The sequence below is a fragment of the Rhodovulum sp. FJ3 genome, assembly GCF_032918305.1.
Taxonomy (GTDB): domain Bacteria; phylum Pseudomonadota; class Alphaproteobacteria; order Rhodobacterales; family Rhodobacteraceae; genus SAT37.
Genome location: NZ_JAWJUU010000002.1, coordinates 284,375 through 507,385, shown reverse-complemented (window position 1 = coordinate 507,385; position 223,011 = coordinate 284,375). Strand labels below are relative to the sequence as shown.

General features: G+C 60.7%; 239 protein-coding genes and 6 tRNA genes (1 of these 245 running past the window's edge). 83 read left to right on the top strand and 162 right to left on the bottom strand.

The genetic code is table 11. The annotated features are described in order from the left end of the window. Positions 1–872, top strand: partial view of an AIPR family protein gene (locus tag R1W00_RS07560; RefSeq protein WP_317262121.1) — the 3' end only. 1,252 nt of this gene lie to the left of the window's left edge; 872 of the gene's 2,124 nt are visible here — the last part of the coding sequence; its start codon lies beyond the left edge, outside the window; it ends in the stop codon at positions 870–872. A gap of 2 nt (positions 873–874) precedes the next feature. Here the strand turns inward: R1W00_RS07560 and R1W00_RS07555 are convergent, their stop codons facing one another. The 5 genes from R1W00_RS07555 to rtcR all read right to left on the bottom strand — a co-directional run bounded on the left by R1W00_RS07555 (position 875) and on the right by rtcR (position 6,497). Further along, entirely contained in the window at positions 875–1,276 is a 402-nt protein-coding gene (locus R1W00_RS07555; RefSeq protein WP_317262120.1) for a hypothetical protein, read from the bottom strand. An 11-nt stretch (positions 1,277–1,287) separates the two neighbouring features. Further along, complete coding sequence (locus R1W00_RS07550) at positions 1,288–1,749, bottom strand: very short patch repair endonuclease (RefSeq protein ID WP_317262119.1); 462 nt, start codon at positions 1,747–1,749, stop codon at positions 1,288–1,290. Next, positions 1,749–3,023 (bottom strand): DNA (cytosine-5-)-methyltransferase, encoded by a 1,275-nt coding sequence (gene dcm / locus R1W00_RS07545; protein WP_317262118.1) that lies wholly within the window; start codon positions 3,021–3,023, stop codon positions 1,749–1,751. Before dcm ends, R1W00_RS07550 begins: the two co-directional genes overlap by 1 nt. Before the next feature lie 516 nt (positions 3,024–3,539). After that, positions 3,540–3,737: a hypothetical protein gene (locus R1W00_RS07540; RefSeq protein WP_317262117.1), complete on the bottom strand. Its 198-nt coding sequence runs from the start codon at positions 3,735–3,737 to the stop codon at positions 3,540–3,542. A gap of 1,188 nt (positions 3,738–4,925) precedes the next feature. Further along, entirely contained in the window at positions 4,926–6,497 is a 1,572-nt protein-coding gene (gene rtcR, locus R1W00_RS07535; protein ID WP_317262116.1) for an RNA repair transcriptional activator RtcR, read from the bottom strand. 289 nt (positions 6,498–6,786) lie between these two features. On the opposite strand from rtcR, the gene R1W00_RS07530 reads away from it, so the two are divergent. Further along, a complete protein-coding gene (locus tag R1W00_RS07530; protein WP_317262115.1) occupies positions 6,787–8,202 on the top strand; it encodes an RtcB family protein in 1,416 nt (471 codons plus the stop codon). A 101-nt stretch (positions 8,203–8,303) separates the two neighbouring features. Here R1W00_RS07530 and cynS read toward each other — a convergent pair whose 3' ends face one another. Genes cynS through R1W00_RS07505 form a run of 5 tightly spaced genes read right to left on the bottom strand, consistent with a single transcriptional unit; the run spans position 8,304 to position 12,442 of the window. Next, positions 8,304–8,774, bottom strand: coding sequence for a cyanase (cynS, locus tag R1W00_RS07525; RefSeq protein ID WP_317262114.1), 471 nt, complete (start codon positions 8,772–8,774; stop codon positions 8,304–8,306). A gap of 26 nt (positions 8,775–8,800) precedes the next feature. Continuing rightward, positions 8,801–9,280 (bottom strand): nuclear transport factor 2 family protein, encoded by a 480-nt coding sequence (locus tag R1W00_RS07520; protein WP_317262113.1) that lies wholly within the window; start codon positions 9,278–9,280, stop codon positions 8,801–8,803. A gap of 13 nt (positions 9,281–9,293) precedes the next feature. Next, positions 9,294–10,202, bottom strand: coding sequence for an ABC transporter ATP-binding protein (locus tag R1W00_RS07515; protein ID WP_317262112.1), 909 nt, complete (start codon positions 10,200–10,202; stop codon positions 9,294–9,296). 11 nt (positions 10,203–10,213) lie between these two features. Next, entirely contained in the window at positions 10,214–11,050 is an 837-nt protein-coding gene (gene ntrB / locus R1W00_RS07510; protein ID WP_317262111.1) for a nitrate ABC transporter permease, read from the bottom strand. 3 nt (positions 11,051–11,053) lie between these two features. Continuing rightward, positions 11,054–12,442: a CmpA/NrtA family ABC transporter substrate-binding protein gene (locus R1W00_RS07505; protein WP_317262110.1), complete on the bottom strand. Its 1,389-nt coding sequence runs from the start codon at positions 12,440–12,442 to the stop codon at positions 11,054–11,056. A 206-nt stretch (positions 12,443–12,648) separates the two neighbouring features. Between R1W00_RS07505 and R1W00_RS07500 the strand changes: the two genes are divergently transcribed. The 4 genes from R1W00_RS07500 to R1W00_RS07485 all read left to right on the top strand — a co-directional run bounded on the left by R1W00_RS07500 (position 12,649) and on the right by R1W00_RS07485 (position 16,526). After that, positions 12,649–14,505, top strand: coding sequence for a sigma 54-interacting transcriptional regulator (locus R1W00_RS07500; protein ID WP_317262109.1), 1,857 nt, complete (start codon positions 12,649–12,651; stop codon positions 14,503–14,505). 131 nt (positions 14,506–14,636) lie between these two features. Then, positions 14,637–15,134 carry a hypothetical protein gene (locus R1W00_RS07495; RefSeq protein ID WP_317262108.1) on the top strand — a complete coding sequence of 166 codons (498 nt, stop codon included), beginning with the start codon at positions 14,637–14,639 and terminating at the stop codon, positions 15,132–15,134. An 84-nt stretch (positions 15,135–15,218) separates the two neighbouring features. Further along, positions 15,219–15,911, top strand: coding sequence for a HupE/UreJ family protein (locus R1W00_RS07490; protein ID WP_317262107.1), 693 nt, complete (start codon positions 15,219–15,221; stop codon positions 15,909–15,911). A gap of 15 nt (positions 15,912–15,926) precedes the next feature. Continuing rightward, positions 15,927–16,526 carry a transmembrane anchor protein gene (locus tag R1W00_RS07485; RefSeq protein ID WP_317262106.1) on the top strand — a complete coding sequence of 200 codons (600 nt, stop codon included), beginning with the start codon at positions 15,927–15,929 and terminating at the stop codon, positions 16,524–16,526. Between the two features lie 12 nt (positions 16,527–16,538). On the opposite strand, the gene R1W00_RS07480 is transcribed toward R1W00_RS07485, so the two are convergent. Beyond that, positions 16,539–17,399, bottom strand: coding sequence for a universal stress protein (locus R1W00_RS07480; RefSeq protein ID WP_317262105.1), 861 nt, complete (start codon positions 17,397–17,399; stop codon positions 16,539–16,541). A gap of 11 nt (positions 17,400–17,410) precedes the next feature. Beyond that, on the bottom strand, positions 17,411–18,898 hold the full coding sequence (locus R1W00_RS07475) for a SulP family inorganic anion transporter (RefSeq protein WP_317262104.1): 1,488 nt from the start codon (positions 18,896–18,898) through the stop codon (positions 17,411–17,413). A 268-nt stretch (positions 18,899–19,166) separates the two neighbouring features. Between R1W00_RS07475 and R1W00_RS07470 the strand changes: the two genes are divergently transcribed. Next, positions 19,167–20,138: an MBL fold metallo-hydrolase gene (locus R1W00_RS07470; RefSeq protein ID WP_317262103.1), complete on the top strand. Its 972-nt coding sequence runs from the start codon at positions 19,167–19,169 to the stop codon at positions 20,136–20,138. Between the two features lie 93 nt (positions 20,139–20,231). Further along, positions 20,232–20,585, top strand: a complete 354-nt coding sequence (locus R1W00_RS07465) for a TfoX/Sxy family protein (RefSeq protein WP_317262102.1) — start codon at positions 20,232–20,234, stop codon at positions 20,583–20,585. 3 nt (positions 20,586–20,588) lie between these two features. On the opposite strand, the gene R1W00_RS07460 is transcribed toward R1W00_RS07465, so the two are convergent. Both R1W00_RS07460 and ndk read right to left on the bottom strand, forming a co-directional pair. Further along, positions 20,589–21,020: a hypothetical protein gene (locus tag R1W00_RS07460; protein ID WP_317262101.1), complete on the bottom strand. Its 432-nt coding sequence runs from the start codon at positions 21,018–21,020 to the stop codon at positions 20,589–20,591. A 79-nt stretch (positions 21,021–21,099) separates the two neighbouring features. Then, positions 21,100–21,522: a nucleoside-diphosphate kinase gene (gene ndk, locus R1W00_RS07455; RefSeq protein WP_317262100.1), complete on the bottom strand. Its 423-nt coding sequence runs from the start codon at positions 21,520–21,522 to the stop codon at positions 21,100–21,102. A 108-nt stretch (positions 21,523–21,630) separates the two neighbouring features. On the opposite strand from ndk, the gene R1W00_RS07450 reads away from it, so the two are divergent. The 3 genes from R1W00_RS07450 to R1W00_RS07440 are packed head-to-tail and all read left to right on the top strand — an operon-like array spanning position 21,631 to position 24,841. After that, complete coding sequence (locus tag R1W00_RS07450; RefSeq protein WP_317262099.1) at positions 21,631–23,490, top strand: ABC-F family ATP-binding cassette domain-containing protein; 1,860 nt, start codon at positions 21,631–21,633, stop codon at positions 23,488–23,490. 58 nt (positions 23,491–23,548) lie between these two features. Beyond that, positions 23,549–24,190, top strand: a complete 642-nt coding sequence (locus tag R1W00_RS07445) for a MarC family protein (RefSeq protein WP_317262098.1) — start codon at positions 23,549–23,551, stop codon at positions 24,188–24,190. Between the two features lie 57 nt (positions 24,191–24,247). Continuing rightward, positions 24,248–24,841: a TIGR02281 family clan AA aspartic protease gene (locus tag R1W00_RS07440; protein WP_317262097.1), complete on the top strand. Its 594-nt coding sequence runs from the start codon at positions 24,248–24,250 to the stop codon at positions 24,839–24,841. Between the two features lie 3 nt (positions 24,842–24,844). On the opposite strand, the gene R1W00_RS07435 is transcribed toward R1W00_RS07440, so the two are convergent. Next, the gene (locus tag R1W00_RS07435) at positions 24,845–26,323 is read right to left on the bottom strand and encodes a divergent polysaccharide deacetylase family protein (protein ID WP_317262096.1); all 1,479 of its coding nucleotides are present in this window, start codon (positions 26,321–26,323) and stop codon (positions 24,845–24,847) included. Positions 26,324–26,527: 204 nt separating this feature from the next. On the opposite strand from R1W00_RS07435, the gene R1W00_RS07430 reads away from it, so the two are divergent. The 6 genes from R1W00_RS07430 to lexA all read left to right on the top strand — a co-directional run bounded on the left by R1W00_RS07430 (position 26,528) and on the right by lexA (position 31,390). Next, a complete protein-coding gene (locus R1W00_RS07430; RefSeq protein ID WP_317262095.1) occupies positions 26,528–27,109 on the top strand; it encodes an aminodeoxychorismate/anthranilate synthase component II in 582 nt (193 codons plus the stop codon). Continuing rightward, positions 27,106–28,125 carry an anthranilate phosphoribosyltransferase gene (gene trpD / locus R1W00_RS07425; protein WP_317262094.1) on the top strand — a complete coding sequence of 340 codons (1,020 nt, stop codon included), beginning with the start codon at positions 27,106–27,108 and terminating at the stop codon, positions 28,123–28,125. Before R1W00_RS07430 ends, trpD begins: the two co-directional genes overlap by 4 nt. Beyond that, complete coding sequence (trpC, locus tag R1W00_RS07420) at positions 28,122–28,937, top strand: indole-3-glycerol phosphate synthase TrpC (protein WP_317262093.1); 816 nt, start codon at positions 28,122–28,124, stop codon at positions 28,935–28,937. Before trpD ends, trpC begins: the two co-directional genes overlap by 4 nt. Further along, the gene (gene moaC / locus R1W00_RS07415) at positions 28,937–29,413 is read left to right on the top strand and encodes a cyclic pyranopterin monophosphate synthase MoaC (RefSeq protein ID WP_317262092.1); all 477 of its coding nucleotides are present in this window, start codon (positions 28,937–28,939) and stop codon (positions 29,411–29,413) included. Before trpC ends, moaC begins: the two co-directional genes overlap by 1 nt. Continuing rightward, complete coding sequence (gene glp, locus R1W00_RS07410) at positions 29,414–30,586, top strand: gephyrin-like molybdotransferase Glp (protein WP_317262091.1); 1,173 nt, start codon at positions 29,414–29,416, stop codon at positions 30,584–30,586. A 111-nt stretch (positions 30,587–30,697) separates the two neighbouring features. Continuing rightward, positions 30,698–31,390, top strand: coding sequence for a transcriptional repressor LexA (gene lexA, locus R1W00_RS07405; RefSeq protein ID WP_317262090.1), 693 nt, complete (start codon positions 30,698–30,700; stop codon positions 31,388–31,390). On the opposite strand, the gene R1W00_RS07400 is transcribed toward lexA, so the two are convergent. After that, positions 31,387–33,435, bottom strand: coding sequence for a ComEC/Rec2 family competence protein (locus R1W00_RS07400; RefSeq protein WP_317262089.1), 2,049 nt, complete (start codon positions 33,433–33,435; stop codon positions 31,387–31,389). The genes lexA and R1W00_RS07400 overlap by 4 nt on opposite strands. Positions 33,436–33,511: 76 nt before the next feature. Between R1W00_RS07400 and gltX the strand changes: the two genes are divergently transcribed. Next, the gene (gene gltX / locus R1W00_RS07395; protein WP_317262088.1) at positions 33,512–34,915 is read left to right on the top strand and encodes a glutamate--tRNA ligase; all 1,404 of its coding nucleotides are present in this window, start codon (positions 33,512–33,514) and stop codon (positions 34,913–34,915) included. Between the two features lie 68 nt (positions 34,916–34,983). Further along, on the top strand, positions 34,984–36,279 hold the full coding sequence (locus R1W00_RS07390; protein WP_317262087.1) for a citrate synthase: 1,296 nt from the start codon (positions 34,984–34,986) through the stop codon (positions 36,277–36,279). A 125-nt stretch (positions 36,280–36,404) separates the two neighbouring features. Here R1W00_RS07390 and R1W00_RS07385 read toward each other — a convergent pair whose 3' ends face one another. Next, positions 36,405–36,971, bottom strand: a complete 567-nt coding sequence (locus R1W00_RS07385; protein ID WP_317262086.1) for a carboxymuconolactone decarboxylase family protein — start codon at positions 36,969–36,971, stop codon at positions 36,405–36,407. Between the two features lie 139 nt (positions 36,972–37,110). Between R1W00_RS07385 and R1W00_RS07380 the strand changes: the two genes are divergently transcribed. After that, positions 37,111–37,713, top strand: a complete 603-nt coding sequence (locus tag R1W00_RS07380; RefSeq protein ID WP_317262085.1) for a TetR/AcrR family transcriptional regulator — start codon at positions 37,111–37,113, stop codon at positions 37,711–37,713. Here the strand turns inward: R1W00_RS07380 and R1W00_RS07375 are convergent. From R1W00_RS07375 to R1W00_RS07325, 11 genes are all read right to left on the bottom strand, one after another. After that, positions 37,710–38,486 (bottom strand): enoyl-CoA hydratase-related protein, encoded by a 777-nt coding sequence (locus tag R1W00_RS07375; protein ID WP_317262084.1) that lies wholly within the window; start codon positions 38,484–38,486, stop codon positions 37,710–37,712. The genes R1W00_RS07380 and R1W00_RS07375 overlap by 4 nt on opposite strands. Positions 38,487–38,560: 74 nt before the next feature. Further along, entirely contained in the window at positions 38,561–39,019 is a 459-nt protein-coding gene (locus R1W00_RS07370; protein WP_317262083.1) for a cytochrome c-type biogenesis protein, read from the bottom strand. Between the two features lie 5 nt (positions 39,020–39,024). Further along, a complete protein-coding gene (locus R1W00_RS07365) occupies positions 39,025–41,004 on the bottom strand; it encodes a heme lyase CcmF/NrfE family subunit (protein ID WP_317262082.1) in 1,980 nt (659 codons plus the stop codon). An 84-nt stretch (positions 41,005–41,088) separates the two neighbouring features. Then, positions 41,089–41,220, bottom strand: a complete 132-nt coding sequence (locus R1W00_RS07360; RefSeq protein WP_317262081.1) for a hypothetical protein — start codon at positions 41,218–41,220, stop codon at positions 41,089–41,091. Next, the gene (locus R1W00_RS07355) at positions 41,217–41,744 is read right to left on the bottom strand and encodes a holin family protein (protein WP_317262080.1); all 528 of its coding nucleotides are present in this window, start codon (positions 41,742–41,744) and stop codon (positions 41,217–41,219) included. The genes R1W00_RS07360 and R1W00_RS07355 overlap by 4 nt, the downstream gene beginning before the upstream one ends. After that, complete coding sequence (locus tag R1W00_RS07350) at positions 41,735–42,346, bottom strand: holin-associated N-acetylmuramidase (RefSeq protein WP_317262079.1); 612 nt, start codon at positions 42,344–42,346, stop codon at positions 41,735–41,737. Before R1W00_RS07350 ends, R1W00_RS07355 begins: the two co-directional genes overlap by 10 nt. 60 nt (positions 42,347–42,406) lie before the next feature. Then, positions 42,407–42,853, bottom strand: coding sequence for a cytochrome c maturation protein CcmE (gene ccmE / locus R1W00_RS07345; protein ID WP_317262078.1), 447 nt, complete (start codon positions 42,851–42,853; stop codon positions 42,407–42,409). A 24-nt stretch (positions 42,854–42,877) separates the two neighbouring features. After that, the gene (gene argC, locus R1W00_RS07340; RefSeq protein ID WP_317262077.1) at positions 42,878–43,906 is read right to left on the bottom strand and encodes an N-acetyl-gamma-glutamyl-phosphate reductase; all 1,029 of its coding nucleotides are present in this window, start codon (positions 43,904–43,906) and stop codon (positions 42,878–42,880) included. A gap of 56 nt (positions 43,907–43,962) precedes the next feature. Beyond that, positions 43,963–44,775 carry a glutamate racemase gene (locus R1W00_RS07335; protein ID WP_317262076.1) on the bottom strand — a complete coding sequence of 271 codons (813 nt, stop codon included), beginning with the start codon at positions 44,773–44,775 and terminating at the stop codon, positions 43,963–43,965. After that, positions 44,775–45,644 carry a lysophospholipid acyltransferase family protein gene (locus R1W00_RS07330; protein ID WP_317262075.1) on the bottom strand — a complete coding sequence of 290 codons (870 nt, stop codon included), beginning with the start codon at positions 45,642–45,644 and terminating at the stop codon, positions 44,775–44,777. Before R1W00_RS07330 ends, R1W00_RS07335 begins: the two co-directional genes overlap by 1 nt. A 90-nt stretch (positions 45,645–45,734) precedes the next feature. Then, entirely contained in the window at positions 45,735–49,130 is a 3,396-nt protein-coding gene (locus R1W00_RS07325) for an indolepyruvate ferredoxin oxidoreductase family protein (protein WP_317262074.1), read from the bottom strand. Between the two features lie 159 nt (positions 49,131–49,289). Here R1W00_RS07325 and R1W00_RS07320 point away from each other — a divergent pair, with 159 nt between their 5' ends. The 4 genes from R1W00_RS07320 to grxD all read left to right on the top strand — a co-directional run bounded on the left by R1W00_RS07320 (position 49,290) and on the right by grxD (position 53,548). Then, on the top strand, positions 49,290–50,192 hold the full coding sequence (locus tag R1W00_RS07320; protein ID WP_317262073.1) for a LysR family transcriptional regulator: 903 nt from the start codon (positions 49,290–49,292) through the stop codon (positions 50,190–50,192). Positions 50,193–50,558: 366 nt separating this feature from the next. After that, a complete protein-coding gene (gene purL, locus R1W00_RS07315) occupies positions 50,559–52,718 on the top strand; it encodes a phosphoribosylformylglycinamidine synthase subunit PurL (RefSeq protein WP_317262072.1) in 2,160 nt (719 codons plus the stop codon). 168 nt (positions 52,719–52,886) lie between these two features. Beyond that, positions 52,887–53,129, top strand: coding sequence for a BolA family transcriptional regulator (locus R1W00_RS07310; protein WP_317262071.1), 243 nt, complete (start codon positions 52,887–52,889; stop codon positions 53,127–53,129). Positions 53,130–53,185: 56 nt separating this feature from the next. Beyond that, positions 53,186–53,548, top strand: a complete 363-nt coding sequence (gene grxD, locus R1W00_RS07305; protein ID WP_317262070.1) for a Grx4 family monothiol glutaredoxin — start codon at positions 53,186–53,188, stop codon at positions 53,546–53,548. Between the two features lie 77 nt (positions 53,549–53,625). On the opposite strand, the gene R1W00_RS07300 is transcribed toward grxD, so the two are convergent. Next, positions 53,626–54,021 (bottom strand): cell division protein ZapA, encoded by a 396-nt coding sequence (locus R1W00_RS07300; protein ID WP_317262069.1) that lies wholly within the window; start codon positions 54,019–54,021, stop codon positions 53,626–53,628. Continuing rightward, positions 54,014–54,535 (bottom strand): hypothetical protein, encoded by a 522-nt coding sequence (locus R1W00_RS07295; protein ID WP_317262068.1) that lies wholly within the window; start codon positions 54,533–54,535, stop codon positions 54,014–54,016. The genes R1W00_RS07300 and R1W00_RS07295 overlap by 8 nt, the downstream gene beginning before the upstream one ends. Positions 54,536–54,750: 215 nt before the next feature. Here R1W00_RS07295 and tkt point away from each other — a divergent pair, with 215 nt between their 5' ends. Beyond that, complete coding sequence (gene tkt, locus R1W00_RS07290) at positions 54,751–56,769, top strand: transketolase (protein ID WP_317262067.1); 2,019 nt, start codon at positions 54,751–54,753, stop codon at positions 56,767–56,769. An 81-nt stretch (positions 56,770–56,850) separates the two neighbouring features. On the opposite strand, the gene R1W00_RS07285 is transcribed toward tkt, so the two are convergent. Further along, positions 56,851–57,822 carry a DUF808 domain-containing protein gene (locus tag R1W00_RS07285; protein WP_317262066.1) on the bottom strand — a complete coding sequence of 324 codons (972 nt, stop codon included), beginning with the start codon at positions 57,820–57,822 and terminating at the stop codon, positions 56,851–56,853. A gap of 207 nt (positions 57,823–58,029) precedes the next feature. Between R1W00_RS07285 and gap (R1W00_RS07280) the strand changes: the two genes are divergently transcribed. Both gap (R1W00_RS07280) and gap (R1W00_RS07275) read left to right on the top strand, forming a co-directional pair. Further along, positions 58,030–59,034: a type I glyceraldehyde-3-phosphate dehydrogenase gene (gene gap, locus R1W00_RS07280; RefSeq protein WP_317262065.1), complete on the top strand. Its 1,005-nt coding sequence runs from the start codon at positions 58,030–58,032 to the stop codon at positions 59,032–59,034. Between the two features lie 319 nt (positions 59,035–59,353). Continuing rightward, on the top strand, positions 59,354–60,352 hold the full coding sequence (gene gap, locus R1W00_RS07275) for a type I glyceraldehyde-3-phosphate dehydrogenase (protein WP_317262064.1): 999 nt from the start codon (positions 59,354–59,356) through the stop codon (positions 60,350–60,352). 81 nt (positions 60,353–60,433) lie between these two features. Here gap (R1W00_RS07275) and coaD read toward each other — a convergent pair whose 3' ends face one another. The 3 genes from coaD to R1W00_RS07260 all read right to left on the bottom strand — a co-directional run bounded on the left by coaD (position 60,434) and on the right by R1W00_RS07260 (position 62,385). Then, positions 60,434–60,919, bottom strand: coding sequence for a pantetheine-phosphate adenylyltransferase (gene coaD, locus R1W00_RS07270; RefSeq protein WP_317262063.1), 486 nt, complete (start codon positions 60,917–60,919; stop codon positions 60,434–60,436). A 68-nt stretch (positions 60,920–60,987) separates the two neighbouring features. Next, positions 60,988–61,422, bottom strand: coding sequence for a CBS domain-containing protein (locus R1W00_RS07265; protein ID WP_317262062.1), 435 nt, complete (start codon positions 61,420–61,422; stop codon positions 60,988–60,990). A 66-nt stretch (positions 61,423–61,488) separates the two neighbouring features. Then, a complete protein-coding gene (locus R1W00_RS07260) occupies positions 61,489–62,385 on the bottom strand; it encodes a LysR family transcriptional regulator (RefSeq protein WP_317262061.1) in 897 nt (298 codons plus the stop codon). Positions 62,386–62,488: 103 nt separating this feature from the next. Between R1W00_RS07260 and R1W00_RS07255 the strand changes: the two genes are divergently transcribed. From R1W00_RS07255 to R1W00_RS07225, 7 genes are all read left to right on the top strand, one after another. Beyond that, positions 62,489–63,988 (top strand): CoA-acylating methylmalonate-semialdehyde dehydrogenase, encoded by a 1,500-nt coding sequence (locus R1W00_RS07255; RefSeq protein WP_317262060.1) that lies wholly within the window; start codon positions 62,489–62,491, stop codon positions 63,986–63,988. Positions 63,989–64,146: 158 nt separating this feature from the next. Next, positions 64,147–64,734 (top strand): L,D-transpeptidase, encoded by a 588-nt coding sequence (locus R1W00_RS07250; RefSeq protein WP_317262059.1) that lies wholly within the window; start codon positions 64,147–64,149, stop codon positions 64,732–64,734. A 115-nt stretch (positions 64,735–64,849) separates the two neighbouring features. Beyond that, on the top strand, positions 64,850–65,998 hold the full coding sequence (locus tag R1W00_RS07245; RefSeq protein ID WP_317262058.1) for an acyl-CoA dehydrogenase family protein: 1,149 nt from the start codon (positions 64,850–64,852) through the stop codon (positions 65,996–65,998). After that, positions 65,995–67,029, top strand: a complete 1,035-nt coding sequence (locus tag R1W00_RS07240) for a 3-hydroxyisobutyryl-CoA hydrolase (protein ID WP_317262057.1) — start codon at positions 65,995–65,997, stop codon at positions 67,027–67,029. Before R1W00_RS07245 ends, R1W00_RS07240 begins: the two co-directional genes overlap by 4 nt. Next, positions 66,942–67,916, top strand: coding sequence for a 3-hydroxyisobutyrate dehydrogenase (gene mmsB, locus R1W00_RS07235; RefSeq protein WP_317262056.1), 975 nt, complete (start codon positions 66,942–66,944; stop codon positions 67,914–67,916). Before R1W00_RS07240 ends, mmsB begins: the two co-directional genes overlap by 88 nt. A 39-nt stretch (positions 67,917–67,955) precedes the next feature. Then, entirely contained in the window at positions 67,956–68,627 is a 672-nt protein-coding gene (locus tag R1W00_RS07230) for a Crp/Fnr family transcriptional regulator (RefSeq protein WP_410901531.1), read from the top strand. Between the two features lie 101 nt (positions 68,628–68,728). After that, the gene (locus R1W00_RS07225) at positions 68,729–68,938 is read left to right on the top strand and encodes a DUF2892 domain-containing protein (protein ID WP_317262055.1); all 210 of its coding nucleotides are present in this window, start codon (positions 68,729–68,731) and stop codon (positions 68,936–68,938) included. A 40-nt stretch (positions 68,939–68,978) separates the two neighbouring features. Here R1W00_RS07225 and uvrA read toward each other — a convergent pair whose 3' ends face one another. The 7 genes from uvrA to R1W00_RS07190 form a co-directional block, all read right to left on the bottom strand. Then, a complete protein-coding gene (gene uvrA, locus R1W00_RS07220) occupies positions 68,979–71,837 on the bottom strand; it encodes an excinuclease ABC subunit UvrA (protein ID WP_317262054.1) in 2,859 nt (952 codons plus the stop codon). A gap of 105 nt (positions 71,838–71,942) precedes the next feature. Beyond that, a complete protein-coding gene (locus R1W00_RS07215; protein WP_317262053.1) occupies positions 71,943–73,103 on the bottom strand; it encodes an MFS transporter in 1,161 nt (386 codons plus the stop codon). Between the two features lie 150 nt (positions 73,104–73,253). Next, positions 73,254–74,648, bottom strand: coding sequence for a dihydrolipoyl dehydrogenase (gene lpdA, locus R1W00_RS07210; RefSeq protein WP_317262052.1), 1,395 nt, complete (start codon positions 74,646–74,648; stop codon positions 73,254–73,256). A gap of 115 nt (positions 74,649–74,763) precedes the next feature. Then, the gene (locus R1W00_RS07205) at positions 74,764–75,345 is read right to left on the bottom strand and encodes a DUF924 family protein (protein ID WP_317262051.1); all 582 of its coding nucleotides are present in this window, start codon (positions 75,343–75,345) and stop codon (positions 74,764–74,766) included. Positions 75,346–75,440: 95 nt separating this feature from the next. Continuing rightward, positions 75,441–76,763: an MFS transporter gene (locus R1W00_RS07200; protein ID WP_410901542.1), complete on the bottom strand. Its 1,323-nt coding sequence runs from the start codon at positions 76,761–76,763 to the stop codon at positions 75,441–75,443. 35 nt (positions 76,764–76,798) lie between these two features. Next, entirely contained in the window at positions 76,799–77,848 is a 1,050-nt protein-coding gene (gene queA, locus R1W00_RS07195) for a tRNA preQ1(34) S-adenosylmethionine ribosyltransferase-isomerase QueA (RefSeq protein WP_317262049.1), read from the bottom strand. Further along, positions 77,845–81,126 carry an AsmA-like C-terminal region-containing protein gene (locus tag R1W00_RS07190; protein WP_317262048.1) on the bottom strand — a complete coding sequence of 1,094 codons (3,282 nt, stop codon included), beginning with the start codon at positions 81,124–81,126 and terminating at the stop codon, positions 77,845–77,847. The genes queA and R1W00_RS07190 overlap by 4 nt, the downstream gene beginning before the upstream one ends. Positions 81,127–81,219: 93 nt before the next feature. Here R1W00_RS07190 and R1W00_RS07185 point away from each other — a divergent pair, with 93 nt between their 5' ends. The 4 genes from R1W00_RS07185 to R1W00_RS07170 all read left to right on the top strand — a co-directional run bounded on the left by R1W00_RS07185 (position 81,220) and on the right by R1W00_RS07170 (position 84,480). Further along, positions 81,220–81,681: a peroxiredoxin gene (locus tag R1W00_RS07185; RefSeq protein WP_317262047.1), complete on the top strand. Its 462-nt coding sequence runs from the start codon at positions 81,220–81,222 to the stop codon at positions 81,679–81,681. Between the two features lie 20 nt (positions 81,682–81,701). Next, positions 81,702–82,496: a ferritin-like domain-containing protein gene (locus R1W00_RS07180; protein WP_317262400.1), complete on the top strand. Its 795-nt coding sequence runs from the start codon at positions 81,702–81,704 to the stop codon at positions 82,494–82,496. A gap of 189 nt (positions 82,497–82,685) precedes the next feature. Then, positions 82,686–84,008, top strand: a complete 1,323-nt coding sequence (locus R1W00_RS07175; RefSeq protein ID WP_317262046.1) for a DUF5930 domain-containing protein — start codon at positions 82,686–82,688, stop codon at positions 84,006–84,008. Next, entirely contained in the window at positions 83,998–84,480 is a 483-nt protein-coding gene (locus R1W00_RS07170) for a polymer-forming cytoskeletal protein (protein ID WP_317262045.1), read from the top strand. Before R1W00_RS07175 ends, R1W00_RS07170 begins: the two co-directional genes overlap by 11 nt. 58 nt (positions 84,481–84,538) lie before the next feature. Here the strand turns inward: R1W00_RS07170 and R1W00_RS07165 are convergent, their stop codons facing one another. The 7 genes from R1W00_RS07165 to R1W00_RS07135 form a co-directional block, all read right to left on the bottom strand. Next, a complete protein-coding gene (locus tag R1W00_RS07165) occupies positions 84,539–85,309 on the bottom strand; it encodes a DUF2189 domain-containing protein (protein WP_317262044.1) in 771 nt (256 codons plus the stop codon). A gap of 70 nt (positions 85,310–85,379) precedes the next feature. Then, positions 85,380–86,960, bottom strand: a complete 1,581-nt coding sequence (locus tag R1W00_RS07160; protein WP_317262043.1) for a hypothetical protein — start codon at positions 86,958–86,960, stop codon at positions 85,380–85,382. A gap of 2 nt (positions 86,961–86,962) precedes the next feature. Then, complete coding sequence (locus tag R1W00_RS07155; protein ID WP_317262042.1) at positions 86,963–88,405, bottom strand: hypothetical protein; 1,443 nt, start codon at positions 88,403–88,405, stop codon at positions 86,963–86,965. A gap of 86 nt (positions 88,406–88,491) precedes the next feature. Next, on the bottom strand, positions 88,492–89,619 hold the full coding sequence (gene prfB / locus R1W00_RS07150) for a peptide chain release factor 2 (protein ID WP_317262041.1): 1,128 nt from the start codon (positions 89,617–89,619) through the stop codon (positions 88,492–88,494). A 105-nt stretch (positions 89,620–89,724) separates the two neighbouring features. After that, positions 89,725–92,304 (bottom strand): PBP1A family penicillin-binding protein, encoded by a 2,580-nt coding sequence (locus R1W00_RS07145; RefSeq protein ID WP_317262040.1) that lies wholly within the window; start codon positions 92,302–92,304, stop codon positions 89,725–89,727. A 116-nt stretch (positions 92,305–92,420) separates the two neighbouring features. Further along, positions 92,421–93,629, bottom strand: a complete 1,209-nt coding sequence (locus R1W00_RS07140; protein WP_317262039.1) for an N-acetylmuramoyl-L-alanine amidase — start codon at positions 93,627–93,629, stop codon at positions 92,421–92,423. 92 nt (positions 93,630–93,721) lie between these two features. Beyond that, positions 93,722–94,873, bottom strand: a complete 1,152-nt coding sequence (locus tag R1W00_RS07135) for a pyridoxal phosphate-dependent aminotransferase (protein WP_317262038.1) — start codon at positions 94,871–94,873, stop codon at positions 93,722–93,724. Positions 94,874–94,931: 58 nt separating this feature from the next. Here R1W00_RS07135 and R1W00_RS07130 point away from each other — a divergent pair, with 58 nt between their 5' ends. Together R1W00_RS07130 and R1W00_RS07125 are read left to right on the top strand one after the other, a co-directional pair. After that, positions 94,932–96,272, top strand: a complete 1,341-nt coding sequence (locus R1W00_RS07130) for a M48 family metalloprotease (RefSeq protein ID WP_317262037.1) — start codon at positions 94,932–94,934, stop codon at positions 96,270–96,272. Between the two features lie 99 nt (positions 96,273–96,371). Beyond that, on the top strand, positions 96,372–97,121 hold the full coding sequence (locus tag R1W00_RS07125) for a DsbA family protein (RefSeq protein ID WP_317262036.1): 750 nt from the start codon (positions 96,372–96,374) through the stop codon (positions 97,119–97,121). Between the two features lie 77 nt (positions 97,122–97,198). On the opposite strand, the gene ispG is transcribed toward R1W00_RS07125, so the two are convergent. The 4 genes from ispG to R1W00_RS07105 all read right to left on the bottom strand — a co-directional run bounded on the left by ispG (position 97,199) and on the right by R1W00_RS07105 (position 102,045). Then, positions 97,199–98,326 carry a flavodoxin-dependent (E)-4-hydroxy-3-methylbut-2-enyl-diphosphate synthase gene (gene ispG / locus R1W00_RS07120; RefSeq protein ID WP_317262035.1) on the bottom strand — a complete coding sequence of 376 codons (1,128 nt, stop codon included), beginning with the start codon at positions 98,324–98,326 and terminating at the stop codon, positions 97,199–97,201. A 64-nt stretch (positions 98,327–98,390) separates the two neighbouring features. Next, entirely contained in the window at positions 98,391–99,644 is a 1,254-nt protein-coding gene (locus R1W00_RS07115) for a helix-turn-helix domain-containing protein (protein WP_317262034.1), read from the bottom strand. 118 nt (positions 99,645–99,762) lie between these two features. After that, positions 99,763–100,986 carry a 5-aminolevulinate synthase gene (gene hemA / locus R1W00_RS07110; protein ID WP_317262033.1) on the bottom strand — a complete coding sequence of 408 codons (1,224 nt, stop codon included), beginning with the start codon at positions 100,984–100,986 and terminating at the stop codon, positions 99,763–99,765. A 489-nt stretch (positions 100,987–101,475) separates the two neighbouring features. After that, the gene (locus R1W00_RS07105; protein ID WP_317262032.1) at positions 101,476–102,045 is read right to left on the bottom strand and encodes a 5-aminolevulic acid synthase; all 570 of its coding nucleotides are present in this window, start codon (positions 102,043–102,045) and stop codon (positions 101,476–101,478) included. Between the two features lie 121 nt (positions 102,046–102,166). Here R1W00_RS07105 and R1W00_RS07100 point away from each other — a divergent pair, with 121 nt between their 5' ends. Then, the gene (locus tag R1W00_RS07100) at positions 102,167–103,546 is read left to right on the top strand and encodes a M20/M25/M40 family metallo-hydrolase (RefSeq protein WP_317262031.1); all 1,380 of its coding nucleotides are present in this window, start codon (positions 102,167–102,169) and stop codon (positions 103,544–103,546) included. A 48-nt stretch (positions 103,547–103,594) separates the two neighbouring features. After that, positions 103,595–104,785 (top strand): hypothetical protein, encoded by a 1,191-nt coding sequence (locus R1W00_RS07095; protein ID WP_317262030.1) that lies wholly within the window; start codon positions 103,595–103,597, stop codon positions 104,783–104,785. Positions 104,786–104,851: 66 nt separating this feature from the next. On the opposite strand, the gene R1W00_RS07090 is transcribed toward R1W00_RS07095, so the two are convergent. From R1W00_RS07090 to R1W00_RS07075, 4 genes are all read right to left on the bottom strand, one after another. Continuing rightward, positions 104,852–104,928 (bottom strand) — tRNA-Asp (locus R1W00_RS07090). Positions 104,929–104,960: 32 nt separating this feature from the next. Beyond that, positions 104,961–105,037, bottom strand: a tRNA-Asp gene (locus tag R1W00_RS07085). 32 nt (positions 105,038–105,069) lie between these two features. After that, a tRNA-Asp gene (locus R1W00_RS07080) sits at positions 105,070–105,146 on the bottom strand. A gap of 32 nt (positions 105,147–105,178) precedes the next feature. Further along, positions 105,179–105,255 (bottom strand) — tRNA-Asp (locus R1W00_RS07075). A gap of 293 nt (positions 105,256–105,548) precedes the next feature. Here R1W00_RS07075 and R1W00_RS07070 point away from each other — a divergent pair. Then, positions 105,549–108,248: a DUF2339 domain-containing protein gene (locus R1W00_RS07070; RefSeq protein ID WP_317262029.1), complete on the top strand. Its 2,700-nt coding sequence runs from the start codon at positions 105,549–105,551 to the stop codon at positions 108,246–108,248. Between the two features lie 416 nt (positions 108,249–108,664). Here the strand turns inward: R1W00_RS07070 and R1W00_RS07065 are convergent, their stop codons facing one another. The 5 genes from R1W00_RS07065 to R1W00_RS07045 are packed head-to-tail and all read right to left on the bottom strand — an operon-like array spanning position 108,665 to position 110,650. Beyond that, positions 108,665–109,021 (bottom strand): hypothetical protein, encoded by a 357-nt coding sequence (locus tag R1W00_RS07065; protein ID WP_317262028.1) that lies wholly within the window; start codon positions 109,019–109,021, stop codon positions 108,665–108,667. Further along, a complete protein-coding gene (locus tag R1W00_RS07060) occupies positions 109,009–109,425 on the bottom strand; it encodes a hypothetical protein (RefSeq protein ID WP_317262027.1) in 417 nt (138 codons plus the stop codon). The genes R1W00_RS07065 and R1W00_RS07060 overlap by 13 nt, the downstream gene beginning before the upstream one ends. 14 nt (positions 109,426–109,439) lie before the next feature. Continuing rightward, positions 109,440–109,832 carry a hypothetical protein gene (locus R1W00_RS07055; protein ID WP_317262026.1) on the bottom strand — a complete coding sequence of 131 codons (393 nt, stop codon included), beginning with the start codon at positions 109,830–109,832 and terminating at the stop codon, positions 109,440–109,442. Then, the gene (locus R1W00_RS07050) at positions 109,825–110,484 is read right to left on the bottom strand and encodes a recombinase family protein (RefSeq protein ID WP_317262025.1); all 660 of its coding nucleotides are present in this window, start codon (positions 110,482–110,484) and stop codon (positions 109,825–109,827) included. Before R1W00_RS07050 ends, R1W00_RS07055 begins: the two co-directional genes overlap by 8 nt. After that, positions 110,468–110,650 carry a hypothetical protein gene (locus R1W00_RS07045; RefSeq protein WP_317262024.1) on the bottom strand — a complete coding sequence of 61 codons (183 nt, stop codon included), beginning with the start codon at positions 110,648–110,650 and terminating at the stop codon, positions 110,468–110,470. Before R1W00_RS07045 ends, R1W00_RS07050 begins: the two co-directional genes overlap by 17 nt. 152 nt (positions 110,651–110,802) lie before the next feature. On the opposite strand from R1W00_RS07045, the gene R1W00_RS07040 reads away from it, so the two are divergent. From R1W00_RS07040 to R1W00_RS07025, 4 genes are read left to right on the top strand one after another with little or no spacing between them, the layout of a single operon-like run. Continuing rightward, entirely contained in the window at positions 110,803–111,099 is a 297-nt protein-coding gene (locus R1W00_RS07040; RefSeq protein WP_317262023.1) for a hypothetical protein, read from the top strand. Between the two features lie 23 nt (positions 111,100–111,122). Next, positions 111,123–111,425, top strand: a complete 303-nt coding sequence (locus R1W00_RS07035; RefSeq protein ID WP_317262022.1) for a hypothetical protein — start codon at positions 111,123–111,125, stop codon at positions 111,423–111,425. 17 nt (positions 111,426–111,442) lie between these two features. After that, positions 111,443–111,631: a hypothetical protein gene (locus tag R1W00_RS07030; protein WP_317262021.1), complete on the top strand. Its 189-nt coding sequence runs from the start codon at positions 111,443–111,445 to the stop codon at positions 111,629–111,631. Further along, positions 111,628–111,864 carry a hypothetical protein gene (locus R1W00_RS07025; RefSeq protein WP_317262020.1) on the top strand — a complete coding sequence of 79 codons (237 nt, stop codon included), beginning with the start codon at positions 111,628–111,630 and terminating at the stop codon, positions 111,862–111,864. The genes R1W00_RS07030 and R1W00_RS07025 overlap by 4 nt, the downstream gene beginning before the upstream one ends. A gap of 368 nt (positions 111,865–112,232) precedes the next feature. Here the strand turns inward: R1W00_RS07025 and R1W00_RS07020 are convergent, their stop codons facing one another. The 15 genes from R1W00_RS07020 to R1W00_RS06950 are packed head-to-tail and all read right to left on the bottom strand — an operon-like array spanning position 112,233 to position 126,038. Next, positions 112,233–112,574: a hypothetical protein gene (locus R1W00_RS07020; protein ID WP_317262019.1), complete on the bottom strand. Its 342-nt coding sequence runs from the start codon at positions 112,572–112,574 to the stop codon at positions 112,233–112,235. Then, on the bottom strand, positions 112,571–113,296 hold the full coding sequence (locus R1W00_RS07015; protein WP_317262018.1) for a lysozyme: 726 nt from the start codon (positions 113,294–113,296) through the stop codon (positions 112,571–112,573). Before R1W00_RS07015 ends, R1W00_RS07020 begins: the two co-directional genes overlap by 4 nt. Continuing rightward, positions 113,296–113,607, bottom strand: coding sequence for a hypothetical protein (locus R1W00_RS07010; protein WP_317262017.1), 312 nt, complete (start codon positions 113,605–113,607; stop codon positions 113,296–113,298). Before R1W00_RS07010 ends, R1W00_RS07015 begins: the two co-directional genes overlap by 1 nt. Positions 113,608–113,609: 2 nt before the next feature. Continuing rightward, entirely contained in the window at positions 113,610–114,428 is an 819-nt protein-coding gene (locus R1W00_RS07005; RefSeq protein WP_317262016.1) for a LamG-like jellyroll fold domain-containing protein, read from the bottom strand. Beyond that, on the bottom strand, positions 114,428–116,278 hold the full coding sequence (locus R1W00_RS07000) for a hypothetical protein (protein ID WP_317262015.1): 1,851 nt from the start codon (positions 116,276–116,278) through the stop codon (positions 114,428–114,430). The genes R1W00_RS07005 and R1W00_RS07000 overlap by 1 nt, the downstream gene beginning before the upstream one ends. A gap of 2 nt (positions 116,279–116,280) precedes the next feature. Beyond that, entirely contained in the window at positions 116,281–117,222 is a 942-nt protein-coding gene (locus R1W00_RS06995; protein WP_317262014.1) for a hypothetical protein, read from the bottom strand. Then, positions 117,219–120,344 (bottom strand): phage tail protein, encoded by a 3,126-nt coding sequence (locus tag R1W00_RS06990; RefSeq protein WP_317262013.1) that lies wholly within the window; start codon positions 120,342–120,344, stop codon positions 117,219–117,221. Before R1W00_RS06990 ends, R1W00_RS06995 begins: the two co-directional genes overlap by 4 nt. Then, complete coding sequence (locus R1W00_RS06985; protein WP_317262012.1) at positions 120,341–120,739, bottom strand: NlpC/P60 family protein; 399 nt, start codon at positions 120,737–120,739, stop codon at positions 120,341–120,343. Before R1W00_RS06985 ends, R1W00_RS06990 begins: the two co-directional genes overlap by 4 nt. After that, positions 120,736–121,248, bottom strand: a complete 513-nt coding sequence (locus R1W00_RS06980; RefSeq protein WP_317262011.1) for a DUF1833 family protein — start codon at positions 121,246–121,248, stop codon at positions 120,736–120,738. Before R1W00_RS06980 ends, R1W00_RS06985 begins: the two co-directional genes overlap by 4 nt. Next, the gene (locus tag R1W00_RS06975) at positions 121,248–121,919 is read right to left on the bottom strand and encodes a hypothetical protein (protein ID WP_317262010.1); all 672 of its coding nucleotides are present in this window, start codon (positions 121,917–121,919) and stop codon (positions 121,248–121,250) included. The genes R1W00_RS06980 and R1W00_RS06975 overlap by 1 nt, the downstream gene beginning before the upstream one ends. A gap of 1 nt (position 121,920) precedes the next feature. Continuing rightward, on the bottom strand, positions 121,921–124,599 hold the full coding sequence (locus tag R1W00_RS06970) for a phage tail tape measure protein (protein WP_317262009.1): 2,679 nt from the start codon (positions 124,597–124,599) through the stop codon (positions 121,921–121,923). Further along, positions 124,586–124,945: a hypothetical protein gene (locus R1W00_RS06965; protein WP_317262008.1), complete on the bottom strand. Its 360-nt coding sequence runs from the start codon at positions 124,943–124,945 to the stop codon at positions 124,586–124,588. The genes R1W00_RS06970 and R1W00_RS06965 overlap by 14 nt, the downstream gene beginning before the upstream one ends. After that, positions 124,945–125,352, bottom strand: coding sequence for a hypothetical protein (locus tag R1W00_RS06960; RefSeq protein ID WP_317262007.1), 408 nt, complete (start codon positions 125,350–125,352; stop codon positions 124,945–124,947). Before R1W00_RS06960 ends, R1W00_RS06965 begins: the two co-directional genes overlap by 1 nt. Then, the gene (locus R1W00_RS06955) at positions 125,352–125,804 is read right to left on the bottom strand and encodes a hypothetical protein (protein ID WP_317262006.1); all 453 of its coding nucleotides are present in this window, start codon (positions 125,802–125,804) and stop codon (positions 125,352–125,354) included. The genes R1W00_RS06960 and R1W00_RS06955 overlap by 1 nt, the downstream gene beginning before the upstream one ends. Positions 125,805–125,816: 12 nt before the next feature. Beyond that, complete coding sequence (locus R1W00_RS06950; RefSeq protein WP_317262005.1) at positions 125,817–126,038, bottom strand: hypothetical protein; 222 nt, start codon at positions 126,036–126,038, stop codon at positions 125,817–125,819. 179 nt (positions 126,039–126,217) lie between these two features. On the opposite strand from R1W00_RS06950, the gene R1W00_RS06945 reads away from it, so the two are divergent. Then, positions 126,218–126,595, top strand: coding sequence for a hypothetical protein (locus R1W00_RS06945; RefSeq protein WP_317262004.1), 378 nt, complete (start codon positions 126,218–126,220; stop codon positions 126,593–126,595). On the opposite strand, the gene R1W00_RS06940 is transcribed toward R1W00_RS06945, so the two are convergent. Genes R1W00_RS06940 through R1W00_RS06930 form a run of 3 tightly spaced genes read right to left on the bottom strand, consistent with a single transcriptional unit; the run spans position 126,592 to position 128,431 of the window. After that, complete coding sequence (locus R1W00_RS06940) at positions 126,592–126,993, bottom strand: phage tail terminator-like protein (protein WP_317262003.1); 402 nt, start codon at positions 126,991–126,993, stop codon at positions 126,592–126,594. The genes R1W00_RS06945 and R1W00_RS06940 overlap by 4 nt on opposite strands. Further along, complete coding sequence (locus R1W00_RS06935; protein WP_317262002.1) at positions 126,990–127,403, bottom strand: hypothetical protein; 414 nt, start codon at positions 127,401–127,403, stop codon at positions 126,990–126,992. The genes R1W00_RS06940 and R1W00_RS06935 overlap by 4 nt, the downstream gene beginning before the upstream one ends. After that, complete coding sequence (locus R1W00_RS06930; RefSeq protein WP_317262001.1) at positions 127,400–128,431, bottom strand: phage minor head protein; 1,032 nt, start codon at positions 128,429–128,431, stop codon at positions 127,400–127,402. Before R1W00_RS06930 ends, R1W00_RS06935 begins: the two co-directional genes overlap by 4 nt. A gap of 27 nt (positions 128,432–128,458) precedes the next feature. On the opposite strand from R1W00_RS06930, the gene R1W00_RS06925 reads away from it, so the two are divergent. Continuing rightward, entirely contained in the window at positions 128,459–128,656 is a 198-nt protein-coding gene (locus R1W00_RS06925) for a hypothetical protein (RefSeq protein ID WP_317262000.1), read from the top strand. On the opposite strand, the gene R1W00_RS06920 is transcribed toward R1W00_RS06925, so the two are convergent. The 23 genes from R1W00_RS06920 to R1W00_RS06810 form a co-directional block, all read right to left on the bottom strand. Beyond that, positions 128,653–129,039, bottom strand: coding sequence for a hypothetical protein (locus tag R1W00_RS06920; protein WP_317261999.1), 387 nt, complete (start codon positions 129,037–129,039; stop codon positions 128,653–128,655). The two genes, R1W00_RS06925 and R1W00_RS06920, sit on opposite strands and share 4 nt — an antisense overlap. After that, positions 129,039–129,431, bottom strand: a complete 393-nt coding sequence (locus R1W00_RS06915) for a hypothetical protein (RefSeq protein ID WP_317261998.1) — start codon at positions 129,429–129,431, stop codon at positions 129,039–129,041. Before R1W00_RS06915 ends, R1W00_RS06920 begins: the two co-directional genes overlap by 1 nt. Positions 129,432–129,435: 4 nt before the next feature. Further along, complete coding sequence (locus R1W00_RS06910; RefSeq protein WP_317261997.1) at positions 129,436–129,702, bottom strand: hypothetical protein; 267 nt, start codon at positions 129,700–129,702, stop codon at positions 129,436–129,438. Between the two features lie 68 nt (positions 129,703–129,770). Then, positions 129,771–130,769, bottom strand: a complete 999-nt coding sequence (locus R1W00_RS06905; RefSeq protein WP_317261996.1) for a major capsid protein — start codon at positions 130,767–130,769, stop codon at positions 129,771–129,773. A gap of 13 nt (positions 130,770–130,782) precedes the next feature. Then, positions 130,783–131,220, bottom strand: a complete 438-nt coding sequence (locus tag R1W00_RS06900; RefSeq protein WP_317261995.1) for a hypothetical protein — start codon at positions 131,218–131,220, stop codon at positions 130,783–130,785. After that, complete coding sequence (locus R1W00_RS06895) at positions 131,220–132,371, bottom strand: hypothetical protein (protein ID WP_317261994.1); 1,152 nt, start codon at positions 132,369–132,371, stop codon at positions 131,220–131,222. The genes R1W00_RS06900 and R1W00_RS06895 overlap by 1 nt, the downstream gene beginning before the upstream one ends. Next, positions 132,368–133,687, bottom strand: a complete 1,320-nt coding sequence (locus R1W00_RS06890; protein WP_317261993.1) for an anti-CBASS protein Acb1 family protein — start codon at positions 133,685–133,687, stop codon at positions 132,368–132,370. Before R1W00_RS06890 ends, R1W00_RS06895 begins: the two co-directional genes overlap by 4 nt. Beyond that, positions 133,684–135,087, bottom strand: a complete 1,404-nt coding sequence (gene terL / locus R1W00_RS06885) for a phage terminase large subunit (protein WP_317261992.1) — start codon at positions 135,085–135,087, stop codon at positions 133,684–133,686. Before terL ends, R1W00_RS06890 begins: the two co-directional genes overlap by 4 nt. Continuing rightward, positions 135,065–135,643 carry a terminase small subunit gene (locus R1W00_RS06880; RefSeq protein ID WP_317261991.1) on the bottom strand — a complete coding sequence of 193 codons (579 nt, stop codon included), beginning with the start codon at positions 135,641–135,643 and terminating at the stop codon, positions 135,065–135,067. Before R1W00_RS06880 ends, terL begins: the two co-directional genes overlap by 23 nt. 729 nt (positions 135,644–136,372) lie before the next feature. Beyond that, positions 136,373–136,918, bottom strand: a complete 546-nt coding sequence (locus tag R1W00_RS06875) for a hypothetical protein (protein WP_317261990.1) — start codon at positions 136,916–136,918, stop codon at positions 136,373–136,375. A 5-nt stretch (positions 136,919–136,923) separates the two neighbouring features. Continuing rightward, entirely contained in the window at positions 136,924–137,136 is a 213-nt protein-coding gene (locus tag R1W00_RS06870; protein ID WP_317261989.1) for a hypothetical protein, read from the bottom strand. After that, positions 137,133–137,438: a helix-turn-helix domain-containing protein gene (locus R1W00_RS06865; protein WP_317261988.1), complete on the bottom strand. Its 306-nt coding sequence runs from the start codon at positions 137,436–137,438 to the stop codon at positions 137,133–137,135. The genes R1W00_RS06870 and R1W00_RS06865 overlap by 4 nt, the downstream gene beginning before the upstream one ends. Further along, entirely contained in the window at positions 137,435–137,785 is a 351-nt protein-coding gene (locus R1W00_RS06860) for a hypothetical protein (RefSeq protein ID WP_317261987.1), read from the bottom strand. Before R1W00_RS06860 ends, R1W00_RS06865 begins: the two co-directional genes overlap by 4 nt. Then, on the bottom strand, positions 137,778–138,599 hold the full coding sequence (locus tag R1W00_RS06855; RefSeq protein WP_317261986.1) for a helix-turn-helix domain-containing protein: 822 nt from the start codon (positions 138,597–138,599) through the stop codon (positions 137,778–137,780). Before R1W00_RS06855 ends, R1W00_RS06860 begins: the two co-directional genes overlap by 8 nt. Then, positions 138,596–138,844: a hypothetical protein gene (locus tag R1W00_RS06850; protein ID WP_317261985.1), complete on the bottom strand. Its 249-nt coding sequence runs from the start codon at positions 138,842–138,844 to the stop codon at positions 138,596–138,598. Before R1W00_RS06850 ends, R1W00_RS06855 begins: the two co-directional genes overlap by 4 nt. Before the next feature lie 134 nt (positions 138,845–138,978). Next, positions 138,979–139,125, bottom strand: coding sequence for a hypothetical protein (locus R1W00_RS06845; RefSeq protein ID WP_317261984.1), 147 nt, complete (start codon positions 139,123–139,125; stop codon positions 138,979–138,981). Positions 139,126–139,154: 29 nt separating this feature from the next. Next, positions 139,155–139,628, bottom strand: coding sequence for a single-stranded DNA-binding protein (ssb, locus tag R1W00_RS06840; protein WP_317261983.1), 474 nt, complete (start codon positions 139,626–139,628; stop codon positions 139,155–139,157). Further along, positions 139,612–140,163: an HNH endonuclease gene (locus tag R1W00_RS06835; protein WP_317261982.1), complete on the bottom strand. Its 552-nt coding sequence runs from the start codon at positions 140,161–140,163 to the stop codon at positions 139,612–139,614. The genes ssb and R1W00_RS06835 overlap by 17 nt, the downstream gene beginning before the upstream one ends. A 2-nt stretch (positions 140,164–140,165) precedes the next feature. Beyond that, positions 140,166–140,690: a hypothetical protein gene (locus R1W00_RS06830; protein ID WP_317261981.1), complete on the bottom strand. Its 525-nt coding sequence runs from the start codon at positions 140,688–140,690 to the stop codon at positions 140,166–140,168. A 2-nt stretch (positions 140,691–140,692) separates the two neighbouring features. Continuing rightward, on the bottom strand, positions 140,693–140,905 hold the full coding sequence (locus tag R1W00_RS06825) for a hypothetical protein (RefSeq protein WP_317261980.1): 213 nt from the start codon (positions 140,903–140,905) through the stop codon (positions 140,693–140,695). Then, positions 140,905–141,441: a class I SAM-dependent methyltransferase gene (locus tag R1W00_RS06820; protein WP_317261979.1), complete on the bottom strand. Its 537-nt coding sequence runs from the start codon at positions 141,439–141,441 to the stop codon at positions 140,905–140,907. The genes R1W00_RS06825 and R1W00_RS06820 overlap by 1 nt, the downstream gene beginning before the upstream one ends. Continuing rightward, positions 141,441–141,629, bottom strand: a complete 189-nt coding sequence (locus tag R1W00_RS06815; protein ID WP_317261978.1) for a hypothetical protein — start codon at positions 141,627–141,629, stop codon at positions 141,441–141,443. The genes R1W00_RS06820 and R1W00_RS06815 overlap by 1 nt, the downstream gene beginning before the upstream one ends. A 52-nt stretch (positions 141,630–141,681) precedes the next feature. Next, on the bottom strand, positions 141,682–141,954 hold the full coding sequence (locus R1W00_RS06810) for a hypothetical protein (protein ID WP_317261977.1): 273 nt from the start codon (positions 141,952–141,954) through the stop codon (positions 141,682–141,684). Between the two features lie 86 nt (positions 141,955–142,040). On the opposite strand from R1W00_RS06810, the gene R1W00_RS06805 reads away from it, so the two are divergent. Further along, positions 142,041–142,349 (top strand): helix-turn-helix transcriptional regulator, encoded by a 309-nt coding sequence (locus R1W00_RS06805; RefSeq protein WP_317261976.1) that lies wholly within the window; start codon positions 142,041–142,043, stop codon positions 142,347–142,349. A gap of 189 nt (positions 142,350–142,538) precedes the next feature. Beyond that, entirely contained in the window at positions 142,539–143,270 is a 732-nt protein-coding gene (locus R1W00_RS06800; protein WP_317261975.1) for a hypothetical protein, read from the top strand. On the opposite strand, the gene R1W00_RS06795 is transcribed toward R1W00_RS06800, so the two are convergent. Then, positions 143,194–143,919, bottom strand: a complete 726-nt coding sequence (locus tag R1W00_RS06795) for a hypothetical protein (RefSeq protein WP_317261974.1) — start codon at positions 143,917–143,919, stop codon at positions 143,194–143,196. The two genes, R1W00_RS06800 and R1W00_RS06795, sit on opposite strands and share 77 nt — an antisense overlap. 221 nt (positions 143,920–144,140) lie before the next feature. Here R1W00_RS06795 and R1W00_RS06790 point away from each other — a divergent pair, with 221 nt between their 5' ends. The 13 genes from R1W00_RS06790 to R1W00_RS06735 all read left to right on the top strand — a co-directional run bounded on the left by R1W00_RS06790 (position 144,141) and on the right by R1W00_RS06735 (position 150,492). Beyond that, a complete protein-coding gene (locus R1W00_RS06790) occupies positions 144,141–144,587 on the top strand; it encodes a hypothetical protein (protein WP_317261973.1) in 447 nt (148 codons plus the stop codon). Between the two features lie 125 nt (positions 144,588–144,712). Beyond that, a complete protein-coding gene (locus R1W00_RS06785; RefSeq protein WP_317261972.1) occupies positions 144,713–145,102 on the top strand; it encodes a hypothetical protein in 390 nt (129 codons plus the stop codon). 106 nt (positions 145,103–145,208) lie between these two features. After that, positions 145,209–145,937, top strand: coding sequence for an ERF family protein (locus tag R1W00_RS06780; protein WP_317261971.1), 729 nt, complete (start codon positions 145,209–145,211; stop codon positions 145,935–145,937). After that, positions 145,934–146,557 (top strand): lambda-exonuclease family protein, encoded by a 624-nt coding sequence (locus R1W00_RS06775; protein ID WP_317261970.1) that lies wholly within the window; start codon positions 145,934–145,936, stop codon positions 146,555–146,557. Before R1W00_RS06780 ends, R1W00_RS06775 begins: the two co-directional genes overlap by 4 nt. Positions 146,558–146,780: 223 nt before the next feature. Next, on the top strand, positions 146,781–147,029 hold the full coding sequence (locus R1W00_RS06770) for a DUF2312 domain-containing protein (protein ID WP_317261969.1): 249 nt from the start codon (positions 146,781–146,783) through the stop codon (positions 147,027–147,029). Continuing rightward, complete coding sequence (locus R1W00_RS06765; protein WP_317261968.1) at positions 147,029–147,268, top strand: hypothetical protein; 240 nt, start codon at positions 147,029–147,031, stop codon at positions 147,266–147,268. Before R1W00_RS06770 ends, R1W00_RS06765 begins: the two co-directional genes overlap by 1 nt. Beyond that, the gene (locus R1W00_RS06760; RefSeq protein WP_317261967.1) at positions 147,265–147,549 is read left to right on the top strand and encodes a hypothetical protein; all 285 of its coding nucleotides are present in this window, start codon (positions 147,265–147,267) and stop codon (positions 147,547–147,549) included. Before R1W00_RS06765 ends, R1W00_RS06760 begins: the two co-directional genes overlap by 4 nt. Continuing rightward, complete coding sequence (locus R1W00_RS06755; protein WP_317261966.1) at positions 147,546–147,785, top strand: hypothetical protein; 240 nt, start codon at positions 147,546–147,548, stop codon at positions 147,783–147,785. Before R1W00_RS06760 ends, R1W00_RS06755 begins: the two co-directional genes overlap by 4 nt. Before the next feature lie 11 nt (positions 147,786–147,796). Next, complete coding sequence (locus R1W00_RS06750; protein WP_317261965.1) at positions 147,797–148,564, top strand: hypothetical protein; 768 nt, start codon at positions 147,797–147,799, stop codon at positions 148,562–148,564. A gap of 66 nt (positions 148,565–148,630) precedes the next feature. Next, positions 148,631–148,897 carry a hypothetical protein gene (locus R1W00_RS06745; RefSeq protein WP_317261964.1) on the top strand — a complete coding sequence of 89 codons (267 nt, stop codon included), beginning with the start codon at positions 148,631–148,633 and terminating at the stop codon, positions 148,895–148,897. 51 nt (positions 148,898–148,948) lie between these two features. Then, positions 148,949–149,296 (top strand): hypothetical protein, encoded by a 348-nt coding sequence (locus tag R1W00_RS06740; protein ID WP_317261963.1) that lies wholly within the window; start codon positions 148,949–148,951, stop codon positions 149,294–149,296. Positions 149,297–149,299: 3 nt separating this feature from the next. After that, positions 149,300–149,605 (top strand): helix-turn-helix domain-containing protein, encoded by a 306-nt coding sequence (locus R1W00_RS18205; RefSeq protein WP_410901530.1) that lies wholly within the window; start codon positions 149,300–149,302, stop codon positions 149,603–149,605. A 107-nt stretch (positions 149,606–149,712) separates the two neighbouring features. Beyond that, positions 149,713–150,492 (top strand): tyrosine-type recombinase/integrase, encoded by a 780-nt coding sequence (locus R1W00_RS06735; RefSeq protein WP_410901541.1) that lies wholly within the window; start codon positions 149,713–149,715, stop codon positions 150,490–150,492. Between the two features lie 52 nt (positions 150,493–150,544). On the opposite strand, the gene R1W00_RS06730 is transcribed toward R1W00_RS06735, so the two are convergent. From R1W00_RS06730 to tgt, 5 genes are all read right to left on the bottom strand, one after another. Further along, positions 150,545–150,620 (bottom strand) — tRNA-Val (locus R1W00_RS06730). A 152-nt stretch (positions 150,621–150,772) separates the two neighbouring features. Then, positions 150,773–150,847, bottom strand: a tRNA-Val gene (locus tag R1W00_RS06725). Between the two features lie 18 nt (positions 150,848–150,865). Then, positions 150,866–151,267, bottom strand: coding sequence for an HU family DNA-binding protein (locus R1W00_RS06720; protein WP_317261961.1), 402 nt, complete (start codon positions 151,265–151,267; stop codon positions 150,866–150,868). Positions 151,268–151,427: 160 nt separating this feature from the next. After that, positions 151,428–153,836: an endopeptidase La gene (gene lon / locus R1W00_RS06715; RefSeq protein WP_317261960.1), complete on the bottom strand. Its 2,409-nt coding sequence runs from the start codon at positions 153,834–153,836 to the stop codon at positions 151,428–151,430. A 300-nt stretch (positions 153,837–154,136) separates the two neighbouring features. Further along, entirely contained in the window at positions 154,137–155,267 is a 1,131-nt protein-coding gene (gene tgt, locus R1W00_RS06710; protein ID WP_317261959.1) for a tRNA guanosine(34) transglycosylase Tgt, read from the bottom strand. Between the two features lie 71 nt (positions 155,268–155,338). Here tgt and rimK point away from each other — a divergent pair, with 71 nt between their 5' ends. The 6 genes from rimK (at position 155,339) to tpiA (ending at position 159,925) form a co-directional block, all read left to right on the top strand. After that, positions 155,339–156,760 (top strand): 30S ribosomal protein S6--L-glutamate ligase, encoded by a 1,422-nt coding sequence (rimK, locus tag R1W00_RS06705; RefSeq protein WP_317261958.1) that lies wholly within the window; start codon positions 155,339–155,341, stop codon positions 156,758–156,760. Between the two features lie 92 nt (positions 156,761–156,852). After that, positions 156,853–157,215: an SUF system Fe-S cluster assembly protein gene (locus tag R1W00_RS06700; RefSeq protein ID WP_317261957.1), complete on the top strand. Its 363-nt coding sequence runs from the start codon at positions 156,853–156,855 to the stop codon at positions 157,213–157,215. Between the two features lie 135 nt (positions 157,216–157,350). After that, positions 157,351–157,980 (top strand): hypothetical protein, encoded by a 630-nt coding sequence (locus tag R1W00_RS06695; protein ID WP_317261956.1) that lies wholly within the window; start codon positions 157,351–157,353, stop codon positions 157,978–157,980. After that, positions 157,973–158,701, top strand: coding sequence for a DUF3307 domain-containing protein (locus R1W00_RS06690; RefSeq protein ID WP_317261955.1), 729 nt, complete (start codon positions 157,973–157,975; stop codon positions 158,699–158,701). The genes R1W00_RS06695 and R1W00_RS06690 overlap by 8 nt, the downstream gene beginning before the upstream one ends. A 30-nt stretch (positions 158,702–158,731) precedes the next feature. Continuing rightward, the gene (locus R1W00_RS06685) at positions 158,732–159,103 is read left to right on the top strand and encodes an iron-sulfur cluster assembly accessory protein (RefSeq protein WP_317261954.1); all 372 of its coding nucleotides are present in this window, start codon (positions 158,732–158,734) and stop codon (positions 159,101–159,103) included. Positions 159,104–159,184: 81 nt separating this feature from the next. Then, positions 159,185–159,925: a triose-phosphate isomerase gene (tpiA, locus tag R1W00_RS06680; protein WP_317261953.1), complete on the top strand. Its 741-nt coding sequence runs from the start codon at positions 159,185–159,187 to the stop codon at positions 159,923–159,925. A gap of 106 nt (positions 159,926–160,031) precedes the next feature. Here the strand turns inward: tpiA and R1W00_RS06675 are convergent, their stop codons facing one another. From R1W00_RS06675 to R1W00_RS06655, 5 genes are all read right to left on the bottom strand, one after another. Further along, complete coding sequence (locus R1W00_RS06675; protein ID WP_317261952.1) at positions 160,032–161,429, bottom strand: TRAP transporter large permease; 1,398 nt, start codon at positions 161,427–161,429, stop codon at positions 160,032–160,034. 2 nt (positions 161,430–161,431) lie between these two features. Further along, complete coding sequence (locus tag R1W00_RS06670) at positions 161,432–162,121, bottom strand: TRAP transporter small permease (protein ID WP_317261951.1); 690 nt, start codon at positions 162,119–162,121, stop codon at positions 161,432–161,434. A 90-nt stretch (positions 162,122–162,211) separates the two neighbouring features. Continuing rightward, positions 162,212–163,216: a DctP family TRAP transporter solute-binding subunit gene (locus R1W00_RS06665; protein ID WP_317261950.1), complete on the bottom strand. Its 1,005-nt coding sequence runs from the start codon at positions 163,214–163,216 to the stop codon at positions 162,212–162,214. Between the two features lie 328 nt (positions 163,217–163,544). Further along, a complete protein-coding gene (locus R1W00_RS06660; RefSeq protein WP_317261949.1) occupies positions 163,545–164,783 on the bottom strand; it encodes a sigma-54 dependent transcriptional regulator in 1,239 nt (412 codons plus the stop codon). Next, positions 164,780–166,570, bottom strand: a complete 1,791-nt coding sequence (locus tag R1W00_RS06655) for an ATP-binding protein (RefSeq protein WP_317261948.1) — start codon at positions 166,568–166,570, stop codon at positions 164,780–164,782. The genes R1W00_RS06660 and R1W00_RS06655 overlap by 4 nt, the downstream gene beginning before the upstream one ends. A 58-nt stretch (positions 166,571–166,628) precedes the next feature. Between R1W00_RS06655 and R1W00_RS06650 the strand changes: the two genes are divergently transcribed. Next, the gene (locus R1W00_RS06650; protein ID WP_317261947.1) at positions 166,629–167,813 is read left to right on the top strand and encodes a cytochrome P450; all 1,185 of its coding nucleotides are present in this window, start codon (positions 166,629–166,631) and stop codon (positions 167,811–167,813) included. On the opposite strand, the gene R1W00_RS06645 is transcribed toward R1W00_RS06650, so the two are convergent. After that, entirely contained in the window at positions 167,810–168,265 is a 456-nt protein-coding gene (locus tag R1W00_RS06645; RefSeq protein WP_410901529.1) for an Lrp/AsnC family transcriptional regulator, read from the bottom strand. The two genes, R1W00_RS06650 and R1W00_RS06645, sit on opposite strands and share 4 nt — an antisense overlap. A 156-nt stretch (positions 168,266–168,421) precedes the next feature. Between R1W00_RS06645 and R1W00_RS06640 the strand changes: the two genes are divergently transcribed. The 3 genes from R1W00_RS06640 to R1W00_RS06630 all read left to right on the top strand — a co-directional run bounded on the left by R1W00_RS06640 (position 168,422) and on the right by R1W00_RS06630 (position 170,589). Next, positions 168,422–169,258 (top strand): ferredoxin--NADP reductase, encoded by an 837-nt coding sequence (locus R1W00_RS06640; protein WP_317261945.1) that lies wholly within the window; start codon positions 168,422–168,424, stop codon positions 169,256–169,258. Positions 169,259–169,350: 92 nt separating this feature from the next. Continuing rightward, the gene (gene infC, locus R1W00_RS06635) at positions 169,351–169,896 is read left to right on the top strand and encodes a translation initiation factor IF-3 (protein WP_410901540.1); all 546 of its coding nucleotides are present in this window, start codon (positions 169,351–169,353) and stop codon (positions 169,894–169,896) included. Positions 169,897–169,911: 15 nt separating this feature from the next. Further along, positions 169,912–170,589 (top strand): DUF938 domain-containing protein, encoded by a 678-nt coding sequence (locus R1W00_RS06630; protein ID WP_317261944.1) that lies wholly within the window; start codon positions 169,912–169,914, stop codon positions 170,587–170,589. On the opposite strand, the gene R1W00_RS06625 is transcribed toward R1W00_RS06630, so the two are convergent. From R1W00_RS06625 to R1W00_RS06615, 3 genes are all read right to left on the bottom strand, one after another. Then, positions 170,590–171,588, bottom strand: a complete 999-nt coding sequence (locus R1W00_RS06625; protein WP_317261943.1) for a molybdopterin-binding protein — start codon at positions 171,586–171,588, stop codon at positions 170,590–170,592. Continuing rightward, on the bottom strand, positions 171,588–172,580 hold the full coding sequence (locus R1W00_RS06620; RefSeq protein ID WP_317261942.1) for an XdhC/CoxI family protein: 993 nt from the start codon (positions 172,578–172,580) through the stop codon (positions 171,588–171,590). The genes R1W00_RS06625 and R1W00_RS06620 overlap by 1 nt, the downstream gene beginning before the upstream one ends. A gap of 401 nt (positions 172,581–172,981) precedes the next feature. Next, positions 172,982–174,235 carry a VWA domain-containing protein gene (locus tag R1W00_RS06615; protein ID WP_317261941.1) on the bottom strand — a complete coding sequence of 418 codons (1,254 nt, stop codon included), beginning with the start codon at positions 174,233–174,235 and terminating at the stop codon, positions 172,982–172,984. Between the two features lie 34 nt (positions 174,236–174,269). On the opposite strand from R1W00_RS06615, the gene R1W00_RS06610 reads away from it, so the two are divergent. After that, entirely contained in the window at positions 174,270–174,581 is a 312-nt protein-coding gene (locus R1W00_RS06610) for a hypothetical protein (protein WP_317261940.1), read from the top strand. Positions 174,582–174,588: 7 nt separating this feature from the next. Here the strand turns inward: R1W00_RS06610 and R1W00_RS06605 are convergent, their stop codons facing one another. After that, positions 174,589–175,461, bottom strand: coding sequence for a MoxR family ATPase (locus R1W00_RS06605; protein WP_317262398.1), 873 nt, complete (start codon positions 175,459–175,461; stop codon positions 174,589–174,591). Positions 175,462–175,673: 212 nt separating this feature from the next. Here R1W00_RS06605 and R1W00_RS06600 point away from each other — a divergent pair, with 212 nt between their 5' ends. The 4 genes from R1W00_RS06600 to R1W00_RS06585 all read left to right on the top strand — a co-directional run bounded on the left by R1W00_RS06600 (position 175,674) and on the right by R1W00_RS06585 (position 179,698). Next, the gene (locus R1W00_RS06600) at positions 175,674–176,894 is read left to right on the top strand and encodes an acyl-CoA dehydrogenase (RefSeq protein ID WP_317261939.1); all 1,221 of its coding nucleotides are present in this window, start codon (positions 175,674–175,676) and stop codon (positions 176,892–176,894) included. 76 nt (positions 176,895–176,970) lie between these two features. Continuing rightward, entirely contained in the window at positions 176,971–178,020 is a 1,050-nt protein-coding gene (locus R1W00_RS06595) for a glycosyltransferase family 2 protein (RefSeq protein WP_317261938.1), read from the top strand. After that, positions 178,017–178,574, top strand: coding sequence for a hypothetical protein (locus R1W00_RS06590; protein ID WP_317261937.1), 558 nt, complete (start codon positions 178,017–178,019; stop codon positions 178,572–178,574). Before R1W00_RS06595 ends, R1W00_RS06590 begins: the two co-directional genes overlap by 4 nt. 155 nt (positions 178,575–178,729) lie before the next feature. Continuing rightward, the gene (locus R1W00_RS06585; RefSeq protein ID WP_317261936.1) at positions 178,730–179,698 is read left to right on the top strand and encodes a phosphoadenosine phosphosulfate reductase; all 969 of its coding nucleotides are present in this window, start codon (positions 178,730–178,732) and stop codon (positions 179,696–179,698) included. On the opposite strand, the gene ureG is transcribed toward R1W00_RS06585, so the two are convergent. The 10 genes from ureG to R1W00_RS06535 form a co-directional block, all read right to left on the bottom strand. Further along, positions 179,699–180,310 carry an urease accessory protein UreG gene (gene ureG, locus R1W00_RS06580; protein ID WP_317261935.1) on the bottom strand — a complete coding sequence of 204 codons (612 nt, stop codon included), beginning with the start codon at positions 180,308–180,310 and terminating at the stop codon, positions 179,699–179,701. It lies immediately after the preceding gene. A 46-nt stretch (positions 180,311–180,356) separates the two neighbouring features. Beyond that, positions 180,357–180,980: an urease accessory protein UreF gene (locus R1W00_RS06575; RefSeq protein ID WP_317261934.1), complete on the bottom strand. Its 624-nt coding sequence runs from the start codon at positions 180,978–180,980 to the stop codon at positions 180,357–180,359. Then, entirely contained in the window at positions 180,977–181,495 is a 519-nt protein-coding gene (gene ureE / locus R1W00_RS06570) for an urease accessory protein UreE (RefSeq protein ID WP_317261933.1), read from the bottom strand. The genes R1W00_RS06575 and ureE overlap by 4 nt, the downstream gene beginning before the upstream one ends. Positions 181,496–181,563: 68 nt before the next feature. Continuing rightward, positions 181,564–181,773, bottom strand: coding sequence for a DUF1127 domain-containing protein (locus tag R1W00_RS06565; protein ID WP_317261932.1), 210 nt, complete (start codon positions 181,771–181,773; stop codon positions 181,564–181,566). A gap of 109 nt (positions 181,774–181,882) precedes the next feature. Next, the gene (locus R1W00_RS06560) at positions 181,883–182,728 is read right to left on the bottom strand and encodes an ATP-binding protein (RefSeq protein WP_317261931.1); all 846 of its coding nucleotides are present in this window, start codon (positions 182,726–182,728) and stop codon (positions 181,883–181,885) included. After that, positions 182,725–183,687, bottom strand: coding sequence for a twin-arginine translocase subunit TatC (tatC, locus tag R1W00_RS06555; protein ID WP_317261930.1), 963 nt, complete (start codon positions 183,685–183,687; stop codon positions 182,725–182,727). Before tatC ends, R1W00_RS06560 begins: the two co-directional genes overlap by 4 nt. Continuing rightward, on the bottom strand, positions 183,684–184,154 hold the full coding sequence (gene tatB / locus R1W00_RS06550; protein ID WP_317261929.1) for a Sec-independent protein translocase protein TatB: 471 nt from the start codon (positions 184,152–184,154) through the stop codon (positions 183,684–183,686). Before tatB ends, tatC begins: the two co-directional genes overlap by 4 nt. 33 nt (positions 184,155–184,187) lie before the next feature. Continuing rightward, positions 184,188–184,403 (bottom strand): twin-arginine translocase TatA/TatE family subunit, encoded by a 216-nt coding sequence (locus R1W00_RS06545; protein WP_317261928.1) that lies wholly within the window; start codon positions 184,401–184,403, stop codon positions 184,188–184,190. Positions 184,404–184,611: 208 nt separating this feature from the next. Then, positions 184,612–185,709, bottom strand: coding sequence for an ABC transporter ATP-binding protein (locus R1W00_RS06540; protein ID WP_317261927.1), 1,098 nt, complete (start codon positions 185,707–185,709; stop codon positions 184,612–184,614). A 61-nt stretch (positions 185,710–185,770) separates the two neighbouring features. Next, positions 185,771–186,550, bottom strand: coding sequence for an SDR family oxidoreductase (locus R1W00_RS06535; protein WP_317261926.1), 780 nt, complete (start codon positions 186,548–186,550; stop codon positions 185,771–185,773). Between the two features lie 191 nt (positions 186,551–186,741). Here R1W00_RS06535 and R1W00_RS06530 point away from each other — a divergent pair, with 191 nt between their 5' ends. Beyond that, on the top strand, positions 186,742–187,806 hold the full coding sequence (locus tag R1W00_RS06530) for a Hint domain-containing protein (protein WP_317261925.1): 1,065 nt from the start codon (positions 186,742–186,744) through the stop codon (positions 187,804–187,806). A 48-nt stretch (positions 187,807–187,854) separates the two neighbouring features. Next, a complete protein-coding gene (locus R1W00_RS06525) occupies positions 187,855–189,462 on the top strand; it encodes a peptide chain release factor 3 (protein WP_317262397.1) in 1,608 nt (535 codons plus the stop codon). Positions 189,463–189,498: 36 nt separating this feature from the next. Here the strand turns inward: R1W00_RS06525 and R1W00_RS06520 are convergent, their stop codons facing one another. After that, positions 189,499–190,026, bottom strand: a complete 528-nt coding sequence (locus tag R1W00_RS06520; RefSeq protein ID WP_317261924.1) for a hypothetical protein — start codon at positions 190,024–190,026, stop codon at positions 189,499–189,501. Positions 190,027–190,260: 234 nt separating this feature from the next. Beyond that, positions 190,261–190,590, bottom strand: coding sequence for a helix-turn-helix transcriptional regulator (locus R1W00_RS06515; protein ID WP_317261923.1), 330 nt, complete (start codon positions 190,588–190,590; stop codon positions 190,261–190,263). A gap of 395 nt (positions 190,591–190,985) precedes the next feature. On the opposite strand from R1W00_RS06515, the gene R1W00_RS06510 reads away from it, so the two are divergent. Beyond that, complete coding sequence (locus R1W00_RS06510) at positions 190,986–192,398, top strand: DEAD/DEAH box helicase (protein WP_317261922.1); 1,413 nt, start codon at positions 190,986–190,988, stop codon at positions 192,396–192,398. Positions 192,399–192,476: 78 nt separating this feature from the next. On the opposite strand, the gene R1W00_RS06505 is transcribed toward R1W00_RS06510, so the two are convergent. The 30 genes from R1W00_RS06505 to R1W00_RS06360 all read right to left on the bottom strand — a co-directional run bounded on the left by R1W00_RS06505 (position 192,477) and on the right by R1W00_RS06360 (position 220,449). After that, positions 192,477–194,150 (bottom strand): ribonuclease J, encoded by a 1,674-nt coding sequence (locus tag R1W00_RS06505; RefSeq protein WP_317261921.1) that lies wholly within the window; start codon positions 194,148–194,150, stop codon positions 192,477–192,479. Next, a complete protein-coding gene (locus R1W00_RS06500; RefSeq protein WP_317261920.1) occupies positions 194,147–194,926 on the bottom strand; it encodes a type III pantothenate kinase in 780 nt (259 codons plus the stop codon). The genes R1W00_RS06505 and R1W00_RS06500 overlap by 4 nt, the downstream gene beginning before the upstream one ends. Positions 194,927–194,935: 9 nt before the next feature. Next, on the bottom strand, positions 194,936–195,724 hold the full coding sequence (locus tag R1W00_RS06495; protein ID WP_317261919.1) for a biotin--[acetyl-CoA-carboxylase] ligase: 789 nt from the start codon (positions 195,722–195,724) through the stop codon (positions 194,936–194,938). Then, positions 195,684–197,126, bottom strand: coding sequence for an NADH-quinone oxidoreductase subunit NuoN (gene nuoN / locus R1W00_RS06490; RefSeq protein ID WP_317261918.1), 1,443 nt, complete (start codon positions 197,124–197,126; stop codon positions 195,684–195,686). The genes R1W00_RS06495 and nuoN overlap by 41 nt, the downstream gene beginning before the upstream one ends. Before the next feature lie 11 nt (positions 197,127–197,137). Next, complete coding sequence (locus R1W00_RS06485; protein ID WP_317261917.1) at positions 197,138–198,688, bottom strand: NADH-quinone oxidoreductase subunit M; 1,551 nt, start codon at positions 198,686–198,688, stop codon at positions 197,138–197,140. Next, the gene (gene nuoL, locus R1W00_RS06480; protein ID WP_317261916.1) at positions 198,688–200,850 is read right to left on the bottom strand and encodes an NADH-quinone oxidoreductase subunit L; all 2,163 of its coding nucleotides are present in this window, start codon (positions 200,848–200,850) and stop codon (positions 198,688–198,690) included. The genes R1W00_RS06485 and nuoL overlap by 1 nt, the downstream gene beginning before the upstream one ends. Positions 200,851–200,856: 6 nt before the next feature. After that, positions 200,857–201,162, bottom strand: coding sequence for an NADH-quinone oxidoreductase subunit NuoK (nuoK, locus tag R1W00_RS06475; protein WP_317261915.1), 306 nt, complete (start codon positions 201,160–201,162; stop codon positions 200,857–200,859). A gap of 97 nt (positions 201,163–201,259) precedes the next feature. Continuing rightward, a complete protein-coding gene (locus R1W00_RS06470) occupies positions 201,260–201,874 on the bottom strand; it encodes an NADH-quinone oxidoreductase subunit J (protein ID WP_317261914.1) in 615 nt (204 codons plus the stop codon). Then, on the bottom strand, positions 201,871–202,278 hold the full coding sequence (locus tag R1W00_RS06465; RefSeq protein ID WP_317261913.1) for a carboxymuconolactone decarboxylase family protein: 408 nt from the start codon (positions 202,276–202,278) through the stop codon (positions 201,871–201,873). The genes R1W00_RS06470 and R1W00_RS06465 overlap by 4 nt, the downstream gene beginning before the upstream one ends. 103 nt (positions 202,279–202,381) lie before the next feature. Continuing rightward, the gene (gene nuoI, locus R1W00_RS06460) at positions 202,382–202,876 is read right to left on the bottom strand and encodes an NADH-quinone oxidoreductase subunit NuoI (protein ID WP_317261912.1); all 495 of its coding nucleotides are present in this window, start codon (positions 202,874–202,876) and stop codon (positions 202,382–202,384) included. Between the two features lie 6 nt (positions 202,877–202,882). Continuing rightward, positions 202,883–203,920 (bottom strand): NADH-quinone oxidoreductase subunit NuoH, encoded by a 1,038-nt coding sequence (gene nuoH / locus R1W00_RS06455; protein WP_317261911.1) that lies wholly within the window; start codon positions 203,918–203,920, stop codon positions 202,883–202,885. A gap of 15 nt (positions 203,921–203,935) precedes the next feature. Beyond that, positions 203,936–204,349: a hypothetical protein gene (locus R1W00_RS06450; RefSeq protein WP_317261910.1), complete on the bottom strand. Its 414-nt coding sequence runs from the start codon at positions 204,347–204,349 to the stop codon at positions 203,936–203,938. Positions 204,350–204,357: 8 nt separating this feature from the next. After that, positions 204,358–206,376: an NADH-quinone oxidoreductase subunit NuoG gene (gene nuoG / locus R1W00_RS06445; protein ID WP_317261909.1), complete on the bottom strand. Its 2,019-nt coding sequence runs from the start codon at positions 206,374–206,376 to the stop codon at positions 204,358–204,360. A gap of 6 nt (positions 206,377–206,382) precedes the next feature. Beyond that, positions 206,383–206,799: a DUF5333 domain-containing protein gene (locus R1W00_RS06440; RefSeq protein WP_317261908.1), complete on the bottom strand. Its 417-nt coding sequence runs from the start codon at positions 206,797–206,799 to the stop codon at positions 206,383–206,385. 64 nt (positions 206,800–206,863) lie between these two features. Then, positions 206,864–207,364: a DUF3291 domain-containing protein gene (locus tag R1W00_RS06435; RefSeq protein ID WP_317261907.1), complete on the bottom strand. Its 501-nt coding sequence runs from the start codon at positions 207,362–207,364 to the stop codon at positions 206,864–206,866. 21 nt (positions 207,365–207,385) lie between these two features. Continuing rightward, positions 207,386–208,684: an NADH-quinone oxidoreductase subunit NuoF gene (gene nuoF / locus R1W00_RS06430; RefSeq protein ID WP_317261906.1), complete on the bottom strand. Its 1,299-nt coding sequence runs from the start codon at positions 208,682–208,684 to the stop codon at positions 207,386–207,388. Between the two features lie 9 nt (positions 208,685–208,693). Beyond that, positions 208,694–208,918, bottom strand: coding sequence for a DUF5337 domain-containing protein (locus tag R1W00_RS06425; RefSeq protein WP_317261905.1), 225 nt, complete (start codon positions 208,916–208,918; stop codon positions 208,694–208,696). Next, the gene (locus tag R1W00_RS06420; RefSeq protein ID WP_317261904.1) at positions 208,911–209,051 is read right to left on the bottom strand and encodes a hypothetical protein; all 141 of its coding nucleotides are present in this window, start codon (positions 209,049–209,051) and stop codon (positions 208,911–208,913) included. The genes R1W00_RS06425 and R1W00_RS06420 overlap by 8 nt, the downstream gene beginning before the upstream one ends. Positions 209,052–209,072: 21 nt before the next feature. Next, positions 209,073–210,212, bottom strand: a complete 1,140-nt coding sequence (locus tag R1W00_RS06415; RefSeq protein WP_317261903.1) for an NADH-quinone oxidoreductase subunit E — start codon at positions 210,210–210,212, stop codon at positions 209,073–209,075. Continuing rightward, entirely contained in the window at positions 210,212–210,529 is a 318-nt protein-coding gene (locus R1W00_RS06410) for a hypothetical protein (RefSeq protein ID WP_317261902.1), read from the bottom strand. The genes R1W00_RS06415 and R1W00_RS06410 overlap by 1 nt, the downstream gene beginning before the upstream one ends. A gap of 92 nt (positions 210,530–210,621) precedes the next feature. Beyond that, the gene (locus R1W00_RS06405) at positions 210,622–211,830 is read right to left on the bottom strand and encodes an NADH-quinone oxidoreductase subunit D (protein WP_317261901.1); all 1,209 of its coding nucleotides are present in this window, start codon (positions 211,828–211,830) and stop codon (positions 210,622–210,624) included. Between the two features lie 4 nt (positions 211,831–211,834). After that, complete coding sequence (locus R1W00_RS06400; protein WP_317261900.1) at positions 211,835–212,707, bottom strand: sulfotransferase; 873 nt, start codon at positions 212,705–212,707, stop codon at positions 211,835–211,837. 103 nt (positions 212,708–212,810) lie between these two features. Then, a complete protein-coding gene (locus R1W00_RS06395) occupies positions 212,811–213,413 on the bottom strand; it encodes an NADH-quinone oxidoreductase subunit C (RefSeq protein ID WP_317261899.1) in 603 nt (200 codons plus the stop codon). Between the two features lie 6 nt (positions 213,414–213,419). Next, positions 213,420–213,953: an NADH-quinone oxidoreductase subunit B family protein gene (locus R1W00_RS06390; protein ID WP_317261898.1), complete on the bottom strand. Its 534-nt coding sequence runs from the start codon at positions 213,951–213,953 to the stop codon at positions 213,420–213,422. Then, positions 213,944–214,309, bottom strand: coding sequence for an NADH-quinone oxidoreductase subunit A (locus R1W00_RS06385; protein WP_317261897.1), 366 nt, complete (start codon positions 214,307–214,309; stop codon positions 213,944–213,946). The genes R1W00_RS06390 and R1W00_RS06385 overlap by 10 nt, the downstream gene beginning before the upstream one ends. Before the next feature lie 241 nt (positions 214,310–214,550). Continuing rightward, a complete protein-coding gene (locus tag R1W00_RS06380; protein WP_317261896.1) occupies positions 214,551–215,339 on the bottom strand; it encodes a crotonase/enoyl-CoA hydratase family protein in 789 nt (262 codons plus the stop codon). After that, positions 215,336–216,199 (bottom strand): hydroxymethylglutaryl-CoA lyase, encoded by an 864-nt coding sequence (locus tag R1W00_RS06375; protein WP_317261895.1) that lies wholly within the window; start codon positions 216,197–216,199, stop codon positions 215,336–215,338. The genes R1W00_RS06380 and R1W00_RS06375 overlap by 4 nt, the downstream gene beginning before the upstream one ends. Continuing rightward, a complete protein-coding gene (locus R1W00_RS06370; protein WP_317261894.1) occupies positions 216,192–216,866 on the bottom strand; it encodes a glutathione S-transferase family protein in 675 nt (224 codons plus the stop codon). The genes R1W00_RS06375 and R1W00_RS06370 overlap by 8 nt, the downstream gene beginning before the upstream one ends. Next, positions 216,863–218,803 carry an acetyl/propionyl/methylcrotonyl-CoA carboxylase subunit alpha gene (locus tag R1W00_RS06365; RefSeq protein WP_317261893.1) on the bottom strand — a complete coding sequence of 647 codons (1,941 nt, stop codon included), beginning with the start codon at positions 218,801–218,803 and terminating at the stop codon, positions 216,863–216,865. The genes R1W00_RS06370 and R1W00_RS06365 overlap by 4 nt, the downstream gene beginning before the upstream one ends. A gap of 41 nt (positions 218,804–218,844) precedes the next feature. Then, complete coding sequence (locus R1W00_RS06360; protein WP_317261892.1) at positions 218,845–220,449, bottom strand: carboxyl transferase domain-containing protein; 1,605 nt, start codon at positions 220,447–220,449, stop codon at positions 218,845–218,847. Positions 220,450–220,583: 134 nt separating this feature from the next. On the opposite strand from R1W00_RS06360, the gene R1W00_RS06355 reads away from it, so the two are divergent. Continuing rightward, positions 220,584–221,180 (top strand): OmpW/AlkL family protein, encoded by a 597-nt coding sequence (locus tag R1W00_RS06355; protein WP_317261891.1) that lies wholly within the window; start codon positions 220,584–220,586, stop codon positions 221,178–221,180. 92 nt (positions 221,181–221,272) lie between these two features. On the opposite strand, the gene R1W00_RS06350 is transcribed toward R1W00_RS06355, so the two are convergent. Together R1W00_RS06350 and R1W00_RS06345 are read right to left on the bottom strand one after the other, a co-directional pair. After that, complete coding sequence (locus tag R1W00_RS06350) at positions 221,273–221,767, bottom strand: lysozyme inhibitor LprI family protein (protein WP_317261890.1); 495 nt, start codon at positions 221,765–221,767, stop codon at positions 221,273–221,275. A 60-nt stretch (positions 221,768–221,827) separates the two neighbouring features. Then, complete coding sequence (locus R1W00_RS06345; RefSeq protein ID WP_317261889.1) at positions 221,828–222,991, bottom strand: isovaleryl-CoA dehydrogenase; 1,164 nt, start codon at positions 222,989–222,991, stop codon at positions 221,828–221,830. Positions 222,992–223,011 lie beyond the last annotated feature (20 nt).

Genomic DNA, 223,011 nt, shown 5'->3' with positions numbered 1-223,011 from the left:
GAGGAAACAAGACACTGGCAGAACGCAAGAAATTTGATGGGACGTATCCTCGATCCGGACATTTCACCAAAACAGATCTCGCAAAATACGAGAACTCGTTCCGGTGTGAGCCGCATATTGTCAGCCTAGGCGCTCAGAAGAACTTTGCGAATTTTGCGAAAAGCATCGGCACCAGGTGGGGCAAGGAAGGCGTTTCATTTGACGAGACATGGTACAAACGCCTCGTTTCAAAAGCGATTGTTTTCCGCGCTACGGAAAAGCTTGTCTCCGCTGCTGCCGAAACGTGGTATGAGGGCGGTTACCGCGCCAACATCGTCACATACGGGCTCGCGAAAGTGGTCTCGGATGTAACCGAAATGAACAAGGCAATTGATCTGGATCGTGTCTGGAGACTGCAGCGGAATCTGGCCAGCCTCGCCGCAGCACTAGACATCGCGTGTTGCGAGGCACAGGAAGTGATCCTGAACCCGGTCGCAGGCATGCGCCATATCGGCGAGTGGGCCAAAAAAGAGGCCTGCTGGAAAACGCTCAAGGACCGCGAACTCGAGTATCCGGACGCGTTTCTGGACGCGCTAGTGAACCCTGAAGATGTCAGATCGGTAGCGCAGGATGCTCGGGAAGATAGAGAGCTCACGAAAGACCTGATCGGCGAGAGCTGGATCATCGAAGTAGGTGCGGATTTCTGGCAGGATGTCCTGAACTGGGGTTCCGAAAAAAAGGCCCTTTCGCCAATGGATGACAGGGTCTTGTCGATCTGTGCAGCGATACCGTCAAAGATTCCGTCGGCTCATCAGGCAAAAACGGCCCTGAGATGCCTCGAGAAGCTCAAGGGTCTTGGATACACTCACGCAGCGCTGGAGGCCGCGGAATAGGCTCAGGGACGCTCGAGCATGGCAATCGCCTGACGCACTGCATTCGGCTCGAGGTTGATGGTCTTGAACGATCTGGGGCCGGAACCATTCGAATAATGGATTACTTTCGCCAAGACCTCGAAAAGCGGAAGCGTCTGCACCGCCCCCATGGTTCGGGCTACGTCCTCGGTCAAATGGACTTTGAATAGCTCCCGCCACAGCTTTTCCTCGTATACCGATGGAAACGCGTCCAGACCCTCCAGCATATCTTCTAGGCAGCCTTTGAGCTGTTCAGTTGTCATGGCGAACCAGTTGCGCTTCCCGCCCCTTCCGCTGTTGCTGAATGTAATGACCTTAGCTTGAGCCGGTACGGTAACGAGAATTCGATCGTTGTCCGCAAGCATATCATCGAAAACGGTTCCCATTCCTGTCTCCTTTAATGCTGTATTCCGCGCATTTCGGCGAACGTCTTGTCTCCGAGTAAAAAATCTTCCAGGCTCCTCAGGAGGATCTCTTGATCCAATGCCCATTTGCCTTTCAATGCACATTCCCAGACCACACCAACCCGCCAACCAACTCCACCAAGTTCCAACTGCTTGCGGTAGTCGCGGGCCTGATTGCTGGAGATTTTTGCTTCCCAGAAATCCTGCCGCGACTTCGGGAGCCGGAATAGATGGCAGTTTTCGTGTCCATGCCAGAAGCAGCCATTCACGAAGATCACTGCCTTGTGTTTGCTCAGGACAAGATCGGGGCGCCCAGGAAGGTCTTTTCGATGAAGCCTGAACCTGTAACCGGCCTGGTGTAGAACTTGACGGACCAATATTTCAGGCTTGGTGTCCCTGCCCTTGATACCGGCCATCATGCGGCTGCGAACATCTCGAGACACGATATCGGCCATCAGGCCTTCCTTCTCCTGATTCTAGATTCATCCAGCATTTCCGATGCAATCGCACGGATCACAGGAACTGCGACCGAGTTCCCGAACTGTTTGTAAAGCTGTGAGTTTCCTACGCGGTCGATCACAAAATCATCCGGAAAACCCTGCAAAGCACGAACCTCCTCGGGTAGGAGCTTGCGCGGATTACGACCCAATTCCGACTGGTCGATCAGGATCTCGCTCCCATCCTTGTAGTATCTCGCGCTGATCGTACTGCAATATTCAGACGTGCGGTCGAACAAGCTATATCCGAACCCTTTCCCATTGGCGCGGTTCCGTTTTCGCCGCTCCTTGTGCCCTGTCCAGAGCCTGTCCGAAATTGTGAAATCCGCTGTGCGTTCCGGATCATCGATAAGGATGTCCTTAAGTGGCACTTTGGATTGGTAATTCTCGATCACCCTGCGGAACATCCCGTTAATCCGTTCGTGATTAGCCGGTGCGCCAGTCTCACGACGGATGCCCACGATGTAGATGCGCTCACGGATCTGAGGCACTCCGAAATCACGAGCCCGGAGCACTTCATATCCCACATCATAGTCAAACTTCGTCCCGAGACTTGCGCGAGCTTCATCGGTCAACTGGACGTCATCTGGAATTTCGACCGAGGCTTCGCCGCGAAGGATAGCCATGATAGTTTTAAGTGTGCGCTGTTTGTCATGCCCCTTCAGCTGTTTGACGTTCTCCAGCAAGAAAGCTTTAGGATGATGCATTGCCAAAATTCGCTGGATCTCGAAAAACATAGTTCCACGCGTATCCATAAAACCTTGCTTTTTCCCGGCCTGGGAGAATGCCTGACAAGGAAATCCTGCGAGGAGCACATCGTGCTCCGGAATCTCCGAAGCAGTAAACTTGGTGATGTCACCATCCTTTTCAGGAACCTCACCGAAGTTCGCGGCATAAGTAACTTTGCTATGCTTGTCGATTTCGGCTGTGAAAACACATTTTCCGCCAGCTTCCTGGAAAGGAAGCCTTATACCCCCTACGCCGGCGAACAGGTCAATGAACCTGAAAGGCGGCCTCTTCCTAGTATCCATGTACGGGATATCCTCAGGAAGAGCCTCGATGGCCTTTTGCTTGGTGGGAGGAATCTTGCCCCCTTTTCCGCTTTCCCAAAGCATAACCTTTTCTGCCCCCTGCGGCCCAAGGCCGAGAAGCGTCGCCATCACACGATAGTCAACTCCAAGCCTTTTCCGAGCCTCGGCGAGTTTGCGTTTAATATCAGGGATATCTTTCAATTGGACGCTCGATTGTACTTGGCATTAATGGCGGTACTTGATGTCCGCGGACGCAATATCTCAACAGACGTCCTGTTTATCCAGAACTAATCAAAGCGCAAGCATCCTGTTGACACACATTCAACAAGCTAGATTGCTTGGTGATGGAAGCGCTCGGGAGTAGCCGAAGCCACACTGCATGCCCACGATACCTATTTCCCTCAAAACGACAGCGAGACGAAAACTGGCAGCCCGACATTTGCAACTTAAAGCGCATTCCAGCTACGCGAAAAGCAGCGATCCAAATCACCAATCCGCGTTCCCAATTCTCCTTCAAAAGAAGCCGGAACTCTGAGGTTCCCCTATATTTATAGGCGCTTAGCGGACCTTGAGAAGTCTACTTACATGGCTTAGCCCTCGTAGTTGAAGTCAACAGAACGTTCAATGTCCCGAAAGCCCCGCACACGGTATGAAGTAAATTTTACGCGAATGGAGTGGGGTGCCGATCCATCGACCGGCATCCCGTCAGACTGTGTTTTACGATGCCTTCGATGGCGTTTCTTTAATCGACGGGTTCGAACTGGTTTGTGCAACAAGCTGCTGCAGCTGGGCATCGAAGCGAGCCAGGACACTCTGCGAGCGCTCGTCAGCCGCGCGGGTCCTGTCGCGCAGGACTGCAAGTTCGATGTCAGTCTCCGAGGCTTTCACCATCATCGCTTCGCGTTCGACCTGCAATTCTTCGATACACGTAGCCAGAGTATCTATTTCAGACTTCAGAGCCCTCTCACGTTCCGCCCCTTCGGAAATCGGTTCCTTGTGGTCGGCCTACCGCTCAGCAGCGTCTGCCACGAGTGCTTCTGTCTCGATTTTCAGCTCTGCAATTTCAGCATCGGATGCATTTTTCTGCCGTGCGAGCTGTTAAATGCGAACATTTTCTTCATTTTCAAAGATCTCAACCGCGGCATCCCAAGCCATAATAACGATCTCCAGCACCATCCGTTCAGTCCAAGAGGCGAATTCGGAGGGAAGCGCGTCGAGACGTGTCGGGACAGTCTGTTCATCTTTCCATTCGTTTACATATCACGACAACGTGGACATGCTGCTACCACCGATTTCATTTTGCACATTCCGGTGGGAAACATCTGGGCCGCGTTCATTGAGCGCTTCGCATGAGTCCCTCACCCTTTTGCAAGCTTCACTTTGTCTCGTCACCTGCTCTTCTTTTCTGTTGTAATATAGATGATGGTTCGTACGTAGGCACGGCCCGTGGATCCGTCTACAAAATCTCCTAGAATTAATGTGGATAAGATTGGCAGAGACTTCACCTTTCCAAATGCGTGTTTTTTCACATTTAAACCCGAAGCCAAATCGAACCGGAGCTGTCACAGTCCAGCGTCGCATCGACGGGCACCAACGGCAATTTCGCTGAGCAAACTCCGCCGAAGTCGAGTGTGTTCGAACCCCTCTCACCCGGCCATTGCTGAAAACCGCTGTAGCTCTATCGTAACACTACGGACTGTAGCGCTATAGTATCGATATACTTCGACTTAGGTGGAGCGGACAGCAAAAGTCGAATTTCGGCGACATATTGTCTCGAACCAAATAACGGGCTCAAGAACCAGCGCAAACGGTCACTGTCAGCCGGGGCCTGTCCTAAGATAACATCTACATGCACCCCAAAAGGGCTTGGCATGTCGCCATTCGCGTCGTCTCGCAAACGGGACACAAGCGTGACACAAAACACTCACTTCGACGTCGCAAATTAAGGAAGAAATATAGCGATATCAAAGTCATAAGTTAATGAGCGAAATTAGCTCCGATCCTTACCGCCGGAGCCAACCTTCCTCTTGCTGGTTGGGAACTAACGACAAAGCGCTCCTTCTTGGGGCGCTTTCGTCGTTTTGGGGCATTCAACTGCGTCCCTTATCCCGTTTGCACGCGGTCCCAATCCAGCCCGTATTTCGCAAGGTACTTGCGCAGGCGGTCCGCGTCGTTGGTGGATTTCCGGCGGCTGCGTGAATGGGCGAACAGCGTCCGGCCCGCATCGCTTAGGCTGGCGCTATTGCGGCAGGTGCGGATGACCTCGGCCAGCTGGGCGCGATCGAAAAGGTCAATGCCCTCTGCCTCGCGTCCCAAAACACTCCCCAACAATTTTCCGTCCGCGCCCCCCTGCGCGGCGGACCACAAATCACGCAGGCGCAGGATTTCATCTTCGACCATCTGCCGTGTGATGCGCCCCCGCGCGGCCAGCACGCACATACGCCGAACCGAGGCGCCGAAGTCACGGAAATTACCAGGCCAGAGCGTCGCAGGGTCACGGCAGAACCTCAGATACCGCTCGCGTGCATCAAGGTTAAAGCCGTATTGGGTCCCAAGATCCTTTTCCGCGCGGGCCAATTCGAACATCAGGTTCGGCTCAATATCTTCACGCCGTTGGCGTAGAGGCGGAATTTCAAAGGTCCACGCCGTAAGACGGCTGAGCAGGTCTTGGCGAAACAGCCCCTCGGCGGCAAGCTTGCGCAGGTCACGGTTCGATCCGGCGATCACCTGAAAACTGCTCGACACCTCGTAATCCGAGCCAAGGGGGTAATAGCGCCCCGTCTCAATCGCGTGCAGGATCACAGCCTGTTCGCGCAGGCCCAATTCGTCGATCTCATCTAGGAACAGGACCCCGCCATCCGCCTCGCGCAGCAATCCGTTGCGCTCACTGCCCGCCTGTCCGGTATAGCCACGGCGCTGACCGAAGAGCATCGAAATCCCGTCCGGTCCGCTGAGGGTGGCGCAATTGACGTGGACCATCCGCCCTTTGAGCATCCGCCGGTCAAGCTTGAGCGCATGGATGCGTTCGGCCAGTTGCGTCTTTCCGGTGCCGGTCTCGCCTAGCAACAGGATCGGTGCCTTGGTCGCGCCCGCCACATGTTCGATTTGCGAAATCAGGCTGTTATAGGCCGCATTGGCGGTCTCGATCCCCCCTTTCAGCAGATCGCTGTATTCCTGAGAAATCAGATCAAACCGGTGTTGCAGCGCATTATAGCGCCGCAGATCAAGGTCGATGATGTCCAGTTTTGGGGGCCCACCGTCGCGGCTCTGTGGTCCTGTTTGCAGCAGATGGGCGGGAACGTGGCGGCTTTCGGCCAGTAGAAACCAGCAGATCTGGGCCACATGGGTGCCGGTGCTCAGGTGGATGTGGTACTGTTCACGGTCCTCGTCAAACCCGTAACTGCGCGCGAAATCAAACAGCTTGGAGTAGACCTCGACGAAATCCCAAGGGTCATCCAGATCAAGACGGTTGAGGATCACCTCGGTCTCAGGGCTGGCCTCGATCAGTTCTCTGCGGATGTCCTGCGCGAGGCGGTTGAACCGGTGGTCATAGAGCAGTTCAAGCCGGTCAACGTGAAAGTCGTCATGCACCACCAGAGACGGGGTCGGCCGCCAGCGGCGCTTTTTCCCCGAGTCGAGCGTGGTGCCCAGAAAACCGATGACAACATTCCGCATGAAAGACCATTTTATAAAACCAGATACATTTGTATCGTAACGAAATGCCCCACTTTCGGCAAACCCTCATTAAATCGTTTATTCACAGCGCCTTTGCTCTATTTTCGCTTCTTCTTCGTCCCCTGCGCAGGACCTGCGACAAAGGGGCATCCGAAGAGTGAAGAGAGAGAAGAACGGGCAAATCCGTGTCCGTTAAGTGCCGGGGGCCAAGGGCCCATTCCCAAGGCCTCCGGCATTCCGATCACAGTTTTTATACGAAAGGTTTGGACCCAAGGGCCAAGTGGTAAAAATGACTGAAGACGTAAAAGCACTGTCGGTTACCGGCAACGATCTGATCGAATGGGGACATATCCCCGGCGCGCAATTTCCGGCGCTGTTGGCGCGGGCCGAGGCGATGACCGCCAACGGTGAAACCGTAGAGGACATCCGCAGCGCGCTTGATGCTGATCGGCCGAAGGTCCTGCCGAAAATCCCGCTTTTGCCGACCGGTGCTGTGCCGTTTCATGAAAACATCCGCGCCGAAACGCCGGACGAAGAGGATAACGTGGCCAAGGTGCGCGAGACCATGACGGCCCTGATGCGCACCCCGACCGTGGTCAGCGGGGCCGTGATGCCCGACGCCTGTCCGGCGGGTCCGATCGGGACCATTCCGGTGGGCGGGGTTGTGGCGGCGAAAAACGCCATTCACCCCGGCATGCATTCGGCGGATATCTGTTGTTCGGTGATGATGACCGACCTTGGCGACGTGGACCCGAAGATCGTTCTGGACGCCGCGCAATCGGTAACGCATTTCGGACCCGGCGGGCGTCGGAACGGGACGCGGTTCACGACCTCGCTCAAGCTGTTGGATGCCTTCCGCGCGAACCCGTTTCTGAACAGTCCAAAGCTCATCCGGATGGCGCAGGAACACATGGGAACCCAAGGGGACGGGAACCACTTTCTCTTTGTTGGGCGTTCGCGCAACACGGGGCGCACGGCCATCATCACGCACCACGGGTCGCGTGGTCCGGGGGCGGTGCTCTATAAGGTCGGGATGCATGTGGCCGAGAAGTTTCGCAAAAAGATCTCGCCCGAGACCCTAAAGCAGAACGCATGGATTCCGGCCGATAGCGACGAAGGCGTGGCGTACTGGGAGGCGCTTCAGCTGATCCGGAAATGGACCAAGGCCAACCACAATGCGATCCATCAGGCGACGGTTGAGGCCGGACGTCTTGGCGACATTGGTGAGCGGTTCTGGAACGAGCATAACTTCGTCTTCAAGCGCGGCGATCTTTACTATCACGGCAAGGGGGCGACCCCCGCTTGGGATCACTATGCCTCGGACGCGACGGGACGCACGCTTATCCCGCTGAACATGTCCGAGCCGGTCTTGGTCGTGCGCGGAACGGATGCCCAGCACGCGTTGGGCTTTAGCCCGCACGGGGCCGGTCGCAACTTTTCGCGTTCCGAGCATCGTCGCCGCATGGGGGACATGACCCCCGAAGAGCAGATGGCGGCAGAGACCAAGGGGTTGGACGTCCGTTTCCACGCGGGCGGGATCGACGCGTCGGAATTGCCGTCGAGCTATAAGAGCGCGGCCTCGGTTGTGGCGCAGATCAAGGACTACGGTCTGGCCGAAATCGAGGACTACATCGATCCTTATGGCTGTGTCATGGCCGGTGATGTGCCGCCCTTTTGGCTAACCCGCAAGAAAGGGCGCCGGTAAATCAGACGGGAGAGGGTCAGCCCCCTCTTCCGTCACCCCCGCCCCAAAACGCGAAAGGCCCCGCAGATGCGGGGCCTTAGTGCTTTTACGTGGAGTTTTGCTTACCACGAATTGTAGGACAGGTATTTTCCGGACATCTCGACCTTGACGCGGTCGCCCTTTTCGTGGGGAACGCGGGTGACCTGCATGTCGAAATCGATGGCGGACATGATGCCCGTGCCGAACTTTTCTTCGATCAGCGCCTTAAGGGTCGGGCCATAGACGCCGACGATCTCATAAAAGCGATAGATGCAGGGATCGGTGGGGATCGCTTGTTCCCAGACCTTGGTCGGCGGTTCTTCAAGGACGCTAACCGCCTCTTGGGGCAGGCCCATGACAGAGACAAGCGCCTCGGCCTTGTCCTTGGGGAAACCGTTCATGCCCATACAGGCCGAATGGGTCCAGACGGGCGACATGTCGATTTTCTCGGCGATGCCTTCCCATGTCATACCGGCCTGTTTCTTGGCCGACAGGATCATCATTGTGACGTCTTCTTTGGTCATCATGGCGGGTACCTCAAATGCATCTTTCATTGGTTTCCTCCTTGGTCGTCAGTTGGTTACAGGCCCAGATCGCTAAGGCCCGGGTGATCGGCGGGGCGCGGTCCGTGGGGCCAATGGAACAGGCGTTCGTCTTCGGAAATCGGGACGTCATTGATAGAGGCATGGCGCACGGCCATATGGCCGCTGGCCGAGAATTCCCAATTCTCGTTCCCGTGCGCACGGAACCACTGGCCATCCTCGTCGTGCCATTCGTAACAAAACCGCACCGCGATCCGGTTGCCGTCATGGGCCCAGATTTCCTTGATCAAGCGATAGCCGTTCTCGGTCGCCCATTTGCGCGACAGGAAATCGCGCACTTCGTCACGGCCATTCAGGAACTCCGACCGGTTGCGCCAGCGCGTGTCGGGCGTATAGGCCAGCGCGACCTTTTCGGGATCGCGGGTATTCCAGGCGTCTTCGGCCATGCGCACCTTTTTCACCGCATCCTCATAGCTAAAGGGCGGCACGGGAGCGCGAAGGGGCTCTTGGGTCGTCATTCTGTGTTGTCTTTCAGTCGTTTACGGCGCGCAGTTGCGGCTTGGTCGTGGGTTCAGGATCCGGCGCGGGGCCGGTTTTGTCGATGACCACGCGGGTCGGCGATTGGGGTTCACCTCCGGATTGCTGGCCTGCCAGTTCCTTGGAGCGTTGGCCAAGGAACTGCACCAGATGGTTGCGGATGGCGTAATAGTTCGGGTGCTCGACGATATCCGTGCGGTTGCGCGGACGCGGGATGGTGATTTCAACGGATTCCGCCACGCGGGCAAAGGGACCGTTGGTCATCAACAGGATGCGGTCGGCCAGCAGGATCGCCTCATCAATGTCATGGGTGATCATGAACACCGTTTGCTCGGTCCCGCCCCAGATTTTCAGCAACTCGTCCTGAATGGTCCCGCGGGTCAGCGCGTCCAGCGCGCCGAACGGTTCATCCAGCAACAACAGCTTGGGGTGGTTGGCAAAGGCGCGCGCGATCGACACGCGCTGTCGCATGCCGCCCGACAGTTGGCTGGGCTTGCGATGGACGACATCGCCCTCGAGCCCCACCATGGCAAGGTATTCGCGAGCATGCGCCTCGACCTTGGCCTTGGACCAGTCGGGATAGCGTGCCTTGACCCCGAAGGTCACGTTTTTCAACGTCGAGAGCCAAGGCAGCAACGAATAGTTCTGAAACACCACCCCACGGTCCAGAGACGGGCCGGACACCTCAAACCCGTCCATCTTGACCACGCCCGAGGTGGGTTCGGCCAGACCGGCAAGGATGTTCATGATCGTCGACTTGCCACAGCCCGAATGCCCGAGGATGCAGACAAATTCGCCCTTATCGATGCCGAATGTCGCGTCCTCGAACACGGTCAGGGTGCCGCCCTGCCCGTCGGGAAAGGTCTGGGTCATGTTTTCAATCGACAGAAACGGTTTAGACATGGAACCTCTCCTTATTCCGAATAGGTGACGGCGCGCTGCAAGACCCCAAAGGCCGAGTCCAGCAGCATGCCCACCACGCCAATCATCAGGATGGAAAAGATGACCGAGGTCAGATCGAGGTTGTTCCACTCGTTCCAGACGTAATAGCCGATCCCCGTGCCCCCGACCAACATCTCGGCGGCGACAATGACCAGCCACGCAATGCCGATGGAAATCCGCATGCCGGTGATGATCGTCGGCGCGGCGGCGGGCAGAATGACCATGAACGCGGTTTTGATGCCGTTGAGTTCATGCGTACGCGCCACGTTGACCCAATCCTGACGGACCCCCGCAACGCCAAACGCCGTGTTGATCAGCATGGGCCAGATCGAACAGATAAAGATGACGAAAATCGCGCTGGCCTCGGAATCCTGAATGATGAACAGGGCCAATGGCATCCACGCCAGCGGCGAGATCGGGCGCAGCACCTGAATGAACGGGTTGAAGGCCTTGTAGGCGACCTGGCTCATCCCGATCAGGAACCCCAGCGGGATCGCGATTAGCGCGGCAAGGATATAACCGGTCAGCACCCGATAGATGCTGTATCCGATCTGAATGCCGATCCCCTTGTCGTTGGGGCCCGCATCGTAAAACGGGTTGGACAATTGCTCCCACGCTTTGGCCAGAACCTGACTGGGCGGGGGCACGCCGGCCTTGGGGGCGCCGCCACCGGTCAGGCGTTCATATTCGGTCAATTCACCAGCGGCCTGCTGGGCGGGAATGGCGGCCTCCCAGATCAGGAGGCCGACCACCAGCATCACGACGGATAAAACCGCCGCGCGCTGGTTGGTGGAAAGGTTGTCCAACATGGATCAGCCTTTCCCGATGGCAAAGCTTTTGACGTAGTCCTCGGGTGTGGCGGGGTCGAACGTCTTGCCCATGATGGTGTGCGATTTGTAGGTCACATCCGGCGCGGCATAGCCCAGATCGTTCATGACCTTTTTCGCATCGGCGGCAAGATAGACCTGCTCGGCGACCGATTTGTAGTCCACGTCGCCCTCGATATAGCCCCAGCGCTTCATCTGGGTCAGGATCCACACGCCCATCGAATGCCACGGGAACGGGTCGAAATCGATCCGGTCGGGCACCTGTTTCACCTCACCCAGGCCATCGGCATAGGTGCCGGTCAGCACCTGCTCAATCACCGGAACCGGTTGGTTCAGGTAATTGGTGGGTGCAATGGCGGCCGAGATTTCTTTGCGGTTATCAGGGTTTGAGGCGTATTGCGTCGCGTCGATGATCGATTTCAGCAACGCGCCATAGGTGTTGGGCAGCTCCGTCGCAAAGGACAAAGGCGCGGCAAAGGCACAGCACGGGTGACCTTCCCAGATGTCTTTGGTCAGGGTGTGGATGAACCCGATACCTTCCCAAACGGCGCGCTGGTTGAACGGATCAGGCGACAGATAGCCGTCAAGGTTCCCTGCACGCAGGTTGGCAACCATCTCGGGCGGCGGAACCACGCGGATCTGGATGTCGACATCGGGGTCCAGACCGAATTCCGCCACGTAATAGCGCAGCAGGAAGTTGTGCATCGAATATTCAAACGGCACACCAAAGGTAAAGCCCTTCCACTGTTTCGGGTCGCGCTTGTCCAGATGTTCGTTCGACAGAACGATCGCCTGACCGTTGATGTTCTCAACGGCGGGCATGATATAGGGCTCGGCCACCGACCCCGCGCCCAGCGTCATCGCCAAAGGCATCGGCGTCAGCATGTGGCTGGCGTCATATTCGCCCGACAGGGATTTGTCGCGCGCAACGGCCCAACCGGCGGTTTTGATGACCTGCGCGTTCAGACCGTACCGTTCATAGAACCCCAGCGGCTGCGCCATAATGATCGGCGTCGCACAGGTGATCGGCACAAAGCCGATGTTCAGATCGGTTTTCTCGGGCGTGCCGAGATTGTCCAGAATGGCCGCCTTGGCCTGTTCCAGCGGGAACACAGACGCCAGCGCCGAGGCAACCGTGCCCCCGCCCAGCATACCCATGAACGAACGGCGGCTGATGTCGTTGTTGCCAAAGACCGACCGGACAACGGCGCTCTCAACAGCGCGCTCCAGCATGTCCTCAGAGGACATAGCGGTCGGTTCGATGTGGTCCTTGTCGTGACCGTGCCCGCTCATACAGCCGTCACAGCCACAATCGGCCCCGTGGCGCAGGTCGGTCTTATCAGAGAATGGATTGCCTAAGCTCTTGATCGTCATGTCGTCCCCGTTTTTTTGAACTGAGTGCTGGGGATAGAGTGACAGCGGAAATCGCACCGAAACAGGCGGCGATGAAAATTTGGGCGAGAACTAAACCAACGTAAAAACAATGCGTTAAGATGCGTCAGTCGTTCCATTATTCACGAGATTTCGTAAATTACGATTTTTCGTTATTGCACAGCGCCGCCTTTACCTAAGCTTTGGGCATGACCCTCGACCTGCCCCCGCCCGATTCCCTTTTGCCCGCGATCCCGCATCCGGTGATCGTGCTCGATACCCGTCGCGACCGGATCGTGAACTGGTCGCCAGAGGCGGCGGACCTGCTGACCGGATCGACCGCGACGCCCCCTGCCCCGTTTGCGCAGTATCTGGGCGAGGACCTGCCCCAATTCATCGTGTTTCTGGACGCCGTTCATCACCGCGGCGAGGGTTGGACGCGCGATGTCACGCTGACGCGGGCGGACGGCACGCCTTTGCGGGTCGAGTTGCGCGCACAGCCCGTACCTGGTCAGCCCGATCATGTGGCGATGATCCTGACCGATCTCCATGCCTTTGACCGACGCACCGAACAGGCGCAGGCGGCCGAGATTTTCCGCGCGGGCCTGTTGGAATGGCAACGGACCGAGACGTTCTTTGCCGAACTGGAACGCCAGAACCAATTGATCCTGAACGCGGCGGGCGAAGGGATTTACGGCGTCAACGCCGAGGGTAAGACCACATTCGTGAACCGCGCCGCGCAAGAGATGCTGGGCTGGACCGTTGAGGACCTGCTGGGCCACGACATCCATTCGATGATCCACCATCACCACCTGAACGGCGAGACCTATCATTCCCATGATTGCCCGATCTATCGGTCCTTCCGGTTTGAACAGGTCCACCGGATTGAGGATGAGGTGTTCTGGCGCAAGGACGGAAAACCGATCCGCGTCGAATATGTCTCGACCCCGATCTATGACCAACAGGTTCTCGCGGGCGCCGTGGTGATTTTCCGCGACATCACCGAGCGTAAGGAAAACGAACGCAAACTGCGCGACGCGCTGGATGAGGTGGCCGCGCTGCGCGACCGGTTGGAACAGGAAAACGCCTATCTGCAAGAGGCGATCTCGACCGAGCGCGCGCATCACAACATCATCGGCACCTCCCCCGCGATCCGTCAAACCGTGCAACGCATTGATCTGGTCGCAAACACCGACGCCACCGTGTTGATCAGTGGCGAAACCGGCACCGGCAAATCCCTTGTCGCCGCCGCCATCCATAAGGTCAGTTCGCGCGCCCGCCGCCCCCTGATCCATTTCAAATGCAGCTCATTCGCCCCCGAAGAGGTCGAGGCGGAACTCTATGGCCAAGTGCGCGGCGCACCCAACGGGGCCATGCGGGACAAGGCGGGCAAGCTGGAACTGGCCCATGGCGGGACCCTGTTTCTGGATGATGTCGAGGACCTGCCCTACGAAATTCAGGGCAAGCTGCTGTCGGCGTTGCAAAACAGTGCCGTGACCCGTCTGGGCGACACGCGGGAAAAGCCGCTGGATATTCGGGTCATTGCCTCGACCCGACTGACCGAGGCCCAGATCAGGCGCAGTAGCCGCTTTCGCGAGGACCTGTTCCTGTTTCTGAACGTGTTCCCGATCACCTGTCAGCCCCTGCGCGACCGCCAAGAGGACATTCCCCTGCTGGCCGCGCATCTGTTGAAACTGGCCTGTCGACGCTTGAACCGGCCCGAGCCCGTGTTGACCGAACGCGTGGTGGGACAGTTGCAATCCTATGACTGGCCCGGAAACGTGCGCGAATTGCACAACGTGATGGAGCGCGCCGCCATCGTGTCGCAAGACCGCAAGCTGGTGGTCGAACTGGCCTCGACCGCGCCGATGGATCAAGGCCACACGCCCTTTCGCACCGAGGCGCAGATGACCGAACTGATGCGCGCCAACCTGATTGCGGCCCTGCGCGAAACCGGTGGGCGGGTGTCGGGCCCGTCGGGTGCTGCAGCGTTGCTGGGGATCAAGCCCACGACACTGGCCTCCCGCATCAAAACGCTGCGCATCACCGAAGAGGACTGGGCCTAGGCCGTTTCCACATCACACCCCATGACGCCTAGGCGGCATATCGGCAAACCCGCCCTTGACCTCAGCCCCATCATTTCGCGTAATACGCGAACAGGCGTCACGCCAAACAAGCCTAAACTGTTGGAGCCAAAATGTACGATGATACCGCCGCCAATCTCGGCGCGCTTTGGATTACGGCCTCCATTTTGATTTGTTTTCCGTCCTATTTCATCAGTCTAATCTTTTTACGCGGCGCGACACGGTCCATCACGCGGATCACGTGGTTTGTCTGCTTAAATGCCGTTCCATTGCTCGGGGCAGTTGCCTTAGCCCCCTTTTTCCTTACCGAGATCAAGCCATGGTCCGAGCAGTCGTGGCTGTTCATCGCCTATTTCCTGTGTGTGAACGTCGCGGTGGGCTATGGGTTGGCCGTGTTCGCCCATGCGCGGTCGGTCAATGCCCGCGAAAACGGGCGTCTTGCGTGGATGGCTATGATCCCTCCCTTGAACTTGATCCTTTTCTTTCACCCCCCGCGTGAGGGTCACCCCCTCACACCGGTTGGACGCCTGATCAAACTGCTCTGGTTCCTTTTCGGCATTTTCCTATGGATGTGCATGAGGGCGCTGTTGGACCTGTACGCGCTGAACTGATCCCGTCCATTGGACCTGCGGCACGGGATGGAACAGGACCTTTGCACAGGTTGTCCCATGGTCCGGTGTTGATAGGACTGGCGCATGGAGACGCGCAAAACACTTTGGCCTGCCCTGATCGGCTGGGCCGCCTTGATGATCGCAACCTCGGCGGCGGCACATAACGTCACGCCGGGCGATGCGGGCTATATTCAGGAAATCTGGGGCCTGCATCCGGGGCCGTTTGTCTATCTGGGGGCCAAACATATGGTCACCGGATACGATCATATCCTGTTCCTGTTGGGGGTGGTGTTTTTCCTCTATCGCGGCAAGGACATCGCGGTTTACGTCAGCCTGTTTGCCATCGGCCATTCGGTCACGATGCTGGCCGGTGTTCTGGGGGGCTGGGGCGTCAATGCCTATCTGGTCGATGCGGTGATTGGGTTGTCGGTGGCCTATAAGGCGCTGGATAACCTTGGCGTTCTGCGCGGCATGTTGGGGTTTCAGCCGAACACGAAAACCGCCACCCTGATCTTCGGGTTGATCCACGGGACGGGCTTGGCCAGCAAAATTCTGGACTATGACATCGCGCCCTATGGTCTGTTCGGGAACCTAATCGCCTTTAACATCGGGGTCGAGATCGGCCAGGTCTGCGCCCTGTTCGTCATTCTGACCCTGATGGGATATTGGCGGCGCGCGCCGAATTTCATGTCCCAAGCCTTTGTCGCCAATATCATCCTGTTCGGTCTGGGTATGGCCCTGATGGCCGTACAGATCGCGGGATACCTGAACGCCTGATCGAAAGGGAACGCCATGCTCTATGCCAAAGAACCCGACCTGTCCGCCCTGCCCAGCCGCAGCGCCCTGCGCAAACGGTTGATCGGCGCGGTTCTGGGGGCCGGCGTGGTTGCCACGACCGTTGTGATGCCCGCCGAATATGGAATTGACCCGACCGGCGTGGGATCGGTGCTTGGGCTGACCGAGATGGGCGAGATCAAGCGCGAGTTGGCCCATGAGGCCGCCAAGGATCACGCGGGCCTGCTGCCGTCGCTGTTCGGGATGATGGTCGGCGCGGCCCATGCCCAAACGGTTGAGGACTGGCGCGATCAGATCGAATTCACCCTTGCCCCCGGTGAAAGCGCCGAGTGGAAGATGGAAATGACCCGCGGTCAAACCGCTTTTTACCGGATGGTTGTGACCGGTGGCCGCGTCAATTTCGACATGCACGGGCATGGCGATGCGGGCGATGCCGTGACCTATGAAAAGGCGCGCGGATCGACGGGGTCCGAGGGGCCGTTGCTGGCCACGTTTGACGGGGATCACGGGTGGTTCTGGCGCAATCGCGACACTGTCGATGTGACTGTGTCCCTGTCCCTGCGCGGGGAGTACGTGACCCTAAAGCAAGAGCAATAGGGTCACGCGGGATTAGCGGATCAGAACGACAGGCACCTTACAGGTGCGGATCATTTCCGATGTGGTCGAGCCGATGATCAAGGTGCGCACGCGCGAGTGGCCATAGGCCCCCATGACCAACATATCGAACCCGTCTTTTTCGATAACCTCGGACAGGGCCTCTTCGGCCTGACCGGACACCAGACGCGTGTCGACCTGATGACCACCCGCGCGCAACAGGGCGGCGGCGTCGTTCAGGGCCTTGGTGGTTTGATCGTTCTCGGGGCCGACCTTGACCACGGTGATCAACAGCCCCGCAAACAGCGGATCACGCGCCACGTAATCCAGCGCCTTCATCGACGTCGCGCCGCCGTCAAAGGCGACCAGAACCTTGTTCACGGGTTTGAACGCGCGGCTGGCGACCAGAACGGGTTTGTGCGACGCACGCACGATGCGTTCGACGTTGGACCCCAGATGCAGCTTGGCGAAATCGGCGGCCTCACCGCGTTTGCCGACGATGATCATCTCGCCGGTCTCTTCCTTGGCGGTCACGGTATCGACGATGTCGCCCTGACGCAGGCGCGTCTCGACCCGTTCTACCCCCGCGCCGGTGACGATTTCGGCGGCGTCCTCAAGGATCGCGCGGCCATGGGCATGGGTCAGCTTGGCGCGCTGTTCATCCAGTTCGGCCAGTTCCTGCAACAGGCGGCTGCGCGCGCCCAGACGGATCGCGCCCGACAGGTCCTGCCGGTCTGGCGCATCGCGGCGACCCAGAACGTGATAAAGCTTCACGCCTGCGCCCATCCGACCGGCGGCCCAAGCGGTGTGGTGGCAGACGCTCTCGGAATAGGCCGAGCCATCCACCAATGCGATCAGGGTTTTTTCCGTGCTCATACCTGTTCTCCTCAGTGGCCGGTCAGCGCATCCATTGCGCCCGGTTTGTCATGGATCGCCAGCTTGTCGACGATGGTCTCGGAGGCCTTGTTCATGCCGATGATATCAACCTCGGCCCCTTCGCGGCGGAATTTCAGAACCGCCATGTCCAGCGCGGCAACCGAGCTGATGTCCCAGATATGGGCGCGGCTGACGTCGATGGTGACCTTTTCGGGGGCCTCGCGGAAATCAAACGCCTTCATGAAATCCTCGGTGCTGGCAAAGAACAACTGCCCCTCAACCGTATAGGTGCGGTGACGCCCATCGGCGGTGATCTCGGACGTGACGCGGAAGAGTTGCGAGATCTTCCACGCGAAAAAGATCCCCGACAGCAGAACGCCGACCAAAACCCCGATGGCAAGGTTATGCGTGTAGATCACGAAGAATACCGTCGCCAGCATCACGATCGAACTGCTGCGCGGGTGATCACGCAGGTCTTTCAGCGAGGACCAGCTGAACGTGCCGATCGACACCATGATCATGATCGACACCAGCGCGGGCATCGGGATACGCCCGACCCAATCGCCCAGAACGACGCAGAAAATCAACAGCATCCCACCGGCAAAGAACGTCGACAACCGCCCGCGCCCGCCGGATTTCACGTTGATCATCGACTGGCCGATCATCGCACAGCCAGCCATCCCGCCGATGAAACCGGTCGCCGTGTTGGCAAGGCCCTGACCGATACATTCTTGGTTACGGCTGGAGGTCGTGTCGGTCAGATCGTCGACCAGTTGCTGTGTCATCAGGCTCTCCAGCAGGCCCACAACCGCCACGGCGAGCGCGTAGGGGAAGATGATCTGCAGCGTCTCAAGGTTCAACGGCACATCGGGCAGCAAGAACACCGGCAACGTATCGGGCAGCGCGCCCATGTCACTGACCGTGCGCACGTCCCAGCCAAAGGCCAAGGTCAGCGTGGTCAGCACGATAATGGTGACCAACGGCGACGGAATTGCGCGGGTGACACGCGGGAACAGATAGATGATCCCCAGACCCGCCGCGACCAGAACATAGGTCAGCCACGTCACATTGCGCGGGTCCAGTTCCGGCAACTGGGCAAGGAAAATCAGGATGGCCAGCGCGTTCACAAACCCCGTCATCACCGATTTCGACACGAACCGCATCACGAACCCAAGGCGCAACAGGCCCGCCCCGATCTGCAACAGACCCGCCAGAACCGTCGCGGCCAGCAGGTATTCCAACCCGTGATCGCGCACCAGCGTCACCATCAACACCGCCGTCGCGGCGGTGGCGGCCGAAATCATCCCCGGACGGCCACCGGTGATGGCGGTGATCACGGCGATCGAAAACGAAGCATAAAGGCCCACCTTGGGGTCGACGCCCGCGATGATCGAAAAAGCAATCGCCTCGGGGATCAGGGCCAAGGCGACCACAAGCCCCGACAACAGATCGGGCCGGATGTTATGTGTCCATTCGTGACGGTATTGCGCAAAAGACATCGGTTGATTTCCCATGGACCAGTGCGCGGGCGGCGCGCATCGGTCCGATTAGCGTTGGTTGCAGGGCCACGCGGGGGTCAGCCGCCCGTCCCAGTTTGCCGCCCTGTTAACGCCCACATGGCGCGATGCCAAGGTCGGGCGCCGGAAATCGCCGCGTTTTCCCGCATATGTCGCAGTTGCGCCCGTCCATTGATCAACTCACCCTCACATTCGAACTATTGAATAATAAATCCGCTTGGCGTTAACTGGCCGCAAAGGGAGGACCACCATGACCCGATTTTCCATGAACCGGCGCAGCCTGTTGCGCGCCGCGTCGCTTGCGCCCCTGTTGACCCTGCCCGCGCTGCCGGTGGCCGCATTGACCGGCACGGACGGACGCCCGAACCCCAGCCATTTCCGGTTCGGCCTTGGCCGCGCGCGCCTGACCGTTGTCTCGGATGGCAGTTTGCAATTGCCCGTCGCGGGTCTGTCCGCCAACACGTCCGAGGAAGAGATCCTTGCCTTTCTGACCTCACACCACCTGCCGACCCAGCAGAACTATAGCCACACCAACCACATCGTGATCGAGATCGACGATGCGGTCATTCTGGTCGATATCGGCTCGGGCAACCGGTTCCTGCCGACGGCGGGCAAACTGATGGACAACCTGACGCTTGCGGGGATTGATCCGGCGTCGATCACCCATGTGGCCTTCACCCACGCCCATCCCGATCACATCTGGGGCCTGCGCGATGATTTCGACGAACCGGTCCTGTTTGACGCCGAACACATCATTGGCGCCGCCGAGCATGACTATTGGCTACAGGACGGTTTGGCCAATTCCGTGGCCGAGAGCATGCAGCAATTCGTTGTCGGTGCGGTGAACTCCCTGACGGCGGACGGGTTGGAATGGACGTTGGCCGATGACGGGGCTGAGGTCGCGCCGGGCCTGCGGATGATCGCAACGCCGGGCCATACGCCGGGCCATATGTCCCTGATGCTTGAGGCCGACGGACAGCAGTTGATGATTCTCGGCGATGCGATGACCCACGCCTATGTCAGTGTGGAACGCCCCGATTGGCACGGCGGTTTTGATGCCGACGGCCCACAGGCGGCGGCGACGCGCAATCGTCTGCTGGATATGGCCGCGACGGACGGCATTGCCGTCCTCGGCTACCACTTCCCGTTTCCGGGTGTTGGACACATCATGCGCGCCTCCGACGGGTACCGGTTCATCCCGACAATCTGGACCTGGGAATAACCCATCCGTTACCCGTGGGCCGCGTAATGTCCGCTTGGCCCACGGGGTTCGACATGCCATAACGGGTGCGAACAAACCGAAAACGGCGCGCCCATGTCCACGACCCCGATTTCCAGCATCCGCAACCTTGGCCCCGCCATGGAAGAGGCATTCGCCCGCGCCGGCATCCACAGCGCCGAGGCCCTGCGCGCCCTTGGCACGGATGAGGCGTATCGCCGATTGCTGGAAACCGGCCACCGCCCGCATTTCATCGCCTATTACGTGATTGAAATGGGCCTACAGGGCCGTCCGTGGAACGATTGCAAGGGCGATGAGAAAAAGGCCCTGCGCGTGCGGTTTGACCGGATCAAGGCAAACCTGACCCCGAACCCGCTGGCCGGTATCGAAAAGATCCTGAACGAAATCGGCGTGGTTGAAAGCCGCGTCCTCGCCAAGGCGCGGAAGTAACGCCTAAACCCTCCGCCGATAAAGGGTCCAGCCAAGCCCGCACAGAACCGGCACGGCGATCAGGATCGACGCCAACGCAGGGTCCGGAACCGCGAATGCGGAATAGAAAACCTCGGCGCACTCCAGCGACGCCAGCCACAGCGCCACGCCCCCGACACCCGCGCATCCCCAAACCAACGCCAGTTCATAGCCTGCAAAGGCCCTGCCCGTCCGGATAATCCGAACGGCAAGAGGGACCGCAAAAATGACAAACGCAAACATCATCGCGTCATCGTCCCCTCCGGAGCTTTGCAACTCGTCACAGAAAAACGGTCCCTCGGCTGTGCGCGCGGCCAACCCCCGCGACAGGGTGTCAAACGCCGCCCCGACGGTGGTGACCCATGCAAGCAGGGTGAGATATACAAAGTTCCAAAACACGGGATGAATGTACCGCATTCGCCGCGTTCCACCATCCCGAAACGAAAAAGGCCGCCCCAATCGGGACGGCCCATTCCAAATCGAAACGTGGTGGCGATTAGCCGACCAGTTCCAGACCCGAGAAGAAGTAAGCGATCTCTTGGGCAGCGGTGTCTTCGCCGTCCGAACCGTGGATCGAGTTTTCGCCGATCGACAGGGCGAACTCTTTACGGATGGTGCCCTCGGCCGCTTCGGCGGGGTTGGTGGCGCCCATGACTTCGCGGTTTTTCGCGATGGCGTCTTCGCCTTCCAGAACCTGAACGACGATCGGCTCGGATGCCATGAATTCACACAGTTCGCCGTAGAAGGGGCGCTCTTTGTGGACTTCGTAGAACACGCCAGCCTGCGCCGGGGTCAGGTGGATGCGCTTTTGAGCAACGATGCGCAGGCCAGCGGCCTCCAGCTTGGCGTTGATGGCGCCGGTCAGGTTGCGTTTGGTGGCATCGGGTTTGATGATCGAGAAGGTGCGTTGGATAGCCATTTCGGTCTCTCTGATACAAGTGTTAGCGTTGGGCGCCCCCCTAGCACGGGCACGCGCGGTTGAAAAGCCGCGATTGACGCCGCGCGCGGGTTACGGCACAGGTGCGCCATGCTGCGTATTTCTGACATCACATATTCCGTCGAAGGCCGCCCCTTGTTTGAGGGCGCCTCGGCCACGATTCCCACCGGTCACAAGGTCGGCCTTGTCGGGCGTAACGGCGCAGGGAAAACCACGCTGTTCCGGTTGATCCGTGGGGAATTGACGTTGGAAGGTGGCGAAATCAGCGTCCCCAACCGCGCCCGCATCGGCGGTGTCTCGCAGGAAGTCCCGTCGTCCAACGTGTCCCTGATCGACACGGTTCTGGCCGCCGATACCGAACGCGCCGCGTTGATGGCAGAATCCGAGACCGCCACCGACGGCGACCGGATCGCGGAAATCCAGACCCGTCTGGCCGATATCGACGCATGGTCCGCCGAGGGGCGCGCGGCCTCGATCCTCAAAGGTCTGGGATTCGACGATCCCGATCAACAACGCCCCTGTTCCGATTTCTCGGGCGGGTGGCGGATGCGGGTGGCACTGGCGGCGGTCCTGTTTGCCCAGCCCGATATCCTGTTGCTGGACGAACCGACCAACTATCTGGACCTTGAGGGCGCGCTGTGGCTGGAGAGCTATCTGGCGAAATACCCGCATACGGTTCTGATCATCAGCCACGACCGCGGGCTGTTGAACCGTGCGGTGGGCGCGATCCTGCATCTGGATGAACGGCAACTGACCCTGTGGCAGGGCCCTTATGACCAATTCGCCCGCCAACGCGCCGAAAAACGCGCCATTCAGGCCGCGCAGGCCAAGAAACAAGAGGCCCGCCGCGCCCATTTGCAGAGCTTTGTCGACCGGTTCAAGGCCAAGGCGACCAAGGCCAAACAGGCCCAGTCGCGGGTCAAGATGCTGGAGAAAATGACGCCGATCACCGCGCCCGAAGATGCGGCGCGGGTGGTGTTCACCTTTCCCACGCCCGAAACCCTGTCCCCGCCGATCATCGCCACCGAAAGCGCCAGTGTCGGTTATGGCGACCGCACCGTCCTATCGCATCTGAACCTCCGCATTGATCAGGACGACCGAATTGCGCTGCTCGGGAAAAACGGTCAGGGCAAATCGACCTTGGCGAAACTGCTGTCCGACCGCCTCGGGACGCTGGGCGGGCGGATCAGCCGGTCGTCGAAGCTGCGGATCGGGTTCTTTGCCCAGCATCAGGTGGATGAGTTGTTCGTCGACGAAACGCCCCTGATGCACCTGCAACGCCTGCGCCCCGAGGAACAGCAATCCAAGCTGCGCGCCCGTTTGGCGGGGTTCGGTTTGGGCGCGGATCAGGCGGATACCGAGGTCGGGCGTCTGTCCGGCGGGCAAAAGGCGCGGCTGTCGCTGTTGCTGGCGACCCTCGACGCGCCGCATCTGTTGATCTTGGACGAACCCACCAACCACCTAGATATCGAGAGCCGCGAGGCACTGGTCGAGGCCCTGACTGCCTATAGCGGCGCGGTCATCTTGGTCAGCCACGACATGCATCTGCTGTCACTGGTGGCTGATCGCCTGTGGCTGGTCAAGGACGGGCGCGTCACGCCCTATGAGGACGACCTAGAGGCCTATCGCAAACTGCTCCTGGCCTCAGACGCACCGGCAAAACCGGCCAAGGCCGAGGACGCCCCGACGCCCGCGCCCAAACGGGCATCCCGTGATCAGATCCTGACCCTGCGCGCCGAAGTGCGCAAATGCGAGGATCGGGTGGAAAAACTGACGGAAATGCGCGAAAAGCTGGATGAAAAGCTTGCCGATCCGAGCCTCTATGACGGAACCAAAACGGACGAGATCACCAAATGGCAGAAAAAACATGCCGAGGTGATAGACGCGCTGGACCGGGCTGAGTCATTGTGGATGGACGCGCAGGAACAGCTTGACGCGGCCCAAGGGTAACCGGACGTCCCCTACACGAAACGACGCCCGTCTGTGACACAAATCCAATAGGTGTTTCATGGATATTGCCTTTGCCATTTCGGCCTTTGTAACCCTTTTCGTGATTATCGACCCCATCGGGCTGGCCCCGCTGTTCGTGGCGATGACCGCCGGTATGCCCGCACGGGTGCGCCGCGCAATTGCGGTGCGCGCGACCGTGATTGCCGCGCTGTTGTTGACCGTGTTTACCCTGCTGGGAGAGGCGGTTCTGGCCTTTGTCGGGATTTCCATGCCTGCGTTTCAGATCGCAGGCGGGATTTTATTGTTCCTGACCGCGCTTGACATGCTGTTTGAACGGCGCACCAAACGGCGTGAGGATCAGGCGGGCGGCGAACATCCCGAGGCGGATGAAGACCACCCCGATATCTCGGTCTTTCCCCTCGCCACGCCATTGATCGGGGGGCCTGGCGCGATTGCCACGATGATCCTTTTGGCTGGTCAGGTTGAGGGCGATATCCTTGGCACCCTGACCGTCATTCTGGTGATGGTGGTTGTGGTGTCGCTGGTCCTGATCATGTTTCTGTCCGCGGGGATGATAGAACGTGCGCTGGGCAAGACGGGCGTGAATGTGGTGACGCGCCTATTGGGGATGCTCTTGGCCGCGCTGTCGGTTCAATTCGTTCTGGACGGTCTGGCGGGCAGCGGCGTTCTGCCCCTTTGACGTTGAAGGGCCACGCGCCCTGCCCCATATCTATCGGGTAACCACAGAAGGTGCCCGATGCCCGACAACCTGACCGCCGATGACTACGCGAACCTCAGCTACCTTGTGCTGCTCATGGTGGCGGTGGTGGGCTATGCGGTGGTGAACCGGCGGATGGGGATCGGTCGGGTCCTGCAACAGGGTGCGATCTGGGCGTTTCTGTTCCTTGGGGTGATTGCCCTGTTCGGGATGTGGGACGACATCCGCCAGACCGTCGCCCCACGCCAAACCGTGTTTACCGAGGATCAGCGGGTCGAACTGCCCCAACAGGCGGATGGGCATTTCTATGTGACGGCGGGGATCAACGGCACGGCGGTGGATTTCGTGGTGGACACGGGCGCGACCCACATGGTTCTGACGCCCGAAGACGCCGAGCGTATTGGTCTAGACCCCGATGACCTGATCTATAGTGGCAGCGCCCGCACCGCCAATGGCATCGTGCGCACCGCGCCCGTGCGCCTAGAGGCCGTGGATCTGGGTGGGATCACCGATGAAAACGTCCGCGCCTTTGTGAATAGCGCGGACATGGATCAATCCCTCATGGGGATGAGCTATCTTCAGCGGTTTACGCGGCTGGAGATCACCCGCGATACGATGATCCTGCACCGGTAACGGTTATTGGTCCGTCAGGATCGCCGAAATCGGGGCAAGCTGAATGCTCTCGCTCTTGCCCTCCAACGCCCATGAAAACAGGCCTTTGACCGTTTCGTCATAGGTGTGACCGATCATCACGACACTACCCTCTTGGCCGGCTTTGAACGCCGCGCGGTCGAGGTAACGTTGAACGGTACTGGCGTTTTCGCGGTCCGCGTCCAGTGTTCGGAAGACCAGGGAATGGGGCACACCGGCGGTCGCGGCAACCTGCGCGGCGGTGTTCAGACCCTGATCCATCGACACCAGACCATGACCCGTCGCCGACAGGATCGCCGTCAACGCCTGTAGCTGATTGCGGTTTGTCTGTGCGCGTCCCTCGGGGGCGTCCATCACGGCAACGGCCACGGGAACAATCGACAGGAACTGTTCGAAATTGGTTTCCACATCGCGGGCATTCGCCCCCTCGGGCAGCGGACCGGGGATCAGGATGACCTCATAGCCAGAGGCGCGATAGATCGACGCCGCCTCGGCCGCGTCGGGGCGGGTTGCGTCGATGGCAAAAGTCACTGGGAAGCTGAACGTTGTCAGGGCGTCGCGGTCCAGACCGTCCGCGCCCACATCGATCAGGATAACGGAAAACAGATCGGCCGCCGGTTCGCGCAGGAAGGGCACCGCATTCGCGCTCAGCGCGCCGGTGTCGGCGGGCGCGAACTCTTCGGGATCGGCATCCTCGGCCACCGCGTCATCGCCAACGGTGGGCAAACGGCCCGTGCGCACATCGGGCACGGCCAAACCACCGCCCGGAACCGGGACGCGCAACACGCTGGGTCTGTCGGCGGCGGGGATGTTTTCGGGCAGGATGATGATCACCTCTTCCTCCGCCGGAGCCGGAGTGGGTTCGGGCGCGGGTTCGGGCGTCACGGCCTCGGGCGCGGTGATCTCGGCCCCCTCGGACGGGGTGTTTGTGCTGGGCAGTTCGGTGTCGATCGGGCGATCCTCGAACGCCGGCACGGCGGGTGTTTCATCGGTGGGCACAGGGGCCGCCGGTTCAACCGGCCCATCAGTGTCCAGAACCGGCGCAACAGGCGTTTCCAGCGTTTCTGGCGCGGGGACGGTTTCAGGTTCGGACGGGGCGACGGGGGCCTCTTCCACGGGGCGTGCGGGGTCCTCGGACGGTTCGGGCAACGCGACGGGCGTATCGACGGGCTCCTCCACCGCGGGATCCGCGATCTCGGCCCCATCGGGTCCGGTCGTATCGGTCACGGGCGACGGCGCGGGTTCCTCAGGGGTCTCGACAGGCGTTTCCACCTCTACGGGTGCCTCAACCACTTCAGGGTCTTCAACCGGCGCGGGTGTCTCTGCGGGTTCAGCAGGTTCCACCGGCGTCTCGACGGGCGTTTCAACCACGGCGGGCGTATTGGGCACGGGGTTGCGCATCACGGCCACAACCACCACGCCCAGCGTGACACAAAGCAATCCGAACAGAATTCCGCGTAGCATGTCCTGTTTCTTTCCCTGCCTGCCCAAAACCCGATTATATCGCCGGTCCGTGCTGTTGTTGCCCTTGACCACGGGACGCGGCTCTGAACATGTATAGCCCGACGAAACGCGGGGTTCACCCCTGTTTTCGCGGCTGATAGGGAGAATAGCAAGCCCCCGCTGCCGCAACCACCGGGGAAACCCGATTAAGAACAAGGCCCTGCGATGCTGCTTTTGATCGATAACTATGACAGCTTCACCTACAATCTGGTGCATTATTTGGGCGAATTGGGTGCGGATGTTCAGGTGCACCGCAATGACGCGTTGGACGTGCAAGAGGCCATGGCCCTGCGCCCCAGTGCGATTTTGCTCTCGCCCGGTCCCTGTGATCCGGCGCAGGCGGGGATTTGCATGCCCTTGGTCCATGCGGCAGTGGAAACGGGGACTCCTCTTATGGGGGTATGTCTGGGCCATCAGGCGATTGGCGAGGCTCTTGGCGGCAAGGTGGTGCGCGCAGGCGAAATCGTACATGGCAAGATGGGTACGATGCATCATGACGGCACCGGCGTTTTCGCAGGCTTGCCCAGCCCGTTTGAGGCGACCCGCTATCATTCCCTGATTGTCGAACGGGAGAGCCTGCCGGATTGCCTAGAGGTCAACGCGTGGCTTGAGGGTGGGATGATCATGGGCCTACGTCACAAGACCCTGCCGATCCATGGCGTGCAATTCCATCCGGAATCGATTGCGTCCGAGCATGGGCATGCCCTGCTGAAAAACTTCCTTGATGAGGTCAAAGAACCGGCATGAGCGACGCGCTTAAATCCCTGATCGCCATTGCGGCCGATCAATCCCTGACCCGCGATGAGGCCGCCCGCGCCTTTGAAATCCTGTTTGAGGGCGACGCCACACCCAGCCAGATAGGCGGGTTCCTGATGGCGCTGCGCACGCGGGGCGAAACGGTGGACGAAATCACCGGCGCGGCCAGTGCAATGCGGGCCAAGTGCAATCCCGTCACCGCCCCCGCAGGCGCAATCGACATCGTGGGCACCGGTGGGTCGGGCAAAAAGACCCTGAACATTTCCACCGCGACGGCCTTTACCGTTGCGGGTTGTGGCGTTCCGGTGGCCAAGCACGGCAACAAGGCCGCATCGTCCCTGTCGGGCGCGGCGGATGCGCTGGGCCAGATGGGCGTCAATGTGATGGTCGGTCCGGACGTGGTTGAACGCGCGCTAGCCGAGATCGGGATCGCCTTCATGATGGCGCCCATGCACCATCCGGCGATCAAACACGTGATGCCCACGCGACTGGAGCTGGGCACGCGCACCGTGTTCAACATCCTCGGCCCCCTGACCAACCCTGCAGGCGTCAAACGGCAACTGACCGGGACGTTCTCTCGCGATATGATCCGGCCCATGGCGGAGACGCTGTTGGCGCTGGGCTCGGACAAGGCGTGGTTGGTCCATGGCTCGGACGGCACGGATGAGGTGACGATCACCGGCACCACATGGATCGCCGCCGTGGAAAACCACACCGTCACCGAACGCGAACTGCACCCCGAAGAGGCCGGTCTGCCGGTCCACCCGTTCTCGGCCATCACCGGCGGAACGCCCGAACACAACGGCGCGGCGCTGCGCGCGGTTCTGGACGGGGAACGCGGGGCCTATCGCGATGCGGTTCTGTTGAACGCCGCCTGTGCGCTAATGATTGCGGACAAGGTGGACAATCTGCCCGATGGCGTTGCCATGGCCGCCGAGAGTATCGACAGCGGCACCGCCAAAGCCAAGGTCACCGCCTTGGCCGCACTGACTTCGGAGAGCGCATGAGCACCACTATTCTGGATAAGATCAAGGCCTACAAGCTGGACGAGGTTGCCGCCGACAAGGCCGCGCGCCCCTTGGCCGAGGTGGAGGCCGCCGCGCGCGACGCGGGTCCCGTCCGCCCCTTTGGCGAGGCCCTGCAACAGGCCGCCAAGACCGGTTTCGGCCTGATCGCCGAGGTCAAAAAGGCCAGCCCGTCCAAGGGCCTGATCCGACCCGATTTCGATCCGCCCGCCCTTGCTGCCGCCTATGAGGCCGGTGGCGCGACCTGTCTGTCCGTGCTGACCGACACGCCGTCGTTCCAAGGCGCCAAAGAATTCCTCGTCGCCGCGCGCGAGGCCGTGTCCTTGCCCGTTCTGCGCAAGGATTTCATGTATGACACTTATCAGGTGGCCGAGGCGCGGGCGCTAGGGGCCGACTGTATCCTGATCATCATGGCCTCGGTCAGTGACGCACAGGCGGCCGAGCTTGAGGCCGCAGCGACCGAATGGGGCATGGACAGCCTGATCGAGGTGCACGATGCCCCCGAGATGGAGCGCGCGTTGCAGTTGAAATCGCCCCTGATCGGGATCAACAACCGCAACCTCAAGACATTCGAGACGACGCTGGACACCACGCGGACCCTGTCGAAAATGGCCCCCGAGGATCGTCACCTCGTGTCCGAAAGTGGCCTTTTCACGCCTGAGGATCTGGTGGATATGTCGCGTTACGGCGCGCGCAGCTTCCTGATCGGCGAAAGCCTGATGCGTCAGGACGATGTCACCGCCGCCACCCGCACAATCCTGTCGGGCGGACAATCTGGCCATCGGGGGATGTAATGGCGGAACTGACGCATTTTGACGGCAAGGGCGATGCCCATATGGTGGATGTCTCGGACAAGGACGTGACATCGCGCACGGCTGTGGCCGCCGGTCACGTGAAGATGCTGCCGGAAACGCTTGAAATGATTACACAAGGTCGCGCGAAAAAGGGCGACGTTCTGGGCGTTGCGCGTCTGGCCGGCATCATGGGCGCGAAAAAGACGCCCGATCTGATCCCTCTGTGCCACCCGTTGCCGGTGACCAAGGTCGCGGTGGAACTGACGCCCGATCCCGCCCTGCCGGGTGTGCAGATTGAGGCGACTGTTAAGACCACCGGCCAGACCGGTGTCGAGATGGAGGCCCTGACCGCCGTGTCTGTGGCCGCGCTGACGCTTTATGACATGGTCAAGGCCGTGGAAAAGAGCATGCAGATCGGCGACATCCGTCTGGTGATGAAAGAAGGCGGTAAATCAGGCCGTTACGAGGCGTCTTAAATGATTTCTGTGCCCGAGGCCCTTGGCCATCTGTTCGATCTGGTCACCCCTGTGGGCACCGAAACCGTGCCGCTGATCGATGCGGCGAACCGTGTGTTGTGCGCGGATGTGTCGGCGCGTCGGGATCAACCGCCCTTCGACAGTTCGGCGATGGACGGCTATGCCCTGAAATCGGCCGAGGCTGAACCCGACGCGATGTTTCAGGTGATCGGCGAATCCGCCGCCGGGTCGCGGTTTGACGGCACCGTCGGCGCGGGTCAGGCCGTCCGCATCTTTACCGGCGCGCCCATGCCCGCCGGTGCCGACCGCGTGGTGATCCAAGAGGACGTGCATGTCTCGGGCCGGATGATCACCTTGGACAAGGGGCTGGACGACGGCCCGCATGTGCGCCCCGCTGGTGCCGATTTCCGCGTGGGTGACACGATTGCCGCGCCGCGCCGTTTGTCGGACGCTGATCTGGCGCTGTTGGCGTCGATGAATGTGCCCGACGTGCCGGTGTACCGCAAACCCGTGGTCGCCCTGATCGCCACCGGAGATGAGCTCGTCATGCCCGGCGACACGCCCGGCCCCGATCAGATCATCGCGTCGAATATGTTCGGCCTCAAGGCCATGGTTGAGGCCGAAGGCGCGACCGTCCGCATGCTGCCCATCGCCGCCGACACGGAGAGTTCCCTGAAACAGGTCTTTGCCCTTGCCGAGGGTGCGGATCTGATCGTCACCATTGGCGGGGCCTCCGTCGGGGATTACGATCTGGTCGGTCCCGTGGCCGCCGAACTGGGGATGGAGCAATCGTTCTACAAGGTCGCGATGCGCCCCGGCAAACCCCTGATGGCGGGACGGTTCGGGGACGCGGTGATGATCGGCCTGCCCGGCAATCCGGTATCCGCGATGGTCTGTGGTCGCCTGTTCCTTGTGCCCGCCCTGCGCGCCATGATGGGCCTGCCTGCCGCCGCACCCGAACGCCAAGCCGCACCTCTGGGCGCGGCGATTCCGGCCAACGGTCCGCGCGAACATTACATGCGCGCCCAAATCCGCAACGGCGCGATCTATGCCCTGCCCCGTCAGGACAGTTCGCTCTTGTCCGTGCTGTCGCAATCGCATGCCCTGCTGATCCGCCCCGTCGGCGATGGCCCGCGCGAGGCGGGCGAGATCGTCGAATACCTGCAGATGTAGACGATCCCGCACGGGTTGACACAAAACAGGAACATTGATAGAACACATGCGAACAACCGGGCGCATGATCGCCACCTGTTTCTCTGCCAACCCGGATCAAGGGGGATTGCCATGCTGACGCGCAAGCAAATCGAACTGCTGGATTTCATCAACAAACGTCTGCAAAAGGACGGGGTGCCGCCCTCGTTCGACGAGATGAAAGAGGCGCTCGACCTGCGCTCGAAATCCGGCATCCACCGTCTGATCACGGCGCTTGAGGAACGCGGGTTCATCCGCCGCCTTGCGCACAAGGCCCGCGCGATTGAAATCGTGAAACTGCCCGATGCGCTTGCCCCCAAGGGGTTTGAGCCGCGCGTGATTGAGGGCGATGCGCCCTCTGCCCCGCCGCCCGCTGGTGCGCAGGCGATTGAGGTCGTCCATGCGATGGAACTGCCCGTGATGGGTCGCATCGCCGCCGGTACCCCGATTGAGGCGATCAGCGAGGCCTCGCATACCGTCGCCGTGCCGGGTTCGATGTTGTCGGGTCAGGGCAAGCACTATGCGCTTGAGGTCAAGGGCGACTCGATGATTGAGGCAGGGATCAACGATGGCGATGTGGTCGTCATCCGCGAAACCAGCGCCGCCGAAAACGGCGAAATCGTCGTCGCCTTGGTCGAAGGATACGAGGCGACCCTGAAACGGTTCCGCCGTCGCGGTGACATGATCGCGCTTGAGGCCGCCAACCCCGCTTATGAGGACCGCGTCCTGCCTGCCGGTCAGGTCAAGGTTCAGGGGCGGCTGGTCGGTCTGATCCGCAGCTATTAATCGGCGGGCGCCCAAGGACGGGTGCCTTCGACCTCCCGCGCGGTGACCAAAACCCCGTCGTAGATCGCCCATGCTCCGGTCGCGTAAAAGGATCGCTGGTCACGGATATCGCACCCCTCGGGAATAGGGTCCTCAAATTTATAGGGCACAACGACGGCCGCCACGCCGATGTCGCAAGCATCCGCGAGCTGATCGCGCCAACCCCGACCGGACAATTGGGCCAGGTGCAGATCGCCCGATCCAAAAAGGCGCAATGTCCCAAACATCTGATCCTCTGGCCAACGGGCGACGGCAACCTCGCGCGCGGCACTGTCCCCGTCGTTTTCCAACCAGACGCCTGCGGCAAACGCCTCCCCCCGCAATTTGTTTAACGCACGTCCCTCAGGCGTCATGATCCCGATCAACGCGCCGCCCTCGGACACCAAAACATCCGGGCGCGGCGTCACTGACCACAGGATCACCCCGGCCCAAAGGATCGGCGCGGACATCCAACGTCCCACCCCGCGAAAACAGCACAGCCACAGCCCGCCAATCGCGATCACCGCCAAAACCAATGTGCTCGGCGCGGGCACGGCGATCGTTGCGCCCTCCCATCCGGCGACCCAATGGGCGATCATCAATATCCATGCGATCCCCCATTTCATCACCCACAATCCTAACCCGCCAAACCCCAGCGGCCACAGGGCCAGCGCGACCAGAGCGGCAGGCGCAACGACCATCCCCATCACCGGCACGGACAGGAGGTTCGCAACCAATCCGTATTGCGCGATCTGGTTGAAATGCGCGGCACCGAACGGTGCGGTCGCCGCCCCCGCCACCGCCGATGAAATGACCACCGCCAAGGCACCACGCACCGGCGCGGGCAGTTTGCGCAGCACCTCGGGCCCGTCGCGCAACGCGCCAAACACCGCGACCAGGGCCGTTGTCGCCGCAAAGGACAATTGAAACCCCGCCGACACCACCGCCTCGGGCCGCAGGACCAGCACGATCATCGCCGCAATCGCCACGGATCGCAGCGTCAGCGCGCGCCGGTCCAACAGGATCGCAACGAACATCACACAGACCATGATGAACGCGCGTTGGGTCGCGATGTTGGCCCCCGATAGGCCAAGATACATCGCCCCTGCCCCGATGGCAGCGACGGCGGAGATCTTTTTCACCGGCGCGCGCAATGCGGCATAGGGCATGGCCGCGCCAATCAGGCGGATGGTGGCAAAGACCACGCCGGTCAACAGGCCCATGTGCAATCCCGAAATCGCCAACAAATGTGCTAGGTTCGCGGCCCGCAAATCGTCGAGTACTTCACGCGGAATGTGCGCCCGGTCGCCTGTGATAATGGCGGTGGCAAAGGCGCCCTCGCGCGGGGCCATGTTCGACGTGATCGCGGACGACACGCGCGCGCGCAGACCCGCCCAGAACGGCGTTTCCCCACCGGGCGGCCCCATGACCAAGGGCGTGCGGCTATAGCCGACCGCGCCGATCTGATCGAACCATGCTTGGCGGCGAAAGTTGTAGCCATAGGGCTCGGCCGGACCGGGCGGTGGGGACAGATGCGCCGCCGTCATCACGCGCCGCCCCGCCATCAGATCGGGCACGTCCAAATCCCCGTGCAGCGCGATCCGGACGTATTTCGGCGGCGGCCCCCGCAGGTCCATCCACACCTGATCCAGTAAAATCCGCGGCGCATCGGATTGTGAGCGGTCCACGCGCACAATCCGTCCCTCTACCGGCCCGTAATAACGGAACTGTAACACCGGTTCGCCGACCGCATGGGTGCGCCATGCCGCCATCCCCGCGCCCGCGCCCATTAACACAAGCGCAACCAAAAACGGGGATAAGGTTTCGGGCGCGCGCCGTGCAAGACCCGCCAAGACCAGACAGGCAGCCGCGACCGCCAACCACGTCCCCAGATCGGGTTCAAACCGCAGAGAAAAGTAAAACCCGATGCCCGCACCGAAACAGACCGGCACCCAAGCGATCATATGGCCCCGCTGGGTGGCGATGGCCGAGGACAGGCCACTCAACAGGCCCGTGGTCACGCCCATGCTTGTGAACTCCAGCCCGATTGCTTAATCAGTGCCCAACGCTATCTCTGAATTGGTTTCCAAAAGGTTAACGCCCATGTCCGCAAACCCGGTCGTCACCCGCTTCGCCCCTTCGCCCACGGGCTATCTGCACATCGGCGGCGCGCGCACCGCGCTGTTCAACTGGCTGTATGCGCGCGGGCGCGGCGGCAAGTTCCTGTTGCGGATCGAGGACACGGACCGCGCCCGTTCCACCCCCGAAGCGACCGCGGCGATCCTCAAGGGTCTGACGTGGCTGGGTCTGGATTGGGATGGCGAGCCGATCAGCCAGTTTGAGCGCGCGGACCGTCACGCCGAGGTCGCGCATCAGATGCTGGCCGAGGGCAACGCCTATAAATGCTTCTCGACCCAAGACGAGATCACCGAATTCCGCGAGGCCGCCCGCGCTGAGGGGAAATCGACCCTGTTCCACAGCCCGTGGCGCGACGCCGATCCCGCGTCCCACCCCGATCTGCCCTATGTTGTGCGCCTGCGTGCGCCGCGCGACGGGCAGACCGTGATTAAAGATCAGGTCCAAGGTGACGTTACTTGGTCTAACGACCAATTGGACGACATGGTTCTGTTACGTTCTGACGGCACACCGACCTATATGTTGGCCGTCGTGGTCGATGACCATGACATGGGGGTAACCCATGTGATCCGAGGGGACGACCATTTGGCCAATGCGGCGCGACAAATGCAGATCTATCACGCCATGAATTGGGACGTGCCGGTCTGGGCGCATATTCCGCTGATCCACGGGCCGGATGGCAAGAAGCTGTCTAAACGTCACGGGGCTTTGGGTGTCGAGGAATATCAGGCGATGGGCTATGCCGCCGCCGGTATGCGGAACTATCTGGCGCGCCTCGGCTGGAGCCACGGGGATGACGAATTCTTTACCGATGCGCAGGCCAAAGAGTGGTTCGGATTCGACGGAATCGGCAAATCCCCTGCACGTCTAGATTTTAAAAAGCTGGAAAACATTTGTGGCCAGCACATCGCTAGCGCTAACGACGATGAATTGTTAAGCGAAATTGTCGCCTACCAATCCTCGATTGGCGCACAGCCTCTGAGCGACGAAAAGAAATCTGCACTTAACGCTGCGTTACCGCTGGTGAAATCGGGCAGTAAGACTTTCGGCCAACTCCTTGAAAAGTCGCACTTTGTTCTGGGTGAGCGTCCGTTCACACCCGATGAAAAAGCGGCAAAAAATCTCGACAATGTATCCCGTGGTATACTGACTGAATTGACGCCGCACCTGCAAAATGCTAGCTGGTCGCGTGACGCGCTGGAGGCAGCGGTTTCGGCATTCGCCGAGGCAAATGATCTAAAGCTGGGCAAGTTGGCGCAACCGTTGCGTGCAGCATTGGCCGGGCGGACGGCGACCCCTAGCGTCTTCGATATGATGATCGTCATCGGCCGGGAGGAGACACTGGCACGTCTGGCCGATGTAAAAATTTAGGGCGCACCCGCGCCCGCGACGCCACAGACCGGCGCCTTTCTGCGACGGTCCTTCAGAGAGGGACAACTATGGTTGAAAGCACCAAGAACGCGACACTGAGCTTTGACGGCAAGACGTTGGAATTGCCGATGTATTCGCCCACTGCGGGCCCGGATGTCATCGATATTTCCAAACTCTACGCCCAAGGCGACGTGTTCACCCACGACCCGGGCTTTACCTCGACCTCGTCCTGCGAAAGCTCGATCACCTTTATCGACGGTGAAAAGGGTGAACTGCTGCACCGCGGGTATCCGATCGACCAACTGGCCGAAAAATCGCACTACCTCGAAGTTTGCTATCTGCTGCTCTACGGGGAACTGCCGACCGCGGCCCAGCTGGAAGATTTCGAGACCCGTGTGACCCGTCACACCATGGTGCACGAGCAGATGCACAACTTCTTCCGTGGGTTCCGTCGCGATGCGCACCCGATGGCCACCATGGTTGGCGTTGTGGGCGCGATGTCCGCGTTCTATCACGACAGCACCGACATCACCGATCCGTGGCAGCGCGAAGTCGCCGCGATCCGTCTGATCGCGAAACTGCCGACCATCGCCGCGATGGCGTACAAATACTCGGTCGGTCAGCCGTTCGTTTATCCGCGTAACGACATCGACTATGCGTCGAACTTCCTGCGCATGTGTTTCGCCGTTCCCGCCGAGGAATACGAGGTGAACCCGATCCTGTCGCGTGCGATGGACCGGATTTTCACCCTGCATGCGGACCACGAGCAGAACGCCTCGACCTCGACCGTGCGTCTGGCTTCGTCCTCGGGTGCGAACCCGTTCGCCTGTATCGCCGCCGGTATCGCCTGTCTCTGGGGCCCCGCACACGGCGGCGCAAACCAGGCGTGTCTGGAAATGCTGCAGGAAATCGGTTCGGTGGATCGTATCCCCGAATTCATCGCCCGCGCCAAAGACAAGAACGATCCGTTCCGTCTGATGGGCTTTGGTCACCGCGTGTACAAGAACTTTGACCCGCGCGCCAAAGTGATGAAGCAATCCGCCGATGAGGTTCTGGATCTGCTGGGCGTCGAGAACAACCCGATCCTGCAGGTCGCGAAAGAGCTTGAAGCACAAGCCCTTGCCGATCCGTATTTCGCCGAGAAAAAACTGTTCCCGAACGTCGACTTCTACTCGGGCATCATCCTTGAGGCGATGGGTTTCCCGACCTCGATGTTCACCCCGATTTTTGCCGTATCGCGCACGATCGGCTGGGTCAGCCAGTGGAAAGAACAGATTTCGGATCCGAAACTGCGCATTGGTCGTCCGCGTCAGCTGTACACCGGTTCGGGCGCACGCGATTACGTGGACGTCGAAAACCGCTAATCGGTTTCAAAACGCATTCGATCAGGCCGTCCTTCTGGGCGGCCTTTTCTTTTGGCCCTGCCCGCGCCCATGAAAAAACCGGCCCAGGGTGGGGCCGGTTTCGGGGACAGGTGTGTGCGGTCCGATTATTCGGCGGCGACGTCGGTTTTGGTCCAGAGAAAGCCCTTGAACGCATCGTCAACCGGCGTGTCGGCGACGTGGTTGATGTAGTTGCTCATGACCTTTTGCGCGATGCCAAGGATCAGTTCCAGAATGTGGACCGAGTTGAAACCGGCGGCAAAGAACGCCTCGACCTGCTCATCGGAAACAACGGCGCGCTGGCGGACCATCTGCAGGGTAAAGGTGCGCAGCGCCTCAAGTTTCGGATCGGCCAGCGGGGTTTCGTTGCGCAGGGCCTCGTTGATCGCGGGGTCAATGCCCATCATTTTCGCGATGCCCGAGTGCGCGGGAACGCAGTAATGACAGCCGTGTTCGACGTTGATCGTTTGCCAGACAACGGTCATTTCATCGTTGTTAAAGCTGGTCTGCTGGAATTTCTCGTGCAGGACCTTGTAGGCCTCTAGAACCTCGGGCGCACCGGCCATGGCCTTGTGCAGACCGGGCAGCATGCCGAATGCTTTTACAGATTCTTCCAGCATCGGCTTGGCGGCGTCGGGGGCGGTTTCGATTTCATACAGCGGCAGGTGGCCCATCGGTAAACTCCTGATTTGGGTTGTGATGGGCGTAAGTTGGGGGTATTTGAGCGATCACTCAATGCCGAATTTGAGCGATCACTCAAAGGTGAAAGCATTCGCTTTTGACGCCCCCCATGAAACGGCCTAAATTCGCCCCATGACCCGACAAGCGCCCTATAACCGTGACCACGCTCTTGAGGCTGCCCTGACGCTGTTCTGGCGTAAGGGGTATCACGGCACGTCCCTGAAGGATCTTGAGGCGGCGTTGAACATGAAACCCGGCTCGATCTATGCGGCGTTCAAAAGCAAATCGGACCTGTTTCGCGCCTCGCTGGATCAGCACGCAGAGTTGAACCTCGGATTGCTGTCGCGCTGTGTCGCCGACGCGCCGACGCCCTATCTGGGCGTGGTCGATTTCATCCGGCAGTTGGGCAATTTGGCTGAGCGGCCCACGGGCCTGCGCGCCTGTATGGCGATGAAAACGGTGCTGGAAATCACCGACACCGATCCCGAACTGCGCGCCGCAGCGTTAGAACAGTTGGACAAGGCCGAAACCTATCTGACCGCCGTGTTCGAGGACGCCCGCGCCACGGGAGAATTGCCCGAAACAGTAGAACCCGCGCGGTTGGCCGCACGGGTTCAGATCTATATCCTTGGGTTCAAGGTCAATGCGACGCGGGGCGGTGGCAATGACAGCCTGCGCGATGTGGCCGATGACCTTGCGGATGAGTTGCTGCGCCTGCGCCGCGCGGACGCTTAACGCCCCTCGAACCGCGCGGGACGTTTTTCCAGAAACGCCAGAACGCCTTCTTTGAAATCGCGCGTGTCGCCGCAATCGCCCTGCAGTTTCGCCTCTAGCTCAAGCTGCTGTGTCAGGTCATTCGACATGCTCTGGCGCAGGGCCTCTTTGACCTTGGCATAGGCAACAGTCGGCCCATGGGCCAGCTTTTCCGCCCGCTTTTGCCAATGGTTGGCGAAGTTCTCATCGGGGATCGCCTCCCAGATCATGCCCCATTCGACCGCCTGACGCGCCGGCACCGGTTCGGCAAACAGGGCCGCGCCCATCGCACGGGCAAAGCCCACCTGACGCGGCAACCAATAGGTACCGCCCGCATCGGGGATCAGGCCGATCCGCGTAAAGGCCTGTAGGAAGCTGGCGCTTTCGGCGGCGATGACCACATCGGCGGCCAAGGCAAGGTTCGCGCCCGCACCCGCCGCCGGACCATTGACCGCCGCGATCGTCGGGATCGGACAGTCGAAAATCCGTTGCAGCATGGGTTCGTATTCGTCGCGCAGGGTGCGTTCCAGATCGAGGCTGGCCGCGTTGCCGCCATCGCCCAGATCCTGACCTGAGCAGAACGCCCGCCCTGCCCCCGTGATCACCAGAACCCGCGCGTTTTCACCCGCCTGTCGCACCGCGTGGTAGATCTCGGCGCGCATCTGGCTGTTCAACGCGTTCATCACATCCGGTCGGTTCAGCGTCAGAACCGCCACGCCGTCGGTGATGTCAAAAGTGATCGCCTGATATTCCATCCCTGTCGTCCCTTATGGTCTGGCTTTGGGATGACAATAAGCACCCGCGCGCCAGATACCAGAGGGACGCGGGGTCACTGGGACAGGATTTCGTCCAGCCGCGCCTGTTCGGCGTCGCTGAGCGCGGGTTTGGTGCCCTCGGGTCCGTCCTTGCGACGGCGCGCGATATAGGCTCCGCCGACACCCAAGGCGATCAGCAACATCACCGGCCCCGCAATCCACAGAACAAGGTTCGCGCCCGTCAAGGTCGGGCGCAGCAGCACGTATTCGCCATACCGGTCGACGACGAAATCAACGACCTCATCATTGGTGTCACCGGCCACAAGGCGTTCGCGCACCAACAGACGCAGATCCCGCGCCAGTTCGGCGTTGGATTCATCGATGCTCTCGTTGCGGCACACAAGACACCGCAGACCGGCGGAAATATCGCGTGCACGTTCCTCCATCGCCGGATCGGCAAGGATTTCATCGGGTTGCACCGCCGCCACAGGCGTGGCTAGCATCAGAGACAGGATCAGGAACAGCTTTTTCATCACCCTCACTCCGCCGGAACCGCGCCCGAGGCCTTGGCCGTTTTGCGTGCCCCCGCCGCGACGCGATACCGCCGGTCACTGAGGCTAAACACACCGCCAAGGGCCATGATGATCGACCCCGCCCAAATCCAGTTCGCAAAGGGTTTGAGATAGGTGCGCACGGCAAATCCGCCGCTCTCTTGCGCGTCGCCAATCACCAGATAGACATCACGCCAGAACCCGTTGTGAATATCGGCCTCGGTGGTGGGCATTCCAGCCACCGGATAGACGCGTTTTTCAGGCCTCAGGGTATAGAGCTCTTGCCCGTCCCTCAGGATCGTAAAGACCCCCATGGTCGAGAAATAGTTCGGCCCGCGCACTTGTTCGACATCGTCCATACGGATGGTCAGGTCGTCGACAATCGCCGTGTCGCCGATGTTCATGACGCGGATGTCTTCTTGTTCCCATGCCATCAGACCGGCAATGCCAAAGATCGTGATGCCCAGACCCGCATGGGCAATCGCCTTGCCCCAATCGGCGCGCGGCAGACGCATCACACGGCGCAGGCGCGCGGTGATGTCGCCGCGTCCCGTGCGGCTGGCAAGATCGACCACGGCACCGGACACAAGCCACGCCCCAAGGAACAGGCCGACGGGGCCAAGGGCGCTGCGCCCCGTTTGCATCGCCCAGACCAGCGCGGCCAGCGACAGGGATAGCACGAAAGCGCCACTGAGTTGCAGGAACACGCGTCCCATCTTGGCGCGTTTCCACGGCAACATCGCCCCGATGGGCAACAGCAACGCAAGCACGACCATGAACGGCGTAAACGCCATGTTAAAGAACGGCGGCCCCACCGAGAGCTTGCGCCCCAACGTCACCTCGGCCACCAGCGGCCAGATCGTGCCGACAAACACCACCAACGCGGCCACGGCCAGCAGGATATTGTTCATCACCAACAGGGATTCGCGGCTGACCACGCCAAAGACGCCTTTGGCCGTCAGGGCACCGGCCCGCGCCGCATAAAGGGTCAGCGCGCCGCCCATAAACACCGCCAGAATACCGAGGATAAACACCCCGCGTTCGGGATCATTGGCGAACGCATGGACCGACGTGATCACGCCCGAACGCACGATAAACGTGCCAATCAGGCTGAACCCGAAGGCCATGATGGCAAGGAGGATGGTCCAGCTTTTCAGCGATTCACGTTTTTCCACCACGATCGCGGAATGCAGCAACGCGGCGGCAATCAGCCACGGCATGAACGAGGCGTTTTCGACCGGATCCCAGAACCAGAACCCGCCCCAGCCAAGCTCATAATAGGCCCACCATGATCCCAGACCGATCCCGATGCTGAGGCAAATCCAGCTGAGCAAGGTCCAAGGACGCACCCAACGCCCCCATGCCGCATCAACGCGCCCCTCGATCAAGGCGGCCACGGCAAAGGAGAAACAGATAGAAAGACCCACATAGCCCAGATACAGGAACGGCGGATGGAACGCCAAACCGGGGTCCTGCAACAGCGGGTTCAGGTCCTGACCGTTGAACGGCGGCACCTCAAGACGGGTGAACGGGTTCGACGTCAGGATAATAAACAGCAAAAACGCCACCGCGATCAGGGACTGCACCCCTAGAACCCGCGCCCGCAACGTCGGCGGCAGGTTCCCGCCAAACCACGCGGCCATCGCTCCGAACAGTGCAAGGATAAGAACCCAGAGCAACATCGACCCCTCATGGTTCCCCCAGACGCCCGAAATCTTGTAGATCATCGGCTTGTCCGTGTGCGAGTTCGCCACGACAAGTTGCAGCGAAAAGTCTGACGTCACAAAGGCATAGGTCAGCGCGCCAAAGCTGGCAGCGACCAACAGGAACTGAATCGTAGCGGCGGGTTCTGCCACGGCCATCCAGCCGTACCAGCGTTTATGGGCGCCAATCAGAGGCACGGTGCCTTGGACGATCGCAACCGCCAAAGACAGGATCAAAGCAAAGTGGCCGAGTTCAATAATCATGCCCCGGATCATAGGGCGATTGGGCGGGCGCGCCAATCAGGAATAGCTGCGAGATTGCGCCACACCCGAAAAATTGAGGTCCGGTTAGAACGTCGCCGCCATCAGGACCAAAATGGACGCACCAAAGGCGAAATTCAGGACCGCGCGCCGCTCACAGACCGGCGGGTAGAACAGGTATTTCACGACGACGCGGTTCAGTTTGGTCACGGTCTTCATTGGCCGTTCCTCCAATCCATCAAGGCGGGGTTGTCGGTTGGCGCAGGTGTCGCGCCGCCCTCGATCATGCGCAGGGTGTTCAGGTGATGGGTGACGACGGGTGTGCGCGCCATGGTCGTCGCGATGGAGCGTTGGAAATCCTGCCCCTTGGCCTGATGGCGCGCGCCGAAATAAAAGCTGATGATCGCGCCAAGCAGCCACCAGAGCGGTTCGGGCACCAGTGAAATCCCCTGCATCCGCGCGGCAAACCAGATCGGATCGACCATCGCCGTCACGAACAACCCGATCGTGCCCATGGCCAGCGCGGGGCGCGGCAAGCGGTTGATCGCGTCGATGATCCGGTCGAACAGGCCGGGTTTCGGCATGGCGAATTCGGCGGCGAATTGATCCAGAACCGCCTTGCGCAGTTCGGCGTCGCGCTCGGCCCCGGCTTCGGTGTTTTCCATGAACACCTCGGCGGTTTCCTTGACCACATTGCGCCCGTTGCCGAACAGGAAATCGAAAACGGCGGTGATTACCCCCATGATGCCACCCGCGCCGCATGTTCCGATGGGGTCAGGCGATAGCGAGGGCTGATGAATTCCTCGGCCCGCGTGATCCAGCCGCCTTTGCCGCCATCGCGCCGTTTTGCGTATTTGCGGCTGCTCTCACGGCGATCGGCGAGGTCGTAATAGTAATTCCGCCGGGCAATCCCATAGGCATCCGCGATGTGGCGCGGTGCGACCTCGGCCGCGGCCGTGGCGGCGAAAACGGTGTTCGGGCCCAGAATGCCATCGACGGCCAGCCGGTGCCCCATGTCGTTTAACAGCCGCTGCAGCACCCGGATCGCATTGTTGCCCGCGTTCACATACATGTCGAACACGGATGGCTGCAGGATCTCGGGCAGCTTATCCAGACCGGGCCGGATGAAATAGTGATCGACGAAAATCTCGGTGGCCTGTTCGGGCGTCAGGCGCTTTACGTCGCGCGCATCAATCCGCCCGTCCCCGTTCAGATCCATCCCAAGGCGCACCATGGTCCCTAGGGTCACACCGTATTTCGTCGGACCACCCGGATCGTCGGGGTCATTCACATAGCCCCCTTCGCGCTCGATGATCTGTGCGGCGATGTCGCGAACACTGTACATGAAAAGCCCCCGTTCAATGCTGACGGGGGCAGTTTGGTTTCGCTTGGGTTAATTTAGACCTCAGGTACCGCTCGGTTCCACATAGGTGCCCTGTTCCTTGAGGGCATCAATGACCTCTTTGGGCATGTAGGTCTCATCGTGTTTGGCAAGGATTTCAGAGGCTTCAAAGACACCGTTCACGTAACGACCGGTGCCGACCATGCCTTGGTTTTCCTCAAACAGGTCGGGCAGAACGCCGGTATAGGTCACGGGGATCGACGCACCGCCATCCGTCACCTCAAAGGACACGGTTTCGCCCTGACCCCGGATCAGGGTTCCTTCGGCGACCAGACCGCCGATGCGAAACACCTCATTGGGTTGGGGCGGTTCCTCGGCCACCTGACTGGGCGAGCGGAAAAAGTTGATCCCGTCCTTGAACGCATAGCCCATCAGACCCACGGACACCGCCATCGCCACAAAGGCCAGGATGATGATCTGAATACGGCGTTTCTTTTTCAATCCGCGCATATCGGGTCCTCCGGTTCGCGTCCCTTAGGGGAACACAGGTGCCAGCATCAGGCCAGCGGTTTCCTCATAGCCCAGCATCAAGTTTGCGTTTTGCATCGCCTGACCCGAGCTGCCTTTGTTCAGGTTATCGAGGGTCGACACGATCAACGCCCGCCCCGACACCCGATCAGCCACGACGCCAATATGACAGAAATTGCTGCCTTGGACATGCGACATTGCGGGCAGTTTGCCAAAGGGCAGAACCTTGATGAACGGCTCATCCGCATAGGCGGCGGCCATGGTGTCATAGATCACCTGCGCGTCGCCCTTGACGTAACAGGTCGCCAGAATGCCCCGGTTCACCGGCACCAGATGCGGCGTGAACACGATTTCCACAGGACGACCGGCCAGCAGCGAGAATTCCTGATCGAACTCGCCCAGATGGCGGTGCACGCCACCGGCGCTATAGCCCATCACGTCCTCGGACCGTTCGGCAAACAGCATATTTTCCTTCAGGCCCCGACCCGCACCGGACACGCCGTTTTTCAGGTCGCAAATGATGTTGTCCAGATCGATCACACCGGCCGAAATCACAGGGCGCAGCGCGAATTGCACCGTCGCCGCGTTACAGCCCGTGCCCGCAACCAGACGCGCGTCGCGGATGTCATCGCGATAGAACTCGGTCAGGCCATAGACCGCCTCGGGCTGAACCTCGGGCGCGTCATGGGGACGGTTGTACCATTTTTCATAATCCGCCGGATCGCGCAGACGAAAATCCGCGCCCAGATCGACGATCTTGACCGATTTGGGCAGCTCTTTCACGATCGCTTGGCTCAACCCGTGGGGCAGCGCGCAGAAACACAGATCGATGGTTGAAAAATCGATGTCCTCAACCTTGACCAGTTCCGGCAGGTCCAGATGGCGCAGATGCGGGAACACGTCGGACATGGCCATGCCCGCCTTGCGATCCGCCGACAGCGCGGCAATGCGCATCCCCGGATGGGTGGCGATCAGGCGGACAAGTTCGGCGCCGGTGTAACCAGAGGCGCCCAGAATTGCGATGTTGTGGGTCATGTGGTGACCTTTATTCAGGAAATTCAGATAGTAGATGCGCCCCAAGGGCACCCGTTTCAAGCCGCGCGGAACGAGATCGGTCGTCGCAGGAACTGGGTTGCCTTGCTGGACACGTGCTCGGGGTCGCCGGTGGTCAGGAAACAGGACTCGGTGCCCGCGCCCATCATATCGGGATGGCGTTTTAGATAGTCGTCCAGACTGGAGGCCACCAAATTCGCCTGCGAATAGACCGCCACATCGGGGCCCAATGCCTTTTGAAACGCGTCCTGCATCAGGGGATAATGGGTACAGCCCAAGATCGCCGCCTCGGGTTTCGGCATCCGGCGCAACAGGGCCTCAACATGGCTGCGCACTAGTGCTTCGGCCAGAATTTCATCCCCGTCCTCAATCGCATCGACCAGACCGCCACAGGGCTGGGCCTCAACATCGACACCGACGGCGCGAAAGGCCAGTTCGCGTTGAAACGCGCGGCTGGCGACCGTTGCGGGGGTTGCAAACAGGGCGACGTGTTTCACGGCGACCTCACGCGGCGGGGAATTGTCCCCCCATTGCCGTTCGGTCAGCGCCTCAATCAACGGCACAAACACGCCTAGGACGCGCTTGTCCTTCGGGATCCAGCTTTCTTGCATCCGGCGCAGGGCGGCAGCACTGGCCGTGTTGCAGGCCAGAATGACCAGATCACAGCCCGCATCCCACAGACGTTCCACGGCGGCGGTGGTCAGGTTGTAGACATCATCGGCGTCCCGCACCCCATAAGGCGCATGCGCGTTGTCCCCGAAATAGACAAACGGAACCTCGGGCAACCGCTTGGTCACCGCATCCAGAACGGTCAACCCGCCCAAGCCAGAGTCAAAAACGCCCACTGCCATTATGTTTTGTGCTTCTCTTCGAATTCAAAGCCGCGTTCATCCGGCCTTATATGTTGTGGTCCAAGCTCATACGTCGCTTTACGCAGAAAATCCATCATTGCTTTGGGACTTTGGGACAGGATTTTGACCTGCTCGGGGTCCACGGGCGACCCGATGGTGATCCTGACCGGATGGTCAACGCGGCGTGCGAATTCTCGGATCAATAATGACAGGCGCAGCGTCGGGTGCAAGTGGCTGGCGATCTGGAACAGGCGGGAATTGGCCCCGTCGAAATAGACAGGCACGACCGTTGCGCCCGATTTCGCCACCATCTTGGCCGTAAACGTGCGCCAACCGGGGTCCATGGGTGTGGAAAACAAGGTTTTGGACGTGGACACCGTGCCCCCCGGAAAGATGCCGACCGCCCCGCCGCCCCGCAGATGCGAAATCGCGGTGGCCCGCGTCTGCAGGTTGGTTTTTTGCGCGGCGCGGGTGTCCTGAAAGCTGACCGGCAGGATGATGGGGTCCAGTTCCGGCGCGCGGCGAAAGATCTCATGCGCAAGGATGCGGAATTCGGACCGGCGCGCAGACAGGATTTTGCCCATCATCAACCCGTCCAGAATGCCGAACGGGTGGTTCGCGACCACGATCACCGGCCCTGTTTCGGGGATTTGCGCCAGATTGCCGTCGATCTGCACATCCAGACCATAGCGCTCTGCCATCACGGTCCAGAAATCGCGCCCCTGTGCGACCTCAACCTCATAGCCCTGCGCACGACGGATCAGACCGATGCGACCGGTCAGGTTCTCAATCGAACGGATCACCGCCCGCCCTGCCCGCGTCTGGGCCGAACTGGCATAGCTGACCTCGCGTGTCGCCTTGTAATCCATCTTCTCCGCCTCAGGCCGTTCGCGCCGCTGGGACGCATAATCCCTAACGGCGCGTGGCCCAAGAGGTTTCGCAATTTCCGCGCGAAACCGTTACTCGGCGGCCACCGGCATGGCGGTCTGATCGGCCCGCAATTGCGCCAGCAGACTTTCCCGCGTTTTGGCGGCGCGGCGTTGGTTGGTCTCTTTGACCGGGCCAAACCCGCGGATGTCCAAGGGCAAACGCGCCAGTTCCACCGCCGCAGGCCCGCCCACCGACAGGGCCAGTTCCATATCTGCCTCATATTCACGGATCAACGCGCGTTCCATCCGGCGGTCCTTTTGGTATCCGAACGGGTCAAGCGGCGTGCCGCGCAGAACCTTGCCAAGGGACAGCACCCCCAAAGCCGGCCCCATGATCCAACCGGGCAAGGCGCGTTTGACGGGTCGACCGTTGCTGCCCTTGGCCGAAACTACCGGCGGTGCCATGTGATAGGTCAGGCGCGTGCGCCCCTCAAAGGTCTGGGCGACCTGTTTCGCGGTGGACCGATGCAGGCGGGCGACCTCATATTCATCCTTATAGGACAAGAGCTTATGATACCCTTCGGCAAGCGCCGCACGCAGGTCGGGATCTTGGGCACGGTCCACAAGTGCAAGGTATTTCCGCGCCAACCCGGCACCCTGATAGGCGCGCAGGTGATCGGCACGAAAATCGATTTTCTCTTGCGTGGTCAGCGGCTTATTGGAGGTTTCGGATGTGATCACACCTTCCAAATCGGTCTGGTTCAGAACCGCCCAACGTCCAATTTCGAAAGCGCGCAGGTTCCGTTCAACCGCCGCGCCGTTCAGCTGGACCGCCTTGGTGATCGCCTCATGGCTGAGCGGGACAAGACCCTGTTGCCATGCCGCACCCAGCAGGATCATGTTGGAAAAGATCGTATCGCCCATCACCGCCTCGGCCAGTTTGGACGCATCAAACACGGTCAGACGATCCCGCAGACGCGCATGAAGTTTGACATCCAACTGGTCAAACGGAATGGTGAAATTGGCATCCCGCGTGAAGTCACCTGTGGTGATTTGGTGGCTGTTGACCACCGCCCGCGCCGTGTCGGGTTTGACCAGTTCAAGGGTCTTTGCCCCCGCCGTCACAACCATATCACCGCCGATCAGGCAATCGGCCTCCCCCGTGGCGACGCGGATCGCGCTGATGTCGGCGGGGTCATTGGCCAGACGGCAATGGATGTGCACTGCGCCGCCCTTTTGCGCCAGACCGGCCATTTCCATCATGCCCGCGCCTTTGCCGTCGAGTTGCGCCGCCTGCGCCAGAACCGCGCCGATGGTCACAACGCCGGTGCCACCAACGCCGGTGATCACCATGTTATAGGTCCCTGAAATCGCGGTGATTTCCGGATCGGGCAGATGGCCGACGTCGATCTCTGTCGTGGCCTGTTTGCGGATTTTACCGCCGTGGACGGTGACAAAGGACGGACAGAAACCGTCGAGACAGCTAAAGTCCTTATTGCAGGACGACTGATCAATCGCGCGTTTGCGGCCCAGTTCCGTGTCCAGCGGCACCACCGCCACACAGTTCGATTGCACGCCGCAATCGCCACAGCCCTCACAGACATCTGGGTTGATCATGACGCGACGATCGGGATCGGGGAAATTGCCGCGCTTGCGCCGACGACGTTTTTCGGCGGCACAGGTTTGAACATAAATAATGGCCGTTACACCGCTGATTTCGCTCAGCTCTTTCTGAACCGCCTCCATCTGATCACGGGTCACGCATTCGATCCCGTTGGGCATGGATTTCGGATCGAACGCCTCTTTGGGATCATAGACGACGGTCAGGCGGCTCACCCCCGCCGCCAGAACCTCGGCCGCGATTTTCTGGGGGCTTAGGTCACCCTCATTCGCCTGCCCGCCGGTCATGGCCACCGCGTCGTTGTAGAGGATTTTATAGGTGATGTTCGTACCCGCCGCGATGGCCGCGCGGATCGCCATCAGACCCGAGTGGTTGTAGGTCCCGTCGCCGAGGTTCTGAAACACATGTTTGCGGGTCGAGAACAGAGACTCGCCGACCCAATTCGCGCCCTCGCCACCCATTTGCGTGAACCCTTGGGTATCTCGGTCCATCCATTGCACCATGTAATGGCACCCGATCCCCGCATAGGCGCGGTGGCCCTCGGGCACCTTGGTCGAGGAGTTGTGCGGACAGCCGGAACAGAAATACGGCACCCGCGTCGCGGCGTCGGGCCCGTTGTCGATTTTCGACGTCTGCTCAATACGTTCCAGAGCACCTTTCACGTTATCTGTCGCGCGTCCCTCTTCGATCAGGATAGCGCCCAGTTTCTGCGCTATCACCACGGGATCAAGGGCCGATTGCGTCTGGAACAGATGCTCACCCCGATCGTTTTTCCAGCCATAGACGCGGCGCCCGTTGCGGCGGTCGAAAATCGCCTCTTTGACCTGCACCTCGATCAGTTTGCGCTTTTCCTCGACCACAACGATCAGGTCCAGACCTTCGGCCCACTCGGAAAATCCTCGCATGTCCAGGGGCCAGACCTGCCCGATTTTATAGGTTGTCAGACCCAGGCGCGCGGCCTCATCCGCGTCGATCCCCAGCAGCGAGAGCGCATGGGTTAGATCCAGCCAGTTCTTGCCCGCCGCGACAAACCCGATTTTCGCCCCCGGACGGCCCCAGACACGGTGGTCCATCTTGTTGGCGTGGGAAAACGCCTCGGCGGCGTGGCGTTTGAAATCGATCATCCGCGCCTCTTGGGCGACGGGCGTGTCGATCAGGCGGATGTTCAACCCGCCCTCTGGCATGGTGAAATCGGGTGTGACAAAGGACATCCGGTCGGGGCGACCATCGACGACCGCCGTGGCCTCAACCGTGTCTTTGACGGTTTTAAGACCCGCCCAGACCCCCGCAAACCGCGACAGGGCATAGCCATAAAGGCCATAGTCCAGAATTTCCTGAACCCCCGCGGGGCTGAGAACCGGCATATAGGCGTCAACCAAGGCCCAGTCCGATTGGTGCAGCGTGGTTGAGCTTTCGCCGGTGTGATCGTCGCCCATGGCCATAACAACGCCGCCATGCAGGGACGTCCCCGCCATATTCGCGTGGCGCATCACATCGCCCGAGCGGTCCACGCCGGGCCCCTTGCCGTACCACAGGGCAAACACACCGTCATAGGCGCCCTCACCCCGCAATTCGGCCTGTTGACTGCCCCAGATGGCGGTGGCGGCAAGATCTTCGTTCAAACCCGCCTGAAATTTGACCTGCGCCTTTTCCAGATCAGTGCGGGCACGCATCATCTGCTGATCCACCGCCCCAAGGGGAGAGCCGCGATAGCCCGTCACAAACCCAGCGGTGTTCAATCCGGCAGCACGATCGCGCGCCGCCTGCATCAACATCAGGCGAACAAGCGCCTGCGTGCCATTTAAAAGAACGGTGTCCTTGCCCAGATCAAAACGATCCTGCAACGTGACCTCTAGACTGCCCATCACGCACCTCCCTGCGGTATAGAAGCTATAGGGTCATGATAGGTCAAAAAAGCTGACCTACAAAATAGAATTTCCCTTATTCTTCAATTGCAATTACTGCTAAGGCATTGGTAGTTAGCGCCGTTAAAAACACTAGGGATTTTGAAAGAGTATTGCGCGATGGATTGGGACAAGCTCAGAATATTTCACGCGGTCGCCGACGCGGGTAGTCTCACCCACGCGGGTGATACGCTGCATCTGTCGCAATCCGCGGTATCGCGCCAGATTCGCGCCCTCGAAGAGAGCCTGAACACCACCCTGTTTCACCGCCACGCTCGGGGACTGATTCTGACCGAACAGGGGGAGTTGCTGTTTGATGCGACCGCCGCGATGGTCAAACGTCTGGAAACCGCCGCAGCCCGCATTCGCGACAGCGAGGAAGAGGTATTCGGCGAATTGCGCGTCACGACCACCACTGGGTTTGGCACGCTGTGGTTGGCCCCGCGCCTGCCGAAGCTTTACGAACGTTACCCCGATCTGAACATCGACCTGATGCTTGAGGAACGTCTGTTGGACCTGCCGATGCGTGAGGCCGACGTCGCCATCCGCATGAAAGAGCCAAGTCAGGCCGACCTGATCCGCAAACGTCTGTTGACCGTGCGGATGCGCATGTATGCGACGAACCAGTATCTTGAGGCGAACGGCGTGCCCGAAACCATGCCCGACCTCAGCAGTCACCGCCTGATCTGTCAGGCAGCGACCACGCCGCAGGTGGCCGGTGGCGCGATGCTGGTGCGCGAGTTGCTGACCCATGACATCCCGTCGCGTCTGACGGTGAACAACTATTTTGGCGTTTTGCAGGCGGTGAACAACAACCTCGGGATCGGGGTTCTGCCGAACTACCTGACCGAGGATTTCCCCGATCTGGTCCGTGTCCTGCCCGAAATCGAGAGCACCGAGGTCCCCGCCTTCCTCGCCTATCCTGAGGAACTGCGCCATTCCAAACGCGTGGCGGCTTTCCGCGATTTCGTCAGCGAAGAGATCATTGAGCACCGCCGCCGCCAACGCGACGCGGCCATCTGATCCGCGCCCTGTCACGTCAAAAAATCGCCTTTGCGACTCTCAAATGGTGGCCGTTATGCATCACAAGCATAGCGGCCATGTGCACCTGCGGCATTTTTTTCCTTGATTGGTTCTCACTCTGCCCATAAATGCAGCGCGAAGACAGCGGTTATGCCGCTTCTTTACCTCCCTGTTGGACTTCGGCCGAGCTTTGTCTCGGCCTTTTTTTTGCGCTCTTGACGGGATGCGGAATTCGATGCAGGCGCGCGCCGCGTCATTAAACCCACACCTTCCCCGTAAAAAAGTGCGCTTTGGCACCGCCGGTCCCTTTCCCCCGTGCGGGCTTTGGCCTAAAAGGCGCGCAATCACGCGCCTTGGGGACCCAGTATGACCGAACCTCAGATCACCAAAGACATCATTGCCGCACATGGCCTGAACGATGATGAGTACGCAGAAATCCTGCGCATTCTGAACCGCGAACCCACGTTCACCGAACTGGGTATCTTTTCGGCCATGTGGAACGAGCACTGCTCGTACAAGTCGTCCAAGAAATGGCTGCGCACGCTGCCGACCACCGGCCCGCAGGTCATCTGTGGCCCCGGCGAAAACGCCGGTGTGGTCGATATCGGCGACGGTCAGGCCGTGGTCTTTAAGATGGAGAGCCACAACCACCCGTCCTATATCGAGCCCTATCAGGGCGCTGCGACCGGTGTCGGCGGCATTCTGCGCGACGTGTTCACCATGGGCGCGCGCCCGATTGCGGCGATGAACGCGCTGTCGTTTGGTGAAAAAGACCACCCCAAGACCCGTCAGTTGGTCCACGGCGTGGTTGAGGGCGTTGGCGGTTACGGCAACTGTTTCGGCGTTCCGACCGTCGGCGGTGAGGTGCGGTTCCACCCCGCCTATAACGGCAACTGTCTGGTGAACGCATTCGCCGCAGGTCTGGCCGATGCGGACAAGATTTTCTATTCGGCGGCTTCGGGCGTCGGCATGCCGGTTGTGTATCTGGGTGCGAAAACCGGCCGTGACGGTGTTGGCGGCGCGACCATGGCGTCGGCGGAATTCGACGACACGATCGAGGAAAAGCGCCCCACCGTTCAGGTCGGTGACCCGTTCACCGAAAAACGCCTGATGGAGGCCTGTCTGGAACTGATGAAAACCGGTGCGGTGATCTCGATCCAGGACATGGGCGCGGCAGGTCTGACCTGTTCGGCGGTTGAAATGGGCGATAAGGGCGAATTGGGGATCCGTCTGGATCTGGAAAACGTGCCCCAGCGCGAAGAGAACATGACCGCCTATGAAATGATGCTGTCGGAATCCCAAGAGCGGATGCTGATGGTTCTGAACCCCGACAAAGAAGACGCCGCACGCGCCGTGTTCGAAAAATGGGATCTGGATTTCGCAATCGTGGGCGAAACCATCGCCGAAGACCGTTTCCTGATCATGCACAACGGCACCTGCATGGCCGACCTGCCGCTGTCCAAGCTCAGCTCGTCCGCGCCGGAATACGACCGTCCGTGGGTCGAAACCCCTGCGGTGGACGCGATGGACGACGTGCCGGGCGTTGATCCGATTGACGGCCTGAAGGCTCTGTTGGGTTCGCCCAACTATTGCTCGCGTCAGTGGGTGTTTGAACAATACGACAGTCAGGTCATGGCCGACACCGTGCGTATCCCCGGTCTGGGTGCCGGCATCGTGCGCGTCCATGACACGGACAAGGCGCTGGCGTTTACTTCGGACGTGACGCCCCGCTATGTCAAAGCAAACCCCGTCGAGGGCGGCAAACAGGCGGTGGCCGAGGCCTATCGCAACCTGACCGCCGTAGGTGCAAAACCGCTGGCGACGACCGACAACCTGAACTTCGGCAACCCCGAAAAGCCCGAGATCATGGGCCAGTTCGTCGGCGCGCTGAAAGGCATCGGTGCCGCCGTTGGCGCACTGGACGTTCCGATCGTGTCGGGCAACGTGTCTCTCTATAACGAAACCGATGGTCAGGGCATCCTGCCGACGCCGACGATTGGCGCGGTTGGTCTGCTGAACACGCTGGACGATCTGATTGCTGGCGCGGCCGAGGACGGCCAACTGGCCCTGTTGGTCGGGGAAACCGCCGGTCACTTGGGTCAATCGGCCCTGCTGGCCGAGGTGTTCAACCGCGAAGACGGCGATGCGCCCCATGTCGATCTGGACGCGGAACTGCGCAACGGTGACTTTATCCGCGCAAACCGCGAATTGATCGGGGCCTGTAATGACCTGTCGGACGGTGGTCTGGCGATGGCCGCGTTTGAAATGGCCGAGGCCGGCGGCGTTGGCGTCCAACTGGACAGCAGCGACACCCCCTTCCTGTTCGGTGAGGATCAGGCGCGCTATCTGATCGCCTGTACCTTTGATCAGGCCGAAGCCCTGATGTCCGCCGCCGCACAGGCCGGTGTGAGCATCGTGACCGTCGGTAAATTCGGCGGTGAAACCGTGAAACTGGGCGATACCGAGGCTACGCTGGCCGAGATGTCGGCGATCTATCGCGACGCATTCGGCGGCTATTTCGCCTGATCCCTTTCCAGTCACAGCGATTTTTGAACGGGCGCTCACCATGCGCCCGTTTTATTTTGTCCCGCTAACCCCGTTAACATGACTATAAATGTCAACTTCTCGGGACAGGGGATTGCACCGCGCGCGGGCGCGGACTACATCTTGGGCAAGGTAACAGGAGGTCCCCCAATGGCAATCGAAGCGCAGGAAATCGAAACTCTGATCCGCGCCAAATTCCCCGACGCCCAGATCACGATCACGGATCTGGCGGGCGACGGCAACCACTGGGCGGCCGAAGTGATTGATGAATCGTTCCGCGGCCAGAACCGCGTGCAACAACAGCGCGCCGTTTATGCCGCGCTCAAGGAACAGATGTCGGGCAGCAACGGTGCGCTGCATGCGCTGGCCCTGACGACCAAAGCCCCGGACTAACGCCGGACAACCCACCAACGGGCCCCCGACCGGCCCTGACGCGCGGAGCATCGCACATGAGTGACGCAAAGACCCTGATCGACGAAACCGTCAAAGCCAACGATGTCGTTCTGTACATGAAAGGCACCAAGGACATGCCGCAGTGCGGTTTTTCCAGCCGTGTCGCAGGCGTTCTGAACTTTATGGGTGTGGACTATCAGGACGTGAACGTTCTGGCCGATGAAGCCATTCGCCAAGGCATCAAAGACTATAGCGACTGGCCCACCATCCCCCAGCTGTATGTCAAAGGCGAATTCGTCGGTGGCTGTGACATCATCACCGAGATGACCCTGTCGGGTGAGTTGGACACGCTGCTGGAAAGCAACGGTGTGACCTTCGACAAAGAGGCCGCCGACAAAATCCGTGAGGCAAACGCCTGACCCACGGATCATCCGGACAGTAAAAAACCGCCGCATCCCGTTGGATCGCGGCGGTTTTTCTTTGGCTTAGGCGGGGATCAGGCCCCTGCCCGTTCCTCAATCTCATCGGCCAGCGATTCCGAGCGGGCCGCCAGTTCCGCCATACTATCCAGCAGCGTCTGCGGGATCACCGGCACCTCAACCTTGGTGGGTTCGGGCGCGGGTTTGGCCTTGAGTTCCGACACCTGATTTTGGCTGTCATCCAGACGCGCCTGTACGGTTTTGAGCTTTTCCTCAAGCCCCGCCGTTTTATCGGCCAGCATCAGCCCCGCCATCAACAGCATCCGCGCCTCGGGCAGACGCCCGATTTGCGACACCAGCGTCGAGGCCTCATTGTCCAGCAACGCGGCCGCCGATTGCAGAAAGCTCTCCTCGCCCTCTTGGCAGGCGACCTCAAAGCTGCGTCCGCCAATGGTGATCTGTACCTCAGGCATTGTTGATCTCCTCTACCATCGGGGACAGTTCGCCAATCAACCCGTCCAGTTCGGCGCGGTCGGCCTCTTGCTGGGCACGCAGGGCAATCAACTCGGCCTGCATGGATTTGTTGATCAGATGCGCGTCGGCCAGACCTTCGGCATTTGCCTCACGCAGGGCGGTGTTGCTGGCACGCAGGTCGGCGGTCGCACGGCGCAACTTGTCCAAATCCTTTTCCGCCGTCTGGGCCCGCGCGGTCAATTCCGCGATCTGGGCCTCAAGACCCGCGACGTTTTTATCCTGTTTCTCGCGGATCGCCTTGACGCGTTCCTCAAGCTGGGCGTTGGCGGTTTTTTCTTCGGCCAAGGCCTGTTTCAGCTGTTCAATCTCGGCACTGTCCGCACCGGATGCGGCGGCGCTATCCGCGTTGGCCTCGGAGGCGGCCGCCACCTGATCGCGCAAACGCTCGGCACCTTTGCCGATCCGTTCAAGCGCATAGGCGATGCGGCGTTCAAATTCTGCAATATCGCTCATCTCTGCCTGGTCCAGATTCTTTTTGTTAAGCCCGTTCTCTGTGTCCGACTGCGCCCCTAAGACGAATCAAACCACCGGCTATTCCCCCGATATTACCCAAAGCTTGGGGGAAATGCCCCCCTTTTCCCCGATGGCGGCGATGGCACGCTTGCACTTGTCCAGAACCTTGGTACACAGCCCGAATACAGCAGCCCGTAATATAAAGGACCACACCCTTGGACCTGAACGCACTTGCTCAAGCCAATCCTGAGCACTGGAAAAAAGCAAGCGCCATCCGCGCCCTTGCGATGGATGCAATCGCCGCCGCAAATTCCGGCCACTCCGGTATGCCCATGGGCATGGCCGATGTCGCGACGGTTTTGTATGAAAAGCACCTGAAATTCGACGCCTCCGCGCCCCAGTGGCCCGACCGCGACCGGTTTATCCTGTCCGCTGGTCACGGCTCGATGCTGCTTTATTCGCTGCTGCACCTGACGGGCTACGAAGATTTCCCGATCGAGCAGATCAAGAACTTCCGCCAGATGGGCGTCTATACCGCCGGTCACCCCGAATACGGCCACGGTCGCGGTGTTGAAACGACCACCGGTCCTCTGGGCCAAGGGATCGCCACCGCCGTGGGTTTCGCCATGGCCGAGGAAATCCAGCGCGCCCAATACGGCAAAAAGGTTGTCGATCACCACACCTATGTAATCGCGGGCGACGGCTGCCTGATGGAAGGCGTCAGCCAAGAGGCCATTGCATTTGCTGGCAAGCATGAGCTGTCCAAGCTGATCGTCTTCTGGGACAACAACAACATCACCATCGACGGCACCGTCGACATCACCGACGTCACCGATCAAGTCATGCGGTTCAAGGCCTCTGGCTGGCAGGTCATCGATATCGACGGTCACAACCCGACCGAGATTGATGAGGCCATCGTCGCCGCCAAGAAGTCGAAGAAACCGTCGATGATCGCGTGTAAAACGCATATCGGTATCGGTTCCGCCGCACAGGATACGCCCAAAGCACACGGCGCCCTGACCGACGCGACCCTGATCGCCGACACCAAGGCCGCCTATGGCTGGACCGCCGACGCGTTCGAAATCCCCGCCGACATCAAATCCGCATGGGAAGCGATCGGCAGCCGTGGCGCAGCCGACCGCGCTGAATGGGAAGCGCGCTTTGCCACCCTGTCCCAAGGCAAACAGAACGAGTTCAACCGCGTCTACGCGGGCGATGCGCCGAAAAAGCTGTCGGCCGCTGTCAAAGCCCTGAAAAAACAGGCCAGCGAAGACCAACCCAAGGTCGCAACCCGTAAGGCCAGCGAGATGACCCTCGCCGCGCTGAACCCGCTGTTGACCGAAACCGTTGGCGGCTCGGCTGACCTGACCGGCTCGAACAACACCAAGACCAGCGATCTTGGCGTCTTCATGCCCGACAGCCGTGGCGGTCGTTATGTCTACTACGGCATCCGTGAACACGGTATGGCGGCAGCGATGAACGGTCTGGCCCTGCACGGTGGTGTGCGCCCCTATGGCGGCACGTTCATGTGCTTTGCCGATTATGCACGCGGCGCGATGCGTCTGTCCGCGCTGATGGGTGTGCCCGTGACCTATGTCATGACGCATGACAGCATCGGCCTTGGCGAAGACGGCCCGACCCACCAGCCGGTTGAGCACCTCGCCATGCTGCGCGCGACACCGAACATGAACGTGTTCCGTCCCGCCGATCTGGTCGAAACGGCCGAGGCATGGGAAATCGCGCTGACCGCGGACAAGACCCCGTCGGTTCTGGCCCTGTCGCGTCAAAACCTGCCGACCGTGCGCAAGGATCACAAGACCAAGAACATGACCGCCCTCGGCGCCTATGTTCTGGCCGAAGCCGAAGGTAAACGTCAGGCGATCCTGATGGCCACCGGCTCTGAGGTCGAAATCGCACTGGCCGCTCGTGACCTGCTACAGGCCGAAGGTATCGGCACCCGCGTTGTGTCCATGCCCTGCTGGGAACTGTTCGAGGCTCAGGACGCATCCTACCGCAAACGCGTTCTGCCGGGCGGCCCCGTCCGCGTCGCGATTGAGGCCGCCGGTCGTATGGGCTGGGACAAATGGCTGATGGGTGAACGCGGCCGCGACACCAAAGCAGCCTTTGTCGGCATGGAAGGCTTTGGTGCCTCCGCTCCGGCACCTGAGCTCTATGCGCATTTCGGCATCACCGCCGAAGCGACCGCGCAAAAGGTCAAAGATCTGCTGGGCTAACGCGCCGGTCAAATCGACTAAAACAACAAAGGCTCCGATCAACGATCGGGGCCTTTTCAATTTGATAACCGGCGCAACGGATCAGTGCGCGGCGGATTTTCCGGTGATCGCGCCGATCAACGGCCCGATGATCCGCGTGGCAATCGGGATCAACACAAACCCCAACGCCAGACCAATCACCCCATCCACACCGGCGGTGATCGCCCATTCCGCAAACCCATGCGCCGCCTCAGGCACGTAATGCGCACCGGCCACGGCCAGATCATGAATGTGATGTCCCAACCACGGCCATCCCATCTCCTCAAGCCCATGGACGATGATTGAGCCACCAACCCACAACATCGCCAGCGTCCCAACCGTCGACAACAGCTTCATGAACACGGGCATCCCTTTGACCAACCCGCGCCCAAAGGCTCGTGTCGCCGTCAACCGCCCCCGCGCCGACAGGAACAGGCCAACATCATCCGCCTTTACGATCAAGGCAACGCTGCCATAGACCAGAATGGTAATCCCGATCCCCACAAGCGCCAGCGCGACCCCTTTGACAAACAACGATCCATCGGGAATGGCCGACAGGGAAATGGTCATGATCTCTGCAGACAGGATGAAATCCGTCTTGATCGCGCCCTTGACCCGCGTCGTCTCCAGATGGGCGGGATCCTTGATGTCCATATCCGCCTCAACCGCATGATCGCCATGCGGGAACAGGACGTGGAACACCTTCTCCGCACCCTCAAAACACAGGTACGCCCCCCCCAACATCAACAAAGGCGCAATCACGAACGGCGCGAAAGTCGAAAGCAACAGGGCCAGCGGCAACAGGATCACCAGCTTGTTGAAAAACGAGCCCTTGGAGATTTTCCAGATAATCGGCAATTCGCGATCGGCGGAAAACCCGTGCACGTATTTCGGCGTCACCGCCGCATCGTCGATCACGATACCCGCCGCCTTGGACCCCGCTTTGGCCGCTTGGGCCGCCACATCGTCGACCGAGGCCGCCGCGACTTTGGCAATCCCTGCCACATCGTCCAATAGCGCTAACAAACCGCTCATTCAAAAAACTCCTGAAAATCCCGCGTCTCTTTGTACCCGACGTCCTGTTTGGCGCAACCCCGTGTGGTGGCGCAATCAGTTATCGCCAACATTCCGACTTTGGTCATGTTTATCGCTAACACACTGGTTTTTTTGGCTTTTCACCTTTGCAATATGGGGCATGGGACGCTAAGTCGCCCCTATACGCGCTGCATCAGGAGAATCTTCATGACCGTCACGATCGGCATTAATGGCTTTGGCCGCATTGGCCGCTGCACCTTGGCCCACATTGCTGAGGCTGCCCGCAACGACGTCCAGGTCGTCAAGATCAACGCGACCGGCCCGATTGAGACCAACGCCCACCTCCTGCGCTATGACAGCGTCCATGGCCGTTTCGGCAATGACGTCAAAGTGGACGGCGACACGATGGATATCGGTCGCGGCCCGATGAAAGTTTTCTCGACCTACAACCCCGAGGAACTGGACTGGGACGGCTGTGACGTTGTTCTGGAATGCACCGGCAAATTCAACGACGGTCATAAATCGGCGATCCACCTTGAGCGTGGCGCGAAAAAGGTCCTGATCTCGGCCCCCGCGAAAAACGTCGACCGCACTGTGGTCTATGGCGTGAACCATCGCGAGATGCTGGCCGATGAGCGTATGATCTCGAACGGCTCCTGCACCACCAACTGTCTGGCCCCGCTGGCCAAGGTGTTGAACGACGCAATCGGCATCGAACGTGGCATCATGACCACCATCCACAGCTACACCGGCGACCAGCCGACGCTGGACCGTCGTCACAGCGATCTCTACCGCGCACGTGCGGCGGCGATGGCAATGATCCCGACCTCGACCGGTGCTGCCAAGGCCCTGAAAGAGGTGCTGCCCGAACTCGAAGGTCGTCTGGACGGCACCGCCTTGCGCGTCCCGACCCCGAACGTCTCCGCCGTGGACCTGACGTTCGAGGCCCAAAAGGACGTCACCGTCGAGGACGTCAACGAAATCGTCCGTGAGGCCGCCGCCGGTCACATGGGTGCGGTTCTGGGCTATGATCCCGAACCCAAGGTCTCGATCGACTTTAACCACACGACACATTCGTCTATCTTTGCCCCTGACCAGACCAAAGTGATCGGCGGCCGTACGGTGCGCGTTCTGGCTTGGTACGATAACGAATGGGGCTTCTCCGCACGTATGGCCGATGTGGCTGGAACGATGGGTCGCCTGCTGAACTGACGCGGGGCGCATTACATGACCAACCGTCTGGCTGCCATTCTGGTGGTTTTGATTGGACTAGCTTTCGGGGCCGACCTGTACCTTAACAATGGACAGGGCGGCCTTTTCCTTTTCCGGAAATTCATCGATTTCGTCGATTACATCGCCTTTTGGCGTTGATTTGGCGGGCATTTCCCCTCTGTAGGTTCGTTTATGTTCGCGGTCCCTGCTCCGCAGGTCCATCATGTTTGTGTTAGCGCTATCCATTTTCGCTTGACCTTTCGTCTGAATTCGCCATGTTTGCGCCAACATCAGACGTCAGCAGGCAAAGGGGTTTCCCATGACCATCAAAGTAGGGATCAACGGATTTGGCCGGATCGGTCGCAACGTATTGCGCGCCATCATTGAATCGGGTCGCACCGACATCGAGGTCGTCGCGATCAACGATCTCGGTCCCGTGGAAACCAACGCGCATCTGCTGCGCTATGACAGCGTTCATGGCCGCTTCCCCGCCGAGGTGACCGTCAACGGCGACACGATCGACGTGGGCCGTGGCCCGATCAAGGTCACCGCAGAACGCGACCCCGCCGCCCTGCCGTGGGGCGATGTTGATGTCGCTCTGGAATGCACCGGCATCTTTACCGCACGGGACAAGGCCGCGCTGCACCTGCAAAACGGCTCGCGCCGCGTTCTGGTTTCGGCCCCTTCGGCCGGTGCGGATAAAACCATCGTTTTTGGTGTGAACGACAATGCACTGACCGCCGAAGATCTGGTCGTCTCGAACGCATCCTGCACCACAAACTGCCTGTCGCCGGTGGCCAAGGTTCTGAACGACGCCATCGGGATCAAGCGTGGCTTTATGACCACCATCCACAGCTATACCGGCGATCAGCCGACGCTGGACACGATGCACAAGGACCTCTACCGCGCCCGTGCCGCCGCGACCAGCATGATCCCTACCTCGACCGGCGCGGCCAAGGCCGTTGGTCTGGTCCTGCCCGAACTGAACGGCAAACTGGACGGCGTCGCGATCCGCGTCCCCACCCCGAATGTGTCGGTCGTCGACCTGACGTTCGAGGCATCGCGCGACACCACAGTCGAAGAGGTCAACGCCGCCATCCGCGCCGCCGCCGATGGTCCGCTCAAAGGTATCCTCGGCTACACCGACGCCCCCTTGGTCAGCAGCGATTTCAACCACGACAGCCACTCGTCGGTCTTCCATATGGACCAGACCAAGGTGATGGACGGCAACTTTGTCCGCATCCTGACGTGGTACGACAACGAATGGGGCTTCTCCAACCGCATGTCGGACACCGCCGTAGCGTTGGGGAAACTCTGATCTCCGCTGGCGATCACCAGAACAAAAACAACAAAGGCCGCCCTCGGGCGGCCTTTTCAATTTGGAAACCGGCGCGGGACCTTACCGCCCGTATTTTTCCATCAACTGCGCCTCGACATCGCCGGGGACAAATTGACTGACGTCGCCACCCAGACGGGCAATTTCCTTGACCAGCTTGGACGCAATCGCCTGACGACGGGCATCGGCCATCAGGAACACGGTCTCAACCGTGTTATCGAGCGCGCGGTTCATGCCAACCATCTGGAATTCATACTCAAAATCCGCAACCGCCCGCAGGCCGCGCACGATCACGTTCGCCCCCACATCGCGGGCACAATCGATCAGCAGGTTTTCAAACGGATGGACCACGATTTCCGTGTCCGTGATCGACGCGCATTCGGCCTTGATCATCTCGACCCGTTCCTCAAGCGAGAACAGCGGCCCCTTATCGCGGTTGATCGCCACGCCAATGACCAAGCGATCCACCAGTTTCGAGGCGCGTTCGATGATATCCATGTGGCCCAAAGTGACCGGATCGAATGTGCCCGGGTATAGTCCGATGCGCATGACATCCCCCCTTTTGATCTATCGCCACGCAACAATATTGCGCGCGGGGATGCAAGGGGCGATGGGCCTTAATGGCCCATAATCATGCCCTGTAGCGCATCTTTTTCCATGGACAGTTCCGACAGGCGCGCCTTGACCACATCCCCGATGGAAATCAGGCCCAGCATCTCGCCATTTTCCAGAACCGGCATATGACGGAACCGCCCTTGGGTCATCTTGCCCAGAACATCATCCGCGGACTCGTCCGGACCACAGGTCACAAGGGTCTTGGTCATCAGGTCCGACACCGGATCGGCCAAACAACCCGCCCCGCGACGGCCCAGTTCGCGCACGATGTCACGCTCGGACAGGATACCCGCCGCCGTTTTGCCATCGGTGGACACAATCAAACACCCGATTTTGCGCGACGACAGTTCTGCGGCAGCTTCGCCCACTGTCATGCTCGGCGGGATGGTTAAAACGCCAGCCGTTTCCTTGGTCCCCAAGATTTTACGCACCAACATGCCTGTGATTCCTCCCTGATTACGCACGCTCCTCAGGGATAGGGTCGCCCCGTCTGCGACATTCTGTCAAGTGAGACCTTCAAGGTGGGCCACTTCGCGCTTGATTCCGTCGGCCAATTCCGCTGCAACGCGGCTAAGACGCTCAACTTTGCGGTCATCCGCGTGCCGCAAGAGGTAAAAAGAGCGGGTCAGCGAAAACTGATCCGTCAGGATTTTGTCCACCTTTACCACAAAAGGCAGGGCAAAATCATGCACGATACCCACACCCGCCGCTTGACGCAGCAGGTTCAGCTGAACCGAAACCGAATTCGACGAGATCCCCAACTGGTCGTTCCCGCTGGCCGCGAGATAGTCCAACTCCTTGTCGAAAATCATGTCGGGAATATACCCGATCATGCGGTGTTTTTGCAGATCATCCATGGTCTCGATCGGATCATGGCGCCGCAGATACCGCCGCGAGGCCGCCAGATGCAGGCGATAATCTGTGATTTTTTGCACGGTCAGGCGTCCGGTGTCCGGCGCGCTGACGGCGATGGCCATATCGGCCTCGCGCCGCGTCAGGTTGACCACACGGGGCTGGGCAATGATCTGAAGCTCAAGGCCCGGATGTTTTTCCCGCATCCGCGCGCAAACCTGCGGCAACAGAAAATTCGCACATCCATCCGGCGCGCCAATCCGCACAACGCCGTTCAAAGTGCCGGTCTGGCCGCTGGTTTCTTCAACGGCAAGGGTCATCGCCTGTTCGGCCTGTTCGGCGCGCGGCAAGAGGCGTTCCCCCTCATTGGTCAGGGCATAGCCTTGGGGCGATTTCACGAACAGCGGCGTGCCAAATGCCTCTTCCAGACGCTGAATGCGCCGCCCCACCGTGGCCGGATCCATCTTTAGGGTTTTGCCCGCGCCAGACAGGCTCTCGGCCCGTGCGACGGCCAGAAACACCCGCATGTCGTCCCAATTTGCCTCCATCTGCACCCCCATTTATGCAAAACCTGTTTGAATAACTGCGTGTTTATTCCGCGTTTTTGCAAGGGTACAGTGCCGCCAAACGAACCTCAAGGAGGAACATAGCATGGAAGAGCTATGCCATTATCTGAACGGCAAACTGGTCAAAGGGACCTCGGGCCGTTTCGCTGACGTCTACAACCCCGCCACCGGCGAAGTGCAGGGCAAGGTACCGCTGGCCACTGTTGACGAACTGAACGCCGCCGTTGCAGACGCCGCCGAGGCACAGGTCAAATGGGCCGCCACCAACCCCCAGCGTCGCGCTCGCGTCATGATGAAGTTCGCCGACCTGATCAACGAAAACATGGACAAACTGGCCGAGTTGGTCAGCCGCGAGCACGGCAAGACCTTGCCCGACGCGCGTGGCGATGTTCAGCGTGGTCTTGAGGTGGTTGAGGTCTGCATGGGCGCGCCGCACATGCTAAAGGGCGAGTTCATGGACAACGGTGGTCCGGGCATCGACCTTTATTCCATGCGTCAACCGCTGGGCGTTGTCGCCGGCATCACGCCGTTCAACTTCCCTGCAATGATCCCGCTGTGGAAAATGGCGCCCGCGCTGGTCTGTGGCAACGCCATGATCCTGAAACCGTCCGAGCGTTGCCCGTCGACCTCGCTGATGCTGGCGGAACTCCTGAAAGAAGCAGGTCTGCCCGACGGCGTTCTGCAGGTTGTGAACGGCGACAAAGAGGTTGTTGACGCCCTGCTGGACAACGACACCATTCAGGCCGTTGGCTTTGTCGGCTCGACCCCGATCGCGCAATACATCTATGGTCGCGCCGCCACCAACGGCAAACGCGCCCAGTGTTTCGGTGGTGCCAAAAACCACATGATCATCATGCCCGACGCCGATCTGGACAAGGCGGCGGACGCTCTGGTCGGTGCCGGTTTCGGCGCGGCTGGCGAACGCTGCATGGCGATTTCGGTGGCAGTTCCCGTCGGTCAGGAAACCGCGGACAAGCTGATCGAAAAGCTGACCCCGCGCGTTGAGGCCCTCAAAGTTGGTCCCTATACCGCAGGCGACGATGTCGATTACGGCCCCGTCATCACCGCAGCGTCGAAGTCGCGCATCGAAGGTCTGATCGCCTCGGGTGTGGAACAGGGCGCAAACCTGGTCATCGACGGTCGCGACTTTACCCTGCAGGGTTATGAGGACGGCTTCTTTGTTGGCCCGTCGTTGTTTGACAACGTGACGCCGGACATGGAGATCTACAAGGAAGAGATCTTTGGCCCGGTTCTGTCGACCGTTCGCACCGACAGCTATGAAGAGGCGCTGGATCTGGTCATGAAGAACGACTACGGCAACGGCACCGCGATCTACACCGCCGATGGCGACACCGCGCGTGATTTCGCAAGCCGTGTGAACGTCGGCATGGTCGGCATCAACTTCCCGATCCCTGTTCCGCTGTCCTACTTCTCGTTCGGCGGCTGGAAAAAGTCGGCCTTTGGCGATCTGAACCAATACGGCCCCGACGCGTTCAAGTTCTACACGAAAACCAAAACCGTCACGGCGCGCTGGTTCTCGGGGATCAAAGAAGGCGGCGAATTCGCCTTTAAACAAATGGATTAATCCCTGCTCAGGGACTATGCATCGGGCCTCGCATCACCAAGATGCGGGGCCTTTTTTGGTAACAAATGCGTGTTTTTGCATTCTTCAAGGGATCGCTACTGGACCTGTAGCGTTTGTCTTGTAGACCTAGGCCAAAGACGACGCGAAAGGACGCATTCATGAGCAGCCAGAACATGACCCGCCGCACCCTAATCGGTGCCCTTGCGGCCAGCACCCTTGCCGCGCCCAGCGTGGTGCGCGCCCAAGACCTGACGCCCGACGTGCGCACCTCGGACCCCGATCTGCGCCGCAACACCAGCAGCTTTGTCACCCAGCGTTGGCAGGACCATTTTGAGGCGCTGGATCGCGTGACGATCTTGGCCGACACCGGTTCGCGTGCTCTGCACTATTGGTCGAAGGACGGGACCGATTATCGCCTGTATCCGACCTCGGTCCCGATGACCGAAGAACTGACACGGCGCGGCTATACAGAGGTCGTGCGCAAACGCGTGGCCCCGACGTGGACGCCCACCGCCAATATGCGCGAACGCGACCCGACCCTGCCCGCCTTTTTGCCCGCCGGTCCGGACAATCCCCTTGGGACCCACGCGCTCTACCTGTCTTGGCCCGCCTATCTGATCCACGGCACCCATGACACGCGCAAGATCGGGCGCCGGTCCTCGTCGGGCTGTATCGGCCTTTATAACGAGAAAATCGCGGAATTGTTCGACCTTGTGCCGGTCGGCGCGCAGGTTCGCCTGATCTAACAAAACGAATTTGCATTTCTGCATCTTTTAACAGCCATTCGGGCCTTGCAAACTTGCTGAAACAATTGTGAATTAAACAAGCGTTCAATTCACATGGTTTCAGGGAGGAGGCCCGATGGATTTCGCACTATCCGAAGAACAGACCGCCATTTTCGAGATGGCGCATGATTTTGGCCAAGCCGAAATCGCCCCGCATGCACAGGCATGGGAAAAGCTTGGCACCATCCCGCGAGAACTATGGTCCAAGGTCGCCGAACTGGGTCTTGGCGGCATCTATGTGTCTGAGGAATACGGCGGCTCTGGCCTGACGCGGCTGGACGCGACGCTGGTGTTTGAGGCGCTGGCGATGGCCTGTCCGTCGGTGGGGTCCTTCCTGTCGATCCACAACATGTGCGGCGGCATGATCGACAAATTCGGCAGCGACCAGATGAAACAGGACTGGCTGCCCGCGATTTGTTCGATGGAGCGCGTGATGTCCTATTGCCTGACCGAACCGGGATCGGGATCGGACGCGGCGGCCCTGCGCACCAAGGGTGTGGAACAGGCGGACGGATCCTACCAAGTCACGGGAACCAAAGCGTTTATTTCCGGCGGCGGCTACTCTGACGCCTATATCGTCATGACCCGCACCGGCGACGATAGCCCGCGCGGCGTCTCCGCCCTGATCGTTGAGGATGGCGCGGAGGGCCTGTCTTTTGGCGCGCTTGAGGACAAGATGGGCTGGCGCGCACAACCGACCGCGCAGGTCCAGATGGACAATTGCCACGTGCCCGCGAACAACGTTCTGGGGGAACTGGGCGCGGGGTTCCGCTATGCCATGGCGGGGCTGGATGGCGGGCGGTTGAACATCGCGGCCTCGGCCCTTGGAGGCGCGCAAACCGCGTTGAACCAGACCCTGACCTATATGGGTGAGCGCAAAGCCTTTGGCCGCTCGATCGATCAATTCCAAGCCCTGCAATTCCGTCTGGCGGATATGGAGGTCAAACTGCAATCCGCGCGTACCTTCCTGCGTCAGGCGGCGTGGAAACTGGACAATGGCGAACCGGACGCCAGCAAATTCTGCGCGATGGCGAAACTCTATGTCACTGACCGCGCGTTTGAGGTCGCCAATGACTGTCTGCAACTACACGGCGGCTATGGCTATCTAGCGGATTACGGCATTGAAAAGCTGGTCCGCGATCTGCGCGTGCACCAAATCCTTGAGGGCACCAACGAAATCATGCGCCTGATCATCAGCCGCCATATGCTGGAGACCCGTGGATGAGCGACGACCTAAGCACCGAAAAACAGGGCCGCGTCGGGCGCATCACCTTTACCCGCCCGCAGGCCCTGAACGCGCTGTCCCATGAGATGGCGATGAAGATCGAACAGGCGCTGGATGCATGGGCCACGGATGACGATGTCGCCATGATCGTGATCGATGCCGAGGGCGAGCGCGCCTTTTGCGCCGGCGGCGATATTGCGGCGATGTATCACGCGGGCAAGGCCGGTGATTACCAGATCGCCCGCGATTTCTGGGCCGACGAATACCGTATGAACGCCAAGATGTTCAATTTCCCCAAACCCGTCGCGGCCTTTATGCAGGGGTTCGTGATGGGCGGCGGCGTCGGTGTGGGCGGACATGCCAGCCACCGGATCGTCGGCGACACGTCCCAAGTCGCCATGCCCGAGAGCGGCATTGGCCTGATCCCCGATGTGGGCGGCACGTTGTTGCTGGCACGTGCGCCGGGGCGGATTGGCGAATACCTTGGGGTAACGGGCGCGCGCATGGGTCCGGGCGATGCGATCCACGCGGGATTTGCCGATTACTACATCCCCGAGGACGATTGGCCCGACCTGATCGCGCAACTGGTGGACACCGGCGATTGGACCCTGATCGACGCGGCGGCGCGCCCTGCCCCAGACGCGCCCTTGGCCGACCTGCAACCCCAGATCGACGCGCATTTTGGCGGCGAAACCATCGGCGACATCGTCCGGTCCCTGCGCCATGAGGACACGGATTTCACCGCCGCCGCCCTGAAACCGATCAACCGCAACTCGCCATTGTCGATGGCCTGCACCGTGGAATTGATCCACCGCACCCGCATCCGCGACACGATTGAGGCGGCTCTGGCGAATGAGTACCGCTTTACCTACCGCGCGCTGGAACTGGGTGACTTTATTGAGGGCGTCCGCGCCCAGATCATCGACAAGGACCGCAACCCCACATGGCAGGACGCGGATGCCGAAACCCTACCCGCTACAAAAATCAGCCGCATGCTGATGCCGCTGGGCGCGGACGAACTGACCCTGTGAGGAGGACACAGAAGATGGACATCGGATTTATCGGACTGGGCAATATGGGCGGCCCGATGGCGGCCAATCTGGCGGCGGCGGGGCATTCGGTCACCGGTTTCGACCTGACCGCGCCTGCGCCTGCGGGCGTTACCATGGCCCCCTCGGCGGCCGAGGCAGCGGCGGGGCGCGATGTGGTGATCACCATGCTGCCCAATGGCGCGATCCTGCGTGCCGTCGCGGCAGAGGTCATTCCGGCCATGAAAACCGGCGCAGTCCTGTGCGACTGTTCGACTGTGGACGTGGACAGCGCCCGCGCGGTGGCGGATCTGGCGGCGGATGCGGGCCTTGGGGCGCTGGATGCGCCGGTGTCGGGCGGCGTCGGCGGGGCCTCTGGCGGGACCCTGACCTTCATGGTTGGCGGCAGTGCGGACGCCTTTGCCACCGTGTCCCCCCTGTTTGATATCATGGGGCAAAAGGCCGTCCATTGCGGCGACGCGGGTGCGGGCCAATCGGCCAAGATCTGCAACAACATGATCCTTGGCGCCACAATGGTTGCAACCTGCGAGGCCTTTGCGCTGGCCGACAAGCTGGGCCTTGATCGCGCGAAAATGTTCGACGTGGTGTCAACCAGTTCCGGCGCCAGCTGGAGCATCAACGCCTATTGCCCCGCACCAGGTGTCGGGCCAACCTCGCCTGCGGACAACGATTACACACCGGGCTTCGCGGCCGATCTGATGCTCAAGGACCTGCGCCTGTCGCAACAGGCCGCCGAGTCCGTGGATGCCGACACGCCGATGGGCGAACTGGCCATGCGTCTTTACCAGACCTTTGTCGAAGATGAGGACGGGCGCGGGCGCGATTTCTCGGCGATGTTACCGCGCTTCTCTGCGCGCGGGCGCGGGTGACGCATTCCCTTTGCGGGCGCGGTGTGATCAGATGCGCATATGACGATGACACCGCCCCGCACTGACTGGATCGACGGCGATGCGACGCTGGCCACGATGGATGACACCGCGCGCCGCGCCCTGTCGACCCTCGCCCCCGTGACCCTGCCCAAGGGTCAGACCCTGTTCTGTCCGGGTGAGGCCGCGCGCGGATTCGTTGTCGTCCTGTCCGGTCGTATCGACGTGTTCCTGACGGGGGCAAACGGGCGCGACATCCTGCTCTATTCTGTTGAGCCCGGCCAATCCTGCGTGCAATCGACCCTCGGCCTGATGGGCGGCGCCGATTACACAGGTGAGGCCCTGACCGCCACCGATTGCCGCGCAGTTCTGATCCCGCGCGAAATGTTCATGACCTTGATGGACCGCTCGGACAGCTTTCGCCATTTCGTCTTTGGCGCCTTTGCGGGCCGGATGCAGGGGATGATGGAACTCCTTGAAAAGGTTGCGTTTCAACGGGTCCAAAGCCGCCTGGCCGATACCTTGTTGGTTGAGGCGACAGGCAATACCCTACACCTGACCCACGCGGAACTGGCCGTCAAAATCGGCTCTGCCCGTGAGGTGGTGTCGCGCCAGTTGGAACGCCTGTCCAAACGCGGGATCGTCACACTGGAGCGCGGCAAAATCACCCTCACCGACATCCCCGCCCTGCAAAATCTCGCCCGCGGCGAATAATTCCGCACGTTGTGTGACTAGGTCACAGACGCCGCCCGCCGGTTGCGCCAAATTACGGCCATACCACGCGTCTAACGCGGATTTTCTAGCGGAGAGAAAACATGCTGAAGAAAAACATGGGGGCCTTGGACCGAGTCATCCGGATCGTTCTGGGCCTTGCCTTTATCGCAGCGTTTTTCATGACCTCGGGCAGCTTTAGCTGGCTCTATCTGGTCGGCGCGGCGATTGCACTTGGCACCGCCGCCTTCAACAGCTGCCCCCTCTATACCTTGTTCGGGCTGCGCACCTGCCCGTTGAACCCGGGCAAATAAACAATCGTGTAATCGGGGGCCAACGGCCCCCGATTTCTATTTACTCTGCGGCGACACGTTTGGCCGACAGGATGTCCGCCAGATAGCGACCGGTATGGCTGGCCTCGACCTTGGCGACGTCCTCGGGCGTGCCGATCGCAACCACCGTTCCGCCGCCATCGCCGCCCTCGGGGCCGATATCGATGATATGATCGGCTGTTTTGATCACATCCAGATTGTGTTCGATCACCATGACCGAATTGCCCTGTTCGACCAATTCGTGCAGCACCTCAAGCAGTTTGCGCACGTCCTCGAAATGCAGACCCGTCGTCGGTTCGTCCAGAATATAGAGCGTCCGACCGGTCGACCGTTTCGCCAATTCCTTGGACAGTTTCACGCGCTGCGCCTCACCGCCCGACAGGGTCGTCGCCTGTTGCCCGACCTTGATATAGCCAAGCCCCACGCGACAGAGCGCATCCATTTTCTCACGGATGCTGGGCACCGCCTTAAAGAACTCCTGCGCGTCCTCGACGGTCATATCCAGAACATCGGCAATTGATTTACCCTTAAACCGAATTTCCAGCGTCTCGCGATTGTACCGCGCGCCGTTACAGGTTTCGCAGGTCACATAGACGTCGGGCAGAAAGTGCATCTCGATCTTGATCACGCCATCGCCCTGACAGGCCTCACAGCGCCCGCCCTTGACGTTGAACGAGAACCGACCGGGTTTATACCCGCGCGCCTTGGCCTCGGGCAGACCAGCGAACCAGTCACGGATCGGCGTGAACGCCCCCGTATAGGTCGCGGGGTTGGATCGCGGCGTGCGCCCGATGGGGCGCTGGTCGATATCGATGACCTTATCCAGATGCTCGAGCCCGCGGATGGTTTCGCAGGGCGCGGGCGTCTGGCGAGCGCCGTTCAGACGCATGGACGCGGTTTTGAACAGGGTTTCAATCGTCAGGGTCGATTTGCCGCCGCCCGACACGCCGGTCACACAGACAAATTGCCCCAAAGGAAAGTCCACAGTGACGTTCTTGAGGTTGTTGCCAGTTGCCTTGACCACCGTCAGGGCCTTGCCGTTGCCCTCACGCCGGATCGCGGGGATGCCGATTTCGCGCGCACCGCTAAGGTACTGACCGGTCAGGGATTTCTTGTCCTTGGCGATCTTCTTTGGGGTGCCGTGACTGACCACCTGACCGCCGTGCACACCGGCGCCCGGGCCGATGTCGAACACATAATCGGCCTCGCGAATGGCCTCTTCGTCGTGTTCGACCACGATCACCGTGTTCCCCTGATCGCGCAGGTTTTTCAGCGTCTCCAGCAACCGGCCATTGTCACGTTGATGCAGGCCGATCGACGGCTCATCCAGCACATACAAAACCCCCGTCAGGCCCGAGCCGATCTGGCTGGCCAAGCGGATGCGCTGACTCTCGCCGCCCGACAGGGTGCCGGCGTTGCGCGACAGGGTCAGGTATTCCAAACCGACATTGTTCAGGAACCCAAGGCGTTCGCGAATTTCCTTAAGGATCGCGCGGGCGATTTCGTTCTTTTGCTTGCTCAGCGTCTCGGGCACGGTCTGACACCACGCATGCGCCTCACGGATCGACATCTGAACCACTTGGCCCACGTGCAGACCGGCGATCTTGACCGCCAAGGCCTCGGGCCGCAGGCGATAGCCCTCGCAAGAGCCACAAGGGCGGTTGTTCTGATAGCGTTCGAATTCTTCGCGCACCCAACTGCTATCGGTTTCGCGATAGCGGCGCTCCATGTTCGGGATCACGCCCTCAAAATTGCGGCTGACCTGATAAACGCGCCCGCCCTCGTCATAGCGGAACTGGATTTCCTCATCGCCCGAACCATAGAGAAACACCTGTTTGACGTGGGCGGGCAGATCCTTCCACGGGGTGTTCTTGTCGAACTCGTAATGGCGCGCGATGGCCTCAATCGTTTGCAGGAAATAGGGCGATTTCCCTTTGCGCCACGGGGCCAGCGCCCCGTCATAGAGTTTCAGCGCGGCGTCGGGTACGACCAGACGTTCGTCAAAGAACAGCTCCATCCCCAACCCGTCGCAATCGGGACAGGCCCCGAACGGCGCGTTGAACGAGAACAGGCGCGGTTCGATTTCGGGGATGGTGAACCCGCTCACCGGACAGGCAAAGTTTTCCGAAAAGGTGATCCGCTCGGGCTCCCCCTCTTTCGGGGCGGTCTCAAGGATGGCGATCCCATCGGCAAGGTCCAGCGCGGTGCGGAAACTGTCGGCCAGACGGGTTTCCAGACCCGCCTTGACCACCAGACGGTCAACCACGACGTCGATGTCATGGCGGAATTTCTTGTCCAGCGTCGGCGGCGTGTCCAATTCATAGAATTCGCCATCGACCTTGACCCGTTGAAACCCCTGTTTGCGCAGCTCAAGGAACTCTTTTTTATACTCGCCCTTGCGGTCGCGCACGATCGGGGCCAGCAGATAGGCGCGCAGGCCCTCTTCCATCCCCATGACGCGGTCGACCATGTCCTGAACCTGTTGCGCCTCAATCGGCAGGCCGGTGGCGGGGCTGTAGGGCGTGCCGACACGGGCGAACAACAGACGCAGATAGTCGTAAATCTCGGTCACGGTGCCCACGGTCGAGCGCGGGTTTTTCGACGTGGTTTTCTGTTCGATGGAAATGGCGGGGCTGAGGCCGCTGATGTGATCCACATCAGGTTTTTCCATCATATCAAGGAATTGGCGGGCATAGGCCGACAGGCTCTCGACATAGCGGCGCTGGCCCTCGGCATAGATCGTATCAAAGGCCAAGGACGATTTCCCCGACCCCGACAGACCCGTAATCACCACCAACTGATCGCGCGGAATATCCACGTCGATGCTTTTGAGGTTGTGTTCGCGCGCGCCGCGCACTTCGATGTTTTTAAGTTCGGCCATACTGGTCCCCGCTCGCAATGGGATACACATAGTTGACCTTGGCCGAGTCTCCAACAGAATTTTGAGAACATAAGCGGAACATGGGCCAAGGTCAGACGGGTTTGATCAAAGGCTCAGCGCGCCGAACCGACGGGCCCGCCACCCGAAATACAGGGCCAACGCGCCACCGGTGATCGCCACCACCCCGACCAATGCCAGAACAAGGCCGATCCCGCCGATCTGGGCGGTGATCGCGAACACCGGCGGGCCACTGAACGTACCGAGGTTCCCGATCTGGGCCAGCGCCCCACCCGCCCGAGCGCGCCGTGTCACATCGGCGTTCAACCACGGCAGGGACGCAAAGGCCGCACCGGGCACAAGGCCCGTCGCCAGAAACAGCGCGACGAACACGCCAACGCCCATATAGCCCGTCGCAAAAGCAACCCCGACGATCGCCAGATTGCCCGCAAACCCCGTCGCGGCAAGGCACATCGGCGAATACCGACGCGCCAGAAACCCCGCGCCAAAGGTGCCAAACAGGCTGAGCAGCGGAAGGATCGCCAAGGCGGCACCGGCCTCAAGCAGGGAGGGCAGCACGCTCAGCAAGGCGAGATAGACGAAGGAATGCCAGAAAAATACAAGGCCCGAGGCAAAGAGCCGCCAGTCGGTGTAGATCAGGTGCAACTCGGAAAACGGGTTGAACCGGAACGCCTGACGCGCACCGGATCGCGGCAAGGACGGTCCCAGGCCCACCGCCATCGCAACCAATGCCACCCCATGGGCCAAGGTGACGGCGCGCATCCCGCCCAGATCGACCAGCACCGGCACCGCAACCCCGAGGATGGCAAAGCTGACCCCGAAAAACGTCCCCCACAGACCCATCACCACCGGACGGTCGCGATCCGTGGCCAGTTCCGCCATCAAGGTCGGCACGGCCACCACCAGAACAAGGTGCCCGACGCCCTCCACCACGCGCAGAGCCAACATCACCGGATAAGGCGGCACCAGCGCCTGTAGCACGGACATCGCCGCGCCCAGCCCCAGCGCCCACAGGATCGCCCGCCGGATGCCAAAGGCCGCGATCAGACCGCCGACAAACGGACCAAACAAAACGCCCACCACCCCGACAATAGACACCATCAGGGCCAGCGCGCCGGGCGAGCGGGCATAGGCCTCACCCAGTTGCGGCAGGGTCAGGGCGAATTTTCCAAACTGCGCCGCCGCCAACAGGCCAGTGACAAACAGGCCGATGATCAGGGGCCAGCGGGTTTTGGACGGGGTACTCATTACACGATCTATCCCGAAAGACGGCCTATTGGCTATCGCCCGCGAACGCGCATGCCTCTGTGCAGAATTGCGCGCGTGGTTAACGGTTGGCGCCAATGAAAAGGGCGACCCGAACCGGATCGCCCCCAAATCTGAACAGCGTTCTGTGTCTTAGAAGTGCAGCGCGCGGCCATAGGCGTCCAGAACGGATTCATGCATCATTTCCGACAGGGTCGGGTGCGGGAAAACCGTGTTCATAAGGTCTTCTTCGGTCGTCTCAAGCTGACGCCCGACGACATAGCCTTGGATCATCTCGGTGACCTCTGCCCCGACCATATGCGCGCCCAAGAGCTCACCTGTTTTCGCGTCGAACACGGTTTTGACCATGCCTTCGGGTTCGCCCAGTGCAATCGCCTTGCCGTTGCCGATAAAGGGGAAGCGGCCGACCTTGACGTCATACCCGGCCTCTTTGGCCTTGGCCTCGGTCAGGCCGACGCTTGCGACCTGCGGATGGCAATAAGTACAGCCCGCGATCGAGTTCGGCTTGATCGGATGGGGGTGCTGACCCGCGATCAGTTCGGCGACCATCACGCCCTCATGGCTGGCCTTATGGGCAAGCCACGGCGCACCGGCGATATCACCGATTGCAAACAGACCATCGACACCCGTGCGGCAATATTCATCCGTCACCACATGGGTGCGGTCGATCTTGACGCCCAGTCCTTCGAGGCCTAGGTTTTCGACATTGCCGACAATGCCGACCGCCGAAATCACGGTGTCGAATTCCTGTTTCTCGACCTTGCCGTTGGCCTCAATATGCGCGACGACCTTGCCGTTGCCGCGATCCAGTTGCTTGACCATCGTCTTTTCACGGATGGTCATGCCCTGTTTCTGGAACTGCTTTTTGGCGAATGCGCTGATCTCGGCATCCTCAACGGGCAGAACACGATCCATCACCTCAACCACGGTCGTGTCCGCGCCCAAGGTGTTGTAGAAGCTGGCAAATTCAATCCCGATGGCACCCGACCCGATCACGAGCAGCTTTTTCGGCATCCGTTTCGGCGTCAGGGCGTGTTTGTAGGTCCAGACCAGATCGCCATCGGCCTCAAGACCCGGCAATTCGCGGGCACGTGCGCCGGTTGCCACGACGATGGCCTTGGAGGTCAATTCCTCGGTGCCCTTGTCGGTTTTGACGCTGACCTTGCCTTTAGCCGGCAGCGTCGCCTCGCCCATAAAGACGGTGATCTTGTTCTTTTTCATCAGGTGGCCGATGCCGCCCGACAACTGTTTCGCCACACCGCGCGAACGGTCGACAACAGCATTCAGATCATAACCGATCCCGTCTGCGGACAGGCCGAATTCCTTGGCGCGGTGCATCAGGTGGAACACCTCCGAACTGCGCAGCAAGGCCTTGGTCGGGATACAGCCCCAGTTCAGGCAAATACCGCCCAGATGTTCGCGTTCCACAATCGCAACCTTAAGGCCCAGCTGCGCCCCGCGGATGGCGGCCACATAGCCCCCCGGCCCCGCGCCAATAACGATCATATCAAAAGTCTTCGCAGCCATAGGATCCTCATGGGTTTTGAAATTAGTTTGATATTAAACTATCCGGAACATCCCTTCAATAAACCCCACGACAATCGCGCGTGTTTTTTCGCAAAAACCGCCTAAGGAGTTGGCATTACGCCTGATTTTTTCGGATTTCCTCAACGATCTTGCCGTAACCACCGTTTTCGATCCACGATTTCTCGTCTTCGGTGCTCTGACGGCCCAGAGCCTCGTTGCGATACGGGAATCTGCAGAACTGGCGAATGACCTCACGGTGGGCCCGCGCGTGCAGCAGGTTCGACTCGCCCGTTTTGGGCATACGCGTCAGGATCAAGCGCACGCTGCGGTCCTGATCAGTGGCGTTTTCCGAGTGCATCAGGGGCAGATAAAAGAACTGGCGCTGGGGCTCGGCGATCTGTTTGTCGAACCCTTCGTCAATCGAGCGTTTCGCGGCCGCGCGCCCCAGCTGGTCGGTGGCAAATGCATCGCCCGAACCGCGGAACATGTTACGCGGGAACTGGTCGGCCAACAGGATATAGGCAAGCGCGGTGTCCGCCTGTGTCAACCAGCGCAAGAACCGACCGTCCCGCAGTGCCTGCCAGTCATCCATGAACCGGTCGCGGATTTTCTGGTCCAAGGCCTCATCGCCCACGTACCAGTTATCCTCACTCACTTCGTTCAGCCAAAAATCCAGAATATCCTGCGCGCGCTGCATCGCTGTCCCCTACCCAATTGCATTGGCGTATCCCGATACGCCTCAGTGCCACGGTTTCAAAAACCGTGGCCGAGGGCAAGCAGGAAGGGTGCGATTTAGTTCGCGGGGCTCAGGCCATCATCGGCCTGCTCGGATTCCTCGATGAAGTATTCCTGTGCCGCCTCAACCACAACGGCCGTGGCCGAAGGCAGAACCGGTGCGTAGGTGCCCGTATCTTCGACCGAGGGCGCGGCACGCTGGGTCATCCGGTAGGCCGCATAGCCAGCAAGAGCAAACCCCATGATGGCCATGAACGCAAAGAACCCCGACGGGCCGACAACGCCCATGATCCAGCCCATGCTGATCGGGCCAAGGATCGCGCCGATCCCGTTCAGGAACATCATCCGTCCAGAGGCCGCCGCCATATCCGCGTGGTCCAGAAAGTCGTTCGTATAGGCAATAAGCAACGCATAGAGCGGGTTCGACGCCCCCCCGAGAAAGAACGCCGCCACCAAGAGCAGCTCATAATTCCACCCGAACAACCCGCCCACAACGGACGCGCCACCCGATGCCGCCGCCGTCAACAGGATCAGGCTGCGCCGGTCCACGCGGTCGGACAGCCATCCGATGGGGAACTGACAAATCAGCCCGCCAAGGTAGATCGTCGCCACAAAGGTCGAAATTTGCGCGACACTCAGGCCCACCTCGGAGCCGTAAACGGCGGCCATGCCGAACATCCCCGAATAGATCCCGCCGGTCAGGAACATCCCGACCGACCCCAAGGGCGAGGTGCGGATCAGATCGCGCAGGGACATCGGTTTGGTCGCCTCGAACGCGGGCGTCGGCGTCGCCGACAGCAAAATCGGCGCAAACGAGATCGAAACAAGGACCGAGGGCACGACGAACAGGATGAACCCCGACGGATCGCCGAGGACAATCACACCCTGCGCCGTCACGATCCCCGCCATCTGCGTGATCATATAGAGCGACAGAGCCTGCCCCCGTTTCGAATTATCGACCGAGTGGTTCAGCCAGCTTTCGGCGGTCACATACACGCCCGAAAAACAGAACCCGATCACAACGCGCAAAGCGACCCAGACCCACGGGTTGGCAATGGTCGGATAGAGGATCAGAACCGCCGAGATGAACGAGGCCAGCGCCGCAAACACCCGTACATGACCCACACGGCGGATCATTTCCGGCGTCATGCGTGAGCCACCCAGAAACCCAAGGAAATAGGCCGACATGACCAGCGACATCTCAAAGGTGCTAAAGCCCTCGATGCCGCCGCGCACCCCCAACAGGGTGCCCTGCAAACCGTTGCCCACCATCAGCAGCAGCATCCCTGCCATCAATGCCCATGTGCTGCCCAGAACCTGAATCACGTCGCTCTCCGTGTGTTGAGCCCCCCGTGATGATGAAAAAGCGCGGGGCGCGATGTTGCGTTGGCGACCCCTATTAGGCCATTTCCGCCCTAAGGCAGCAATAGCGACGCATCGCCATACGAAAAGAAGCGGTAGTCCTCGGTCACCGCATGGGCATAGATCTCGCGCACGCGCTCCACCCCCATCAAGGCCGATACCAGCATCATCAAGGTCGATTTGGGAAGGTGAAAGTTCGTCATCAACCCATTGGTGATTTTAAATTTATAGCCGGGGCGAATGAAAATGTCCGTGGTGCCGGTCCATGCGGCCATGGTGCCATCGTCGGACGCGGCACTTTCGATCAGCCGCAAGGCGGTTGTGCCCACGGGAATGATCCGCCCGCCCGCCGCGCGGGTTTCGTTCATCTGCGCGGCTGCCTCGGCGGTGATTTCACCCCATTCGGAGTGCATCTTGTGGGTGTCGATGTCATCGACCTTGACCGGCAGGAACGTGCCCGCCCCAACGTGCAACGTAACCTCGGTGAACGCCACACCGGCGGCGCGCAGCGCCTCTAACAGGACCTCATCGAAATGCAAAGACGCCGTCGGCGCGGCCACAGCACCGGAATGGCGCGCAAAGACGGTTTGATAGTCGTCCTTGTCCTGTTCATCGGCGGGGCGTTTGGCTGCGATATAGGGCGGCAACGGCATCGCACCCGCGGCGGCCAGCGCGGCGTCGAAATCATCGCCACTTAGGTTAAAGGCAAGGTCCAGATCGGTTTCGCCCTTGCGCGTGACGGTGGCCGACAGATCGGGCGAAAAGACGATCACCTCGCCCTCCAGCACCTTGCGTAGGGGTTTGGCCAGCGCGCGCCAGCCCCCACCGGCCAGCGGGTCCAACAAGGTAATTTCGACCTTGGCCGTCACCGGCCCCTGCCCCGTGTCGCGGGTGCGCTGACCACTGAGGCGCGCGGGGATTACGCGGGTGTTATTTAGGATCAACCGGTCGCCTGCACCGATATAATCGGTCAGGTTGAACACCTGCCGGTCATGCAGGCCCGCCTGATCCGCCACCAACAGGCGTGCGTTGCGGCGCGGTTTCACGGGCCGCGTCGCGATCAGGTGGTCAGGCAGGTCAAAGTCGAAATCGGATAGTTTCAATTCCCAAGCTCCGGTGGCGGGCGGCGAAAGATTTCCCGGAACATGCCGGGCGTCAGAATGGACAGCGGGTTCACACTGACTTTGGGGTCATCGGCCGGTCCGCGCAGGCGATAGTTGAACCCGAACAGGCCCTCGCCCTTGCGGGTCAGGACAGACCCGATCGAATTGACCAGATAGATCGGGGACACAACCCCCTGCAGGTCCAGCCGTTTCGCGGCGAACTCATAAACACCTGCCATCGAAATGCCAAGGGACGGGCCAACCGCACTGCCCCGCCGGATTTCGACCCCCTCAGGCGTCAGGGTGAACCGCGCCTCAACGCTTGTAAACGCCAGCCCCTCACCCGATAGCTGTTCAATCAGACCGACAACCGAAACCGCCGACAACAGTTCGGCCAGCGCGCCCACGCCGCGCACCCGCACATTGGTGATGTCCATACGCCCGTTATAGCGCCCCTCGCCCTCAAGCGGGGTCAGGATCAGGTCCATCGACCCGCCCCGCGCCTTGGCAAACACATTCGCCCCGCGCAGGACCTCACCCGCCTGTTCCGACCGAATACGGACCGCCGTGCCATGGTCCGACGGGGCAAGCGCCGCGTTGAACCGCGCGCCACCTGGGACCGACCCGATGAACGACCCGTTCAACCCGCCAGATGTCGATAGCGTCCCGTCAAGATCTGTGACAACCAACCCGTCCGCCACGATCAACCGGTTCAGCGCGATTTCGGTCGTGCTGTTGCCACCACTGCCGCCCGCGCCGTTCAATCGGTCGGGCAGCGCGGTCAGATCCACCTGCCCGCCGGTGACGCGCACGGCCATCGGCCGCCCCGCGCCGCGTCCGGTCAGGATCACCGATCCGTCGAACCAGCGCCCGACGCTGACCTTGGGCAGTTCGATCCGCTCAACCCCGCCGCCTTGGGCCAGAACGATGTCGCCCGCCGCAGACAGGCCCGGTGCCGACAGGGCGATGTCGTCGATTGCAATGGGCGCACCCAGTCGTCCGTTAATCGTTAGGTTACCTGTGCTGCCGGTCCCCTTGGACCAAGCAATGGCGGGGATCGACAGGCCGATCCCCTCAAGATCGCTGCTCAACCGGAATTGGGGTGCCTCACCACGGACCAGATCAAGGTCCAGCGCACCGCGCCCCGTGCCCCGCACCATCCCGCGCGGCAGATCAACCCCAAAAGCGGCGAGGTTCTGTTCAGACAACAGGATGGTGCCGCTGACGGAACTCTTGCCCGCGTGTTCCGGCCCGATCTGTTGGGTCCAGCCGCCGTTAAAGGACACCCCGTCCACCGTGGCCGCGCCCGCAATCGCCACGGCCTCGGGCGTCGCGGTCAGGCGCAGATGGGGCGCGGCGAACGATCGGCCCGGAACCAGAACGTCCGAGGTCACATCGTAAAGATCCCCCGCGACATCGAATGCGACCTCATGCGGTTTAACGCCCTTGCGGAACTCCAACCCCAGATCGGCGCGCACCACGGCGCGACCATCGGCAATGTCGATCCCCTGTCCCGCGCGCTGCATCAGGGTCAGGGGCGGCTGATCAATCAGGGACAGAATGGCAGGGATCGGCCCATCCATGTGCAGATCGATGGTGCCATAGGCCGGACGCACGGTGATGTCGTCGATATTGACCACCGTGCCGGTCAGATCGACCACCTGCCCGTTTGGCGCGGTGACGATCCCCTGCTCCAGTGACATCACGAACCGCTGTTCGGTCAGGGTGATATAGCCACTGCCCTCGGTGGCGTGGGGCATGGTTTTCATGAACCGCACCTCGCCGCCCTCAAACCCGTGGGTCAATTGAAAGCGCGGCTTTTCCCCCGGCTCCAGACGCAGCGCCGCATGGGCGTCGCGCGCTATGCCAAAGGCAATGTTCTCCGTCACCCATTTGCGCGTTTTGGGCACCACGGCCACGGGCCACAGGCGCAACAGGCGCGATTTGCTCATCGTGTCGACATAGGCGTCCAGCGCCACGTGCCAGCCCGCATCGGACACAGTCGCCCGCCCCTTGGCGCGGATCGCGCGGTTCTGGGCGTCCAGCAAAACCGCCTGCCCCAGATCGACCGAAAACGGGTCCAGCGTGATTTTCATATCCGCCGCCCCGCCGGTAAATGTCACGGGCGTCTGGAACACGCCGTCAGGATTCAACGCCACCGATTTCAGGCCCATCTGCGCCACCAGAACCGTCGGCAGGCCCTGCACGAACTCTTGCAAATAGGCCTGACCACCGCCGTTGAACGTCAACGTCCCCGAGGTCAGTTCGACTTGGTTCAACGCGACGCGCTGGGCGGCGGGGTCGTATTGGAAATAGCCCTTGGCGCCGTCGAAATGCACGGGCTTGGTGTTTTCGGTGGGGATCAGGTCGCCCTCGCCGATGTCCAAAACCCCGCTCAGCGGCAAGAGCGCGCCATCGGAGCCCACGCCCGCGCGCACCGCCCCCGAAATCGGCGCGCGGATCACCGACAGAAACGCAAAGGCGGGGGATTGTTGCGCGATGTCGTCGGACGGCACATCACTAAAGGATGCGGACAGGCTACTGGCGGGAGAGCCCTTTTCGGTCTCGAACCCAAAGGCGAACTCGGACGGGGTGCCTGCGTCATTATAAAGGGTCAGGAACACCTGCGCGCTCAGAGCCTCAGCCGTTTGATCCAGCGTCAACAGGCCCTCACGGATCGACCATGTGCGCCCCGCCCGCGCATCCAGATAGATCAGGTCAAGGTTTTCAACGGCGACGCTTTCGATCACCGACAGCGCAGGCAGGGCCAGCGCGCCGTCCAGTTGATCCAGAACCTCGGCCAGACTACCGGCCTGAAACGTGGGGGTGTCGCCGCCAAGCGCCAGATCGAAGTCGCCGTTCTCATCGCGGCGCAACGTGACACGCGCCGCCGCCAAGGACAGACGCCGCATCTCGACCCGCCCGTCGAGCAACGCGCGCCCCGAAATCGCGGCCTCAAGCGCGGGGACAGACAGGACCTGTCGTCCTTCGGCGTCGCGCAGCCGTAGCTCTTGCAGGCGGACGCGCGGGAAATTGCCCCATTCGAACTGGACCTCCATCCCCGCCAGATTCGCCCCGACAGGACCAAGTGCGTCATCAATCCCCGCCTCAACCCGTGCGGTCACCCAGTCTGGCATCTGAACCGCGCGGCCCATGAACGACAAAACCACGCCGCCCATGAACACCATCGCCAGCAACAGCGTGATGATCAGGAACACGCCCACACGGCGATGCGTGGGCATCGGCCGTTTCGGGGTTGGCTCTGTCGGATCGCTCATCAAGGTCGCTTGCTCTTGCCCTCGGATATTGTCGCTTTATCTTTGCCGCGCGCGCACCACAAGGAAAGCGTGAAGTGAGGAAAGGATGCCCAGATGCTGACAGTTGGCCAAGAAGCCCCCGATTTCACCCTGCCCCAAGATGGTGGCGACCCGATCACCCTGTCCGATCTGCGCGGCGGACCAGTGGTTCTGTTTTTCTACCCCAAGGACGACACCCCCGGCTGTACCAAGGAATCGATCGCGTTCTCGGGCCTGTTGGATGAGTTCAAGGCGGCTGGGGCCACGGTCATCGGTGCCTCGCGCGATACCGTCGCCAAGCACGAGAAATTCCGCGCCAAGCATGATCTGACCATCCCCTTGGTCTCGGATGAGGACGGCACCCTGTGCGAGGCCTATGGCACATGGGTCGAGAAAAAGATGTACGGCAAAACCTACATGGGGATTGAGCGCGCGACCTATCTAATTGATGCCGAGGGTAAAATTGCGGAAATCTGGCGTAAGGTCAAAGTCCCCGGTCACGCCGAGGCGGTTCTGGACGCGGTGCGCGCGCTGTGAGCGACCTGACCCTGACGGAAATGGCCTGTGCGGTTCTGAACACCGCAGACGCCAATGCAAAGACCGCCCTGTCGCGTGACTATGCGCGTCAGTGGTTTGAGGCGCGCAAGGCCGGAACGCCGATCCCTGTGGGCACGGCGAACCCGCCCTTGCAACCGGCACGCCCCGCGAAACCCGCGTTGCTGAACCCGCGCGACGTGCCCCGTCGCCGTCCGGGAACCGAGGCGGGGCGCAAGGCGATCCTGCACGCGGTTGCACACATTGAATTGAACGCGGTGGACCTGCATTGGGACATCATCGCGCGGTTCGGCCATATCCCGATGCCCATCGGGTTCTATGACGACTGGGTCAAATCCGCGGATGAAGAGAGCAAACATTTCGGTCTTGTGTCCGGCTGTCTGGAACGGATGGGCAGCTTTTACGGCGATCTGGACGCGCATGCGGGCATGTGGCGTGCCGCCGAAGACACGGCCGAGGACCTGCTCGGCCGTTTGGCCGTTGTGCCCATGGTGCTTGAGGCACGGGGATTGGACGTGACCCCAGGCATGATCGAGATTTACGAGGCCGCCGGTGACACCCATGCGGTAGAGGCCCTGCGCGTGATCTACGCCGAAGAGGTCGGCCACGTCGCCTATGGGTCCAAGTGGTTCCATTTCCTCTGTGGTCGCCACGACAAAGACCCCAAGGATGTGTTTCACGACCTCGTCCAGACCTATTTCCACGGTCCGCTAAAGCCGCCCTTTAACGAGGAAAAACGCGCCGAAGCGGGTCTGCCGCCCGATTTCTATTGGCCCTTGGCCGAGGTGAATAGCTGACCCTAGGGAAAGCTGACCCTCCTTATCGGCAATATCTCGCCCATTTTTAGTTGATTTTTGCGGGTTTAGGGGGTCGACTGCCAAAAAATATTGCAGTCCGGCCCCTCCTTACCCTATCCAACAGGGAACCGTGCGGTTTTGATGGGAACCGCTGGCCGAGACTGGGGAAAAGGCAGACGGGACAGAAACTTGAAAACAACTTTTTTCAAGCGCTTACACGCAACGCTTGAACGGTACTTGCCAGAGCAACGACTGTTCCTGCGATCAGATACAGAAACGCGGTTCATCCGCCTGCGGTCCGAGACCCAATTGGTCGTTCTGGCCGGTGTGGCGGGCATGGTCGGCTGGAGCATCATTGCCACTGCCGTCTTGCTTATGGACACGATTGGCGCGGGCAACCTGCGCGAACAGGCGCAACGCGAACAAGCCACATATGAACGCCGTTTGAACGAACTGGCCTCTGAGCGCGACCAACGCGCCATGGAAGCCGAAAGCGCGCATGAGCGGTTCGCCGTCGCCCTGTCCGAAGTGTCCAAGATGCAGTCGCAACTTCTGGCCTCCGAAGAGCGTCGCCGCGAGTTGGAAACCGGCATCAAGGTCATCCAGAAAACCCTGCGCACCACCATTGATGAACGCGACGCCGCCGCCGACAAGGCGGATGAGCTGACCGCTGAACTGGCCGATGCCACGGGATCGGCGCGCACCGGCGCGTCACAGGCCGAGGATCTGGAACAGACCGTGGCGTTTTTGTCGGACGCGCTGAACCTCACCGCGGTTGAGCGTGACACGATCGCCGCCGATGCGGTCGCAGCCTATGATCTGGCCGAGGCGATTGATTACGAACGCCGCCTGATGCAGGACCGTAACGACCTGATCTTTGGTCAGCTGGAAGAGGCGCTGACGATCTCGGTCGAACCGCTGGACAAAATGTTCCGTCAGGCGGGCCTGTCGACCGACAACCTGCTGAACGCGGTGAAACAGGGCTATAACGGCCAAGGTGGCCCCCTGACCCCGCTGGCCTTTTCGACCAAAGGCGAACCTCTGGACCCCGATAGCCTGCGCGCAAACCAGATCCTTGAAGGTCTGGACCGGCTGAACCTCTATCGGATCGCCGCCCAGAAAACGCCCTTTGCCCTGCCCGTCAAAAACTCGTTCCGCTACACAAGTGGCTTTGGCCCGCGTTGGGGCCGGATGCACAACGGCACCGACTTTGCCGCCGCGACCGGAACGCCGATTTATTCCACCGCTGATGGTGTTGTGATCCACGCGGATTGGCAATCGGGCTATGGTCGCCTGATTAAAATTAAGCATGAGTTCGGAATCGAAACCCGTTATGCCCATTTGTCCAAAATTCGTGTTAAGGTTGGCCAAAGGGTATCGCGCGGAGAGCATATCGGTGATATGGGAAATTCCGGCCGGTCTACTGGGACGCATTTGCACTATGAGGTGCGTGTCGGTGGCAAACCCGTTAACCCGATGATCTATATCAAGGCAGCCAGAGATGTTTTCTAAAAGCAGGATCAATGAGCCCGGCCCGAAAGCGGGCGAAGAGAAAAAGCCCGAAACCGGCAAGGCCCCCGCGCCCGCCCCGGCAGAGCGCCCCATGACCACGACGACCCCCGCTGCCAAGCCCAAGCCGCCGGCATCGGTTCTGTCCTCGGACCTGACGGTGACGGGCAACCTGAAAACCACCGGCGATATTCAGGTCGAAGGCACGGTTGACGGCGACATCCGCGCGCATCTGCTGACCGTTGGCGAAGGCGCCACGATCAAGGGCGAAATCATGGCCGATGACGTTGTCATCAACGGTCGCGTGATTGGCCGCGTGCGTGGCCTGAAGGTGCGCCTGACCTCGACCGCACGGGTTGAGGGCGACATCATCCACAAGACCATCGCGATCGAAAGTGGCGCCCATTTCGAGGGCTCGGTCCAGCGTCAGGACGATCCCCTGTCCTCGGGTCCGGCGAAAAAAGCCGAAGGCTAAGCCACCGCGTGATAGAGAATTTGAGGGCACCCCATCGGGTGCCCTTTTCGTTTTCGGGTTAGTCGAGTGTCGCGTGATAGAGATGCCACGTCGCGTGCCCCAGAACCGGCAGCACGACCAGCAGGCCCAGAAACAGCGGCACCATCGCCGCGAAAACTGTGACGGACACGAACAGCCCCCACAGGGTCATCACCCAGAAATTCCGCAAAACCGACTGAAAGCTGACAATCATCGCGGTGACAAAGTCGATCTCGCGGTCCAGCAACAGGGGCAGACCCGTCACCGTGATGGCGAACGTCACACCGGCCAGTACCGCCCCGACCCCCGTCCCCACGAGCAGCATCAGTATGCCGTTTGTGGTCTGATAAATCTCATAGGACGTCGTGACATTGGTCATGGTCGACAGCCCCAGAAACAGGGCGAAAATCATGTGACCGATGAACGACCAGAACAGGAAGATCACGATGATAATGGCGGAAATCCACGGCAGTTGCCGCTCTTTCTGGCGCCAGATCACCCCAAGGATTTCGGACCAATCCAAGGGGTCGTTGTTTTCGATCCGGTGGCTGACCTCATAGAGACCGACCGCTGTGAACGGCCCCAGAATCGGAAAGCCGAACACCGCAAGGGCCAGCCAATAGACCTGTCCCGTGCCCAGCGTGATCCACGTCAGGATCAGACCGCAGATCACATAGAACCCGCCGAAAAACGCCCCAAACATCGGGGCGGCCAGAAAGTCCCGCCATCCCTTGGCCAGACTGGCAGTCACATCCGCGCGCGTGATCTGCCGTATTTCGGGCACCGGTGAGGGTGCCGTGATGTCGCTCATTCGCTTCTCCTCCCAAAAAGAAGCGCGTTTCCCACGATCAGTTTCCCGATCGCGGGCCACATATCAAGCGTTAGTTGGGCAATGGCGGACAGATCGGCTGGGCGCGGTCGCATTTGTCATAGCCGTAGACGCCGCCGTTCTTGACCTCAACCTCGTCCTCGCCGTTGAAACAACTGTCCGCCATTTTGGCCATCACATCCGAGCCGCCATAGATCGTGCCCTTGGGTTTCACCTTGCCGTCGCGGATGTCCTCAAAGCTCTCTCCGGCGTCCAGCATCTCGGTCAGGACCCACGTGTAATAGTCCGACAAGGACGCGACATAGCGGTCCACCTGATCCTCGCCCTTGCGGATTTCAGACGGGTCGTCGGGCTTGAACTCAATAACGGTACAGTCTTTCACAACAAAGCAATCGGGGCGGCTGCGGCTATCGGTGGGAATGGCTATGTCCACCACATTGCAGCCAAACGGACCGGGTAACGTTTTGTGCTTTTCCTTGCCGTATTCGATCCACGTCCGGATCCACGGCGATTGCGTGCCTTTGAGCGCGCTGCCCTTATCCTTGAGCAGGCTTTCCATGCCACGATAGCGTTTGTTCATGTTGACCAACAGACGCTCAACCTGATCGTCGCCCGTCGCCGCCAGAACCGCGTCGCCCTCGGGCTTTAGCTCTTTGTACTCTTTCACCACCTGATCAATCAGGCGCAGCACATCGTTCTTGTTGTCGCTGAGCGCCGCCTTGACCCGCGGGTCGGACGCCCCGTTGCCTGAGGTTTCATTCCAGTCGATCGAACAATAGGCGATGCGCAGGCGTTCCAACCCGTCACAGTTCTTTTCCCACACCGCGCGGGTGCGATCGAACCACTCTTCGCCCGCCTTCACGAACTCCTCGGACGCGTCCAACGTCGCGCCGGTGGTTTTCAACGCAGCCACCACATAGGACAGGCGCAGGGGTTCCTCAATCGGGTCACAGGCCCGTTCGGCATTGGTCAATGCGCGGGTGTAGTATTTCACGATGTCGTCGGCGGCGCGGTCCAGCGCCTTTTCAATCGAACTGTCCCAGCGTTTGGGGTAATTACGCGAGTCCTTGAACCGTGCGCTCAGGACCTGACGGGCGGCGTTTTTCAGGTCGTCCTCGATATCCTCGGCATTGTTGAGGGCGGCCTCGACCTGATCCTCAATCGACTTGGCCAGATCTTCGATGTCATCGGCGTCGTCGTCCTCAATCTCCTTGATGATCTCGGCGATCTTGTCCTCAAACCCCTCTTCCAGATCCTCGCATTGTTCGGGCAGTTTATCGATGGCCATCTGGACCTTTTCCATCTTGCCCAGAACGGCCAGCGCGGCGCGCAGGGATTTGAGGTTCGCCTCATGCACGGCGACGAATTCCTTGATCCGGTCCTCAACAGGGCGATAGCGATGATCGCGTCCGGGCAGGCGTTCGAGCGTCTGCAACTCGGATTCGGCGCATTTCACATGGCGCAGGATTTCGTCCACGTCACTGTCATCGCCCTTGGGGATATAAAGGATCGGACGCTCCATCAGGTGATAGCAATCCTGAAGCGGGTCAAATTCGCGGTCCAGTTCCACGTCCTGCGCATGGGCCGCCGCCCCGATGAACAGCGTTCCGATCAGTGTTAGAAGATTCCGCATGATCATCCCTCACCCTGCTGAAAGATGCGGGTGTAGGACGCGCCGTACTCGGCCGCCTCGGGGTTACGCGGAAACGGCAGCGCGCGGGGGTCATAGGGCACCAGTGGCGCAAAGTTCAAAACGCCTTCATCCCCCGCCAAGGCCTCCATCCCGAAATCCGCATCCAGCGTCAGTTCGGACAGGCCGCTATCCAGCGACGGCAGGTCAAGGGACAGATCATCGCCGTCCTCGTCTTCACCCCCCAGCGAGAAATCGATGCTGTCCAGCGTCAGCTCTTCCTCGGGCAGTGTCGGTGCAACGCCGCGCCCGATGTCCTTTAGGACCCCAACCTCCAACACCGGCACGGCCAGTTCGGGGTCGATATCGACGTTGTCATAGGTGTCCCACGCGAAATCGTCCTCAAGGTCATAGGGATCGAAAATCGCGTGCGTTGCCGAACCGTTGAATTTCCCCACGACCGCGCCATCGGCGGGTTCCTCGGGGTCAAACATCGCACCATTGTCGCAGAACAGGTTCTCGGTGATCGCGATATTGGGACCGTCCACATCGTCCCATTGCGGGAAAATCGCCCCCCCGACGTTAAAGGCGAACAGGTTGCGGGTGATGTCGATCTGGCTGGCGGAATATTTGTTGCCGATCTCCAACGTGCCGGGGTTCGACGTGGTGCGATCGGGATTACGCGGCCAGTTCAGGACGAACGAATTCCCCGCCAGACGATAGCGCGGCGTGAACTTGCCCCCGCCACTGGTCACCTGCCACGTGTAAACGTTGTTCATAAAGACGTTGTTCGTCACCTCAACCAGCGCTTGATCGGACATGGCGCGGATGGCGGGCGCGGCGACGCCGTTTGGCGCGTTCAGGAACACGTTGTCCGCCACGACCAGATGGTTCGTGGTCAGATAGCCGAACCGCAAAATCCCCCATGTGGACGATCCGCTGAACATCAAGGTGTTGGTCTGGGCGTCATAGGCGTTTGAGGGGCTGACATCAAAGGTCAGGCCCGACACCACCAATTCGGCCAGCGCGTGTTTCTTGCCCTCAAACGACAGGACAATGCCCGATCGTTCGGGCGGCGTCACCATCAAGGTCGGGGTCAGGAACGGGTTGCGGGTCTCAAACGTCTCGTCATAGCCGCCAAGGATATGCAGCGATGCCTCGGGCGCGATGACCTCGGGCAGTGCCCATTGCCCCGTGCCCGCCTTGCCGTCGTATTCCCCGCTGGCAATCCGGATGGTAACGCGGCAGGTGCCACAGCCTGACAGGGTCTCATGCGCATTGCGCAGGGCGGCGGTCAGGCTGCGCTCGGCAAACACCGCCTGTCCATCCTCGCGGGCCTTGGCTGTGTCATAGGCGGCGGTCCCGCGCGGGGCCACAAGGTAATCGATATTTTGGGCCGCGACGGGCCCCGCAATCAGCGCCGCAAGCGCCGGGATCAAAATACGCATAACAAGACACTCCTCACGAATGCGTGAAGGGTGCCATCACAGGTTGTGTTCGATCAAGGGGGACGCGCGGCGGGCTTTTCCCCGCGTCAGTCGTCGCCCTGAGCTTCGGCGCGCGATTTACCGGCCACGTTCAGGGCCAGCGTCGCCGCCATCAGCCCGTCCAGATCACCATCCAGAACACCTTGGGTATCCGAGGTTTCATAGCTGGTGCGCAGGTCCTTAACCATCTGATAGGGCTGCAGAACATAGGACCGGATCTGGTTGCCCCAACCGGCGTCACCTTTGGCTTCGTGGGCGGCGTTGATCTCGGCGTTACGGCGGTCCAGCTCCATTTGATACAGCCGCGATTTCAGGGCCTTCATGGCGATATCACGGTTCTGGTGCTGGGACTTTTCGGAACTGGTCACGACGATGCCGGTGGGCATGTGGGTGATCCGGACCGCAGAATCGGTGGTGTTGACGTGCTGACCACCGGCACCGGACGACCGATAGGTGTCCACGCGGATGTCGGCGGGGTTCACTTCGATTTCGATATTGTCATCGACCACCGGATAGACCCAAACCGAGCTGAACGAGGTATGACGACGCGCGGCGCTGTCATAGGGCGAAATACGCACCAAACGGTGCACGCCACTCTCGGATTTCAGCCAGCCATAGGCGTTGTGACCCGAAATCTTATACGTCGCGGATTTGATCCCCGCCTCTTCGCCCGCGCTCTCGGATTGCAGTTCGACGTCATAGCCCTTTTTCTCGGCCCAACGCACATACATGCGGGCAAGGATGCTGGCCCAATCACAGCTTTCCGTACCACCCGCGCCCGAGTTGATCTCAAGGAAGGTGTCGTTGCTGTCGGCCTCACCGTTCAACAACGCCTCAAGCTCTTTCTTGGCGGCAACGGCTTTGAGCGCCTTCAGCGCGGCCTCGGCGTCGGCGATGACCTCTTGGTCATCTTCCATTTCGCCCAGTTCGATCAGTTCGATATTGTCGTTCAGATCGCGCTCGATGCCGTCATAGGTCTCGATTGAATCGACCAAGGCCTGACGTTCCCGCATCAGTTTCTGGGCGTTCTCCGGATCGTTCCACAGATCGGGATCCTCGACCCGCGCGTTGAATTCCTCAAGCCGGTAAGGCGCGGTTTCGCGATCCATACGCTGCCCCAACAGGACCAGCGATTTGCGGATGTCTTCAACGATATTCTGTGTCTCAGCGCGCATGAGGCCGTGACCTTTTTTGACTGCTTGATGTTCAGGCGGTGATACCCGCAGATGCGCCGACGGGCAAGCACCCTTGCGCGTCGGCCTCTCGGTGGGTGGGGGCGGTTAGTACAAACCGCCCGAGTTCAGCGTGCCAAAGCTGGCCTTGGGGCCAACGGTGGCGGTTTCGCCGGTGGATGTTGTGACCTCGGTGCCGGTTTCGGCGGCCGCTTCGGTCGAGCCATCCGCGCCTTCACCCGGCCCGAACAGAGGCAGGTTCGCCCCCATCGCAAAACCACCGTCGATCAGGGCGGCAACGCCGAAAATTGGCTCTTCACCATCGCGGAAGTATTCGGCGACGACATTCGGGCCGCTGGCATCGGCGGGCAGACGTGCACCCGAGAACCGGTCGATCTTGATGAAATGGCCACCCGGCGGGACCTTGAACTTGCCGCCGCCGTATTTCTCGGTCGCCTTTTGCATGAACGCGTTGAACACCGGACCACACATGCCGCCACCGGACGCACCCCGCCCAAGCGGCTCGGGGCGGTCATACCCGATATAGCAGCCCGCCACGATGTTCGAGGTGAACCCGATGAACCACACATCGCGCGCGTCGTTGGTCGTGCCGGTCTTACCGGCGGTCGGAACGCCAAGGTTCACACGACCCGCGGCGGTCCCGCGGGTCACAACGCCCTGCATCATCGAGGTCAACTGATACGCCGTGATCGCGTTCATCACCCGTTCGCGGTTGGACACGATCGTGGGCGCCTGCCCCTCATCCAGCGCGTCGATCGTACAATCAGTACAGGTGCGTTGGTCGTGGCGATAAACGGTCTTGCCCCACCGGTCCTGCACACGGTCAACGAGGGTCGGCTCAACCCGCTCACCGCCGTTGGCAAACATCGCATAGGCCGCCACCATCTTGAACAGCGTGGTTTCCTGCGCCCCAAGCGAGTTCGCAAGGAACGGATCCATCCGGTCATAGACGCCGAACCGTTCGGCGTATTGGGCCACGGTTTCCATCCCGATTTCCTGTGCCAGACGCACGGTCATCAGGTTCCGCGACCGTTCGATCCCCGTGCGCAGGGGCGTCGGGCCGTAGAACTTGTTCGATGCGTTTTTCGGACGCCAGACGGCCCCGCCGGTGTCGACCTCAATCGGGGCGTCGATGACGATGGTGGCGGGGCTGAACCCGCTGTCCAGCGCCGAGGCATAGACGAACGGTTTGAAACTCGACCCCGGCTGGCGGGTGGCCTGCGTGGCGCGGTTAAAGACCGAGTCCTGATAGCTGAACCCGCCCTGCATCGCGATCACCCGACCGGTGTGCACGTCCATCGCGGTAAAGCCGCCCTGCACTTCAGGGATCTGGCGCAGGGTCCAACGGATGAAGGACCCATCGCTGTCCTTGGTCATGCGCCGCACATGAACGACATCCCCGACCTCAAGCAGATCAGAGGCGTTGCGGGCCGTGCGGCCCAACGTGCCGTCCTCGCGCAGTTTGCGCGCCCATGTCACGTCATTGGCGGGAATCCAGTGGCCATCCGCATCATCGGCGACACCTTCGATGCCGATACGGGCCGAGGTGCTACCCAGTTCCAGAACAACCGCGCGGTACCAACCCTCAATATCATTGGCGACGCCACTGGAAGACAGCGCGGCGCGCCACGCGTCCTCGGATCCCAGTTCGGCGGGGTCGATTTTGACACCCGTGCCACGCCAGACACCTTGGCGGCGGTCATATTCCTCAAGACCCTGACGCAGGGCGCGCGCGGCCTCTAGTTGCAGTTCGGGGTCATAGGTGGCGCGGATGGTCAGACCCCCGCCGAAAAATTCGCCCTCACCGAAATCGCGGCTCAACTGGCGGCGGATTTCGTCGGTAAAGTAATCACGCGGCGGCAGGCTCTGGCGGAAGGGTTCGTAATCGCCGTTCTGCACCGTTTTCAGGGGTTCGGCCCGCGCCGCGTCATAGGTCGCCTGATCGATATAGCCGTTCTCGAGCATCTGTCCCAGAACATAGGCGATCCGGTCCAGCGCCCGTTCCTTGGCCCGCACGGGGTGGTAGGTCGAGGGCGCCTTGGGCAAAACGGCCAGATAGGCCGCCTCTTGGACCGACAATTCCGACAGGGTTTTGTTGAAATAGGTCTGTGCGGCGGCGGCCACCCCATAGGAATTCTGCCCGAGGAAAATCTCGTTCAGGTACAGTTCCAGAATGCGGTCCTTGGACAGGGTTTCCTCGATCCGCGTGGCAAGGATCAGTTCCTTGACCTTACGCTCGCCCGTGCGCTCGCCCCCCAAGAGAAAGTTCTTCATCACCTGCTGGGTGATGGTCGAGGCCCCGCGCACGTTTTGGCCACGGCTTTTGAACGCATCATACGCGGCAGAGGCAATGCCGCGCGCGTCATAGCCCTTGTGGCTATAGAAATTCTTGTCCTCGGCCGAGATAAACGCCTGTTTGACGATATCGGGAATTTCGTCGGCGGGCGCGAACAGGCGACGTTCCTCGGCGAATTCGTCGATCAAACGCCCCTCACCCGAATAAATCCGGCTGATGGTTTTGGGGGTATAGACCGCCAGATCCTCATGATCGGGCAGATCGCGCGCATACATCCAGAACAGCGCGCCGATCATGATGACCGTTCCCGCAATGCCAAGCGTGACAAAGCTGAACAGACCGCCAAGGATGGATAAAATCGTCCGTATCACAGGAACCCCCAGATTCATTGCGGCCTATATACGCATGCTTGGCGCGGTGGTCAAAAACAAGCAAACGCAGAATGGGCACTTTTACGCCCATCCTATTGGTGTTGTGAACGCCCGGATTACTGGCGGATCAGCGCGCCTTGGGCGGCGTCGCTCTGGGACCAGTCGGCAATCGCATCGGCAATGGATTGGGCTGCACGGGCGCGCCATTCGTCGTTCTGTAGATTATCTAGGTCCCCGGGTGACGATAGAAAGCCCAGTTCGATCAACACCGACGGGATATCGGGGGCCTTGAGGACCGAAAACCCGGCCTGTTGCAGCGGCTTTTTATAAAGGGGCCCGATGTGACGGCCCATATGATCGACCAAGGTCTGGGCAAGGGCCATCGTGCGCGGTTCGGTCTCGCGCCGTGTCAGGTCCATCAGGATACCGGCGACCACATCATCGTGATCGTGCAAATCCACCCCAAGCAACAGGTTGTCGCGATCGTGCCGCTCGGCCAGCTTTTGGGCGGCAACGTCAGAGGCCTGATCGGACAGGACATAGACAGTCGCGCCCGTCGCGCGCCCCTCGGCCAAGGCATCGGCGTGCAGGGACAGGAACAGGTCCGCCTGTGCTTCATGCGCAAAGGCCACACGGGTTTCCAGAGGGACGAAATCATCGCTCTCGCGGGTCAGGAACACCTCGAACCCACCGCGGCGCAGCGTGTCGCGCAGTTCCCGCGCAAACAACAGCATCAGGTCGGCCTCGTTGATCCCGTCATTCTGTGCGCCCGGATCAATGCCGCCGTGACCGGGGTCCAGAACCACGCGCAGGGGCCGCGTGCCGTCCTGACGCAGGATCGGCGCCTCGACCGCGCGCACGGCGGGACGGCCCCAGATCGGATCACCGGCACCGGGTGTTGCGGCGCGGGCGGCGAAATCAGGCGCGCTTGTCGCCGTAAAGGACAGGTTCAGGGCCACGGGCGCGGACCCATCCGCACCGGTATAGATCGCATCGACCAGCAGAACCGGCTCGGTCAACTCGACCACCATGCGCGACCACCCTGCCCCCAGACGCCCCATGGTGACGCCCGCGACCGCGTCGGCCCCTTGCAGGGTCTCGGCACTGAGGCCCGTGAAATCCACCTCACGGAAATCGACGACGACGCGGCGGGGACCGTCCCAGAGGCGCACGCGAAACGGGACAGCCTGTGTCAGGCCAAGCGTCAGGTCAAACCCCGCGCCGTGATCGCGTGTCTCACTGCGCGCGCCGTCCACGCGGGCCAGCGCGCTCAGACCTTGCGCCCACGCGCCAGAACCCGCGCCAAGGCACAGGGCAATTGCCACTACAAAACTGCGAATTCGCCTGCTCATCATCCGGTATTCATCCGTTTTCTTGGCCGCACTATAACGTCCGGTGCGCGAAACGGAACACACCGTTATGCGATGTGGCCCCGCGCCTGCATAAACTCGCGCAAGCGGCGTAGACCCTCACGAATATCGTCGGTCGAACGCGCATAGCTGAACCGCAGCGTCCCCGCCCCGCGCACCGGATCGAAATCGATCCCCGGCGTGACGGCGACACCCGCCTCATCCAGAATGTCGCGGGCAAAGGCGCGGCTGTCCTCGGTCAGGGTCGACACATCCGCATAGACATAGAAGGCCCCGTCGGGCGGCGCGATGCGGTCAAACCCCATGGCAGGCAGTTCGGCCATCATCAAATCGCGGTTCGCGCGATAAACGGCAAGGTTCGCGTCGGCCTCGTCCATACTGTCCAGTGCACCGATGGCCGCGATCTGGGCGGCGTGGCTGGGACAGATGAACATGTTCTGGGCCAGACGTTCGATCAGGCGCACATGATCCTCGGGCACCACCATCCAGCCCACGCGCCAACCCGTCATCGAAAAGTATTTCGAGAACGAGTTGATCACGTAGACATCGTCGCTGATCTGCAAAGCGGTGACCGCTTTGCGGTCGTATTCGATGCCGTGGTAAATCTCGTCGGAAATGAACGCCGTTCCGTTCGCGTGACAGGCGGCGATCAACGCGCCAAGCGCATCGATATCCAACATCGTCCCCGACGGGTTCGCGGGCGAGGCCACCATAAGACCGGCCAGATCCGGCGTCACATCCGAGGGCACCGGTTGATAGCGGTTTTCAACGCTGCTCTCGATCAGATGCGTGTCCAGACCAAGGGCGTGCAGGATCTGACGATAGGACGGATAACCGGGCATGCCGATCCCGACCTTATCCCCCGCATCAAACAGCGCACTGAACGCCAACAGAAACGCGCCACTGGACCCTGCCGTCACGATCACCCGAGCCGGATCAAGGTCAACCCCGTACCAATCCGCATAAAGACGCGCGATTTTCTGCCGAAGTTCCGGCAGGCCCAAGGCAACCGTATAGCCAAGCGCATCATCATCCAGCACAGTGGCCAGAGCCTGTCGCGCGCCGCTGGGCGCGGGGGTCGAGGGCTGACCCACCTCCATATGGATGATGTGGCGACCGGCCTCTTCGGCTTGGCGGGCGGCCTCCATCACATCCATAACAATAAAGGAATCGACCTTGCTACGGCTTGAACTGCGCATGAAAACCTCTCACCTTAAGGGGACAGGCCGGTTTTTTCAGGGCAAGGACAGACAGTCAATGGCGATCACGCGAACTCCGACACAACGCCGCGTGATCCGCGGGATGCTCTGCGCCTTGGCCGTGATCATGGCCCCCGTTGTGGCGGCGGCCCAATCCCTGATCCGTGACGCCGAAATCGAATATGCCCTGCGCGAACTGTCCCGCCCAATTGCCGTCGCGGCGGGTCTCAGCCCCTCGCAACTGAACATCCTTGTGGTGAATGACAGCTCTCTGAACGCCTTTGTGGCCGATCACCGGACGATCTTTGTGCATTCGGGCCTGTTGATGAAACTGGACAGCGGTGCGCAAATCCAATCGGTTCTCGCCCATGAAATGGCCCATATCGCCAACGGCCATATCACGCGACGGGTGCAGAACTATCAAAACAGCTCACGCATCGCGGCGATTGGTACGGCCCTGTCGGCGGCGGCGGCCATCGGGGGCGGTGGCAGTGCGGCGGTCGGCCTTGCCGCCGGGACCAGTTCCGCCGCCCAACGCGCGTTTTTTGCCCATACCCGCGCCGAAGAAAGCAGCGCCGATCAGGCGGGCGTGCGATATATGGCACGTGCGGGCGTCGATCCCCATGCCATGTCCGAGGTTCTGGACATCTTTCGCGGCCAAGAGGCCCTGTCGGCCTCGCGCCAAGACCCTTATGTCCTGACTCACCCCCTGTCGCGCGACCGTATCCGCGCCCTGAACGGGATTGCCGCCGCCGTCACCGTGCAACCCAAAGACCCAACCGTTAGCAATTATTGGTTTTCCCGCGCACAGGGCAAACTGGCCGCGTTCCTGCAAAACCCGTCCTTTACCCTGCGCAAGATCGACAAAAAGGACCAGTCCAGCGTCGCCACCATGATGCGCGCCGTCGCCTATCACCGCAAACCGGACACCAAAGAGGCGCTGAAATACGTGGACCGTCTGGTGTCGATGAACCCGAATGATCCCTATGCGCATGAGTTGCGGGGGCAGATCCTGCTCGAATCCCGCAACTTTGGCGCAGCCGTCAATGCCTATGGGCGCGCGGTGAAACTGGCCTCATCCGAGGCGTTGATCCTGTCGGGATACGGGCGCGCGTTGCTGGCCACGGAAAACAACAACAAGGCCGCCCTGTCCGCACTGGAACGGGCGCGGGCGCGTGATCCCTATGATCCGCGGATGCTGCGCGATCTCGCGGTTGCCTATGCGCGCGCGGGCAACAACGGCATGGCCTCGGTCGCGACCGCCGAACGCTACGCGATCCTTGGCCGTCTCAAAGACGCCGCCGTCCACGCCAAACGCGCCACGGGCCTTTTGCCACGCGGCTCGGCGGGCTATCTCAGGGCCCAAGACATTCTGGCCGCCGCCAAAAACCGCTCCTAACCACATAACCGTTATTTGATGACAGCGCGCATTCGTGAGATACATCCATTCAAGATTTGGAACATGATGCCGAACGCGCCCGCCCAAAAGGACCGACATATGCCCCGCACGCTCTTCGCCGCCGCCGCTCTGGCCCTGACCACCGCCCTGCCCGTTCAGGCCTCCGACCTCAGCGACCTAAGCGACGCCGAACGTCAGGCCTTTCGCGATGAGGTCCGCGCCTATCTCCTCGAAAACCCCGAGGTCCTGATGGAAGCGATCGCCGTCCTTGAGGACCGTCAGGCAGAACAGCAGGTCGCCAACGACGCCTCTCTGGTCCGCGTGAACGCCCAAGACATCTTTAGCGATCCGCATTCCTGGGTCGGTGGCAACCCCGAGGGCGACGTGACGCTGGTGGAATTCATGGACTACCGCTGTTCCTATTGCCGCCGCGCCTTTGACGACGTTGAGGCCCTGATCGACGGGGACGAGAACATCCGCCTTGTGATCAAGGAATTCCCGATCCTCGGCGAACAATCCGAACTGGCCTCGCGCTTTGCCATCTCGGTTAAATCGCATCACGGGGATGAGGCCTATAAATCGGTGCATGACACGCTAATCAAATTCCGCGGCAACATCACCATGACCAGCCTCGAGAACGTCGCCGCGCGCCTTGATCTGGACATGGACACGATCACCCCCCTGATGACAAGCGACGCCACCAACGACATCATCCGCCAGAACCGCCAACTGGCCCAGCGTCTGGGGATTTCGGGCACGCCGACCTTTGTTCTGGATGAACAAATGCTGCGGGGCTATGTGCCCCTTGACGGCATGCAACAGATCGTGGCCGACGTACGCGCCAACTAGGCGCGCACCACGCTAAAAACAACAAAAGGCCACGCAATCGCGTGGCCTTTTTCAATTCGGTCACGGGCGCAACCGTGTTATTCGGCGGCCTTTGCTGCGGCCTCGGCCTCAATCGCGGCGGCGCGTGCCTCGACCTGTTCGACGATGTGATCCACCATCTGCTCGTTGCTCATCTTGTGGCTCTGCTTGCCCGCCAGATAGACCATCCCGCTGCCTGCACCGCCACCGGTGAACCCGACGTCGGTCATCAACGCCTCACCCGGCCCATTCACGACACAGCCGATGATCGACAGGCTCATCGGGGTCTTGATGTGCTCCAGCCGTTTCTCCAGCGTCTCAACCGTCTTGATCACGTCAAAGCCCTGACGCGCACAGCTGGGACAGCTGATGATATTCACCCCACGGTGGCGCAGGCCCAGCGATTTCAGGATCTCATAGCCGACCTTGACCTCTTCGACCGGATCGGCGGAGAGGCTGACGCGCAAGGTATCTCCAATCCCCATCCACAGCAGGTTCCCCAGACCGATCGCCGATTTGATCGTCCCCGACATCAACCCGCCGGCCTCGGTGATGCCCAGATGGATCGGCGCATCCGTCGCCTCGGCCAATGCCTGATAGGCGGCGGCGGCCATGAAGACGTCGCTGGCCTTTACGCTGATCTTGAACTCGTGGAAATCATTGTCCTGCAGGATGCGGATATGCTCCATCCCGCTTTCGACCATCGCGTCGGGACAGGGTTCACCGTATTTGTCCAACAGATGCTTTTCCAGACTACCGGCATTCACGCCGATCCGGATGGAACAGCCATGATCGCGGGCGGCGGCGATCACCTCTTTGACGCGCTTTTCATCCCCGATATTGCCCGGATTGATCCGCAGACAGGCGGCACCGGCCTCGGCGCTCTCAATCGCGCGGCGGTAATGGAAATGGATGTCGGCGACGATGGGCACGGGGCTTTCGGCGACGATCTCTTTCAGGGCGGCGGAACTGCCTTCATCGGGCACCGAGACGCGCACGATATCGGCACCGGCCTCGGCGGCGGCTTGGACCTGTGCGATGGTTGCCGCTACATCCGTGGTGATCGTGTTGGTCATCGTCTGCACCGAAATCGGCGCATCGCCCCCGACGGGGACGTTCCCAACATGGATTTGGCGTGATTTGCGGCGGTAGATATTGCGCCACGGGCGCACATGGTTCAGCGACATTTGTCACCCCTGCGGTTGGTGCTGAGGCTTAGATAAACCCTCGTCCCCCTCGCAGCAACCCGGCCTATTGCGAAATCGGCTGCGTCACTTCGGCGACCAGACTGGCCAGCCCCGGTTCCGTGTCCAGATCGGCCAGTTGATAGGCCCCTCGCAGATCATCAGAGGCCAGCGCGATGTTTTTCACCACCTCGCCGCCCGTGCCCGCAGGCCCATAGACCTGACCGTCCAGCGCAAAGTACACCGCACCGGCATAGCCCGTGCGCAACAAAGGCGCCTCTTCGGTCGCGGGCAAGACGTACCGTTCGCCCGCGTCGAGGATTTTCTCAAACAACACCGTGCCCTCGGCCGATGTCACACGCACCCATGCGGGACGGGTTGCGAAAACCACAACCTCGGGCGCGTTGTTCGCGACCACCTGAATATTGCCGTTTTCGGGCGCGTTGGTTTCCCCCAGCGCGGCCAGAACGGCGGCATCCACACCGGATGCGAAACCTTGTTCATCGCTTGCCGCGACGCGCGGACCGGTCGGAACCTGAACAGTGTCCAGATCGGCGAAGACACCAACCGAACCGGGTTCAAGCGTCGCAATCGGCGCATCACGCGCAATCAGGCGCGGCACGTCCAGAGGTTCGGGACGATAGAGACGATCAAAGGCCTCAGGCGTCGGCAGGATCAGATCGGCGCGTTGGGTTTCGGCGTCACTGCCCGCTTGGGTCGTGGCCGCAACCGGATCAAGGTCGGCGACAACCGTCGGCGCCTCATCCACGGGGGCCAAACGGACCTTTTGAATTTCTTTCAGGGCGGACCAGCCACCAAAGCCAAGCCCACCAATCAGGGCCAGCAGAACCAGAGACGATCCAATCGCACCAGGTTCGATGCGGGAAAACAGACCCTCGCTGCGCGGCACGAACAGGGCGTTGGGATCGGATAGGGGATCGCCCGCGTTCTCGGCGCGGGTCTTTTTCACCACCGGCTTGGGCGACGATGCGGCCGCATCCAACCCATGGGCGGTTTCAAAATCGGCCTCGAAACAGAACTTGGCATAGGCCCATTCGGGGTCCATGTCCAAATAGCGCGCGTAAGAGCGCACGTAGCCCGCGATAAAGCCCGGCGTTTCAAATGCAGAAGGATCGGCGTTTTCGATCGCGGCGATATAGGTCGCCTTGATCTTCAATTCGCGTTGCACGTCCAGCAGGGATTTGCCCAAGGTCGCACGTTCACCGCGCATAACGTCCCCGAGCCGCAGCTCGAAGTCGTCGAACCCTTTGGGTAGATCGTTATCCTCAGCCGCTTCCGGCGGCCGTCTACGCCCGATCATATGCTGCCCCGTGCCTGCAAAGTTCTGTCCCAGAAGCAGCCAGCGATTCTTTCTTCACTTATGGCTGCTTAGCGAATCTTTACCACAGGGGCGTGCCCTTTGCACCTTTAGTTGCAGATCACGCGGACAATTCGGCACGATTCAGCGCACAGTGCGACCACAGCTCGTCCATGGCCTTAACCAGATGATCGATCTCTTTGGGGCCATGCACCGGAGAGGGCGTAAAGCGCAGACGCTCGGTCCCGCGCGGAACGGTCGGGAAATTGATCGGCTGGACATAGATGCCAAAGCGCTCCAGCAGCATATCCGACAGTTTCTTGGTGTGGACCGGATCACCAACGATGACGGGGACGATGTGGCTGCCGTGATCGATGATCGGCAGGCCCATGCCCTTGAGGCGCATCTTGAGGATCTTCGCCTGCAGCTGGTGCTGATCACGCAGGGTCGCATCGGTTTTCAGGTGACGTACAGACGCCGCCGCACCCGCCGCGACCGCAGGGGCCAGCGAGGTCGTAAAGATAAAGCCCGGCGCGTAAGAGCGGACAGCATCACACATTTTCTCCGACGCGGCGATATAGCCACCCATGACGCCATAGGCCTTGGCCAGCGTGCCGTTGATGATGTCGATGCGGTGCATCAGGCCGTCACGTTCGGCCACACCCGCACCGCGGGGGCCGTACATGCCGACGGCGTGCACTTCGTCAATGTAGGTCAGGGCGTTGAATTCATCCGCCAGATCGCAAATCTCTTTGATCGGGCCGAAATCGCCGTCCATCGAATAGACCGATTCAAAGGCGATCAGTTTCGGCGCGGCGGGATCGTCTGCGGCCAGCAACTCGCGCAGATGGGCGACGTCGTTGTGGCGGAAAATACGTTTCGCGCCACCGTTGCGGCGCACACCTTCGATCATCGAGGCGTGGTTCAATTCATCACTGTAGATGATCAGCCCGGGGAACAGTTTGGGCAGCGTGCTGAGCGTCGCATCGTTGGCGATATAGGCCGAGGTAAAGACCAGCGCCGCCTCTTTCTGATGCAGGTCGGCCAGTTCGGCCTCAAGCTCTTTGTGGTAGACCGTGGTGCCCGAGATGTTGCGAGTCCCGCCCGAGCCAGCGCCCGCCGAGTCAATCGCGTCATGCATCGCCTGCAAAACCACAGGATGCTGACCCATGCCCAGATAATCGTTGCCACACCAGACCGTGATGTCCTGCTCTTGGCCATCCGGGCGGCACCATACTGCCGAAGGGAATTGCCCGTTGCGACGCTCGATATCAATAAAGGTCCGATACCGGCCCTCTTCGTGCAAACGGTTCAGGGCTGCTTCCAATCCTGCGGTATAATCCACCAGAATTCTCCTTCCAAATCACGGCCGTTTTGTCGGCCTTGTTCGCCAGCTATGCCAGCCACCTCTGTCAACGGCCATATTGGCCCGTAGCTTACCAGGAGCGACACCGCGCGGGTTGGCTGAGCCGGTTTTAACCACCTGCCCGCCGATGAACAAGGACACCATCGTCGCACCCGTGTTCACGCGTCATCACCCCATTCTCCCTACCGTCACCGTTGACGGATGTGGCCCCTTCGCCAGGTGACATATCACGAATTGTGAATATCACACGAGAAAAATCTAGGGATTTCCATCCAGTTTGTCCTGCACAAACTGACGCCAAAACTTTGATCTGGCGCAAGTTCACGCATTTTTTGGTTCATATAGGAAACATTTTTTATTCGAAGGGGATCGCGGGACCCTGCGTCACAAACGCGGGATTTCCCGATATTTTCGCCCAAACGCCACGCAGAACCGCGCCGTTCGGGCAATTTTTGTGCGAAAATAGAATCAGTCCGCAACCACAACGGCACAATCATCTGCACCGTCGGCGGTACAGGCGGCGATGGCATCGGCAGCGGCTGAATCGCCCTTGCCCACGCCCCAACTGCCGGTGCTGGCCGAGATCGCAAGCGCCTTGGCACCGAACCCTTTATACTCTTTGCGCAGACCCTCGGTCGCGGCGGCGGACAGTTGCAGATCGCGGGGCTCATATTTCTCGGGGCGCAGTTCGGCCACGATGATGCAGGGCTCGCTGCCCTCGCGTTTGCGTGCATCACAGCCCGTCAGGGCCACGGTCCGCGCGGTGTCGACGTCATGATAGTTCGCCGCCGCGACCAAGGCCTCAGACAAAATGCCCTCACTGGGGGTCATGGCGACCGCCCCGTAATAGGCCTGTGTCGCCAGAACCTGATTGAGGATCGCCAGATCCTGATCGCTCAGGCCCGCGCCCTCGGTGATGGTGATGTCTACGCCCTTGGGGCTAAAGGCCAGCTTGCGCGCCTCTTTGCCCGAGATCGGTTCGGCCAAGGCGGGTGTGGCCAGAGCTACGGCGGCCAGCAAAGCAGTCGTCAAACGCATTTCAGATTCCCTATTTCCGTTGTGCAGACCCTAGCGTGCGCTGGCGCGCGGTTCCACCCTCTGGACAGTGCGGATGGCCCTGATAGGGTCGCTTTTCAAGGAATGTGAACGGAGTTTCCGAATGTCGCTATCGCCCGTGCTTGCCCGCATCGACGCAGATATCACCGCCGCAACAGACCGGTTGCTGGATTTGCTGCGTATCCCGTCGATTTCGACCGACCCCGCGTATAAAGACGCCTGTCAAACGGCGGCGGATTGGCTGGTCGCGGATTTGCAGAGCATCGGTTTCGACGCGTCCAAGCGCCCCACCCCCGGACATCCGATGGTCGTTGCCCATTACGACGGCCCGGGCCCGCATGTGGTCTTCTACGGCCACTATGATGTACAGCCGGTCGATCCCATCGACCTCTGGGACCGCGACCCGTTTGATCCAGCGGTTGAGGACACCGCCAAAGGCAAGGTCATTCGCGGGCGCGGCTCGTCCGATGACAAGGGCCAGTTGATGACCTTTATCGAGGCCTGTCGCGCATGGCAGGCCGAGCATGGCACCCTGCCCTGCAAGATCACCATCTTTTTCGAGGGTGAAGAGGAATCGGGGTCCCCGTCCCTGATCCCGTTCATGAAAGAAAACGCCGAGGAACTGACCGGCGATGTGGCTCTGATCTGTGACACCGGCATGTTCGGCGACAGCACACCGGCGATCGTGACCATGCTGCGCGGGTTGTTGGGTGAGGAAATCACCATCACCGGCCCAAGTAAGGACCTGCATTCCGGCATGTACGGCGGCCCCGCGATGAACCCGATCCGCGTTCTGGCCGATATGATTTCGCGCCTGCACGACGATCAGGGCCGCGTGACGGTCCCCGAGTTTTACGAAGGCGTCCCCGAGCTGCCCGACGATATTGCCCAGCAATGGCGCGATCTGGGCTTTGACGCGGGCGAGTTTCTGGGTGAGGTGGGCCTGTCCACCCCCGCGGGTGAGGCAGATCGCACCGCGCTGGAAATGATCTGGTCCCGCCCGACATGTGAGGTGAACGGCATCTGGGGCGGCTATACCGGCAAGGGGTTCAAGACCGTCCTGCCCTCCAAAGCGCACGCCAAGATCAGCTTTCGCCTCGTCGGCACACAGGACCCGCATAAAATCCGCGAGAACCTGCGCGCCTATCTGACCGACATGCTGCCCCCCGATTGCCAGATCGAATTCTCGGGCCACGGCGCATCGCCCGCATCCCAGATGCAAATCGACCACCCCGCGTTTGAACAGGCGCGCCATGCCCTGTCCGACGAATGGCCCAATGCGGCGGCCTATGTGGGCTGTGGCGGGTCGATCCCGATTGCGGGCTATTTCAAGACCTATCTGGGCATGGACGCGATGTTGATCGGGTTTGGCAAGGACGACGACCAAATCCATTCCCCGAACGAAAAATACGACCTCAGCTCGTTCCACAAAGGCACCCGCAGCTGGGCCCGCATTCTGGACGCCTTGTCGAAAGACGCCTAAACGGCGCGGGCCGCGCGCCATGTGCGGCCCCCCATTTCGGACGACACTATGTTGAATATCCTGATTGTTGCGGCGGCCCTGATTACGGGCGGCGTTTTGGCGTGGCCCCGTCTGGCGCGGGCGCCCCTGTGGCGGGCGACGATCACGCCGCTGGCCTCGATCATCGGTAGCGGGTTTTTGGTGCTTGGCCCGATCTTGGCGGTCAGCTTCGGGGATATGGCGCCGCTGGCCATGGGGGCGCTTTGTGTGCTGGCCTATGCGTTTGGCCACGCCGTGCGCTATAATATCAGCACCCTCGCCACCCAGCCCGATCGCGGTCCCCTGATCGCGCGGGCCGAGGCGCTGGCCGAAACCGCGCTGGCCTTTGCGTTCGTGATTTCGGTGGCTTACTACCTGAACCTCTTTGGCTCATTCGCGGTCAGCCTGACGGGGTTTGACGATCCGGTTCACGCGCGCGTCCTGACCACGTCCGTGTTTCTGGTGATCCTGTTCGTCGGGTGGACGCGCGGGTTCGCCGCGCTCGAACGGCTTGAGCAGCTGTCGGTGGGACTAAAGCTTGCGATTATCGCGGGTCTGTTGGTCGGGCTGGCCGTCTATTTCGGCACACGCGCGGCGGCGAACGACCTGATCACCCGCGCGCCCAGCACCCATGGATGGGCCGCGATCACCCTATTGGCGGGGTTGATCGTCACCGTCCAAGGCTTTGAAACCTCACGCTATTTGGGGGATGAATACGACGCAGACACGCGGGTGCGCTCTATGCGCGTGGCCCAATGGGTGTCGAGCGTCATCTATATGGTCTATATCGGCTTGCTGACCTACGCGATCAACGTGGATGACCTGCACCTGTCGGAAACCGCGATCATCGATCTGATGCAGGTGGTCGCGCCGATCCTGCCGATCCTTTTGGTCGCCGCCGCCCTCTCGGCCCAGTTCAGCGCGGCCGTCGCAGACACAAGCGGTTCGGGCGGGTTGATCCACGAACTGACCCGTGGGCGTGTGTCCCCGCGTCAGGGATATGTCGTGCTGGTCGGGATCGGAATCGCCCTGACATGGACGTCGGACGTGTTCCAGATCATCAGCTATGCCTCACGCGTTTTCGCGGCCTATTACGCGGTACAATCGGCCATCGCCGCCCTATCGGCCCGTGCACATCGCGACCACGGACGTATGACGGCCTATGGCGCCCTGACCCTGATCGGACTGTTTGCCGCGATCTTTGGCGTGGCCGTGGAATAGCACAAAATCCGCGCGGGTGATCCGTGCGGTTCGACATGTCCAGGTTATCCGGAGAAAGGTGAAAAATGGCGCGGTTGACGGGGCTCGAACCCGCGACCCCCGGCGTGACAGGCCGGTACTCTAACCAACTGAGCTACAACCGCGCATCTTTCGTGGGCATCGTCTGGGACAGCAGTGGCGCGGTTGACGGGGCTCGAACCCGCGACCCCCGGCGTGACAGGCCGGTACTCTAACCAACTGAGCTACAACCGCGCATCTTTCGTGGGCATCGTCTGGGACAGCAGTGGCGCGGTTGACGGGGCTCGAACCCGCGACCCCCGGCGTGACAGGCCGGTACTCTAACCAACTGAGCTACAACCGCGCATCTTTCGTGGGCATCGTCTGGGACAGCAGTGGCGCGGTTGACGGGGCTCGAACCCGCGACCCCCGGCGTGACAGGCCGGTACTCTAACCAACTGAGCTACAACCGCTCTGCTTGTCCCGGGCTTGCCCGGTGTGAGGGCGGTTTTATGCATGGGGCACGGTGGCGTCAAGCGCCCTTTCACCCAAAAATACACTTTTCTCATCGCGCCTTGCCGACCCCCTTATTTCATGGGGATTGGGCCTATGATTTCCGGCGGGCATCGCCCAGTTTCGCCACCCGCGCGCAGCCACAGCCGATTCCAGCGCCCCGAGTCACCACCCAATCCCCGCCGCCAAACCGGTTTACACGACATCGCACACACGCTTAGGGTGAGACGTGGTTTTATAGGTGATCAACGCGATGTGGGATTTTCTGGCATTTTTGGTGGTCTTGGAAGTCATCGCGGTCCCGGTGGCGATCCTTTTCCTTGTGGTCGTCACGGTCCGCCTGAAACGCGACGTCCGCACGTTGCAGGACCGCGTCACCACGCTTGAGAACGGCGCGCCCGAGGCACCGGTGGCCGCGCCCGTCCCCACACCCGCCCCGAAGACAGAGATCTGGGCCAAATCCACCCCGCCGGTTACAGACAGCCCCCCCGCCACACCGCCCAAACCCGAACCGGTTCCCACCGACCCAAGCAGTCTGGACCGGTTCATCGCGTGGATGGGCGTGAATTGGATCTATGTGGTGTCGGCGGTGTCACTCGCGCTGGCCGGCGTGTTTTTGGTGCAATACGGGGTCGAGGCGGGTTTGCTTCCGCCCGCTGCGCGCATCATGGCCTCCCTCGCCTTTGGCGTGGCGTTGCTGGTCGCGGGCGAGGTGATCCGCCGCCGCTTTGGCGATGGTGAAACGGTTGCGACGGCGTATTTACCTTCGGTGTTTTCGGGCGCGGGCCTGATCACCCTGTTCGGCGCGATATTGGCCGCGCGGCATATGTATGGGCTGATCGGGGCCGAGGTCGCGCTGATTGGGCTGATCGCCACCGCATTGGTCGGGCTGGTGTTCGGGTGGTTCTATGGCCCCCTGATGGCCGCGGTCGCCCTGATCGGCGGCTTTGCCGCGCCCTTTGTGGTTGGGGGCAGTTCCCCGAACCCAAGTTGGGTCTACGGCTATCTGGCGATCCTTGCCGCGCTTGGCCTTGGGATCGACACGATGCGGCACTGGCGCTGGGTCACCGTTCTGACCCTAACCCTTGGCTATGGGCTGGGCGGTCTCTTGGCGCTGAGCGCAGACATTGACGTGATCGGATTGGCCTTTGGCGTGTTCATGGCGGGGATGGTGGTTATGTCGATCCTGATCCCCGTGCGCCGCCTGTCACCGGATCACGGCGGGCCGATGATTGGCCAGATGCTGCGCAACCGGTCTGCGCCGCGCCTGAGCTTTGTGACCCAGATTGCGGGCGGCTCCGTCGTGGCGGCAACCATTGGCCTTGTCGCGCTGTCCAGCACGGGTGAGACGCAGTTCTGGTTGGCGGCGATCCTGCTTGCCACCCTGTCGGGCGCGCTGATCCTGTGGTCGCACCGCGCGACGGCCCTGCAGGATACGGCGTTGATCCCCATGGCGGGCCTCTTTGCCGCCCTTTTGCCCAGCGACGGTGTGGCACAGGTCATCCGCCACCTGCACGCCGCCTATGACACCAACCCCGAGGCCGCCTTCCCCATGTCGGCCACGATAATCGTGGGCATCGGCGTGGCCCTGTCGGTGCTGGCCCTGATGCGGGCGCTGGCGACCAAGGGCTCCACCCCAACCACGGGCATCCTATGGGCGGGCGTCGCGGCGTTCTACGCCCCCGGCATTGCGATTTTGCTGGACTACACATGGAAACCGGCGGTTGTGATTGGCGATTATGCATGGGCCCTGCACGCGGCCGCCCTTGGCACGATTGCGGTCTGGATGGCGGAACGTCTCGCCAGCAAAGACGGCCCCGCGGACCGCTTGCGCACCTCCCTGCCCATTCTGGCCGCCCTGTCGGCCATCGTATTCGCGGTCAGCATCCTGTTGACCGAGGCCGCCCTGACCCTTGCCATCGCGGTGACGGTGGTCGCGGCGGCGGCACTGGACCGCGCCTATCGCCTGCCCCTGATGGGGGCCTTTATCACGGCGGGCATCGCGGGCCTTGGCACGCGCCTGATCGTGCTGCCGGGTCTGGAATATGCGTACTACGGGCCGCTGTTTGGCGTTGCGATCTCGTTCCTGTCGGTCATCGGTGCAAGCGTTGCGGCCCGCGTGATCCTGACGCCCCTGCCCCGCGATTTCGCCAAAACCATGGTCGAAAGCACCACCCTGACCACCACCGGCATCTTTGCGACCGTCCTGATCACCCGCGCCATGGGCGTGGCTGATCAGCCCGAGCTGCAACCGCATTGGGCGTGGGGCCTGAATGCGGTGATCTGGCTGTGCCTTGTGACGGCCCAGTTGTGGCGTGCCCAGCATGCGGCGCCGTTTAGACGTCTGCGTTTGGCACTTGCCGCGCTGTTCAGCCTGTCGGCCATTGGCGCGCTGTTCTCCGCCGTTATGTCCGAAAACCCGCTGATCTCTTGGTTCCGAGACGATCCCTATAACCTCGTACGCGGCCCTGCGGTGGTGAACAGCCTTGCCTTGGCCTATCTCGCCCCTGCGCTGCTTCTGGCGGCAATGGCGCGGTATCTGCCCGGTGTGACGTCCCGCACGCGTAAGGGTCTATGGAGCGGTGCAATCGCCCTGTCCGCGCTGTGGCTGGCCCTTGCGATCCGGCATGTGTGGCAGGGCGCGGCGGGCATGCCAATCGACATGGGCATCACCCAACCCGAGCTTTATAGCTATACCATCGCCTTATTGCTGATCGGGGCCGGCCTGTTTTATCAGGCCGTCGCACGCCGGTCGGCCACGCTGCGCCGTGCCGCCCTGATCGTTCTGGGCACCGCCATCGTCAAGGTGTTCTGGATCGACGCGGCGGGCCTGACGGGCCTGATGCGGGTGCTGTCGTTCCTGCTGCTCGGGCTTGGTCTTGCGGGGCTGGCATGGCTGGGCCGGTTCGGCGCGCAAACACCGGATCCCGAAAACGAAAAAAGCGCCGATTAACGGCGCTTTTTCAACCTTTCCAAAGAGGAAAGTGGTGGGTGATGAGAGACTCGAACTCCCGACATCTTCGGTGTAAACGAAGGTGTCGGCACGCAACCTGTTGTTATTTAGCGCAAAGCACTGTTTTTAAACGGCCCGAAAACAGCGTTTTCGACAGGTGGCGCGGTTCAGCGCGGTTCAGTGAACCAAGGAACGCTTCGTAAAATCGGGCAGGCAAGCCAGATGACCCATGCAGGGGATTTTGAATTCTCTGGATTTTGAGCCGGATCAATCCCTTAACCAATCGTGAATCACACAGACATAACGTGAACGCAGGGTGAATGTGTGAACGCGGGGATTGCCCTAAATCATCAAGGGCCACCCCGCTATGAGGTGGCCCTTGCACCAACGCTCTTGGCGATGGCCGGAAACGTCTCCTATCTGGATTCCGGCAGCTTCACGACAAAGGACGCTATCTGGTGCATGGCCGCGATTTTGTCTTGCTCGAATTTCACCCGCTCCGAAGGGGTCCAGCCCTTATCATCAAGAGGCTCCAGCCCCAACTGCCCGCGCTCATTTTCTCGCACCAGCAGAACGCCGTTTCGATGGAGCGTGGCCAAAAGGCGCTCATGAACTGCGGCCTCGACCTCGCGTGGCAAGAGGTCGCGGATTTCCGCGAAGATCGCATGGCCTATTGCCTGCGCCTCAAGCTTGCGGCGGTCTTGCCGCATGTCGCGCTTCCGTGTCTGCGTTGCTGTCTCCATCGCCTTGCTCTCCTTTTTCAGACCCGCCACTTGGCGAATTCCTCTGCTTGCCTCTGCGTCGAGCGATGCGCCTCGCCGCGCCCGGAAAGTTCTGTCTGTAAACGGTCTATTGTGCGCCGGGCGCGCTCAATTTCGCCGAGATAGAACTGCTCGACCCAGCCATGGTCAAAGATGGTGCGCTCAGAGCCGCACGGCGAGCCACGACCGAACAGGCGCTTATGGTCTTTCGGGTCACAAACGATCACCTCAATCTCAATTCCGCGTTCCTTGCAGAGCGACTGCACCCGTCGCCCCTCGCGCTCAGACAGGAATACCACGCGGTCGCCATCCTTGAGGCTCTCGACCAGCGAGGTAGTCCGCCCCGTGCGGCGGGCTGACTGGAAATAGACGTTAGCCGATCCAGCAACGCCGCTGCCAATTCCGAAATGATCCATGCTCTTGCTCCTGTTTAGACTCTGTTTTCAGCATGAAAGAGAGCTTCAAGAAGCTCCGCCTCATCTTCCACCACGTAATATCGCCGCCAATGGAAGGTCTTCTCATTTATCTGGGTGTTTACAAGCGGGCCGCTGCCATCACACTTGCGTCCGATACTTCCGATCAGCTCTGCCTCAAGAGACCTAGCTTCTTCATCGGTCATTCCAACACGGTAGATTTCAACCAGATAATCTCCGTCACCGACCACATCACGCCAGCCCTTGCTGCGATCCGATTTAGTGTAGGCCCGAAGCCCCCGACCCTTGCCAACGTAAAATGGCTCACCCGCAGGCGTTTTGTGGATATAGACATAGAAATCGCGACACTCCACCCGAGGTAGATACGGAACCCATTCTTCATCACTCATCGACGCTGATCTCCACTTCACCGGCATCCCATTTCTTTTGCCACGCAAAATACGCCGCTCGGCTGATCTTGACCTCGGACAGCGGCTTTAACGCTTCCCAGACCTCATTCCCGCGCTTGCCGAGGCGCAGCATCATATCCGCCACCTCCACCCGCGCCGGTGTCATGGCGATGGGCCTCCCGCCTTGCTCACCACGCTCACGCGCGCGGGCGATCCCGGCCTTGGTCCGCTCAACGATCAGGTTGCGCTCAAGCTCAGCCACGACCCCCATCATCTGCAACATGGCCTTGCCCATTGGCGTAGTCATGTCCACGCGCTCGGTCAGGCTGAAAAATTTCAGGCCACGGCTTTCGAGAAGCGCCAGAACCTCGATGATACCCTCAAGGGTGCGCCCCATGCGGTCGAGCTTCCAGACGACAAACTCTGTGCCGGGATGTTGGGCATAGCGTAGAGCCTTGATGAACTCAGGCCGCGCCATAGAACTGCCGCTGGCGCGATCCACAAAGATCAACTCGCGCGGGACGCCATAGGCTTCGAGCGCTGCAATCTGCATGTCGGGGTTCTGATCAGCCGTCGAAACACGGGCATATCCGATCCGCCGAACGGGCAGGTTTTCGGATTTGGATGCTGCTTTCTTACTGCTTTTCGCCATCGTCGCCGCCGTTCTGGACTGAGTTTTGAGACTGGCCTTCGCGCCGGTCCAGCTCGTTGTCGACGGCCTCACGGATGAACGCCGCGCGCTGGTTCGGCCCCGCGATCCTTTCGATGCGGTCCAGCGCCTCTTGCGTCAGGCGCACAACAGTTGGTTTCACGTTCATTGGCGGACGTCCCATCCGTCCGCTCGTATCCGATATCGGAAAATCGGTCAAAGATTCTCGCCTCGCGCAGTAAGTGATATCGCTTATTGACTTAGTAACCGATATCGCTTATTCAGTCAACATACGATCCAAACACCCCGAAAGGAAAACACATGCAGGCATACTGGCTAAAATTTACTGATGGAACGTCAGGTCATTGCGAGGGTCAAAGCGCCTTCGACGCCGTGCGGATTGCCGAACACCTGACGAAGAAGAAAGTCGCCGTCGAAGACCACCTGAAATACAAGCCGCAGGAAAGCGAGGCAGTTAAAACCCTACCTTATCCCGCCCGCCCTATGATCTGGCAAATGGAGCATCCGGTTTTCGGCAAAACGCCAACCTTTTGCTTTGGCGGCGCAGAGTGCCGGGGACGTGGCGCGTGTCCGCGTTCGCACTCCTGCTGCGACTGAACCCAACAACCCCGGAGGCCGATATGCGAATGACCCAAGCCGCCCTCGACGTGCTGGAAGAGCGCAAGCGCCAGCAAAACACGAAAGGCTGGACGCCCGAACATGACGACGAACATGACATGTTCGAGCTGTCACGAGCCGGGGCCTGCTTCGCTATGACGGCGGCAGGCTACCAGACCGACAATGCAATGATCCGCCGCCTCTGGCCATTTCCAGAAGATATGCGGCCTAGCGACCATCGGCGCCGGGATTTGGTCAAAGCTGCCGCCACTATACTGGCAGATATTGAACGACTGGATCGCGCGGCTGCGCGCCGATCCAACTAGCCCGGAAAGGAAAACCAATGCCGAACCCGATCATGAAATACTTCGAATACGCGCACCTGCCGGAACATCTGCAGGCGGTCAGCAAGCCCTTCGGCGACATGGCGGTGCAGATGAACAATCAGCTGCCCGATGGGGCAGAAAAGAGCGCGGGCCTGCGGAAACTGCTCGAAGCGAAAGACTGCATGGTCCGGGCGGCTCTTGGATGAAACAGCCATCCCGCGACACCCAGCTTGCCTTCGATGCCGCAAAACTGATCCTAGACGGGCGCGACCCCGTGAAGGATCGGGCGCAGGTCCTGATAACCCTCGATCACACCATCGCCACACTCCTATTGGTCGCAATGGATCGTGATCCGAGGGCCGCTGTGCAGATGTTCAACGAGGGCACAGTCCCGCACGTGGAAGAGCGCATCATGCTCTTCGCATCCAAGCAGTCCTAAAATCCCCGAAAGGAAAACCATGAAATCCGATATCATAGACATCTCGGTGCAGTTTCAGCACCAGACTGACGCCGCAGTTTGCGTTCGCGCAGAGGAGGACGGACCCGACATCTGGATCCCGAAGTCGCGTTGCGAGGTCCTACAGACCGACCCTAGGCGCGGCCACTATGTTCTGCTCACCACCGATGAAGCGACGGCCACCGAAAAGGGCCTCGTCTAACCGCACCTACAGCGCCCCGCCCGCGTCCTGATAGGCCCCAACGGCCAGCGCGCGGGCGGCGTTGCACTGGATCAGCGCATCACCGATCCGGCCTGTGATCAACTCCCAATCGCCCGCCCCCAGAAATTCGGACGGGTGAGCGCATGGCTCAATCGCCAGATCGGGCAGCGTCGTCAGGGTCAGGCCATCGGGCGTTGAGACGCCGCACGCTCGCAGCGCTAGGCACACGACAATCATTGAAATCTTCATTGGCTTGCCTCTCCAGTTCCGCGATCAGGACCGCATGTTCGGCGCGATCCTGCGCCAGTTGTTCCGCCACCTGAAACGCCCGACGCCCCGCCGCGTCCAGTTTGGCTTGAACCGCCGCGCGGGCCTCTGCCTGATCCGCCACAGCCGCGCCATAGCCCGTGCGGTACATCCACCGCCCACCAACGCCCACAGCGGCCACCACAGCCGCCACGAGGGCCAGAGCAGGCCACAGGCGCGTCACGTCAGCCCCGACAGGCAGAGGCGGCGCTCATCCGCGCGACGGTTCACAAGGCCCTTCCACACGCGCCCACCGGCACGGTTCCATCGGGGCAGTTGTTCGCAGGCCGCGCGCCATTCACCGGCCCGCAGATGCCGCGCCAATGTGGATCGGCACGCCGCGCCTACGCCGACGTTGTAGGACCAGCTCGTCACTGCGGCCTGAACCTCGACCGGTGCGGCCTCGATCTGGGGCGCACACGCCCGCACGCCGTCGTAAAATTCCAGCAGGCGGGTTTCCAGCATCGCCTCGCATTCGGCCACGGTGTAACTGTCGCCGGGCTTGACCCCGCGCGTCTCGCCCGCGCAGACCGTCCAGATGCCGACGACATCGCGATAGGCCTCGGTTCTGACACCCTCCCATCTCATCGTGATCGGCGTCGCCACAGCCATGACCGCCGCAACACCGGCCACCAACGTGCGCTTCTTCACCGCGCCAAGTTCGTCTTGGAGATAGGCCGCGATTGCCGCCGCCAGCTTCTCTTGTTGGATCAGGCGCGAACCGCCCGTCACCGCCGCCAGAACCGCCCCCACAGCCAGATAGGTGGACGTTTCAAGGCGAAGATCCTCGGGGGCCATCATTTCCCAGCCCGCCGCCGCCGCCAGAAACAGCGCATTCGCAATCGAGAACAGGAACGACCAAGCGCCCGTCGCGACCTTTTTCCATTCGGGGATCAATTTCATCATCAATTTGCCCTCTCGATACGTTCAAGCCGCCCGTCGATCCGGGCGAGCAGGTTGAAAATGCTAGCCATGCGCTCATCAGATCGGGCCGCGCTATCCTCTAGGCGGCGCAGGCGGGTCTCGTGATCGCGGATGTCGGTCGCGGCCTTGGCCTCAGCTACGGCCATGGCCTTGGTGATCTTCTCAATTTCTGCCGTGTTCGATCCAGACCGCCCATCCAGTTGCTGCCACCCGATTGCAATGGCCGCGATCATGGCGACGATCTGGATCACGTTGCCGAGCGAAATGTTTTGGGTGAATGAGGGTTTCGTCATGGCTATACCGCCAGCCGCGCACTGTTGAGGCTGTAGTCCAGCGCCACGGTCTCGGCGAAAGGACGGGCGCCCGGGGTGCCTGTCAGTTCCATCGTGGCGCGCATGAACTTGCCAATGATTCCTGCGCCACTGAAACGCGGATCGCGGCCAACCACTGCGCGGGTGATCGTGTCGGGAATTGCGGACCCGTTGCTGCTCGAAAACGTCGATACATGAACCCCATCGACGTAGATTTTGAGGGTGGACGCGCTGGCCGTGGTCGTATCGTATTCGATGGCGATCTGATGCACCGCACCGTCAGTCAGGGCCGCAAGCACCGGTGCAGGCCCAGCATTAAAACCGAGACCAGCCACGAAAGCGCCTGTTGCGACATAGTTGGAATAGTTCAGGCCGATGGATACCGGCGTCCCAGAGGAAAACCCGAGCGCGAAAACCGGATTGTTACCGCCCGATTGAACCGTGGTCGCGGGCTCATTCTTGACCCAGAGGATCACGCCGAACTTGGTCGTGCCGGTAGGCGGAATGAATGCCGGGGGCAGCGTGATATAGTGCGCCTGAGTCAGCACCGCCGCACCATTGCCATCGCCCGTGATCCCGCTTGACGTGACCGCACCGGGGGTTTCATCCCAGCCATCATCTGCCAGCGCATAGTTCAAAACGTTCCCGCCCGTGATGGACTCGCCGTCTGCGGGGATTGACCCGCCCCACGCCCAGCCATCAACCAGATCGACAAGACAGGCCGTGCCAGCGTCCATGGCGGCATCTGGATAGAGAACTTCACCGGAACCGGTGACGGGCAGTTGTTGAATGTAAACGGTCATTAGACCCATCCTCTTGAAGTGCAGAAATCATAGACCGCCTGCGCCATGATCAGGCGGCCAGCGGCATTAGGGTGAACCGCATCCGTCATCAGAGACGGCGGCGGATAGTTGGCGGCCACGGCGGCCTGATCCTCGGCACTGCCCGTCGCCGCAGCAATGAAATACGGCAACAGGTCCAACGTGTTATTGGGCCATTCCTCTTGGAACAGCGTCAGCGCCTGCTCTCGGAAGGAATAGGCGGCGGTCCCGATGCCCTCGCCCGTCCCGCCGTCGTATGCCGTGCCGTTGAGCCACGGCATGAGGATCATTCGCTTGGAAAGGGGCGCATGGCGGGCGACGATCTTCTTTGTCATGTCGAACACGCCCGCCGGATCGGTGTAGCTGTTGCGCCCGATCAGCAGAGCCAGCATCATGTCCCGATGGTTCCAGACCATGTCGGAGGTCGGCGGATCGTCCGACGCGCTGTCACCGGTCGGGATCGGGGCGGCGTGAAAGTAATACTTGCCCGCCGGGAGATCGCTCCCCGCCGCATATCGCTTGATGTAATAGGCCGAAGCATCCTTATCCCAACGCACCGTCACATAGGTGCCGCTCTGCGGATCGGCGGCGACATCACTCACCAACCAACCATTTATCGAGGCACTTGCATCAGCAAACGATTGCATCGGTTTGCCCTCGCTTGTGCTACTCTCGGTGCACACGACCTCAGACCCCGCGCCGGGGATCAGCGGGCAATCATAGCTTGTTTCGACCGCGCCGAAGCGCGAAGCGATACCAAGCGCGGTGTTACTCGATCGCCCGAAATTGAGGGCCGTGATATTCCAGCCCACCGTCGATAGATCGGCGGGCCAACCCTGCGCCGTCGTACTATCCCCCCAGCAGGCCAGCACCGGCAGCGGTACGACCGGGTGCTCATCACTGACATCGGGTCGGGAATAGTACCGACCACCCGGCGCAGCGGGGGTGTAGGGCAGGTTGTCGCTGCGGGTCGATGACCACACAACCACGTCACCGGCCAACATCGGATCTACATTGACACCACCACCGCTAGACAGTTGCACCGACCGACCGGACGCGGCGGCATCGCAATAGACCTCTGCCCCATCGCTCCACGGCAACCACGCAGCGCGCTCAGACCGAAGGGTCGCAGCGCTGGCAGCAATCGCATCGTTCATGTCGCTGGGGCTGACAGGTTGTTCGGTCATGTCGAGGACAACCCGGCGATCAGAACCGATAACAACTGCACGATACCCGCAACGCTCAAACCGACCGCCCGAAAGCCAAACCGCCCCGCCGGTCAGGTCGTTTCGCATGTCTTCGGCGAGATCAAATGACATTGGCAGACGCCACGTCACCTGCCCCCCGCTGATTTCCCAAATCGGGCGGCGGCTTTGATCAACCAACGCCGCGTCCACCCCGGAACGCTTAAAGCGCCCATCGTCAAAGACGCGGGCCGTCGTGCCCGTTACGGTCTTATCCGCCTTTTGGGGCAGCACTGTGCCACCAATCCGCACCCACCGGCCCCAAGCCGCGCGCCACGAATAGCGCCCTGCGTTGTCCACAGCAGCCCCGTCGTAACCTGTGGCTGACGCCTCAAGGTGCGTGCCGCTGTCACTTTCCACCACATACGCACCTTCACCATCTACGGCGCCAGTGAGTGCAAGAAGGGCGTCCCAATCTTTGACCGTGCGCGCCGCTGATTGCGCGCTCAAAGCTGCCGCTTGCGCGTCGGCAATTGCAGTGTCCAACGTTAGGATGCGCACGCGATCTGCATCGCGGAACACAGCCACCCCCGGCACACCCTCATAGACCTCTGCGAGCGCCTCTCCAATTTCAGAAAGTTCTGGCATTTTTACCCCACCAAAATAATTGCTTTGCCACGGGCCCCGGCGGCATCAGCGCCACCGCCACCGCCCGGAATTTCGCCCGGTGACGCCCCTGCGCCGCCATCGCCGCCATGTACCGACTGGCCGCCGTCCTTACTCGGGCCGCCCCCACCGGCGCCGCCCCAATAGGCATTTTCCCCGTCGCCGCTGTTCCCGTTTCCGCCCTCGGTCTGGTTGAATGTGCCGCTGGCCCCACCCATCGCGAAGGCCCCGCCGCCACGGCGCGGGTTGCTGGATGCATCCGCCCCGTGCCCGCCATAGGCAACGGCGATGCCGCCAAATGTGGTGTTGCCCCCGTCGCCGCCCGACGTGCCGCCCTGCCCGATCGCGACGGTTTCGGTGATGCCCAAATCAGCCAGCCGCCCGATCCACTCGACAAACGCACCGCCGCCCCCGCCGTTGGTCGCGTTGCCCGCACCACCGCCCGCCCAGAGCATCGCCCGCACGGTCGTATCCGGTGACATGCCGGTCGGCTTGATCCACGTGCCATCGCCCGCAAACTCTTGCCGGTTGACCCCCGGCGTGCTGGACGACAGGCCCGACAGGATGCGCCACGCCGCGCCATCAAACTGTAAGAGCGACATCAGCCCAGCCTCAAGCGCCCCCGCGACCAAAGCCGCGCCCGAGGCGTCCAGAACCGGCACAGCCGATCCGCCGTTGATTGTCAGGGTCACGCCGCCGGTGCTTGTTCCGGCCCACTCAATGACCGCGCCCATGCCCCGCACCAAACCATCGCCATCAAGCGCCGGGTCCATCGTGGCCGTGACATTGTCCGCCGTGCCACCCACCCCGGTCAGGGGCAGTGTGGACGCGTCGAAAAGGGTCTTCACCCGTTCGGCATATTGCGCCAACAGCGCATCACCGGCCACATCGACCGACGTCTCGTTAAAAGTCGTTCGTTCACTCATTCGAACAGTTCCTGCGCCTCATCTACAAAATTGATCGTGTGGGTTAGGCCCTCGGCATAGGAAATGCCGGTCACCAAACCGCGCATCATCTCGGACCCCAACGCGCCGACGACCACCAAACAGCCCTGATCGATGCCCACGCGATCGACCGAGGCGGCCAATTCCAGCCGCGACAGGTCGCCCTGCCCCGTGATTTCATGAACCGTGCGCGTGCCATCCGTGCGCCGGATCACCACGCCCGTGCGTGCGCCGCTATCCGTGACATCATCGATGGCAGACACATCCGCCGCGCCCTCAAGCCCAACCTCGCTGCGCACGGGGACCATCGCGTCCAGATGCAGGGCCGTGACGCGCCCGAGGTCATCCAATTCCCAGTCAAACAGCCGCGCCGCGCCTGCCCGATCGGTCAGCACGTCATGCTGCACCGCAATCAGGCTGCCACGGCGGCAAACAATGGCCTCGGCGGGCGCCTCAAGCGCGTATCGCGTAGACCGCAAGCGGGCCTGCTTCAGGTCGAACATCGCCCGCGCCGTGACCTGTTGTTCGGTCGTCGGCCCCTCATACTCGACCTGTTCAATCAGGCCCGCCGCATTGTCTGGCACGAGGACTTGGCGCGGCTGATAGTCCTGTGTCCGATCAACGAAACTGACCAAGAACCCGTCGGGGATGACCTCAAACGATTTGGTAAACCGGAACCCCGACGAATTACGCGGCGTGAACACCTGAACCAGACCATCGCCCGAACGGTCGCGATCACGGGCAATCGCCGCGATGTCGGCCAGATACGGGCGCGCATATCCGCTGGCCGCGACCAGTTCGGACACGGCGGCAAAACTTTTTTGGCTCAGAACCACATCGCAGGTCAGCCCCTTGGCCGCGCAGTCCGAACGCCACGCGACGAACTCGGCGTTGGCCTCATCCGTAAACAGGGCGCGCGGCAAAGGCCGCGCCGATTGTTCGCCGAAAAACACATCGACCAGATGCGGCGCGGGGTTGCTGGTGATCGTCCAGAAATTCCAGCCCGAACCGTCCCAATCCCGCACGTACCCCGAGGCCAGCGCGGACATCTCATCAATCTGGATATTGCGCCCGCGCATCGCGACGACCGCGAACCCGCCCTTGGGCAGCGGGTGCTGATCTTTGATCGAAACCACCCGATCGACGTAAACAGTATCCGTTCGGTTTTTCTGGGGATGCGGCAGTTTGTTTCCGCCCACCGGCGCGCCGAACAACTCAAACACACGCCCATTCGTCGCGTAGGTCGCCGGATCGAAACTGTTGCTATCATCGCCCCCGCGCAACAATGCGCCGCGCGTGATTTCCACCTCATACCGCCCGCGCGGGAAGTGTGTCGGGTCCAAATAGATATCTGCTGCATCGCGATCCATGACCACGTTGCGCACACGCGAATAACCGATCGTCTGGGCGTCCAGATATGCGGGCAGAACCGCCCCGCCCGCGTCGAAATATGGATCGGCGACCCATTCACCGCCACCGGGCGCAACCGGCGCATAGACCCGCGCCTCGGCAAATCCTTCATCATCGGCAACAGCGGCGGCAGGCACATCAGCGGACCAGCGCAACCGGATTGTCGGGCGCATCTGATCCGTAGTAGCGGCCTGAAAGTGCAGCTCAGGCAGATCGATCCAGTCAGACGGCAAAATCTGGCCATGGGCGATGCGCAGAGCATGGACGGTGCCCGCCCAATCGTCCCCGACGCCACCCGCGCCATCATCGCACCACTGCACCGCTTCACCACCGAACGGACCCGATGCAATCAGGGTCATTTCGACCGACCCGAAATCACGCCACCACAAGCGCGCGCCACGCTCGCTCACGTCGATCTCGGCAACGACCACCCCACGCCGCCCGCGCAACCGGTTGGCAGGGATAGACAACACGCCCCGCGATCCAGCCTCACCCCATGTGAAGTGCAACTCATCACCAGCAATCCCGAGGTACGCCCCATGCGCCACCGACCCGAGGCGCGCAATCGTGCCCGCCGGGGCCTGCCCGAAATCGACATCCGCGACGATAACCGCCGACCGCACCCGATCCAGTGCAGGCACGACATAGCCCGCAAGCGCCGGATCATCCGCCGCGAAATCTGGCCGATCCTCACGGCGCAAGGATTGATCCCGCAGGCGCACCCGGAACGGAACGCGCAGCAATTTACCCAGATCGCCCGCGATATTCAGGCCCGAGGGCAGGTTGAGATGAATTTCCACCACATCTGCACCGGACGCCGTGCGCACCGTCAGGGGCTGGGGCAGCGCATCGGAAATATTGCCGGTCGGGGACTCGACTTTTTCGCCGTTTTTGTTCGCCAGATAGCCGCGCAGTTCGGCGCGGGGCGTTTCCATGGCGCCGATTTGTGTCACCAGTTCGATTTGCACATCACCGGCCCAGCCCTCGCGGACCTCATAGTCCAGCCGCTCTACATCCCCCGCCGATGTACCATTGACGCGGACATCCGACCACGCATGTGGCCCTGCCAAACCATAGACCGCGTGCACGACCTCATCCGGCCCCTCACGTGTCACAAACGGTTGCGCCAACAGGGGCGGCGTGACGCGGCGCGTGCCGACGACACGCGGTGGTGCTGTGTTTGGCTCTAGGACATTGCCTCCCGTGCCCGATGCATCCTGTTGAACACCGGTCGCACCCGCCAAGGGCGGCGGCGCCAGCGCAGACAGGGCCAGCGATCCGGCCAGCGCACCACCAGCGGCGGCAAGGTTCGCGCCGATTGTACCCTCGGCGAATTTCTCGCCCAGAACCGAGGCCAACCCACCGTTTGAGATGAACCCGACGCCTGCGGTCAGCGCGATCGACGCGACCAGCGCGAACACCTGTTTTCCACCGCCATCACCGCCGCCCATCGGCGGGGCGTGGAATGTGACCTCAACCGGCACGCCCATTTTCGGACGCGGGCGGATCAGGTGCCACGCGCCTTGTGGCACGAGCTTGCCGTTGATGTGAATCTGGTCGTGTTCGTGACGCGGCCATCCGGCGGGCAGATCGACCACCTGACGGGCCAGTTCGGCCAGCGTCGGATGACCCGCAACCGAGAAGGTGCGCGGCATGATCTCGCCAAACGGGCGATACGTTGCAATGACTGTCATTGTGCTGAATACCGATGCCACCCCAACAGGCGGCCCTTGATCCGAAAATCACTCACAGGGACCAGAACGGCCCCTGTTGCACGTTCTGTGTGCAGCATGGTCACACCGTCCACCATCACACCCACATGCACCCCCATGCGCCCGCCATGGCCGCCGGACATCAGGGCGACATCGAACGGCGCCGGAACGTCGACGGGCCGCCAATCTGCGCGATCCCCCGCCATGGCCCGCGCCACACGAATAAGGTCGCCAGACGAAATATCGCCATAGGTCGGCAGATCGACACCCCGATGATCCGCATAGACCGCGCGAACCAATCCCCAGCAATCGAACGACACCGGCCCCCGTCCACCATCGGCAAACGGGGCACCCACGTAGCGCGCGGCCCAATTCATCCGAAATAGAGCCCCGGGCACCGCGCCTGCGTGGTCGTGATCGCGGGCCATGGCTCAGACGCGTAATCCGGCAGCGCCGCGCGCCCCGAGACCTCCAACGCATCTGCGGACACGTCGCGCAGTTCGTAATGGGTCAGGCGGTAAATCACATCCGCCGTGCCGATCTCTTGGCGCGGGTCCTGCCCCATGTCGAAATCCGACGATGTGCAGATCTCCAATTCTACGGTGGCAACGCCCGAGGCGGCGCGCAACGCCGCACCAATCCGTCGATCGATGTTCTGCACCCGCACCTCTGTGACCGGCTGTTGATCATCATCATTGACCAGCGACACGTCGAACGGGATGCCAGTAAACAGATCATCACCGCGCACATAGTTGAACCGGTCGCTCACAATGCGGATCGGCTCGGCCAGATTGTCATGGTGCACGGTCAGGAACGCGATCAAGGTCTCAGTCGGGTGCGCGCCCTCAAGATCGCTCAGGGTCTCCTGCGGAATGTCGCGCTGCATTAGTAGACCTCCAGCGGCTCGCCGTTCACGGTCACAACCTCGCCGTTGTGGGTCACGGTCGGACCATTGAACAGCACAAGGCGCGTCACGCCCTCGGGCGGGATTACCCCCAGCGATCCCGGGGCCACGTAATAGCCCGGATCGATCGACGCCCCGTCCCGCGCCTCAAAATACCCCGACACTTCGGACAGTTCGGACGCGCCAACCCGTTCCCCGTTGATGGCAAAAACACCGTTGACCCAATCCGCAATCACGGCGGGCACCTCGGCAAGATCGTCAGGGACGTACTCGGCGAACCACGGCGTGCCCGTGACCATCAGGCCGAACGACACCCGCCGAAACTGATCCACCGCCTGCACGGAATACCGGTCACCTTCGCCCATGAGACGTGCATTCACCAGCGTTGCATCCATCCCGTTGCGCCACAAAAATGGGGCCGTGGCGCGGTTCAATTTGCTGATCACAAAGTCTTTCCAGACTTTGAACCCGTCCACGGTCATCAGCGGAAGCGTAACGCCATAAGTCTCGATGTGGCCTGAGTACAAAGGGCGCTCGATCGGCGGGCCGTAATCCGGCTGGAACGACGCCACACCAAAGTTCGCAGCGCCGCTGAACTGGGCCGAATTGACATCAAGCCGAATGTTTCTCGGCCAAGAAACTGGAGTCGCCATTCTAACCCCGCTTTCGTTGTGTTGGGCTCACGCCAAAACGCCCGTTCAGCTGCTTGTCGAACCGGCCAGACGAGATACCCTTGCCGACGTTCATCTCGATCACCTCACGGCCATCTGGAAGTTTCCGGCGATTTTCTTCGATCGGCTCTCTGCCGTAATTGTTGACGACGATCTGCGTGCCGCCACCAGAGCCGTTGGTCTCAACGCCCAAATTCCCGCTGGGCATGCGCGTCAATGGCATGATTGCCTCGGGTCCTGCCTCCCCCATCAAGCCAGTCCCCCGCGCGAACGGGAAGAGGGTCGGAGACGATACAACGCTGTTAGAATACGCATTGATGCCGGGGCCCGAATAGACGCCACCCGTCGCGTTCGCAGTCAGAGAGCCAAGGGTTTCAATCAAGGAACTGCCAAAGGATGTCCCGCCCAGAGCTTCCAAGCCAGCTGCGGTCGCTTTCACGAGAGCAATTTGCAAAAGCAGCTGCCTCATGAAGTCCAGCGCCCCATCGACCCCGCCCTCAAGCGAGCTAATGAAGTCCCCGAACGCCGCCTGACCGCCCTCGATGTTGGTTCGAACGCGCTCCGCCTTGTCCGCGGCGTCGACGTAGGCCTCAGATGCAGACAGAATTTTCGCGCGCAGTTCGGGCGTCACTTGGATGCCGGCCTTTTGCGCCTCGGTCAGGAGGGTTTGCGCCTTTTCGGTAATCGCGATCTGGCGTTGCAGTTCTTCGAGGCTTCCACCCCATTCCCGATAGGTCGCAACCTGATTTTGCATCGCGGCTGTTTCGCGCGACACCTCGGCCAATGCCTCGGCAAAACCGGACAGGCCAGCCGCACCGCCCCCAGCGGACCCACCCGCGTTTTTCAGGCTCTCAAGGATCGCATCAACGAACGATGTGTCGACATCGACAGAGACCCCGCTCGAAACCGTCGTGTTTGCCGTGAAGTCCGAACCGGTGACGGCCCGCGCCGCCCGGTCGCGGTCAAGTTTGGCCTGCTCCAGCGCGGCCCGTGCCGCGTCAAGATCGGCTTGCGCAGCTTCAACTGCGGGGCGCAACCTGTTGCGTTCAGTGCGATTTCCGCCCGACTTGGATGCCGCCTCAGACGCATCCAGTAAGGCCTGTTGCTTTGCAAGTTCGGCCTCGGCGGCAAAAATCGCGCTCTCTGCCAGCTTGTAATTATCGTTCGCCAAATCGATGGCGGACTTGCCAGCGCTCGGCGCCGCTGTCGTGTAGAAGGTGCCGAGCGCGGCATTGAGTGCGGCCGTTCCTGAGGCTGCATCATAAAGTGCATTTTCAGCCTCACCTGCATTGTCACGAGCGAGCAGAAAATACGCCGCAGTGCCTCCGACGAGACCCGCGAGCACGCCCCAAGGACCAAGCGAAACAGCCGTCGCAACAGCCAAGCCACGGGCGGCGGTTGTCAAGGACAGAACCACAGCCCGCAAGCCGCCAAGCCCCGCAATGGCTGCGGGTATCTGCGTCGCCGTAAGGCCCAGCATAACCGCACCAACCCCGGCGGAATGCTCCCCCAAAAAGTCCATGCCGGATGCGGCCGCTTCAACGGCGGGCACAAGAGCCGCCAAAAGTGCGGTCCCCGCTTTGTCTCCAAACTCTGTGAACGTGCCCAAGGCGACGGTCAGGCGGTCATCCATTGATGCCGCGATTTTTTGAACGGCGGTGTCTGTGGCGCCCGCCTTGGCCTGCATGTCGACCAGAATGTCGTTGAAGCTGTCTCCCGCAGTCCCAGCCAGCGCAAGAGCGGGCACAATCGCCTCAACCCCGCCGAAAAGAACGGCCAGAGCCTCAGACGAGCCGCCGGTTTTCGTCACCAGATCATCAAGCCACCCCGCAAAGCCTTGCGATTGGATCGCGGCGGTTGAGAAATCCACACCCAATGCCTGCGCGGCCTTCGACGCCTCTACGCTCGGCTTGGTCACGGCGGCCAGAATAGCCCGCAAGCCGGTGACGGATTCCGCCGTAGAAATCCCGCCCTTTGTCAGGGCTGCAACCGATGCCAACATTTCGTCAACGCTGACGCCTGCGGACTCGGCCAAGGGCGCGACCCCACCAATGCTGGACGACAGTTCGCCGATCGTGGTCTTGCCCGCCCGCATCGCGACGAACATCGCGTCGGATACGGCAGCCGCGCCGCCGGCCTTTTCGCCATATGCGTTCAGAATGGTGGTCAGGCCGTCCACAGCTGTGGTGATGTCTGTGACACCACCCTTGGCCAGCTTGTTGGCCTGCGTCATGGTCTCGGTCGCCTCGCTCACCGAGGACGCACCCGCCGAAATCGTCTGGTAGAAAGCCCCTAGCTGATCATCCACGCCGCCGCCAAATTCACGGACAAAAGCACGCGACGCAGCCGTCAGTGCCGCCAGCTCTTGGTCGGTTCCCTCAATAAGCGTCGACACCTCGGCAAGCGCCTTGCTGGACGCCCTGCCTTGCTCGACAAAGCGAGACGACAGGCCAACACCAGCCGCCGCACCAGACAGGGCAAAGAACGCTTTAGCCAGCTTGGCGACACCACCAGAGGCCGTGCGGGACGCATCATCGATGTCATCGATCTGCTTCTCGGTCTTTCCGCCTTCGGTGCGGAACTTTTTGAGCTGGCCAACCGCCTTTCCCGCGCCAATGGACGAATAGCGGATCGCGATACCTGCGATGTCAGTCGCTTCCATTCTGCATCTCCGCTGGCGATAGGGCGAATTCTTCAAGGCCATGGGCCCACGCGTTCACGTAGGCACAGCTCATGGCCTTGATTGTTGCTGCCTCCCATGGTTCTGGAGTGATCGACCGGTTCTGAAAGTACGCGGCGATTTCCGTCTCAGGGAGAGGCTGGAGTGTTCCGGGATAAGGTCGGGCGCACTGGCCCAGATCCTCGAACCATTCCATCAGGTAATGACCCGCGGACGTGTCGGGGCGGTAGTATTTACCGCCCACTTTCTGTGATCGGGACTTCTTCCATTTGGGAGGAACAGCAGAATGAAACCCATCTTGCGCGGCGGCAAGAACTAGGTCGGGCATCACTCTGCGCTGATAAAATTTCCCGCATCGGAAGCGAAATTGATCGAACCAACAACGAAGCGGCTCGTCAGACCAAAGAACCAGTCCAGATCGTCGGGGGTAACTTCCAATGGGCGCTTATCCCGCTCGACATTCTGGAAGCGGACGACAAGCGCGCGTGCAATCGCGTCATTTTCACCGTCCTGCAAAGAGCGGCCACTCGCGACCCTCTTTTGATGCTCGCGGATCGCCTGCTTGACGGTCGCACTTTCGATTCCGCGAAGCCAAATGCCGACGGGCTCTTCGGTGACCTTCCCGTCCTCCCCCTCCACCTTTTGATAGAGAGGCAGGCCGGTTTGCAGGTCGGGAATGTGCCAAAAGCGACCTTCTTCGGCGTTGTCGCCAACCTTAAAGCGCGCGAAATCCATCAGGCGACGACCTCAGCCGAGTTGAACATGATCGGCATGATGAAGCCCTTGAAAGCGTTGCTCGAACGCTCACGGCGACGGACCGGGCCAATGCGCCCATATTTATAGGTAATCGTCCCGTCGGAATCCTCGATCTTGAACGACCATACCGCATTTACGTCACGGTCTACGCCGGGAAGGATAAGCGCCTGACCGGCGTCGCCCTCGATATACTTGAGGGGGACGTCAATCCCGCCACCGTCCTTGGTGCCGTAAAAATGTTCCGTGCGACCGTCTTCAAGGGTCGGCTCGCTGACATCCTCGGCGGTGTCACCATTCTCGGGAATGTTCAGAACGCCCTTGATCTGCGTATAGCTCAACGCCGCAAATCCGGTTGCGTCCAACGTGGCGGGCTTGCCCGAGGCAATGCTCATTTTTCCGCCAATATCGATATAGGTATCACCGTCAGCCATGGTGTTTCTCCTTTAGGCTCGTTTTACGGGCATCAGGCCCTCAGAAAATTCGATGAGAAGTTCACCGCCAGCGTCGATCACATCAGTGATCTTGCCCTCGTAGGTCGTGCCGTTGTCTGCAGTGAATTTCAGTTTCTTGCCCTTTTGGGGCGCCTCACCCGTGCAGAGCAGGCAGGGGTATCCCCGGCCCTCAATTGTCTGCTGGATGATCTTTCCGGAATATTTTTCAGCCATTGAGCGACCTCATTTCAGGGCGTTAAAGCCCATTTTTGCTTTAGTTACCGATGCCTATCGGGGCGACTTCACCCACCCTCTGAAAGGCAAAAGTGATGGACGCGCCATTGACCGGTGTGATCAATCGCACAATCCTTGGGGCAACGACGCGCCGCAAAAGCAACCGCAGGAGGCCCGCAGTGGGTAAGATCAAGATCGAAGCCGGAGATTTCAAAAAAGGGTCCGGTTCAAAGTTCGTTTCGCTTGGTGGATTGAACGAGTTCCACATGATGACCAACGAAGCCGGATGGACCGGCTACAAGGTCAAGAAGTACCGCATCGATGACGTCGAAGAAGTGGACGAGGCCAGCGAAGAAAACGTCAAGCGCCTCGGCGGCACGGTTGGCTGGGGCGTTGCGGGCGCGGTCATCCTTGGCCCTGTCGGGTTGTTGGCCGGTTTAATTGCTGGCGGTCGCGGGAAAAACGTCACCTTCGTTTGCAAGTTCAAGGACGGGACGAAGATGCTCGGAACCACCAGCTCCAAGACCTTCACCAAAATCATGGCGGCGCGCTTTTAGGTCACTACGAACCGGACAACGACGGGCGTTCGCCAATACGCGCCATCTTTGTATCCATCCATCACATGGCCGGGTGCCGTGATGGTGATTGTCTTACCCCCAGCCGCGATACGCTCTCCCGAGGGGAACAGTGCGGCTATGGCGTCTGCATGATCGCTCAGAGTGCCCGTTCCAGCCCCTGCGCGCCCCACGACGGTCAGCACAAGGCGACCGGGCCCCATGGGCGCATCCTGCCCGAGGGTGTCATCATCTGTGCCGCTGCGGACCAGATCAAAGGACAGATACGGCAGATTGCCATCGGCGGCGGGATCGAAGCCCTGATTCAGCCACTCCTTGGGCAAATCCCCATAACCCGCGGCGCGCGCACTCAGCGCATTTTCGACCGCTCGTGTGCTCATTTCAGCCTCGCTGCGTTCTTGCGGACGATGGACGGCCACTGATCAGCCGCACTACCGGCAAAATGGTCGCCCTTTTCATTGTGTTGCCGCCCAAGCTTATCCTTGCCCGTGAACCCAAATTCCCTGCGCCGTGCATAGGACGCGATCCACGCAAAACGAGACGTATCACCGAGGTCCATCATCGCAGAGACCAATGCAAAGCTATCGGCGCCCTCACTGATCAGCGCTCCGTTCAGCTCACTCACCAGACTGTTGCGCAGGTTGCCCGTGTCGACGGGCATCCGGCCACCTTTGGCCTTTGGCGTCTGGGCCAAAGATATGACGTCCTGAATGCTCTCTGACTGGACCGCCTTCATTTTCTCGACCGTCCGGTCGGTGATGTCATCCCATTGCGCGGTGAATTTCTTCATCGCGGGACCAGAAGATTTGACTTAATTCGGATCTGCTCCCAGCAGCGGCAGTTGATAGTTTGGTGCGCAGATGCGCCGAGACTGGCGTCGCCCGGGAACATCATTCGCGAACCGTCGGGCAGCGTGAAAGGCTCGTCCATGCCTGTCACGGTTGTTCCGTCCATTTCGCGGTGATCTGGGCGCGTTCGCCCGTCGCCTGTGTCGGTCCAACCGCGTTCAATCTGATCGCTCCGCACCCTGCCACTGTCGACCAGCTGGCGAAAGCCCTCGGATCGCCCCGCGCGCAAAGCCGTGATTGCCTCTGTCCGCGCGATTGTTTCGCCCCGATGAGCCAACAGCCGGTCCTTGTAGCGGCCCGCGATCCGGTCAATGTCGGTTTTCGAGAGCGCCTTTCCGTCTTTCAGTGCCCTCAAAACGGTCCCATCGAACCGCTTGTCTCGCAGTTCCCGACGGAAATACCCGCGATCGAGCGCGGCAAGCTCGGTGCGCATGCTGTCGACGTATTGGGCCTGCGCCTCGGTCAAGCCAATAAGGCCGCCCGCGCGCCGTCCTGTCGCCGGATTGATGCGCCCAACCAAATCAAGCGCGATTGCCTTGGGTCCGCGCCCCTGCTCAACACCGGCCAGAATGATGGCCCGCGCCATTCTGATCTGATCCTCGACAATACCCGCGATCAGGGTTCCGGCCTTTTGGCTGACCCAAGCCTCAGCGCGCACGGCCCGCCCGTTGAAGCCCAAAACGAACTTGGACCCATCGAACGGATCGCGAATGGCGATCCGGCTCAGTGCCAGCGTGCCGCCGGTGGTATATGCCGCGCGCAGCGAGTCCCCAAGGGCGGTGAATGCGGCCTCCTCAATGCGCAAGGCCTCGATCGCGGTCTCGATATTCCCATCGCGCAATGCCGTGGTGAGCTTGGAGAACTGAGCCGCCGCCCGAATTTCGGCAATCGCCTTTTCAAACGCCGCGCGGACGTCGGGCTCGAGCTTTTCAAGGGCCTCCCTGATCTCGCGCGGTAGTTTTCTTGCCATTTACCACACCCTTGATATGGTCAGCGCATGAGCAAGCCGCCCCTCACCAACCAAGAAATCTATGATCTGCTGCATGAAATGCAAATTAAGTGCCGTGCGCGGGGCGAAACGACAGTTGGCGAAACGACCTTGAGAACGGCAAACGCTGCCCTGTTTCAATTGCAAACCGCCCTGCTCGCCAACATGGACGACCCCGAACTCAAGGGCATCGACGCAGCCGATTAGGCCCGCAACAGAACCTCATAAAGAAGATCGACCCCACCCGGCGCAGTCTGCGAGACGCGGACGATTTTCAACCCCGGCAAGGAATTGTCAGCCGGCAAGGTGACGCTGTCAGGCTCGGATAGAACGATCGTATCTGCCTGCGTCGGGACAACACCCGTGCTGGCAACCGTGATCAGTTTGTCCGTCGCGCGAACCTCTTTTCCATCGACAAGCCCGAGTCGGATTTGGTCGTTGATGACCGTCAGCTCGTGCTTTGTCGGTTTGCTTGGGATCTGGTCGTATTCAGGGCCGGTGGGCGCACCGGCACGGCACAGCGTGGCGGTATAGCCAACCTCCCCAAGCGCCGTGGCGACTTCGCCCGCGATTTGAGACCAGTCAACCATCAGCCGAGCGACCGCATTCCAAGGCCGGTTTTGCGGGACACATATTGACCCAACATTGCCTCAATCTTCGTGCTCGTCGGGGACAACGCACCCTCAGCCTTTGCATCGCCGACCGCGGTCCATTTGATGCCCTTGACCTCTGTCAGGACTCGCGCCTCACCCGGCGTGTAAACGCGATTGAACAGACCCGGTGTTCCGAGTTCGATCTTGGCCGCCTCATAGATAGCCGCATCGATGACCTCAGGCGCTGGCGATGTGGCAAAGTTCTGCACATAGAAGAACTCGATGAAATCGGCCCCGCGCACCAGTGCGGCGGCGCTCTGCTCATCGTTCGCAATGGCATCCCCACGCGCGGCGGCGTAGGAGATCCAGCCCTCTAAGGTCGCGGCCACTGGCTTAGCTCGCCTTGGCCGCTTCGATCAGATCGATCAGCGCATCGTCAGTGGTGTCGTCGCTGAATTCGATACCCAGCTCTTCGGCGTTCTTTTCAAGACCCGCGCGCTTTTTGGTCTTCGCGGGGTTGGTCACAGCGGCCTCGACCGCGTGGCCTTTGTTGGCCAGATAGGACGGAACCGTATCGCCCTTGACGGTAATCTCGGCCCCGACTTTGACGCGGTTGCCTTTGGCATCGTAGACGCCTTTTTCGGTGACTTTGAACTTCATGGCTTTGCCTTTCCGTATGGAGTGATCTCACAAAAGAGGCCGGTCTCCCGGCCCCTCGAAAAAATCACTTACGACGAGTGCGCGATCCCGCAATTGTCCTCGGCGTCGAATTTGATTTCGACCGCAGCCGCAGCCATCGTCACGAAATCATAGTCATCTTCGGGGTTTGCGCGGAACTGAGCGCGTGTCGCCATCGGCATACCGTTCAGCACCTTGACCACGCGGCGATCTTTGATCACGGGAATGATCTCGTTTGCGTTGACGGTGTCGGACGGGACGACCTCTTTCACGCCCGGGATTTCCATGATCGCCTGAGCGATCTTTTTCGGATACCCGCTCGTGAACTCAGTCGAACCGGCATAGAACCAATCGTCCCAGTTCACATAGATCGTGGCCGGAACTTTAAAGTTGTCGCCGTGCAGCAGTTTCAGGGTCGCTGTGAATTCGGCAACCCACTGCGCACCAGTCGCACCATTCAGGGCAACGCCCGTGGCGCGCGTGTTGCGCTTGGGATGGGTGCGCAAACCGTAAGACGGGCTCCCGTTCACATTGATGTTGGCAAAGCCATCAAGCGCGCCGGTTTCGAGCTGCTTGGCAACCTTGTGCATGGAGTTCATGCGGCCCGCGTCGTCCAGCATGAAGCCCTCGGTGCGGGCCGCCTCAACCTCGCGCCAGCCGAAGCCGAAAGCGCTGTCGATGACAGGGATCGGCGTGCCGTGGTAATCAAAGGTCGGCTTGTCGGTGCGGGCCTTCGAGCGGCCGTCAAGCGAAACGTTGACGTCGCCGCTGTCGCTGATGGTCTGGAAGTAGTGAACCACCTTGCCGATCGCCATCGGCGCCGAAACAGCCGCAGCCAGATCGTTGAACACTGTCATGGTCTGACGCTGAACGCTGATACCTTCGCGGTCCCATTCGCCCCAGACATCGCGGGGAATGGCAAGCGCGTTGCCAACCAGACCTGCGCCATTGGTCAGCCCAAAGCTCTGAGCCATGGATTCCTGACGCTGGTTGAACATGCGACGGTTGGCGAGAATGACGCGCTCTTGGTCTTGAGTAAAACGAAGCATTTTCAGGCCCCCCTTATGCGCGGTTGAAGCTGTTGGCGATGCGCACATCTTGCAACGCACCGGCGGTAATGGCGCCCGCCTCACCATCAAAGAACGCGACAACGCGCTCACCGGCGGCGGCCGATGTGAGATAGCCGGACGCACCGATGGTCAGGGCGTCGCCCTTTGCATAGGTCGCAGCGGCAAGGCGAACCTGATAGTTTTCGCCGGGGCGCGAGCGATACGCCACGCCGGTGCTGCCAGCAGTGTAGGCAGTCTCGATGTCCTGACCTGCGAAACCAGCATTGCCGAGGATCAGGAGATCCGCCTCGATGTTTGCAGCGGTGGCGACGGTCAGTGTGTCCGCGCCCTCGGTTACGAGGATGCCCGGCAGATATGCGCCCGCGACAGTCTTGTTCGAAACGGTCTCGGGCTGGGCGTTGCTCGGCCCGCGATAGATGACGTTCGCCATTATTTGGCCTCCTTCTCACCGAAGGCCGAATTCAGGCTGTAGCCCTCGAACTCGTCGGGCTTGCCGCCCCCCGAGAAGGAACCGTTCAGAGCGGCAGCCTTGCCCGGTTCCGCCTTGGATGCGAGCGCCTTGAGGACGTTCAACGGCGTGGCTTTCGCTTCTTCTTCGGACAGGACATTGGCCTTCACGACCTTGTTGACCAGCTCGTCCTTTTCTGCCTCGTCCTTGGCCTTTTGGGCGTTCTGGATTTCGGACAGGTTGTCGGTCAGCGGCTTCACCGCATCTTTGACCGCGTTGGAGATCAGCGCACCGATCCCGTCGACGGCTTCCGAGAGGGTGTTAACCTTCGCGGAAAGCTCTTCCAGCTGCTTTTCATCAGCCATTTCTGCTTCTCCTTTGTTGAGAGGTTCCCGCTCGTCGGCCCCGATGGCCTCCATAATCGCGGTCTTGATGCGCTCCAAAATGGGCACGCGGCCCATACGTTCAGCAGCGCGAAGGGCAGCGTCGGCCGCCCAATCGAGTTCACGCTCGGCATCATCCAACGCCGAGTTGATGACCTCAATCTCGTCGCCGTGGCTGTCCACGGCTTTGTTCACAAGCATGCCGACGCCCTGTTCCGGCGTGGCGGCCCCGTCCTCGCCAATGAGGATCGCGTCGTGGTCGAAAATCATGTTGCGCGCGACGTGCTTCGCCCCGTCTTCCTGCTCTCTGCTGCAGGCTTCAAGGTTGCAAAGCAGGCCGGTGCTTGTATTGATCGGCTCGCCTTTTTCGATCGCATCGAGAACCGTTTTCCCACCGGGCGAGTTGGTGGCGTACTCAACGTCAATGACCTTGTCCAAGAGGACGCGGCCACCTTCGCGACGGGCATTCTCATTCCAAGCCCCCACAAATCCGCGCACCATCCCGCGCGGATCTGAGGCGCTGACGAAATTCCCGTTGATGGTAGGGTGCCCAAGGGGCGCGGGGGTGCCGTCAAGGGACGCGTAGCTCTTTTCGATCTCTTCGGCGGGATAGCGGATGCCGTTCATGACAACGCCATCCGGCAAGGTGGCACTCGGAACGACAATCACGTCGCGACCGTCGCGGCGCTCACGCCGGATCTTGGACGAATTCACCGCAGTGCGGATGTTAACGCGGACCTGTTTGCTCATTCATCATCTCCGTCGCTGAACGGATCGGGCGCACCGGCACTATCACCCGCGGCGACGCGGATTTCGTCTGCGTGGTAAACCGGATCATCTTTTTGCTTTGCGTTGATCTCGGCCATCTTGAATGCCCGCTCGATCTTCTTGTCCTTGCCAGCCTCGGTCAGGTCGGCCCAATTGATGCTCCAGTCCCGTTCGGGAATGATCTGGAAGCGCTCAAGTCTGTTGATCAGTTCGCGAATGCGCGGCTTGCCGATGTTGATCCGGCGCGCATTGTTGACCAGATTCCAATCCTCTTGGTCCTCGGTGCTGGCGCGCTCACCTGTCTGCGAACCCATAAGAATTTTGACCGGGATCATCATCGATGCCGCAAAAGAACTGACGGCAGCGTTCGAATAGGTGTCACCGGTCGGCAGAGTGACTTGCAGGGTTTTCGCCTGCATGCCTTGCAGCATCAGCAGCTTGTCGAAACCTTTCTGGAAATCCTCGACCTGCTCATTCATTGCGTCGGCCAGCTTTTCGACCTCAACGCCCATGGCCTGCGCCATCCGGTTCACGTCGAGGTCCTTGTCGGCCTCAAGAATTGGGTTGCCGCGCGCCGCCTTATAGAAGCCCTCGCCGCCAGCCCCTTTGACCTTCTCAGCGTCGAGCAGATCGTTATATCCGCTCTCCAAGTCCGAGCGGCAATCGACAGTCCCATCGCGCGACCAAATCAGGACGCGATCAGGATGCACCTCAAACTGGCGCACCTTTGTCAGGTCATTGCCGACGGCCGCCTCATTGAAGAGGTACATCTTCGGCTTGCCGTAATCCTCGGATTCTGTGTCTGTGATGTACTCCGACACCTCAAGCTGCGCACCAGCGCCACCCCAAGCCGGTATAACCTCGGCAATCCCGTCCAGTCCGCCCGGAACCGTATCAACGGGCTCACGGAACCCTCTGTCGTCGCGAAATCGCAGGATAACACCCGCATAGCCGCCAACCATTGCGCGGCGGTCGGCCTCTGCAAGAACCTGCCATACGCGAAGATCGTCAAAGCGCTGTCGGATTTCAGACTCGAGCGAGCTTTCTTTAGCCTTGGCGCTCTCCCAAATCTCGGGGGCATCTTGCCACGTCTTTAGGACAGTGCGCTCCACCGCGCCCTTCGCAAGTCCGTTGCGATTGTACATCGCATAGAACTGTTGAAACGTCAGGTTTTCCGGCCAGCCGAAATCGCGATAGTGATTGTGTTTCACCTCGGGGAAACACCCCGGAAACATGATGTCCAAACGGCGTGCCGCGTTCTGGAACGCCGCCTGCACCGCATTCGTGATTTTGCTCATCTACGGTGCCTCTTCGTCAGCATCATGGCGACGTTCTTTTCGGGCTCGGTCGTCAGCGCATTAAATGCCTGAGCCGTGCTATCCGCGTCATCGTCATGGCCGGTTTCCGGCGGGAAATTCTCAAGCTCGCGCAGCCAGCGCTCATTCCATTCACCGCGGACGACCCAGACGTTTCCGGCCTCAGCTTGCGCGGAGAAGCCCGAAAAGCGCGTCACCTTGTCCCCCGTCACCGGCTTGGACCGGACGTTGAACCCGACCAGCAACTTGGTCAGCTGCGTTACCTGCGACTTGCCCGCCTGCCCCGGGTCCTGCGGCAGATCGACGGCCACGGATTGCCCGTCCGCCTCGGCAGTTGCCTTGAGCAGCTTCTCAACGCCGCTTGGCCCCAGCCGATCGGCCTTGTGATCGAGGACGTAGAAATTCCCGCGCCCGTCGGTTCCCATCTTGGTCCCGCAGGTCCAGTCAGGATCGTTGCTTTCTGTTTTCGGCGTCGCGGCCAAGTCCCAACCGCGCACTGTCCGCAGATTGGCGGGCGGCGCATCAAGGAAGTTGTCAGCGACCCATTCGCGCTTGAAGTACATGCCGGCGGCAGGCCGGATTTTCCAGTTGCCCCCGAGAAGGCGCTCGCGTTCGACCGTGGGCAGCGCCATTAGCGACGCCATGTATTCAGGGTTCGCCGCCATCAGCGCCTTGTTGTCCCGCAGGCTGGCCGAGACGAACGTCACCGACTTAGGCGGGATTGGTTGCGGGTTCCCGTCTTCATCCGGCTGGGTTAGGTGCGCGAGATCGTCAGGACTGTCGCCCCAGTGGATCGCGTCACCCACGCGGACAAAATACCGGATCACCCCCGATCGCTCTGGAATGGCAAGCCCGGTCTTTTGGTCAATCCACCAAGCGATGAACCGCGCCACCCATGAATCCGCGTCGGGGTTACAGGTGGCCCGAATGCAGGGCATCACACCCGACATCGATCGGTTTCGAGACAGCAGATACCAGAATTGCTTTTCCGAAAAGTGGGTCAGCTCATCAAAGCCGATCCAAGGGATTTGCGCCCCCTGATAGTTGTAAACCGTCTTGTCATGCTCAAGGTGAGCAAAGCTTATCGATGCACCGCCCGGGAACTTCCATTCCAGCACATGCTCTTTCGGCGCCGCCCCAATGAGCGGATAGAGCTTCGCGCTTTCGTCCCAGAGACCGCCCTCATTCCGGATTTGAACCGTAGACCGGCGAAAGAACACGCCACCGAATTCAGAGTTGCCCACATACCGCAGCGGGTCCAGCAACAGCGCCCATGTTTTGCCGCCACCGGCAGCGCCGCCATAGATGGCAATATCCGCCGAGCTGCTGAGAAACCTCTCTTGCGGCCCCTCTTGCGGTCTAATCGGCTTTCGTTCTGCCATTGTCCGGCAGTTCGTAGATCGCGACGGCAGGTGCCGGGGTCATAGTCCCATCGGGGCTGGTGTGCTCGACGCGCTCGACGTACATCCCCAAGTGCTTGGCAATCTTTTCAAGAGCGCTGTTTTTGTCCCACAGCTTGACCTCGTGAACGTACTCGACCGCGCGATTGCCATGTTCGTCGACTTCGCCACTGGGGCGCGTGACGACCTTCACCGATGAAATGGCGGATGCTGTATCATCATCCAGTTCATTCAGCGGCCGCAGCTTTCCATCGGCAGTGAAGGCCTTGCGAAGATCCGACATCCCGACGCGCACCAGTTCGCGCAACACGTCCTCAGCCTGAACCCCAACACGATCTGAACGTTTCGATTGGGCCGCAGCGATGGCCTTTTGCACTTCAACATTCTTCAACAGGCGCTGCCCCATGGAATACGCGGTTTTTTCGCTATACCCCGCGCGGATTGCAGCCTGCGTTGCGTTCAGGTCAATCAGGTACTCTTCGACAAAGCGAGCCTGCTTCGGTGTCAGCGCCTTCTCTTTTTCCGAACTGCCACCCATGAATGAACCTACCGTGTTGAGGCGTGTTTCAGCCCACCAAGGCGTCGATACGGTTAAGGGCGGCGCGTGGGCCCATCGCTTGGAACCTCTGCGCACTCGACCCGACCGTCGACCACCATGATTTGAATGTGCCGCCCGTTTGATTGCGGAACTTTTTCTGCCGCAGGCCGAAACCTCAGGGCCGCGGCTGGGAAGCCCACACAGCGCTCACCCACGAGCAAACGACGAGGGCTTTTCACAATACCCCCAGATGGGATGCGTCGCTCGCTCACTGGCGCCTCCTGCTTCCCCGCCCATGAATGTAGCGCATTCGGTAGCGCGGCACGCTGGGCGAAAGCCGACCGTAAAACCGCGGGCGGGGAATGTTGTGAGCGCGGGCCGGACGCTACCCCGGCTGTGATCCCTTGAGCCATTGCGCGCCCGCCACACCCTTCCCCGTCACTTGGTTATCTGTCTCTGGCGCAGTCATAAGTGCGTTGACGTTTTTCAGGCCCATGTAAAGGTATGAGGTCGGAATCTTGCGCTCAGCGTGTCTGCTTTCCACGCCTCCGCGCTCATGAGGGTGCACCCGTTGGCCAATCACATTCGCCCGCATGTTGGGCTAGTGACGAGGTGCGCCCGCAAAAGGGCAGCATGAATCAAAAAAGGCGGGCCTTGACCCACCTCTCCGATACTAGAAATTTACCCCCTATAAGATTTCCCGTCAACATCTTGTGTTCTGCTGGCCAATCAAAAATTCGCAGCGTTCGCCAGATGCTCCAGCGCGTCCCGCAGGTGCTCCAGCCCAAGCTGATGGCGACGCCCCTTGTACAACCGCCCCGGGATGCCAGATCCGTTCAGGACGACAACATCGATCAGCTCCTTGTCTTCGTCCCTGATGTGCCGGGACAGGTTGATGTAGGCGCTCATGCGATCGGTCTGCACGCTGATGGCGTGATCGGGCTTCGGGCTGCAATCAACCTGCACCTGCTTGATTGCGGGCGGGCTCTTTTGGGTGGCCTCATAGGCATTGCGCAAGGCCTCGCCCGCGCTGAACTGGCGCGCATTGATCACGCCGCGTTTGTGGTAAACCTCCAGCATGTCGACGCGGCGGGCGCGCTTCACGTTGTTCGGGTTGGATCGCTTGCCTGTCTTGGGGTCGATGTGCTCGACGCTCTCCACGATCTTCATGTGACGCTGCGCCGGTGTGTCCGGGCCCATGTCCCACGGTGCGGGTGGTAGGCTGACGCCCTTGGTCTTGCCCTTGTTGCGGCTTCGCTTCTTTGCCTTGGCCATGCTCATCACCCCTTGAATACCGCCTCAGCCGCTTCGCGCGGCGTCGGGCCGTTGATCTTCTTGTCCATTCCGTCCAGCCGCTTCTGCATGCCGTCCAGCCGTGCGTTCATGCCCGCGATGGTGCGCGCTGTTTGGGCGCGGTCGGCCCAGAGCGCCTTGATCAGTTCCGCCTGCACTTCGATCTGCCGATCCTTGGCCGCCTGCCCTGTGTCGCTCATGCCGCGTCCCCCTTGCTCTTGAATTTGCGGATCGCGCTAAGAATGGTGGTGTGGTCGCGCCCGCCGAAGAGGTTGGCAATATCGGCTAGGGATGCGTCCTCGACCTCGGTGTAGACGCGGGCCATTGCGAGATGGCGGACATCTGTGACCCAGCGGCGCAAATCTCGACCGACGAGATCGGACACCGGAATTGCGAAATCCTCGGCAACCTCTCGGACGATCCCGATGAGCTCGGCGCGCTCGGCCAGCTTGGCCTGATAGGCTCTTTCGAGGTTTTCCTTGATGGCTTGGCGGTCGGTCATTTGCCCACCCCCGGCATGAGCTTGGGGCCAGAGAAGCCAGCGGCGCGGACGATCTCGGCGGCAACCTTCGGGTCGCAACGCACGCGGGCGGGCTCTTCGGGCTCACGTCGCGGCACCATCGCCAACCGGCGGGCGTGATCGGCGCGAATGACCTTGGCCACCTGCTGCGGGATCATGGCCAGTTTCGGGTTGTTCCCGCCCAACAGCTGGCCGATAGCGCGGTCGATGTCCTCGATCGAGAATTGGAACAGCTCATTCACCCAATTCCGGTAAAGGCCTTGGCGCTTCTCCGTGGCCATGTCATCCCAGCCGTAGGCGGATACCGTCACGGCGACCATCTCAAGCATCCCAGCGACCGACCGCTTGTGGTTGTCCAATTCCGAGGGCTCCATCGATTTCGCTGGCAATTTGATGCCCGCTTCGGTGAGCCGACGCTCGGCCGCGGCCATGTGCTTGGCCACGATGGGGCTGATGGGGGCGGCTTGCGTCGTGGGAAGGTTGCGCGTCATTGCCTGTCTCCTTGAAGTACCAGTCTGCCTTGATGGATTGCCAGCCACGTTCCTCGGCCAGCGCCAGTGCGTCGTCGGGGTCTCCCCCCAGCTTGCAGATTTCGTCCAGTGTTTTGGCAAGCCGCTTGGCCCCCGTGAGGGTCAACGGCTTTTTCATTTTCCGCCGGAACGCGATGAAACTGGCGACCGCCTCTGAACCGGCGAAAGCTTCGAGCGCGTCGTGCACGTCGCGCGTCTGACGTTTCTCTGACGTTTCCTGATGGTTAATTGATGGTTCGGGTGCACGCTGTGCGGGGGTGGGGTGCACGCTGTGCGGGGGTGGGGTGCACAGTGTGCGGGGGTGGGGTGCACAGTGTGCGGGGTGCACGTCGTGCGGGGGTGCACAGTGTGCGGGGGTCGGAATGACGTGAAACACGTTCACGCCGCGCGGTCCCGCCTGCTGATCGATGCGCAGATAGCCCCGATCTTGGAGCCCCTTGATCACGTTTTGCGCCTTGCGCTCGGAGCATCGGGCAAGCTCACTGATCCGGCGGACGGAGGGGTAACAGCGGCCCTCGTCGTCGGCATGGTTCGCAAGTGCGAGCATGACCGCCACGTCATAGACGTCAATCAGATCGGAGTCGTATACGGCGGCCATGATTTTGACGCTCATTTCGCTGTCCTCGGAATGGATAGGCCCTCGGTCTCGCAGACCACATCGATCACGACCTCGCCCCGTGGCGAGCGGTCCCCGATCGAGTGCGTCAGCCGGTCGTTGAACTCGCGGTCATCGACGCCCAACGCTTGCGCCAGCCCGTCCTGACCAGCCTTGAAGGCCGCGATCAGGTTGTCCTTATCGGGCACGGGGCCGCGGTTGATCGGGTGGAAGGTCACATGGATGAGGAACGGGCCAGTCAAGCGGTTTGCGCCATGCGCGAGGCACAGAGTGCAGACAGCATCCTTGTAGGCCTTCTTGGCGCGATACAGGGCCATGTGGTGCACGCTCGCGTTCGGGGATAGCGCCTTGGGCGGGTATGGGACCGAGACGCGCATCACCGCCCCCGTGCAAGGATGCTGTGAACGTGCTTGTAGGCGTCGACCTCGGCGCCCTTGCGGTTGCCGCGCATCTTGGCGGCCTTCGCCTCGACAATCGCGATGCGCTCGGCTGTCTTTTTCGATTTAAGCAGGCGCTTGAGCATAGTTCAGACCTCCTGTCTTGGCTGGATCATCAAAATGGGATTTCGTCGTCGATGTCGCGGGGACCGCTGTGCCCGCCATCGTATTGGCCTTGGCCGCCTTGGTCATAGCCGCCGCCTTGGCCAGAGCCGTATCCCTGCCCGTCACCGTCGCGGCGCGGATCCAACAGAACCAACGTCCCGCGATACGGTCTCAGAACGATTTCAGTGGTGTAGCGGTCCTGCCCGCTCTGATCCTGCCACTTGCGGGTTTCGAGCTGGCCCTCGATATAGACCTTGGAGCCCTTGCGCAGGTATTGCTCGGCGATGCGGGCCAGCGGTTCGGAAAAGATCGCAACGCTGTGCCATTCGGTGCGCTCTTTGCGCTCGCCGGTGTTGCGGTCTTTCCATCTTTCGGACGTGCCGATCCGCAGGTTGCAAATCTTGCCACCGTTCTGGAAGGTCCGAAGCTCAGGGTCACGGCCCAAATGGCCCAGTATGATTACGCGATTAACGGAAGCGGCCATTGCTTTCCCTTTCTCTCTTCACCCCGGCAAGAGAATCCTCGTGCCTGTGCAGTCGCGTGTGCCCGGAGCGGGTCACAAGCGCCAAATTATTGTCTTGATTGTTTGTCTTGTCGCCGTCGATGTGGTGGACGCACTCGTCATCCATGAGTGGCCTACCGAGCCGCTTCTCCATCTGCACGACATGTACTGACCGCCCCTTGTTGGGGCCGCGCGTGAACTCGACGTAACCGCTGGGCTTCAATGAAACACCGACGCAGTTCCCTCCATCTGCCCAGCGAAGGCGCGCTTGCGAAATGTTGGCGCGGTGTTCTGCCGTGAACACTCTCGATTTGCCGCGCATGCCTGAACCAAGCCTTCCCTCTTTGGCGGCCATGCGAACAGCCTCGGCGCGGTCTCGAAGGACGCCGCGCTTGTGAAGGTGATAGCGCAGGACCGAGCGAGATATCCCCAGGTCGTCTGCCACTTGCGGGATACTTTCGCCTTGAGCATATCGCGCCACCGCCAACTCGATGACCTTGTTGACTGATCCAGCCATGCTTAGGCCTCCTCTTTTTCGGCGCGCGGTGCGGCGTCTTCGAGTTCTTGTGCCCGCACATCCAGATCAGCGACGAACGTGGGCAGGTAGACGCTCACGCAATCGCGGTAAATTTTTCGCTGCTGGTTCAGGATGGAGATTTTCCCAACTAGGCTGGCCACCCGCGCGTCCCTTTGAGAGACAATGCGCTCATGATGCGCGGCGGGGATGCTGCCCTTGATCTTTGGGCCTTCGAACAACTGGCGCTCGATCGCTCGAATTGCGTTGCGCTTTTTGATGATCTTGTCGCGCTCTTGCCGAAGCAAATTGCGGTTGGCGGACAGGGCGCGGCTGGCGCGCTCGAACCATTCACCATCTTCGCCGCGCGCGTCGATCTGGTCCTCGATGTCTTCGATGATCGCCTCAATGTCGTCTTTGTTGTCTTGGAGATCCGAAAGGTCGAGCTTGAGGTCTTCGAGTTCGCGCTTGAGCAGGTCGATCGCGGCCTGCTTTTGCTCTTCGATTTTGTTCGGGTCGTGCGAAATCATATTCACCCTTTCCAGCCCATAACGTGGGCCCCTGCTATGAAAGCGCCTGCGATGCGGTCCTTGATCGCGGCGAAGTTTTTGGGGTTGTCGTTTCCGCGCGGTTCGGCGCGGTCCAAGAGGCGGCGGAACAGATCGAAACCGGCCTCGTCCATTTCGACCACGAGAACGCCCTCACGGACGGGGCTCGGGCGGACCTTGACCATCGGCTCAGACATCACGCGGCCCTCCCGATGAACTCGGTGCCGCCGGTGTGGCGCGCGTCGAACAGATACCAAGCACAATTATCCTTGCCGGTGTGCTTGCTGCCCTCGATCCATTTGACGCGACCGACGGAGACGACCTTGACCAGATGGCGCAGGAACGGCACGGCCTGAATGGTGTGCAGCCAGTCGGCATCGAACAGAAGCCACGTCGGGGCGAACCATGAGAAGTTGCGGATCATTTGGTGCAACAGGACGCGCGTCCACGGCGGGTTGGTGATGATGAAATCCAGCTTGCGGAACAGATACGATCGCGGGGCCCAGCGGAGCGCGTCGCCCTGCCGGACGTCACCGCGACCGGGGTTCAGGTCCAAGGCCTCGACGCAGCTGCCCCCGAGGCGGCGCAGGTGGTCGATAAGGCGGCCATCGGCGGCGCAGGGTTCCGCGAACCGGAAACGGGCGGGCAAATGCCGCGCGAGATCGGCCACAGGTGCCCATGGCGTCAGGTATCGGTCGCCCTTGGCGCGCTTGAAGGTGGATCGCTTGCCCATCAGCCCTGCCCCGCCGCGAGGTGCGCGTTCGGCACGGTGCGCCCAATGATGATGATGTCCTTTGCGCCCTTGTGTGCGCGCTGGAAGCGGGCCTTGGCCTCGGCATCGTCCATGGCCAGAATGACGTGCTGGACGGTCTGCCCCAGCTGGGGGCTGTGTCCGGTCACGATGTGGCGTTTTTTCGGCATGTTGGAATCCTCTCGGACGTGGTGGCGCGGAACGCCAAAAAGCCCGCCCCAATCAATGGGACGGGCTCACCTTTTCTTTCGCGCGATCTTCTGCATCGCGCTCACGCATGAACTGCTCGATTTCAGACATCTTCGCCGCAGTAACGGTGCCCGCCGCGCGCATTCGCTTGACGACGTTCACATCACCTGCTGCAAGCTTGCTGAAATACCCCTCAGACCAACTGCGTTTGGAGCAAAACGCCTCTACCCTCGTAAGGAGGGCTTTGACGTGCACCTTCGTTTTGGTGTTCGGCTCGTTAAGCCAGGTATCGCTATTGGTTTGCATACCTCTGGCTATATCCGATTTATCGGACAGTCAACTTCCGAAATCTAGGACGTGCGATTTTATCCGACATACCGGATAATGCCCACATGACGAGCGAAACAGACATCAGCGGCATCAAAGACCGCCTCAGGGAATCTTTGGAGAAGGCGGGCATTTCAATGCGCGCTGCATCGGTAGCCGCAGGGCTAGGACCGGGCTACGTTCATTCATTGATTAAAGACGGAACCGAGCCAACGGTGTCAAAGCTGGCTCAGATCTGTAGCAAGAACGGCATCAGCTTTGCGTATGTCCTCTTGGGCGTGGATATGGACCCAGAGACTCGCCGCCTTCTTGAGCTGATTGAAGCCGATCCGAAACGTCGGGCGAATATTCTCGCCCTTCTTGGCGACCAGTAACTTCCGAAGCGAAAATCAATTCTGCAATCTCGGCGCTCTTTAGCGCCTTTAGGCGTTTCAGGAAGTTGGAAACCAACATCATACGCCCCTCCTAACTCTCAAATATTCAACCTAGAGTTTTCTTCCCCTTGCGTAAGGCGGTCAAGGCGACTATCTGTTTTTCCTAAATTTAGGAAAAAGGGACCTGAAATGGAAATTTTTAGGAGACGACTGCAAGAGGCAATCGATGCGTCCCCAGAGTATCGCGGCAAGATTCAAAAACTGTCGCGCGACGCCGGTGTTGGCGACAAAACGGTCTACAATATGCTGAAAGCCGAGAGCCTTGATGTGAGCAAGGCGGGGCCCGGCATTTTCAATATGGCGCGCATAACCGGCCTGCTAGGAGTTTCGCTAGATTTCCTTGTCGGACGTGCCGCCCCGCCGGTGAGAGCAATTCAGTCTGGACAAGGAATCCCCGCGCACATCAATGCATCTTTAAGTGCGCAATTACTGGGGAGTGATGCGCCGTTAAGTGCTGATAAAATTTTGCGTCTCCACCTGAAATCTGGCGGGCGAATTGAAGCATTCGAGCCCTTCTTACCTCAGTGCGATCAATACTATCCACCCGCAGGTGACGATGAGACGCTGACCGTAAAATCCGTTGGGGAAAAGAGCCTTTCCGCGCTCACGATGGGTCGCGCGGACAAAGAATTGCTGCAAGGCGCCTTAAATCAAGTAGACGACACAAGCTTGAAGGCGCGATGGGTGGACGACTATCGAACGGCATCCAGAAATGGGACGCTATGCACTCTTGAAACTCTTGACGTCCAAATGCCGAACCACCCGACGCGCGTCCGAATGGACTTTATCCGGTGCCTTGTAGGCGTTCAGGGGGCCGAATCTGATCCCGTTGTTCTGAACTTCTCAATGCTTGTTGTGTGACGACTGGGAGCTCGTCGCGCGAAAGCAGGGCCAGCACCTCACTCCGATCGCGCGGGGCCGGCGGATCGATCAGCCACTCGAAAGGGGCTGGCATAGTCGCGCTAAAGCCGTAGCGCACCGCAGCGCCGCGCAACATGTCCTTTTCCCGAATGAAACAGTAAATCCAATCGGGGTCCCACTTCAAAGAAACCGCCAAATGTCCAATCGCGACAAATTCGCGAACGGAAGAAGACATCCCCCGAAATTTAGGATTTACGAAAAGGTCTCCAAAATAGACCAAGCGCCGTGCGACCGCCCGGACAACCTCGGGGCGAACCCGCCCAACAACATCTTTCCCAGATGCGTCACCATATGTGCGGGAGAATACGCGCTGCCAAAATCGGTCTACAGGCTCATGACCGAGATCTTCCAAGCGCGCGCAGCCCAACATCGCGGGCTCACCATCCTTACGGGCCACAAGCGGCAAGTAATTCCCGCTCGTGAAATCGTTCGATGCAGCCGCCGACATGGGCGTCAAATAGGGCTTCCCAATCTGCGCAACGATGTCACCGACCTCGACCGGATCGGAGACCTGACTCACCTCAAATCCCTTGCTCTCCAAGACTTTCATCAAGCGACCAATGGCGGCCGCGCGGGCTAATGTGTCCATACCTTTCCCCAGCTATAAGTTGCTAATTTCGCTTGGCATTCTTCTTTTACGGGCAGGAGTGAGTCTACCGATCCCCTCACATCAACGCCGCTTCGCGCCAGTATTTTATCCTTTATTTCGGACATTCCTGATTGACTATCCGATAAATCGGACATATATCTATTTGCACAGGCCGCCGAAGACGCCTCGGGCAGATCGCGGCCAGCAAAGAGGACACAGACATGCAACTTTTGAGAATCCAGCCCGAGCCGCAGCCCGCAACGAGCAATCCGGCTATCGGCACCAAAGAGTTCCAGATCGCGCTGATCCGCGAGCAACTGGACATCCAGCACGAAACGCTTTTCGGCAAACCGCTGTTCGATAAATGGCCCAACGCGGAAATCTCGCAGGTCATGACCAAAATCCGCGTCACCATGGAAATTCAGGGTGGCTGCGAACTCTACCCGACCTTTGCCGCGTGGTTCTTGGATGAGATCAAAGTCGATTACGTCGAGGAGCTGGGCGCGGTCTACCGCGAAGGCGATCACCCCGATTACGGCGGCGGGCGCGAGTACCAAGACATTGAGGGCTACGAAATCGAATGCGGCCCCCTGTTCGGCGCCGAGTTCGTCAAGGTCATCGGCCAAGACAACCACGACGCCCTTGTCGACCACCTGATCAACAGCTGACCACTCACACCGGTTACTGCCTCCGCGCCCCCTTCTGTCCTCTTTCTGAGGGCGCGGCACCTACCCCAGCGGGGGTTCCTTCCTCCCTACTCCCGCTGGGGCCTTTTCAGAAAACGAGGCCAGACATGGATAACGAAGAACTGAAACAGCGCCTGCTCGATGTGCACAACGCGCTTACTGAAAAGCTGGGCAAACAGCCTTATACAGGCCTGCATCTATCTCTTGGAACTAACTCCAGATGGGGCTTCCTCGGCGGATATTTCGACCGCGATCTAAAAGATGGCCTGTTTAAGAAAACCGGCTATCACGACACGCCCGAAGAAGCATTGGACGACGCGATGGCGGTTATCCGCACCATGCCGGACCCGAAGGACCGCGCGTTGCACGAGTTCCAAAAGATGACGGCTCATCTCATCGACTTCGGCAACGAAAACAATATCGACGCCGCGTTCCTGAATCCCATTGTCGAGACCGCCCGCGCGCTGGCTGAGAACGCCATCACCCACGTCAAATGACCGCCCGCGCCGAACTCGCAATCGCACTCGCCCTCACGATCATCGTCGCCACCCCTTTCGCCGCTGGCCTGATCGAATGGCACGCCCAGCACACGGAGCAAACGCAATGAACGAAGTAAGCAAACTCGAACCCCGCAGCGTCGAACCGGCGCAGAGCAACGACCCGATTCTCACACTGATTGAGCGCATCGCAGTCAATCCCGATGTTCCCATGGAGCGCATGGGCCAAATCATGGACATGCGCGAACGCCAGATGGCCAAGGCGGCCGAACAGACGTTCAACCGCGCTTTTGCTGCAGCGCTGGCCGAAATGCCGGACGTGCCCCGTAGCGGACAGAACAACCACACCCGCCAAAGCTATTCCACGCTGGATGACCTCATCCGCACTGTGCGCCCCATCCTGTCGCGCCATGGCTTGGCCCTGAACTGGATCACCGGCATCGATGGCAATTTCATCAGCGTGACAGCCGTTGTGCGCCACGCTGACGGGCATCAGATCACAAGCACCCAAGTTGGTGAGCGCGACTCCGGCAAAGCCATGAACAAGCTGCAGGGCGGCGGGTCCACCGAAACCTACCTCAAGCGCTACACCGGCTTTGGCATCCTTGGCCTGTCCTCTGGCGACGAGCGCGACGACGACGGGCGCAGCGCGGGCCGCAGCGCCCCCACGATCAGCGCCGACCAGTTCGGGCGCATCAAAGCCCTGATCGAGCGCAAAGGCGCAGACCTTGAAAAGTTCCTTGCTTGGGTCGGCTGCGAAAATCTCGAAGAGCTTCCCGTCGCGAAATTTGCCCCGGCGATTGCCCAGCTTGAAAAGAAGGCGGACGCGCAATGAACGACCTGCAGCGCACCGAAGAATGGTTTTTGGTTCGGGCCGGTAAGGTCACGGCCAGCCGGATCGCGGACATGATGTCAAAGACAAAGAGCGGCTGGGGCGCATCGCGCGAGGCCTACGCTGCAGAACTCATGACGGAGCGCCTGACGGGGCTCCCCATTGAGCGGCCCTCAAACGCTGCGATGCAATGGGGGACCGAGACCGAACCGCAAGCTCTGAATGCGTATTCGTTTTTGACCGACAATGTGGTCGAACAGGTCGGCTTTGTGCTGCACCCCGAATTTGACATGGGCGGTGCGTCTCCCGACGGACAGGTTGGCGACGACGGACTCGTTGAGGCCAAGTGCCCGACGACCAAGACCCACATCGAGTATTTCGAAAAGGGAAGTGTGCCCCGCAAGTACGTCCTGCAGATGCAGTGGCAAATGGCGTGCACTGGCCGTGCGTGGTGCGACTTCATCAGCTTCGACCCGCGGATCGGCGACCCGATGCTGCAGGCGTTCATCACGCGCGTAGAGCGCGACGACGACCTCATCAGCGAAATCCTGACGACCGCACGCGATTTTAGCGACGAGATCGACGCCCGCATCTTGGCCCTGCGCGAGAAGGCGGCGGCATGACCCACCTGCCTGCCGATCCACTACCGCCTCCATCTGGAAGAGGAAAAGAACCGCGCCGCCTTCTGGAATGGCGTCGGGTTCGACCCCGTCCCGTTTGCTGAACGCCTATTCGAAATCTACGAGCAAGGCGCAGATCCGGAACTCGCCTTCGACCTGCTCTGCGACACCCGAAACAAGGCGAACCAATCTTTCATCGCTGAAATTCCTATGAGGAAATAACGACATGCAGACCGACGTTAACCGTGTGACCGCCGACGAACTGCGCCAATTCATTGAGCGCTACGAGCGCCTTGAGGCCGAGAAAAAGGACATCGCCGACCAGCAGAAAGAGGTCATGGCCGAGTGCAAGGGGCGCGGGTACGACACCGCCGTTGTCCGCAAGATCATCGCTATGCGCAAGAAATCGAGCGACGAGCTGGCCGAAGAAGAGGCGGTTTTGGAGATGTACAAAGAAGCGCTGGGGATGGGCTGATGACTGACGAACTGAAACCGTGCCCGACGTGCGGACAGCGCCCATACACCTACATCGGCAAGGACGGCAAGTCTGTCCTCGCCCGCGACCTAGAGGACGAACACGACCGGTTGCGCGAAGCGCTGGAAAACGTCCTCGGCCACGTGAACACGCCCATCGGGCGGCGGCGACTGAATATCTCTGATCCACACCCTGAATGGCTGGTTGAAGCCCGCAACGCATTGGAGGCATCGAAATGACTGAACGTAAATGGACGCCCGGGCCTTGGGTGGAATTTGATGGTGATATTCGCCCCGCAAGCAACGTTTTAAATGGCGCTATTGTATCGACGTCCGAAGACACCAGCGATGCAGACGTCCACCTAATCGCCGCAGCGCCTGATATGTACGAGGCGTTGCAAGCCATGATCGACTTACAAGAAAACGCCACTCCTTTCGGAGGGGAAATATATCGGGACCGGGTGGACCGTGTTTTCTACCAATGCCGTGACGCCCTAGCCAAAGCGCGGGGTGAGACATGACCCCCGCCGCCCTATCCCTACTGGACGAATGGGAAGCCGCTGGCGAGGACGTGCGCGCCGCTGCGCTCAAAGCAGCCGTTATCGAGGCCGGAGGCCAGTGGCACAACCACACCCCGCCCCACTGGTACGCCGTCCAGTACGCCGGAATTGAGGCACACGGCACCACCCCAACAGACGCCGCCCGCGCATGGTTCGATACCGCACGCGCGATGGCGGACGCGCAGATCGCAGCTTGAGAGGAAATGAGATGGAGCGATTTGTTATTTCGCTATACGACTACACCGGAACGGCAGTGGAACCTTGGGCAAAGGCTGGGTTTCAGTGCGTGTGTTTCGACATCCAGCACAGCGCAGTCATGCCGCGCACCGATCGCTTCCACGGCGGCGGGTCTATAAGTTACGTATGTGCGGACTTGCACAATCGCGAAGTTTTAGCCCAAATTGCGCGGGAATATTGCGGCCAAGCGGTGTTTCTGATGGCATTCCCTGTCTGCACTGACATGGCAGTGTCCGGCGCGGCACATTTCGAGAGCAAGCGCCGCGCCGACCCTCTATTTCAGGACACGGCGGTTGACCATGCGGTGTGGTGTGAGCGGGTCGCACGCGCTGTTGGCGCGCCGTACATGATCGAAAATCCGGTTTCTGTTCTATCCACAAAATGGCGGAAACCTGATCACACATTTGAACCGTGGCAGTTCGGGGGATACATCCCGGAGGGAGAGGCCGATCACCCGAGTTGGCCTGACTATATCGCCCCGCGCGACGCATACCCAAAAAAAACATGCCTATGGACCGGCGGCGGTTTCGTCATGCCACCACACCGGCCCGTTGAGTGCCCCAAGGGCTATTCCACACAGCACAGAAAACTGGGGGGGAAATCTGCCAAGACGAAAAACATACGAAGTGCAACGCCGCGTGGTTTCGCTCGGGCGGTATTTGAGGCCAATCACCACCATCACAAACCAACCCCCCACCACCCACGACTAACAGCAGCGGGACACCCCGCCGGGCTGTGACAGAAAACAGGCGCGGGCACCCCTGCCCGTCCTGCAACTCGAAAACTGACTGAAAGGAAGGCGCCGATGACACCAGAAGAAATGCGCAAAAAGACAGAGATATTTGCCTACGGAGAGGTCAGCGCCGTTGCTCTGAACGGTCACCCTGATGACGGCTTTAAGGAAGGTTGGTTCCCAAAGGTTGCGGGCGAGCGCGTAAATTGCGGCGATAAGCACCCCACGCCGGAAGGCGGGTTCCCAACCCGTCAGGCCGCATTGGATTGCGCTGTCACTTACCAGCAACTGTGCCGCGACTGGCTGGTGGAAAATCCGCATACCCCGCCCGCGTCCTGATAAGCCCCAACGGCCAGCGCGGGCGGATAGAGTAACGAAAGGAATTACGGAATGGCAGAAACATGCGACAAAAACCTTCGCCCTATCCGCGTCGGTGACGTCCTGAAGGTCTTTCACTTCACCGGCGCGCGGCGCAAACGGCACTTCATGTACAAGCAGGTCACGCGAACGCAATGGCTCGGCGGATACGGCAACAATCCAAAGGTTCTGTACTTTTTTGTCTCCCACCTCAACCTTAAGCCCGAAAGTATCTCTGGCAATGGCGGGTACTGGCTCGGAATGCACGAAGGGCGTCTCGAAGACTATGAAATCGTGCAGAGTATCAAATGCGACCACGAAGATCGCGAACGCGTCGAAATCGGCGAGCTTGAATCTGTCCACCCAACACCGGAGACCTGACCCATGGGACGACGCGAGACTTTCGACACACGCCCACCGTTTACCGCGGGAGATTTGGCTGTTCGGTGGCAGTGCAGCGAGACGCAAGTCAGAGAAATGTGCCGATCCGGTATGTTGGAACATTTCAAGATCGGCAAGATGTACCGTATCCTGCAAAGTGCAGTGGAGGAATTTGAACTATGCCAGACATCACAATCGGACGGCTCAGGGGTGGGCTTTGCGTCCAGTGGACAGACCCCGAAACAGGAAAGCGACGGCGCTATCAGCTTGAAGCACGCACGCGAAAGGCGGCCGAAGCAGAAGCGGTAGAGGTCTTTCGCCGAGAGACCTACAGGGCGACCCCGAGCGGGGCGACGGTAAGCGACATCTGGGCCGCTTATGTGGCGGACCTTGAGGGCAAGCCTACCGCCAAGACTATGGGCTTCACCGGCAAGGCTGTCCTGCCTCACTTCGGGCCATACCTTCCCCGTGACATCTCCAAAGAGCTGTGCCGGTCATACGCAAAGGAGCGCGCCGAGGCTGGCAAAAAGACTGGATCGATCTGGACCGAACTCGGGCACCTGCAAAGCGCGCTGAATTTCGGTGCGAAAACCCGCATGTTTGACGGGGCCCCGCCTCATATTTGGCGACCGCAAAAGCCGCAATCCGACAAACGGATTCTGGACGCGGGCGAGATCCGCAAGCTCATCGAAGCCGCGCACGATCCGCACATCCGTCTTGCGCTCATTCTGCTGACCGGGACCGGCGCCCGCGTGGGGGCGATCCTTGACCTGACTTGGGACCGCGTCGACTTCCAGCGCGGCCAGATCAACTTGCGCCTTGATGACGCGACCACCCGAAAGGGTCGCGCGGTGGTGCCGATGAACGCAAGCACGCGATCCGCGCTCGACGTTGCCTATCAGGCCGCCCTATCCGAATACGTGATCGAATACGCCGGCGGCCCGATTAAGAGTATCCGGAAGGGATTCAAGAATTCGGTCGACCGCGCAGGGCTGGGAAGCGTCCGGATTCACGATCTACGTCACACGGCCGCAGTGCACCTGCTGGGCGCGGGCGTCCCGATCGAGAAGGTTTCTCAGATCCTCGGGCACTCGAACACGCAAATCACCTATTCGACGTACGCCCGCTATCTTCCTGAGCAGATGGCCGACGCTGTGGAGGTTCTTGACTTCATGAACTTGCGTCGCGCAACTTAGGTTCACGGAACCAGCGCACGGTTCGTAAAATCTGGCTAAGTGCTTGATTTTATGGTGGGTGATGAGAGACTCGAACTCCCGACATCTTCGGTGTAAACGAAGCGCTCTACCAACTGAGCTAATCACCCGATGGGCGGCTTTTAGACCGGTGGCGGGGCCAAGCGCAAGACCCCATTTTACATTTTTTTCAACTTTCTGCGCGCCCCTCTGAAACGGCCTTATTTTGCGGGGTGGAAACGAAAAACGCGCGCCGGCCCGGGGCCTGGCGCGCGTGGAATTCTGGTGGGTGATAAGGGATTTGAACCCCTGACATCTTCGATGTGAACGAAGCGCTCTACCACTGAGCTAATCACCCGTGGCGCGTTCCATACCCTTAGTCGTCGCCCTCTTCAAGGGGGGCATGTGTTGCTTCGACCGCTTGTTTGGAGCGGCGCAGTTTCACCACCAGAACCTCGCCATTGTCGAGTTCCTTTTTGCGGTTCACCATCACCTTGCCCAGAGGCGGCAGGTTCAACTGTTCCTCATTCGACAGGGCCTCGCCCAGAATGGCCAGAGCCGCCTCAATCGCGGGTTTGGCGTCCTTTTTCTTGACGCCGGATTGCTCAACCACACGGTCGATCAGATCGCGTTTGCGCATCACGTTGTCCTCGGTGGTCGCGTCGGACCCTGTGTCCGTGTTTGTCACAGCGGCGACCTCGGCCTCGGGTGCGGGTTTGGGCACCGCCTTGAGCGTGCTGGTCGTGGTCCGTTTACGTGTCGTGGTGGTCTTTGCCATCTTGTCTGCCCCCAAATGGATATCAAGTCTGTCGGGCGCGCACGTTCGCCGCGCGCCGCCACATGAAACTGATCTAAAACTTACCCTCTAATGCCCCGACTATAGAAAAGCCCCGGCAATTTGCCGAGGCTTATTTTAGGTCAGGTCGGAATGTGCCCTGTTAATGTGCAATTGCACCGGCACCCGCGCGCGATTTCTCAAGCGCGGCTTTGGCGGCGGCCTCTTCAGCCGCCTCATCCCATTCGATCGCCTCGGGCTGACGGATCAGGGCATGACCCAGAACCTCACGCACGTTGCTGACAGGAATGATCGTCAGACCCTCTTTGACGTTGTCCGGAATTTCCGGCAGGTCCTTGGCGTTTTCCTCGGGGATGAGAACGGTTTTGATCCCGCCCCGCAGCGCCGCGAGCAGCTTTTCCTTGAGCCCGCCGATGGCCAGCACATTCCCGCGCAGCGTGACCTCACCCGTCATGGCGATGTCCTTGCGCACCGGAATACCGGTCAGGACCGACACGATCGACGTCACCATGGCGATACCCGCGCTGGGGCCGTCCTTGGGCGTTGCGCCCTCGGGCACGTGGACGTGGATGTCCAGCGTGTCAAAGCGCGGCGGTTTCACCCCGATCTCGGGCGAGATCGAGCGCACGAATGAGCTTGCCGCGTCGATGGATTCCTTCATCACATCGCCAAGCTTACCCGTGGTTTTCATCCGCCCCTTACCGGGAAGGCGCAGGGCCTCAATCGACAAGAGGTCGCCCCCCACGCTGGTCCAGGCCAGACCGGTGACAACACCGACCTGATCCTCTTTCTCGGCCAGACCATAGCGGAACTTTTTCACACCCAAGAAATCTTCGAGATTCTCGGGGGTTACCGCGACATGTTCAGCCTCTTTCTTAACCAGCTTGGTGACCGCTTTACGGGCCAGCTTGCCGATCTCACGCTCAAGGTTCCGCACGCCCGCCTCACGGGTATAGGTGCGGATCATCTCTTGCAGCGCCTCATCGGTGACATCGAATTCACCTTTGCGCAGGCCGTGGTTTTTGACCTGTTTGCTGACAAGGTGCTGTTTCGCGATCTCGCGCTTTTCGTCCTCGGTGTAGCCAGACAAGCTAATGATTTCCATCCGGTCCAAGAGCGGCCCAGGCATATTATAGCTGTTGGCGGTGGTCAGGAACATCACGTTGCTGAGGTCATATTCGACCTCAAGATAGTGATCGACGAAGGTGCCGTTCTGTTCCGGATCCAGAACCTCAAGCATGGCCGAGGCGGGATCGCCACGGAAGTCCTGCCCCATCTTGTCGATCTCATCGAGCAGGATCAGCGGGTTCGTGGTTTTCGCCTTTTTCAGCGCCTGAATGATCTTGCCGGGCATCGAGCCGATATAGGTCCGGCGGTGACCGCGGATTTCGCTTTCGTCACGCACACCACCCAGCGAGATGCGAATGAACTCGCGCCCCGTGGCCTTGGCGACCGATTTCCCCAGCGAGGTTTTACCAACGCCCGGCGGTCCGACGAGGCACAGGATCGGCCCCTTCAGCTTCGCACTGCGCTGTTGCACGGCGAGGTATTCGACGATGCGTTCCTTGACCTTTTCCAGACCATAGTGATCGGCGTCCAGAATATCCTGCGCACGGGTCAGATCCTTTTTCACGCGGGATTTGACGCCCCACGGGATCGACAGCATCCAGTCCAGATAGTTGCGCACGACGGTGGCCTCGGCGGACATCGGCGACATGGACTTGAGCTTTTTGACCTCGGCCTCGACCTTTTCCTTGGCCTCTTTGGACAGCTTGGTCGCCGCGATCTTTTCCTCGATCTCGGCGATCTCGTTTGCGCCCTCTTCGCCGTCGCCCAGTTCCTTCTGAATGGCCTTCATTTGCTCATTCAGATAGTATTCGCGCTGGGTGCGTTCCATCTGGGATTTGACGCGGGTTTTGATCTTTTTCTCGACCTGCAGCACGCTCATCTCGCCCTGCATCAGGCCGAAAATCATCTCCAGACGTTCGGCAACCGACAGGGTTTCCAGAAGTTCCTGTTTCTTGTCGACATCAATCCCCAGATGCCCCGCGACCAGATCGGCCAGCTTGGCGGGCTCTTCCGTTTCGGAAACGGTGGTCAGCGCCTCTTCGGGGATGTTTTTCTTGATCTTGGCGTAACGCTCAAACTCTTCGCCGACCGAACGCAACAGCGCCTCGACCGTCGCCTCATCGCCCAGTTCCTCATGCAGGATCTCGGCGCGGGCCTCGAAATAGTCTTCGTTGTCCAGAAAATCGGAGATCTGCACGCGCGTTTTGCCCTCGACCAGCACCTTGACGGTGCCATCAGGCAGTTTCAGCAGTTGCAGAACATTGGCCAGAACGCCAACGCGGTAAATCCCGTCGGCGGTCGGTTCATCTACGGCCGGGTCGATCTGGCTGGACAGCAGAATCTGCTTGTCATCCGCCATGACCTCCTCAAGGGCGCGAACCGATTTTTCCCGACCGACAAACAGCGGGACGATCATGTGCGGGAACACAACGATATCGCGCAGCGGCAGTACAGGGTAGGTTTGGTTCAGGTCTTGATGCATTCCATATCCTCAATCAGCAAGAGAGAACTGCCCCGATCCTCGGCGGCGTTGTCCCTCTCCAAGTCACATTTAACTTGGGCGTGATGCGGCGTTTTTCAACCGGCCCGTTAAAATGCGACAGTTGTGTAACTGTGCCTCTTGGCACGAACGGGTACAAGGCCGATCTTGGTCCCAGTGGGCGCAAAATCGGGCAATTTCCCTATCGTTGACGCATTTTCATGCGCCCGCCTTCACGGCTGTCGCGCCTCAGGTGCAGACCCCGTGCCAAGTCCAACGGGAACGCGAACAATCATGCGGGTTTTAGAGACGCTCAATATCGCCCAATGCGCGTTCGGCGTGGAATGCCGCCTCAAACGCGTCAAAGGTTCCGGCGGCAATCGCGTCGCGCATTTCCTGCATAAGCTCTTGATAATAATGCAGGTTATGCCACGTCAGTAGCATCCCGCAAATCATCTCGCCCGACCGATAGACGTGGTGCAGATAGGCGCGGCTATAGTTTGAACAGGCCGGACAGGTGCAATTTTCGTCCAAAGGACGCGGGTCATCCATATGGCGCGCGTTTTTGATGTTCACCTGACCACGACGCGTCCATGCCTGACCGGTCCGACCCGAACGGCTGGGCAGCACACAGTCCATCATGTCGATGCCGCGTTTGACGGCCCCTACGATGTCATCGGGTTTGCCCACCCCCATCAGATACCGCGGTTTGTCCTCGGGCAGGTAGCCGGGCGCGTAATCCAGCACGCCGAACATCGCCTCTTGGCCCTCGCCCACGGCCAGACCGCCCACCGCATAGCCGTCAAAGCCGATCTCGGTCAGGGCCTTGGCGCTCTCTTCGCGCAGGTGTGGCGTGACACCGCCCTGCATGATCCCGAACAACGCATGACCAGGCCGGTCCCCGAACGCATCGCGCGACCGTTGCGCCCACCGCATGGACAGGCGCATGCTCTCGGCGACGGCCATTTCCGTGGCGGGCAAGGCGGGGCATTCGTCAAAACACATCACGATGTCGGACCCCAGCAGGCGCTGAATCTCCATGCTGCGTTCGGGCGTCAATTCATGGCGCGAGCCGTCGATATGGCTTTTGAAGGTCACGCCCTTTTCCGTCAGCTTGCGCAGGTCGGCCAGCGACATCACCTGAAACCCGCCACTGTCGGTCAGGATCGGTTTGTCCCAGTTCATGAACTTGTGCAGCCCGCCCAGACGGTCGACACGCTCGGCCGTAGGCCGTAGCATCAGGTGATATGTATTGCCCAGCAGGATATCAGCACCGGTCGCGGCCACGCTCTCGGGCATCATCGCCTTGACCGTCGCGGCGGTGCCCACAGGCATGAACGCGGGCGTGCGAATATCGCCGCGCGGGGTCGAGATTACACCCGTGCGCGCTTTTCCATCTGTCGCCTTCACATCGAAGTTGAACCGATCCGCCATATCTGATCCTGCATGAACTGAAACAGAACGCCGGTATAGGCGATTCTGAGAGAATGCCAAGGAGGCTTGCCATGACGAACGACCCGAACGCGCCCGATTTCCGTCTGGGGTGGGAAGAATGGTGCGCCCTGCCCGGTCTGGGCCTGCCCGCGTTGAAGGCCAAGGTCGATACCGGCGCAAAAACATCCGCCCTGCACGCAAGCGAGATCGAACCCTTTGGCCCCTCGGCGCGTCCGCGCGTTCGGTTTAACGTCTCGCCCGTGCCCGGTCGCCCCGACATCGCGATCACCTGTTCGGCTGAGGTCGTGGACCGGCGTGAGGTCACATCCTCCAATGGCGAGACCGAGTTGCGCTATGTCATCACGACGCCCATGCGCATGGGCGACCGCGAATGGCCCGTCGAAATCACCCTGACCGATCGCGGGTCGATGGCCTATCGCATGTTGCTGGGCCGTCAGGCCTTTGACGACGAAACCGTCATCAGCCCGGGTGAGAGCTTTTGCCAACCCGAACTGTCGTTCGACGTCTACCACAGCGCCGAGGTCGCCAAGGTCGCCCCTGCCCGCACCCTGCGCATCGCGGTTCTTAGCCGCGAAGAGCACAATTATTCCACCCAACGCCTTGTGTCCGAGGGCGAAAAACGCGGCCATGTGGTTGAGGTGATTGATACATTGCGCTGTTACATGGCGATCAACGCCCTCTCGCCCGAGGTGCATTATGATGGCAAACGCCTGCCGCGCTATGACGCCGTGATCCCGCGCATCGGTGCCTCGATCACCGGCTATGGCACCTCCGTGGTGCGTCAGTTCGAAACCATCGGCACTTATTGCCTGAACGGGTCCGAGGGCATCACCGCCAGCCGCGATAAGCTATACGCACATCAAATCCTTGCCCGTCACCGGATCGGCATGCCGACGACCGCCTTTGCGGCCTCACCCAAGGACAACGGCAACCTGATCTCGCTGGTCGGGGGCGCGCCGCTGATCGTCAAGCTGCTGGAAAGCACGCAGGGCAAGGGCGTCGTTCTTGCCGAAACCAAAAAGGCCGCCGATTCCGTGATCACTGCGTTTCGCGGGCTCAAGGCCAGCTTTCTGGTCCAGCATTTCGTCAAAGAGGCCGCAGGTGAGGACATCCGGTGCTTTGTCGTCGGCAATAAGGTCGTCGCGGCGATCAAGCGCACCGGCGCCGAGGGCGATTTCCGCTCAAACCTGCATATGGGCGGCTCGGCCAGCACGGTGCGCATCACCAAAGAGGAACGCGAAACCGCCGTGCGCGCGGCGCGGGCGTTCCGGTTGAACATGGCTGGTGTCGATATGCTGCGCTCGTCCGAAGGGCCCAAGGTGCTAGAGGTGAACTCCTCCCCCGGTCTGGAAGGCATCGAAAAGGCGACCGGCAAGAACCTTTCGGGCCTGTTGTTTGATGAGATTGAGCGCCGCGTGCGCCCCGCCCCCGCCCGCAAACCGCGCAAGAAATCGACCGACACGGCGGGATAAACAGGACCTGCCCAAGATTGGGGCAAAACGCGCTCTGGACGTCGGGGGCGGTAAAACTTATATCTTTGGTCGGAATTAACGAAAGGCCGGAAATGTCCGACTCTCAAGATCAGATGGAGGGTGCCCCCCTCATCAAACCGTCCAGCACCGATCACCCGCTGTATGACTCGGTGGTTGAGGCCTGTCGCACCGTCTATGACCCCGAGATTCCGGTGAATATCTTTGATCTGGGCTTGATCTATACGATTGAAATCGATCAGGAAAACGCGGTGAACGTGATCATGTCGCTGACTGCGCCGGGCTGTCCGGTCGCCGGTGAGATGCCGGGCTGGATCCAAGAGGCCGTCGCACCGGTCGCGGGCGTCAAGGACGTGGACGTCGAAATCACATGGGACCCGCCCTGGGGCATGGACATGATGAGCGACGAGGCCCGTCTGGAACTGGGCTTTATGTAAGCCACCCACACAGACCAAGGTTTAGAGGCAACCCAATCGGGTTGCCTTTTTCATTTCGCAACCGAAAAAGGGTGCATATCGTACAACGCAACCTATTTTGGTTGCAATCTGACACATGCAGCCTATTATGGATGCATGACCACACCCCAAACCATAGCCGTCCTGACCGGCGACCTGATCAACTCCGCGGCCCTTGGGCCCTCGGGGATCGACCGCGCGATGGACGCCCTGCGCGACGCGGCCCAAACGGTTGAGGGCTGGGGCATCTGCGGACCCGTGCATTTCACCCGTCACCGCGGCGATGGCTGGCAGATCGTGGTGGACGACCCCCGATACGCCCTGCGCGTGGCGGTCATGTTGCGCGCCACCCTGCGGGCGATGGGCGCCGACACCTATATCGGCATCGCCGAAGGCCCCGTCGACCATCCCGTTGGACCCAATTTGAACATCGAAAACGCGCCGGTGTTTGCCATGTCTGGGCGCGCTCTGGAAATCGCGAAAAAGACGGACTATGCCATCAACCACGCGCGCCAAGCGGCCCAAGGTATGGCGATCCTGTTGAACCGTATCTGCACCGAATGGACCACCGTGCAGGCCGCGACCGTCGCCGCCGCGATGAACAATCCGAACAACGATCTAAGCCTGACCGACATTGCCGAACGCCTCGGCAAATCACGACAGAGCGTGACAAAATCCCTGCAATCGGCATGGTATTGGGACATTACCGACGCGCTTTTGCATTTGGAACATTCTTACGATGATTGAGACCTTTATCGCCCTGCTGATGGGCCACGTGCTTGGTGATTTCGTGGTGCAGACCCGCGCGATGGTCGAGCACAAGGCGCGGGCGCGGATGTTCCTGCTGCACGGAGTGATGGTTCTGATTACTGCCATGGCCGCCACCGGTCAGGTTGCGCGGTGGGAGCTGCTGGCACTGGCGGCGGCGCATATGACGATTGATGCGGTGAAAACCTATCTGGCCCCGCACAACATCGCCGCCTTTCTGGCGGATCAGGGCGCGCATCTGATTACCCTGATCGCCGCCGCGGCCCTTGTGCCCGACCTGTGGGCGACCGGTCTCTGGGCCACCCTGACCGCCCTGCCCGACACCCTTATCGCGCTGATGGCCCTCCTAACCGGCGCGATCATCGCGACGCGCGCGGGTGGGTTCGCGGTCGGCCTGTTGATGGCCCCGATGGCCGAACAAATTGACGCAAACGGCCTACCCTCTGGCGGAAAATTGATCGGCCTCTTGGAGCGCGGATTGATCTATGTGATGATCCTCGCAGGCCAACCTGCTGGTATCGGCTTTCTCATCGCCGCCAAATCCGTTCTGCGGTTCGAGGCCACATCCGATGAAAAAAAGGCCGAATATGTAATCATCGGCACGCTGGCGTCCTTTGGCTGGGCGATGATCACGGCCTATGCAACTTTGTGGGTGCTTGCGGCCCTTCGCCCGCTTGCGATTTGGCCAAGCCTTTCCTAAATTAGGGATACACCAAAAGGATCACGCCAAATGTTCGGAATTCCAGGCAAACAGGCCGTCACCATGACGGACGCCGCCGCGAAACAGATCGCCAAGCTGATGACCAAGGACGGGACACAGGGCCTGCGCATTGGCGTCAAAAAGGGCGGCTGTGCGGGCATGGAATACACCATGGACTATGTCGATGCGGTCGACCCCCATGACGAGGTGGTCGAACAGGACGGCGCGCGCGTGATGATCGCCCCCATGGCCCAGATGTTCCTGTTCGGGACCGAGATCGATTATGAGGTCTCGCTGCTGGAATCCGGGTTCAAGTTCAAGAACCCCAATGTGGTTGATGCCTGTGGTTGCGGTGAATCGATCAAGTTCGCCGATATGGACGCCCCCAACCTGCAATCCTGACCTGCGCGCGTTTCTCGCATTCCCCTCGTCCGCGTTCTGGCCTATCCATAGGCCAACGAACCATAAAGACCGGAGGGGATGATGCGTAAACTGGCTGCTGGGAACTGGAAAATGAATGGCACGGCCGCAGAGCTGGCCGAGGTTGACGCGCTGGTCGCGTCCCACGGCGCGCCAAGCGTCGATATCCTGCTCTGCCCCCCTGCCACCCTGTTGTCGCGCATGTCCGATCGTGCGGGCGACGCGATTGCCACCGGCGGTCAGGACTGTCACGCAAATGTCTCGGGCGCGCATACGGGCGATATCGCTGCGGATATGCTGGTCGATGCGGGTGCGGGCTATGTGATTCTTGGCCATTCTGAACGCCGTACAGACCACGGCGAAACCGACGCCATTGTCGCCGCGAAATCCACCGCCGCCTATAACGCCGGTCTGATCGCAGTGATCTGTGTGGGCGAAACCGAAGGTCAGCGCGACGCCGGCGACACCCTGAACGTCATCGCGGCGCAACTGGCCAACTCGGTCCCCGATGCGGCCAACGGCGCGAACACCGTCATCGCCTATGAACCCGTCTGGGCCATCGGCACGGGCCGCGTTCCGACGCTTGAACAGATTGCCGAGGTCCACGACAAAATGCGCGCCGATCTGGTCGCCCGCTTTGGCGAGACGGCCAAGGACATGCGCCTGCTCTACGGCGGGTCGGTAAAACCCTCGAATGCGGATGAGATTTTCGCAATCGACAACGTCGACGGCGCACTGGTCGGCGGCGCGTCTCTCAAGGCCAGCGATTTCTCGGCCATCATCACCGCCCTCGAAAACGCCTGATCCCCGTATCACGTCGACACAGACAAAGGCCGCGCCCTGCTGGACGCGGCCTTACTTATGTCTTGCGCCGCCGGCTTGTCCGGCGGCGCACCTTTTAACAATGGGCTTAGTTCGTGATGATCTCGGGACCCATCAGGCTTGTCGGCAACCAGGTCGACAGGAACGGGATGTAGGTCACCATGATCAGGAAGACGAACAGCACAGCCAGGAACGGCAGGGCCGCGCGGACCACCCGCATCATCGGCATGCCGGCCACGCCCGAGGTCACGAACAGGTTCAGACCCACCGGCGGCGTCAGCATCCCGATTTCCATGTTCACCACCATGATGATGCCCAGATGGATCGGGTCGATGCCCAGCTGGATCGCAATCGGGAACACCAGCGGCGCAACGATCACGATCAGGCCCGAGGGCTCCATGAACTGACCACCGATCAGCAGGATGATGTTCACGATCACAAGGAACATGATCGGCCCGAACCCTGCGGCCAGCATCGCACCAGCGATGTGCTGCGGGATCTGCTCATCCGTCAGAACGTGCTTCAGGATCAAGGCGTTAGCGATAATGAACATCAGCATGATGGTCAGCTTACCCGCCTCAAGCAGCGTGTCGCGCGTGTCCTTGTGAAAGAACGCGGTGATCAGGGCCTGCGGCTTGGCAAACAGGCTGGTCGGGGTTTCGCCCTCGTTCTTGGCGGCCAACGGCCCCATGTCACGATAGACAAACACCGCAATCAGGAACGCATAGACGGATGCGACGGCGGCGGCCTCGGTCGGGGTAAAGATCGCCTTGGTCACGCCCGGGATACCATAGATCCCCACCATGATGATCGCGATCAGCATCAGACCCCAGAACGCATCGGCAAAGGACGCACGGATTTCACCCCAGCCCTGCCATTCGCCCTTGGGCATGTTTTTGACCCGCGCCATGATGTAGATCGTCACCATCAGCATCAGACCGGCCAAAATGCCCGGAATAACACCGGCAAGGAACATCCGACCCACGGACACATCGGTGGCGGATGCGTAAACAACCATCACGATGCTCGGCGGGATAAGAATGCCAAGGGTCCCTGCGTTACAGATCACACCGGCGGCGAATTCCTTGCTATAACCCGCCTGTTTCATCGCCGCGATGACGATCGTCCCGATGGCCACAACGGTTGCGGGCGAACTGCCCGACAAGGCCGCGAACAGCATACAGGCAAACACACCCGCAATCGCCAGACCACCGCGCATGTGACCCACACAGGCGATCGAGAACCGGATGATCCGTTTCGCCACACCGCCCGTCGACATGAACGAGGACGCTAGGATAAAGAACGGGATCGCCAGCAGCGTGTAGTGACCCGCCATCGCCTGATAGAGGCTTTGCGCGATCGACGCCAAGGACGTGTCCGAGAACATCAACAGGAAGAGCATCGAGCTCAGGCCGAGGCTGATTGCGATCGGCACACCGATCAGCAACAGGCCAACGACCATGGCGAACAAAAGTACGACGTCCATGATTAGATGTCCTCGCGGTTTTTCTGTGCGGCTTCTTCGACCGCATCTTCGGCTTCGTGGCTGACGATCAGGCTATCCTGATCCCCTTTGACGATACGCAGGCTGGCCTGAACGATCCGGAACAGGATCAGGGCCACACCAAACGGGAGGATCGCATAGGGGATAAAGCGGGGCAGTTTTTCATAGGCCTCGCCCTCATTCATCAGCGGCTCGATAAAGCGCAGCCATTCGGGGAACGGCAATTGCTCGGTCTCGTACCATGCCTGATCGCGGCTGTTGGCAAAGCCCGTGGGGAACCAACGGCCCGTGGTCGCATCAAGACCCGCGAACGGCGCCCAGTAGTCCCACGCGCCTTTCAGCAACAGGCCCGCATAGACGACGCACACAACGGCAGAGATCAGAACCAGAACCCGTTTTGCAGGACTGCTGACGATGTTCAAAATCGCATCCACACCCAGATGGGCGGTGATCTTGAACCCGTAGGAAATGCCGAACAGCACAAGCCACGCGAACAGGACCAGCGTCAGTTCCAGCCCCCAGATCAGCGCGGTATCAAACACATAGCGCAGTACGACGTTGATAAAGGTGACAAGTGTCATCATGCCCAGCAATAGGGCGATAAAGGTCTCTTCCAGTTCGTTTACGAAATGGCCGAGCTTGGTTTTGGGGTGATATCCCGAGTGACCGCTCATACCTCGTATCCTCCGGCATAAAGGGTTCGGTTCAAAAAACGGCCCGGACGCAGGCGCCTCCGGGCCGTTTCGGTGACTTATGGCAACGCCTTAGAACGAGGCGTTGATTTCTTGTGCTTTGGCGATGTTGTCGGCGCCTACGTCGCCTTCAAACTGCTCCCAAACCGGTTTCATGGCAGCAACCCAAGCAGCGCGCTGTTCTTCGGTCAGGCTGCGGACAACGCCGCCGGCCTCAAGAACCGATTCCTTGGCGGCTTGGTTCACGGCCGAGCTCTCGGTGTTGCGGGTCTCGGTAACCTCTTTCAGGATGGTCAGCAGTTGGTCGCGAACGTCTGCGTCCAGGCTGTCCAGCCAGTCAACCGAGGTCACAACCAGATAGTCCAGAATACCGTGGTTGGTTTCGGTGATCCCGTCCTGAACCTCAAAGAACTTTTGGCCATAGATGTTGGACCAGGTGTTTTCCTGACCGTCCACAACGCCGGTTTGCAGCGCGCCGTATACTTCGGAAAACGCCATCGGCTGGGGCGAAGCACCCAGTGCTTCCATCTGGGCAACCAGAACGTCCGAGGTTTGAACGCGGAATTTCAGGCCAGCCGCATCGGTCGGCAGTTCCAGAGGCTTGTTCGCCGAGAACTGTTTCATGCCGTTGTGCCAGAACTCCAGACCCAGCAGACCACGGCGAGCCATGGATTCTTTCATCGCCTGACCGGTTTCCGAGCTCTGGAACGCATCGACGGCGTCGACATTCTTGAACATGAACGGCAGGTCAAAAATGCGGAATTGCTTGGTGAAGGCTTCGAATTTCGACAGCGACGGAGCAGCCATCTGAACGTCGCCTTGCAGCATCGCTTCCAGAACCTGGTCATCGTTGTAGAGGGTCGAGTTCGGGAAAACCTCCATACAGGCTTTGCCGTTCATCTCGTCGTTGACGCGCTGTTGCAGCAGGCTTGCGGCGATACCTTTGGGGTGACGGTCGGTGTTGGTCACGTGGCTGAACTTGATGACGATCTCGCCGTCGTCACAGTTTGCCATGGCACCGGTTGCCGAAGCGCTGATCGCGATTGCGGCTGCAACTGCAGCATTCAGGAATTTCATAAGGACTCCTCCCAGATTCCGAGGTTGTTTGGACGCCTTGTGGCGCTGCCATAGTGAGAACAGATCGCGCCCCGACCGCTCAAGACAGAAAAATGACACCTGACAAAATCCGTGGGTTTTGTCGCTTTTTCAGGGGGTTAGGACACAACCCCGCCATGCACCTGACGCAACCCTGCATCCCGATGGGCGGAAAACCACACAGGTCAAACCGCATGTGTGCGAGATTCCGCACAAAATATCCGTGCGCGACTCGGGTAAAAATTACACCAAAGTTGCGCGCACCTGCCCAAAGGACAGGCGCGTTATAGATTTCGCAGGTGCAGAAAGATCAGTCCCCGACGCGGAAGTTTTCGGCGCGGATATTGTGGCGGGCCAGTTTGTCATAAAAGGTCTTGCGCGGCAGCTTGAGGGCCTTGGCCGCCTCGGTCGCGCGCCCCTCGGCGCGTTTCAACGCCTCAATCAACAAGGATCGCTCGACCCGCGCCAATTGCGCGGCCAGACCGTCGGCGGCGGTCTCTTCCTCTTCGACATCGCCAAGGCCCATGGCAAAGCGCATCGCCGCATTCATCAGGGATCGCGCATTCCCCGGCCAATCCTGCGCCATCAGACGCGCTACGACGTCCTGTGTCACCTCGGGCGGGGTCAGGGCGGCCTGTTCGGCGGCGATTGACACGTAATGGCGGAACAGGACCGGAATATCCTCGGGCCGTTCGCGCAGCGCGGGGATGCGCACGCGCATGACGTCCAGTTTGTAAAACAGATCGGGGTTGAACCGCCCCGCCGCGACCTCGGCATCGATGTCGCGATAGGTGCCGGTGATCAGGCGCGGACCAGTCGCGCCCTCGAGCAGGTTCAACAGGTGAAACTGGGCGGCGGGATTGAGGGCGGCCACCTCATCCAGAAACAGCGACCCGCCCTCGCCCGTCTCGAACGCGCGGTCCAGATCGTCGGGCGTGACGGACGCCGCGGGCAATTTGTGAAACGGACGCATAGAACCGGCGGACAAAAGGTGGATCACCTCGGCCACCTTGGCCGTGCCAGAGCCGGGCGCGCCGGTGATCAGAACCTCGGCCGTGGTGCGGGCCACACTGCGCACCCGCGCGCGCAGCTCATCCGCTTGGGCCGACATGCCAAACAACATCCGCGCCGCCGCATCGCCGGTTTCCAACTGGGCCTTCAGCCGCCGGTTTTCGAGGATCAGAGCCCGCGTGCGCAGCGCCTTTTCCACCACCGCGATCAGGTCCTTGGGCGCGCAGGGTTTTTCTAGGAAATCAAACGCCCCCGCCGACATGCCACGCACGGCCATAGGTATGTCGCCCTCACCGGTTAACAAAACCACCGGCAAATCCGCGTCGACCTTTTGCGCATACTCTAGCAAGGCAAACCCGTCCTTGCCCGGCATCCGGATATCGGACAGGACAATCCCCGCGAATTCGGGCGTCAGGTGATCCTTGGCCTCAATATAGGACCCCGTCAGGATCGGTTCGAAATCCGCCAATTCCAGCGTCTGCCCCAGTGCCTCGCGCACGGGGGGATCATCGTCAACGACCAGAATTTTGGTGATCATGCGGCGCTCTCCAGTCCGGCGGCGGTCAGTTCGACGGCGAATTCCGCGCCGCCCGTGTCACGGTTGCGCCCCCGTATCGCACCACCAAAGCTCTGCACAAGCCCATAAGAGATCGACAGGCCCAAACCCATGCCCTCGGACAGGCCGACCTCTTTGGTGGTGTAGAAGGGATCGAAAATCTTTTCCGGTTCCTTAATCCCCGGCCCCGTGTCGCGCACATAAAGGAATACCGAACCGCCCTGTTCCCCGATCTCAAGGCCCAGTTCGCGCCGCTCAGACGCGCCCATGGCGTCCATCGCATTGGACACAAGGTTGAGGACGACCTGTTGCAACCGCACCTCGCCCCCGCGCACCAGAACGGGTGCCTCGGGTCGGGTCCAGTTCAGGGCGACACCATCGCCCGCGATCCGCGCCTCGGAAATCTCCAGAACCGCATCAACCACGCCGACAAGGTCTACGGTGCCTGCCGGTTCGCTTTCCTGTCGGGCGAAGGCGCGCAGGTTCTTGATGATCCGCCCCATGCGCCGCGCCAGATCGGAAATGCGGCCAAGGTTGTCGGCCGCGCGGTCCGCCTTGCCCCGTTCAAGGAAAAGCGTGCCATTTTCGGCAAAGGTTTGAATCGCCATCAGGGGCTGGTTCAACTCATGCGACAGGCCCGCCGACATATTCCCAAGGGCCGACAGTTTGCCCGCCTGCACCAGATCCTGTTGCGCCTTTTTTAGGGCCGCCTCGGCCTCTTTGCGTTCGGTGATTTCACGGCGCAGGTTTTCGTTCGCGCGCGACAATTCGCGGGTACGTCGGGCCACGCGGTGTTCCAGTTCCGCATTCGCCGCCGCCTCAAGCGCAAGGCGGTCGGCCAGTGCGCGGCGACGTTGCGACAACAGCAACAGGGTCGCGCCAAACACCACCGACAGGGCCGCCGCCACGGCCGCCTGCAACGCCGCAACCCGCGCCGCCGGTGCCGCATCCAACAACAACTCGCCCGTCATTTCGATGATCGGCAAAGGCTTGGTCAGGTGCAGCGCGCGCGATGGAATATAAGGGCCCGCGTTGATCGCCCAGACCTCATTCCCGTTGACGATATGCGGGCGGAAATCGATGAATTCATCCAATTTTTCTGGGTCATAGCCGAACAGGGCAAACGCCGCAGCATCCGCATGGCCGCGCGTGCGGAACAACAATTCCGTGCGGTTGGTGATGAAAATCACCCCCGCCTCATCGGTGAAATAGACGGCCTGCGCATCGCCCACCCATGCCGATTCTACGGCCCAGATATTGACGTCGACCGACACGGCCCCGACCGGCAATCCATCGGGGCCAAACACTGGCGCGGTGAAAATGAAAGCCCGTTCCGCAAGGCCCGATGTCCGTTCATGATGCGCGCCAAGTGCGCCCTGCATCGCGCGCTGAAACGACGGGGTGTCCGCGCGCGATTGCGGCGCGGTGCCAAGGCGGTTCGAACTGACAACCACCTGCCCCGCCGCATCCACAAGGTGCAAATCCAACGTCCCCGTCTTATCCGCCGTGCGCAGCAACAGGTCCTGCGCGTCGTTCAGATCACCGCCCTGCTCTAACGCCGCGTGCAACACCGGATGATCGGCCATCAGAACGGCCAGTTCGCGATATTGCTGTAGCTGGCTGACCAAACGATCCGACGCCAGCGAAAGGTCCGATTCCCCGCGTTCGGACAGTTGGTCCAGCGCTTGGGAATAGGCAAAATACCACACCCCGCCGGTAAACCCCGCAGAGAGCAGCAAAAACACAGCCAAGGCAAAAACGCGCGTCATGGCCCCCAAGATAAAAACGCCGCCTTGCATTGGCCAGCCCCTTTGGCAATGTGGCGCCATGCACCGCCTGATCCAGTCACCCCGCGACCCCGCCTTTGTCCAGAACCCCTATCCGGTCTACGCCGATGCGCGCGCCATGGGGCCGCTGGTCTATTGGGACGATTACGGGATGATGGCGGCGTTTGGCTATGAGGCGGTCAACACGATCCTGCGCGACCGCCGCTTTGGGCGTGAGGTCCCCGCCGATCAGGCTCCCGCGATCCCCGACCACCTGAAACCGTTCTACGCGGTTGAGGCGCATTCGATGCTGGAACTGGAACCGCCGCGTCACACGCGTCTACGCGGGTTGGTGGTGCGGGCGTTCACGTCCAAACGGATTGCCGGTCTGGGGCCTGAGATCACGCGCCTGTCCCATGATCTGATCGACCGGTTTCCGACCGGCGACTTTGACCTGCTGACCGAATTTGCGCAGCCCCTGCCGGTGATGATCATTGCCGATCTGTTGGGCGTGCCGCGGGATATGGCCGATCAGTTCCTGTCGTGGTCCCATGACATGGTGGCGATGTATATGGCCGGTCGGGATCGCGCGATTGAGGAGCGCGCGGCGAGGGCTGCGGCGGAGTTCTCTGCCTATCTGTCGGACTATATCGACCACCGCCGCACCCGCCCGGGTGAGGATCTGATCACCGCCCTGATCGCCGCCGAAGAGGACGGCACCCGCCTATCACGGGATGAGTTGATCACCACCTGTATCCTGTTGCTGAACGCGGGGCATGAGGCGACCGTGCACACCATCGGGAACGGTGTTCACGCCCTGATCGACCGGCCCGACCGCGTGGACCTGATGGGCGCGGACCGGATCGACGGCACGGTTGAGGAAATCCTGCGCTATGACCCTCCGCTCCATATGTTCACGCGCTATGCCTATGAGGATATGGAGCTTTTCGGGCACCGGTTCCGCGCGGGCGATCAGGTTGCCCTGATGCTGGGCGCGGCGAACCGTGATCCGGCCGTTTGGGACAGTCCCGACGTTTTCGATCCGTCCCGCCCCGTGCGCCCCAACGCGGCCTTTGGCGCGGGTCTGCATTTCTGTATCGGGGCACCCTTGGCGCGGCTGGAATTGGTGCGGGCCCTACCGGTGCTGTTTGAACGGTGTTCAAACCTGCGCCGTGCAGGGGCGCCGATCTATGGTAACACCTATCATTTCCACGGGCTAACCGCCCTGCCCGTGCGCGCCGATTAAACCGGCAGAACCGTGGTCGATTTGATCTCTTCCATCGACAACAGGGCCGTGACGTTGTGGATTTTCACCTCGGCGATCAGGGCCTGATAGAACTGATCATAGGCCCGCGCGTTGGCGACCCGCACCTTGAGGATATAGTCGATGTCACCGGCAAGGCGGTGCGCCTCCATCACCTCGGGGCGGGCGCGCAGGGTCTTGAGGAACGTATTCTGCCACTCGGCGTCATGCTCGGACGTGCGGATCAGGACAAAGAAACAGGCCTCCAGCCCAAGCGCCTGCGGATCGACCAGCGCCGTCTGCCCCGTGATCACGCCGTTTTCGCGCATCTTGCGGATGCGGTTCCACACCGGCGTCTTGGACGAGCCGACGGTTTTCGCAATCTCGTCCAGCGACTGTGCCGCGTCGCGCTGTAGTTCGGCCAGAATACGGCGGTCGATTGAATCCAGTTTCATAGACATTATACGTCGGTCATTCCCAAGTCGCGTTGGCTGTAGAATACTGTTCTGGACAGTAGCTTCAATCAGTTTTACCATTCGGTCAAATTTCTGGTAACAACCAACCAATTGACCCTACATACCTCCCGAATGGTTTTGATCCAAGGATTTAACATGACGACACCAGCGACCGCCACGACCCCCTCTTCAACAACGCCCGTATTGCCCGACGCCCAGACGGTGACGGCTGTGACGCATTGGACGGACCGGCTGTTTTCCTTCCGAGTGACGCGGCCTGCGTCGTTGCGGTTCCGGTCGGGGGAATTTGTGATGATCGGCCTGATGGGCGACAACGGCAAACCCTTGCTGCGTGCCTATTCGATTGCCAGCCCGTCCTGGGATGACGAGTTGGAGTTCTACTCGATCAAGGTGCAGGACGGCCCTTTGACCAGCAAACTGCAACACATCAAGGTCGGCGATCAGATCATCCTGCGCCCCAAGCCCGTGGGCACGCTGGTGCATGACGCGCTGTTGCCGGGCAAACGGCTGTGGCTGTTCTCGACCGGCACGGGCATCGCGCCGTTCGCCAGCCTGATCCGCGATCCGCAGACCTATACCGATTACGATCAGATCATCCTGACCCACACCTGCCGTGAGGTGGGCGAGCTGACCTATGGCCGTGAGCTGGTCGAGCAGGTCAAAAACGATGAACTGATGGCCGAACTGGTCGGGGCCGAGAACCTGGCTAAGCTGGTCTATTACCCGACCACCACGCGCGAGACCTCGCCGAAAATGGGCCGCATCACCGACCTGATGACTAATGGCACCGTGTTCAAGGATCTGGGGATCGAAGGCATGTCGCCCGAGACCGACCGCGGCATGGTCTGCGGGTCGCTAGCCTTTAACAAGGACATCATGGCGATCATGGAGAGCTTTGGCCTGCGCGAAGGCGCAAACTCCGAACCCCGCGAATACGTCGTCGAAAAAGCCTTCGTCGGAGAAGGCGTCTAAAGACTATCGGGGCCGCGCGGGTTTCCTGCTTGAACAGCGCGGCCCTCAGCGCTATTTTACGCGCGAGCATTTGGTATAGAAGGAACAAAACCATAGCCCGCAGACCTCATAACGCGCCCCCGACGCGCGACACCGGCCCCCGCGTCAACGGACGTATCCGCTCTCCTGAAATCCGCCTGATTGGCGCCGAGGGTGAAAACATCGGGCTGGTCACACCAGAACGCGGGATGGAACTGGCTGAGCAGGCCGGTCTGGATCTGGTAGAGATTTCGCCGAACGCGGCGCCGCCCGTGTGCAAGATCATGGATTTCGGCAAGTTCAAATATGAACAGCAAAAGCGCGAATCCGAGGCCCGCAAAAAGCAAAAGATCATCGAGGTCAAAGAGGTCAAGTTCCGGCCCAACACCGATACGCACGACTATGAGGTCAAGATGCGTAACGTGTACAAGTTCCTCGAAAAAGGCGACAAGGTGAAGGTCACCCTGCGCTTTCGTGGGCGCGAAATGGCGCACCAGAACCTTGGTCGTGAGCTGCTTGAACGTGTGGCTGAGGACGTCAAGGAAATGGGCAAGATCGAAAATATGCCCAAGATGGAAGGCCGCCAGATGATCATGATGATCGGTCCGGTGACCAAGTAAAAGATCAGGCGCGCCGTGACGACCCCAACCAGTGGACACACGGCGCGCTATCGACCCGGCGATGTAGACATCGCCGAAGACGGGCGGATGTTTTCAAACGTCTTCCTGCGCAACTTCCCCCCTCTTTTGATCGCTGTGAACCGGTTTTTGGCGGATCGGTCTGGTCCCGTTCTGGAAATTGGCTGCGGCACGGGTCAGCACGCGGCGTCCTTTGCCCTTGCCTTTCCCGATCTGGACTGGTGGCCCTCGGACCTTGATGAGATGCACCGCGCCTCGGCCAATGCGTGGCAGGCGTTTTTGCGTGCGCCTGCGCGCCCTGCGCTGAACGTCGACGGCGCAACCCCGTGGGCGGATCAACCCGCGATCACGGACCTCGGCCCCCTTGCGGCCGTGTTCGTCAGCAACGTCACCCACATCGCCCCGTTTGAGGTCACGCGCGGCATCCTGCGCGGTGCAGCGGCGCGCTTGGCCCCGGACGGTATCCTGTTGATTTACGGCCCATTTATCGTGGATGGCGATTTTCAGGGGGCTGGAAATGAGCGGTTTGATCAGAACCTGCGCGCCGACAACCCCGAATGGGGACTGCGCGATACGGTGGACATGGACGCCGCCGCGCGTGAGGACGGATTGCATTTGGTCGATCAGGTCGCGATGCCCGCGAACAACCGGTTGCTGGCGTTCCGGCGGGTGTAATCAGCCCTCGCGCGGATGCGGTCGCGACGGGATTTCCTTGAGCAGACCGCCCACCCCCATGGCCGCCACATCGGCGTCGTGAATCTCAAGACCACAGACGATCCGTTCCAGCACCCAATCGGCCCCGTTCAGCGCGGGCGAACGCGCACAGCCCGGCAATCCGATCACCGGACGCCCGTCAACCGCGCCGTGAAACAACAGGTTGCCCGGATCGACCGGCAGTCCGAACCGCGCCACGTGACCGCCCGCCGCGCGCAGGCCCTCGGGCCCCGTGTCATAGAGATCCGAGGTCGCAGAGCCGGTCAGGATCAGGGCCACCTCGCCCTTGATCTCGCGCAGGGCCGTACCGATTTCGGCGGTGTCATGGGGGACGATACGCACCTCGGACAACTCCACCCCAAGGGCGGAAAGCCGCGTTAAAACAGCCTCTTGCGCCTTTGTGTTCAAGCTTTCTTTTTGGCCCGGAACGGTCGTCAGGACCAAGCCCGCACTGCGCCGCACCACGGGGCGCACGCGGATCGCGCCCGCAACCACCTGACAGGCGCGGTCCAGATCGGCGCGGGGCACGGCGTAGGAAATGATCTTGACCGTCGCGACCAGCATTCGGCGCGTCACCCGCGTCATCGGGGCCAGCGTCGCAAGGGTGATTTCGGGGTGCAAACTGTTCATGCGGAAAATCGCATCGGCGTCCAGTTCGACAATCCCCGGCCCCACGGCGTTCAGGTTGACCCGCCCCGTCGTCGCGCGCGTCACCGACACACAGGCCGCATCGGGGTTCGGGACCAGAGCACGGGCAAGGATCGCGGCCGCCACGTCCTCAAGCACATCGCCGTCCTGCGGCATGGCCACAACCACCTGATCGACCCCCGCGCGCAGCATCATCGTCACATCCGCAGGCGTCAGGACCCGCCCCTTTTTCAGGTGCAGGTCATCCGCGCGCAACGTATGCGCCAAAACGCTGCCGATGGCATCGCCGACAGGAACAGGACCGAACCGCATCAGCCCTGCCTTAGGGTCGCGGTGATCTGCGCCATGATGGCGACGGCGATTTCTGCGGGGGATTTTGATCCGATATTCAGACCCACCGGCGCATGGATGCGGGCGATGTCGTCCTCGGAAAATCCGGCCGCGGTCAGACGATCCACCCGTTTGGCATGGGTGCGCGTGGACCCCAGACACCCGAGGTAGAGCGCATCACCGCGCAGCGCCTCGACAATCGCGGGATCGTCGATTTTCGGATCATGTGCCAATGTCACCACCGCCGTGCGCGCATCGACGCCGTAATCGGGCAGAACCTCATCGGGGTAATCGATCAGGATCGTGTCATGGGGAAAGCGTTCGGGCGTCGCAAAGGCCCCGCGCGGATCGACGATCGTCACGTCATAGCCACAGAGACGCGCGATATCCGACAGGGGCTGGGCGATATGCACCGCGCCCACAACCACCATCCGCAAGGGCGGATTGTGCAGCCCGATGAACGTCGCCTCATCCTCGGCGAACCCGGATTTATCGCTGCGCAGACGGGTCGCGATCTCATCGCCAAGCGCCGCGTCGGCACCATCGGCCAGACGGCGCTCCCACGTTTCGGTGTTGACCACATAGGCCACGGGCGTGCGGTTCGCGCGCCGTGCGACAAGGTCCTCAAGCATCTCAATGGAAATGCCTTGCCCGACCGGTTCCACCATCACACGGATCACACCGCCACAGGCCAGACCGACGGCAAAGGCCTCATCGTCGCTGACGCCAAAGGTCAACAGCCGCGATTGTCCGTCCACGATGGCATCCATCGCCTCCATGATGACCGCGCCCTCGACACAGCCCCCCGAGACCGAGCCCATGATCTGACCCTCGCCGGAAATGACCAACTGACTGCCGACGGGACGGGGCGCGCTGCCCCATGTTTGCACGACCGTTGCAAGGGCCGCGCCCTTGCCGGACTGAACCCAGTTCAACGCCACCTCGGGCATTGCGTCATGTTCACTGCGCTGCATCGGGCCCCTCCACCTTTGGGTTGAGTATGCGTTGCCCTGAACGGCGTTGCCAGACGTAAAAAGGTATAACATCGCGCGTGTGGAATATTAAAAGGCGCCGCGGGAGGGGGCCCGCAGCGCCTTGAAATTCAGAGGGCAGGAGGGAACGCCTGCGCGACTGATGCGTCCGGACAGGAGGGAGAGCCCGCCGGACAACGGTCGACACTCAGGGAGGGGTGCCGACCAGACCGCCCCACGCAGGGAAAGCGCGGGGAAGACCAAGCTGTGAGCAACCAACAACCGCTTGGCCTATGCATCCTATATGGGGACTTTTTCGGGCATTGCATTTGACCCAGATCAAGATCGGCATTTTTTTGCCTGACAGAATGCCGCACCCCAATAAAATAAGGGCGCGGACGGCGTCACAGCATCGCGGCAAGGCGGGATTTTTCGCCCGAATCCGACGCGTCCGAGATCGCTTGGGCCAGTTGTTCCAGCGAGTTGATGTTATGGCCCGCGCGAAAGCAATCCACATGCGGCAGGATCGTGCGGATGCCCTCGGCCTTGGGCGCGAATCCGTCCCAGCGCAGCAGCGGGTTAATCCAGATCAGACGCCGCGTGGACAGGTGCAGACGCTCAATCTCGCGGTTCAACAGGGTCACGTCCCCACGGTCCAACCCGTCGGTGATCAACAAAACCACCGCGCCGGAGTTCAGCACGCGGCGCGACCAGTCGCGGTTGAACGCATGCAGGGCCTGACCGATGCGCGTGCCGCCCTCCCAATCCTGCGCCTCGGCGCCAGCGGCGGCCAAAGCGGCATCGACATCGCGGGTGCGCATATGGCGGGTGATGTTGGTCAGACGGGTGCCGAACGTGAACGCGTGCACCTTGGACCACCCTGCCCCTTTTTCATTGGAGACAGCATGGAGAAAATGCAAAACCATCCGGCTATATTGCGACATAGACCCCGAAATATCGCAAAGCACGACTAGGTTCGGCCACCGCACCCGCCGGTTCTTTGCCGCCAGATCGCGGATATCCCCGCCATAGCGCATCGCGTCGCGCATGGTTTTGCGCATATCGAACAGATGACCCTTGGACGCGGGTTGCGTGCGGCGCGATTGCAGCGGTTTCACGGGCAGCGACAGACGGGCCAACATGCGCTTGGCCTCGGCGACCTCTTCGGTGCCCATCTGCTCGAAATCCAGTGTTTTCAGACGTTCCTGCGAGGACATCGTGCGCGAGGCATCGACGACGATCTCGACCTCATCCTCGGGCGACTCGGCGATCTCGGGTTCTTCGCGATCCACACCGTCGAGCAGGGATTCGGCGGCGCGTTTTTCGGCGGCCTTGGCCTTGCGATCCTTTTGCACCCCACGGATCGAGGGCAGCATCATGGACATCATATGTTCCATGTAGCGCGGGTCGCGCCAGTACAGGCGGAATACTTGTGCAAACACCGTCCGGTGCTCGGGCTTGGACACGAAACACGCCTGCAAGGTATAGAAAAAGTCCGACCGATGGGTAAACCCCGCCGCCTCGACCGCGCGGATGGCGTCGATCACACGGCCCGGCCCCACGGGCAGGCCCGCCTTGCGCAGGGCGCGGGCGAAATGGGTGATGTTGTGGACAAGCTTGGGGTTGTCCGGCAAATCCAGATCAGCGTAGACCGCCATAGCGCCCCCCTCGTCCCTGTGGCATCATCGCGCCATGACCCATGTTCTGGACCAACGCCCCCTGCCCGATGGCTGGATCGACGTGACACCGCGCGAGGCACGCCGCCTGTTGACGCAGCTGTGGCGCGAACAGCCACGTCAGAGCATCCTGAGCACGCTGAACAATCTGCGCGTCGTGGCGCGTGCGGGCGGCAGTGACGACATCCTGTGTCGCGCCGATGCGGTCATCCCTATGTTTTTCGTGGCGCACCTGACATGGGGCCCGCCCGCCGAGCACACGGATGACAACCTGTACCCCGTGGAGACGGTTCAGGATCTGATCGACACGATTGGTCCGCTGGACTGACACGGGATTATTCCGCGGCCAGTTCGGTTTTGACCTCTTCCAACAGGCGCTTGGCCTCGGAGCCCTCCAGTTTCTGGATATCGTCCTGATATTTCAGGATCGCGCCGACCGTATCGGCAATCACCTCGGGCGAGAGGTCGATCACATCCAGCGCCAACAGGCATTTGGCCCAGTCGATGGTTTCCGCCACGCCCGGTTTCTTGAACAGATCCTCGGTGCGCAGTTTCTGGACGAACGCCACAACCTCACGCGACAGGTTTTCGGACGCTTCGGGCGCGCGGGCCGACAGGATTTCGATCTCACGCTCAAAATTCGGGTAATCAACCCAGTGATAGAGGCACCGGCGCTTCAGGGCATCGTGCACCTCACGCGTGCGGTTCGAGGTCAGGATGACGATCGGCGGCTCAGGTGCCTTGATCGTGCCGAGTTCAGGGATGGTGACCTGAAAATCGCTGAGCGCCTCCAAGAGAAACGCCTCAAACGGTTCATCCGTGCGGTCCAATTCGTCGATCAGCAGAACCGGCGCGCCGCCCTCTTGGTCGCTCATCGCCTCAAGTAGCGGACGGCGGATCAGGTATTTGTCCGAGAACAGCTCCTCCGTCAGGGCCGCGCGGTCGGTACCCTCAACCGCCTCGGCGGTGCGGATCGCAACCATCTGCGCGGGAAAGTTCCATTCATAAACCGCGCTAGAGGCATCCAGACCCTCATAGCACTGCAGACGGATCAACCGACGTCCCAAAGCGGCAGCGATAGCTTTGGCGATTTCGGTCTTGCCGACGCCCGCCTCGCCCTCAAGGAACAAGGGTCGCCCCAGACGCAGCGACAGGAACACCACGGTCGCCAAGGCCCGCCCACACACATAGTTCTGTCCGGCCAACATGGTCTGGACGTCGTCGATCGTATTCAGTTCCGCCTGCACGGGCTCCTCCTCGGTCTGCTGGGGGTATGCTGCACGGGTCACGTGTGGCGTCAAGCGCGACCAAAGCCGCAAATGTTACAATTCGTAGGGATTGAACCAATTGAGGTTGGGGATGGCTTGTTCTACGACTTGGGGCGCGACGCTGTGTCACCGCCAATGTGAAAGGTATGCCCATGTCCGACCGCCCGACCCTCAAAGCCAAAGACGCCCCCGATCTGGGACGGTTTGACTGGTCCGATCCGCTGGGCCTGTCCGGACAGCTCAGCGAAGAGGAACGCATGCTGGCCCAAGGTGCGGCCGATTTCGCGGCGGACAAATTGGCCCCCAAGGTCGTCGATGCCTACCGCGAGGAAACCGCCGATCCGTCGATTTTCCGCGAGATGGGTGCGGCGGGTCTGTTGGGTGCGACATTGCCGGAAACCTATGGCGGTCTGGGTGCGTCCTATGTGGCCTATGGCCTGATCGCGCGCGAGATTGAGCGGATCGACAGCGGCTATCGCTCGATGATGTCGGTCCAGAGCAGTCTGGTCATCTATCCGATCTACGCCTACGGGTCCGAGGAACAGCGCCAGAAATACCTGCCCGGTCTGTGCTCGGGCGAGCTGATCGGCTGTTTCGGCCTAACCGAACCCGACGCGGGCAGCGATCCCGCAGGTATGAAAACCCGCGCGGAAAAGATCGACGGGGGCTATCGCCTGACGGGATCGAAAATGTGGATTTCCAACGCACCCTTTGCGGATGTGTTCGTGGTCTGGGCCAAGTCCGACGCCCACGGCGGCAAAATTCGTGGCTTTGTTCTGGATAAGGGCATGCCAGGGCTGAGCGCGCCGAAAATCGGCGGCAAATTATCCTTACGCGCCTCCACCACCGGTGAAATCGTCATGGACGGGGTCGAGGTGGGTGAGGACGCCCTGTTGCCCCATGTTGAGGGGTTGAAGGGGCCGTTTGGCTGTTTGAACCGCGCGCGGTACGGCATTGCATGGGGCGTGATGGGGTCGGCCGAATATTGCTGGCAAGCCGCACGCCAATACGGGTTGGACCGGCATCAGTTCAACCGCCCCCTTGCGCAAACACAGCTGTTCCAGAAAAAACTGGCCGATATGCAGACCGAAATCACTCTTGGCCTACAGGCCGCGTTGCAGGTCGGTCGCCTGATGGATCAGGCGGCGGCAGCGCCCGAGATGATCTCGCTGATCAAGCGCAACAACTGTGGCAAGGCCTTGGACATCGCGCGTATGGCGCGCGACATGCACGGCGGCAACGGGATTTCCGAGGAATTTCAGGTCATCCGCCATATGATCAACCTAGAGACGGTGAACACCTATGAAGGCACCCATGATGTGCACGCCTTGATCCTTGGGCGCGCGCAAACCGGCCTTCAGGCGTTTTTCTAACCACCAGCGGTCCTTGCCAAACGGGGGGCGGTGTCGTCTATTGGGATCACATCGCCGCCAACGCAAAAGGCCCTGAATGCCCACGCCCACCGATCAGATCATCGCCGTCACCTGTCAGCGCGACGATGGCCCCTATATGGTCGAATGGGTCGCGCATCATCTGGCGGCGGGGTTTGATCACATCGTGATCCTGACCCACGATTGCCAGGACGGCAGCGACGGCTTGGCCGACGCCCTGTCCAGCGATCCCCGCATCACCCACGTCCCGTTCCAGACCGAGGGAGACACCTCTGTCCAATGGCAGGCCCTGCGCGTGGCCAATGGCTTGAAACCGGTGAAACGCGCCGATTGGGCGATGTTTTTCGATCTGGACGAGTTTCTGATCCTGCGCGGCCCCGCCTCGGTGCGCGATCTGATCGCCGCCTGCGGGCCAGAGGTCGACGCGATCCCGATCCGGTGGCGGTTTTTCGGGGCGGCGGGTCAGGTTGAAATGTCGACGGCCCCGACCCTGTCGCGGTTTACCCGCGCGGCGCCCATCGACATCGCCCTACCGGCCGCGCATTTCATCAAGACGCTCTTTCGTCCCGCCGCGTTTCAAAAAATGGGCGTTCACCGCCCCAAAACCCGCAAGGGCGATGCGCCCCGATGGCAGAGCGCGGCAAACGCCCCCCTGCCGCCCGCATTCGCCAGTGACGACGCGCGCATCAACCTGTTCGGGGTCGATCCCACGGGCGAAATGGCCGTGCTGCACCATTATTCCGTGCGCTCGGCGGCGGAGTTCATGGTGAAGCGCCAACGCGGCCTGCCCAACCGCACGACCAAGCGCCTAGACCTCGGGTACTGGGCCGAGCGGAATTTCAACACTACGCCCTGCGAGGACGCCGCGCCGATGATCCCCGCGACCTTGACCGCGATGGAGGCCCTCTTCGCCCTGCCCGACGTGCGTGCCCGCCATGACGCCGCCATTGAATGGCACCGCGCGCAATTTGCCGCCCTGATGCGCGATCCTGCCAACATTCAATTCCTATGGCACCTCCAGATGCTGGGCACCAGCACCCCGCCCAGCCCCGCCGCCACCAATGCCCATCTGACCCGCCTGATGGCCGCCAAGGAGCGCCCGAAATGAGCACCCTCTATGGTCTGACCCTGCCCGCGTTGAACGGTTTGGACGAGACCGCCGCGGCCCGCGTCGCCAAGGGCGATTATCAAAAGGGCCTGTCGCGTCACCTGTTGGACGGGATTTCGGGCGGCGCGCGCGTTCTGGAATACGGCACCCAGTTCGGCCTGATCGGCGCGCTGGCCGCCGCGCAATTCGCCCTGCGCCATGTGACGGTGGCAAGTTCGGACCCCGACGCCATCGCCAACACATCGGCCCTCTGTGCCGCAAACGGTCTGTTTCAGGTCGAGACGCGCCAGATCGGCGGAAATCCGACCGACCTGCCCGCCCTCTTGGCCGATCTCCGCCCAAGCGCGATCCTGCTCAACCTTGGCTTTGAATCCGGCGCCGGTTTGGGGGACTGTGATCTTGCCCCCGTCGATCTGGCGGTGGTCGAATTGGCCCCACACCGGACCGCCCCGCATGAAATCGCCGCAATCTTTAATGCCCTGCACGCCGCACACCTGTACTATAGTCCAGCACAATCCAAAGGAAATCAGGTCGTTTTTCGCCGCAACCCCTAGGCGTCATCAACCACCCGCAAGTTGCGCCGCCCCAATAAAACCCTTAAAGAGCGCGCCGTTTTTTCCAAATGTCGCCATATTCGACCGGCATTCACAAAACTGTAGCAAGTAGCCGCGTTCCACCGCGCGGTAAGAAAGACAAAGGTTTCCACATCGTGACCGAAGACGTGATCACTCCACCTACCGCAACCGACGTGGACGAATGGTATCAAGGGCTGGGCCAACTGGGCATCGTGCGTTCTCTGGGGGGGACGCATCGGGCGGTGCTGGTTGAGGACTCGCGCACCCTTTTGGTGACATTCGAACGTGCGGATGCCCTACGGGCGACGGGGCATGACCTACCGCTGGGCCAACGTTTGGCCCAGGACAGCGGCGTGTCGGCCCTGACCATCCTGTCCGAAGGCGAAACGTGGTTCCGCGACCGTGATGTCTATGCCTATTTCGACGAATTGATCGATGAGGCGTTCTTTGACGATTTCGACCGCGTTGTGTTCTATGGCGAGGGCTGTTGCGGCTATGCAGCGGCGGCCTATTCCGTGGCTGCACCCGGAGCCGTTGTGATCGCCCTGCGCCCGCAGGCATCGCTGGACGCACGTGTTGCCGAATGGGATCAACGCTTTTTCGACAAGCGGCGCCTGAATTTCACCGACCGGTTTGGCTATGCGCCGGACATGCTGGACGCGGCTGAGCACGCCTTTGTCGTCTACGATCCCGAACAGGACTATGACGCGATGCACGCCGCCCTATTCACGCGCAGCAACGTGTCCAAACTGCGCACTCGGTTTTTGGGCGATCAGATCGGTGAAATGTTGATGGGCATGGGCATTCTCGAGGAAATTCTGGATGCCGCCTGTGAGGGTCAACTGAGCGAAACCGTCTTTAACCGCCTCTATCGTGCGCGCCGCAACTATGCGCCGTATCTTAATGTTTTGCTTGACGTTTTTGACGATGGAGCGCGCCCGTTCATGACCGCCGCCATGTGCAAATCGGTCAGCGACCGGATGGAAATGCCCAACCACCGCCGCCGCCTCAAGGAGCTCGCGCGCAGCTTTAAGGATCAGGGCAATCCCCTGCCGTTCTGGGACGCGAAACCGGTGTCCGAGCCCGAGGTCGAGGGCGCCTGATTACAGGCCGCCCTCTTCGACGATGAACTTCACGATCTGATCGACGCCTTTACCGGACTTAAGGCCCGCCATCACGAACGGACGGCCCTGACGCGCTTTGGTCGCATCGGATTCCAGCAGGCCCACATCCACCCCCACATAGGGCGCCAGATCGGTCTTGTTGATGATCAACAGATCGGATCGCGTGACCCCTGGCCCTTTTTTGCGCGGAATATCCTGCCCCGCCGCCGTGTCGATCACGTAAAGGGTCATATCCGCCAACTCGGGGCTGAACGTCGCGGCAAGGTTATCACCGCCCGATTCAATCAGAATCACGTCCAGATCGGGGAAGTTCGCGCGCAAATCCGCAACCTCGGCCAGATTGATGCTAGCGTCCTCGCGGATGGCCGTATGCGGGCACCCACCCGTTTCCACCCCGCGAATACGTTCCAACGGCAGGGCCTGCGCCCGCATCAGGTATTCCGCATCCTCGGACGTGTAGATGTCATTGGTGATCACCGCGACGGAATAATCCTGTGACAAGGCACGGCACAGGTTTTCGGTCAGCGTGGTTTTCCCCGCCCCAACGGGGCCGCCGATACCAACACGCAAGGGGCCATTCGGACTGCTCATTTCACCCTCTTTTCAATTCACTACGACGCACTCTTAATGCGTCGGCTTAGGTTTTAAACAGACGGACCTCTTGAGTCTCATGACGCAGGGACGCCATGTCCGACCCAAAGGCCGCGCCGGAAATCTGATCTATGTTCATATCGCTTGCCCGCGCTGCGACATCGGTGATCACGGGATGAAGTGCGGCCAGAACCCGCTGGCCCGCGTTCTGACCAAGGGGCACAAACCGCACCGCCGCCGACACAAGGTTTGACGCGAACGCATGCAGGTACAGCGCGGCCACATCCGCGTCCCCCAAGGACAGGCGCCGCGCCGCAACCCCGACCGCTACGGGCAAGGGCATCGCGGGCATATCGCCCCCATCCATTGCGTTGACGGCGGCGACAAAGGCCGCGCCCTGCGTCTCGGCCTCGGACAGGCGTTCGCGCGACGGAGCCATGGCGCGCGCCATCTGGGCCACGTCGTCCCCGGCCCGCGCGCGGCACAAAAACACCGCATCGGCCAGACCTGTGCCCCGCGTCAGAACGACCGTTAGCCAGTCCTGCAAGGACGCTTCATCCCGCACCACACCGTCCGAAATCGCGGTTTCCAGACCATGGGAATAGGCATAGCCCCCCACCGGAAACGCGGGCGACAACCATTGCGTCAGGGTCAGAAGATCGGCGTTCATGCGTGGGAATGGTCGTGGTGATGGTGGTCGTGATCATGCCCATGGTCATGATCGTGGGGCCCGTGGGAATGCCCCATCGTGCGCCCGTGGCCATATGCGCCCCCTTCGGGCGTGAACGGCTCGGTCACCGGCGTCGCGGTGCCGCCCAGTTTGGCCACCATATCGGCCAGCACATGGTCAACCTGGATCAACAGGCGGTCCGCCTCGATCTGGCACGGGGTATGGCGGTTGCCGATGTGCCATGCCAAACGGGTCAGGTCCTGCCCCGTCACGGCCAACAGAGGCTCGGCCGCGGCCAAGATCGACACGCGCGCTCCGTCGCTAAGGACAAAGGCATCGCCCGCATTCAGATGTGTGGTCTCGGGAAGGTCGACGAAAAACGACTGTCCGTGGTCGGAGGTCAGCTTTTTGCGTCGCAGGAACCGCGCCTCATAGGTCAGTGTCACGTGATCCGCGACAGGACCGGACAAGGGGGCGCGGTCAATGGAATGCGCCTTGGGCGGGTCGGTTGCCATGTTCTGCTCCGTCGATTGTTCGGATCTAGAATAGGCGTCCGTCCCCCCCAGTAAAAGCGCAAAAACCGTTAGATATAAAAGCGGTCGCGGAAGATGTGGCGCACAACATCGGCGCGCTCAAGACCACGCTCGGCCAGTTCTTCGTCGGTGGTGTTGTTCAGCTTTTCGATCTCTTTCATGCGCGGGTTCGCCTCGGCCAGCATGATCAGACCATTCCAGATTGCGCGGAACGGGTTCGGAAACGTAAAGCCAGTGCTGTGGGTGCTCGTGAATGCCATTGTAGAAACTCCTGATTGGTCCAGTGTTCTCCCTTAACACTGACAATAGGTCAGGAATGCAGACATTAAAATTGCCCATTCTGCATGGCCGCCATGCGGCAGTGCAGCATCAGTCGCGCAAGCGCACCCCGTGGCGACCCGCCAAATCGCAGAAAAACTGCCATGCGACGCGGCCCGAACGGCCCCCGCGCGTGGCCTGCCATTCGATCGCTTCGGCCCAGAGGGTGTCGTCGTCGATGGTGACGCCGTGATGATCGCAATAGCCACGGATCATCGCCAGATAATCGTCCTGCGAACACGGATGAAAGCCCAGCCACAGACCGAACCGGTCCGACAGGGACACCTTTTCCTCAACCGCCTCGCCGGGATTGATCGCAGAAGAGCGCTCGTTCTCAATCATATCGCGCGGCATCAGGTGACGCCGGTTCGACGTCGCATAGAACAGAACGTTTTCGGGGCGGCCCTCGATGCCGCCGTCCAGAACGGCCTTGAGCGACTTGTAATGCTGATCATCGTGACTGAACGACAGATCGTCACAAAACAGCAGGAACCGGTGCGCCGAACCCCGCAACAGGTCCAGCAAACGACCGATGCTCGGCAGGTCCTCACGTTGCAGTTCGACGATTTTCAGGGACAGATCTTGGCGCAGAACCTCGGCATGGACCGCCTTGACCAGAGACGATTTCCCCATCCCCCGCGCGCCCCAGAGCAAGGCGTTGTTCGCCGGATAGCCGCGCGCGAATTGAACCGTGTTCGCCAACAACGTGTCCCGCGACCGGTCCACACCCAGCAGCAGGTCCAGATCGACGCGCGACACCTTGGTCACAGGCACCAGACGGTCGGGATCGCTGTGCCAGACAAAGGCGTCGGCCCCGTCGAAGTCAGGTGCCACCGCCCCGCGAGGCGCCATTCGTTCAAGCGCCTCGGCAATCCGGTTCAGCGTGTCGTCATTCATGACTTGGGCTTATCCGCATCATCCGCATCGTCGTCCTCGTCAAACTCGGCCATCAGGGCCTCATCATCGGACGCTTCGGGGTCGAATGCGGCTTCGGTCGCGGCATCGCTCGGGGCGGCTGCCTCTTCCTCATCCTCGTCATCATCCACCCACAGACCTTGGGCGCGCAGGTGGGCCTCACGCTTTTTCTCAACCCGTGCCACAAGGAAGATCGAGATTTCATAGAGACCATAGACCACCACAAACAGGATCACCTGCGTGATGATGTCGGGCGGCGTCACCAGAGCGGCGAGAATAAGGATCGCCACAACCGCGTATTTGCGCACGGCCCCCAGACCGGCGGCGGACACCAGACCCGCCTTGCCCATCAGGGTCAAAAGCACCGGCAACTGGAAACACAGGCCAAAGGCGACGATGAACTTGATGGTCAGCGACAGGTATTCCTTGGCCGAGCCTTGGAAGGCGATGCTGCTGCTTTCGATTTCGCCCGCCTCACCGACAATGTTGCCCTGTTGGAAGCCAAGGAAGAAATCAAAGGCCAGAGGCGTCACGACGTAAAACGCAAAGGACGCGCCCAGAAAGAACATAAAGGGCGATGCGATCAGGAACGGTAGGAACGCGCCCTGCTCGGACTTATAAAGACCAGGCGCAACAAAGCGCCACATCTGATAGCTGATCACCGGAAAGGAAAGAACCAGACCGCCCAGCAGAGAGATCGAGATCGCGACAAAGAAGCCCTCTTGCAGCGCGATCAGGATCAGGCCGCAGTCATCCCCCATCGCCGCGCGCGCGTCACACAGGGGCTTGGTCAGGAAGTTGAAGATCGGGTTCCAGACCGTGAAACAGATGACCATCGCAATGATAAACGCCAGAACCGAGCGAATCATGCGCGTGCGCAACTCGGTCAGGTGTTCGATCAACGGAGCAGCGGAATCGTTGATCTCGTCAGTCTTGCTCATGCGGGGTCACTCTTGCTGGTGGAGTCAGCCGGCTCAGGGGTCTCTGCCGCGGCGTCCGCAGCAGCAGCAGCCTCAGCGGCCTGACGGGTGGCGGCCTTTTGTGCGGTCGCCTCATTGATTTTACGCGCGGCTTCGGCCCGGTCAGGGTCCAGAGGCGTCGTTTTCGGGGGGCCGTCGATTTTCGGACCGCCGGGGGTCCATTTCTCGAACTGGTCGGCGGCATCGTTCAAGGCATCCAGACCCATCTTTTTGGGATTGGTCATATCCTTGAAATCCTTGGCCGCATCTTTGACGCCCGCGTCATCTGCGGCCTGATCCATAGCGCGCTGAAATTCGCGCGCCAGACCCTTGGCCCGCGCCGTAAACCGTCCCAATGTGCGGAACATACCGGGCAGGTCCTTGGGCCCCACAACGATCAGCGCAACAACGCCGATCAGCAACAGTTCGGTCCAACCGAGATCAAACATAGTGCCCCCAGAGTTAGGCAGACAGGTTCAGGATTAAACCTTGTCTTTTTCGGACTCGGGGGTGACGTCCTTGGCAGCTTCGGCGTTGGCGTTCTCAAGCTCTTCGGTGCCGTCTTTCACGCCTTTTTTGAAGGCGGTGATGCCTTTGCCGACCTCGCCCATCAGGGACGAGATTTTGCCGCGGCCAAACAGGACCAGAACGACGACAGCAATCAAGAGCAGGCCGGGCAGGCCAATATTGTTCAGCATGGTCTTCTCCCATGGTGCGGGATCGCTTGCCCCGTCACCTTATTCAATTTCTGTCATTACATTTATTGACTTGTGAGGCGGGATCAAAGCCCCATTCGCCCCAAACGGCGCGTTTTCGCAAAGAAATTTGCGACGCACTGCAGCATCGCGTCAATTTTTATGCCCGCACCTGCGGCGCAACCGTCAAAATTGTGTGGATTTTCAACCCCTAGCGGGCGGGAAACACAAAGCACCGATCACGCCGGATCATAACCCACATTGGGGTTTCGGCCTTGGGCAGGAACACGCCGGGCACCGTGGCGCGGATCAAACTGCCGTCAAATTCGAGACGAAATTCGATCAGGCTTTCACTGCCCATAAAACGGGCACGTTGCACGAATGCCCGCGCCGGCACCCCGTTTTCCGGCGTCGGTGCGGGCGGATGACCGTTGCGGTCAAAGTCGATTTTGATGTGCTGGGGGCGGATGACGATGTCGACCTCGGCCCCGTCAGGCACGGCGGGCGCCATGAACTGACCAAAGGCCGTATCCGCAAGCAAACCGTTAACAGGGCTGCGGAACACATTGATATCCGAAAAGAACGCGGCGGCCTTACGATCCACGGGCGCGTTGTAGATGTTGTACGGCGCGCCCTGCTGGACGATCTTGCCGTGGCGCATCAGGGCGATTTCATCGGCCATGCGCATCGCCTCTTCGGGCTCATGCGTGACCAACAGAACGGCGGTCCCCTCTTCCTTGAGCACCGCCAAGGTTTCATCGCGGATATCGTCGCGCAGGCGGTTATCAAGGCCTGAGAACGGCTCATCCATCAGCATGATGCCCGGACGCGGGGCCAAGGCACGGGCCAGTGCAACGCGCTGTTGCTCGCCCCCAGACAGGTTATGGGGAAATTCGTCAATGAACCGCAACAGGTCCACCCGTTTCAGCAATTCCTCAACCCGCGTACGTTTTTCGGCGCGCGTGCCCTTTAGGCCAAAGGCGACGTTGTCGGCCACGGACAGATGCGGAAACAGGGCAAAGTCCTGAAACATCAACCCGACCGAGCGCCCCTCGGGCGGGACACGAAACACGGTGTCGCAGATCAGATTGCCGTCGATGTAGATCTCGCCGCTGTCCTGCATATCGACACCAGCGATCGAGCGCAGCGTGGTCGATTTCCCGCACCCGGACGGGCCCAGCAAACAGGTCACCTGCCCCGGCATCACGCGCAGCGACACGTCATCCACGACGCGCCGCCCGTTGAAACTGCGGGTCAGGTTCCGGATTTCCAGTCGGGGTGTCTGTTCGCTCACGCCAGCCTCTTGCATTCCCGATAAAACTGCTCGGGTTTCAGGGAGCGATATCAACACCGCCCCCCTGACGCAAGTGTTAGAGGGTGGTATTCACCTGTCCACCGTCCAACAGGACGTTCTGTCCCACCATGTACCCCGCGAATTGCGAGCACATAAACGCACAGGTCGCGCCGAATTCCTGACGCGTGCCATAGCGGCCTGCGGGGATATTGGCGACGCGTTGGGTGCGGGCCTCTTCAATCGTGATGCCTTGGGCCTGTGACACGCCCGTGTCCAGCGACACCATGCGATCGGTGTCATGCAGGCCGGGCAAGAGGTTGTTGATGATCACGCCATGGGGCGCAACCTGACGCGCAGTGCCCGCCACATATCCAGTCAGACCCGCACGGGCCGAGTTTGAAAGACCCAGAACCGCAATCGGCGACTTTACGGACACAGAGGTGATGTTGACCACGCGGCCCCAGCCCCGTTCCATCATCCCCGGCACCAAGGCCTTGATCAGGGCAATCGGCGTCAGCATGTTCGCGTCCAGCGCGGCGATGAAATCGTCCCGTTCCCAATCGGTCCACATACCGGGCGGCGGACCGCCCGCGTTGTTGACCAGAATGTCGATGGTGCCAGCGGCCTCTAGGACCTTGGCACGGCCCTCTTCGGTGGTGATGTCGGCGGCGACGGCGGTGACCTCAACCCCGTAGGTGTCGCGCAGGCGATCCGCCTCGGCCAGCAACGCCTCTTGCCCGCGCGCGTTCATCACCAGATGCACACCCGCCTCGGCCAAAGCCTCGGCACAGCCCAGACCCAGCCCCTTGGACGATGCGCAGACCAATGCGCGCTTTCCGGCAATCCCCAGATCCATGGTCATCTCCCTTTGCGGTAAATTCACGAAATTGGTCAATCGATATCACCCATTTTGCGCGGTGCAAGTCTTGAACCTTGTCCACTTGCCCCTAGGGCCGATTGACGCTGTGTGTTTTGGCTTTTAGTACAGGATTATGAGCACTGCGCACCGCTGTGGGGGTTGGGGCGTAAAAGGAACCGTACCGTATCATGAACCAGAGCACCCCGTCCGTGTCTCGAACATCATCCAGTTACCGCATTCACGTTTTTGCGGCGGGGGATATGGATGTGGTGTCGGGGGCGAACCATGGCGATACGCTTGGCCCGCTCGATGATCTTTGCCTCGGTGACATTTACCAGATTCAGCCCAAGGCCATTCCCTATGAATTGTCGATCATAGACCCCGTTGCCGATCAGACCGGCAGCAACCGGTTCCTGACCACCGGTGCCTCGGGGCATCAGTTGGGCGCGGGGTCCGAACTGGGCTCAGCAGGCGATGGCGTGCGACCGGCGGGTCGGTTGACCTTTATGGCGTCGGACGGCGGACGGGTGGAACTGTTGCTGATCGAACTGGTGGGGGCGGATGGCGCGGTGCGGCTGTGCTTTTTGCCGCTGGAACCGGTAGAGCCCAAGGTGTCCTATACCCTGCTGGAGATGTCCGAGGACGTCGGCGAGGTCCGCCTGACCGACATCACCCCCGTGGCATTCACGCGCGGCACCTCGATCACCCTTGCCGACGGGACCCAGCGCCAGATCGAACGCCTGCGCGTCGGCGACCGCGTTCTGACCCGTGATCACGGGCCGCAACCGGTGCGTTGGATCGGGAACCGCACGGTGCGCGCCATTGGCCCCTATGCGCCGGTGGTAATCACCAAGGGCACCCTGTCCAATGAATCCGACATGATCGTTAGTCAGAACCAGCGCCTGTTCATCTATCAACGCGGCACCAACCGACTGAGCGACACGGCCGAGTTGCTGATCAAAGCGCGCGATCTGGTGGATGGGGAACGCGTCTTTATCCGGCGCGGTGGGTTCGTGGAATATTTCCACCTGTTGTTTGACACCCACGAAATCATCTACGCCGAATGCACCCCGACCGAGAGCATGCTGGCCAATGACCGCACCCTTGGCCAATTGCCCGAGGACCTGTTGCAAGAGGTGACAGATGCGGGGGTCAAGGAACACGATCCCCATTTCGGCACCGAGGCGGACAAGACCCTGTTGGCCGGTCACACGCCCGACACGTTCTACGCGCGCCGCAAACCTAAAGAGTAACGCGCGTCCCCCCTTCCCCAAGCGCGCGCAGGCGGTTATATGGCGCCCATGTTGGATCGCAGCTCAAATCGCCCCGCCCTGCCGCCCGAAATCGCGCGGCGACGCACCTTTGCTATTATTTCGCACCCGGACGCCGGTAAAACGACGTTGACGGAGAAATTCCTGTTGTACGGGGGCGCGATCCAGATGGCCGGTCAGGTCCGCGCCAAGGGCGAAGCGCGCCGGACGCGCTCGGACTTTATGCAGATGGAAAAGGACCGCGGGATTTCGGTCTCGGCCTCGGCGATGTCGTTTGATTATGGCGATTACCGGTTCAACCTTGTCGACACACCCGGTCACAGCGACTTTTCCGAAGACACCTACCGCACCCTGACGGCGGTGGATGCGGCGATCATGGTCATTGACGGCGCAAAAGGCGTCGAGAGCCAGACCCGCAAGCTGTTCGAGGTGTGCCGCCTGCGCGATCTGCCGATCCTGACTTTCTGTAACAAGATGGACCGCGAGAGCCGCGATACGTTCGAAATTATTGACGAGATTCAGGAAAATTTGGCCATTGATGTGACGCCGGCCAGCTGGCCCATCGGGGTCGGTCGCGAGTTCCTTGGCTGTTTCGACATGCTGCGCAACCGGTTGGAACTGATGGACCGTGCCGACCGTAACAAGGTCGCCGAGAGCATCAAGATCGAAGGCCTCGACGATCCCGCGCTGGAACAGCACATCCCGGCCGAACTGCTGGACAAGCTGCGCGAAGAGGTCGAGATGGCGCGCGAACTGTTGCCCGCCTTTGACCAACAGGCGATGCTGGACGGGACGCTGACGCCGATCTGGTTTGGCTCGGCCATCAACTCGTTCGGGGTGCAGGAACTGATGGACGGGATCGGGAACTATGGCCCCGAGCCGCAAATCCAAGCCGCCGAACCGCGCCAGATTGCACCGGATGAGAAAAAGGTCTGTGGCTTTGTCTTTAAGGTCCAGGCGAACATGGACCCCAAGCACCGCGACCGTGTGGCCTTTGTGCGCATGGCGTCGGGCCATTTCAAACGCGGCATGAAACTGACCCATGTGCGCACCAAGAAACCGATGGCGGTCTCGAACCCCGTTCTGTTTCTGGCATCCGACCGCGAACTGGCGGATGAGGCATGGGCGGGCGACATCATCGGCATTCCGAACCACGGACAGCTGCGCATCGGGGACACCCTGACCGAGGGCGAGGCGATCCGCGTCTCCGGCATCCCGTCCTTTGCGCCGGAACTGCTGCAGACCTGTCGCGCGGGCGATCCGCTCAAGGCCAAGCATCTGGACAAGGCCCTGATGCAATTCGCCGAAGAAGGCGCCGCCAAGGTGTTCAAGCCGATGATCGGGTCGGGCTTTATCGTCGGCGTGGTTGGACAGTTGCAGTTCGAAGTGCTGGCCAGCCGGATTGAGATGGAATACGGCCTGCCCGTCCGGTTTGAGGCGTCGCAGTTCACCTCGGCGCGCTGGATTTCGGGCCCCAAGGCGGACGTGGACAAATTCGTCAACGCCAACAAACAGCACATTTCCTATGACAATGACGGGGACCTTGTGTTCCTGACCCGTCTGCAATGGGACATCGACCGCGTGGTGCGGGATTACCCCGAACTGACGCTGAGTTCGACCAAAGAAATGCAGGTGTGATCAACGGGCGGCCCTTCTTCGGGGCCGCCTTTTGGTTCAGGCAAAGCTCTGGATGTAGATGCTGTTGTTGTGCTCGGCCGTGGCTAGGGCATGGGACATCGCGCGCGCGGTGAACGGTTTCGTCACCGTGACATCGCAAATCTGGATGCGTTCGGTTGTGAAATCCTGATCGTCAGGGTCCGAGGACAGGATGATGATCGGCACCGACGGCGCCAACCGGCGCAACCACATGCAAAACCCGACCAGCGCCGGAATACCGCCCCACGCGTCCGCGTCCAGAATGATGTAGGATAGGTTCTGCGCCCAGTGCTCAAGCCAATCATAAGGGATGTCGTCGCCCGTCCCGATCCCCACCTCGACCAATTGCGTGCCGCGCAAATCCAGCAGCATCCCGGACAAGGGGCATTCGGCCTCGGGATTGGAACAGAGCGCAACCGCCACAGGGCCGTCCCACAAATAGCCGCCCGTCTGCGCCTTGGACAGATCATCCAACACCTGCACGCCGCGACCCACAACCTGTCCCGCGATCCGAACAGCACCCTGAGGCTCGACTTCGTTAAACATGCCTACAGAAACCTCTTTGGTCGATCACACAACAGGCGCTGTGCTCTCGAATTGATATGTTTCCCTTAACAACGCCCCATGAACTATGCTTTTTAGGTTGAAAGGCAACTTTTCGTGTGATTTTTCCATTTTCGACAATCGAACGAACAGAAACAACCGAGAGCACCCGCCCCCGGCTAACGAAAGTTCATACCTGAATGGAATTGGATGACCCGAAAACGCTTTTGCGCGCGCTTATTCTGCTGCGCTTGGCTGACGGGCGAAGACCTCAAGCGCCGCCAGAAGACGTTCTTGATCTTCTGCACTATATAGAGACAGCCGATCTTCAATCTCTTGAGAAACTTGGGGTTTTTGGGGAAGACCCAACATAATCGTCGGATCGACCTTCAACGCATCACACAGCGCGAAAACCGTGTTGATCCGCGGGCTTTGTGCGCGGCTTTCCAAGATGTCCTTGACCGCACGCGGGTTCAGTCCCGCACGGCGCGACAGTTCTGCAGCGGACACTTTCTGTCCGGTCATGTGTTCATGCAGTTTCTGTCGAAAAATATCACTTACGTTCATACCCAATGCCCCAAATCATTCGAGAACGATATCGGGCCGAAAATTTGCCCATCAAAACGTCGTCACCGAATGTTATCCCCAACGTTAAATCCGTTTTGCGGCCATAGGCGCCCAGCCCGCCCCGAAAGGCGCCGCGAAACTTACTCTAACGTAAGGCTATATACACTTTAGTTCGGTCGAGAGACAAATCAAAAGTTTCACGACAAAAGTCTAATTTATCACCAATGCGTGAAAACTGTGCCGGATTTGGCATAAAATCAAGGGACCTGCGCCAAGCTTGACCCAAATGTGCATTTGCAGTATGCCCTAGCGCAAAGTTGAAGGTCGCCAATACGGGGGACCGGGCCGCGGGGTATTGCGGCCGGAATGCTGCTAAACACCCAAGAAGGGCCTATATGACAAGCTTTGCCGATTTGGGGCTGGACCCCAAAGTCCTGTCCGCCATCACTGATGCCGGTTACGAAACCCCCACTCCGATCCAGGCTGGTGCCATTCCGCACGCCTTGCAGGGGCGCGATGTTCTGGGGATCGCACAAACGGGGACCGGCAAAACCGCCAGCTTTACCCTACCGATGATCAACATGCTGTCGCGTGGCCGTGCCCGTGCCCGCATGCCGCGCAGCCTTGTGCTTGCGCCGACGCGCGAACTGGCCGCACAGGTTGCCGAGAACTTTGACGTTTACGCAAAGAACACCAAACTGACCAAGGCGCTGTTGATCGGCGGGGTCAGCTTTAAGGAACAAGAGGCCCTGATCGACAAGGGCGTCGACGTTCTGATCGCGACCCCCGGTCGTCTGCTGGACCATTTTGAGCGCGGTCGCCTGTTGCTGACCGGCGTTCAGATCATGGTGGTGGATGAGGCCGACCGCATGCTGGACATGGGCTTTATCCCTGATATTGAACGGATTTTCCAACTGACCCCGTTCACCCGTCAGACCCTGTTCTTTAGCGCGACCATGGCGCCCGAGATTGAGCGGATCACGAACACCTTCCTGTCCGCGCCCGAAAAGATCGAAGTCGCCCGCGCCGCGACCACGAACGAGACGATCACGCAGGCCGTCGTACAGTTCAAACCGACCCGCCGTGACCGCGCCGCCAAGGAAAAGCGGGACGTGCTGCGCGCGCTGATCGCCGCCGAGGGCGAAAAGTGCAAAAACGCAATCGTCTTCTGTAACCGCAAGGCCGACGTGGACATCGTTGCGAAATCGCTCAGCAAACATGGCCTGGACGCCAGCCCGATCCACGGCGATCTGGACCAATCCCAACGGATGGCCACGCTGGACAAATTCCGCAACGGCGAACTCAAGCTGTTGATCGCATCGGATGTGGCCGCTCGCGGTCTGGACGTCCCCAGCGTCAGCCACGTGTTCAACTTTGACGTGCCCAGCCATGCCGAGGACTACGTGCACCGCATTGGCCGCACGGGTCGCGCCGGTCGTGAGGGCAACGCCTTTACCATCTGCGTGCCCAGCGACGAAAAAAACCTCGCCGCCGTTGAGGATCTGGTCAAAATGACCATCACCCGCGTGGATTGCCCCGTTGATTTCGGCGCACAGAAATCCGAAGCCCCCGCTAAAAGCGACACTGCATCGGACGCCCCTGCCCCGCAGTCCAGCCGCAGCCGCAGCCGCCGTAAAAGCGACGACGAGGCCCCCAAGGCACAACAGGACAAAGACACCGCAAAACCGGCACGCAGCAACAGCTCCAACAAAGGCGGTCGCGGTCGCAACGGGCGCGACGAACCGGTTGTCGGCATGGGCGATCACACCCCCGCCTTTTTGCTGCGCTCCTTTAAAAAGGCGTCATGACGCGACCGCGTCGCGGCATGCCAATATAATAAGGGGCCCGTCGGGGCCCCTTTTCGTTTCTGCAGTGGTCTGTGTGGATCAGGCCATCAGGCGGCTGACAATCACCTGCACCTCGACCTTTTTGCCGATCTCGTCCTGCGTCGTTTGGCGCACGCGACGGCGCAGGGCCTCTTCGATCTTGTCATCATCGGCCAGCGTCTTGTCATCCATCCGGTTGACCAGTTGGGTCAGATCATGCTCCAGAACCTCGGTCACCGGCGCGTTCGACCGACCGATCTCGGCAATGCCTTTCAGCTCCACCCACGGTTCCCCCAGCGGCTCATCATCCTCATCGATGATCAGGGTCACGGTCACCATGCCGTTCAGGGCCATGCGAATCCGGTCGCGCACGATCCCGTCCAACGCGCCGATCTGAACCGAGCCATCCAGATACAGACGCCCCGTTTCAACATAGCCACAGACGCGCGGCGCGTCGCCCGTGATGTCCAGCATGGTCCCGTTCACGGCCAGCGCGGATTCCATGCCCTTGGACTGGGCCAGACGCATGTGTTCGCGCAGGTGACGGTGTTCGCCATGCATCGGGATCACCATTTTGGCGCGCATGATGTCGTGCATCTGTTCCAGATCGGGACGGTTCGCGTGGCCCGACACGTGATAAAGGTCCGCGCCATCATCCACCACATCGACGTTCTTTTCCGACAGGTTGTTCACGATGCGCAGCACTTCGCGCTCATTGCCGGGAATGGTTTTGGACGAGAACAGGAACAGGTCCCCCTCGGCCAGTTCCAGACCCAGAAACTTACCACGGCTCAATTGGGCCGCCGCCGCGCGACGTTCACCCTGCGAACCGGTCACCAGCAACATCAGGTTCTCACGCGGGATGGTTTTCGCATCCTCGGGCGAGACCACGGTCGGGAAATCGGTCAGGACACCGGATTGAATCCCCGCCTCAACCATACGCCGCATTGCGCGGCCCAGCAGAACGATGGACCGTCCCGCCGCCTGCCCCGCCTCGGCCAGCGTTTTCAGGCGCGCGATGTTCGACGCAAAGGTCGTCGCGACCACCATGCCGCCCGCGCCCTTGACCAACTGCGTGATCGCGGGGGCCAGCGTCGCCTCGGACCGGCCGGGTTTGGGCGAGAACACGTTGGTCGAGTCACAGGTCAGAACCTTGACGCCGCTGCTCGCGATTTCGCCCCAGAGGACGGGATCGAACGGTTCGCCCACGATGGGCGATTGGTCCAGTTTGAAATCGCCCGTGTGCACGATCCGCCCCGCAGGCGTATCGATCACAAGGGCCGAGCTTTCGGGGATCGAGTGCGAAATCGGCAAGAACGACACCGACATCTCGCCGACCTTGGTTTTGGCGGGCCACGGCTCGACGATGTTGATCATGCTCCCGTCCAAGCCACGCTCATCCAGCTTGCGCGCCGCGATGTTGCCGGTGAACTTACGCGTATAGATCGGCGCCTTGAGGCGCGGCCACAGATGGCCAAGCGCGCCAACGTGGTCCTCATGCGCGTGGGTGATGAAAATCGCGTCCAGACGGTCGGCCCGATCAGCCAGCCACGCGATATCGGCGAAAATCAGATCGACCCCGGGGGTCGTGTCCATATCGGGAAAGGTGACGCCAAGATCGACGAGGATATAGCGCTCATTCTCGGCGGGGCCATATCCATAGACATAGGCGTTCATACCAATTTCCCCTGCCCCACCGAGGGGCAGATAAATCAGACGGTTGTCACTGCTCATTGCGAACGGTTTTCCTTATTATAGGCGTGGATGACCGTCAGACCGTGCATGGTCAGGTCATCTTCGATTGTGTCAAATAGGACGTCTCCGGTGGCAAACAACGGGGCCAATCCACCGGTGCCGATGATCTGCATCGGCTTGGCATATTCTTCGCGGATGCGGGTGGTGATCCCGCGGATCAGGCCAACATAGCCCCAGAACACCCCTGACTGCATACAATCTACTGTGTTCTGGCCAATGACTTTGGCCGGTTTAGTAATGTCCACATGGGGCAGCGCGGCGGCGGCCATATGCAATGCCTCTAGGCTGAGGTTCACGCCGGGCGCAATCACGCCACCGACATAGGCCCCGTCCTCGGCCACCACGTCAAAAGTCGTCGCGGTACCGAAATCGACCACGACCAAATCGCCGCCATGCCGGTCAAACGCACCGGCGGTATTGACCAAACGGTCCGGCCCCACCGTCGTGCCCGCGTCCACGCGCGGTTCCACCGGCAAAAGGCAATCGGGTTTGCCCACCACATAGGGGCGCGTGTTGAAATACCGGTCTGCAAAAACGCGCAGGTTAAACACAACGCGCGGCACGGTGGACGAAATGATCACATCGGTGATGTCCACATCCAACCCGTGGTGCGTGATCAGGGTCTTGTACCACGTAAAATACTGGTCCGCCGTACGTTGATGCTCGGTCGAGGTGCGCAAGGTGCACAGGAACTGGGATCCGTCCCAAATGGAAAAGACCGTATTCGTGTTCCCGCAGTCGATACAAAGAAGCATCCACGCCCCCTAAAAGAAAACATCCGCCGCGGCAATAGCCCGTTGGCCACTGGGGGTGGATAGGACAAGTTGCCCCTGTTGGTCCACTGTTTCAAACACGCCAGTCACGCTTTCGGTTCCCATGCGGGCGGTGATGACCTCGCCAATACGCGCGGCGCGCGACAGCCATGGCTGACGGATCGCGTCAAAGCCGTATTGCACCATCTGCGTGTCGTAACGGGCAAAGGCCGGCGCAAGCAGGTCCAGAAAGTCCTCAGGCGTTATCCGGCACCCGGTTTCGCGAAATAGGGCTTTGGGCGCGACGGCACCCGGTTCGACCTGATCCGTAGAAGGCGCGGCGGCAAGGTTCACACCAATCCCGATGCACATCCCCATCCCGCCACCGGGCGTTGCGCCGATGCTTTCCAGCAAAATCCCCGCGACCTTGCCGTTGTTCAACAGAACATCGTTCGGCCATTTCAGGGTGAACAGATCCTCGCGCCCCGTGGCGGCGACAAACGCCTCATACAGGGCCAAGGACGCCACGAAGGACCGCAGCGCCGCCACCGCCGGATCACCGGCATCGGGCAGAACAAGGGTCGCGGCGAAATTTCCGGTGGGATCCGCCCACGGTCGGCCACGTCGGCCCCGTCCGGCGGTTTGCTGCAGGGCCAAAATCCATTTCGGCCCTTGCAGTGTTTGGTATTGGCGGCGGGCTTCGTCGTTGGTGCTGTCGATGGACGACAGCACCTGACGATCATATCCCGCGGGCCAGCTGTTAGTTAACAAGGGTTTGCGCAGCTGCCGCAGCCAAGCCATCGACGCCGAACAGGTTCACCATGCCGACGACCATGATCACGGCCGAGCCCATCAGGAAGACCCACAGAACCGGCGACATGGTGCCGTCGATGCCTGCTTTGTCCTCATCGCCGAAGAACATGTAGTAGACGATGCGCAGGTAATAGAAGGCACCGATCACCGATGCGACCACACCTGCCAGCGCCAGCCAGCCATAGCCCGCCTCAACCGCAGCCTGCAGCACGGCCAGCTTACCAAAGAAGCCAACCATCGGCGGAACACCGGCAAGGCTGAACATCAGGACCAGCAGGGCCAAGGCCTTGGGCAGATGCGATTTCGACAGCATGTTCAGCGACGCGATGTCGGTGACCGGCTGACCGTCTTTTTCCATCGACAGAATAAAGGCGAAGGTGCCGACGCTCATCGTGACGTAGATCGCCATGTAAAGCAGCATCGCCTCGACCCCTTGCTCGGTCCCCGATGCCAGACCCATCAGGGCATAGCCCATGTGGGCGATCGACGAATAGGCCATCAGGCGTTTGATGTTGGTCTGACCAATGGCCGCAACCGCACCAAGGAACATCGACAGCAGCGACAACAGGGCAATCACCTGTCCCCACTCGGCGGTCGAGGTGCCAAAGGCATCAAACATCACGCGCGCGAACAGGCCCATCGCAGCCATTTTCGGCGCGGTCGCAAAGAAGGCGGTGACCGGCGTCGGCGAGCCCTCATAGACGTCGGGCGTCCACATGTGGAACGGCACCGCCGAGACCTTGAACGCGAAACCGGTGATCAGGAAGATCAGACCGAACAGCAGGCCCATGGACATGCCGTCCTCACCGACCGAGCTGATGATGCCCGAGAACACGGTCGTGCCCGCAAACCCATAGGTCAGCGACGCCCCGTACAGCAGCATCCCCGACGAAAGCGCGCCCAGAACAAAGTACTTCAGGCCCGCTTCGGTCGACTTGGCGCTATCACGGCGCAGCGACGCCACAACGTAGAGCGACAGCGATTGCAGTTCGAGACCCATGTAGAGGCTCATCAAATCGCCAGCCGAGACCATCATCATCATCCCGACCGAGGCCAGAGCGACAAGAACGGGGTATTCGAACCGCAAGAGGTCACGGCGCAGCATATAGTCCTTGCTCATGACCAGAACGGCGGCGGCGGCCAACAGGATCGTCACCTTGGCGAAACGGGCGAACCCGTCGTCAATGAAGGCGCCGTTGAATGCGGTGGTGGTGCCCCCGCCCGACAGGCCAATCATCGCGGCCAGCACGACCATTACAGCAGCCGTCAGGAACAGAATGGTCGGGGCGACCTTGTCCTTGCCGGTGTAGACACCCGCGACCAGAGCGATCATCGCATAGACCGCCAGCAAAATCTCGGGAAGAACGGTGGAAATATCGGCAGAGATCATTGCTCTCCCTCTCAGTGCTGTGCTGCGACAGAAACGGCAGGGCTGAGGTCTGCGTTCAGAACTGCCGTCTGGTGATTGGAAACAAGGGCGTCAACCGACGGCCCGATGATGTCGGTGACCAGCGACGGGTAAACACCCAGCAACAGGGTCATCACGACCAGCGGGGCGAACAACAGGCGCTCACGCTTGTCCATGTCGGTGATCGACTTGAGGCTCTCTTTGATCAGGTCGCCAAAGACCACCCGACGATAGAGCCACAGCGCATAGCCCGCCGACAGGATCACACCGGTGGTCGCAACCATCGCAACCCACGTGTTGACCTGGAAGACACCCATCAGCGTCAGGAATTCCCCGATAAAGCCCGAGGTCCCCGGCAGGCCGACGTTGGCCATGGTGAACAGCATGAAGATCAGCGCATAGGCCGGCATCCGGTTGACCAGACCGCCATAGGCCTCGATCTCGCGGGTGTGCATCCGGTCATAGATCACGCCCACACAGAGGAACAGCGCGCCCGACACAAAGCCGTGGCTGATCATCTGGAAGATCGCGCCGTCAACACCTTGGTTGTTGGCCGCGAAAATCCCCATGGTCACATAGCCCATGTGCGCAACCGACGAATAGGCGATCAGCTTTTTCATGTCGCTTTGGACCAGCGCAACCAGCGAGGTGTAGACGATCGCAATCGCCGACATCCACAGAACCAGCGGCGCCAACAGGTCCGAGGCGACAGGGAACATCGGCAGGCTAAAGCGCAAGAAGCCATAGCCGCCCATCTTCAGCAGGATCGCCGCTAGAATAACCGACCCTGCGGTCGGCGCCTGAACGTGCGCATCGGGCAACCACGTGTGCACCGGCCACATCGGCATCTTGACCGCGAACGAGGCAAAGAAGGCCAGCCAGAGCAGTGTCTGCATCCCGCCGACAACCTGCCATCCGGCAATCGAAATCGCCTCGGTGCCGAACTGATGCATCATCAGGGTCGGAATATCGGCGGTGCCTGCGTCCAGATACATCGCGATCATCGCGATCAGCATCAGAACCGAGCCAAGGAAGGTATAGAGGAAGAACTTGAACGCGGCGTAGATCCGGTTTGCCCCGCCCCAGATACCGATGATCAGGAACATCGGGATCAGGCCCGCCTCAAAGAAGACGTAGAACAGGAACAGGTCCAGCGCACAGAACACGCCCAGCATCAGGGTCTCAAGCAGCAGGAACGCGATCATGTATTCGCGCACGCGGTGCGTCACCCCCCAACAGGCCCCGATCGTAATCGGCATCAGGAAGGTGGTCAGCAGGACGAAGAGGATCGAAATCCCGTCAACGCCCATCTTGTATTTCAGGCCCAGAACCCACTCGTGCTCTTCCACGAACTGAAAACCTGTGTCTGCCGGATCGAAACCCGCCAACAGGAACAGCGAAATGAGGAACACAAAGCTGGTCACAACCAGCGCAACCATCTTGGCGTTGCGCTGAGATGCCTCATCATTCCCGGGCAACAACAGCGCAAGCACCAGCGCCGCCACCAACGGAATGAAGGTGATCAACGAAAGAAGGTTATCCATTATTCAGCCCCTCCGCTGATAGACATCCAAGTGATAAGAACAGCGATCCCGATGACCATGGCAAAGGCATAGTGGAACAGATAGCCCGACTGCGCGCGGCCAACGACGCGGGTAAAGAACGGGATGATCCCCATTGCGATACCGTTGATCGAGCCGTCAATGACGTTGCCGTCGCCGCGCTTCCACAGGAAGTTACCCAACCATTTTGCCGGACGGACAAAGAGGAAATCGTAGATTTCATCAAAGTACCATTTGTTCAGCAGGAACTCGTACAGCGGACGCTGTTCCTCGGCCAGACGTTTGGGCAGGCTGGGGTTGACGATGTAGAACCAGAAGGCGGTGATCAGACCCAGAACCATCGCGACGAAGGGCGACACCTTGACCCAAGTCGGGGCGTGGTGTGCGTCGTCCATGACGTGGTTGTCAGGTGCCATAAAGATCGCGCCGCTGGGGGCCGTGCCGTGATGTTCGGCAACAACGGCGGCGTGACCCTCATCAGCCATAGCGGCGTCGTGACCGGCGGCACCATCGGTGTGATGCTCGTCCGCCTCGGCAGCGTGGCTGTCAACGGCGACATGGGTGCCATCGGTCAGCGTGGCGTGATCGCCCGCCGGATCGGCCTCGGCGTGGTGCGCCTCGATCCCGAAGAAGGCGTTGACGCGGTCATGATCGCCAAAGAACGGACCATAGAACACCATCCCCGAGAAGATCGCGCCAAAGGCCAGAACGCCCAGCGGAACCAACATCACCTTGGGGCTTTCATGCGCATGATCATGCGTGTGCTTGTCCCCGCGCGGCGTCCCGTAGAACGTCAGGAACATCAGGCGCCAGCTGTAGAAGCTGGTGAACAGCGCGGCGATAACCAGCATCCAGAACGCATAGCCACCGGCGGTGCCTGCATAGGCGCTCTCGATGATGGCATCCTTGGACAGGAAGCCCGCGAAACCGATGTGGGTTAACGGAATGCCGACACCCGTAATGGCCAGCGTGCCGATCATCATCGCCCAGAAGGTATAGGGGATCTTTTTACGCAGACCGCCATAGTTGCGCATGTCCTGTTCGTGGTGCATCGCGTGGATGACCGAACCGGCACCAAGGAACAACATCGCCTTAAAGAACGCGTGCGTCAGCAGGTGGAACATCGCAGCCGAGTAAACACCGACGCCCGCCGCCACGAACATGTAGCCCAGCTGGGAACAGGTCGAATAGGCGATCACGCGTTTGATGTCATTTTGTACCAGACCAACGGTCGCGGCGAAAAACGCGGTCGTCGCACCAAGGAAGGTGACAAAGGCCATCGCCTCGGGCGCGTATTCCATCAGGGGCGACATGCGGCAAACAAGGAAGACACCGGCGGTGACCATGGTCGCGGCGTGGATCAGAGCCGACACAGGCGTCGGGCCCTCCATCGCGTCGGGCAGCCACGTGTGCAGGAACAACTGCGCCGATTTACCCATCGCACCGACGAACAGCAGGAAGGCCAGCAGGTTCGCGGCGTTCCAGTCGCGCCACAGGAAGGTCAGGTTGGTTTCGGCCAGCGTCGGACCGGCGGCAAAGATCGTGTTGAAATCCACGCTGTCGGTCAGGAAGAACAGGCCAAAGATACCCAGAGCAAAGCCAAAGTCACCCACACGGTTGACGATGAACGCCTTCATCGCGGCGGCACCGGCAGACGGCTTTTTCCAGTAGAACCCGATCAGCAGGTAGGACGCGACACCCACACCTTCCCAACCAAAGAACATCTGGATCAGGTTGTCCGAGGTGACCAGCATCAGCATGGCAAAGGTAAAGAACGACAGATACGCGAAAAAGCGCGGTTTATACGTCTCGCCCTCGCCCCACTGCGGGTCGTGGTCCATATAGCCAAAGCTGTAGAGGTGCACGAGGCTGGACACCGAGGTCACAACGATCAGCATGATCGCGGTCAGACGATCCAGACGGATCGACCATTCGGTCGAGAGGCTACCGCTCTCGATCCAGTCAAGCAGGTGGATATGCTGGGTCTCGCCGTTGAAGGACAGGAACACGATCCAGCTGAGCAGCGCGGACAGGAACAACAGGCCGGTGGTGACCCACATCGCGCCCTTTTCCCCGATCAACCGCCACGTAAAGCCGGCGATCAGCGCGCCCATCAACGGGGCAAATAGAATGATGCTGACCATGGCCGGTTATCCCTTCATCACGTTGATGTCTTCCACCGCGATGGTGCCGCGGGTCCGGAAGAAGCAGACCAGAATAGCAAGGCCAATGGCCGCCTCGGCGGCGGCAACGGTCAGAACGAACATCGTAAAGACCTGTCCGACCAGATCGCCCATATGGGCCGAAAAGGCGACAAAGTTGATATTCACGGCCAACAACATAAGTTCAATCGACATCAGGATCACGATGACATTCTTCCGGTTCAGGAAGATGCCGAAAATACCGATCACGAACAGTGCCGCGGCGACAGCCAGGTAGTGTTCTAGTCCGACCATTCCGTCCCTCTGGGCGTATGCCCTTTTTGAAATTTCAGCGCCTTGTCAGCGCTCTGTCTGTTCGTGGCGCCCCCGCATGGCGCGCCACATTGTTCTTTTACAGGCCCTGACCGGGCTTGATGTCTTTCAGTTCCAGTGCGCTTGCCGGATCACGGTACATCTGGGCCAGAACGTCCTGACGTTTGACGTAGGTGCGGTGGCGCAGGGTCAGAACAATCGCCCCGATCATCGCAACCAACAGGATCAGACCCGCCGCTTGGAACAGGTAGATGTATTGATCATAGATCAGCTGGCCCAAGGCCTTGGTGTTGTGCACCTCGGCCGCGTCAGGCGTCACCGCCGCGCGTGCGGCCTCTGCCCCGTCGGCCATGTGCCACGAGCCGAACACCATGGTCAGCTGCATCAGGATCACGACCCCGATCAGACCGGCGATGGGCACGTATTTGGCCATCCCCGCCTTGAGCTCGGCGAAATCGACGTCCAGCATCATCACGACGAACAGGAACAGAACCGCGACCGCGCCCACATAGACGATGACCAACAGCATCGCCACGAACTCGGCCCCCATCAGGACGAACATGCCTGCCGCCGACAAGAAGGTCAGGATCAGCCACAGCACCGAATGCACGGGGTTGCGCGCCACAACGACCAGCAACGCGGCAACGACCGCCACGATGGCGAAAAAGTAAAATGCCAGGTCAGCTACCGTCATTCGCTGTCCTCCTCGATTTCTTTGAATACAGATTGGGCCAGTTGCAGCGCCTTGGTCATCGCCGGAATACCGCCCAGCATGGACATCTGATAGATCACCTCGGCGATCTCCTGTTGGGTTGCGCCGGCCTCTAGGGCGTGGCGCACGGTGCTTTTGAATTGCGGTTCGGCCTGTGCGCCCAGAACCGTCAGACCGGCCAGAACCACCAGAAGGCGGGTCTTGGCGTCCAGACCGTCCTTGTTGAACGCGTTGCCCCACATCATGTCCATAAAGTTCTTGGGCATGGTGGGCATGATCTTGTCAAAGCCGTGGACCTGAAAGCTCTCCAACGCGGGGTTGAACGCTTTGGCCATCGCGTGGCTTTGTTCCATCATCTGTTCGAACAACTTGCCAAGATCGGTCATTGGGCGCTCTCCTGTTGGGGGCCACGGCGGGCGGCACCGGTCACACCGACCGACCGTGTCGCCGCAGGCGTGGCCAAGGTGGCGATATGAACCATGGGTGCGATCATCGGTACGGCGCGTCCATCTCGAGGTTGCGCGCGATTTCGGCTTCCCAGCGTTCGCCGTTCGCCAGCAGCTTGTCCTTATCATAGAACAGCTCTTCGCGGGTCTCGGTGGCGAACTCAAAGTTCGGGCCTTCGACGATGGCGTCTACGGGACAGGCCTCTTGGCAGAAACCACAGTAGATGCATTTCGTCATGTCGATGTCATAGCGCGTGGTGCGGCGGCTGCCGTCCTCGCGCGGTTCGGCGTCGATGGTGATCGCCTGTGCGGGACAGATCGCCTCGCACAGTTTACAGGCGATGCAGCGCTCTTCGCCGTTGGGATAGCGGCGCAGCGCGTGTTCACCGCGGAAACGGGGCGACAGAGGCCCCTTTTCATGCGGGTAGTTCAGCGTCGCCTTGGGCGCGAAGAAGTACTTCATCCCCAGACCAAAGCCTTTGATGAAGTCGGCCAGCAGGAAGTATTTACCCGCGCGGTTCCAGTCGATGGATGCCATGGTTCATTAGCCTCCGATTGCCCAGCGGGCATAGGCGCCGCCGAAGAGTTCAAAATGCGCAAAGAACGAGACCAGCACGACCCAGAACAGCGAGAAGGGCAGAAACACCTTCCAGCCAAGACGCATCAGCTGGTCATAGCGGTAGCGGGGCACGATGGCCTTGACCATCGCGAACAAGAAGAAGAACACCGCCATCTTGGCCACCATCCACAGCGCGCCATCGGGCAGACCGGGGATCGGCGACAGCCAGCCACCAAAGAACAGCAGGCTCATCAGCGCGCACATCAGGAAGATCGCGATGTATTCACCGGCCATGAACAGCAGGAAGGGCGTGGACGAATATTCGACCTGATAGCCGGCAACCAGTTCCGATTCCGCCTCGGGCAGGTCGAACGGCGGGCGGTTCGTTTCGGCCAGAGCCGAGACAAAGAACAGCACCACCATCGGCAGATGCGGCAGCCAGTACCAGTTGAACAGACCAAGGTTGCCGTCCTGTGCACGCACGATGTCACCAAAGTTCAGCGAACCGGTCGTCAGGATCACGCCAACGATGATCAAGCCGATCGAGACCTCATAGGAAATCATCTGTGCCGCCGAGCGCAGCGAGCCAAGGAACGGATATTTCGAGTTCGACGCCCAACCGCCCATGATCACGCCGTAGACCTCAAGCGAGGAGACCGCGAAGACATAGAGGATCGCAACGTTCAGGTCCGACAGAACCCAGCCATCGGCGAACGGGATCACGGCCCATGCGATGATCGCAAGGACAAAGGACACGATGGGTGCCAGCATGAACACGGTCTTGTCCGCGCCCGCAGGCACCACCACCTCTTTGACGATATATTTCAGCGCGTCCGCCACCGATTGCAGCAAACCGAAAACGCCAACGACGTTCGGCCCCTTGCGCATCTGTACAGCGGCCCAGATTTTGCGGTCGCCATACACAAGGAACAGCAGCGAAATCATCACAAACGCAATAATCAGCAGGCACTGTGCCGCGATCAGCACGAACGTTCCGAAGCCAGTATTTAGAAAATCAGCCATTCTTGCCCCGTTCCCTCAGACCGTGGGTATTCCTTCGTTTTTACAGTGGGCCACGACGACCTCTGCATCGATTTGCCGCACACCGGGCGGCAGAGCCGCCGAGATGGTGTAAACAGCATCCGCCCGCCAAACGCCACCCTCTTGTGCGACTTTTGTACGAACATGTCGCGCAAAACCGTACCCCCGGATCAGTGTATACTGAGCGGCCGCACAGCGCGCGTAGTGCGAAACATCGTCCGTGGATCTCGCCCCTTCCATCGACACGATGAAATTCACCAGATCCCCGTCCAGCAGGCGCGTCTCAATCCCCAGATAGGTGGGGGAAAACGCACCCTGTTCCGTTTGATCGCCCCCCGCCTCGGGTGCGGTGCACCCGGTCAGACCTGCCAAGGCGGCAACCCCGACCCAGAGGGGGACGACCGGTTTCAAACCGGGCCTTATTCCGCAGCGATGGGCGCGTTCGCCCGTGCTTTGGCACCCGCAGACAATTCCGCCATCAGGGCCGAGGCCCGTGCAATCGGGTTGGTCAGATAGAAATCCGACACCGCGTTTTGCAGGCTGGCTTTGCCCAGCGATTTGGCAGGCAGTTTCTGCCATTCGTTCTCGATCACCGTGTCGATCTTGGCCAGATGCGGAACCGCAGCGACGAGTGCCTGACGCAGTTGCGCAAGGCTATCGAACGGCAATGCGTCGCCGGTTTCCGCCGACAGCGCCCGCAGGATCGCCCAGTTTTCCTTGGCTTCACCCGGCGGGAAGGCCGCGCGCATTGCCAGCTGGGGACGACCTTCGGTGTTTACGAACAGGCCGTTTTCCTCGGTGTAGGCGGCGGCGGGCAGGATGATGTCGGCGCGGTGTGCACCACGGTCGCCATGGCTGCCCTGATAGATGACGGTCGCACCGGCATCGATATCGACCTCGTCCGAGCCGAGGTTATAGATCACCTCGGCGCCCTCGATGGCGGCGCTCAGGCCACCCTCGGTCACGGCCCCCACATCCATCGCGCCCACGCGGGCGGCGGCGGTGTGCAGGATCATCAGTTTGCTGTTGGTTTTCTCGGCCAGTTCCATCGCGGCGGCCAATACGGCCTCGCCATCTGCCTCGCGCAGGGCGCCCTGCCCCACGATGATCAACGACGGCGCGTCCACAACGTCGCCAAAATCCTTGTCCAGCAGCGATTGCAGCGCGGCGCGGTCGGTACCGACATGGGCATAGTCAAAGGTCAGATCGACCGCCTCACCCACCAGACCGATGTTGGTGCCAGCGGCCCACGCCTTGCGCAGACGGCTGTTCAGAACCGGTGCCTCAAGGCGCGGGTTGGTGCCGATCAGCTGGATGTACTTGGCGCTATCGATATCCTCAATCGAGGCGGTGCCAACATAGGCCGAGCGGTTGCCCGCAGGCAGTTTCGCGCCATCGGTGCGGCACTCAACATTGCCGCCCAGACCTTCAACCAGCTGCTTCAGGGCGAACGCCGCCTCAACCGGCACCAGATCACCGATCAGACCAGCAACCTTTTTGCCCTTCATTGCGGCGGCGGCGGCCGACAAGGCCTCAGGCCAGCTTGCAGGGCGCAGCTTGCCGTTTTCACGAATGTAGGGCGTATCCAGACGCTGACGACGCAGACCGTCCCAGACGAAACGCGATTTGTCGGAAATCCATTCCTCGTTCACGCCGTCATGGTTGCGCGGCATGATGCGTTTGACTTCGCGGCCTTTGGTGTCCACGCGGATGTTCGACCCCAGCGCGTCCATCACGTCGATGGTTTCGGTCTTGGTCAGTTCCCACGGACGCGCGGTGAACGCGTAGGGCTTGGAGACCAGCGCGCCAACGGGGCACAGGTCGATGATGTTGCCCTGCATGTTGCTGTCCAGCGTCTGGTTCAGATAGCTGGTGATCTCGGCGTCTTCCCCGCGACCGGTCTGGCCCATCTGGGTGATGCCCGCGACCTCGGTCGTGAAACGGACACAGCGCGTGCAGGAAATACAACGCGTCATGTGGGTTTCGACCAGCGGCCCCAGATCCAGATCCTCGGTCGCGCGCTTGGGCTCGCGATAGCGGCTGAAATCAACGCCATAGGCCATGGCCTGATCCTGCAGGTCGCATTCACCGCCTTGGTCACAGATCGGACAGTCCAGCGGGTGGTTCACCAGCAGGAATTCCATCACGCCTTCGCGCGCCTTTTTCACCATGGGCGAGTTGGTCTTGACCACCGGCGGCTGACCCTCGGGGCCAGGGCGCAAATCGCGGACCTGCATCGCACAGCTGGCCGCCGGTTTCGGCGGGCCGCCCACGACCTCAACCAAGCACATGCGGCAGTTCCCCGCGATCGAAAGGCGCTCATGATAGCAGAAACGCGGCACTTCGATGCCGGCCACTTCACAGGCCTGGATCAGGGTCATAGCGGGATCGACTTCGATCTCACGCTCGTCGATGATAATTTTGCGCAGGTCCGCCATCTGGTCTCACTTCGCTTTCAGCAACACGCCGATCTGGCTGTTTCGTTCAATTTCATACAATCCCACCGTGCAATAGGTCGCGGGCTGATCCGGTTTGACCCCGTTGGCCACCAGATAGTCCAGCGCCAAGCCCTTGACGCGGTTCTTTTCAACCTTGTCACGCACGAAGGCATCGATTTCGTCGTCACTGAACCCGTCCTTACGGGCCAGCGATTGCAGGCTTTGCGCAAAGGCAAAGGCCTTGATCATCCGGGGCGAAATGGTCGCACAGTTTTCCTGAATCATGTCGCCCGCGGCGATCACGACCAGCCCCCGATTGATTTCCTCATGTTCGCGCAGCGCGCTTGCGGCGGCGGCGACATTGGCCGCGCTGATCGCAAAGACGGCCGAGGCCGCGAACAGGTGTTTGATCAGTGTTTTCATACCAACACTCCTTTCGTCAGAAAGGAGGTGGGGGCGCGGCAGCCCGATATGCAATAACAGCGGCTCATTCTGCGGCCTCCGCGCAGGATTTCGCCTGCCACAGGGTCGCCTGATCCTTGAGATACCGCCAGCCAAAGGCCTGATCGCTGTCGCCCTTGTCCCGCAGTTGGGTCAGGCGGGCCATGGCCTCGTCCAATGTGGGGCGGTGCCCGGCGGGCACCCACCACATGACGAAATGCGCCGGTTCCATGATCTCGAACCACTCGGCGCGGCGATCATAGATTTGCTTGTGCAAGGTGTTGAACACAAAGGTCTCAAACGTCGCCACATCTTCCCAGACCGACAGGTTCGTGACCGCCTGCGGATCGCCGTCCAGACAGGTGTCGGTGTTGCCGGTGTTCGGTTCGCCCGACCCTTCCATCATCCAGACAAAGCCCGGCATCCGTTTCGCCGCCGCATTCACCCGATCGATGTTATTCTTGAAGTCAGCCACGCGCGGATCATCGATCGGCGCCAAAAGACGCCCGATGTTCAGTTCCGCAAGATGGTGGCCGGTCGGCTGCATCGGTTCAGGTGTCCCTTTGGATTACTCGGCGGCGACCGACGAAATGCGGCCTGCTTTTTGCGCTTTGATGCGATCCTCGATCTCACCGCGGAAGTTCTTGATCAGACCCTGGATCGGCCATGCAGCCGCGTCACCCAGAGCACAGATCGTGTGACCCTCGACCTGTTTGGTCACGTCAAACAGCATGTCGATCTCTTCGATCTCGGCCTCGCCGCGCACCAGACGGTCCATCACGCGCATCATCCAGCCCGTGCCTTCGCGACAAGGCGTACACTGGCCACAGCTCTCGTGCTTGTAGAACTTGGACAAACGCCAGATCGCTTTGACGATGTCGGTCGATTTGTCCATGACGATCACCGCCGCCGTGCCAAGGCCCGAACCCAGTTCACCGCGCAGGTAATCGAAATCCATCACCGCGTCTTTCATCAGCTCACCGCGCACGCAAGGAACCGACGAGCCACCCGGAATGACGGCCAGCAGGTTGTCCCAGCCGCCGCGGATCCCGCCACAGTGCTTTTCGATCAGCTCTTCGAACGAAATCGACATCGCCTCTTCTACGACACAGGGGTTGTTGACGTGACCCGAGATCGCGAACAGCTTGGTGCCCGCGTTGTTCTGACGGCCAAAACCCGAGAACCAGCTTGCGCCGCGACGCAGGATGGTCGGGGCAACGGCAATCGATTCAACGTTGTTCACTGTGGTCGGACAGCCATAGAGACCGGCACCGGCAGGGAACGGCGGCTTCATCCGCGGCATGCCCTTTTTGCCCTCAAGGCTCTCGATCAGGGCGGTTTCCTCACCACAGATATAGGCGCCCGCACCGTGGTGCAGGAACAGTTCAAAGTCCCAACCCGAACCGGCGGCGTTCTTGCCCAAGAGACCCGCATCATAGGCCTCGTCAATCGCGGCCTGCAGCGCCTCGCGCTCACGGATGTATTCGCCACGGATGTAGATATAGGCGGCGTGCGCGCCCATCGCGAAACTTGCGATCAAGCAGCCCTCGATCAGGGTGTGCGGATCATGGCGCATGATCTCGCGGTCTTTACAGGTGCCGGGCTCGGATTCATCGGCGTTCACCACCAGATAATGCGGACGACCGTCGCTCTCTTTGGGCATGAACGACCATTTCAGACCGGTGGGAAAGCCCGCACCGCCACGTCCACGCAGGCCGCTGGCCTTCATCTCGTCGACGATCCACTCCCGCCCCTTCTTGATGATATCGGCGGTGCCGTCCCAATGCCCACGACGGCGCGCACCCGCCAAGGTGCGGTCATCCATCCCGTAGATATTGGTGAAGATACGGTCTTCGTCCTTCAGCATGTCAAATCCTCAATTGGTCCGGCGCAGGCGCCAAATCTGGTAGGTCACCACAAGCGCCCAGAAAAAGGCAGCCAGCGTGGCCATGTCGATCAGGAACATAAACCGAGGCGCGATGCCCAGTTTTGCCCCAAGAAATTGCGCCAGCATCCATAGCAACATGGCACCGGCAATCACGATGGCCGCAGTGCGGCCTTGGCGGCGGATCGCTTCGGCGCGTTTGTCATCCTCAGACATCTGCGCCTCCGTGTTCCACCGGATGCAGGGAAACCGCGTCACTGCCGACCCACGTGCCCTGCCCCGCCATTGCGGCGCGGGGTTCGGCGTGGTGCCGGGCACAGGTCCCGGCCATGGTCAAGCGTTGCGACACGTGTAGCCCCCACATCATCGCTTAGTCGTAAACATCGCCCTTTTTCACGCGCGATGCGAATTCCGTCGTTCCACCAGCGGCCAGCGTGGTCGCCTGTTCGACCCAGTTGTCGCGGCTGACACGACCTTTGAACCCCTTCAGGTTCTGGTCGACCCAAGCCACCTCATCCGCGCTCCACGCGGCAATCTGGTCAAAGTGGTAAAAGCCCAACTCGTTGAGCATCAGTTCCAGTTTCGGACCCACGCCCTTGATCATTTTCAGATCATCGGCCTTGCCGTCGCGCGCCGCGTCCAACGCTTCGGGGCGGGTGCCCTCGGCGGTGGCGGGTTCGGCCTTGGCGGCGGGTGCCGGTTTTTCGGCCTTGGGTTCGGCCTTTTTCGCAGCAGGTTTCGCCGCCGGTTTGGCCGCAGCCTTCTTTGCTGCCGGTTTTTCGGCCACTGCGGCCGCGCCGTTCTGGGCGTTCCACGGGGCCAGCAACGGCACCTCGTCACCCTGAATGCGCTTCACCGTGTCACCGATGTCCACGGCCAGTTGGGCCGAGGCGTTGTATTGCTTGCGACCGCTCTCGAATTCCTTGAGCGAGGTCAGACCCGACAGCGGCTCCGAACCGTAACGACCGTTCTGGGGACCGGGCACGGGCACTTCGCCCTTGGCCAGACGATCCAGAATGTCGGCAAAGCTCTCGGCGGTCAGATCCTCATAGTAATCCTTGCCGATCTGCACCATGGGCGCGTTCGAGCACGAGCCCAGACATTCGACCTCTTCCCACGAGAATTTGCCATCTGCCGACAGGGCAAAGGGCTTGTCCGCGATCTTGTCTTTACAGACCGCGATCAGATCCTCGGCACCACAGATCATGCACGACAGCGTGCCACAAACCTGAACGTGGGCCACAGAGCCAACCGGCGACAGTTGGAACATGAAGTAAAAGGTCGCAACCTCGAGAACACGGATATAGGCCATGCCCAGCATCTCGGCGATATGTTCAATCGCCGGACGGGTCAGCCAGCCCTCTTGTTCCTGAGCGCGCCAGAGCAACGGGATGACCGCGCTGGCCTGACGTCCCTCGGGATATTTCGTGATCTGAGCCTCGGCCCACGCCAGGTTGTCCGGCGTGAACGCAAAGCTATCGGGTTGTTCGTGATGCAGTCGGCGGAGCATTAGACGGCACAATCTCCTGTCACAAGCGTGATGCCACCCTCTTCGGATGCATCAACGATTTCATTGTATACGCGCAGCTGTTGCACGATCGCGTCCAGCGTCGCCTCGTCATAGGCGGTCGCGGTTTCGACCGTCAGGGCGGTTTCTTCGTCCGCAATGGTGCAGCCCACATCCGTGATGGCGACGCGGAACATTTCCAACTCGTCGTCGGTCGGGATGATGACCTCGGTGGTGCCGTCGGTGGTCGTGTCTTGTGCCACAGCCACAGCCGGCATCAGCGCGATGCACACAGCAGTAATTTTAGCAAGTTTCGTCATGGGTCGTACTCCGGTTACGGAGAACCGCGCTTTCATATCTGCGGTTCCAAAGGGCCCCCACCCTTGGTGAAACTTATGTTGGGACGTGGTGATCACCGGTCGATTTCTCCGAACACGATGTCCATGGTCCCGATAATGGCGGACACATCGGCCAGCTGATGGCCCTTAGCGATGTAATCCATCGATTGCAGATGCGGGAAACCCGGTGCGCGCAGTTTCGCGCGATAGGGTTTGTTGGTCCCGTCGGCCACCAGATAGACGCCGAATTCGCCCTTGGGCGCCTCAACGGCGGCATACACCTCACCAGCGGGCACGTGAAAGCCCTCGGTGTAGAGTTTGAAGTGGTGGATCAGCGATTCCATCGACGTTTTCATGTCGCCACGTTTGGGCGGCGTCAGCTTGCCCCGCGCCAGAACATCGCCCGGCTCATTGCGCAGCTTTTCACAGGCCTGATGGATGATCTTGATGCTTTCGCGCATCTCGGCCATGCGGACCAGATAGCGGTCATAGCAGTCGCCGTTCTTGCCGATTGCGACGTTAAAGTCGAATTCGTCATAGCATTCATAGGGTTGCGCACGACGCAAATCCCACGCCAGACCCGAGCCACGGACCATAACACCCGAATAGCCCCAGTTCTGGATGTCTTCCTCGGTCACAACACCGATGTCGACGTTCCGCTGTTTGAAAATCCGGTTTTCGGTCAACAGCCCGTCGATATCGTCCAGAACGCGCGGGAATTCCTTGGCCCACTGGTCGATGTCCTCGATCAACTGCGGCGGCAGGTCTTGGTGAACACCACCCGGGCGGAAATAGGCGGCGTGCAGACGGGCACCACAGGCGCGCTCGTAAAACACCATCAGTTTCTCACGCTCTTCAAAGCCCCACAGCGGCGGCGTCAGCGCGCCAACGTCCATCGCCTGCGTGGTGACGTTCAGAAGGTGGTTCAGAATACGACCGATTTCCGAGTACAGAACGCGGATCAGCGACGCGCGGCGCGGAACAACCGTGCCGGTCAGCTTTTCAATGGCCAGACACCAAGCGTGTTCTTGGTTCATCGGGGCCACGTAATCCAGACGGTCCAGATAGGGCAGGTTCTGGAGATAGGTGCGGCTCTCCATCAGCTTTTCGGTGCCACGGTGCAGCAGGCCAACATGCGGGTCGGCCCGTTCCACGATCTCGCCGTCCAGTTCCAGAACCAGACGCAACACGCCGTGGGCCGCAGGGTGCTGGGGCCCGAAGTTGATGTTAAAGTTGCGAATTTTCTGCTCGCCGCTCAGTACATCGTCAAAATTTCCGTCCATGATCCTACACCCCTACCCTGTTGGCGGCCCATTGCTCGGGCAAACGGCCAAAGCAGGCTTCGACAAAGTCGTATTGTGGTTTGAGAAACGCCGCCGCGCGGCCCTTCTGCTCATCAGTCATCGCGACGGATGCACCTTCGTGCACGCGCTGCGAAAAATCGGCGGGCCGGTCCGACAGGCCCAGAAACGCACACAGACGCGACATGGTCTGTTGCGTGAACATCTCTTCGTAAAAGGCGGTGAACAACGCCGCAGGGTTCAGCGCCTTTTGCAGGCGGCCCATCACGGATTGATAGTCGCCACGGCGCACAACGTCCTGTTTCTGACCGGCCAGAACATCGTCCAAAATCTGATTGCAGAGCGCAGGGATCTCGGCGTCCGTGTCCGCGCGGCGCTTGGCCAACATGCGGACATGCGACCACATCCGGCTGACCGGGTCCCGCATCAAATAGACAAATCGTACCGTCGACGCCATTTTGGCCATCTTTTTCAGACGCCCCACTGACAACAGCCCATACGCCGGAGTTATGTCAGCAATAAGGCGTTGATCGCCGCGACCACCGTTCAGATAGGCCAGATAGGCCTGTTCGCTGCCGCTGGTCAGGGCGCGCTGGTATTCCTCGATATCGGCCAGACGCGCGGCGCGTTGAACCATGCCGTGGGTGGTCCCACCGGCCTGACGCAGTTCCAGACGCATCTTTTGACGCTCAAGACCCTTCATCTGCTGCTCGACCTTGCCGGTGTCCAGCGCGTCAAAGAAATGCAATTCCTTGATACTGCGCAGGTGACATTCGGGATGATCGGCCAAATAGCGATAGAGCCAGCTGGTCCCCGCCTTGGTCGCACCGACGCCAAACATCAACGTTGCCTCGCCCATCACACACGCCCCCCGCAGGTGGCCGAACGCACCGCACCGCAGGGCAAGTGCCATGCGGTTGCGCGCAGATCAGCCAAACATGCCATGGGGCGTGCGATCACGATCAGGCCTCCGTCTTCTCGTCGCCGGGCAGGACGTATTTCGCGCCTTCCCACGGGCTGAGGAAGTCGAACTGGCGGTATTCCTGAACAAGGCTGACGGGTTCGTAGACGACGCGCTTTTGCTCTTCGTCGTAACGGACCTCGGTGTAGCCGGTCGTCGGGAAATCCTTGCGCAGCGGATAGCCACGGAAGCCGTAGTCCGTCAGCAGACGGCGCATGTCGGGGTGACCCGAGAACAGGATGCCGAACATGTCGAACACTTCGCGCTCAAACCAGTTGGCCGACGGGTGCACCTCGGTGATCGAGGCGATCATGTCGCCCTCACGCACGGCACAGCGCAGGCGGATACGCTGGTTCTGGTACATCGACAGGAAGTGATAGACGACGTCGAAGCGCGCATCGCGGTCGGGATAGTCCACGGCGGTGATATCCACCAGCGTCGAGAACTTGCAGCTTGCGTCGGTCTTCAGGAACTCGACGAACGGAACGATGTTCGCCGGAGCCACGTCGATGGTCAGCTCGTCAAACTCAACCGACCACGACAGAACGCATTCGTGGCGCTTGAGCTCCAGATGGGTTCCCAGTTCTTTCAGGGCGTCACTCATCCCGCGTTACCTCACAATGGTGCCGGTACGGCGAATTTTGCGCTGCAACTGCAGCAGACCATAAAGCAGCGCCTCTGCCGTCGGAGGACAGCCGGGCACATAGATATCGACAGGCACAACGCGGTCACAGCCACGCACGACCGAGTACGAATAGTGATAGTAACCACCACCGTTCGCGCAGGACCCCATCGAGATTACATAACGGGGCTCTGGCATCTGGTCATAGACCTTGCGCAGCGCGGGTGCCATTTTGTTGGTCAGCGTGCCCGCAACGATCATCACGTCCGACTGACGCGGGGAGGCACGCGGCGCAATCCCGAACCGTTCGGCGTCATAGCGCGGCATCGAGGTGTGCATCATCTCAACGGCGCAGCAGGCCAGACCAAAGGTCATCCAGTGCAGCGAACCGGTACGCGCCCAGTTCAGGATGTCCTCGGACGAGGTCAGCAGAAAGCCCTTATCCTGCAGCTCTTTGTTCAGAGACTGGGTGGCGTGTTCCATATCAACGCCGGCGGTGTTGGCGGATGTGCTCACTCCCATTCCAGGGCTCCTTTTTTCCATTCGTAGGCAAAGCCGATGGTCAGAACCCCGAGGAAGACCATCATCGACCAGAACCCGACCGTCGTCAGCGTGCCAAACGACACCGCCCACGGGAACAGGAACGCGATTTCAAGGTCGAAAATGATGAACAGGATCGAGACCAGATAGAACCGGACGTCGAATTTCATCCGCGCATCGTCAAAGGCGTTAAAGCCACATTCAAACGCGGATACTTTTTCGGGGTCAGGGTTACGTACCGCCAGAACCAAAGCAGCCAGGATCAGGACGAGGCCAAGGGCCACAGCCATTCCCAGAAAAATGAGGATCGGAAGGTACTCTCTGAGAAGGTCGTCCATGTGGCGCAACTCCTTTTGGCGTGCAGGCCGTTACGGCCGTTTTGCTACGCAGGGTTTACCCCCGTGCCGCGCCGGGGTCAACCAAACGCGACAGGTGAAAAACCCTTAAATCACGGGGTTATCCAACAAAGTATGCAATTGCGTGCGAAGGAAAGCGGAAAGAATGTCGCATGCGGCGACTCGCCCCAGCGCGGCATATCCGCCCTACGCCCTTGGTCGTACAACCGGTCAAAAGGTCGGATTAGCCCTTATTCCACTGGGGTTTTCGCCGATCAAAGAAGGCGTTGATGCCCTCTTGGGCCTCGGAATCGGCCCAACGCTCGGACAAGGCTGCGACGGTATGCGCAATCACAGCGTCATCAATCTGACGGCTGAGGGCATGGATCAAAGCTTTGGCATCTGCCACGGCACCGGGTGCACAAGAAAGATACGGCTCGACCTCGTGTTGGACACGTTGATCAAGGATGGCCAGATCATCGACCGCCTCGGTCAGCAGGTTCAGGCGCACGGCCTCGTCCCCGTCAAACAGGCGGGCCGACATGAACACGCGCCGCGCCTTGGCCGCGCCCATCCGTGCAACGACATAGGGGCTGATGGTGGCGGGGGTCAGACCAAGGCGGGTTTCGGTAAAGCCGAACTTTGACCCAGACAGGCCAATCGCCACGTCACAGATCGACATCAGGCCCAGACCGCCGCCAAACGCCTGACCGTTAATGCGCCCGATCAACGGCTTGGGCATCCTGTCCAGCGCCTGAAGCATATCGGCCAGTTTGCGCGCGGCGGCCTCTTTGGCGGCCTCGCCCTTTTCGAACTGGGCACGCATCCATGCCAGATCCCCGCCCGCACAAAAGCTCTTGCCCGCGCCGGTCAGGATCACCGCACGCACATCGGGGTTTTGACCCACCGTCGCTGCCATATCGGACAGCGCGTCCATCATCGGTTCGGACAGGGCGTTGTGACGATCCGTGTCGGTCATCGTCACCGTCGCGACGCCACGGTCGTCAATCTCGATCTCAAGGGGATGGGTCATTCACTGTCCTTTCCGCGCATGGCGCGCGCCATCTCTGCGGCCTGATCCACGACATCGGGACGCAGACCGGTGGTATATCCCGCCGCCTCCAGATGGCGCATCACCCGTTCGGTCGCGACATTGCCCTTGGCGCCTTTGGCATAAGGACAGCCGCCCAAACCGCCGACCGCCGCGTCGAAAATCCGGACGCCATGGGACAGGGCCACGTCGATATTGGCCAAGGCCACGCCGCCCGTGTCATGAAAATGCCCCGCCAACAGGTCCGCAGGGACGCGTTTGGTCACCGCCGTCAACATCGCATCGACGGCCTCGGACGTGCCGTGTCCCAATGTCTCGCCAAGGCTGATCTCGACCGCGCCAAGGTCCAACAGACGGGTGGCGACATCCGCGACGGCACCCGGCGCAACGGGCCCGTCATAGGGGCAATCGGTGACACAGGACACATAGGCGCGTACGGGAATGCCGTGATCGCGCGCCGCCGACATCACGGGGGCAAAGCGCGTCAGGCTCTCGTCAATCGTGGCGTTGATATTGGCGCGGCTGAACCCCTCGGACGCGGCAGCAAAGATCGCCACCTGATCGACCTGCGCGGTCAGTGCCCGTTCAAACCCCTGCATATTCGGCGTCAGGGCCATATAGCGCACACCGTCCGCGCGCGAGATCCCCGCCATCACCGCACCCCCGTCGGCCATTTGCGGCACCCATTTGGGGCTGACGAAACTGGCGGCCTCAATCCGTGCAAAACCGGCGGTGGACAAGAGGTCGATCAGGGCGATCTTGTCCTCGGTCGCGATCACGCGCTTTTCGTTCTGGAGCCCGTCGCGCGGGCCGACCTCAACGATTTCAACGGGTTCAGGCATTTGGGGCCTCCTTGGGCGGGGGCGGATAGAAATCCTGTGTGTAAATCTGCGCCGCGCCATCGCGGGTCAGCGCCGCCTGAAACGCGGGCCGCGCGGTCAGGCGATCCAGATAGGCCGCCGCGCCGTCAATTTCCGCCAGATCGACAAACCGCTGCGCAATCCACAACGCGTAACCCACCGCGATGTCCGCCATACTAAACCCGTCGGGCAAAAGGTACGCCTGATCCCCCACCGCGCCCACAACCGCGCCGATGCATTTTGCCAGTCGCTTGGCCTCAAGCCGCATGACCGTCGGGCTGCGCATTGAGGGTTCGAACAGGATGATGTGGTGTTGGGTCAGGTTGGCCAGATGCTGGCCCATGGTTTCGCCGAAATGCAGCCATTCCAGATAGGCGCCGCGATGCTCCGACCCGACCGCGCGGCCAAGCCCCCCGTCAAATGTTTCGGCCAGCAGTTCCAAGATCGCGCCGCTCTCGAAATAGGTGCGTCCGTGGAGGTCAAGCGCGGGCACGCGGGCGGCGGGCGATTTGGCGCGAAACGCCTCGCCCTGTAGCGATCCGTCGAAAAACGAATGCTGTTCAACGGTGAAATCCACCCCCAATTCGCAAAGCGCCCAGAGAACGCGAAAGGACCGTGCTTGGGCCACATGATGCAGGGTGATGCTCATGCCGCATCCTCGGGTTCCAGACGGATCAACGGCGCGCCGCCGATGACCTGATCGCCGGTCGCGACCAAAACCTCGGCAATCACGCCGTCGCGCCATGCGGTCAGGGTGTGCTCCATCTTCATCGCCTCTTGGATCACCAGATCCTGACCCGCATGGACCGTGTCACCGGCGGCAACCATCACCGCGCGGATCAGGCCAGGCATGGGGGCCTCAATCACATCGGACCCCGTCGCGCCCGCGTCTCGGGCCAGTGGATCGGGACGGGTAAACACGGGCCGCGCGGGCGTGAACACGGTGATCCGGTCGCCCGTGACGGTGGCGGCGGGCAGTGGCGCGCCATCCACCGTCCATCCCGACGCGGTTCGGGTCGCGGTATGGGTCGTGTCGTCCAGCGTGATGTCAATGCGCGCGGCACTGTGGATCGCGGCGCGGGCCATAATGGTATCGTCACCGATGATCAGGGTCACAGGTTGCGCCACCGGTCCCCACAGGGCAAAGCCCGTATGCGGCCCCTGCCCCATTTCATCAGTGCACAGGGCGATCACGGCGGCCAGCGTGTCGGTGACATCCGCCCCCGCCGCACCGACCAGCGCGTCCAGATCACGGTCAATCAGGCCCGTGTCGACCTGCCCTGCGGAAAACCCGTCATGGGCACAGAGCGCCCCGAGGAAGCCGATATTGGTCACGCATCCCGCAACCTCGGTCCCCGCCAAGGCGCGGCGCATCTGACGCAGGGCAATGTCTCGGGTTGCGCCGTGGGTGATGACCTTGGCCAGCATCGGGTCATAGAACGGCGACACCTCATCGCCCGCGCGAATACCGGTGTCGATCCGCGCGCTGGTGGGCCAGCGCAGGTGATCAATCCGCCCTGTGGCGGGCAAGAACCCCGCCGGAACGTCCTCGGCATAAAGACGCGCCTCAAACGCGTGGCCGGTCAGGGGGATGTCCTCTTGCGCCATCGGCAGGCCCTCACCGGCGGCAACGCGCAATTGCCATTCGACAAGGTCGATGCCCGTGATCGCCTCGGTCACCGGATGTTCGACCTGCAGGCGGGTGTTCATCTCCATGAACCAGAACCCGTCGGGGCGCAGACCGCCCTGCCCGTCGACGATGAATTCGACGGTACCGGCCCCGCGATAGTTCACGGCCTCGGCGGCGCGCACCGCGGCCTGCCCCATGGCCGCGCGCATCTCGGGCGTCATGCCCGGCGCGGGGGCCTCTTCGATCACCTTTTGATGGCGGCGTTGCAGGGAACAATCGCGCTCATAAAGATGAACCGCGTTCACCCCATCGCCAAAGATCTGAACCTCGATATGACGCGGCTGGGTCACATAGCGTTCGATCAGGACGTCGGGGTTGTTGAACGCGCCCTCGGCCTCACGCCGTGCGGCGGCCAGAGCGGCGGCAAAGGCGTCCGGCGTATCGACGCGGCGCATCCCCTTGCCCCCGCCGCCCGCAACGGCCTTGATCAGCACGGGATAGCCGATCTCATCTGCACGCGCGGCCAGCGACGCGGGGTCCTGATCATCGCCGTGATAGCCGGGTACAACCGGCACACCGGCGGCAGCCATATGCGCCTTGGCCGCATCTTTGAGACCCATCAGGCGGATCGCGTCGGGATCGGGACCGATAAACACCAGTCCCGCCGCCTGCACCGCCGCGACGAAATCGGGGTTTTCGGACAAAAACCCATAGCCCGGATGAATCGCCTGCGCGCCCGTGTCCAACGCGGCCTGAATGATACGCTCCCCGATCAGATAGCTCTCGGACGGGAGGTTCCCGCCAAGCGCCACGGCCCTATCCGCCATTTCCACATGACGCGCGCCCCTGTCCGCGTCGGAATAGACAGCCACGGTTTCAACGCCCAAACGGCGGGCCGTGTCGATGACGCGACAGGCGATTTCGCCACGGTTGGCAATCAGGATACGGTCAAACATCGGCACGCTCCCCTGTTCGGTTTCGGCCCTTGGGTGCGGAATTACATGCGGAAGACACCGAAATTCGTCCTTTCAATCGGGGCGCAGAGCGCGGCGGACAGGCTGAGCGACAGAACTGTGCGGCTATTGCGCGGATCGATGATCCCGTCATCCCACAGCCGCGCCGAGGCATAGAGCGGGTGGGATTGTTCGGCGAACATGTCGATGGTGGGCTGTTTGAACGCCGCCTCTTCCTCGGTGCTCCATTCCTCGCCCGCGCGTTCGATCGCGGCGCGTTTGACCGTGGCTAGAACTCCCGCCGCCTGTTCCCCGCCCATGACGGAAATACGGCTGTTGGGCCATGTCCACAGGAACCGAGGCTGATACGCGCGCCCCGACATGCCATAATTTCCCGCCCCGAAGGAGCCGCCGATCAGCATGGTGATTTTCGGCACGGATGTGGTTGCGACGGCGGTCACCATTTTTGCGCCGTGGCGCGCGATACCTTGGTTTTCATACTGTCGCCCGACCATGAAACCGGTGATGTTTTGCAAAAACACCAAGGGGATGCCGCGCTGGCTGCACAGCTCTACGAAATGCGCGCCCTTTTGGGCGGCCTCGGAAAACAACACGCCATTGTTGCCAATGATCCCGACGGGCATGCCGGTCACATGGGCAAATCCACAGACAAGGGTTTCGCCAAAGCGCGGTTTGAATTCGTCAAAGCGCGACCCGTCCACCAGACGCGCGATCACCTCACGACAGTCATAAGGCGTGCGCAGATCGCGGGGCACCACGCCAAGCAGTTCGGCGGGATCATAGGCCGGTTCCTCGGAGGGTTGCAGAACCACGGTGGACGGCTTGGCGCGGTTCAGGTTGCCCACCGCACGGCGCGCAAGGGCCAGCGCATGCGCGTCATCCTCGGCCAGATAATCGGCCACGCCGGACAGGCGTGTGTGCACATCGCCCCCGCCCAGATCCTCGGCGGTGACGTCCTCGCCCGTGGCGGCCTTGACCAAGGGCGGACCGGCCAGAAAGATCGTGCCCTGATCGCGCACAATGATGGTCACATCCGACATCGCAGGCACATAGGCCCCGCCCGCCGTACAGGAGCCCATGACCACAGCAATCTGGGGAATGTTCTTGGCGCTCATCCGTGCTTGATTGTAAAAGATCCGTCCGAAATGGTCGCGGTCGGGAAAGACCTCATCCTGATTGGGCAGGTTCGCGCCGCCACTATCGACCAGATAGATACAAGGCAGTTCGCATTCCTCGGCGATCTCTTGAGCGCGCAGGTGCTTTTTCACGGTCATCGGGAAATAGGTCCCGCCTTTGACCGTGGCGTCATTGCACAGGATCATCACCTCTTGGCCCATAACGCGCCCGATCCCCGCGACAACACCGGCACAGGGCGCGGCCCCGTCGTATAGCCCATGCGCGGCGGTCGCGCCGACCTCTAGAAACGGGCTACCGCGATCCAAGAGGGCGGCAATCCGGTCGCGCGGCAACATCTTGCCCCGCGCGGTGTGACGATCACGCGCCCGCGCCCCGCCCCCGTCGGCGGCCAATGCCGCGGCCTCTTGCACGGTTTCCAGCGCCGCGAAATTGGCGGCGTGGTTGTCCTGAAAGTCCTGAGAACTGGTCAGAATCTGAGAGGTCAGTTTCACAGTCGATCCTCACTCACATCGGGGAAAATTGGGCGCGACATCGCGCGTTTGTGATGGCGCGGTTGATACAGGTCAAAGTTCCGCGCGGGATGCGGCGCAACAAGGGGCTGCGCGAAAAACAAGAAGGTAACACAATGAAACATCTCGCATTCGCCGCGTTGAGCGCTCTGGCCCTGAGCACACCGATGGCCCTCGCCCAATCCGCGGGCGATATCACCGTTGGCATCGGTGTCGGCACCGTTGATCCGACAAGCGGCAACGGCACCCTTGCCGGTCAGCCGACCAACGTCGATAGCGGCACCGCCGTCGTCTTTACCGCAGAATATTTCATCAAGGACAATCTGGGGATCGAACTGCTTGCCGCGACCCCGTTCAAGCACCGCGCGACCATTTCGGGCGTGGGTGACGTGACCACGAAACAGCTGCCCCCGACCCTGTCGTTGAACTACCACTTTGCCAATGACAGCAAATGGACCCCCTACGTCGGCGTCGGTGTGAACTACACGACCTTCTTTGAGGAGAACTCGGCGCTGGGGAACGTCGCGCTGGACGACTCGTTCGGGTTGGCGGCGCAGGTCGGCGTGGATTACGCCCTGTCGGACAAGGACGCCGTTCGCGCCACGCTGCGCTATATCGACATCGATAGCGACGCCCGTCTGAACGGCGCACCGATTGGCACCACTAACATTGACCCGCTGGTCTATAGCTTTAGCTACGTGCGCAAATTCTGATCCCGCCCAACGGGACAGGCACAGGGGGCGCAGGCAACTGCGGCCCCTTTTTCGTGCCTGCGCGGCAGGGGGATATGCGCCCCTAGCGATCATCAGAAATCCACAAACGATCCGCCAAGGGTGATGGCCTGCTCGGCGGTCAGGCGCATCACACAGCCATTATAGGCCGGACCTGCGCCCGTGCCCCCGCCCCACTGCGCGGCCTCGAAGGCGCAGGACGCATCGCGGTAGGTGATCCACGCGCGCTGCATCTCGCGCAGGGCCTCGGCCACGGATGGCAGGTCCTCCGACAACTCGCCGTCCAGAAACGCCGCCTCGCTCAGCACGCGCGAGTATTCGAAATTCAACATCTCATCCCACCACTCGGACTCAAGCGAGATGCAATAGCTCATACCGTAGGTGCTATAACCGCCCTCGTTTTGCTCCATGCACAGGTCCGCCGCGCTGCCGATGCAGCTGTCCGAGCCACCATAGGACCGCGCCTTGTCAAAACATTGCTGGACCAATTCCCTGTGAAAGACGACGTCGTCCTGTGCGACGGCCTCACTCGCAAATAGGCTAAGCGCGATGATCAAGCCATGTTTCATAGGCCATGCTCCTGTGGTTCGGGGACTGTGCGGCCCGTGTTGAGCCGTTGCGCGGCCACCTTATTGCATCGCGCCCATCAATTCGCGCCCGATCAGCATCCGGCGGATTTCGGACGTCCCCGCGCCGATCTCCATCAGCTTGGCGTCACGGAAAATGCGGCTGACGGGGGTGTCGTTCATGAACCCCGTTCCGCCCATGGCCTGCACCGCCTGATGGGCGACGGTCATGGCCTCTTCGCTGGCATAAAGAACACAGGCGGCTGCGTCTTGGCGGGTGACCTCGCCGCGATCACAGGCCTTGGCGACCTCATAGACATAGGCGCGGGCCGAGTTCAGCTTGGTATACATATCGGCGATCTTGCCCTGCATCAGTTGAAAGTTCCCGATCGGCTGCCCGAACTGTTTGCGCTCGGCCAGATAGGGCATCACCTCATCCAGACAGGCGGCCATGATGCCGGTGCCGATGCCCGACAGAACCACCCGTTCGAAATCCAGACCCGACATCAGAACGCGCACGCCTTTGCCCTCATCCCCGAGGACGTTTTCAAACGGCACCTCGACGTCCTCGAATATCAGCTCCGCCGTGTTCGATCCCCGCATCCCCAGCTTGTCGAAATGCGCGCTGGTCGAAAAACCTTTCATCGACTTTTCAACGATAAAGGCGGTGATGCCGCGGCTGCCCGCCTCGGGATCGGTTTTCGCATAGACGACCAACGTGTCCGCATCCGGCCCATTGGTGATCCAGTATTTCGTCCCGCTTAGCGTGTAATAGCCGTTCTTTTTCTCGGCCCGCAGGCCCATGGACACAACGTCCGACCCCGCGCCCGCCTCGGACATGGCCAAGGCGCCGACATGTTCGCCGGACACCAGACCGGGCAGATACTTCGCCTTTTGCTCGGGCGTGCCGTTCAGCTTGATCTGGTTCACGCAGAGGTTCGAATGCGCGCCGTAGGACAGGCTGACCGAGGCCGAGGCGCGCGCGATTTCCTCAACCGCGACCGTATGCGCCAGATAGCCCATGCCAGAGCCGCCATATTCGGGATCGACCGTGATCCCCAACAGGCCCAGTTCGCCCATCTCGCGCCACAGCTCGGCCGGAAAGCAATTGTCCTGATCGACCTTAGCGGCCATCGGGCGCACGCGTTCCTGCGCCCAGCGGTGCACCATTTCGCGCAGCGCGCCGACGTCTTCACCCAAATCGAATGTCATGGTGGCGTTAAACATCGCGACCTCCCCGACCGCTT

What these genes read in the sequence shown, in the direction of transcription:
- R1W00_RS07390 (WP_317262087.1), top strand. Translation starts at nt 34,984, where the DNA reads ATGGTTGAAAGCACCAAGAACGCGACACTGAGCTTTGACGGCAAGACG.
- R1W00_RS06470 (WP_317261914.1), bottom strand. Translation starts at nt 201,874, where the DNA reads ATGACGGTAGCTGACCTGGCATTTTACTTTTTCGCCATCGTGGCGGTC.
- R1W00_RS07465 (WP_317262102.1), top strand. Translation starts at nt 20,232, where the DNA reads ATGTCCACGACCCCGATTTCCAGCATCCGCAACCTTGGCCCCGCCATG.
- R1W00_RS07185 (WP_317262047.1), top strand. Translation starts at nt 81,220, where the DNA reads ATGCTGACAGTTGGCCAAGAAGCCCCCGATTTCACCCTGCCCCAAGAT.
- R1W00_RS06655 (WP_317261948.1), bottom strand. Translation starts at nt 166,570, where the DNA reads ATGACGCGCGTTTTTGCCTTGGCTGTGTTTTTGCTGCTCTCTGCGGGG.
- R1W00_RS07240 (WP_317262057.1), top strand. Translation starts at nt 65,995, where the DNA reads ATGAGCGACGACCTAAGCACCGAAAAACAGGGCCGCGTCGGGCGCATC.
- R1W00_RS07165 (WP_317262044.1), bottom strand. Translation starts at nt 85,309, where the DNA reads ATGAGCGACATCACGGCACCCTCACCGGTGCCCGAAATACGGCAGATC.
- R1W00_RS07160 (WP_317262043.1), bottom strand. Translation starts at nt 86,960, where the DNA reads ATGCGGAATCTTCTAACACTGATCGGAACGCTGTTCATCGGGGCGGCG.
- R1W00_RS06395 (WP_317261899.1), bottom strand. Translation starts at nt 213,413, where the DNA reads ATGAGTGACGCCCTGAAAGAACTGGGAACCCATCTGGAGCTCAAGCGC.
- R1W00_RS06600 (WP_317261939.1), top strand. Translation starts at nt 175,674, where the DNA reads ATGTCCGACCGCCCGACCCTCAAAGCCAAAGACGCCCCCGATCTGGGA.
- R1W00_RS07265 (WP_317262062.1), bottom strand. Translation starts at nt 61,422, where the DNA reads ATGTTGGTGCGTAAAATCTTGGGGACCAAGGAAACGGCTGGCGTTTTA.
- R1W00_RS06770 (WP_317261969.1), top strand. Translation starts at nt 146,781, where the DNA reads ATGCAGACCGACGTTAACCGTGTGACCGCCGACGAACTGCGCCAATTC.
- R1W00_RS06545 (WP_317261928.1), bottom strand. Translation starts at nt 184,403, where the DNA reads ATGCTGAACAATATTGGCCTGCCCGGCCTGCTCTTGATTGCTGTCGTC.
- R1W00_RS06640 (WP_317261945.1), top strand. Translation starts at nt 168,422, where the DNA reads ATGACGACACCAGCGACCGCCACGACCCCCTCTTCAACAACGCCCGTA.
- R1W00_RS06375 (WP_317261895.1), bottom strand. Translation starts at nt 216,199, where the DNA reads ATGCCTGAACCCGTTGAAATCGTTGAGGTCGGCCCGCGCGACGGGCTC.
- gltX (WP_317262088.1), top strand. Translation starts at nt 33,512, where the DNA reads ATGTCCGCAAACCCGGTCGTCACCCGCTTCGCCCCTTCGCCCACGGGC.
- R1W00_RS06845 (WP_317261984.1), bottom strand. Translation starts at nt 139,125, where the DNA reads ATGCTCAAGCGCCTGCTTAAATCGAAAAAGACAGCCGAGCGCATCGCG.
- R1W00_RS07100 (WP_317262031.1), top strand. Translation starts at nt 102,167, where the DNA reads ATGTCGCTATCGCCCGTGCTTGCCCGCATCGACGCAGATATCACCGCC.
- R1W00_RS06920 (WP_317261999.1), bottom strand. Translation starts at nt 129,039, where the DNA reads ATGGTTGACTGGTCTCAAATCGCGGGCGAAGTCGCCACGGCGCTTGGG.
- R1W00_RS07375 (WP_317262084.1), bottom strand. Translation starts at nt 38,486, where the DNA reads ATGGAATATCAGGCGATCACTTTTGACATCACCGACGGCGTGGCGGTT.
- R1W00_RS06990 (WP_317262013.1), bottom strand. Translation starts at nt 120,344, where the DNA reads ATGACAGTCATTGCAACGTATCGCCCGTTTGGCGAGATCATGCCGCGC.
- R1W00_RS06660 (WP_317261949.1), bottom strand. Translation starts at nt 164,783, where the DNA reads ATGATCACCAAAATTCTGGTCGTTGACGATGATCCCCCCGTGCGCGAG.
- R1W00_RS06790 (WP_317261973.1), top strand. Translation starts at nt 144,141, where the DNA reads ATGCAACTTTTGAGAATCCAGCCCGAGCCGCAGCCCGCAACGAGCAAT.
- R1W00_RS06775 (WP_317261970.1), top strand. Translation starts at nt 145,934, where the DNA reads ATGAACGACCTGCAGCGCACCGAAGAATGGTTTTTGGTTCGGGCCGGT.
- R1W00_RS06625 (WP_317261943.1), bottom strand. Translation starts at nt 171,588, where the DNA reads ATGCGGTTCGGTCCTGTTCCTGTCGGCGATGCCATCGGCAGCGTTTTG.
- R1W00_RS06605 (WP_317262398.1), bottom strand. Translation starts at nt 175,461, where the DNA reads ATGTTGGCCGGACAGAACTATGTGTGTGGGCGGGCCTTGGCGACCGTG.
- R1W00_RS06620 (WP_317261942.1), bottom strand. Translation starts at nt 172,580, where the DNA reads ATGCAGCGCAGTGAACATGACGCAATGCCCGAGGTGGCGTTGAACTGG.
- cynS (WP_317262114.1), bottom strand. Translation starts at nt 8,774, where the DNA reads ATGAAAGATGCATTTGAGGTACCCGCCATGATGACCAAAGAAGACGTC.
- R1W00_RS07320 (WP_317262073.1), top strand. Translation starts at nt 49,290, where the DNA reads ATGGATTGGGACAAGCTCAGAATATTTCACGCGGTCGCCGACGCGGGT.
- R1W00_RS07060 (WP_317262027.1), bottom strand. Translation starts at nt 109,425, where the DNA reads ATGGATCATTTCGGAATTGGCAGCGGCGTTGCTGGATCGGCTAACGTC.
- R1W00_RS06825 (WP_317261980.1), bottom strand. Translation starts at nt 140,905, where the DNA reads ATGTCTGAGCCGATGGTCAAGGTCCGCCCGAGCCCCGTCCGTGAGGGC.
- R1W00_RS07015 (WP_317262018.1), bottom strand. Translation starts at nt 113,296, where the DNA reads ATGATGAAATTGATCCCCGAATGGAAAAAGGTCGCGACGGGCGCTTGG.
- R1W00_RS07515 (WP_317262112.1), bottom strand. Translation starts at nt 10,202, where the DNA reads ATGTCTAAACCGTTTCTGTCGATTGAAAACATGACCCAGACCTTTCCC.
- R1W00_RS06800 (WP_317261975.1), top strand. Translation starts at nt 142,539, where the DNA reads ATGGAAATTTTTAGGAGACGACTGCAAGAGGCAATCGATGCGTCCCCA.
- ssb (WP_317261983.1), bottom strand. Translation starts at nt 139,628, where the DNA reads ATGGCCGCTTCCGTTAATCGCGTAATCATACTGGGCCATTTGGGCCGT.
- trpC (WP_317262093.1), top strand. Translation starts at nt 28,122, where the DNA reads ATGAGCACCACTATTCTGGATAAGATCAAGGCCTACAAGCTGGACGAG.
- R1W00_RS06745 (WP_317261964.1), top strand. Translation starts at nt 148,631, where the DNA reads ATGACACCAGAAGAAATGCGCAAAAAGACAGAGATATTTGCCTACGGA.
- R1W00_RS06960 (WP_317262007.1), bottom strand. Translation starts at nt 125,352, where the DNA reads ATGGATTTCGCGCGCTTTAAGGTTGGCGACAACGCCGAAGAAGGTCGC.
- tatC (WP_317261930.1), bottom strand. Translation starts at nt 183,687, where the DNA reads ATGAGCAAGACTGACGAGATCAACGATTCCGCTGCTCCGTTGATCGAA.
- R1W00_RS07055 (WP_317262026.1), bottom strand. Translation starts at nt 109,832, where the DNA reads ATGAGTGATGAAGAATGGGTTCCGTATCTACCTCGGGTGGAGTGTCGC.
- R1W00_RS06890 (WP_317261993.1), bottom strand. Translation starts at nt 133,687, where the DNA reads ATGAGCAAAATCACGAATGCGGTGCAGGCGGCGTTCCAGAACGCGGCA.
- R1W00_RS06345 (WP_317261889.1), bottom strand. Translation starts at nt 222,991, where the DNA reads ATGTTTAACGCCACCATGACATTCGATTTGGGTGAAGACGTCGGCGCG.
- R1W00_RS07230 (WP_410901531.1), top strand. Translation starts at nt 67,956, where the DNA reads ATGACGATGACACCGCCCCGCACTGACTGGATCGACGGCGATGCGACG.
- R1W00_RS06365 (WP_317261893.1), bottom strand. Translation starts at nt 218,803, where the DNA reads ATGTTTGACCGTATCCTGATTGCCAACCGTGGCGAAATCGCCTGTCGC.
- lon (WP_317261960.1), bottom strand. Translation starts at nt 153,836, where the DNA reads ATGCATCAAGACCTGAACCAAACCTACCCTGTACTGCCGCTGCGCGAT.
- R1W00_RS06370 (WP_317261894.1), bottom strand. Translation starts at nt 216,866, where the DNA reads ATGAGCATCACCCTGCATCATGTGGCCCAAGCACGGTCCTTTCGCGTT.
- R1W00_RS06900 (WP_317261995.1), bottom strand. Translation starts at nt 131,220, where the DNA reads ATGGCGAACGTCATCTATCGCGGGCCGAGCAACGCCCAGCCCGAGACC.
- nuoI (WP_317261912.1), bottom strand. Translation starts at nt 202,876, where the DNA reads ATGGCATCCATCGACTGGAACCGCGCGGGTAAATACTTCCTGCTGGCC.
- R1W00_RS07490 (WP_317262107.1), top strand. Translation starts at nt 15,219, where the DNA reads ATGGAGACGCGCAAAACACTTTGGCCTGCCCTGATCGGCTGGGCCGCC.
- R1W00_RS07555 (WP_317262120.1), bottom strand. Translation starts at nt 1,276, where the DNA reads ATGGGAACCGTTTTCGATGATATGCTTGCGGACAACGATCGAATTCTC.
- R1W00_RS06940 (WP_317262003.1), bottom strand. Translation starts at nt 126,993, where the DNA reads ATGAGCACACGAGCGGTCGAAAATGCGCTGAGTGCGCGCGCCGCGGGT.
- R1W00_RS06865 (WP_317261988.1), bottom strand. Translation starts at nt 137,438, where the DNA reads ATGACCGACCGCCAAGCCATCAAGGAAAACCTCGAAAGAGCCTATCAG.
- R1W00_RS06785 (WP_317261972.1), top strand. Translation starts at nt 144,713, where the DNA reads ATGGATAACGAAGAACTGAAACAGCGCCTGCTCGATGTGCACAACGCG.
- R1W00_RS07470 (WP_317262103.1), top strand. Translation starts at nt 19,167, where the DNA reads ATGACCCGATTTTCCATGAACCGGCGCAGCCTGTTGCGCGCCGCGTCG.
- R1W00_RS06425 (WP_317261905.1), bottom strand. Translation starts at nt 208,918, where the DNA reads ATGTCTGAGGATGACAAACGCGCCGAAGCGATCCGCCGCCAAGGCCGC.
- R1W00_RS06780 (WP_317261971.1), top strand. Translation starts at nt 145,209, where the DNA reads ATGAACGAAGTAAGCAAACTCGAACCCCGCAGCGTCGAACCGGCGCAG.
- R1W00_RS06810 (WP_317261977.1), bottom strand. Translation starts at nt 141,954, where the DNA reads ATGCAAACCAATAGCGATACCTGGCTTAACGAGCCGAACACCAAAACG.
- R1W00_RS06765 (WP_317261968.1), top strand. Translation starts at nt 147,029, where the DNA reads ATGACTGACGAACTGAAACCGTGCCCGACGTGCGGACAGCGCCCATAC.
- gap (WP_317262064.1), top strand. Translation starts at nt 59,354, where the DNA reads ATGACCATCAAAGTAGGGATCAACGGATTTGGCCGGATCGGTCGCAAC.
- R1W00_RS18205 (WP_410901530.1), top strand. Translation starts at nt 149,300, where the DNA reads ATGGGACGACGCGAGACTTTCGACACACGCCCACCGTTTACCGCGGGA.
- R1W00_RS06535 (WP_317261926.1), bottom strand. Translation starts at nt 186,550, where the DNA reads ATGGATCTGGGGATTGCCGGAAAGCGCGCATTGGTCTGCGCATCGTCC.
- R1W00_RS07335 (WP_317262076.1), bottom strand. Translation starts at nt 44,775, where the DNA reads ATGGCAGTGGGCGTTTTTGACTCTGGCTTGGGCGGGTTGACCGTTCTG.
- R1W00_RS06670 (WP_317261951.1), bottom strand. Translation starts at nt 162,121, where the DNA reads ATGAGCGGTCACTCGGGATATCACCCCAAAACCAAGCTCGGCCATTTC.
- glp (WP_317262091.1), top strand. Translation starts at nt 29,414, where the DNA reads ATGATTTCTGTGCCCGAGGCCCTTGGCCATCTGTTCGATCTGGTCACC.
- R1W00_RS07050 (WP_317262025.1), bottom strand. Translation starts at nt 110,484, where the DNA reads ATGGCGAAAAGCAGTAAGAAAGCAGCATCCAAATCCGAAAACCTGCCC.
- R1W00_RS06735 (WP_410901541.1), top strand. Translation starts at nt 149,713, where the DNA reads ATGGGCTTCACCGGCAAGGCTGTCCTGCCTCACTTCGGGCCATACCTT.
- R1W00_RS06510 (WP_317261922.1), top strand. Translation starts at nt 190,986, where the DNA reads ATGACAAGCTTTGCCGATTTGGGGCTGGACCCCAAAGTCCTGTCCGCC.
- R1W00_RS07485 (WP_317262106.1), top strand. Translation starts at nt 15,927, where the DNA reads ATGCTCTATGCCAAAGAACCCGACCTGTCCGCCCTGCCCAGCCGCAGC.
- R1W00_RS07460 (WP_317262101.1), bottom strand. Translation starts at nt 21,020, where the DNA reads ATGCGGTACATTCATCCCGTGTTTTGGAACTTTGTATATCTCACCCTG.
- R1W00_RS07400 (WP_317262089.1), bottom strand. Translation starts at nt 33,435, where the DNA reads ATGGGCGTGACCACGGGCCTGTTGAGTGGCCTGTCCTCGGCCATCGCC.
- lpdA (WP_317262052.1), bottom strand. Translation starts at nt 74,648, where the DNA reads ATGGCTGCGAAGACTTTTGATATGATCGTTATTGGCGCGGGGCCGGGG.
- R1W00_RS06930 (WP_317262001.1), bottom strand. Translation starts at nt 128,431, where the DNA reads ATGGCAAGAAAACTACCGCGCGAGATCAGGGAGGCCCTTGAAAAGCTC.
- R1W00_RS07285 (WP_317262066.1), bottom strand. Translation starts at nt 57,822, where the DNA reads ATGAGCGGTTTGTTAGCGCTATTGGACGATGTGGCAGGGATTGCCAAA.
- R1W00_RS07370 (WP_317262083.1), bottom strand. Translation starts at nt 39,019, where the DNA reads ATGAAAAAGCTGTTCCTGATCCTGTCTCTGATGCTAGCCACGCCTGTG.
- R1W00_RS07355 (WP_317262080.1), bottom strand. Translation starts at nt 41,744, where the DNA reads ATGGGGGTAATCACCGCCGTTTTCGATTTCCTGTTCGGCAACGGGCGC.
- R1W00_RS06645 (WP_410901529.1), bottom strand. Translation starts at nt 168,265, where the DNA reads ATGAAACTGGATTCAATCGACCGCCGTATTCTGGCCGAACTACAGCGC.
- R1W00_RS06485 (WP_317261917.1), bottom strand. Translation starts at nt 198,688, where the DNA reads ATGGATAACCTTCTTTCGTTGATCACCTTCATTCCGTTGGTGGCGGCG.
- R1W00_RS07530 (WP_317262115.1), top strand. Translation starts at nt 6,787, where the DNA reads ATGACTGAAGACGTAAAAGCACTGTCGGTTACCGGCAACGATCTGATC.
- R1W00_RS06565 (WP_317261932.1), bottom strand. Translation starts at nt 181,773, where the DNA reads ATGGCATTCACGAGCACCCACAGCACTGGCTTTACGTTTCCGAACCCG.
- R1W00_RS06595 (WP_317261938.1), top strand. Translation starts at nt 176,971, where the DNA reads ATGCCCACGCCCACCGATCAGATCATCGCCGTCACCTGTCAGCGCGAC.
- prfB (WP_317262041.1), bottom strand. Translation starts at nt 89,619, where the DNA reads ATGCGCGCTGAGACACAGAATATCGTTGAAGACATCCGCAAATCGCTG.
- ureE (WP_317261933.1), bottom strand. Translation starts at nt 181,495, where the DNA reads ATGGCAACCGACCCGCCCAAGGCGCATTCCATTGACCGCGCCCCCTTG.
- R1W00_RS06690 (WP_317261955.1), top strand. Translation starts at nt 157,973, where the DNA reads ATGATTGAGACCTTTATCGCCCTGCTGATGGGCCACGTGCTTGGTGAT.
- R1W00_RS06495 (WP_317261919.1), bottom strand. Translation starts at nt 195,724, where the DNA reads ATGGCTTGGCTGCGGCAGCTGCGCAAACCCTTGTTAACTAACAGCTGG.
- R1W00_RS06855 (WP_317261986.1), bottom strand. Translation starts at nt 138,599, where the DNA reads ATGAGCGTCAAAATCATGGCCGCCGTATACGACTCCGATCTGATTGAC.
- R1W00_RS07025 (WP_317262020.1), top strand. Translation starts at nt 111,628, where the DNA reads ATGAAACAGCCATCCCGCGACACCCAGCTTGCCTTCGATGCCGCAAAA.
- R1W00_RS06650 (WP_317261947.1), top strand. Translation starts at nt 166,629, where the DNA reads ATGCACCGCCTGATCCAGTCACCCCGCGACCCCGCCTTTGTCCAGAAC.
- coaD (WP_317262063.1), bottom strand. Translation starts at nt 60,919, where the DNA reads ATGCGCATCGGACTATACCCGGGCACATTCGATCCGGTCACTTTGGGC.
- nuoG (WP_317261909.1), bottom strand. Translation starts at nt 206,376, where the DNA reads ATGGCGGACCTGCGCAAAATTATCATCGACGAGCGTGAGATCGAAGTC.
- R1W00_RS06860 (WP_317261987.1), bottom strand. Translation starts at nt 137,785, where the DNA reads ATGCTTGAGATGGTCGCCGTGACGGTATCCGCCTACGGCTGGGATGAC.
- R1W00_RS07105 (WP_317262032.1), bottom strand. Translation starts at nt 102,045, where the DNA reads ATGCGTTTGACGACTGCTTTGCTGGCCGCCGTAGCTCTGGCCACACCC.
- R1W00_RS06610 (WP_317261940.1), top strand. Translation starts at nt 174,270, where the DNA reads ATGACCCATGTTCTGGACCAACGCCCCCTGCCCGATGGCTGGATCGAC.
- ndk (WP_317262100.1), bottom strand. Translation starts at nt 21,522, where the DNA reads ATGGCTATCCAACGCACCTTCTCGATCATCAAACCCGATGCCACCAAA.
- R1W00_RS06970 (WP_317262009.1), bottom strand. Translation starts at nt 124,599, where the DNA reads ATGGAAGCGACTGACATCGCAGGTATCGCGATCCGCTATTCGTCCATT.
- R1W00_RS06685 (WP_317261954.1), top strand. Translation starts at nt 158,732, where the DNA reads ATGTTCGGAATTCCAGGCAAACAGGCCGTCACCATGACGGACGCCGCC.
- R1W00_RS06805 (WP_317261976.1), top strand. Translation starts at nt 142,041, where the DNA reads ATGACGAGCGAAACAGACATCAGCGGCATCAAAGACCGCCTCAGGGAA.
- R1W00_RS06755 (WP_317261966.1), top strand. Translation starts at nt 147,546, where the DNA reads ATGACCCCCGCCGCCCTATCCCTACTGGACGAATGGGAAGCCGCTGGC.
- R1W00_RS07310 (WP_317262071.1), top strand. Translation starts at nt 52,887, where the DNA reads ATGGCAATCGAAGCGCAGGAAATCGAAACTCTGATCCGCGCCAAATTC.
- trpD (WP_317262094.1), top strand. Translation starts at nt 27,106, where the DNA reads ATGAGCGACGCGCTTAAATCCCTGATCGCCATTGCGGCCGATCAATCC.
- R1W00_RS06525 (WP_317262397.1), top strand. Translation starts at nt 187,855, where the DNA reads ATGTTGGATCGCAGCTCAAATCGCCCCGCCCTGCCGCCCGAAATCGCG.
- R1W00_RS06740 (WP_317261963.1), top strand. Translation starts at nt 148,949, where the DNA reads ATGGCAGAAACATGCGACAAAAACCTTCGCCCTATCCGCGTCGGTGAC.
- R1W00_RS07475 (WP_317262104.1), bottom strand. Translation starts at nt 18,898, where the DNA reads ATGTCTTTTGCGCAATACCGTCACGAATGGACACATAACATCCGGCCC.
- R1W00_RS06380 (WP_317261896.1), bottom strand. Translation starts at nt 215,339, where the DNA reads ATGACCCATCCCCTTGAGATCGAGATTGACGACCGTGGCGTCGCGACG.
- R1W00_RS07250 (WP_317262059.1), top strand. Translation starts at nt 64,147, where the DNA reads ATGAGCAGCCAGAACATGACCCGCCGCACCCTAATCGGTGCCCTTGCG.
- ntrB (WP_317262111.1), bottom strand. Translation starts at nt 11,050, where the DNA reads ATGTTGGACAACCTTTCCACCAACCAGCGCGCGGCGGTTTTATCCGTC.
- R1W00_RS07445 (WP_317262098.1), top strand. Translation starts at nt 23,549, where the DNA reads ATGGATATTGCCTTTGCCATTTCGGCCTTTGTAACCCTTTTCGTGATT.
- R1W00_RS06895 (WP_317261994.1), bottom strand. Translation starts at nt 132,371, where the DNA reads ATGAGCAAACAGGTCCGCGTTAACATCCGCACTGCGGTGAATTCGTCC.
- R1W00_RS07045 (WP_317262024.1), bottom strand. Translation starts at nt 110,650, where the DNA reads ATGAACGTGAAACCAACTGTTGTGCGCCTGACGCAAGAGGCGCTGGAC.
- R1W00_RS06935 (WP_317262002.1), bottom strand. Translation starts at nt 127,403, where the DNA reads ATGAAGAAATTCACCGCGCAATGGGATGACATCACCGACCGGACGGTC.
- R1W00_RS06870 (WP_317261989.1), bottom strand. Translation starts at nt 137,136, where the DNA reads ATGAGCGACACAGGGCAGGCGGCCAAGGATCGGCAGATCGAAGTGCAG.
- nuoK (WP_317261915.1), bottom strand. Translation starts at nt 201,162, where the DNA reads ATGGTCGGACTAGAACACTACCTGGCTGTCGCCGCGGCACTGTTCGTG.
- R1W00_RS07135 (WP_317262038.1), bottom strand. Translation starts at nt 94,873, where the DNA reads ATGCGCAGTTCAAGCCGTAGCAAGGTCGATTCCTTTATTGTTATGGAT.
- R1W00_RS07505 (WP_317262110.1), bottom strand. Translation starts at nt 12,442, where the DNA reads ATGACGATCAAGAGCTTAGGCAATCCATTCTCTGATAAGACCGACCTG.
- R1W00_RS07225 (WP_317262055.1), top strand. Translation starts at nt 68,729, where the DNA reads ATGCTGAAGAAAAACATGGGGGCCTTGGACCGAGTCATCCGGATCGTT.
- R1W00_RS06760 (WP_317261967.1), top strand. Translation starts at nt 147,265, where the DNA reads ATGACTGAACGTAAATGGACGCCCGGGCCTTGGGTGGAATTTGATGGT.
- R1W00_RS07430 (WP_317262095.1), top strand. Translation starts at nt 26,528, where the DNA reads ATGCTGCTTTTGATCGATAACTATGACAGCTTCACCTACAATCTGGTG.
- R1W00_RS07180 (WP_317262400.1), top strand. Translation starts at nt 81,702, where the DNA reads ATGGCCTGTGCGGTTCTGAACACCGCAGACGCCAATGCAAAGACCGCC.
- R1W00_RS06820 (WP_317261979.1), bottom strand. Translation starts at nt 141,441, where the DNA reads ATGGGCAAGCGATCCACCTTCAAGCGCGCCAAGGGCGACCGATACCTG.
- R1W00_RS07440 (WP_317262097.1), top strand. Translation starts at nt 24,248, where the DNA reads ATGCCCGACAACCTGACCGCCGATGACTACGCGAACCTCAGCTACCTT.
- R1W00_RS06505 (WP_317261921.1), bottom strand. Translation starts at nt 194,150, where the DNA reads ATGAGCAGTGACAACCGTCTGATTTATCTGCCCCTCGGTGGGGCAGGG.
- R1W00_RS07155 (WP_317262042.1), bottom strand. Translation starts at nt 88,405, where the DNA reads ATGCGTATTTTGATCCCGGCGCTTGCGGCGCTGATTGCGGGGCCCGTC.
- R1W00_RS06350 (WP_317261890.1), bottom strand. Translation starts at nt 221,767, where the DNA reads ATGAAACATGGCTTGATCATCGCGCTTAGCCTATTTGCGAGTGAGGCC.
- R1W00_RS06950 (WP_317262005.1), bottom strand. Translation starts at nt 126,038, where the DNA reads ATGGCTGAAAAATATTCCGGAAAGATCATCCAGCAGACAATTGAGGGC.
- R1W00_RS06965 (WP_317262008.1), bottom strand. Translation starts at nt 124,945, where the DNA reads ATGCCCGACCTAGTTCTTGCCGCCGCGCAAGATGGGTTTCATTCTGCT.
- R1W00_RS06795 (WP_317261974.1), bottom strand. Translation starts at nt 143,919, where the DNA reads ATGGACACATTAGCCCGCGCGGCCGCCATTGGTCGCTTGATGAAAGTC.
- R1W00_RS07000 (WP_317262015.1), bottom strand. Translation starts at nt 116,278, where the DNA reads ATGCCAGAACTTTCTGAAATTGGAGAGGCGCTCGCAGAGGTCTATGAG.
- R1W00_RS07435 (WP_317262096.1), bottom strand. Translation starts at nt 26,323, where the DNA reads ATGCTACGCGGAATTCTGTTCGGATTGCTTTGTGTCACGCTGGGCGTG.
- R1W00_RS06465 (WP_317261913.1), bottom strand. Translation starts at nt 202,278, where the DNA reads ATGACCGATCTTGGCAAGTTGTTCGAACAGATGATGGAACAAAGCCAC.
- gap (WP_317262065.1), top strand. Translation starts at nt 58,030, where the DNA reads ATGACCGTCACGATCGGCATTAATGGCTTTGGCCGCATTGGCCGCTGC.
- R1W00_RS06875 (WP_317261990.1), bottom strand. Translation starts at nt 136,918, where the DNA reads ATGGCCAAGGCAAAGAAGCGAAGCCGCAACAAGGGCAAGACCAAGGGC.
- R1W00_RS07495 (WP_317262108.1), top strand. Translation starts at nt 14,637, where the DNA reads ATGTACGATGATACCGCCGCCAATCTCGGCGCGCTTTGGATTACGGCC.
- R1W00_RS06500 (WP_317261920.1), bottom strand. Translation starts at nt 194,926, where the DNA reads ATGCTTCTTTGTATCGACTGCGGGAACACGAATACGGTCTTTTCCATT.
- ispG (WP_317262035.1), bottom strand. Translation starts at nt 98,326, where the DNA reads ATGTCGCTGAACCATGTGCGCCCGTGGCGCAATATCTACCGCCGCAAA.
- R1W00_RS06675 (WP_317261952.1), bottom strand. Translation starts at nt 161,429, where the DNA reads ATGGACGTCGTACTTTTGTTCGCCATGGTCGTTGGCCTGTTGCTGATC.
- R1W00_RS07215 (WP_317262053.1), bottom strand. Translation starts at nt 73,103, where the DNA reads ATGAGTACCCCGTCCAAAACCCGCTGGCCCCTGATCATCGGCCTGTTT.
- R1W00_RS06400 (WP_317261900.1), bottom strand. Translation starts at nt 212,707, where the DNA reads ATGGGCGAGGCAACGTTGATGTTTGGCGTCGGTGCGACCAAGGCGGGG.
- tgt (WP_317261959.1), bottom strand. Translation starts at nt 155,267, where the DNA reads ATGGCGGATCGGTTCAACTTCGATGTGAAGGCGACAGATGGAAAAGCG.
- R1W00_RS06955 (WP_317262006.1), bottom strand. Translation starts at nt 125,804, where the DNA reads ATGGCTGACGGTGATACCTATATCGATATTGGCGGAAAAATGAGCATT.
- R1W00_RS07125 (WP_317262036.1), top strand. Translation starts at nt 96,372, where the DNA reads ATGCCCCGCACGCTCTTCGCCGCCGCCGCTCTGGCCCTGACCACCGCC.
- moaC (WP_317262092.1), top strand. Translation starts at nt 28,937, where the DNA reads ATGGCGGAACTGACGCATTTTGACGGCAAGGGCGATGCCCATATGGTG.
- R1W00_RS06515 (WP_317261923.1), bottom strand. Translation starts at nt 190,590, where the DNA reads ATGAACGTAAGTGATATTTTTCGACAGAAACTGCATGAACACATGACC.
- R1W00_RS06880 (WP_317261991.1), bottom strand. Translation starts at nt 135,643, where the DNA reads ATGGGTGGCAGTTCGGAAAAAGAGAAGGCGCTGACACCGAAGCAGGCT.
- R1W00_RS07115 (WP_317262034.1), bottom strand. Translation starts at nt 99,644, where the DNA reads ATGATCGGGCGTAGACGGCCGCCGGAAGCGGCTGAGGATAACGATCTA.
- R1W00_RS06415 (WP_317261903.1), bottom strand. Translation starts at nt 210,212, where the DNA reads ATGCTCCGCCGACTGCATCACGAACAACCCGATAGCTTTGCGTTCACG.
- R1W00_RS06815 (WP_317261978.1), bottom strand. Translation starts at nt 141,629, where the DNA reads ATGCCGAAAAAACGCCACATCGTGACCGGACACAGCCCCCAGCTGGGG.
- R1W00_RS06410 (WP_317261902.1), bottom strand. Translation starts at nt 210,529, where the DNA reads ATGACGAAACTTGCTAAAATTACTGCTGTGTGCATCGCGCTGATGCCG.
- R1W00_RS07245 (WP_317262058.1), top strand. Translation starts at nt 64,850, where the DNA reads ATGGATTTCGCACTATCCGAAGAACAGACCGCCATTTTCGAGATGGCG.
- R1W00_RS06995 (WP_317262014.1), bottom strand. Translation starts at nt 117,222, where the DNA reads ATGAGTGAACGAACGACTTTTAACGAGACGTCGGTCGATGTGGCCGGT.
- R1W00_RS07360 (WP_317262081.1), bottom strand. Translation starts at nt 41,220, where the DNA reads ATGAAGACCGTGACCAAACTGAACCGCGTCGTCGTGAAATACCTGTTC.
- R1W00_RS06440 (WP_317261908.1), bottom strand. Translation starts at nt 206,799, where the DNA reads ATGAAAACACTGATCAAACACCTGTTCGCGGCCTCGGCCGTCTTTGCG.
- R1W00_RS07550 (WP_317262119.1), bottom strand. Translation starts at nt 1,749, where the DNA reads ATGGCCGATATCGTGTCTCGAGATGTTCGCAGCCGCATGATGGCCGGT.
- R1W00_RS07365 (WP_317262082.1), bottom strand. Translation starts at nt 41,004, where the DNA reads ATGATTATTGAACTCGGCCACTTTGCTTTGATCCTGTCTTTGGCGGTT.
- R1W00_RS07070 (WP_317262029.1), top strand. Translation starts at nt 105,549, where the DNA reads ATGTGGGATTTTCTGGCATTTTTGGTGGTCTTGGAAGTCATCGCGGTC.
- tpiA (WP_317261953.1), top strand. Translation starts at nt 159,185, where the DNA reads ATGCGTAAACTGGCTGCTGGGAACTGGAAAATGAATGGCACGGCCGCA.
- R1W00_RS07385 (WP_317262086.1), bottom strand. Translation starts at nt 36,971, where the DNA reads ATGGGCCACCTGCCGCTGTATGAAATCGAAACCGCCCCCGACGCCGCC.
- R1W00_RS07300 (WP_317262069.1), bottom strand. Translation starts at nt 54,021, where the DNA reads ATGCCTGAGGTACAGATCACCATTGGCGGACGCAGCTTTGAGGTCGCC.
- R1W00_RS07130 (WP_317262037.1), top strand. Translation starts at nt 94,932, where the DNA reads ATGGCGATCACGCGAACTCCGACACAACGCCGCGTGATCCGCGGGATG.
- terL (WP_317261992.1), bottom strand. Translation starts at nt 135,087, where the DNA reads ATGGCAGAACGAAAGCCGATTAGACCGCAAGAGGGGCCGCAAGAGAGG.
- mmsB (WP_317262056.1), top strand. Translation starts at nt 66,942, where the DNA reads ATGGCAGGACGCGGATGCCGAAACCCTACCCGCTACAAAAATCAGCCG.
- R1W00_RS06575 (WP_317261934.1), bottom strand. Translation starts at nt 180,980, where the DNA reads ATGAACGCCGATCTTCTGACCCTGACGCAATGGTTGTCGCCCGCGTTT.
- R1W00_RS06385 (WP_317261897.1), bottom strand. Translation starts at nt 214,309, where the DNA reads ATGGACGACCTTCTCAGAGAGTACCTTCCGATCCTCATTTTTCTGGGA.
- R1W00_RS06590 (WP_317261937.1), top strand. Translation starts at nt 178,017, where the DNA reads ATGAGCACCCTCTATGGTCTGACCCTGCCCGCGTTGAACGGTTTGGAC.
- R1W00_RS07330 (WP_317262075.1), bottom strand. Translation starts at nt 45,644, where the DNA reads ATGGATTACAAGGCGACACGCGAGGTCAGCTATGCCAGTTCGGCCCAG.
- grxD (WP_317262070.1), top strand. Translation starts at nt 53,186, where the DNA reads ATGAGTGACGCAAAGACCCTGATCGACGAAACCGTCAAAGCCAACGAT.
- purL (WP_317262072.1), top strand. Translation starts at nt 50,559, where the DNA reads ATGACCGAACCTCAGATCACCAAAGACATCATTGCCGCACATGGCCTG.
- lexA (WP_317262090.1), top strand. Translation starts at nt 30,698, where the DNA reads ATGCTGACGCGCAAGCAAATCGAACTGCTGGATTTCATCAACAAACGT.
- R1W00_RS07255 (WP_317262060.1), top strand. Translation starts at nt 62,489, where the DNA reads ATGGAAGAGCTATGCCATTATCTGAACGGCAAACTGGTCAAAGGGACC.
- R1W00_RS06390 (WP_317261898.1), bottom strand. Translation starts at nt 213,953, where the DNA reads ATGGGAGTGAGCACATCCGCCAACACCGCCGGCGTTGATATGGAACAC.
- ccmE (WP_317262078.1), bottom strand. Translation starts at nt 42,853, where the DNA reads ATGCGCGGATTGAAAAAGAAACGCCGTATTCAGATCATCATCCTGGCC.
- R1W00_RS06975 (WP_317262010.1), bottom strand. Translation starts at nt 121,919, where the DNA reads ATGGCGACTCCAGTTTCTTGGCCGAGAAACATTCGGCTTGATGTCAAT.
- R1W00_RS06695 (WP_317261956.1), top strand. Translation starts at nt 157,351, where the DNA reads ATGACCACACCCCAAACCATAGCCGTCCTGACCGGCGACCTGATCAAC.
- uvrA (WP_317262054.1), bottom strand. Translation starts at nt 71,837, where the DNA reads ATGGCCGAACTTAAAAACATCGAAGTGCGCGGCGCGCGCGAACACAAC.
- R1W00_RS07095 (WP_317262030.1), top strand. Translation starts at nt 103,595, where the DNA reads ATGTTGAATATCCTGATTGTTGCGGCGGCCCTGATTACGGGCGGCGTT.
- R1W00_RS07520 (WP_317262113.1), bottom strand. Translation starts at nt 9,280, where the DNA reads ATGACGACCCAAGAGCCCCTTCGCGCTCCCGTGCCGCCCTTTAGCTAT.
- R1W00_RS06540 (WP_317261927.1), bottom strand. Translation starts at nt 185,709, where the DNA reads ATGCAAGAGGCTGGCGTGAGCGAACAGACACCCCGACTGGAAATCCGG.
- R1W00_RS07205 (WP_317262051.1), bottom strand. Translation starts at nt 75,345, where the DNA reads ATGCAGCGCGCGCAGGATATTCTGGATTTTTGGCTGAACGAAGTGAGT.
- R1W00_RS06665 (WP_317261950.1), bottom strand. Translation starts at nt 163,216, where the DNA reads ATGAAATTCCTGAATGCTGCAGTTGCAGCCGCAATCGCGATCAGCGCT.
- R1W00_RS07450 (WP_317262099.1), top strand. Translation starts at nt 21,631, where the DNA reads ATGCTGCGTATTTCTGACATCACATATTCCGTCGAAGGCCGCCCCTTG.
- R1W00_RS07500 (WP_317262109.1), top strand. Translation starts at nt 12,649, where the DNA reads ATGACCCTCGACCTGCCCCCGCCCGATTCCCTTTTGCCCGCGATCCCG.
- R1W00_RS06905 (WP_317261996.1), bottom strand. Translation starts at nt 130,769, where the DNA reads ATGCTTCGTTTTACTCAAGACCAAGAGCGCGTCATTCTCGCCAACCGT.
- R1W00_RS07030 (WP_317262021.1), top strand. Translation starts at nt 111,443, where the DNA reads ATGCCGAACCCGATCATGAAATACTTCGAATACGCGCACCTGCCGGAA.
- nuoN (WP_317261918.1), bottom strand. Translation starts at nt 197,126, where the DNA reads ATGATCTCTGCCGATATTTCCACCGTTCTTCCCGAGATTTTGCTGGCG.
- R1W00_RS06520 (WP_317261924.1), bottom strand. Translation starts at nt 190,026, where the DNA reads ATGTTTAACGAAGTCGAGCCTCAGGGTGCTGTTCGGATCGCGGGACAG.
- R1W00_RS06925 (WP_317262000.1), top strand. Translation starts at nt 128,459, where the DNA reads ATGAGCAAGCCGCCCCTCACCAACCAAGAAATCTATGATCTGCTGCAT.
- nuoF (WP_317261906.1), bottom strand. Translation starts at nt 208,684, where the DNA reads ATGCTGAAGGACGAAGACCGTATCTTCACCAATATCTACGGGATGGAT.
- R1W00_RS07170 (WP_317262045.1), top strand. Translation starts at nt 83,998, where the DNA reads ATGTTTTCTAAAAGCAGGATCAATGAGCCCGGCCCGAAAGCGGGCGAA.
- ureG (WP_317261935.1), bottom strand. Translation starts at nt 180,310, where the DNA reads ATGAGCAGTCCGAATGGCCCCTTGCGTGTTGGTATCGGCGGCCCCGTT.
- R1W00_RS07380 (WP_317262085.1), top strand. Translation starts at nt 37,111, where the DNA reads ATGACCCGACAAGCGCCCTATAACCGTGACCACGCTCTTGAGGCTGCC.
- nuoH (WP_317261911.1), bottom strand. Translation starts at nt 203,920, where the DNA reads ATGGCTGATTTTCTAAATACTGGCTTCGGAACGTTCGTGCTGATCGCG.
- R1W00_RS06985 (WP_317262012.1), bottom strand. Translation starts at nt 120,739, where the DNA reads ATGAATTGGGCCGCGCGCTACGTGGGTGCCCCGTTTGCCGATGGTGGA.
- R1W00_RS06530 (WP_317261925.1), top strand. Translation starts at nt 186,742, where the DNA reads ATGAACCAGAGCACCCCGTCCGTGTCTCGAACATCATCCAGTTACCGC.
- R1W00_RS07480 (WP_317262105.1), bottom strand. Translation starts at nt 17,399, where the DNA reads ATGAGCACGGAAAAAACCCTGATCGCATTGGTGGATGGCTCGGCCTAT.
- nuoL (WP_317261916.1), bottom strand. Translation starts at nt 200,850, where the DNA reads ATGGTCAGCATCATTCTATTTGCCCCGTTGATGGGCGCGCTGATCGCC.
- R1W00_RS06355 (WP_317261891.1), top strand. Translation starts at nt 220,584, where the DNA reads ATGAAACATCTCGCATTCGCCGCGTTGAGCGCTCTGGCCCTGAGCACA.
- R1W00_RS07190 (WP_317262048.1), bottom strand. Translation starts at nt 81,126, where the DNA reads ATGAGCGATCCGACAGAGCCAACCCCGAAACGGCCGATGCCCACGCAT.
- R1W00_RS06615 (WP_317261941.1), bottom strand. Translation starts at nt 174,235, where the DNA reads ATGGCGGTCTACGCTGATCTGGATTTGCCGGACAACCCCAAGCTTGTC.
- rtcR (WP_317262116.1), bottom strand. Translation starts at nt 6,497, where the DNA reads ATGCGGAATGTTGTCATCGGTTTTCTGGGCACCACGCTCGACTCGGGG.
- tatB (WP_317261929.1), bottom strand. Translation starts at nt 184,154, where the DNA reads ATGTTTGATCTCGGTTGGACCGAACTGTTGCTGATCGGCGTTGTTGCG.
- R1W00_RS06830 (WP_317261981.1), bottom strand. Translation starts at nt 140,690, where the DNA reads ATGATTTCGCACGACCCGAACAAAATCGAAGAGCAAAAGCAGGCCGCG.
- R1W00_RS06980 (WP_317262011.1), bottom strand. Translation starts at nt 121,248, where the DNA reads ATGCAGCGCGACATTCCGCAGGAGACCCTGAGCGATCTTGAGGGCGCG.
- R1W00_RS07350 (WP_317262079.1), bottom strand. Translation starts at nt 42,346, where the DNA reads ATGTACAGTGTTCGCGACATCGCCGCACAGATCATCGAGCGCGAAGGG.
- R1W00_RS06435 (WP_317261907.1), bottom strand. Translation starts at nt 207,364, where the DNA reads ATGCAGCCGACCGGCCACCATCTTGCGGAACTGAACATCGGGCGTCTT.
- R1W00_RS06700 (WP_317261957.1), top strand. Translation starts at nt 156,853, where the DNA reads ATGTCCGACTCTCAAGATCAGATGGAGGGTGCCCCCCTCATCAAACCG.
- R1W00_RS07010 (WP_317262017.1), bottom strand. Translation starts at nt 113,607, where the DNA reads ATGACGAAACCCTCATTCACCCAAAACATTTCGCTCGGCAACGTGATC.
- argC (WP_317262077.1), bottom strand. Translation starts at nt 43,906, where the DNA reads ATGACCCACAACATCGCAATTCTGGGCGCCTCTGGTTACACCGGCGCC.
- R1W00_RS06405 (WP_317261901.1), bottom strand. Translation starts at nt 211,830, where the DNA reads ATGGACGGAAATTTTGACGATGTACTGAGCGGCGAGCAGAAAATTCGC.
- R1W00_RS06720 (WP_317261961.1), bottom strand. Translation starts at nt 151,267, where the DNA reads ATGGCAAAGACCACCACGACACGTAAACGGACCACGACCAGCACGCTC.
- R1W00_RS06750 (WP_317261965.1), top strand. Translation starts at nt 147,797, where the DNA reads ATGGAGCGATTTGTTATTTCGCTATACGACTACACCGGAACGGCAGTG.
- R1W00_RS06560 (WP_317261931.1), bottom strand. Translation starts at nt 182,728, where the DNA reads ATGAATGACGACACGCTGAACCGGATTGCCGAGGCGCTTGAACGAATG.
- R1W00_RS07040 (WP_317262023.1), top strand. Translation starts at nt 110,803, where the DNA reads ATGCAGGCATACTGGCTAAAATTTACTGATGGAACGTCAGGTCATTGC.
- R1W00_RS07005 (WP_317262016.1), bottom strand. Translation starts at nt 114,428, where the DNA reads ATGACCGTTTACATTCAACAACTGCCCGTCACCGGTTCCGGTGAAGTT.
- R1W00_RS07035 (WP_317262022.1), top strand. Translation starts at nt 111,123, where the DNA reads ATGCGAATGACCCAAGCCGCCCTCGACGTGCTGGAAGAGCGCAAGCGC.
- R1W00_RS07295 (WP_317262068.1), bottom strand. Translation starts at nt 54,535, where the DNA reads ATGAGCGATATTGCAGAATTTGAACGCCGCATCGCCTATGCGCTTGAA.
- R1W00_RS06910 (WP_317261997.1), bottom strand. Translation starts at nt 129,702, where the DNA reads ATGAAGTTCAAAGTCACCGAAAAAGGCGTCTACGATGCCAAAGGCAAC.
- R1W00_RS07325 (WP_317262074.1), bottom strand. Translation starts at nt 49,130, where the DNA reads ATGGGCAGTCTAGAGGTCACGTTGCAGGATCGTTTTGATCTGGGCAAG.
- rimK (WP_317261958.1), top strand. Translation starts at nt 155,339, where the DNA reads ATGACGAACGACCCGAACGCGCCCGATTTCCGTCTGGGGTGGGAAGAA.
- R1W00_RS06835 (WP_317261982.1), bottom strand. Translation starts at nt 140,163, where the DNA reads ATGGCTGGATCAGTCAACAAGGTCATCGAGTTGGCGGTGGCGCGATAT.
- R1W00_RS07260 (WP_317262061.1), bottom strand. Translation starts at nt 62,385, where the DNA reads ATGGAGGCAAATTGGGACGACATGCGGGTGTTTCTGGCCGTCGCACGG.